The organism is Adhaeribacter pallidiroseus, from assembly GCF_003340495.1.
GTDB lineage: Bacteria > Bacteroidota > Bacteroidia > Cytophagales > Hymenobacteraceae > Adhaeribacter > Adhaeribacter pallidiroseus.
Map to the genome: position 1 here is coordinate 5,994,853 of NZ_QASA01000001.1, position 230,686 is coordinate 6,225,538.

The 230,686-nt window shown below is 42.9% G+C and carries 193 protein-coding genes and 4 pseudogenes (1 of these 197 cut by a window edge); 110 read left to right on the top strand and 87 right to left on the bottom strand.

The window, feature by feature from the left end; all coding sequences use genetic code 11:
* The first annotated feature begins 230 nt into the window (after nucleotides 1-230).
* On the top strand, nucleotides 231-1,433 hold the full coding sequence (locus AHMF7616_RS24035) for an MFS transporter (protein WP_233507724.1): 1,203 nt from the start codon (nucleotides 231-233) through the stop codon (nucleotides 1,431-1,433).
* Between the two features lie 210 nt (nucleotides 1,434-1,643).
* Nucleotides 1,644-1,844, top strand: coding sequence for an entericidin (locus tag AHMF7616_RS24040; RefSeq protein ID WP_115375202.1), 201 nt, complete (start codon nucleotides 1,644-1,646; stop codon nucleotides 1,842-1,844).
* A gap of 68 nt (nucleotides 1,845-1,912) precedes the next feature.
* On the opposite strand, the gene AHMF7616_RS24045 is transcribed toward AHMF7616_RS24040, so the two are convergent.
* From AHMF7616_RS24045 to AHMF7616_RS24065, 5 genes are all read right to left on the bottom strand, one after another.
* Nucleotides 1,913-2,479 (bottom strand): hypothetical protein, encoded by a 567-nt coding sequence (locus tag AHMF7616_RS24045; protein ID WP_115375758.1) that lies wholly within the window; start codon nucleotides 2,477-2,479, stop codon nucleotides 1,913-1,915.
* Nucleotides 2,480-3,059: 580 nt separating this feature from the next.
* Nucleotides 3,060-3,422, bottom strand: a complete 363-nt coding sequence (locus AHMF7616_RS24050) for a VOC family protein (protein ID WP_115375203.1) — start codon at nucleotides 3,420-3,422, stop codon at nucleotides 3,060-3,062.
* Nucleotides 3,423-3,513: 91 nt separating this feature from the next.
* Nucleotides 3,514-4,317 carry an N-acetylmuramic acid 6-phosphate etherase gene (gene murQ, locus AHMF7616_RS24055; RefSeq protein ID WP_115375204.1) on the bottom strand — a complete coding sequence of 268 codons (804 nt, stop codon included), beginning with the start codon at nucleotides 4,315-4,317 and terminating at the stop codon, nucleotides 3,514-3,516.
* A 130-nt stretch (nucleotides 4,318-4,447) separates the two neighbouring features.
* Nucleotides 4,448-4,696 (bottom strand): cytochrome b5 domain-containing protein, encoded by a 249-nt coding sequence (locus AHMF7616_RS24060; protein ID WP_115375205.1) that lies wholly within the window; start codon nucleotides 4,694-4,696, stop codon nucleotides 4,448-4,450.
* A gap of 54 nt (nucleotides 4,697-4,750) precedes the next feature.
* Complete coding sequence (locus AHMF7616_RS24065; RefSeq protein ID WP_115375206.1) at nucleotides 4,751-5,902, bottom strand: formimidoylglutamase; 1,152 nt, start codon at nucleotides 5,900-5,902, stop codon at nucleotides 4,751-4,753.
* A gap of 208 nt (nucleotides 5,903-6,110) precedes the next feature.
* Here AHMF7616_RS24065 and AHMF7616_RS24070 point away from each other — a divergent pair, with 208 nt between their 5' ends.
* The 8 genes and pseudogenes from AHMF7616_RS24070 to AHMF7616_RS24105 all read left to right on the top strand — a co-directional run bounded on the left by AHMF7616_RS24070 (nucleotide 6,111) and on the right by AHMF7616_RS24105 (nucleotide 16,087).
* Complete coding sequence (locus AHMF7616_RS24070; RefSeq protein ID WP_317047629.1) at nucleotides 6,111-7,871, top strand: AMP-dependent synthetase/ligase; 1,761 nt, start codon at nucleotides 6,111-6,113, stop codon at nucleotides 7,869-7,871.
* A gap of 300 nt (nucleotides 7,872-8,171) precedes the next feature.
* On the top strand, nucleotides 8,172-8,609 hold the full coding sequence (locus AHMF7616_RS24075; protein WP_115375207.1) for a MarR family winged helix-turn-helix transcriptional regulator: 438 nt from the start codon (nucleotides 8,172-8,174) through the stop codon (nucleotides 8,607-8,609).
* A gap of 144 nt (nucleotides 8,610-8,753) precedes the next feature.
* Nucleotides 8,754-11,156 carry a 3-hydroxyacyl-CoA dehydrogenase/enoyl-CoA hydratase family protein gene (locus AHMF7616_RS24080; RefSeq protein ID WP_115375208.1) on the top strand — a complete coding sequence of 801 codons (2,403 nt, stop codon included), beginning with the start codon at nucleotides 8,754-8,756 and terminating at the stop codon, nucleotides 11,154-11,156.
* 128 nt (nucleotides 11,157-11,284) lie between these two features.
* Nucleotides 11,285-11,581, top strand: a complete 297-nt coding sequence (locus tag AHMF7616_RS24085; protein ID WP_115375209.1) for a GIY-YIG nuclease family protein — start codon at nucleotides 11,285-11,287, stop codon at nucleotides 11,579-11,581.
* A 277-nt stretch (nucleotides 11,582-11,858) separates the two neighbouring features.
* Nucleotides 11,859-13,037: a thiolase family protein gene (locus AHMF7616_RS24090; protein WP_115375210.1), complete on the top strand. Its 1,179-nt coding sequence runs from the start codon at nucleotides 11,859-11,861 to the stop codon at nucleotides 13,035-13,037.
* A gap of 32 nt (nucleotides 13,038-13,069) precedes the next feature.
* Nucleotides 13,070-13,405 (top strand): annotated as a pseudogene (locus AHMF7616_RS24095) (four helix bundle protein).
* Between the two features lie 58 nt (nucleotides 13,406-13,463).
* Nucleotides 13,464-15,248: an acyl-CoA dehydrogenase family protein gene (locus AHMF7616_RS24100; RefSeq protein WP_115375211.1), complete on the top strand. Its 1,785-nt coding sequence runs from the start codon at nucleotides 13,464-13,466 to the stop codon at nucleotides 15,246-15,248.
* Nucleotides 15,249-15,898: 650 nt separating this feature from the next.
* A complete protein-coding gene (locus tag AHMF7616_RS24105) occupies nucleotides 15,899-16,087 on the top strand; it encodes a hypothetical protein (protein ID WP_115375212.1) in 189 nt (62 codons plus the stop codon).
* Between the two features lie 2 nt (nucleotides 16,088-16,089).
* Here the strand turns inward: AHMF7616_RS24105 and recG are convergent, their stop codons facing one another.
* The 5 genes from recG to mutY form a co-directional block, all read right to left on the bottom strand.
* A complete protein-coding gene (recG, locus tag AHMF7616_RS24110) occupies nucleotides 16,090-18,183 on the bottom strand; it encodes an ATP-dependent DNA helicase RecG (protein ID WP_115375213.1) in 2,094 nt (697 codons plus the stop codon).
* A 129-nt stretch (nucleotides 18,184-18,312) separates the two neighbouring features.
* Entirely contained in the window at nucleotides 18,313-18,924 is a 612-nt protein-coding gene (gldD, locus tag AHMF7616_RS24115; protein WP_115375214.1) for a gliding motility lipoprotein GldD, read from the bottom strand.
* A complete protein-coding gene (gene gldE / locus AHMF7616_RS24120) occupies nucleotides 18,884-20,251 on the bottom strand; it encodes a gliding motility-associated protein GldE (protein WP_115375760.1) in 1,368 nt (455 codons plus the stop codon). The genes gldD and gldE overlap by 41 nt, the downstream gene beginning before the upstream one ends.
* A 36-nt stretch (nucleotides 20,252-20,287) precedes the next feature.
* A complete protein-coding gene (locus AHMF7616_RS24125) occupies nucleotides 20,288-20,731 on the bottom strand; it encodes a single-stranded DNA-binding protein (RefSeq protein WP_115375215.1) in 444 nt (147 codons plus the stop codon).
* A 49-nt stretch (nucleotides 20,732-20,780) separates the two neighbouring features.
* The gene (gene mutY, locus AHMF7616_RS24130; RefSeq protein WP_115375216.1) at nucleotides 20,781-21,866 is read right to left on the bottom strand and encodes an A/G-specific adenine glycosylase; all 1,086 of its coding nucleotides are present in this window, start codon (nucleotides 21,864-21,866) and stop codon (nucleotides 20,781-20,783) included.
* 202 nt (nucleotides 21,867-22,068) lie between these two features.
* On the opposite strand from mutY, the gene AHMF7616_RS24135 reads away from it, so the two are divergent.
* The 3 genes from AHMF7616_RS24135 to AHMF7616_RS24145 all read left to right on the top strand — a co-directional run bounded on the left by AHMF7616_RS24135 (nucleotide 22,069) and on the right by AHMF7616_RS24145 (nucleotide 25,185).
* The gene (locus AHMF7616_RS24135; RefSeq protein ID WP_115375217.1) at nucleotides 22,069-22,374 is read left to right on the top strand and encodes an HU family DNA-binding protein; all 306 of its coding nucleotides are present in this window, start codon (nucleotides 22,069-22,071) and stop codon (nucleotides 22,372-22,374) included.
* A 46-nt stretch (nucleotides 22,375-22,420) separates the two neighbouring features.
* Nucleotides 22,421-23,317 carry a tetratricopeptide repeat protein gene (locus AHMF7616_RS24140; RefSeq protein WP_233507726.1) on the top strand — a complete coding sequence of 299 codons (897 nt, stop codon included), beginning with the start codon at nucleotides 22,421-22,423 and terminating at the stop codon, nucleotides 23,315-23,317.
* A 254-nt stretch (nucleotides 23,318-23,571) separates the two neighbouring features.
* Nucleotides 23,572-25,185 (top strand): Rne/Rng family ribonuclease, encoded by a 1,614-nt coding sequence (locus AHMF7616_RS24145; RefSeq protein ID WP_115375218.1) that lies wholly within the window; start codon nucleotides 23,572-23,574, stop codon nucleotides 25,183-25,185.
* Between the two features lie 108 nt (nucleotides 25,186-25,293).
* Here AHMF7616_RS24145 and AHMF7616_RS24150 read toward each other — a convergent pair whose 3' ends face one another.
* The gene (locus AHMF7616_RS24150) at nucleotides 25,294-25,965 is read right to left on the bottom strand and encodes a porin family protein (RefSeq protein ID WP_115375219.1); all 672 of its coding nucleotides are present in this window, start codon (nucleotides 25,963-25,965) and stop codon (nucleotides 25,294-25,296) included.
* Nucleotides 25,966-26,037: 72 nt separating this feature from the next.
* Between AHMF7616_RS24150 and gldB the strand changes: the two genes are divergently transcribed.
* From gldB to AHMF7616_RS24165, 3 genes are all read left to right on the top strand, one after another.
* A complete protein-coding gene (gldB, locus tag AHMF7616_RS24155) occupies nucleotides 26,038-27,036 on the top strand; it encodes a gliding motility lipoprotein GldB (protein WP_115375220.1) in 999 nt (332 codons plus the stop codon).
* Between the two features lie 237 nt (nucleotides 27,037-27,273).
* Nucleotides 27,274-27,777: a hypothetical protein gene (locus tag AHMF7616_RS24160; RefSeq protein WP_147275777.1), complete on the top strand. Its 504-nt coding sequence runs from the start codon at nucleotides 27,274-27,276 to the stop codon at nucleotides 27,775-27,777.
* A 161-nt stretch (nucleotides 27,778-27,938) separates the two neighbouring features.
* Nucleotides 27,939-30,794, top strand: coding sequence for a FlgD immunoglobulin-like domain containing protein (locus tag AHMF7616_RS24165; RefSeq protein WP_115375222.1), 2,856 nt, complete (start codon nucleotides 27,939-27,941; stop codon nucleotides 30,792-30,794).
* 99 nt (nucleotides 30,795-30,893) lie between these two features.
* On the opposite strand, the gene hemB is transcribed toward AHMF7616_RS24165, so the two are convergent.
* The 9 genes from hemB to rocD all read right to left on the bottom strand — a co-directional run bounded on the left by hemB (nucleotide 30,894) and on the right by rocD (nucleotide 39,950).
* On the bottom strand, nucleotides 30,894-31,874 hold the full coding sequence (hemB, locus tag AHMF7616_RS24170; RefSeq protein ID WP_115375223.1) for a porphobilinogen synthase: 981 nt from the start codon (nucleotides 31,872-31,874) through the stop codon (nucleotides 30,894-30,896).
* 96 nt (nucleotides 31,875-31,970) lie between these two features.
* Nucleotides 31,971-32,819 carry a carboxypeptidase-like regulatory domain-containing protein gene (locus AHMF7616_RS24175; protein WP_115375224.1) on the bottom strand — a complete coding sequence of 283 codons (849 nt, stop codon included), beginning with the start codon at nucleotides 32,817-32,819 and terminating at the stop codon, nucleotides 31,971-31,973.
* Between the two features lie 158 nt (nucleotides 32,820-32,977).
* Nucleotides 32,978-33,574: a hypothetical protein gene (locus AHMF7616_RS24180; RefSeq protein WP_115375225.1), complete on the bottom strand. Its 597-nt coding sequence runs from the start codon at nucleotides 33,572-33,574 to the stop codon at nucleotides 32,978-32,980.
* Between the two features lie 615 nt (nucleotides 33,575-34,189).
* Complete coding sequence (locus AHMF7616_RS24185) at nucleotides 34,190-34,966, bottom strand: LytR/AlgR family response regulator transcription factor (RefSeq protein WP_115375226.1); 777 nt, start codon at nucleotides 34,964-34,966, stop codon at nucleotides 34,190-34,192.
* Nucleotides 34,963-35,988 (bottom strand): sensor histidine kinase, encoded by a 1,026-nt coding sequence (locus AHMF7616_RS24190; RefSeq protein ID WP_147275778.1) that lies wholly within the window; start codon nucleotides 35,986-35,988, stop codon nucleotides 34,963-34,965. Before AHMF7616_RS24190 ends, AHMF7616_RS24185 begins: the two co-directional genes overlap by 4 nt.
* 352 nt (nucleotides 35,989-36,340) lie before the next feature.
* On the bottom strand, nucleotides 36,341-36,817 hold the full coding sequence (locus tag AHMF7616_RS27605; RefSeq protein WP_115375228.1) for a ferritin-like domain-containing protein: 477 nt from the start codon (nucleotides 36,815-36,817) through the stop codon (nucleotides 36,341-36,343).
* Nucleotides 36,769-37,191: a ferritin-like domain-containing protein gene (locus tag AHMF7616_RS27610; protein ID WP_115375229.1), complete on the bottom strand. Its 423-nt coding sequence runs from the start codon at nucleotides 37,189-37,191 to the stop codon at nucleotides 36,769-36,771. Before AHMF7616_RS27610 ends, AHMF7616_RS27605 begins: the two co-directional genes overlap by 49 nt.
* A gap of 13 nt (nucleotides 37,192-37,204) precedes the next feature.
* Nucleotides 37,205-37,999, bottom strand: a complete 795-nt coding sequence (locus AHMF7616_RS24205) for a ferritin-like domain-containing protein (protein WP_115375230.1) — start codon at nucleotides 37,997-37,999, stop codon at nucleotides 37,205-37,207.
* A gap of 712 nt (nucleotides 38,000-38,711) precedes the next feature.
* A complete protein-coding gene (gene rocD, locus AHMF7616_RS24210; protein WP_115375231.1) occupies nucleotides 38,712-39,950 on the bottom strand; it encodes an ornithine--oxo-acid transaminase in 1,239 nt (412 codons plus the stop codon).
* A 203-nt stretch (nucleotides 39,951-40,153) separates the two neighbouring features.
* Between rocD and AHMF7616_RS26565 the strand changes: the two genes are divergently transcribed.
* The 3 genes from AHMF7616_RS26565 to AHMF7616_RS24220 all read left to right on the top strand — a co-directional run bounded on the left by AHMF7616_RS26565 (nucleotide 40,154) and on the right by AHMF7616_RS24220 (nucleotide 42,167).
* On the top strand, nucleotides 40,154-40,285 hold the full coding sequence (locus AHMF7616_RS26565) for a C1orf53 family protein (protein WP_158546253.1): 132 nt from the start codon (nucleotides 40,154-40,156) through the stop codon (nucleotides 40,283-40,285).
* A gap of 198 nt (nucleotides 40,286-40,483) precedes the next feature.
* Nucleotides 40,484-40,723 carry a 50S ribosomal protein L28 gene (gene rpmB, locus AHMF7616_RS24215; RefSeq protein WP_106932218.1) on the top strand — a complete coding sequence of 80 codons (240 nt, stop codon included), beginning with the start codon at nucleotides 40,484-40,486 and terminating at the stop codon, nucleotides 40,721-40,723.
* A gap of 10 nt (nucleotides 40,724-40,733) precedes the next feature.
* Nucleotides 40,734-42,167, top strand: a complete 1,434-nt coding sequence (locus tag AHMF7616_RS24220; protein WP_115375232.1) for an aminopeptidase P N-terminal domain-containing protein — start codon at nucleotides 40,734-40,736, stop codon at nucleotides 42,165-42,167.
* A gap of 53 nt (nucleotides 42,168-42,220) precedes the next feature.
* Here AHMF7616_RS24220 and AHMF7616_RS24225 read toward each other — a convergent pair whose 3' ends face one another.
* Nucleotides 42,221-42,913 (bottom strand): glycosyltransferase family 2 protein, encoded by a 693-nt coding sequence (locus AHMF7616_RS24225; RefSeq protein WP_115375233.1) that lies wholly within the window; start codon nucleotides 42,911-42,913, stop codon nucleotides 42,221-42,223.
* A 469-nt stretch (nucleotides 42,914-43,382) separates the two neighbouring features.
* Here AHMF7616_RS24225 and rpmG point away from each other — a divergent pair, with 469 nt between their 5' ends.
* The 3 genes from rpmG (at nucleotide 43,383) to ftsY (ending at nucleotide 44,797) form a co-directional block, all read left to right on the top strand.
* A complete protein-coding gene (gene rpmG / locus AHMF7616_RS24230; RefSeq protein ID WP_115375234.1) occupies nucleotides 43,383-43,565 on the top strand; it encodes a 50S ribosomal protein L33 in 183 nt (60 codons plus the stop codon).
* Nucleotides 43,566-43,567: 2 nt separating this feature from the next.
* Complete coding sequence (locus tag AHMF7616_RS24235) at nucleotides 43,568-43,723, top strand: DUF4295 domain-containing protein (RefSeq protein WP_106932222.1); 156 nt, start codon at nucleotides 43,568-43,570, stop codon at nucleotides 43,721-43,723.
* 117 nt (nucleotides 43,724-43,840) lie between these two features.
* Nucleotides 43,841-44,797, top strand: a complete 957-nt coding sequence (ftsY, locus tag AHMF7616_RS24240; protein ID WP_115375235.1) for a signal recognition particle-docking protein FtsY — start codon at nucleotides 43,841-43,843, stop codon at nucleotides 44,795-44,797.
* 167 nt (nucleotides 44,798-44,964) lie between these two features.
* Here the strand turns inward: ftsY and AHMF7616_RS24245 are convergent, their stop codons facing one another.
* Nucleotides 44,965-45,408 carry a hypothetical protein gene (locus AHMF7616_RS24245; protein WP_115375236.1) on the bottom strand — a complete coding sequence of 148 codons (444 nt, stop codon included), beginning with the start codon at nucleotides 45,406-45,408 and terminating at the stop codon, nucleotides 44,965-44,967.
* Between the two features lie 365 nt (nucleotides 45,409-45,773).
* Here AHMF7616_RS24245 and rimO point away from each other — a divergent pair, with 365 nt between their 5' ends.
* The 7 genes from rimO to AHMF7616_RS24280 all read left to right on the top strand — a co-directional run bounded on the left by rimO (nucleotide 45,774) and on the right by AHMF7616_RS24280 (nucleotide 53,230).
* Nucleotides 45,774-47,123, top strand: coding sequence for a 30S ribosomal protein S12 methylthiotransferase RimO (gene rimO, locus AHMF7616_RS24250; RefSeq protein ID WP_115375237.1), 1,350 nt, complete (start codon nucleotides 45,774-45,776; stop codon nucleotides 47,121-47,123).
* Between the two features lie 331 nt (nucleotides 47,124-47,454).
* Entirely contained in the window at nucleotides 47,455-49,017 is a 1,563-nt protein-coding gene (bshC, locus tag AHMF7616_RS24255) for a bacillithiol biosynthesis cysteine-adding enzyme BshC (protein WP_115375762.1), read from the top strand.
* 3 nt (nucleotides 49,018-49,020) lie between these two features.
* Nucleotides 49,021-49,599: a 5-formyltetrahydrofolate cyclo-ligase gene (locus tag AHMF7616_RS24260; protein ID WP_115375238.1), complete on the top strand. Its 579-nt coding sequence runs from the start codon at nucleotides 49,021-49,023 to the stop codon at nucleotides 49,597-49,599.
* A 63-nt stretch (nucleotides 49,600-49,662) separates the two neighbouring features.
* Entirely contained in the window at nucleotides 49,663-50,307 is a 645-nt protein-coding gene (locus AHMF7616_RS24265) for a DsbA family protein (RefSeq protein ID WP_115375239.1), read from the top strand.
* Between the two features lie 94 nt (nucleotides 50,308-50,401).
* On the top strand, nucleotides 50,402-50,851 hold the full coding sequence (locus AHMF7616_RS24270; RefSeq protein WP_115375240.1) for a MarR family winged helix-turn-helix transcriptional regulator: 450 nt from the start codon (nucleotides 50,402-50,404) through the stop codon (nucleotides 50,849-50,851).
* A gap of 71 nt (nucleotides 50,852-50,922) precedes the next feature.
* The gene (locus AHMF7616_RS24275; RefSeq protein ID WP_115375241.1) at nucleotides 50,923-52,029 is read left to right on the top strand and encodes an alkene reductase; all 1,107 of its coding nucleotides are present in this window, start codon (nucleotides 50,923-50,925) and stop codon (nucleotides 52,027-52,029) included.
* A 163-nt stretch (nucleotides 52,030-52,192) separates the two neighbouring features.
* Nucleotides 52,193-53,230: an aldo/keto reductase gene (locus tag AHMF7616_RS24280; protein WP_115375242.1), complete on the top strand. Its 1,038-nt coding sequence runs from the start codon at nucleotides 52,193-52,195 to the stop codon at nucleotides 53,228-53,230.
* A 166-nt stretch (nucleotides 53,231-53,396) separates the two neighbouring features.
* Here AHMF7616_RS24280 and AHMF7616_RS24285 read toward each other — a convergent pair whose 3' ends face one another.
* Nucleotides 53,397-54,116, bottom strand: a complete 720-nt coding sequence (locus AHMF7616_RS24285) for a 3-ketoacyl-ACP reductase (RefSeq protein ID WP_115375243.1) — start codon at nucleotides 54,114-54,116, stop codon at nucleotides 53,397-53,399.
* Nucleotides 54,117-54,379: 263 nt separating this feature from the next.
* On the opposite strand from AHMF7616_RS24285, the gene AHMF7616_RS24290 reads away from it, so the two are divergent.
* Nucleotides 54,380-54,658 carry an Rdx family protein gene (locus tag AHMF7616_RS24290; protein WP_115375244.1) on the top strand — a complete coding sequence of 93 codons (279 nt, stop codon included), beginning with the start codon at nucleotides 54,380-54,382 and terminating at the stop codon, nucleotides 54,656-54,658.
* Nucleotides 54,659-54,724: 66 nt separating this feature from the next.
* Here AHMF7616_RS24290 and AHMF7616_RS24295 read toward each other — a convergent pair whose 3' ends face one another.
* The gene (locus tag AHMF7616_RS24295) at nucleotides 54,725-55,198 is read right to left on the bottom strand and encodes a VOC family protein (RefSeq protein ID WP_115375245.1); all 474 of its coding nucleotides are present in this window, start codon (nucleotides 55,196-55,198) and stop codon (nucleotides 54,725-54,727) included.
* Between the two features lie 218 nt (nucleotides 55,199-55,416).
* Here AHMF7616_RS24295 and AHMF7616_RS24300 point away from each other — a divergent pair, with 218 nt between their 5' ends.
* From AHMF7616_RS24300 to AHMF7616_RS24315, 4 genes are all read left to right on the top strand, one after another.
* Entirely contained in the window at nucleotides 55,417-55,893 is a 477-nt protein-coding gene (locus AHMF7616_RS24300) for a DinB family protein (protein WP_115375246.1), read from the top strand.
* A 342-nt stretch (nucleotides 55,894-56,235) separates the two neighbouring features.
* Nucleotides 56,236-58,833, top strand: coding sequence for a family 20 glycosylhydrolase (locus AHMF7616_RS24305; RefSeq protein WP_115375247.1), 2,598 nt, complete (start codon nucleotides 56,236-56,238; stop codon nucleotides 58,831-58,833).
* Nucleotides 58,834-59,067: 234 nt separating this feature from the next.
* On the top strand, nucleotides 59,068-59,445 hold the full coding sequence (locus AHMF7616_RS24310) for a hypothetical protein (RefSeq protein ID WP_147275779.1): 378 nt from the start codon (nucleotides 59,068-59,070) through the stop codon (nucleotides 59,443-59,445).
* Between the two features lie 141 nt (nucleotides 59,446-59,586).
* Complete coding sequence (locus AHMF7616_RS24315; protein WP_147275780.1) at nucleotides 59,587-60,036, top strand: hypothetical protein; 450 nt, start codon at nucleotides 59,587-59,589, stop codon at nucleotides 60,034-60,036.
* A gap of 84 nt (nucleotides 60,037-60,120) precedes the next feature.
* On the opposite strand, the gene AHMF7616_RS24320 is transcribed toward AHMF7616_RS24315, so the two are convergent.
* The gene (locus AHMF7616_RS24320; protein WP_115375250.1) at nucleotides 60,121-61,563 is read right to left on the bottom strand and encodes an SDR family oxidoreductase; all 1,443 of its coding nucleotides are present in this window, start codon (nucleotides 61,561-61,563) and stop codon (nucleotides 60,121-60,123) included.
* Nucleotides 61,564-61,961: 398 nt separating this feature from the next.
* Here AHMF7616_RS24320 and AHMF7616_RS24325 point away from each other — a divergent pair, with 398 nt between their 5' ends.
* The 4 genes from AHMF7616_RS24325 to AHMF7616_RS24340 all read left to right on the top strand — a co-directional run bounded on the left by AHMF7616_RS24325 (nucleotide 61,962) and on the right by AHMF7616_RS24340 (nucleotide 66,976).
* Entirely contained in the window at nucleotides 61,962-62,639 is a 678-nt protein-coding gene (locus AHMF7616_RS24325; protein ID WP_115375251.1) for a porin family protein, read from the top strand.
* Nucleotides 62,640-62,743: 104 nt separating this feature from the next.
* Complete coding sequence (locus tag AHMF7616_RS24330) at nucleotides 62,744-63,928, top strand: hypothetical protein (RefSeq protein WP_115375252.1); 1,185 nt, start codon at nucleotides 62,744-62,746, stop codon at nucleotides 63,926-63,928.
* Nucleotides 63,907-65,760, top strand: a complete 1,854-nt coding sequence (locus AHMF7616_RS24335; RefSeq protein ID WP_115375253.1) for an OmpA family protein — start codon at nucleotides 63,907-63,909, stop codon at nucleotides 65,758-65,760. Before AHMF7616_RS24330 ends, AHMF7616_RS24335 begins: the two co-directional genes overlap by 22 nt.
* A 280-nt stretch (nucleotides 65,761-66,040) precedes the next feature.
* Nucleotides 66,041-66,976, top strand: coding sequence for a DUF2167 domain-containing protein (locus AHMF7616_RS24340; RefSeq protein ID WP_115375254.1), 936 nt, complete (start codon nucleotides 66,041-66,043; stop codon nucleotides 66,974-66,976).
* Nucleotides 66,977-67,100: 124 nt separating this feature from the next.
* On the opposite strand, the gene AHMF7616_RS24345 is transcribed toward AHMF7616_RS24340, so the two are convergent.
* On the bottom strand, nucleotides 67,101-68,906 hold the full coding sequence (locus tag AHMF7616_RS24345) for a T9SS type A sorting domain-containing protein (RefSeq protein ID WP_233507788.1): 1,806 nt from the start codon (nucleotides 68,904-68,906) through the stop codon (nucleotides 67,101-67,103).
* Nucleotides 68,855-72,820, bottom strand: coding sequence for an FG-GAP-like repeat-containing protein (locus tag AHMF7616_RS27335; protein ID WP_158546243.1), 3,966 nt, complete (start codon nucleotides 72,818-72,820; stop codon nucleotides 68,855-68,857). Before AHMF7616_RS27335 ends, AHMF7616_RS24345 begins: the two co-directional genes overlap by 52 nt.
* 653 nt (nucleotides 72,821-73,473) lie before the next feature.
* Here AHMF7616_RS27335 and AHMF7616_RS24355 point away from each other — a divergent pair.
* The 5 genes from AHMF7616_RS24355 to AHMF7616_RS26570 all read left to right on the top strand — a co-directional run bounded on the left by AHMF7616_RS24355 (nucleotide 73,474) and on the right by AHMF7616_RS26570 (nucleotide 78,008).
* Nucleotides 73,474-74,385: a Kelch repeat-containing protein gene (locus AHMF7616_RS24355; protein WP_449489621.1), complete on the top strand. Its 912-nt coding sequence runs from the start codon at nucleotides 73,474-73,476 to the stop codon at nucleotides 74,383-74,385.
* A gap of 150 nt (nucleotides 74,386-74,535) precedes the next feature.
* Entirely contained in the window at nucleotides 74,536-76,026 is a 1,491-nt protein-coding gene (gene glpK, locus AHMF7616_RS24360) for a glycerol kinase GlpK (RefSeq protein WP_115375257.1), read from the top strand.
* Nucleotides 76,027-76,050: 24 nt separating this feature from the next.
* Nucleotides 76,051-76,632, top strand: a complete 582-nt coding sequence (locus tag AHMF7616_RS24365; protein WP_115375258.1) for a hypothetical protein — start codon at nucleotides 76,051-76,053, stop codon at nucleotides 76,630-76,632.
* A 36-nt stretch (nucleotides 76,633-76,668) separates the two neighbouring features.
* Nucleotides 76,669-77,397 carry an MIP/aquaporin family protein gene (locus AHMF7616_RS24370; protein ID WP_115375259.1) on the top strand — a complete coding sequence of 243 codons (729 nt, stop codon included), beginning with the start codon at nucleotides 76,669-76,671 and terminating at the stop codon, nucleotides 77,395-77,397.
* A gap of 464 nt (nucleotides 77,398-77,861) precedes the next feature.
* On the top strand, nucleotides 77,862-78,008 hold the full coding sequence (locus AHMF7616_RS26570) for a hypothetical protein (RefSeq protein WP_158546244.1): 147 nt from the start codon (nucleotides 77,862-77,864) through the stop codon (nucleotides 78,006-78,008).
* Between the two features lie 538 nt (nucleotides 78,009-78,546).
* Here the strand turns inward: AHMF7616_RS26570 and AHMF7616_RS24375 are convergent.
* The 5 genes from AHMF7616_RS24375 to AHMF7616_RS24395 all read right to left on the bottom strand — a co-directional run bounded on the left by AHMF7616_RS24375 (nucleotide 78,547) and on the right by AHMF7616_RS24395 (nucleotide 83,465).
* Complete coding sequence (locus tag AHMF7616_RS24375; RefSeq protein ID WP_233507729.1) at nucleotides 78,547-79,368, bottom strand: hypothetical protein; 822 nt, start codon at nucleotides 79,366-79,368, stop codon at nucleotides 78,547-78,549.
* Nucleotides 79,369-79,502: 134 nt separating this feature from the next.
* Nucleotides 79,503-79,730: a hypothetical protein gene (locus AHMF7616_RS24380; RefSeq protein WP_115375260.1), complete on the bottom strand. Its 228-nt coding sequence runs from the start codon at nucleotides 79,728-79,730 to the stop codon at nucleotides 79,503-79,505.
* A gap of 1,053 nt (nucleotides 79,731-80,783) precedes the next feature.
* A complete protein-coding gene (locus AHMF7616_RS24385; protein WP_115375261.1) occupies nucleotides 80,784-81,050 on the bottom strand; it encodes a hypothetical protein in 267 nt (88 codons plus the stop codon).
* Between the two features lie 310 nt (nucleotides 81,051-81,360).
* Nucleotides 81,361-82,215 carry a bifunctional helix-turn-helix domain-containing protein/methylated-DNA--[protein]-cysteine S-methyltransferase gene (locus AHMF7616_RS24390; protein WP_115375262.1) on the bottom strand — a complete coding sequence of 285 codons (855 nt, stop codon included), beginning with the start codon at nucleotides 82,213-82,215 and terminating at the stop codon, nucleotides 81,361-81,363.
* A gap of 182 nt (nucleotides 82,216-82,397) precedes the next feature.
* Nucleotides 82,398-83,465, bottom strand: a complete 1,068-nt coding sequence (locus tag AHMF7616_RS24395) for an acyloxyacyl hydrolase (RefSeq protein WP_158546245.1) — start codon at nucleotides 83,463-83,465, stop codon at nucleotides 82,398-82,400.
* A 345-nt stretch (nucleotides 83,466-83,810) separates the two neighbouring features.
* On the opposite strand from AHMF7616_RS24395, the gene AHMF7616_RS24400 reads away from it, so the two are divergent.
* Nucleotides 83,811-84,485 carry a porin family protein gene (locus AHMF7616_RS24400; RefSeq protein ID WP_115375264.1) on the top strand — a complete coding sequence of 225 codons (675 nt, stop codon included), beginning with the start codon at nucleotides 83,811-83,813 and terminating at the stop codon, nucleotides 84,483-84,485.
* Between the two features lie 114 nt (nucleotides 84,486-84,599).
* Here the strand turns inward: AHMF7616_RS24400 and AHMF7616_RS24405 are convergent, their stop codons facing one another.
* From AHMF7616_RS24405 to uvrA, 9 genes and pseudogenes are all read right to left on the bottom strand, one after another.
* Complete coding sequence (locus AHMF7616_RS24405; protein WP_115375265.1) at nucleotides 84,600-85,973, bottom strand: dipeptidase; 1,374 nt, start codon at nucleotides 85,971-85,973, stop codon at nucleotides 84,600-84,602.
* A gap of 118 nt (nucleotides 85,974-86,091) precedes the next feature.
* The gene (gene plsY / locus AHMF7616_RS24410) at nucleotides 86,092-86,742 is read right to left on the bottom strand and encodes a glycerol-3-phosphate 1-O-acyltransferase PlsY (protein ID WP_115375765.1); all 651 of its coding nucleotides are present in this window, start codon (nucleotides 86,740-86,742) and stop codon (nucleotides 86,092-86,094) included.
* Between the two features lie 260 nt (nucleotides 86,743-87,002).
* On the bottom strand, nucleotides 87,003-92,411 hold the full coding sequence (locus AHMF7616_RS24415; RefSeq protein WP_115375266.1) for a hypothetical protein: 5,409 nt from the start codon (nucleotides 92,409-92,411) through the stop codon (nucleotides 87,003-87,005).
* Between the two features lie 19 nt (nucleotides 92,412-92,430).
* Complete coding sequence (prmA, locus tag AHMF7616_RS24420; protein WP_115375267.1) at nucleotides 92,431-93,264, bottom strand: 50S ribosomal protein L11 methyltransferase; 834 nt, start codon at nucleotides 93,262-93,264, stop codon at nucleotides 92,431-92,433.
* A 110-nt stretch (nucleotides 93,265-93,374) separates the two neighbouring features.
* Nucleotides 93,375-93,764 (bottom strand): 7(1) septoil knot domain-containing protein, encoded by a 390-nt coding sequence (locus tag AHMF7616_RS24425; protein WP_233507732.1) that lies wholly within the window; start codon nucleotides 93,762-93,764, stop codon nucleotides 93,375-93,377.
* A gap of 103 nt (nucleotides 93,765-93,867) precedes the next feature.
* Nucleotides 93,868-94,628 (bottom strand): annotated as a pseudogene (gene tpiA / locus AHMF7616_RS24430) (triose-phosphate isomerase).
* An 89-nt stretch (nucleotides 94,629-94,717) separates the two neighbouring features.
* Nucleotides 94,718-94,966: a hypothetical protein gene (locus AHMF7616_RS24435; RefSeq protein WP_115375268.1), complete on the bottom strand. Its 249-nt coding sequence runs from the start codon at nucleotides 94,964-94,966 to the stop codon at nucleotides 94,718-94,720.
* 128 nt (nucleotides 94,967-95,094) lie between these two features.
* The gene (locus AHMF7616_RS24440) at nucleotides 95,095-95,388 is read right to left on the bottom strand and encodes a hypothetical protein (protein WP_115375269.1); all 294 of its coding nucleotides are present in this window, start codon (nucleotides 95,386-95,388) and stop codon (nucleotides 95,095-95,097) included.
* Between the two features lie 120 nt (nucleotides 95,389-95,508).
* Nucleotides 95,509-98,322: an excinuclease ABC subunit UvrA gene (gene uvrA / locus AHMF7616_RS24445; RefSeq protein ID WP_115375270.1), complete on the bottom strand. Its 2,814-nt coding sequence runs from the start codon at nucleotides 98,320-98,322 to the stop codon at nucleotides 95,509-95,511.
* A gap of 271 nt (nucleotides 98,323-98,593) precedes the next feature.
* On the opposite strand from uvrA, the gene AHMF7616_RS24450 reads away from it, so the two are divergent.
* Complete coding sequence (locus AHMF7616_RS24450; RefSeq protein WP_115375271.1) at nucleotides 98,594-98,746, top strand: 30S ribosomal protein THX; 153 nt, start codon at nucleotides 98,594-98,596, stop codon at nucleotides 98,744-98,746.
* Between the two features lie 189 nt (nucleotides 98,747-98,935).
* Here AHMF7616_RS24450 and AHMF7616_RS24455 read toward each other — a convergent pair whose 3' ends face one another.
* Nucleotides 98,936-100,186: an MFS transporter gene (locus AHMF7616_RS24455; RefSeq protein ID WP_115375272.1), complete on the bottom strand. Its 1,251-nt coding sequence runs from the start codon at nucleotides 100,184-100,186 to the stop codon at nucleotides 98,936-98,938.
* A gap of 298 nt (nucleotides 100,187-100,484) precedes the next feature.
* Between AHMF7616_RS24455 and AHMF7616_RS24460 the strand changes: the two genes are divergently transcribed.
* From AHMF7616_RS24460 to AHMF7616_RS24475, 4 genes are all read left to right on the top strand, one after another.
* Nucleotides 100,485-100,892 carry a hypothetical protein gene (locus AHMF7616_RS24460; RefSeq protein WP_115375273.1) on the top strand — a complete coding sequence of 136 codons (408 nt, stop codon included), beginning with the start codon at nucleotides 100,485-100,487 and terminating at the stop codon, nucleotides 100,890-100,892.
* Nucleotides 100,893-101,132: 240 nt separating this feature from the next.
* Nucleotides 101,133-102,041, top strand: coding sequence for an EamA family transporter (locus AHMF7616_RS24465; RefSeq protein ID WP_233507734.1), 909 nt, complete (start codon nucleotides 101,133-101,135; stop codon nucleotides 102,039-102,041).
* Nucleotides 102,042-102,104: 63 nt separating this feature from the next.
* Nucleotides 102,105-102,557: a DinB family protein gene (locus tag AHMF7616_RS24470; RefSeq protein ID WP_115375274.1), complete on the top strand. Its 453-nt coding sequence runs from the start codon at nucleotides 102,105-102,107 to the stop codon at nucleotides 102,555-102,557.
* A 77-nt stretch (nucleotides 102,558-102,634) separates the two neighbouring features.
* Entirely contained in the window at nucleotides 102,635-103,114 is a 480-nt protein-coding gene (locus AHMF7616_RS24475) for a hypothetical protein (protein WP_115375275.1), read from the top strand.
* 11 nt (nucleotides 103,115-103,125) lie between these two features.
* Here AHMF7616_RS24475 and AHMF7616_RS24480 read toward each other — a convergent pair whose 3' ends face one another.
* Entirely contained in the window at nucleotides 103,126-103,401 is a 276-nt protein-coding gene (locus AHMF7616_RS24480) for a hypothetical protein (RefSeq protein WP_147275781.1), read from the bottom strand.
* Between the two features lie 475 nt (nucleotides 103,402-103,876).
* The gene (locus AHMF7616_RS24485) at nucleotides 103,877-106,462 is read right to left on the bottom strand and encodes a DUF5686 and carboxypeptidase regulatory-like domain-containing protein (protein WP_115375277.1); all 2,586 of its coding nucleotides are present in this window, start codon (nucleotides 106,460-106,462) and stop codon (nucleotides 103,877-103,879) included.
* A gap of 25 nt (nucleotides 106,463-106,487) precedes the next feature.
* On the opposite strand from AHMF7616_RS24485, the gene AHMF7616_RS27615 reads away from it, so the two are divergent.
* From AHMF7616_RS27615 to xth, 4 genes are all read left to right on the top strand, one after another.
* The gene (locus tag AHMF7616_RS27615) at nucleotides 106,488-106,619 is read left to right on the top strand and encodes a hypothetical protein (protein ID WP_262511739.1); all 132 of its coding nucleotides are present in this window, start codon (nucleotides 106,488-106,490) and stop codon (nucleotides 106,617-106,619) included.
* Between the two features lie 14 nt (nucleotides 106,620-106,633).
* Nucleotides 106,634-107,569, top strand: a complete 936-nt coding sequence (locus tag AHMF7616_RS24490; protein WP_115375278.1) for a glycosyltransferase family 2 protein — start codon at nucleotides 106,634-106,636, stop codon at nucleotides 107,567-107,569.
* Between the two features lie 303 nt (nucleotides 107,570-107,872).
* Entirely contained in the window at nucleotides 107,873-108,361 is a 489-nt protein-coding gene (locus tag AHMF7616_RS24495) for a regulatory protein RecX (RefSeq protein WP_115375279.1), read from the top strand.
* Between the two features lie 118 nt (nucleotides 108,362-108,479).
* A complete protein-coding gene (xth, locus tag AHMF7616_RS24500; protein ID WP_115375280.1) occupies nucleotides 108,480-109,256 on the top strand; it encodes an exodeoxyribonuclease III in 777 nt (258 codons plus the stop codon).
* A gap of 99 nt (nucleotides 109,257-109,355) precedes the next feature.
* Here the strand turns inward: xth and AHMF7616_RS24505 are convergent, their stop codons facing one another.
* The 7 genes from AHMF7616_RS24505 to AHMF7616_RS24535 all read right to left on the bottom strand — a co-directional run bounded on the left by AHMF7616_RS24505 (nucleotide 109,356) and on the right by AHMF7616_RS24535 (nucleotide 118,656).
* A complete protein-coding gene (locus tag AHMF7616_RS24505; RefSeq protein ID WP_233507735.1) occupies nucleotides 109,356-109,886 on the bottom strand; it encodes a DUF4230 domain-containing protein in 531 nt (176 codons plus the stop codon).
* Nucleotides 109,887-110,156: 270 nt separating this feature from the next.
* Nucleotides 110,157-111,083, bottom strand: a complete 927-nt coding sequence (locus AHMF7616_RS24510; protein WP_115375282.1) for a 1-aminocyclopropane-1-carboxylate deaminase/D-cysteine desulfhydrase — start codon at nucleotides 111,081-111,083, stop codon at nucleotides 110,157-110,159.
* Nucleotides 111,084-111,199: 116 nt separating this feature from the next.
* Nucleotides 111,200-113,599 carry a YfhO family protein gene (locus tag AHMF7616_RS24515; RefSeq protein WP_233507737.1) on the bottom strand — a complete coding sequence of 800 codons (2,400 nt, stop codon included), beginning with the start codon at nucleotides 113,597-113,599 and terminating at the stop codon, nucleotides 111,200-111,202.
* A gap of 195 nt (nucleotides 113,600-113,794) precedes the next feature.
* Nucleotides 113,795-114,079, bottom strand: a complete 285-nt coding sequence (locus AHMF7616_RS24520) for a DUF4834 family protein (RefSeq protein WP_115375284.1) — start codon at nucleotides 114,077-114,079, stop codon at nucleotides 113,795-113,797.
* Complete coding sequence (locus AHMF7616_RS24525) at nucleotides 114,076-114,828, bottom strand: FkbM family methyltransferase (RefSeq protein ID WP_115375285.1); 753 nt, start codon at nucleotides 114,826-114,828, stop codon at nucleotides 114,076-114,078. Before AHMF7616_RS24525 ends, AHMF7616_RS24520 begins: the two co-directional genes overlap by 4 nt.
* Nucleotides 114,829-115,140: 312 nt before the next feature.
* Nucleotides 115,141-117,954, bottom strand: a complete 2,814-nt coding sequence (gene carB, locus AHMF7616_RS24530) for a carbamoyl-phosphate synthase large subunit (RefSeq protein WP_115375286.1) — start codon at nucleotides 117,952-117,954, stop codon at nucleotides 115,141-115,143.
* Nucleotides 117,955-118,200: 246 nt separating this feature from the next.
* Nucleotides 118,201-118,656, bottom strand: coding sequence for an RDD family protein (locus AHMF7616_RS24535; RefSeq protein WP_115375287.1), 456 nt, complete (start codon nucleotides 118,654-118,656; stop codon nucleotides 118,201-118,203).
* Between the two features lie 532 nt (nucleotides 118,657-119,188).
* On the opposite strand from AHMF7616_RS24535, the gene AHMF7616_RS24540 reads away from it, so the two are divergent.
* Nucleotides 119,189-120,205, top strand: a complete 1,017-nt coding sequence (locus AHMF7616_RS24540) for an SDR family NAD(P)-dependent oxidoreductase (protein ID WP_115375768.1) — start codon at nucleotides 119,189-119,191, stop codon at nucleotides 120,203-120,205.
* A gap of 182 nt (nucleotides 120,206-120,387) precedes the next feature.
* Here AHMF7616_RS24540 and AHMF7616_RS24545 read toward each other — a convergent pair whose 3' ends face one another.
* The 3 genes from AHMF7616_RS24545 to AHMF7616_RS24555 all read right to left on the bottom strand — a co-directional run bounded on the left by AHMF7616_RS24545 (nucleotide 120,388) and on the right by AHMF7616_RS24555 (nucleotide 123,521).
* Entirely contained in the window at nucleotides 120,388-121,818 is a 1,431-nt protein-coding gene (locus AHMF7616_RS24545) for a polysaccharide lyase family 20 protein (RefSeq protein WP_158546246.1), read from the bottom strand.
* A 978-nt stretch (nucleotides 121,819-122,796) separates the two neighbouring features.
* Nucleotides 122,797-123,207 carry an outer membrane beta-barrel protein gene (locus tag AHMF7616_RS24550; RefSeq protein ID WP_233507740.1) on the bottom strand — a complete coding sequence of 137 codons (411 nt, stop codon included), beginning with the start codon at nucleotides 123,205-123,207 and terminating at the stop codon, nucleotides 122,797-122,799.
* Nucleotides 123,208-123,236: 29 nt separating this feature from the next.
* Entirely contained in the window at nucleotides 123,237-123,521 is a 285-nt protein-coding gene (locus AHMF7616_RS24555; RefSeq protein WP_115375290.1) for a carboxypeptidase regulatory-like domain-containing protein, read from the bottom strand.
* A gap of 865 nt (nucleotides 123,522-124,386) precedes the next feature.
* On the opposite strand from AHMF7616_RS24555, the gene AHMF7616_RS24560 reads away from it, so the two are divergent.
* The 5 genes from AHMF7616_RS24560 (at nucleotide 124,387) to AHMF7616_RS24575 (ending at nucleotide 131,106) form a co-directional block, all read left to right on the top strand.
* Nucleotides 124,387-127,059, top strand: coding sequence for an alpha-L-rhamnosidase-related protein (locus AHMF7616_RS24560; protein ID WP_115375291.1), 2,673 nt, complete (start codon nucleotides 124,387-124,389; stop codon nucleotides 127,057-127,059).
* Between the two features lie 173 nt (nucleotides 127,060-127,232).
* Nucleotides 127,233-127,646 (top strand): acetyltransferase domain-containing protein, encoded by a 414-nt coding sequence (locus tag AHMF7616_RS27850; RefSeq protein WP_317047630.1) that lies wholly within the window; start codon nucleotides 127,233-127,235, stop codon nucleotides 127,644-127,646.
* A 14-nt stretch (nucleotides 127,647-127,660) separates the two neighbouring features.
* Nucleotides 127,661-128,395 carry an acetyltransferase domain-containing protein gene (locus tag AHMF7616_RS27855; protein ID WP_317047631.1) on the top strand — a complete coding sequence of 245 codons (735 nt, stop codon included), beginning with the start codon at nucleotides 127,661-127,663 and terminating at the stop codon, nucleotides 128,393-128,395.
* Nucleotides 128,396-128,866: 471 nt separating this feature from the next.
* Nucleotides 128,867-130,711 carry a PAS domain-containing protein gene (locus AHMF7616_RS24570; RefSeq protein ID WP_115375292.1) on the top strand — a complete coding sequence of 615 codons (1,845 nt, stop codon included), beginning with the start codon at nucleotides 128,867-128,869 and terminating at the stop codon, nucleotides 130,709-130,711.
* Nucleotides 130,711-131,106: a response regulator gene (locus tag AHMF7616_RS24575; RefSeq protein ID WP_115375293.1), complete on the top strand. Its 396-nt coding sequence runs from the start codon at nucleotides 130,711-130,713 to the stop codon at nucleotides 131,104-131,106. The genes AHMF7616_RS24570 and AHMF7616_RS24575 overlap by 1 nt, the downstream gene beginning before the upstream one ends.
* Nucleotides 131,107-131,618: 512 nt before the next feature.
* Here AHMF7616_RS24575 and AHMF7616_RS24580 read toward each other — a convergent pair.
* Nucleotides 131,619-132,626: an MBL fold metallo-hydrolase gene (locus AHMF7616_RS24580; protein ID WP_233507741.1), complete on the bottom strand. Its 1,008-nt coding sequence runs from the start codon at nucleotides 132,624-132,626 to the stop codon at nucleotides 131,619-131,621.
* An 11-nt stretch (nucleotides 132,627-132,637) separates the two neighbouring features.
* Nucleotides 132,638-132,856, bottom strand: a complete 219-nt coding sequence (locus AHMF7616_RS24585; protein WP_115375294.1) for a hypothetical protein — start codon at nucleotides 132,854-132,856, stop codon at nucleotides 132,638-132,640.
* Nucleotides 132,857-133,262: 406 nt separating this feature from the next.
* On the opposite strand from AHMF7616_RS24585, the gene wrbA reads away from it, so the two are divergent.
* The 6 genes from wrbA (at nucleotide 133,263) to AHMF7616_RS24615 (ending at nucleotide 140,190) form a co-directional block, all read left to right on the top strand.
* A complete protein-coding gene (wrbA, locus tag AHMF7616_RS24590; RefSeq protein ID WP_115375295.1) occupies nucleotides 133,263-133,874 on the top strand; it encodes an NAD(P)H:quinone oxidoreductase in 612 nt (203 codons plus the stop codon).
* Between the two features lie 435 nt (nucleotides 133,875-134,309).
* Nucleotides 134,310-137,267, top strand: a complete 2,958-nt coding sequence (locus AHMF7616_RS24595; protein ID WP_115375296.1) for a M16 family metallopeptidase — start codon at nucleotides 134,310-134,312, stop codon at nucleotides 137,265-137,267.
* Between the two features lie 482 nt (nucleotides 137,268-137,749).
* Nucleotides 137,750-138,379 (top strand): CatA-like O-acetyltransferase, encoded by a 630-nt coding sequence (locus tag AHMF7616_RS24600; protein WP_115375297.1) that lies wholly within the window; start codon nucleotides 137,750-137,752, stop codon nucleotides 138,377-138,379.
* A gap of 6 nt (nucleotides 138,380-138,385) precedes the next feature.
* Nucleotides 138,386-139,081, top strand: coding sequence for an HAD family hydrolase (locus AHMF7616_RS24605; RefSeq protein WP_115375298.1), 696 nt, complete (start codon nucleotides 138,386-138,388; stop codon nucleotides 139,079-139,081).
* Nucleotides 139,082-139,126: 45 nt separating this feature from the next.
* Entirely contained in the window at nucleotides 139,127-139,528 is a 402-nt protein-coding gene (locus AHMF7616_RS24610; protein ID WP_147275782.1) for a hypothetical protein, read from the top strand.
* 275 nt (nucleotides 139,529-139,803) lie between these two features.
* The gene (locus AHMF7616_RS24615; RefSeq protein ID WP_115375300.1) at nucleotides 139,804-140,190 is read left to right on the top strand and encodes a DUF805 domain-containing protein; all 387 of its coding nucleotides are present in this window, start codon (nucleotides 139,804-139,806) and stop codon (nucleotides 140,188-140,190) included.
* A gap of 52 nt (nucleotides 140,191-140,242) precedes the next feature.
* On the opposite strand, the pseudogene AHMF7616_RS26910 reads toward AHMF7616_RS24615, so the two are convergent.
* Together AHMF7616_RS26910 and AHMF7616_RS24625 are read right to left on the bottom strand one after the other, a co-directional pair.
* Nucleotides 140,243-140,682 (bottom strand): annotated as a pseudogene (locus tag AHMF7616_RS26910) (inorganic diphosphatase).
* A 434-nt stretch (nucleotides 140,683-141,116) separates the two neighbouring features.
* Nucleotides 141,117-142,541, bottom strand: a complete 1,425-nt coding sequence (locus tag AHMF7616_RS24625; RefSeq protein WP_115375301.1) for a Glu/Leu/Phe/Val family dehydrogenase — start codon at nucleotides 142,539-142,541, stop codon at nucleotides 141,117-141,119.
* A gap of 835 nt (nucleotides 142,542-143,376) precedes the next feature.
* On the opposite strand from AHMF7616_RS24625, the gene AHMF7616_RS24630 reads away from it, so the two are divergent.
* A complete protein-coding gene (locus AHMF7616_RS24630) occupies nucleotides 143,377-146,661 on the top strand; it encodes a M4 family metallopeptidase (RefSeq protein ID WP_115375302.1) in 3,285 nt (1,094 codons plus the stop codon).
* Nucleotides 146,662-146,975: 314 nt separating this feature from the next.
* On the opposite strand, the gene AHMF7616_RS24635 is transcribed toward AHMF7616_RS24630, so the two are convergent.
* Both AHMF7616_RS24635 and AHMF7616_RS27620 read right to left on the bottom strand, forming a co-directional pair.
* A complete protein-coding gene (locus AHMF7616_RS24635) occupies nucleotides 146,976-149,972 on the bottom strand; it encodes a T9SS type A sorting domain-containing protein (RefSeq protein WP_115375303.1) in 2,997 nt (998 codons plus the stop codon).
* Nucleotides 149,973-150,033: 61 nt separating this feature from the next.
* Entirely contained in the window at nucleotides 150,034-150,168 is a 135-nt protein-coding gene (locus AHMF7616_RS27620; protein ID WP_262511740.1) for a hypothetical protein, read from the bottom strand.
* A gap of 327 nt (nucleotides 150,169-150,495) precedes the next feature.
* On the opposite strand from AHMF7616_RS27620, the gene AHMF7616_RS24640 reads away from it, so the two are divergent.
* The 7 genes from AHMF7616_RS24640 (at nucleotide 150,496) to AHMF7616_RS24670 (ending at nucleotide 159,407) form a co-directional block, all read left to right on the top strand.
* Nucleotides 150,496-151,062, top strand: a complete 567-nt coding sequence (locus AHMF7616_RS24640) for an RNA polymerase sigma factor (RefSeq protein ID WP_115375304.1) — start codon at nucleotides 150,496-150,498, stop codon at nucleotides 151,060-151,062.
* A complete protein-coding gene (locus AHMF7616_RS24645) occupies nucleotides 151,040-152,434 on the top strand; it encodes a porin family protein (RefSeq protein WP_147275783.1) in 1,395 nt (464 codons plus the stop codon). Before AHMF7616_RS24640 ends, AHMF7616_RS24645 begins: the two co-directional genes overlap by 23 nt.
* Nucleotides 152,435-152,568: 134 nt before the next feature.
* Nucleotides 152,569-152,949, top strand: coding sequence for a hypothetical protein (locus AHMF7616_RS24650; RefSeq protein ID WP_147275784.1), 381 nt, complete (start codon nucleotides 152,569-152,571; stop codon nucleotides 152,947-152,949).
* Nucleotides 152,950-153,141: 192 nt separating this feature from the next.
* Nucleotides 153,142-153,705, top strand: a complete 564-nt coding sequence (locus AHMF7616_RS24655; protein ID WP_115375307.1) for a YceI family protein — start codon at nucleotides 153,142-153,144, stop codon at nucleotides 153,703-153,705.
* Between the two features lie 18 nt (nucleotides 153,706-153,723).
* The gene (locus AHMF7616_RS24660; RefSeq protein ID WP_115375308.1) at nucleotides 153,724-154,653 is read left to right on the top strand and encodes a DUF5777 family beta-barrel protein; all 930 of its coding nucleotides are present in this window, start codon (nucleotides 153,724-153,726) and stop codon (nucleotides 154,651-154,653) included.
* 447 nt (nucleotides 154,654-155,100) lie between these two features.
* Nucleotides 155,101-158,067, top strand: coding sequence for a hypothetical protein (locus AHMF7616_RS24665; protein ID WP_115375309.1), 2,967 nt, complete (start codon nucleotides 155,101-155,103; stop codon nucleotides 158,065-158,067).
* A 182-nt stretch (nucleotides 158,068-158,249) separates the two neighbouring features.
* Nucleotides 158,250-159,407 (top strand): hypothetical protein, encoded by a 1,158-nt coding sequence (locus AHMF7616_RS24670; RefSeq protein ID WP_147275785.1) that lies wholly within the window; start codon nucleotides 158,250-158,252, stop codon nucleotides 159,405-159,407.
* A 217-nt stretch (nucleotides 159,408-159,624) separates the two neighbouring features.
* On the opposite strand, the gene AHMF7616_RS24675 is transcribed toward AHMF7616_RS24670, so the two are convergent.
* Entirely contained in the window at nucleotides 159,625-160,563 is a 939-nt protein-coding gene (locus AHMF7616_RS24675; RefSeq protein WP_115375311.1) for a sugar phosphate isomerase/epimerase family protein, read from the bottom strand.
* Between the two features lie 249 nt (nucleotides 160,564-160,812).
* Nucleotides 160,813-161,004, bottom strand: coding sequence for a hypothetical protein (locus AHMF7616_RS24680; RefSeq protein WP_115375312.1), 192 nt, complete (start codon nucleotides 161,002-161,004; stop codon nucleotides 160,813-160,815).
* 688 nt (nucleotides 161,005-161,692) lie between these two features.
* Between AHMF7616_RS24680 and AHMF7616_RS24685 the strand changes: the two genes are divergently transcribed.
* The 4 genes and pseudogenes from AHMF7616_RS24685 to AHMF7616_RS24700 all read left to right on the top strand — a co-directional run bounded on the left by AHMF7616_RS24685 (nucleotide 161,693) and on the right by AHMF7616_RS24700 (nucleotide 165,871).
* Nucleotides 161,693-162,454, top strand: a complete 762-nt coding sequence (locus tag AHMF7616_RS24685) for an MBL fold metallo-hydrolase (protein WP_115375313.1) — start codon at nucleotides 161,693-161,695, stop codon at nucleotides 162,452-162,454.
* A 171-nt stretch (nucleotides 162,455-162,625) separates the two neighbouring features.
* Nucleotides 162,626-163,240 (top strand): annotated as a pseudogene (locus tag AHMF7616_RS24690) (EcsC family protein).
* A 222-nt stretch (nucleotides 163,241-163,462) separates the two neighbouring features.
* The gene (locus tag AHMF7616_RS24695; RefSeq protein WP_115375314.1) at nucleotides 163,463-163,849 is read left to right on the top strand and encodes a methionine-R-sulfoxide reductase; all 387 of its coding nucleotides are present in this window, start codon (nucleotides 163,463-163,465) and stop codon (nucleotides 163,847-163,849) included.
* A gap of 168 nt (nucleotides 163,850-164,017) precedes the next feature.
* Nucleotides 164,018-165,871, top strand: coding sequence for a glycoside hydrolase family 2 protein (locus AHMF7616_RS24700; RefSeq protein WP_115375315.1), 1,854 nt, complete (start codon nucleotides 164,018-164,020; stop codon nucleotides 165,869-165,871).
* 434 nt (nucleotides 165,872-166,305) lie between these two features.
* Here AHMF7616_RS24700 and AHMF7616_RS24705 read toward each other — a convergent pair whose 3' ends face one another.
* On the bottom strand, nucleotides 166,306-166,599 hold the full coding sequence (locus tag AHMF7616_RS24705) for a hypothetical protein (RefSeq protein ID WP_115375316.1): 294 nt from the start codon (nucleotides 166,597-166,599) through the stop codon (nucleotides 166,306-166,308).
* Nucleotides 166,600-166,910: 311 nt separating this feature from the next.
* Here AHMF7616_RS24705 and AHMF7616_RS24710 point away from each other — a divergent pair, with 311 nt between their 5' ends.
* Complete coding sequence (locus AHMF7616_RS24710) at nucleotides 166,911-167,138, top strand: hypothetical protein (RefSeq protein WP_115375317.1); 228 nt, start codon at nucleotides 166,911-166,913, stop codon at nucleotides 167,136-167,138.
* Nucleotides 167,139-167,301: 163 nt separating this feature from the next.
* Here AHMF7616_RS24710 and AHMF7616_RS24715 read toward each other — a convergent pair whose 3' ends face one another.
* From AHMF7616_RS24715 to AHMF7616_RS24730, 4 genes are all read right to left on the bottom strand, one after another.
* On the bottom strand, nucleotides 167,302-168,606 hold the full coding sequence (locus AHMF7616_RS24715) for an NCS2 family permease (RefSeq protein WP_115375318.1): 1,305 nt from the start codon (nucleotides 168,604-168,606) through the stop codon (nucleotides 167,302-167,304).
* A 175-nt stretch (nucleotides 168,607-168,781) separates the two neighbouring features.
* Nucleotides 168,782-169,045: a hypothetical protein gene (locus AHMF7616_RS24720; RefSeq protein WP_199474338.1), complete on the bottom strand. Its 264-nt coding sequence runs from the start codon at nucleotides 169,043-169,045 to the stop codon at nucleotides 168,782-168,784.
* 480 nt (nucleotides 169,046-169,525) lie between these two features.
* Nucleotides 169,526-172,453 carry a T9SS type A sorting domain-containing protein gene (locus AHMF7616_RS24725; protein WP_115375319.1) on the bottom strand — a complete coding sequence of 976 codons (2,928 nt, stop codon included), beginning with the start codon at nucleotides 172,451-172,453 and terminating at the stop codon, nucleotides 169,526-169,528.
* A 518-nt stretch (nucleotides 172,454-172,971) separates the two neighbouring features.
* Entirely contained in the window at nucleotides 172,972-173,322 is a 351-nt protein-coding gene (locus tag AHMF7616_RS24730; protein WP_115375320.1) for a hypothetical protein, read from the bottom strand.
* A 324-nt stretch (nucleotides 173,323-173,646) separates the two neighbouring features.
* Here AHMF7616_RS24730 and AHMF7616_RS24735 point away from each other — a divergent pair, with 324 nt between their 5' ends.
* Nucleotides 173,647-174,171 carry a ferritin gene (locus AHMF7616_RS24735; RefSeq protein WP_115375321.1) on the top strand — a complete coding sequence of 175 codons (525 nt, stop codon included), beginning with the start codon at nucleotides 173,647-173,649 and terminating at the stop codon, nucleotides 174,169-174,171.
* Between the two features lie 136 nt (nucleotides 174,172-174,307).
* Here AHMF7616_RS24735 and AHMF7616_RS24740 read toward each other — a convergent pair whose 3' ends face one another.
* Both AHMF7616_RS24740 and AHMF7616_RS24745 read right to left on the bottom strand, forming a co-directional pair.
* Nucleotides 174,308-175,129: a LuxR C-terminal-related transcriptional regulator gene (locus AHMF7616_RS24740; protein WP_115375322.1), complete on the bottom strand. Its 822-nt coding sequence runs from the start codon at nucleotides 175,127-175,129 to the stop codon at nucleotides 174,308-174,310.
* A gap of 432 nt (nucleotides 175,130-175,561) precedes the next feature.
* On the bottom strand, nucleotides 175,562-175,909 hold the full coding sequence (locus AHMF7616_RS24745; RefSeq protein WP_199474339.1) for a (2Fe-2S) ferredoxin domain-containing protein: 348 nt from the start codon (nucleotides 175,907-175,909) through the stop codon (nucleotides 175,562-175,564).
* Between the two features lie 358 nt (nucleotides 175,910-176,267).
* Here AHMF7616_RS24745 and arfB point away from each other — a divergent pair, with 358 nt between their 5' ends.
* Nucleotides 176,268-176,690 (top strand): alternative ribosome rescue aminoacyl-tRNA hydrolase ArfB, encoded by a 423-nt coding sequence (arfB, locus tag AHMF7616_RS24750; RefSeq protein ID WP_115375323.1) that lies wholly within the window; start codon nucleotides 176,268-176,270, stop codon nucleotides 176,688-176,690.
* A gap of 130 nt (nucleotides 176,691-176,820) precedes the next feature.
* On the opposite strand, the gene AHMF7616_RS24755 is transcribed toward arfB, so the two are convergent.
* The gene (locus AHMF7616_RS24755; RefSeq protein WP_115375324.1) at nucleotides 176,821-178,560 is read right to left on the bottom strand and encodes an amino acid permease; all 1,740 of its coding nucleotides are present in this window, start codon (nucleotides 178,558-178,560) and stop codon (nucleotides 176,821-176,823) included.
* 112 nt (nucleotides 178,561-178,672) lie between these two features.
* Here AHMF7616_RS24755 and AHMF7616_RS24760 point away from each other — a divergent pair, with 112 nt between their 5' ends.
* Entirely contained in the window at nucleotides 178,673-179,071 is a 399-nt protein-coding gene (locus AHMF7616_RS24760; RefSeq protein ID WP_115375325.1) for a hypothetical protein, read from the top strand.
* Nucleotides 179,072-179,133: 62 nt separating this feature from the next.
* On the opposite strand, the gene AHMF7616_RS24765 is transcribed toward AHMF7616_RS24760, so the two are convergent.
* Nucleotides 179,134-180,315: a sensor histidine kinase gene (locus AHMF7616_RS24765; RefSeq protein ID WP_115375326.1), complete on the bottom strand. Its 1,182-nt coding sequence runs from the start codon at nucleotides 180,313-180,315 to the stop codon at nucleotides 179,134-179,136.
* 255 nt (nucleotides 180,316-180,570) lie between these two features.
* Between AHMF7616_RS24765 and hemA the strand changes: the two genes are divergently transcribed.
* The 3 genes from hemA to AHMF7616_RS24780 all read left to right on the top strand — a co-directional run bounded on the left by hemA (nucleotide 180,571) and on the right by AHMF7616_RS24780 (nucleotide 183,406).
* On the top strand, nucleotides 180,571-181,848 hold the full coding sequence (gene hemA, locus AHMF7616_RS24770; protein ID WP_115375327.1) for a glutamyl-tRNA reductase: 1,278 nt from the start codon (nucleotides 180,571-180,573) through the stop codon (nucleotides 181,846-181,848).
* Nucleotides 181,849-182,489: 641 nt separating this feature from the next.
* A complete protein-coding gene (locus AHMF7616_RS24775; RefSeq protein ID WP_115375328.1) occupies nucleotides 182,490-183,116 on the top strand; it encodes a TM2 domain-containing protein in 627 nt (208 codons plus the stop codon).
* A gap of 11 nt (nucleotides 183,117-183,127) precedes the next feature.
* On the top strand, nucleotides 183,128-183,406 hold the full coding sequence (locus AHMF7616_RS24780; RefSeq protein WP_115375329.1) for a DUF2752 domain-containing protein: 279 nt from the start codon (nucleotides 183,128-183,130) through the stop codon (nucleotides 183,404-183,406).
* Nucleotides 183,407-183,467: 61 nt separating this feature from the next.
* Here the strand turns inward: AHMF7616_RS24780 and AHMF7616_RS24785 are convergent, their stop codons facing one another.
* Nucleotides 183,468-183,776, bottom strand: coding sequence for an ArsR/SmtB family transcription factor (locus AHMF7616_RS24785; RefSeq protein ID WP_106929154.1), 309 nt, complete (start codon nucleotides 183,774-183,776; stop codon nucleotides 183,468-183,470).
* A gap of 133 nt (nucleotides 183,777-183,909) precedes the next feature.
* Between AHMF7616_RS24785 and AHMF7616_RS24790 the strand changes: the two genes are divergently transcribed.
* The 3 genes from AHMF7616_RS24790 to AHMF7616_RS26235 all read left to right on the top strand — a co-directional run bounded on the left by AHMF7616_RS24790 (nucleotide 183,910) and on the right by AHMF7616_RS26235 (nucleotide 185,693).
* A complete protein-coding gene (locus tag AHMF7616_RS24790) occupies nucleotides 183,910-184,998 on the top strand; it encodes an anhydro-N-acetylmuramic acid kinase (protein WP_115375330.1) in 1,089 nt (362 codons plus the stop codon).
* Nucleotides 184,999-185,012: 14 nt separating this feature from the next.
* Entirely contained in the window at nucleotides 185,013-185,342 is a 330-nt protein-coding gene (locus AHMF7616_RS24795; RefSeq protein ID WP_147275786.1) for a hypothetical protein, read from the top strand.
* A gap of 93 nt (nucleotides 185,343-185,435) precedes the next feature.
* A complete protein-coding gene (locus tag AHMF7616_RS26235; protein ID WP_147275787.1) occupies nucleotides 185,436-185,693 on the top strand; it encodes a hypothetical protein in 258 nt (85 codons plus the stop codon).
* Between the two features lie 130 nt (nucleotides 185,694-185,823).
* Here the strand turns inward: AHMF7616_RS26235 and AHMF7616_RS24800 are convergent, their stop codons facing one another.
* Nucleotides 185,824-187,092: a PepSY-associated TM helix domain-containing protein gene (locus AHMF7616_RS24800; protein WP_115375332.1), complete on the bottom strand. Its 1,269-nt coding sequence runs from the start codon at nucleotides 187,090-187,092 to the stop codon at nucleotides 185,824-185,826.
* Nucleotides 187,093-187,183: 91 nt separating this feature from the next.
* The gene (locus tag AHMF7616_RS24805; protein WP_115375333.1) at nucleotides 187,184-189,670 is read right to left on the bottom strand and encodes a TonB-dependent receptor; all 2,487 of its coding nucleotides are present in this window, start codon (nucleotides 189,668-189,670) and stop codon (nucleotides 187,184-187,186) included.
* A 230-nt stretch (nucleotides 189,671-189,900) separates the two neighbouring features.
* On the opposite strand from AHMF7616_RS24805, the gene AHMF7616_RS24810 reads away from it, so the two are divergent.
* A complete protein-coding gene (locus AHMF7616_RS24810) occupies nucleotides 189,901-190,536 on the top strand; it encodes an alpha/beta hydrolase (protein WP_115375334.1) in 636 nt (211 codons plus the stop codon).
* 116 nt (nucleotides 190,537-190,652) lie between these two features.
* Here the strand turns inward: AHMF7616_RS24810 and AHMF7616_RS24815 are convergent, their stop codons facing one another.
* Together AHMF7616_RS24815 and typA are read right to left on the bottom strand one after the other, a co-directional pair.
* Complete coding sequence (locus tag AHMF7616_RS24815) at nucleotides 190,653-193,082, bottom strand: TonB-dependent receptor (protein WP_115375335.1); 2,430 nt, start codon at nucleotides 193,080-193,082, stop codon at nucleotides 190,653-190,655.
* Nucleotides 193,083-194,086: 1,004 nt separating this feature from the next.
* Nucleotides 194,087-195,892 carry a translational GTPase TypA gene (gene typA, locus AHMF7616_RS24820; RefSeq protein WP_115375336.1) on the bottom strand — a complete coding sequence of 602 codons (1,806 nt, stop codon included), beginning with the start codon at nucleotides 195,890-195,892 and terminating at the stop codon, nucleotides 194,087-194,089.
* Nucleotides 195,893-196,154: 262 nt separating this feature from the next.
* On the opposite strand from typA, the gene msrB reads away from it, so the two are divergent.
* From msrB to AHMF7616_RS24835, 3 genes are all read left to right on the top strand, one after another.
* Nucleotides 196,155-196,703 carry a peptide-methionine (R)-S-oxide reductase MsrB gene (gene msrB / locus AHMF7616_RS24825; RefSeq protein ID WP_115375337.1) on the top strand — a complete coding sequence of 183 codons (549 nt, stop codon included), beginning with the start codon at nucleotides 196,155-196,157 and terminating at the stop codon, nucleotides 196,701-196,703.
* Between the two features lie 255 nt (nucleotides 196,704-196,958).
* Entirely contained in the window at nucleotides 196,959-197,228 is a 270-nt protein-coding gene (locus AHMF7616_RS24830; RefSeq protein ID WP_115375338.1) for a hypothetical protein, read from the top strand.
* Nucleotides 197,229-197,233: 5 nt separating this feature from the next.
* The gene (locus AHMF7616_RS24835) at nucleotides 197,234-197,620 is read left to right on the top strand and encodes a hypothetical protein (RefSeq protein WP_115375339.1); all 387 of its coding nucleotides are present in this window, start codon (nucleotides 197,234-197,236) and stop codon (nucleotides 197,618-197,620) included.
* A 30-nt stretch (nucleotides 197,621-197,650) separates the two neighbouring features.
* Here AHMF7616_RS24835 and AHMF7616_RS24840 read toward each other — a convergent pair whose 3' ends face one another.
* Together AHMF7616_RS24840 and AHMF7616_RS24845 are read right to left on the bottom strand one after the other, a co-directional pair.
* A complete protein-coding gene (locus AHMF7616_RS24840) occupies nucleotides 197,651-198,934 on the bottom strand; it encodes an erythromycin esterase family protein (protein WP_115375340.1) in 1,284 nt (427 codons plus the stop codon).
* A 363-nt stretch (nucleotides 198,935-199,297) separates the two neighbouring features.
* Complete coding sequence (locus AHMF7616_RS24845) at nucleotides 199,298-200,035, bottom strand: DUF4197 domain-containing protein (RefSeq protein WP_115375341.1); 738 nt, start codon at nucleotides 200,033-200,035, stop codon at nucleotides 199,298-199,300.
* A 47-nt stretch (nucleotides 200,036-200,082) separates the two neighbouring features.
* Between AHMF7616_RS24845 and AHMF7616_RS27860 the strand changes: the two genes are divergently transcribed.
* From AHMF7616_RS27860 to AHMF7616_RS24855, 3 genes are all read left to right on the top strand, one after another.
* Nucleotides 200,083-200,442 (top strand): competence/damage-inducible protein A, encoded by a 360-nt coding sequence (locus tag AHMF7616_RS27860; protein WP_317047632.1) that lies wholly within the window; start codon nucleotides 200,083-200,085, stop codon nucleotides 200,440-200,442.
* A gap of 47 nt (nucleotides 200,443-200,489) precedes the next feature.
* Nucleotides 200,490-201,365 carry a nicotinamide-nucleotide amidohydrolase family protein gene (locus AHMF7616_RS24850; protein WP_317047633.1) on the top strand — a complete coding sequence of 292 codons (876 nt, stop codon included), beginning with the start codon at nucleotides 200,490-200,492 and terminating at the stop codon, nucleotides 201,363-201,365.
* Nucleotides 201,366-201,521: 156 nt separating this feature from the next.
* The gene (locus tag AHMF7616_RS24855; protein ID WP_115375342.1) at nucleotides 201,522-202,922 is read left to right on the top strand and encodes a dihydrolipoamide acetyltransferase family protein; all 1,401 of its coding nucleotides are present in this window, start codon (nucleotides 201,522-201,524) and stop codon (nucleotides 202,920-202,922) included.
* Between the two features lie 122 nt (nucleotides 202,923-203,044).
* Here the strand turns inward: AHMF7616_RS24855 and AHMF7616_RS24860 are convergent, their stop codons facing one another.
* Nucleotides 203,045-203,440, bottom strand: a complete 396-nt coding sequence (locus AHMF7616_RS24860) for a hypothetical protein (protein WP_115375343.1) — start codon at nucleotides 203,438-203,440, stop codon at nucleotides 203,045-203,047.
* A gap of 693 nt (nucleotides 203,441-204,133) precedes the next feature.
* On the opposite strand from AHMF7616_RS24860, the gene AHMF7616_RS24865 reads away from it, so the two are divergent.
* The 9 genes from AHMF7616_RS24865 (at nucleotide 204,134) to AHMF7616_RS24910 (ending at nucleotide 214,810) form a co-directional block, all read left to right on the top strand.
* Nucleotides 204,134-205,381, top strand: coding sequence for an efflux RND transporter periplasmic adaptor subunit (locus AHMF7616_RS24865; protein WP_115375344.1), 1,248 nt, complete (start codon nucleotides 204,134-204,136; stop codon nucleotides 205,379-205,381).
* A gap of 20 nt (nucleotides 205,382-205,401) precedes the next feature.
* Nucleotides 205,402-206,859: a TolC family protein gene (locus AHMF7616_RS24870; protein ID WP_233507743.1), complete on the top strand. Its 1,458-nt coding sequence runs from the start codon at nucleotides 205,402-205,404 to the stop codon at nucleotides 206,857-206,859.
* A 59-nt stretch (nucleotides 206,860-206,918) separates the two neighbouring features.
* Nucleotides 206,919-207,584 carry an ABC transporter ATP-binding protein gene (locus AHMF7616_RS24875; RefSeq protein WP_115375771.1) on the top strand — a complete coding sequence of 222 codons (666 nt, stop codon included), beginning with the start codon at nucleotides 206,919-206,921 and terminating at the stop codon, nucleotides 207,582-207,584.
* Between the two features lie 184 nt (nucleotides 207,585-207,768).
* Nucleotides 207,769-208,131 carry a DUF3471 domain-containing protein gene (locus AHMF7616_RS24880; RefSeq protein WP_115375345.1) on the top strand — a complete coding sequence of 121 codons (363 nt, stop codon included), beginning with the start codon at nucleotides 207,769-207,771 and terminating at the stop codon, nucleotides 208,129-208,131.
* Nucleotides 208,132-208,217: 86 nt separating this feature from the next.
* Nucleotides 208,218-209,474, top strand: a complete 1,257-nt coding sequence (locus AHMF7616_RS24885; RefSeq protein WP_115375346.1) for an ABC transporter permease — start codon at nucleotides 208,218-208,220, stop codon at nucleotides 209,472-209,474.
* Complete coding sequence (locus AHMF7616_RS24890) at nucleotides 209,471-210,670, top strand: ABC transporter permease (protein ID WP_115375347.1); 1,200 nt, start codon at nucleotides 209,471-209,473, stop codon at nucleotides 210,668-210,670. The genes AHMF7616_RS24885 and AHMF7616_RS24890 overlap by 4 nt, the downstream gene beginning before the upstream one ends.
* 557 nt (nucleotides 210,671-211,227) lie before the next feature.
* Nucleotides 211,228-212,613 (top strand): sigma-54-dependent transcriptional regulator, encoded by a 1,386-nt coding sequence (locus AHMF7616_RS24895; protein WP_115375348.1) that lies wholly within the window; start codon nucleotides 211,228-211,230, stop codon nucleotides 212,611-212,613.
* Entirely contained in the window at nucleotides 212,597-213,898 is a 1,302-nt protein-coding gene (locus AHMF7616_RS24900; RefSeq protein WP_115375349.1) for a sensor histidine kinase, read from the top strand. Before AHMF7616_RS24895 ends, AHMF7616_RS24900 begins: the two co-directional genes overlap by 17 nt.
* A gap of 411 nt (nucleotides 213,899-214,309) precedes the next feature.
* Nucleotides 214,310-214,810: a hypothetical protein gene (locus tag AHMF7616_RS24910; RefSeq protein ID WP_115375351.1), complete on the top strand. Its 501-nt coding sequence runs from the start codon at nucleotides 214,310-214,312 to the stop codon at nucleotides 214,808-214,810.
* Between the two features lie 85 nt (nucleotides 214,811-214,895).
* On the opposite strand, the gene AHMF7616_RS24915 is transcribed toward AHMF7616_RS24910, so the two are convergent.
* Nucleotides 214,896-217,544: a valine--tRNA ligase gene (locus AHMF7616_RS24915; RefSeq protein WP_115375352.1), complete on the bottom strand. Its 2,649-nt coding sequence runs from the start codon at nucleotides 217,542-217,544 to the stop codon at nucleotides 214,896-214,898.
* A 261-nt stretch (nucleotides 217,545-217,805) separates the two neighbouring features.
* On the opposite strand from AHMF7616_RS24915, the gene AHMF7616_RS24920 reads away from it, so the two are divergent.
* Together AHMF7616_RS24920 and AHMF7616_RS24925 are read left to right on the top strand one after the other, a co-directional pair.
* Complete coding sequence (locus AHMF7616_RS24920; protein WP_115375353.1) at nucleotides 217,806-218,489, top strand: hypothetical protein; 684 nt, start codon at nucleotides 217,806-217,808, stop codon at nucleotides 218,487-218,489.
* A gap of 109 nt (nucleotides 218,490-218,598) precedes the next feature.
* Nucleotides 218,599-219,249 carry a hypothetical protein gene (locus AHMF7616_RS24925; RefSeq protein ID WP_115375354.1) on the top strand — a complete coding sequence of 217 codons (651 nt, stop codon included), beginning with the start codon at nucleotides 218,599-218,601 and terminating at the stop codon, nucleotides 219,247-219,249.
* A 14-nt stretch (nucleotides 219,250-219,263) separates the two neighbouring features.
* On the opposite strand, the gene AHMF7616_RS24930 is transcribed toward AHMF7616_RS24925, so the two are convergent.
* Both AHMF7616_RS24930 and serS read right to left on the bottom strand, forming a co-directional pair.
* The gene (locus AHMF7616_RS24930; RefSeq protein ID WP_115375355.1) at nucleotides 219,264-219,878 is read right to left on the bottom strand and encodes a hypothetical protein; all 615 of its coding nucleotides are present in this window, start codon (nucleotides 219,876-219,878) and stop codon (nucleotides 219,264-219,266) included.
* 169 nt (nucleotides 219,879-220,047) lie between these two features.
* Nucleotides 220,048-221,322, bottom strand: a complete 1,275-nt coding sequence (gene serS / locus AHMF7616_RS24935; protein ID WP_115375356.1) for a serine--tRNA ligase — start codon at nucleotides 221,320-221,322, stop codon at nucleotides 220,048-220,050.
* A 275-nt stretch (nucleotides 221,323-221,597) separates the two neighbouring features.
* Between serS and rho the strand changes: the two genes are divergently transcribed.
* Nucleotides 221,598-223,676, top strand: a complete 2,079-nt coding sequence (gene rho / locus AHMF7616_RS24940; RefSeq protein ID WP_115375357.1) for a transcription termination factor Rho — start codon at nucleotides 221,598-221,600, stop codon at nucleotides 223,674-223,676.
* A 57-nt stretch (nucleotides 223,677-223,733) separates the two neighbouring features.
* Here the strand turns inward: rho and AHMF7616_RS24945 are convergent, their stop codons facing one another.
* The 3 genes from AHMF7616_RS24945 to AHMF7616_RS24955 form a co-directional block, all read right to left on the bottom strand.
* Entirely contained in the window at nucleotides 223,734-224,615 is an 882-nt protein-coding gene (locus AHMF7616_RS24945; RefSeq protein WP_115375358.1) for a UbiA family prenyltransferase, read from the bottom strand.
* Between the two features lie 188 nt (nucleotides 224,616-224,803).
* Nucleotides 224,804-225,583: a class I SAM-dependent methyltransferase gene (locus AHMF7616_RS24950; protein ID WP_115375359.1), complete on the bottom strand. Its 780-nt coding sequence runs from the start codon at nucleotides 225,581-225,583 to the stop codon at nucleotides 224,804-224,806.
* A gap of 15 nt (nucleotides 225,584-225,598) precedes the next feature.
* On the bottom strand, nucleotides 225,599-226,696 hold the full coding sequence (locus AHMF7616_RS24955) for a sialidase family protein (RefSeq protein WP_115375360.1): 1,098 nt from the start codon (nucleotides 226,694-226,696) through the stop codon (nucleotides 225,599-225,601).
* A gap of 322 nt (nucleotides 226,697-227,018) precedes the next feature.
* Between AHMF7616_RS24955 and AHMF7616_RS24960 the strand changes: the two genes are divergently transcribed.
* On the top strand, nucleotides 227,019-227,330 hold the full coding sequence (locus AHMF7616_RS24960) for a hypothetical protein (protein WP_115375361.1): 312 nt from the start codon (nucleotides 227,019-227,021) through the stop codon (nucleotides 227,328-227,330).
* A gap of 65 nt (nucleotides 227,331-227,395) precedes the next feature.
* Here the strand turns inward: AHMF7616_RS24960 and AHMF7616_RS24965 are convergent, their stop codons facing one another.
* Both AHMF7616_RS24965 and AHMF7616_RS24970 read right to left on the bottom strand, forming a co-directional pair.
* Nucleotides 227,396-228,127 (bottom strand): Dph6-related ATP pyrophosphatase, encoded by a 732-nt coding sequence (locus tag AHMF7616_RS24965; protein ID WP_233507744.1) that lies wholly within the window; start codon nucleotides 228,125-228,127, stop codon nucleotides 227,396-227,398.
* 84 nt (nucleotides 228,128-228,211) lie between these two features.
* A complete protein-coding gene (locus AHMF7616_RS24970) occupies nucleotides 228,212-228,763 on the bottom strand; it encodes a hypothetical protein (protein WP_115375362.1) in 552 nt (183 codons plus the stop codon).
* A 257-nt stretch (nucleotides 228,764-229,020) separates the two neighbouring features.
* Here AHMF7616_RS24970 and AHMF7616_RS24975 point away from each other — a divergent pair, with 257 nt between their 5' ends.
* The 3 genes from AHMF7616_RS24975 to AHMF7616_RS24985 all read left to right on the top strand — a co-directional run.
* Entirely contained in the window at nucleotides 229,021-229,302 is a 282-nt protein-coding gene (locus tag AHMF7616_RS24975) for an ATP-dependent Clp protease adaptor ClpS (RefSeq protein ID WP_115375363.1), read from the top strand.
* Between the two features lie 14 nt (nucleotides 229,303-229,316).
* Nucleotides 229,317-229,925, top strand: a complete 609-nt coding sequence (gene recR / locus AHMF7616_RS24980) for a recombination mediator RecR (protein ID WP_115375364.1) — start codon at nucleotides 229,317-229,319, stop codon at nucleotides 229,923-229,925.
* 395 nt (nucleotides 229,926-230,320) lie between these two features.
* Nucleotides 230,321-230,686 carry the 5' portion of a lipocalin-like domain-containing protein gene (locus AHMF7616_RS24985; protein WP_147275788.1) on the top strand. Its footprint extends 102 nt past the window's final position, so the window shows 366 of its 468 coding nt (coding positions 1-366); the start codon lies at nucleotides 230,321-230,323; the stop codon falls past the right edge of the window.

The window sequence follows — 230,686 nt, forward strand, 5'->3', positions numbered from 1 at the left end:
TTCGTTAATAGCAGCTAGCCCCTTTAAAATTTAAAAAAACAGCTAAAAGTCGCATTGGGGGTAACCTATTGGCCAGCCGGAAGTAAGATGCTTCATGTGTCCGGCGTTTGCGGGATCAAAACCACGGTAAAATTTTAAAAACAACCTTTAGCCAAAGCTTATAGTTGAAGGTACTTCCGGAAACGGCCAGTATAAAAATGTAAAGGGAGAACCGCGCGCAGGGTAAATTCATGGAACGAGTAGCAGCAGTAAATTTAGTTACAGAAAAAATCAGCCATATTGCTCCTGCAAAAGAGGTAATGGCGCAAATAAACAAACAACGGTTTTTTCTGAGTTTATTTTTCTTTTTATCAGGCTTTAATTTTGCCAGCTGGGCTTCCCGTATACCCACTATTAAAGCCGCTTTAGGTTTAAACGAAGCTGAATTAGGCTCGGTGCTGCTTACCATGCCCATTAGTTCCATGATCGGCCTGCCATTGTCGGGTTGGTTGGTTACCCGCTTTGATACCCGGGTACCTTTAACCATTGCTTTTTTAATTAACGCGGGCAGCCTGGCTTTAATTGGTACGGCCACTACTACCATTCACCTGGTAACTGCCTTGTTTTTGTTCTCGTTAAGCACGCGTATTTTTAATATTTCCATGAATACGCAGGCCATTACCCTGCAAAAATTATTCGACCGCAAAATTAACGGTTCTTTTCATGGTTTGTGGAGCACGGGCGGTATTGTGGGCGTGGGTGTTACTACCCTGGTAATCAGCTTAGGTGTATCTATTGTGCCGCATTTAGTAATTGTGGCCGGTTTTACCATTGTAATTACCTTTTTTGCGTCCCGGTACTTACTGCGGAACGACCGCTCCGTTTCCCGCGACAAACAAGCACTTACCAAGCCAGATGCTTATATTTTATACTTGGGCCTGCTCGTGTTTTTTGCCGCCATCTGCGAAGGCGGTATGTTCGACTGGAGCGGTATCTATTTTCAGAAAGTAATTAAAGAAGAAGTGTTTACGGCCGGCTATTTAATTTTCATGTCTTTTATGGCTTTTTCGCGGTTCGTTTCAGATAAGATTATCGAGAAAATAGGCATGGCGCCTACTTACCTCATGAGTTCGTTGTGTATTTTCTGCGGCATTACGTTGTCCATTGTTTGGCCGAGTTTCTGGCCCGCCATGGTCGGTTTTTCGCTGGTAGGTTTTGGTACCGCGGCCGTTATTCCCATGACGTATACTTTGGCGGGTGCTTCCGAAAAATATTCGCCCGGGGTAGCAATTTCGTTAATTGCTTCTTTTGGTATTGTGGGTATGTTGCTGGGGCCGCCCTTAATTGGTTACCTGGCGCACGCCTTTAATTTAAAAATTTCGTTTATCGCTTTTGCTTTTGCCGGCATTATGCTTATTCCGGTATCGCGATTGTTTTTCAGGTTAAGCAGCTAAATTTTAAAATTTACAGGTCAACTGACTTCCGTAGGGTTGTTTGATGAGTAAATTTTAAAAATTCAAGTAGTTTAATGCCTTATTTTTAAAATTTTTCGGCATCTCAGGAGTATCCGTATAAATTACCAAACCTTTTTTTCGGAAATCAGTATAAATACCAAAATGCATCAGAAAGTATTTTGGTGTATCTGCCCCTGAACCTATAAAACTATGAAAAAATTATTGTTCTTATTTATGGCCGCCGGCGCCTTAACTTTTACATCCTGCGATTCTAAAAAAGAAAATGCGGTAGAAGATAAAGCCGAAATGAAAGAAGAGGCAACTGAAGATGCTGCTGAAGGAAATGCAGATGCTGCGGAAGACGCGGCGGAAGCCACCAAAGACAGTGTGGATGCGGTTGATCCGCAGTAAGCAGTTTGTGTAAAAGCATAAAAAAAAGGCTTTCCTATCCGGAAAGCCTTTTTTTTATGCCGGATAAGTTAACCCAATCTTTTCTGAATTAAACTGCCGATTAACTGGTAGAGCCGGCGGGGTTCCAGGGTGCGCCAGTGAATTTCTTCGAGGTTGCCGCCAAAGTTAATGTAGTAATCCAGGTTAAATTTCTTCATCTCGTCGAGCACAAAATCCTGAAAATTAATAGCCACAATCCAACCATCTTCCACGTCTTCGAACCATTCTTCGTAATAACAATCATCCGACCCGTGAAAGTTAAACACGTTTTCGCCGATCAAAATAAATTTCTGGATGCCTTCCTGCACCATCGGGTCGATGATGTTGCGTTTAAGCTGCATGATGTCGTTGTGCAGGGTATCATTCCATTCGCCGATAAATTCAATAACGGCAAAGCCCAGATCGTAATCCACGAAAAGAATTTTTAGAAACAGCGTTTCCGATTCGATATCGTCCCATTGCGGGTGAATGTAGTAGCCATATATGGTATTGGTAAATTCCATTAAATTGTTTTCCGCGCCGTACAACGGCGAGCGCGGGTCTTCGGAAGCACTGTAGGCCTCGATCCAGTTGTAAAAAGGCTCGATGGTATGCATAAAGTAAAAAGTAGCGTCATAAATAAGATTATTCAATTTACGCATTCCTACTCAAAACCAAAAGCCAGGTTTCCGTTTTGGTCCGCGGATTTGCCCGGAATTTTTGGATAATGCTGAATCTGTGGGGTAAGGTTTTGTTGGTTAACCCCGTAGGTAAATACCGTTGCAAAGGCGGTTTTTAAAATTTTTTATATCCGGTAGGGTGGCCCCGTATCCGTTTCGGGAAATACCGTGAATAACAGCATCCTTGTTTCCTGCGCGTTTGGGGTGGTTGGTAATACCGGCTAGTCGCTATTGGATTGAAGAGTAGAATAAAGACTAGATGTGGACTAGTGGATTTTTTACCAGTAACGGCAAATGCGCACCCGCCAAAAGTTGGTGTTTTATTTAGGGTCTCACCTTACCGCGTGTTTGAACGAAGCACAACTTGGAACAAACAGCCGGTAGTAGTATGTGTCAGAACATCGGATTTTATCTAGTAGGCTTTTTTTTGATTTAATCCTTCCAGAGGAATTTATTCCGGGCTTTAACCAAACAGGCTCCCGCGGAAGGACCTGTTATTCCCTTTATTATCTCGAATTTACCTTACTTTAAACTCAGGGTTATAAATTAAACCAATCACATTGCCCCACGGATCTTTAACCGTGGCGGTTACAATTTCGCCGCCCACATTGTACGGTTTTTCGTTTTCCTGAGCGCCTAATGCCAGTAACCGGTTATATTCCTCTTGTATGTGGTGTACTCCCCAGTAAGTGACCACACTTTCTGGTTTTTCCGTAGTGGGTTTCTCTTCTGGTTGCAGACCAAGTTCATAGCCCGCAATATCAAAACCTACGTAAAACGGTTGATCGAAATACGGAGTGGTTTCAAAAGCCTGGGAGTACCATTCTTTCGCTTTGTGGAGGTCGCCGACCTGGTAGATGGTTGTTCGTAATCCTAACATAATTGCTTTTAGTTACCAATTATTTAAAAAATTTATCTGCGTTGGCTCAAATGCGGAAGTGCGAAATCCGCGGCAATCCGCCAACCAACGTTTACTTCGGGTAATTTTCAATGGCGGCACGTACGTTGCCATATTGGTTAATCAAAGCCGTGGCTTTGGCCGCATCTACCCGCAACTCCTCCATTACCATCCGGATGGCGCGGTCTACTAGCTTGTGATTTGAGAGCTGCATGTCTACCATTTTGTTGCCTTTCACGTGGCCCAGCTGAATCATGGTGGCGGTGGTGAGCATGTTTAAGGCTAATTTCTGGGCCGTGCCGGCTTTCATGCGGGTACTACCGGTTACAAACTCCGGACCCGTTATAATTTCCACGGGGTACTCGGCGGCGGCGGCTACTTTGGAGTTGGCATTACACACAATACAACCCGTCGTTAAACCGTGTTGCCGCGCCATTTCCAATCCGCCAATCACGTACGGCGTTCTGCCGGAAGCCGCAATGCCCACTAACACGTCTTCATCGGTAATGGTGTGGGCTTGTAAATCCTGCCAGGCTTGGTTAAGATCGTCTTCGGCGTATTCCACGGCTTTCCGGATGGCGGTGTCGCCGCCCGCAATAATACCAACTACCAAACCGTGCGGTACCCCGTATGTAGGCGGACACTCCGAGGCATCCACAATACCCAGTCGGCCGCTGGTACCGGCACCAATGTAAAACAACCGGCCCCCGGCGCGCATTTTCACCACCACGGCTCTTACCAACGCTTCTATTTGCGGAATGGCTTTTTCTACGGCCAGCGGTACCGTTTTATCTTCCTGGTTAATGCTGGTCAGTAATTCGTTTAACGACATATTTTCCAGGTGATTAAAGTTGGAGGCGGTTTCGGTGGTGCTCATTTATAAGTTGCAGGTTGCAGGTTAAAGGTTACAAGTTTATTCAAAATTAAAAATTAATGTTGCCTCAACCTGAATTTTAGCTTTTTACTGAATAATAAAATATAGAATGCGATAGCATATTTTTAAATTTTTACTTTTTTAAGCGGCCGATTATTGCAAATTTATCGAACACGTAATCGGCGTGCGGGGCGTCTTGCAGTTCTTCGGTTAGGTCCTGGCCGGCCCAGTGTTCGTAATGGTTGCCGTCGCGCCAGAGCCGTGATTTTTTTACGTCGTAAATATTGCCTTCGTACGCAATCCAAATCTCGTCGCGATCCTGACCGTTGCGTAACGCAAGTTGGTGTTTGGTATATTCCGGGAGTTCTTTTACATTTTCCATTTTAACTTTTCAACCTTCTAACCTTTCAACTTTCCAACTTGTAACCTGCAACCTCTAAGCCAGCCGCGACTGGGTTAAAATCCAGCGGTTCGGTATTTCGCCTTTGGCCGCCAGCAAATAATCTTCGTACGAACAGGGTATTATTTTAGCCTGCTTTTCGGAGCGGAGCGGTTCTACTTCCATCCACCATTTATCGCTCACCTTGCTTTTGTAAAACACCATTTTGTTCGGGTTATCGTGGAAACCAATGGCGTATTTTAAAAATTTGTTGCTGGTAAAGTCGGTTTCGTTTTTACGGTGGTAATAGCCTTCTACAAAATACCAAAGCATTACCGCTATAGTAGCGGCCGTTACCTGGCGTACGTCTAAAGCCGGGCTGTAATCGTAAATGCCGAAAGAACTCAGCGTATCGTTCAGGCCGGCGTACCAGCACAATTGGCAGGCTTCTTCGCCGGTTAAACCAAAGGGATTAGCCGGTTCGTAGCCTGGAGCATCGTTATGTTTTAAAGCCCGGATATCAAAACTAATCATATCGGCGTGCCGTACCACGGGTTCTACTTCCTGGATGTTGGTGTGTACCTGGCCCAGCCGCACCGTTTCGAAATGCAGTTTTTCCAGAACTACGGCTACTTCCTGTTCTACAAAATACGACTGGTAGGCAATCTGGCTTAAGCTGAATAAGTAATTAGGCTCGTGCAACAAAATACGTTGTAAATGCTGGCGGTACGGTAAGGTTCCGGGTTCTTCACTCATATCCATGTGCGAGTCAATCGTAACCAGGTTAATGGCTTTATCCAGGTTTTCGTAGGCCAGAAACTGCCCGTAATCTAAATCGTGGCTGCCCCCGATAATGATCGGTAAGGTGTTCTGGCTAATTAAATTTTCGACGATTTCTTTAATGCGCAGGTAAGTATCTTCTAACGTTATGCCAGGCAGCAAATCACCCAGATCCACAATTTTATACCGGCCGGTTCCTTTTTTAAGGGCGTATAACTGGCGTCTTACTGCGGTAGCCGGTCGATTTTCCGGATTGTTTTCCTGCCCGGTGCCCCGGATTTCGTTTATTCCCAGTAGCGCAATATCCGCCTGGCGCCATTCCGGAAATTTATGAATAAACAAATCAATACTGGCACCAAAGGTTTTGGGATTGCTGTGCGGCTGGTAAAATTCTTCCGGTAACGGCTCAAAGAAAATAGCTAAATTCATGCGGAATGGTTAAAGAATACCAAAAATACTAAAAATGTGCAGACCGCTCCGGACAATACCGGTTAGCGGGCTAAATTTTTAAAAAAGTAGCCGTATTCACCCGGAAAGTATTATATTTCGGAGATGCTGTTTTATTTAAATCAGCGTAAAACCAGTATCTTGTTATTCATTTAAGTTTTTAAAAGTACCGCGTCTGCGTTTTAAAACCATGCTGCAAATAACCCGAGCCTTTGATATTTTATCCTATCAATTACAAAAATATCCGCAACCTGATTGCCTGACGGCCAAAATAAACGATACCTGGCAAAAGCAAAGCACGCAGGAAGTAGTGGACGCCGTAAACCAATTTAGTTTGGGTTTGCTGGCCTTGGGTTTTAACAAAGGCGATAAAATTGCATTGGTTTCTTTTAACCGTCCCGAGTGGATTATTGCGGATTTAGGCGTGCAGCAGATTGGGGCCGTAAGTGTGCCTTTGTACCCCACCATTACCGAAGACGATTACCGCTATATTTTTAAGGAGGCCGAGGTAAAACTGATTCTGGTTTCGGATGAAAAACTGTACAAGAAAGTAAGCGCGGCTACCGCTCAGATAGAAGGGATTCAGGGCATTTATTCGTTCGATCACTTGCCGCAGGTAACGCACTGGTCCGAAATCGCGCGCCAGGCTCGGGAAGCCGATTTGGATCGTTTAAAATCGCTGAAAGCAGCGGTTACCGCCGAAGATTTGTTTACCATTATTTACACTTCCGGCACCACGGGAAATCCCAAGGGCGTTATGCTCACGCATAACAATATTGTGAGTAATTATAAGTCGTGCCAGCCGTACGTGCCGGTAAATAGCCAACACCGGGCCTTAAGTTTTTTGCCGCTTTGCCATATTTACGAACGCATGTTATCGGTGCTGTACATGGCCGAAGGTGTCAGTATTTACTACGCCGAAAGCATTGAAAAAGTAGCCGAAAACTTACGCGAGGTGAAACCCCACGTATTTGCTACCGTACCCCGTTTGCTCGAAAAAGTGTACGATAAAATTGTAGCCAAAGGCAAAGAGCTAACCGGCATTAAGAAAAATTTATTTTTCTGGGCTTTAGAGTTAGGTTTAAAATACGATGTACGGGGCCGTAATGCCTGGTACGATGCTCAACTGGCCTTGGCCAATAAACTTATTTTTAATAAATGGCGCGAAGCTTTGGGCGGGAACGTGATTGCCATTGTATCGGGGGGCGCCGCTTTGCAGCCCCGGTTAGCCCGGGTATTTGGGGCCGCGCAAATCCGGGTGATGGAAGGATACGGTCTCACCGAAACTTCGCCGGTAATTGCCGTAAACCGCCACAATCCCGAGGACCACATGATTGGCACCGTGGGCCCACCGGTTGATAACATCGAAGTAAAAATAGCCGAAACCGACGGTGAAATACTAACCCGCAGCGCCAGCGTGATGAAAGGGTACTACAAACACCCCGAACTTACCGCTGAAGTAATTAGTGCCGACGGCTGGTTTCATACCGGCGATATTGGCGAAATGGTGGAGGGTAAGTATTTGAAAATTACCGACCGCAAAAAAGAAATGTTTAAAACCTCCGGTGGTAAATACATTGCCCCGCAGCTTATCGAAAATAAATTAAAAGAATCTATATTAATTGAGCAGGTGATGGTAATCGGCGACGGTCGTAAGTTTGCTTCCGCGTTGATTGTGCCCTCGTCTCCGGATTTACGGGAATGGTGCCGCTTGCACAACATAACCTATACCACCGATGCCGAGATGATTAAGCACCCCGACGTGCAAGCCAAATTTGACCAGGAAGTAAAAAAATACAACGCGCACTTTGCCCAGTGGGAACAAATAAAACGCCACGAACTCATGCCTAAACCCTGGACGATTGATAGTGGCGAATTAACGGCCAAATTAAGCCTCAAGCGCAAAGTAATTTTGCACAATAATCAGGAGCTTATCGAAAAAATATATTAGTAAGTCTTGTTAATATTTTTTAACCGGTAAACCTCCCGGCCGAAGCGCCGGCATTTGGTTTCCTCCTGGGTATGCCGGGCGGCAAGCCATTAAATTTTAAAAAATTTGTCTTTCCGAATTTTTGCTGCCCGCCGCTTACCGGCTCCGTGCCCTTTTCTGCGGTACTAAATTATGCTGCTTTTTTATTTACCCTTTAACCAACGAGATGGCTTGGTAGTAAGAGCAAGAATTTAAAAATATAGTATGCAAGCATAATAAATTTTTAAAAATTTCGTATATTTGGTATTACAGCCTAAACCTATGAAACCCGAAGAAACCGTTGATTATAACGTAAAAGTATGCTGGCATGCCATTGCGCGCATGTACAATTTGCAAGCAGCTAAGTTTGGTATTACCACCTCTATTGGTTTTGTTCTGTTAAATATTCATCCGCAGGAAGGTACGCCGGCTACCAAAATTGCGCCTAAAATGGGTTTAGAAGCGCGTAGTTTAACCCGCATTTTAAAAAGTATGGAAGAAGACGGCTTGATATACAAAGCCGGCGATTCCGTAGACAAACGTTCCGTCCGGATTTTTCTAACGGAGAAAGGTTTAGAGAAAAAAGAACTGGCCCGGCAAACCGTTAGAACCTTTAATCTTAAAGTGCGCGAGCAAATTCCCGAAAATGATTTAGCCGTCTTTTTTAAAGTAATCAACCAAATCAACGTCTTAATCGATAGTAAAAAGATTTATAAATAGAAATGGGCTTGAGTAAAATATTTAATTCAAAATAAATATTGGTACGTTGTTCATTATAAATATTTCCTTAATCGATCCACTAATAACCTATACCTACTTTAAAGAGAGTCTAGTGTCTAACATCTTGATACTTGTGTCTAGCATATGAAGAGAATAATTAAAAAAGTTGCGGTTTTAGGGTCGGGCGTTATGGGTTCGCGCATTGCCTGCCATTTCGCCAATATTGGCGTACCCGTTTTGCTGCTCGATATGGCTCCCCAAGAACTGGCTCCGGAAGAAGCGCAGCGTGGTTTAACCCTCGACCATCCTGCGGTAAAAAACCGGATTGTGAACAGCGCCTTACAAAGCGCTATTGGTTCTAACCCCGCCCCGCTTTACCGGAAAGCCGACGCTAAGTTTATTACCACCGGCAATTTTAACGATAACTTAAAAGATATTGCCACCTGCGACTGGACCGTTGAAGGTATAGTCGAAAATTTAAAAATTAAGCAAAGCCTTTACGAAAAAGTAGAACAGTTCCGTAAACCCGGCACCCTGATAACTTCTAATACGTCCGGTATTCCTATTCACCTGATGGCGGCCGGCCGCTCCGACGATTTCCGGAAACACTTTTGCGGAACGCACTTTTTTAATCCGCCGCGCTATTTAAAGCTGCTCGAAATTATTCCTACTCCCGAAACCGATAAAGCAGTAGTGGACTTTCTGCTGCATTACGGCGATTTATACCTGGGCAAAACCACCGTGTTAGCCAAAGATACGCCAGCCTTTATTGCCAATCGCATCGGCATTTTCGGAATAATGGACGGCTTTCACCAGATGCAAAAGCTGGGCTTAAACATCGACGAAGTCGATCGTATTACCGGTCCGGTAATTGGCCGCCCAAAATCAGCCACTTTCCGGACTTTAGATGTAGTAGGGCTGGATACGCTGGCCAAAGTAGCGCAAGGTTTATATCATACTGGTGAAAAAGACGAAGCCCGCGAACTGTTTCAATTACCAACTTACGTGCAGCAATTGCTGGAGAAGAATTGGTTAGGCGATAAAACCGGCCAGGGTTTTTACAAGAAAACTAAAAATGCGCAAGGCGAAACCGAAATCTTAACTTTAGATTTAAATTCGCTGGAATACGCTCCCAAACAAAAAGTAAAGTTTGCCAGTCTGGAGCCGCTTAAAACCATTGATCATTTAAAACCCCGCCTGAGAGCTTTGTACACTGGCGGCGATAAAGCAGCTGCTTTTTTTAAAGCTACTTCGCACGGTTTATTTAATTACATCTCCCACCGCATTCCCGAAATATCCGACGAACTGTACCGGATTGATGATGCCATGCGCGCCGGTTTCGGTTGGGATATTGGCCCTTTTGAAATATGGGATGCCTTAGGCGTATCCGAAACCGTGAAAGCTATGGAGGCCGAAGAACGAAAACCTGCAGCCTGGGTGTACGATTTTCTGGCGGCTGGTAACACCTCATTTTACAAAACGGATAAAGGCACGCGGCTTTATTACGATATCCCGAGTAAATCTTACCAGTATATCCCGGGTACCGAAAGCTTTATTATTCTGGATAACTTCCGGGAAAGTAACGTGGTCTGGAAAAATGCCGGCTCCACTTTATTCGACATTGGCGATGGTATCCTGAATTTAGAATTCCATACCAAAATGAACACGCTGGGTTCTGAAATTATTCAGGGCTTGAACAAAGCCATTGAAATTGGCGAGAAAGATTTTCAGGGTTTGGTAGTAGGCAACGATGCGCCTAATTTTTCGGCGGGGGCTAACCTGGCACTGGTATACATGTACGCCCTCGACCAGGATTACGACGAACTCAACATCATGATCCGGCAGTTCCAGAATACCATGATGCGTATGCGGTACAGCTCTATTCCGGTGGTAGCGGCGCCGCATGGTTTAGCCTTGGGGGGCGGTTGCGAGTTGAGTTTGCACGCCGATAAAATTCAAGCTGCCGCTGAAACTTACATGGGTTTGGTAGAGTTTGGGGTAGGTTTAATTCCGGGGGGTGGCGGCACCAAAGAAATGACTTTACGCACCGCTGATTCTTTTGAAGAAGGCGATCCCGAATTTAACAGCTTACGCAACACTTTTACCACCATCGCGATGGCCAAAGTATCTACTTCCGCCGAAGAAGCTTTTGATTTAGGTTTTATGCGCCGGGGCGATGCCATTACCATTAACAATAACCGATTGCTCGCCGAGGCTAAGTTAGCCGCCATTGAACTTGCCGAAGCCGGTTATACGCAACCACTGCCGCGCAAGGATATTAAAGTGCTGGGTCGGGGTGCTTTAGGAATGTTTATCTCGGGTGTGTACGCCATGTACGAAGGCAGCTATATCTCGGAGCACGACCAGAAAATTGCCCGTAAGCTAGCCTACGTGATGTCCGGCGGTGACTTATCAGCACCTACTTTAGTATCGGAGCAGTACTTGCTCGACCTGGAACGCGAAGCTTTTTTATCACTCACCGGCGAACGCAAAACTCTGGAACGCATCAAGAGCATTTTAACTTCCGGTAAACCCTTGCGGAATTAAAAAATTTAAAAATTATGAATGATAGATGATTTGTTTTAACCCGAATCAAGGTTAATCTTTTATGAATTCTGTATTTCTCACACTGTTATTCTGAAAGAATCTTCTGATGAGCCTGGAGAACTGATGCTATGTTCAATTATAACTATTTTGTGTATATCACTACTAATCCGGGCAAAACGGTTCTTTATGTAGGTATGACAAATAGCCTGGAAAGAAGGTTACAGGAACACCGGGAGAATAAAGGTAAGCTGGAAACCTTTGCTGGAAAATACTACTGTTATAATTTGATTTATTACGAAAGGCACACACGCGTGCAACATGCCATAGAAAGGGAAGAAGAAATTAAGTTAATGAATCGTCAAGAAAAAGAAGCGTTAATTAAATCCATCAATCCAAAAATGAACATGCTGAATATATACGGCTAAAAGTTACAAGTAATATTCTAGCAGAAGAGAGCAAATGGCATTCAGTTCTACTCAGAAGATTCTTTCAGAATGACAAAAATGACAAGAATGTAGATTAGCTGTAAACTATTTGAACATTGTTCTTCCGCAAGAATCTTTTGAGAAGTTAGGATAAGTGGCTTTTCTACAAACTGCCCAGTGCGTTAGAAGAAGTCGATTTTAAAAATTAAAAAATTAAAAAGTATGGCGGAGCAACAAAAATCTAACCTTCAACATCCAATACCTAACATCTAAAATTATGCAAAATGCCTATATCGTAGCCGGATATCGTTCAGCTATTACCAAAGCCAGCCGGGGTGGTTTCCGGTTTACCCGCCCCGACGATTTGGCTGCCGAAGTTATTAAACATTTGCTGGCTTCGGTTCCCGCACTCGACCCGGAACGAGTAGATGACTTGATCGTGGGTAATGCGGTGCCCGAAGCGGAACAAGGTTTACAGATGGGCCGGATGATTGCCCTGCTATCCTTGCCCACCAGTGTATCCGGGATGACGGTAAACCGTTACTGCGGTTCCGGGATCGAAACCATTGCCATTGCCTGCAGCAAGATTGCGGCCGGTATTTCGGACTGCATTATTGCCGGCGGTACCGAGTCTATGTCCTTGGTGCCCACGGTAGGATTTAAAACCGCGCCTAATTACAACCTGGCCGTAAAGCACCCCGAATATTTTCTGAGCATGGGTTTAACCGCCGAAGCTGTTGCCAAAGATTATAACGTTACCCGCGAAGACCAGGATGCGTTTTCTTATAACTCTCACCAGAAAGCGATAAAAGCCATTGAAGCCGGTTTGTTTCAAGAGCAGATTGTGCCTATCACCATTGAAGAAACCTACGTAGATGAAAACGGTAAAAAGAAAACCCGGTCCTTCGTGGTTGATACCGACGAAGGACCCCGGGCCGATACTTCGCTGGATAAACTGGCCAAATTAAAACCGGTTTTTGCGCAAAACGGAACGGTAACGGCCGGTAATGCTTCGCAAACGTCGGATGGAGCTGCCTTTGTAATCGTGATGAGCGAACGGATGGTAAAAGAACTAAACCTGGAACCGATTGCCCGCATGGTGACCTACGCTACCGGCGGTGTTGATCCCCGCATCATGGGCATGGGACCCATTGCCGCCGTACCCAAAGCCATCAAACAAGCTGGTCTCCACCTGAACGATATTGATCTTTTTGAAATAAACGAAGCCTTCGCGGCGCAAACTTTAGCGGTAATCCGCCATTTAGACATTCCGGAAGAAAAATTAAACGTGAGCGGTGGGGCAATTGCCACCGGTCACCCGCTGGGTTGCTCGGGCGCTAAACTCAGCATTCAGCAATGGCACGAACTCCGCCGCCGCAAACAAAAATACGGTTTAGTAACCGCCTGCGTGGGAGGTGGACAAGGCGTAGCGGGGATTTATGAACTGCTTAGTTAGATGCTAGAATCTGGACACTAGATATTAGACGCATGCATAACCATAAAGAATTTAAAATCTGGCAGGAAGGAACTGTATTAGCAAGATTAATTAATCAGGTTACCGCTAACTTTCCAGTTAATGAAAAATATGGACTTATATCACCGGTTAATAGGTCCGCTGTTTCTATTCCGTCTAATATTGCTGAAGGTGCAGGTAGAAATTCTAATAAGGAATTTGTTCAATTCTGAGGTGTTGTCCTTGGTTCAGCTTTTGAATTGAAAACGCAAATGATTTTGGCGAATTCCTTTGGTTTTATAAAACACGAAAAGTACTTAGAATTATCTGAACAGATAATGAAAGTGCAAAAGATGATTAATGGTTTTTGAATATCAATTATAAACAAAATATCTAATGTCTAGATACTAGTGTCTAGCGTCTAAGCTTATGGAAACAATAAACAAAACCTTAAAAGGCGGCGAGTTTCTGATTAAAGAAACCTTGGCCTCTGATATATTTATTCCTGAGGAATTTAACGAAGAACAGCGCCTGATGGCGGACACGGCTAAAGAATTCGTGCAGACGCAAGTAGAGCCTTTACTGGACCGCCTGGATAACCACGAAGAAGGCTTGATGGAAGGTTTGATGAAACAAGCCGGTGAGTTAGGTTTATTTGCTTTGTCGCTGCCCGAGGAATACGGCGGTTTTGATAAAGATTTTAATACTTCCTTACTCGTTACGGAATCAGTAGGTGGGGGGCATTCATTTCCGGTGGCTTTTGCGGCGCATACGGGTATTGGCATGTTGCCTATTTTATATTTTGGGACAGAGGATCAAAAGCAAAAATACTTACCCAAACTAGCCAGCGGCGAATGGACGGCCGCTTATTGCCTTACGGAACCAGGTTCTGGTTCCGATGCTTTGGCAGCTAAAACCAAAGCGGTACTAGATGCAGCCGGCGAAAATTACATTCTGAACGGTCAGAAAATGTGGATTACCAATGCTGGTTTTGCCCAGGTTTTTATCGTGTTTGCGCAGGTAGACGGCGATAAGTTCACCGGCTTTATCGTGGAAAAAGATTTTCCGGGATTAAGCTTAGGCAACGAAGAGCACAAGATGGGCATTAAAGGGTCTTCTACCCGCCAGGTTTTTTTAACAGATTGTAGAGTACCCCAGGAAAACATTCTGGGCCAAATTGGGAAAGGTCATTTGATTGCCTTCAATATTTTAAATTTAGGCCGGATTAAACTGGCAGCCGCTACCTTAGGAGCTTCCAAAAAAGTATTAAATATAGCGGTAAAGTATACCAACGAACGGTCGCAGTTTAAAATTCCGATTTCCAAATTTGGCGCAATCCGCCATAAACTCGGCCAAATGGCTACCCGGATTTTTGCCAGCGAATCGGCCTTGTACCGGACTGGCCATGATATTTACCTAAAAGAACAAGAATTACTAGCCGCTGGAAAACCATTTGCCGAAGCCTTACTCGGTGCTGCCAAAGAATTTGCCGTGGAAGCCGCCATGTTAAAAGTAGATGGTTCTGAAACCCTGGACTACGTGGTAGACGAAGGCGTGCAAATTTACGGCGGCTACGGCTACTCCGCCGATTACCCCATGGACCGCGCTTACCGCGATGCCCGTATTAACCGCATTTTTGAAGGTACCAACGAAATCAACCGCATGCTTACGGTAGACATGTTGCTGAAAAAAGCCTTAAAAGGCGAATTAGATTTAATGAGCCCGGCTAAAGCTATTCAGGACGAACTCATGAGTATACCGGATTTTGGCGATGAGGAAGAAGGTTTGTTTGTGGCCGAAAAAAAGATTATCCGCAACATGAAGAAAGCTATCTTACTCGTGGCGGGTACGGCGGTACAAAAGTTTATGATGACGCTCGAAAAAGAACAGGAAGTACTCATGAACATTGCCGACATGGCGATTAAAACCTACACCGCCGAATCAACTTTACTGCGCGTAGAAAAACTCATAAACCTGAAAGGAGAAGAAGCGGCGGCTCGCCAAAAAGATATGGCCCTTGTTTACCTGTACGATGCACTGGATGGTATTTACCTGGCCGGAAAAGAAGCCGTTGCTTCTATGGCGGAAGGGGATGAGTACAAGTTGCTGTTTATCGGCATCAAGCGCTTTACCAAAGCGGAGCCTTTTAACACCAAAGAAGCCCGCCGCCGAATCGCCGCCGAAATGATCCAAAAGAATCAGTTTGTTTATTAATAAAAGTTTAAAAATTTAAAAAAAAGCTTACTTCTGGGAAGAGGTGAGCCTTTTTTGTGAAATTATACCTTATGTTTCATGTAAATCAATGAGAGCTAAAGAAGGTATCACTACAGTTTATAATCGCAGGAATTTTAAAATATACTTTCTGTAATACGTTTTAGTTGGAATACACTTGAAGGAATAGGGAAGTTTTAGTACTGCCAATAAGTTTTTTGCTCTTGAAATAAAAGGGTAAGTATAATTTACTCTGGTTTTTAATTTTAAGAATTTGATTAAAAATAGGATTTAGTAAAATGTCTAACCACTTAAGTAATCTAAAATAAAGATATTTCAGGAATATACTAAGAATGTTGTATAATTATTCTAAGTTGATGGGAATGTTTAAAATGAGATTATTACTTTTACTACGGTAATTAGGAACAGAATAGGTAAAATGCGTTTAAGTTAATCTGTATAGTTTGAATGCTTTGGGGTGAAATAATTTAAAAATTTGCCAAGAAAGCTTTCTCTATTAGAAAAAGCCTTGTTCTTTTTTTAATAATTAATAATTCGATAATCACCAAATAATTAGTTTACAATACGAAAGGTTTTTCTTTGCCTAAACATTTATAAGAGAAGCATAGCTTAATTAACCGGATAAAAATTATATGAAGTCTTTACTGAAAGTGTTGGTGTTGGTGAGCTTAATTGTGATCAGTCGGTTAGATAAACAAAATTGGGAACTTACTGCCAAACCGGTTAAAGTAAGTCCTCCGTCGGCTTATCCCCTTAAAGCAGTTGATTTTTCTAAAACAGGAAATACCTCTATTCAGCAACTTTTTATATCTCAGAATTAATATTAACTAATCCGGCTCCAGTTTACCGTATTTGCTTGTAACGATTGAATATGTTGTTTAATATTCTCGTGTTCCGGTAAAGCTAACTCTGGATCTATTTCTAAAATCTCCTGCGCCGCTGCCCGGGATTCCTGCAATATTTTGGCATCTTTTGCCAAGTCCGCAATCAACAAATCCAATACCCCGCTTTGCTGGGTGCCCATTAAGTCGCCGGGACCGCGTAGTTTTAAATCTATATCGGCAATTTCAAAACCATTATTGGTGCGCACCATCGTTTCAAGGCGTACTTTGCTTTCTTTACTGAGTTTATAACTGGTCATGAGAATGCAGTAACTTTGCTCCGCTCCCCGCCCAACCCGGCCCCGTAACTGGTGCAACTGCGATAAGCCAAAGCGTTCGGCACTTTCAATAATCATTACCGAAGCATTCGGCACGTTTACGCCAACCTCAATAACGGTAGTAGCCACCATAATCTGGGTTTCGTTTTTCACGAAACGCTGCATTTCAAAATCTTTATCCTGGGGTTTCATTTTACCGTGTACCATACTAATCCGGTATTCCGGAAAAGCTCGTTGCACGCTCTCGTAACCATCCATCAAATCTTTGTAATCCATGGTTTCGGATTCTTCAATCAACGGGTATACGATGTAAATCTGGCGTCCTAGTTTTATTTGTTCGCGCATAAAACCAAACACGCGTAACCGGTGGGAATCGTAACGGTGTACCGTGATGATTTCTTTGCGACCAGCGGGTAACTCGTCAATTACCGACACGTCTAAATCGCCGTATAAGGTCATAGCTAACGTACGCGGAATAGGAGTGGCTGTCATGACGAGAACGTGGGGGATAAAACGCGGATTTTTCTGCCAGAGTTTGGATCGTTGCGCCACCCCAAAGCGGTGCTGCTCATCGATGATGCAAAGACCCAGATTTTTAAATTTTACTACGTCTTCGAGTAAAGCGTGCGTGCCCACAATGATGCTCATTTCGCCGGATTGCAGTTGCTCGTGCAGTACTTTACGGTCGCTTTGCTTGGTAGAGCCGGTAAGTTTACCAATCACAATTCCCAGCTTATCGGCGTATGGTTTTAAACCCACGTAATGCTGATCAGCTAAGATTTCGGTAGGGGCCATTAAACAAGCCTGCGCGCCATTGTCGTGGGCGATGAGCATGGCAATAAATGCCACAATGGTTTTACCGCTACCCACATCGCCCTGTAGCAAACGGTTCATTTGTTTGCCGGTGCCCAAATCTTTGTATATTTCTTTGATCACCCGTTTCTGGGCATTGGTTAAATCAAAGCTTAAGTGATTATTGTAAAACTCGGTCAGCGTGGGAACTTGCCTAAAAACTTGGCCTTTTAAATCGGCTTTGCGTACCGTTTTCTGCCGCAACAGCTTTAGCTGCACGTAAAACAACTCTTCGAACTTTAGTCGGAAACGGGCCGCGTTAAATTTTTCTATTGAAACCGGGAAGTGAATATTCTGCATGGCTTCGGCTTTCGAAATCATGCGGTACCGGTCCAGAAGAGAAAAGGGTAGCGTTTCTTTTATTTGGGGTTGCGCCAACTTCAGCAGTTCGGCCATTATACGGCCAATGGCTTTGCTGTCGACGCGGTGATTTTTTAATTTTTCGGTGGTATTGTAAACGGGTTGCAGAAAACTTTGCTCGGCTTTTATTTCACTCACCGCTTCTACCTCCGGATGTGCCATATTCAAGCGACTGTTAAATACCGTAGGCTTCCCAAAAACAACGTATTCTAGCCCTTTCTGGAGTTGGGTTTGCATAAACTTTACCCCTTTAAACCATACCAATTCCAGTTCGCCGGTAGTATCCTGTAAAACCACCGACAAACGTTGTTTACGGCCTTCGCCCAGCAACTCTTTGGATTTTACAAAACCTTTTACCTGTACAAAAGGCAAACCTTCGTCTAAATCGGCAATTTTGTAAAACTGGGTCCGGTCGAGGTACCGGAAAGGATAGTGCTGGATGAGATCTCCGTAGGTAAAAATCTGAAGTTCTGTTTGCAATAAGGTGGCTCTTTGCGGACCAATACCTTTCAAGAACTCAATTTTAGTACGGAAAAAGTTAGACACTCTTTTAAATTAAGAATTAGGAATTAAAAATTAGAAATGAATCTAAAAAGGAAGAAATACAATTTAATTTTCAATCAAAATTAAACTGTATTTCAACTTCAAACTCATAAATTTTAAATTCTAATTTATTTACTTCCATTCCAGCGTGTTGAGTAGATGTATAACGTCTTTTTTGATGTATTCAATTACCGGAGCCAGCGAGTCGTTGGCAGTGGCTGTCCGGAAGTACAGGGCACCCCGGAAAAAATGCTGAGTCGAATCGGTTACGTAAAACTGAAATTGGCTGGGTACTTCGCCGCTTAATTCAAACAGGTTGGCAGTTTTGCCACGAGGGGTTTTTATAAGCGCTTCGGTAATGCCTTCGGCTTTAATCTGGTGCTTGGATGTCAGGCGGCGGGCATCTTCAATGAGCGTGTTAAAGGTTTTTTGATTATGATTAATAGTACGGTAAGTGAGTTGCACGTTAGCGTTAAACCGCGGGTAATACACATTTAACCAATGCGGCTCGGCCAAGCGCGAAGAATCAGGCCGGATTTTGCTGTATACCGAGTACTCAAAATAAAAAGGATGCTTTTCTGTAAGCGGTTGGTATTTCGGAGCGGGCAGATCAATGCGATTATAACCCTTTGGTTTGGGCGTAAACTCTTCGGAGCACGAATAAAAGACCAGTGAACTGGCACACAGCAATAATACCGGCTGATTAAGCCACCGATGACATATTCTCTTTACGCTCTCCCACATATACTTTTATTCGTTTTACATGTTTATTATCCGCCGCTTCTATTACAAACTTAAATTTATCAAACTCGGTATTTTCGCCTTCCTGCGGAATTTTTAAAAAAAGTTCGATCATTAAACCGCCCAGTGATTCGTTCTTACCCCGAACGGGTTCAAACACATCCGGAGGGCAGCCTATTATCCGGCAAAAGTCGGCCAATGAGGTTTTGCCTTCAAAGATATAGGTATTATCGTCGATCTGCGAATAAACAATTTCGTCTTCTTCGTCGAACTCGTCTTTAATATCACCCACAATTTCTTCGATTACATCTTCAAACGTAAGTAAGCCGGAGGTGCCGCCGTATTCATCTACCACAATGGCCATGTGCACGTGCCGTTCTTGAAAATCCCGCAGCAAATCGTCTACTTTTTTAATTTCGGGCACAAAGTAAGGCGGCCGGAGTAAAGTTTGCCAGGCAAAATCAGCGGGGGCATCCAGGTGCGGCAGTAAATCTTTTACGTACAATATACCTTCGATCTGGTCGATGCTGCCGGCGTACACCGGTACACGGGAGTATTCCCATTGGTTAATTAACGGGATGAGTTCGTCGAGCCTTTGGGCAATATCAAAAGCCGCCATATCCATGCGGGAACACATGATTTGTTTTACCGTGAGCGAACCAAAATTTACAATGCCTTTCAGAATTTCTTTTTCTTCGTGGGTAGAGTCCGGGATGCTGGCCTCATCAATGGCTTGCTGCAATTCTTCTATTTTTTGGGTAGAGGGCCGGTTGCGGTAACGCTTTTCTACGAGATGAGTAATCGACAGCAGCAAATTAACAAATGGTGCTAATACTTTTTGCGCCCCCTGCAATACGCCGGCCATCCGGCGGGCAGTTGTTAAGTTTTTTTGATTGGCGTATACTTTTGGTAAAACTTCCCCAAAAAATACGATTACTATTGTGAGCAACAAGGTAATACCAAAGAGCAAACCCGTATTAAAAACCGGCGCAGTAACTAGATTCCAGAAAAGATGCAGGCTAACAATGATAATGCTTACGTTAATAATATTATCTAAAACAAGCACCGTGGTAAGCAGCCGGCGCGGATTCTCCAGCAGTGCCGGAATGAGCTGCTCGGAACGTTTAGCACTTTGCCGGCAGTAAAGCAGGTCTTTATCCGACAGGGAGAAAAAAGCAACCTCAGCACCGGAAACCAGGGCTGAGGCTGTTAACAAAATTAAAATACAAATAACCGGAATATACGGCCATAAGCCCGAAATATCGGAAAAATATAACCACAAGGTAATTAACCAAGCGCTATAACTCGCCGGGTCGCCGCCCGAATCCATGTTTTCCAAAATAAAGCTGTTTAGTGAAACATCGGGTTAGAAGGGTAGATCGTCCGGTTCGCCCTCAAAGGCAGGTGCCGGCGTTTCGTTCCGGTTACCGGCGGAGGCATTACCCGCATCTTGGTTATTGCCGCCGGCGCCAGAATCACCTCGTCCGCCCAGCATCGTCATATTATCGGCCACTATTTCGGTAGAATACCGCTGAATGCCTTCTTTATCCTGGTAATTACTGGTTCTGATCTTGCCCTCAATATAAACGGATTGCCCTTTTTTTAAATATTTCTCGGCTACTTCGGCCAAACCCCGCCATACTACAATGTTATGCCACTCGGTGCGTTCCTGCTTTTCGCCGTTTTTGTCTTTAAAAGTTTCGGAAGTTGCAATCGGAAACCGAGCTACGGCTACGCCGCCCTCTAAATGACGTACTTCCGGATCTTTGCCCAGATTACCCACTAAAATTGCTTTATTAACACTTGCCATAGAGTTTTGATTTAGGGAGATTACGGTTAAATTTTAAATTTAAAGATAATTATTTTTTAATAGCATCCTGCAAATAGTCACTAATAAGTACAGCTTTAGGTAATTGCTCAATTTCTTCGTAAGAATAAGCAGCTAAACCCATGTTCTGCAATACTTCATCACTTAAACGAGATTTAAGCGGAATAAGATAAAATTTAGCTAATATTTTCTGGTGACTTAAAATACGCTTATACGTTTTGTGGGGTTCAATGATAATGGTATAATCCAAGGGTGGGTGAAAGCCAGCTAATTCCTGTTTTATTATTTCTATAGCTAATGCTGGTTCGGTGTCATTAGGCAACAAATAAAAGTCATAAAGCCCTTGCCATACATCGCTTTCGGTACGTTTTTTTAAATAATACGTTTGCTCGTGCTTAAAAACCAGGTAATGGAAATACCGGGTGCGGCTAGCTTTGGCTTTTGTTTTGTGGGGCAGTACTTGTACCAGCCCGTGCTGAAAAGCATAGCACCCTTGCTGCAACGGACAAAACAAACAATCGGGCATATTGGGGGTACACTGAATAGCGCCAAATTCCATGATAGCCTGGTTATAAGTGTCCGGTTGATCAACAGAAATCAAGGAATCGGCCAATAATTGAAAAGCCTTTTTACCCGTTGGGCTGGCGGTATCTTCGGCTAAACCAAACACCCGCGCCAATACGCGGTAGACGTTTCCATCTACTACCGCCACTTTTTCTTTGAAGGCAAAAGAAGCAATAGCAGCGGCGGTATACGGCCCAATTCCTTTTAATTGTAACAAACCTTTATAGGTGTTAGGAAATATTCCGTGGCATTCTACCGTTATGTACTTAGCGGTCTGGTGCATGTTGCGGGCGCGGGAGTAATAACCTAAGCCTTGCCAGTGGCGCAATACCTCGTCGGGGGGAGCGGCGGCCAGATCCTGAACGGTAGGGTAAGCAGCGATAAAATCCAGGTAATAAGGCAAGCCCTGGCTTACGCGGGTTTGCTGTAATATAATTTCGGATAGCCAGATCGCGTACGGATCCCGGGTTTCGCGCCAGGGCAATGCCCGGTGGTGGCGTTCGTACCAGGTAAGCAAAGTATTTGCAAAAGCAACAGGATCAGGAGCTAGCATTTGAGCGTTATTACATTTAAATAAAACCAGTGAAGTAACAATTAACGGCGATAAAATGATTTTTTGAGTAAATAGTTTTTACTTATCGAAAAGTGGGAGTACCTTTGTGCCCCGATTTAAAGTTAAGCAAGAGACAGAGTTAGCTTTAAAAAGGACGAACATAATTATTATTTTTTCTAACTAACAAACCAATTTTACCACAGTGACTAAAGCAGAAGTAATATCAGAAATTGCAGACAAGACGGGTATTGAGAAAACGGATGTAGCGGCTACAGTTGAAGCGTTCTTCAAAGTAGTAAAGGATTCCATGTCTAATGGCAACAATATTTATGTGAGAGGTTTCGGTAGCTTTGTCAATAAAAAAAGAGCAAAGAAAGTAGCCCGTAACATTTCTAAAAATACGGCTATTATTATTGATGAGCACTTTATCCCTTCTTTCAAACCTTCGAAATCATTTGTTCAGAAAATAAAGAACAGCAAAAAGCTGAACGTAGCTACTGTTTCTTAAAAAATCAAACCGGCATCATAACCAATCTTTTAAATAATAATCCTGCTTGCAACTGAAAACGCTCCGACCTCAGATTTTAGTAATAACAGCCGCTTTGGCGCTGATTATCGGTATGTTTTTTCTGCCCCGTGTTATTATTAATAAAGACAAGCAAGGTGCCCTCTCGAAAGCCGGTGCTGCCCGCGACAAAGGGGCGGCACCAGCGGCCGGAGAAGAAAGCCACGAAGGTCATGCCCACGCTCCCGGCGAAGGTCATGATGCCGAAGAAGTAGCCCACGTAGAAGCTACTCCTCAACAACTCGGAGAGCTGCAACTGCTTCGGCGGCAATACGATCAAGAGCAAAATAGCGGTAACCGTTTAAAATTAGCTACGCAGTTGGGCGAAAAATACGCGGCTATCAGTAAGTACGATAGTGCCGGTTATTTTTACGAGCAGGCTGCCAACGCTCGTCCCGGCGAAACGGCTTACCAAAAAGCCGCCGATCAGTATTTTGAGGCCTTTAGTTTTGCGGCTACCGAAGACCGCTCAAAAGTTTTAGGCGAGAAAGCGCGTAGCTTGTACGACAAAGTTTTAAAAAACAACCCGGCTAACCTGGATGCGAAAACCAACATTGCCATGACCTACATTGCCAGTGAATCGCCGATGCAGGGGATTACGTTGTTGCGGGAAGTTATTACGGCCGATCCCAATAATGAAAAGGCATTGTTTAATTTAGGCATTCTTTCGATTCAATCTACGCAGTACGATAAAGCCGTAGAGCGCTTTGAAAAGCTGGTGAGTATTAATCCGAAACACGTACAAGGTAACTTTTACTTAGGCGTGGCCTTGGCGGAGTCTGGTAAAAAACAAGAAGCCGAAGTTGCTTTGAAAAAAGCAAAAACATTAAGCGATGATCCGGGATTTCAGACCTCGGTCGATAATGAATTAAGTAAATTAAAGTAATGGTGTTTAGCCGATACCAGTAATTGGGAGCGGTTGAACAAGGAAAATAAATTTTTAAATTTTAAACAAAATTAAAGGTATGCCTTGCGGTAAAAAAAGAAAAAGACATAAAATCTCTACCCACAAAAGAAAAAAACGTCTTCGTAAAAACAGACACAAGAAAAAATAACCTTTGGTTATAATCTTGCAAGCCCACGTTGCAGTGCGCAATCGTGGGTTTTGGTATTTTAATTAACACCTAACCCTTAAAAATTGTGAGTAATGAATTAATTATCAATTCTACTCAGGATGGGGAACGAATCGCGCTTCTACAAGATAAAAGGTTGGTAGAATATCATTTTGAAAGAAATGATACCAATTACACCGTAGGAGATATTTTTCTGGGCACCGTTAAAAAAGTAATGCCCGGGCTAAATGCTGCTTTTATTGATATCGGATACGAGAAAGATGCTTTTCTCCACTACCACGATTTGGGAGTTAACTTCCGGTCGTTGAGTAAATTCGTGAAAGTAGCGCAGACGCAAAAAAATGCTACGGCCCGGTTGGGCCAGTATAAGTTTGAACCAGAAATTGATAAGCTCGGTAAAATCGGCGAAGTGCTGAAAAAAGGGCAGCAAATGCTGGTGCAAATTGTAAAAGAACCTATTTCCACTAAAGGCCCGCGGCTCTCCTGTGAGTTGTCGCTGGCGGGCAGGTATCTGGTGTTGGTTCCGTTTTCGAATACGGTAAGCGTATCTAAGAAAATAGTGAGCAAAGACGAACGCCAGCGCCTGAAAAGGCTGATTATGTCCATTAAGCCCGAAAACTTCGGGGTTATTATCCGGACAGTAGCCGAAGGCCGTGAAGTAGCAGAACTCGATAAAGATTTGCGCAGCATGGTGGCCAATTGGGAAGAAGGTTTTAACGTACTGCGTACAGCCAAAGAGCGCGATAAAATTCTCGGCGAACTAGGAAGATCGTCGTCCATCCTGCGGGATATTTTAAACGAAAGTTTCGACAGCATTGTGGTAGATAATGACCGGCTGTACGATGAAATTAAGACGTATATTGAGAAAATTGCGCCGGACAAAGCCCGGATTTTAAAAAATTATTCGGGCCGCGTAAAAACGTTTGAACAATACGGCATTGAGAAGCAGTTGAAATCGCTGTTTGGAAAAACCGTTAGCATACCGGGTGGGGGTTACCTCGTAATCGAACACACCGAAGCCCTCCACGTAATCGACGTGAATAGTGGTAATAAATCAAACACCGAAACCGATCAGGAAGCTACGGCCTTGAACGTAAACCTGACGGCCGCCCGCGAAGTAGTGCGGCAAATGCGGCTCCGGGATTTAGGCGGGATTATCGTTACGGATTTTATCGATATGAAATCGGCCGAGAACCGCCAGAAAGTGTTTGATGTAGTAAAAGAAGAGATGAAAAGGGATCGGTCTAAATCCACGATTCTACCCATCTCTAAATTTGGGTTAATGCAGATTACCCGCCAGCGCGTACGGCCGGAGCAAAACATTGTAACCGGCGAAGTTTGTCCGACTTGTAACGGCACTGGTAAAATATCGGCCAGCATTTTGGTTACCGACGAAATCGAAAATACCATTGACGATTTACTGGTTAACCAAAATCAGAAGAACATTACGCTTTTTGTGCATCCGTTTTTACACGCGTATTACACCAAAGGTTTAATTTCAAAACAGCTGAAGTGGTTTTTCCATTACTATAAATGGATAAGCGTTATGAAAGATACTTCGCTGGGCCTAACGGAATACAAGGTAATGGACGAACGTAACGAAGAAATTGAAGTACACTCTAGTGCGGTAGAAGTAAACAGTGTACAAGATAAATTTGAAGCCGTAGATGAAGTAGCTTAATAAGTTTCTATTATGCATAAACAAAAAACCCGCCTCTGCTTAAAGGCGGGTTTTTTGTTTCTAATAAAAGCTCTTTTCAGCGTTGGTGACGATTTAAAACAAGAATTTTTAAAATTTAACACCTAAGTCCAGTGAAATAACATTATTCCGAAGTTCTATTTTATCATTTTTACTTTCGTAATAATCGTCGATGCTTACCAAACCACGGTGATACGATAAACCACCGAACAATTTAGTAGTTTCACCAACCTGGTATTCGAGGCCGGTTCCTAAAATAACATCGGCATCCAACACGTTAAATCGTTTAGAATATTTTTCGTTATTGTTGGTTTGATCTAACTTTTCACCATTTACCTTGGCTCCCATGCGTGGATTCAACGAAAAACCAGTTTGGAAATAGACACGCATATCGGTGGCTACTTCGTTCGTAAATAATTTTACCGTTAAGGGGATTTCTAAATACTGCAACGAAATTTCGTCTGTGATGCGGCCATTAGTAGATCCTGGTGTAATTAAGGAAGTAGGATATGAAACCGTACCGCCTTTGCCAGTAAAAGATAAACCGGTGGAAAAAGCCGCGTTATCGGTAAAATATAAATCCGCAATTACACCAAATCCGAACCGGAAATTAGCGCCTTCTTTTTCAAAATTCACCTCGGAAGGTGCAATAATACGACTACCCGCAATAGAAGGAGTAATTTTAATACCAAGTTCTAATTCTTGAGCAAATGCAATGGAAGTGAACGCTAATAAGAACGAAAGAATAAAGATTTTTTTCATAGTTGTTGAATAATTAAACGGGGCATCAGCCAATCAGTATAATGTTTTAAGTTTGTATCAAAAGTATATATAATGCGCAATCAATTAGTTGTTTTACTCGCTCTATTTTTTTTTGTTGGTTGTCAGAAAAAATCCTGCGAAATAGATCCCAAAATAGCCGCCATACCGGTAAATTTGAAAATACAACGGCTAGAAAGAGCTTTATACGCCAGTAAGTCAAAAGAAGATGTACAACATTTCTTACAGACTAACCGCTTATTCACCCAGAAATACCTGCAAACCGATCCTAACCGCTTGGATGTTAATTTAGTAACGTCATTATACGGTCTGGTTACTAATCCGGCTTTAGCTGAATTTGTAGCCCAAACAGAGCGAATTTTCGGCAACTTAGCGCCTCAGCAGCAGCAATTAGTGACCGCCTTCCAGCACATGAAGTATTATTACCCGCAAACCCAGGTACCAACGATTCAAACGTATATTTCCGGCTTATTGGGCCCTGACCTGATAGTTAGCGATAGCTTGATTGTGCTGGGCTTAGATTATTTCGTGGGTAAAAAAGGCAGATATCGGCCTAAACAACCTAATTATATTTTACAACGATACGAACCCGCCAACCTGATTCCCACGGTAGTCTTGCAGCAATCGGCCAAGTACAACCTAACTGATGTGCAGGATAAACGCATGATGGCCCAAATGATATATTACGGTAAATCGTACTATTTCACGGAACGCGTGCTGCCTTGTACCCCTGATTCTTTGATCATCGGGTTTACCGACCAGCAAATAGCCGATGTGCGGTACAACGAAGGCAAAATATGGGCGCACCTGGTAGAGAAAAATTTATTATTCGAAACGAACCATTTTAGAACGGGAAAGTACCTGGAAGAACGCCCCACAGTGCCGGAAATTGACGAAAACTGTCCGGGTCGGATTGGCCGCTGGGTGGGCTGGCAAATTGTGCGCAAATACATGGAAGAAAATCCGGAAGTTACCTTACCGCAATTAATGGCCGAAAAAGACGCTCAAAAGATTTTTAACAGCGCGCATTACAAACCCAAACGCCGGGGTTAAAATATTCAATCTTAAACAGCTTATCAATTATTTAAAATTTTTTTAAAAATTAAACTTAGTCGCTTTTCAAAAGTTATCTGTAGCTTTTGGTAGAAAAACTTATTGGTAGGAAATTAATAAAAATTTAAAAAAAACGTATTACTAGTATACTGCTGCTGTAGTTACCTAAGCTAAATGAAAGGAATGAAGAGGTGCCCAAAGAAAATAACGGCTTATATTAGAATAGGATGTTTATGGTTGACTATAGTAGCTTGTAGTTGCAAGTCATCGGCGCAGCAAAAACACGAAGCACAGTCAAATGTTACTCCTGCAACGCCCATGGATGGCAGAAAAGAAGTTACAGCGGTACCGATGAAACACCAAAAACAAATAGCGCTACCCGGCATTGCTCCCGGTCATTGCCGCATGTTAGGAATGGTAACGGCCATTTCACCGCAACCTGATGCCACCGCTACGGGTATTTGCGGGCAAACGCCTTGCCGGGCTAAAGTAAAAATTTTAAAAATTATCGGTTACGGGCATTCTTTTAACCAAACTTTGGTGCCGAATAAAGAAATAAACGCATATTTTGTTTTTTCCCTGAAACCAACGGCGCAATTGTTACCTGATTTAACCCCTCCTTTGCCCGGTTTAAAAGTAAACAGCACCTTTATCGCCGATGTTTCTACGAACACCGAAGTAGTTGGTAATAGTCCGCCCTGGTACCAAGTAGAACTTTATCAAGTACAAGAAAGTAAATAACTTCTGGGGAGTTGCTTGGTACTGCTGGCTGTTTTATTTCGTTATGGAGTAAAATTAACAAGGTTTTGATAGACAAAATCCAGCATTAATATGTTGTATAAAAGTAGCTTTGATGGTTACCAAACCTTGATTCTTTATTATTTTAAATTACGCTATTGCGCATGATGCATCCAACCTCCCGAAATTCTTTTTTCCTGCCTTTTCTTTCTTTGCTCATTCTTTTTTGCGGCGTATTCCTGTTTGCTAAAAACACCTTATTACCCAGTAAAGATGCCAAACTAGCTTCTTATTATATTCACCGGATTAAGAAAAAGGTGAAATCGGCCATTGGTTCCGAAGAAGACCCGGATGCCCGGGCCCGGTATGAATTTGAGCGGTTACGGAATCCGTTTACAAACCAAATTCCGGAAAACATTCGCGCCAAAGAACTTAGCTTTTCGGCCAAATTACCCCGGAATGCAGCCTTGTTACGCGCTAAAAATGTAAATCCGGCTGCCCGTACTTTAATAGCCGACTGGAACCAGCGGGGTCCTTTTAATGTGGGGGGCCGTACCCGCGCCTTAGCTATTGACGTAGCAAACGAAAGTATTATTCTGGCCGGTGGCGTATCGGGAGGCATGTGGCGCTCTACGGATAACGGAACTACCTGGGTAAAAACTACGGAACCCACTATGCTGCACAGTGTAACAGCCTTAGCCCAGGATACCCGGCCCGGTAAAACAACTACCTGGTACCATGCCAGCGGTGAATTAGAAGGAAACTCGGCGGCGGCACCCAGCGCCAACTATCGCGGCAATGGTATTTATAAGTCTACGGATAATGGTGCTTCGTGGCAGATTTTACCGTCTACGCAAACTACCAATGCTACCACCTTTAATAATGTTTTTCAATGGAATTGGCGTCTGGCAACGAACTCGGCTAATACCAACCAGGATGAACTCTACGCCGCTACCATTGGCGGTATTCAACGGTCTATTGACGGCGGAGCCACCTGGACCAACGCTTTAGGTACCAACAGTGCGGTGCAAAGTAATGATTACGCGCGCTACACCGATATTGCCATTAGCAGCCAGGGAATACGATATGCGACCATGAGCGAAGTAACTACGGATGGTACCGGCAGTTCGCCGGAGAAAGGTATTTTTCGTTCCGTTAACGGTACGGATTGGACCGATATTACGCCCGCTAACTTTCCGGCTAATTTCGAGCGCATTGTGTTGGATATTGCGCCAGCTAACGAAAACGTGGTTTATTTTCTGGCGCATACGCCTGGCTTTGGTAAGTTTAATACTAGTATCTGGAAGTATACCTATGTATCGGGTAACGGCAGCGGGGCCGGTGGAACCTGGGAAAACCGGTCGGCTGGCGTGCCTGATTTCCGGACCGATATTGGCGATTACGATTCGCAGGGAAATTATAACATGCTGATTAAAGTTAAACCTGATAATCTTAACCAAGTGTTTATTGGCGGTACTAATCTGTATTTGTCTGCAAATGGTTTTGCAACCGGCGGGCAAACCCGCTGGGTAGGGGGGTACCTGGAAGATGTAAATCCGTATCCGAATCACCATCCCGACCAGCATGTACTAACTTTTTACCCATCTAACCCCAACCGCCTGTTATCCGGGCACGATGGCGGATTGAGCCGGGCGAATAATATTAACACCACCGATTCTATCCGCTACGAAGATCTGAATCGGGGTTACATTACTACCCAGGCGCACGGGATTGCCATTAATTTAAACGAACGGAATAACGAAATTTTAGGGGGATTTCAGGATAATGGTTCCTGGGTAACGCAAGTACCGGAAGCCAATGCCGAATGGAGCGATTTGTTGTTTGGCGATGGAAGTTTTGCGGCCATTGCTACGAACTCCTGGCTGGTTTCGGCCCAGGAAGGATACATAATCCGGTATGCTTTTAACAATAACCAGTTTCAAGGGTATGCCCAAATAAATCCCATCGGGGTAGAAGGTTTTGATTTTATTAATCCGTACCTGCTCGATCCGAACAATCAGTATGTGATGTACTTGCCCAAAGGCGATTCTTTGTACCGGAACAGTGATATTTCGGCTATTCCGGTTTCTACCGGCGATTTAAACACCCAAACCCCTAACTGGCGGGTAATTAACACCCTAGATGCTTCCCTGGCCCGACGGATTACGGCGGTAGCCGTAAGCAAGCAACCCGCCGATATTGTTTATTTTGGAACGGAGAACGGCAAATTATTTAAGCTTACCAACCCGGCCGCCGCAAACCCCACCCGAACCACCATTACCGGAACTAATTTCCCGCCGGGGTATATTGCCTGTATTACCGTTAACCCCAACGATGCCAACGAGGTAATAGTTACTTTTTCGAACTACGGGGTAATTAGCTTATTTCAAACCAAAGATGGCGGCACTACCTGGGCAGCGGTAGCGGGTAACTTAGAACAAAACCCTGATGGTACCGGCAACGGGCCTTCTACCCGGTGGGTAACTATTTTACCTTCTACGAACGCGGACGGGCAAACCAAATATTTTGTGGGAACCAGTACCGGTTTGTACGCCACCGCCAACCTGCAAGGCGCGCAAACTGTATGGCTGAAGGAAGGACAAACCACTATTGGCGATGTACCCGTAGATATGGTTTTATCGCGGGCAGTGGATAATTTAGTAGCGGTGGGTACGCATGGAAACGGGGTGTATACCGTAAACTACAATATCGATATTGAAAACCCTGCTTCGGCCGATCAGGTGGTAGTTAGAGCTTATCCTTCGCCTTTTTCCAGCACGAATCCGGTAAATATTGAATACACCATTCCCCAGGCAAGTAGAGTTACCATAAAAATTTACGATGTAGCTGGCCGGTTGGTAGCTACTTTGTTTGACGAAAGCAAACAACCGGGTAACAATGTAGTGCAATGGAATGGGCAATCGCCGGGCGGCGGCCGGGTGCACAGCGGTATTTACTTGTATACCGTTGCCACCGCTTCCGATTTACAATCGGGTAGAATATTGTATCTGGGTGAATAGCAACTTGCCGTGTGTAATGAATACGTTGAGAGGGTAAAATTTAAAAAAAGAGGCTGGTTGCATGCAACCAGCCTCTTTTTTAAATATAATGATTGCTGCTTAGCCCTTTTTTAAGTATTGGGCAGCTTCTTTCGCAAAGTAGGTAAGAATAATATCGGCACCGGCCCGTTTCATGCTGAGTAAACATTCCATCATGGCTTTATCGCCATCAATCCAACCGTTTTGGGCAGCGGCTTTCACCATGGCATATTCGCCGCTTACGTTATAAGCCGCAATAGGCAAATGCGAGTTATCGCGTAATAACTTAATAATATCCAGGTAAGCCAGGGCGGGTTTTACCATTAAGTAATCGGCTCCCTCGACCGTATCCAGCTCAGCTTCCAGTAACGCTTCGCGGCTATTGGCTGGGTTCATCTGGTAGGTTTTCTTATCCCCAAATTTGGGCGCTGAAGCCAGGGCATCGCGGAAGGGACCGTAGAAGGCACCGGCGTATTTAGCTGTATAGCTCATAATAGCCACATTCTGAAACCCATGCTGGTCTAGCTTTTCCCGGATAAAGCCTATCCGCCCATCCATCATGTCGGAAGGCGCAATAATATCGGCACCGGCCCGGGCTTGTTCCAAAGCCATTTTACCGAGAATCTCTAAAGTAGCATCGTTTAAGATTTCGCCGTTGTCTACAATGCCGTCGTGACCATCCGAAGAATAAGGATCCATGGCCACATCAGTAACCAAAATAACTTCCGGAAAATTCTTTTTTACCTCCCGGATAAACGAAGGAAACAAACCTTCGGGATTAAAGCTTTGAGTAGCAAACCGGTCTTTTTGGCTTTCGGGAATGTTGGGGAAAGGCGCAAAGGCTTTTACCCCTAACTCCACGCAAGCCGCAATTTCGTCGAGCATTCTGTCGGTAGAATACCGGGCAATGCCGGGCATCGAAGTTATTTCTTCTTTTTTATTGGCACCTTCCAGTACAAAAATGGGATATATAAAATCGTGAACGGTAAGGTTATTTTCCTGAACCAGGTTCCGGATAACTTCTGTTCTCCGGTTCCGGCGCGGACGTCTGGTTAAGTTCATGGGGTAAAATTTAAAATTTTAATTTTTTAAGCTTTTTTAATTGCTTAGTTATACCACAAAGTTTAAACAGGCACCGTTCCCTTGCAAGTAAATATCTTAGTTCTTTTGGCCTAAGTAAAACGGAGTATTGGTGGGCGTTAAAATGCCACTTTCGTAAGTGCCCGACGAACCACCCACCGGATTAAAATCAAATTCTAACCACTCGTACAGGTTGCTGTATTTTTCGCCGACGTACACTTGTTTCTGAATATTGTTGCGCGCACTTGTTACGGAAATGTGGTATTCGGTTACCGGAATATCACTTAAATAGTAATTTTGGTCTGCATCGTTGGTAATGGTAAATGATTTAACAATAGTGCCGGCGGCGCCCGCCGGGGTGCCATCGAGGTATGTGGCGCCAACGGTAGGAGCCAGGGTAATGGTTACTTGGGTGCCGGCTACCATGGCCGGAACTACGGCATTATCGTTTACAAAACGCAACGAACCGCCAAAATACCCCGCCCCACTTCTTACATCCGCTCCCCGGTCGGCAATGCGGCCGCTTAGTTTCCAGACAAAGTTTTTGGTTACACCTTTATCTCCGGCGGTAAAAGCATCGTAGTCCCGGTCGTCTGGCATACCCATCCGCAAAAGATACGTTTTGCCTTTGTAGGCTACTTCTTTCCAGGCGTATATTTTCCAGCCGCCCACGGTAGATAAAGGCAAAGCATATTTTCCATCGGCACCGGTAGTGCCATCTACGTAAATGTTAGCCCCAGTGGGGTTTTCGGCTCTTACTTTTACCCCCGCCATAGGCTGGCCGTGTGTATCCAGTACCGTTCCGCTAACGGTATTGGCACCCGCGTTTTTATCTGGTTTGGGGTCGTCGTTTTTGGTAGTGCAGGCAGTAAAGAAAAAGCAAGCTATAAAGTTAAACAGGAAAAGAAGGACTAATTGTTTTTTCATGGTTAGTTGTAAATTTTAGAAGGATTTTAGAATCAGATTAGAAAAGGAAAAATGTATTTCGGGTTAAAAAACTGTTGAGAAAATCAAAAGAAATTCGGAAAATTTTAAAAAATGGTGGTTTGTGAACAGCAGCGGGAGCGGAGGAACGGGCTGGGAAATTAGATTTTAGGAAATTCCAAGGTGTTTTCCGGGGAACAGGGTACGGTGTGGCGGTCGCGGGTTAAGAGCACTACAATGGCCAGCAAACTCCAGGCAATAGCCGAGTAAATACTGCCGATTAAAAATGTACCTTGGCTCCGGCCCCAGAGCGTGATAACCAACATAGAAACCGGGAACCACAGGCCAACCACTAACGGAACAAACCGGTGCCAGCCAGGCAATACTTTCGCGCGAACCACGGCTATGCCAACCAAGATCATGATCAGGTTGCTGATTGGCCAGAAGGTGTCCAGGATCCAGAACAAAGTAGTTCGTTCTTTGGGAAATAAAAGCAGGTAAATATTAGAAGCTTCGGCGAGCAGCAAAGTGCCGATAATAACCCACAGAATACCCTGGCCAAACCGGGAAGTGCCCGCGGCTTTCATCCGTTGCAACGCAACGATACTCGCCAGCCAAGCCGTAATATAAATCAGCTCCCAGGCGCCGGTAAACCACGAATAGGCTAATTCTTGTTTGTAAACTTCTTCTAATTGCATGCCGATAAAAAGGAAAGGGGCGCCAATAAGGGCCAGCGTTCCGAGCGTTTTGTTGTTCATGAGTTTAGTTTTTTCGTTGTTTTTGTACAAAAGAATATGCAAGCGCCTGATTTGTGAATGGCTACCTGCGTCATTGGCCTAATTACAAAACTCACCCGTAGAAAAAGCTGCTTGAATGGTATTGGCCGGCGGGCTTCTTTTTATCAATTAAGGATGAAGGCAACCGGAGAAAAAGCCTAAAGGCTAGCCAATTTGCGGAGTCGGGTTAAATGTCCGTATTAAAAAGGAGAGCTATATAGCCGGTAAAAGAAGAAGCCGCTTTCCTGCGAAAGCGGCTTCTTCTTTTACCAAGTGCGGGGAAGATAATAGAAATTTAAAACAGCATAGTTCTAAGCCTTTTCAATCTTTTCAGATGAATCTATTTGGCTACGAAACGAACTAAGCTCCTCCCGTAGGATCAGAACAAATGGGAAAAGCTGGATAATTAAATATATAACCTTCAAGTAAGTATTTTTCGGGCGATACCGGCCAGAGTTTATCTCGAACGCTTGTCGGGCAGTATAGGAATAGCCAAAAACGCTGGACTTCTGTTGTGGGTGTTCCGGAAAGTTCAAATGCTTTGGTATTGCTTGCCTGGATGTAGGGTAAAAACTGTTTAAGGCAATCTTATTTTTATTAGCCGCCTAACCATTTTTTAAATTCGGGAGCCCGGTCGCGGCTTACGTATACCTCTTCGTTGGGAGCAGGCTTTAAGGCTAACTTGTATTTACCATTAAAATGCACAAAAATATCGCTGATGGCCCGGCGTTGCACTAAATACTGGCGGCTAGCCCGAAAAAACCTGGTGCTATCTACCTGTTGCTCTACTTCTTCCAAAGTATGATCTAAAGAAAAATAACGGCCATCGTGGGTTTTTAAAAAAGTAACCCGGTCTTCGCTGTAAAAATAAGCCGCCTCGTTGGTGTCTATCGAAATAAGCCGCTGCCCTTGCCGTACCAGAAAGTATTCCCGGATAGGTTTGCTACTGGTTTGCGTGGTGCGCCGCAATTCCTGTAACAGTTCATCCAAGTTAGCGGTTGGCGGCTTGCCGTAAACCTGTTGCAGTTGCTGAAACTTAATTAAACTTTTCTGTAAATCTTCGCGCTGAATAGGTTTGAGCAAATAGTCGATGCTGTGGACCTTAAAAGCTTGTAAAGCAAATTCGTCGTAAGCGGTAGTAAAAATTACCGGGCAGGTTACCTCTACTTCGCTGAAAATCTCAAAGCTTTGCCCGTCTACCAGTTCTATGTCCATCAGAATTAAATCCGGCATGGAATGGGAACGCAGAAACTGTACGCTTTCTTCAATGCTATCGGCCGGGCCCAGAATCCGGGCTTCGGGTACAATGTGGCGTACCATTTCCAGCATGCGCTCGGCGGCAACGGTTTCATCTTCAATAATCAGAATTTTCATGCAGTTTCGGCTTTAATGAGCGGAACTTTTACTGTAAAAGATTCCGGTTCTTGCGTAATAATAATGGCGGGCTGGTCCAGTATTTTGTACTTAGCGGCAATGTTTGCCAAACCTACTTTATTGGTAAGCACCTGGCCTCTTTTGGGTTGAAAATTGTTGCGGACCACCAACCAGTCCTGCTCACTCCTGATACTAACCGTTAAAGGTTTGCGTACCGAAACCTGGTTGTGTTTCATGGCATTTTCCAGGAGTATTTGCAGCGTAAGCGGCGGAATCAAGTAATTTTTTAAATTTTCCGCCACGTCTATGCCCAGCGAAATACCTTCGCCAAAGCGGGTGCGCAACAAGAAAAAATACGCCTGTGTAAATTGTAATTCCTGATCTAAACCGATGAGCTCTTTTTCGTTACTCTGCAGCAAGTAGCGGTATACCTGGGCCAATTCCGCAATAAACTTTACAGCTTTCGCCGAGTCTGTTTCTACTAAAGCGGTTAAGGTATTCAGGCTGTTAAATAAAAAGTGCGGTTTCACCTGGTTTTTCAGAGATTCGAGTTGGGCAATCAAATTAATTTTTTTGAGCTCCTCTGCTTCTTGCGTGGCTTTTTTCCAAGCTTCCATATAAAACAATAATTCGTAAAAAGCGGCTACCAAAACGCCGAATAAAAATGTATAAAGAAACCCATACAGCAGAAATATAGGTTTTACCGCTAAAATCTCTTGCGGACTTTCGTGCAAAAGCATTAAGGCTCCGTACAAAATAGCATTGGCCAGTAACACCCCCAACAATTCTAAAAAGTATCTTTTAACCGACAGCTGTAAGGCATAACGCCGGTGAAAAAAAAGTACCACGGCCCGGCTGGTTTCCCAGATTACTACCGAAGCCAGCAGAATATTATCCAGCAAACCTTGTAGCGTAATTTTCCCTTCCATCTCCAGGGTGGCCGAACCAAAGAGCCCAAACCGGAGCAGGGCCACCACCATTATTCCGATGATGCGTATTTGGTAGCTATGGGTAAGTTTCAAAAGACAGAAGGCTAAGCGTTTGGCTATCTACAAAGTAAGAAGCTTTGGGCTGCTTCGCAAACAAGAATTTTACCCGAGCCCCCAACAAATAGCCTGAGTCGTAGAAAGAGCAGTCCGACTCGCCTCGCTTGCTTAAGGGTTCAGGATGCTTCTATCTTTTGTGCAGAATGGGGTAAACTGCGGAACGTAAGAAGAATTTTTAAATTTTGGCCGGCCTTTGCTTGTGCAAAACCTATATTGGTAAAATGAGCTGCCACAGTAGTTGGCGCTGAATTTAGGATTGGGATTAATGCAAAACAAAAAAGCCAGCTAGGCTGGCTTTCAGGTAAATCATGGTAAAACTAGAAGCGGCTTAGCCGGGTAGTTTTTGGCCTTCTTTAAAGAAATTATTTAAAATAGCTACTACCTGGGCCATTTCTAAAGGCTCATCAAAAGCTTCGGAAGCCGGGTTAGCGTTTACGATATTGGCAATATTGACAGTAGCTTGCACCGTAGCTTCTTCGCCGTCGTAAATTGGTTGCGTAAACTCCGGTAAATTGCCCCGGTCTTTTAAAGTAATCCAGGGTTTGTTGTTGGTTAAGTTCTGGACATCGCGCCGCATGCGGCGGAAATAGGCGGCGTGCCTTGCCTCGGCCGAGTGTATTTGTAATGCCGTTTGCAACACCGCATCGTTGGCCATAATAGCGGGTTTGGGAGCCTGTCCTTTGTACGCCCGGACACCAGTATCTTCAAAAGACTGCCCCAGCGCTAATACGGTAGGATAGTCGTTAAATGGATCCGTTATTTTACCGCCCGCGGTATAATCAAACCGCGCTTCATCAATGGTGATGGGAGTGCCCCTAAATCGGTTATGGCTTTTTGTAAAGTAGCTACGTGGCCTTTTTCGTTATCCAGAATAGTTTGCAGGCCCGTTTTAAAATCGGCCGGCAGGCTGGTGCCCCGCTCTAAGGCTAAGCGGTAGTAAGTAGAATCGGTTAACTCGGCGGTTAAGGCAAAATTCAGAATCGCAATTATATCGGCGTTGTTGCCGGTCTGGCCGTAAGCTTTATTAAATACCGCTCCAAAAGCTACCGGAACAGCGGCCGCAGCCAACTTTTTGCCGAAACCACTCATGTACTTAAATACCTGGCGGCGGCTATCAAAGCGTTCGTAAACTTCCGGATCTACTTTTTCTATTTCTGTAAATATATTAAAGATATTCATGTTGTTTTCTTAATTAACTGGTTGGCAAACTACTCGCATTAATGGTATTTTTGATAAATGGCTTGGCTAAAGCCAGCACATCATTGGGCATGAGAGCTAAATCCAAACCCATCGCGTTTATAATGGCTTCGTCGCCGGGTTTAGTAGTGGCTCCCCCCCGGGCTGCAAAAGTATTTTTCTTTAACATTTCCCGGATCTCAGCCGCATGACGCGCTTCTACCGAAACAATTTTACCTGCTAATGCTAAGTTGGTGGCCGTGGTTAGTAATTTGCCAGCGCCGTTGTAAGCGCCTACCCCAATATCTTCGAAAGTACGGGCAGCGGTTAAAACAGCCGTTCTATCCGTCATGTTTACCAAAGAAAAATCTGGCGTTAGGGTTGGGATAGCCGCCGTGCCCAATACCGCTTTAAAAAAGTCGCGGTGCGCTACTTCGTGGTCGCGGATATCGGTGAGAACAGATCGCTCGGTAGCATTAGAAAAAGTAGTATTAAAAGTGGCGCTTTTTACCAGCATATCATAAAACGCTGCTTCTAATTGCTCTAAAGCATAAGCATAATTTAAAATTCCGGTATCACCCGAACCTAAATTCACCGCGGGTACTGCGTTCGGGTCAACGGGCGGAGTTGGTGGCGGGTCCACAACGCCGTTGAATTTTCCGTCATCGTCGTCGTTACAACCAGTCAGTAAAAGCGTGGTAAAGGCTGCTCCTGCACCAGCATATTTCAAAAAAGATCTTCTTTGGAGAGAAGAAGAAATATCAAGGGTACCATCCGCCTTTTTAGGCTGCGGATTTATAATTTTTGACATATTTTAGCATTAAAGATTAAACTATAATTAATTAAATTAAAATGTTAATGCTCGCTGATCTTTAAAGGCCTTTAAAAGTGCTTTTACATTTAGGTTTGCTTACGGGTTACTTTAAAAAAAGGATTTTAACTTAGTTTAGATGTCGATAAAAATACGGAGATGGAAAATAGAACTTTATTGGAATAAGCGGCTGTAATTTGGGTATTTTTTTGTACAAAAATTAGATGCGTAAAGATGATGCTTTATGAAATTTCCGTATTTATACTTAAGAGGTAGCTAGTGGATTATGGTTGAAATTTGTATTTTTCTTGTAAAACTCTCCAAAACAAAAATCGCCCACCATGGTTTTGTATTTTAAAAAATATAATTGGTTTTATTTTTAGAATCAATAGCAGTTATTGTATTTTATAGATTGCTTATAGCCAGTATACTCATATTATGGGGGTAGTTGCCGGGAGTTTAATTAAGGCTTTTAAAAACCGGAATAATAATTACAACAGGTTTTATCTACAAATTCAGGGTAGCGGAAGGTAATCTTTTTGGTTCTTTGCCCCCGCGCAAAGTATTTTTAAAAAAATTGGTTTTTAGAATGCACATTCTAGATTAATCCGGCGGTAGTACCACCAGGAACAAGGAAAGCACAAGTTGTAAGTTACCTAAACCGCAGAGTAATGCACATTAGATATAGGTAACTAGCAAACCAACTTAAAAATTAAAAAGCCGCAATGGTTTTTTGAATAATATCGCAGCATTCGTGTAATTGTTCTTCCGTAATAACCAGTGGGGGAGCGAACCGGATAATATCGCCGTGCGTGGGTTTAGCCAATAAGCCATTTTCTTTTAAGGCTAAACATACATCCCAGGCGGTGCGGCCGTCCGGAGTAGGTTTAATAACAATGGCATTAAGCAAACCTCTGCCCCGTACCAGCTGCACGGTATCGGGGTATTGCTCTTGGATTTGCCGCATGCGTTCCCGGAAGATTTCGCCTTGTTTAAAGGCGTTTTCAATTAAGTTTTCTTCTCTAACTACTTCCAAAGCCGCCAGCGCTACCGCACAGGCTAAAGGATTGCCGCCGTACGTAGAACCATGCTGGCCGGGCTTTAAGCACAACATAATGGCATCATCGGCCAGCACCGCTGACACTGGCAAAACACCCCCTGATAAAGCTTTTCCTAAGATTAGTACATCCGGACGAACGTTTTCGTAATCCGATGCTAGTAATTTACCCGTACGGGCAATGCCGGTCTGTATTTCATCTACCAGCAGCAATACCTGGTGTTTTTCGCAAAGCGCTTTGGCTTGGGCTAAATACCCTGCGGATGGGACATAAACGCCGGCCTCTCCTTGTATCGGCTCTACCAGAAAACCACACACATGCGGATTTTGCAAAGCTTCTTCCAAAGCGGCTAAATCATCATAAGGCACTACTTTATAACCCGGCATAAAAGGGCCAAACCCACCGGTAGAATCCGGATCGGTAGAAAAAGAAATGATGCCGGTAGTGCGGCCATGGAAATTATGCTCTACCACTACAATCTCGGCCTGGTACCGGGGAATGCCTTTTTCTTCGTAGCCCCATTTGCGCGCTAACTTTATGGCTGTTTCTACGGCTTCGGCCCCCGAATTCATGAGCAAAGCTTTCTCGTAGCCAAAATAATCGCAGATATATTTCTCGCATTCGCCCAGTTTATCGTTGTAAAAAGCCCGTGAAGTAAGCGTTAATAATGGCGCTTGGTCCATCAGGGCCTGAACAATTTTAGGATGGCAGTGGCCTTGGTTTACCGCGCTATAAGCCGAGAGAAAATCAAAATATTGCTTGCCTTCCACATCCCATAAGTAAACGCCTTCGCCACGGGCTAAAACTACTGGTAACGGATGGTAATTATGCGCTCCGTATTTTTCTTCTAAGGCAATGGCTTGTTGGCTGGAGGTAATGCTTATTGGGTTCATGGCAGGTTACATTAAAATACTTTAGCACTCAGAATAGATGCAAAAATTTAAAAAAATACCTGTTTTTTAAATTTTTGCTTTGCCTTGCTTAAAATTACTTAAAACCTGGCGCTATTCAAAAACTGGTTTTATGCAACTAGGCTTGTACTTTTACAAACGTATTTAATAATTGTTTTCTTTTGAGCACCGATAAACTTCCACCGCTGCAGCCCGGCGATTATTACTTTAACGAACAAGGATTAATGGTTTTTACAGCCGCTTATCATTTAAAGCGTGGGTATTGTTGTAAAAACGGTTGCAAACACTGCCCCTATGGTTTTAAGAAGAAGCATTAAGTATCATTCTTATAAATTTAAGTATTCCAGAGAAGCCCAATTTACTTTATTATTATGCTTTAAATTCTGCTGCGTAAAGTCGAATTTCTGACACTAAAGAGCTATTTTTTAAATTTATTTGAGTTAGGGGTTTGATTGTCTGCTATTTTTTCGGATATTTGCGTCCCTTTAAAATAAACGAATTAGATAAAGATAGAAATGGCCAGAGTTTGTGACTTAACCGGAAAAAGACCACAGGTTGGTAATAACGTATCCCACGCAAATAATAAAACCAAGCGTAAGTTTTACCCTAATTTACAGAAAAAGAAATTTTATGTACCGGAAGAAGATGCCTGGATCACTTTAAAAGTATCTACTTCGGCGATCCGTACTATTAATAAAAACGGTATTTCGGCGGTGCTGAAAAAAGCAGTAGCTGACGGTTACATCGTTTACTAAATTTAAATTAATGTCGGCTCTCCGGCTTATCCTGCTGCTGGCAGGAATTAGTTTCGGCGTAGGTGCTTATGCGCAGTCCGAAGTTAGTCCGGAGAAACCCACTGATTTTTTGAATAAAGATTTTCACCGGCAACGGAGAGAGCTGCTGATTAAACAACTGCCGGCTCACTCCGTTGCTGTTTTTTTTGCCAATCCAATTCGTAATCGGGCCAACGATGTGGATTATCATTATCACCAAGATCCGGATTTTTATTACTTAACCGGTTACCGCGAACCGAACGCGGTTTTGGTATTGTTTGCGCCGGAAAAAACAATAGCCGGTAAACCCACCCACGAACTTATCTTTATTCAGCCCCGCGACCCGAAGCAGGAACAATGGAACGGCAAGCGCCTCGGCGAAAAAGGCGTAGCTGAACAACTAGGATTTCATAACATCTTACTTAACTCGGGCTTTGCTGACTTTAATCTGGATGCAGCCACTTTTACCGGTGGTATTTTAATTAAAGAATTACCCGAAGATACCCGCGATAACTCACGCGACAAAGCCGATTTATTTAGCCTGGTGCAACAATTCAAACAAAAAGTAAATTACCCGGGCAACACGAAGGTTAATAATACTATTCTGCCCACCATCCTGGACCGGATGCGGGAAGTAAAAACCCCCGAAGAGTTAACATTACTACGAAAAGCAATTTCTATCTCGGCCGTAGGGCAGCAAGAAGTCATGAAAGCCATGCAACCCACTATGTCAGAAACAGAGGTACAAGGGTTGCATGAGTTTGTGTATAAAAAATACGGTTCGGAGTACGAAGGGTATCCCTCTATTGTGGGTGCGGGTAATAACGCCTGCGTGTTGCATTACATTGAAAACGACAAACCCCAACTCGGAAACAACTTGGTTTTAATGGATGTAGGCGCCGAGTACCACGGTTATACTGCCGATGTAACGCGCACCATTCCGGCTACCGGTACTTTTACGCCCGAGCAAAAACAATTGTATCAACTGGTACTGGAGGCGCAAGAAGCCGGATTTGCGCAATGCCAGGTAGGGAAGCCTTTTGTTGCGCCGCACCAAGCGGCCCAGCGAGTTATTGCGCAAGGTTTAAAAAAGTTAGGTATTATTAAAAAAGAAGAAGATGCCAGCCTGTATTTTCCGCACGGCACATCGCATTATTTAGGTTTGGATGTACATGATCCCGGTACCTACGGCCCATTTCAGGCTAACACGGTTATTACCGTGGAACCCGGCATTTACATACCCGAAGGAAGTCCTTGTAATAAAAAGTGGTGGGGCATGGGTATCCGCATCGAAGATGATATTTTAATTACCGAAAAAGGATGGGAGAACTTATCGGTAGCGGCGCCCCGTACTATTGCGGAAATAGAAGCGTTTATGGCAAAGCCCAGTGCCTTCGATGATTTGGTGTTGCCCGCGTTGAAATAAGACTTTTGCCTAAAAAATTTAAACTTAGGCTTACAGTTCTATTTATTCCTAAATTACTCGTGACTTACTTTTTTTGTAGCAAAGGAGCTAATCTGTTTTACTATATTCCGGAAGCCGGCGTAGAGTACAATATCGGTAAACATTTCAAATTCTTTTTTGTAGCCGGCAACCAAGCCAATCTTTTCCGACTTGTAGGTATTAGTAGCGGACCAGGGCATCCAGCCAACGTTACGCTTATGTTTTTGCATGTACAGGTTTATGGCTAATTCTACCTGGTAACGATTCACTTCCTGGTTAAAAACTTTAAGTAGATCTTTCTTTTTCACAATCCGCTCACCCGATAACAAAATATCCCCGCGGTCAAATTTTACGAACCAGGGAGCATTGATGCGGCGCAAAATAAGCATATCCAGATTATGCCGAGTTATGGCTTGAATAGCTTTTTCAATTTCGGTTTTATCAATGTCCCGTAAATCGGCATCCATTAATAAAATATTCTCGTGTTGGGCTATTTGTAAACCATGCCGAATCGCCGCTGCCTTGCCTTGGTTATAAGGTAAGCGAATGAGTTCTACCGTAGGCCAGTAATCCGGAATAATATCAGCCGTATCATCATCCGAGCCATCATCTACACAAATTATTTGCGTAATATTCTTTATTTGCGTAACCACTTCCAAAACCTGAAAAACCCGATATTCTTCATTATAAAAAGGGATAATACAAGTAGTTTGGTTGTTTAGGTACATGTTTTAGCAGCTAGTAGGTCGACAAAGTTAAAGTTTAAAGATGAAATTAATTGTCAAAAAAATCAGTAATTAGTACAAATACGGAAATAGTAGTTAAATAGGTTCTATGGTTTGTTAAAGTTACCGCAATATTACGTTTATTCTGCAGTTCAAATTTTTTCGTGGCTAAAGAGTTGTAAGCTGGTTATTTGATACTGCTTAATTTGGTATTTGTAAGCAATACTTTTAAGTATGAATGGCATATCGGATTTTAAAAAGGCAAAGTTTAAAAAACAGCTTTAAAATAAAACTAAATGCTAGATATGCGGTACTGTTTAAGGGGTAATTAATTAAATAGCGTATTTTTACGGATAGAAGTAGAAACCAAGAGTATGCTTGTTGGGGGCAAGTATAAATTTTTAGATTTTTGAACTTGTAAATAAAAGTTTAATCCGCTATATTTGCAGTCCTAATTCAAAATACAGTTGAGATGGCTAAAAAAGGAAACCGAGTACAGGTAATAATGGAATGCACCGAGCAGAAAAATTCCGGCGTTCCAGGTACTTCCCGATATATTACTACCAAAAATCGCAAGAACACCCCAGAGCGGTTAGAAATGAAAAAATTTAACCCGAACCTGAGAAAAGTTACTGTACACAAAGAAATTAAATAACCATGGCTAAGAAAGTAGTTGCGACCCTGAAAACCTCCACTGGTAAAGATTGGGCAAAAGTTATAAAAGCAGTAAAATCACCTAAAACGGGTGCTTATACCTTTAGAGAAGAAATGGTGCCTGTAGATAAAGTGCAGGAATTTTTAGCAGCCAAATAATTGCGGCTATTGCTTTAAAATAATACCAGAAAGTCCCACAATCTTTGTCGGGACTTTTTCTGTTTATAGTTACGCAGATTAGATTATTTATTATACCGTTCAGAAGTAATTACCACCATGGGACTTTTTGACTTCTTCAGTAAAGAAAAAAAAGAATCGCTGGATAAAGGTTTGGAAAAAACCAAAACCAGCTTTTTCGACCAACTCAGCAAAGCGGTGGTCGGAAAATCGAAAGTAGACGAAGAAGTACTGGACGATTTGGAAGATACGCTCGTGCACTCGGATGTGGGGGTGCAAACTACTATTAAAATTATTAAACGCATCGAAGACCGGGTGGCCCGCGATAAGTACGTGAGTACGTCGGAACTGGACCGGATCTTGCGGGAAGAAATTGCCGCTTTACTCGAAGAAAATAACTCGGGCAAGGCTACGGCTGAATTTGTTTTACCCGCTAATATAAAGCCTTACGTGATTATGGTGGTAGGGGTAAACGGCGTAGGTAAAACTACTACCATTGGTAAGCTGGCCGCGCAGTTTCATAAAGCCGGCAAAAAAGTAGTACTGGGAGCCGCCGATACTTTCCGGGCCGCCGCCGTAGACCAGCTTATTATTTGGGGCGAACGGGTAGGCGTGCCGGTTATTTCGCACGGCATGAATACCGATCCGGCTTCGGTGGCTTTTGATGCGGTAAAAAGAGGTGTAGAAATGGAAGCGGACGTGGTGATTATTGATACTGCCGGCCGCCTGCACAACAAAGTAGGCTTAATGAACGAGCTTACCAAAATTAAGCGCGTGATGCAGAAGTTTATTGAACAAGCGCCGCACGAAGTGTTGCTGGTGCTCGATGGCAGCACCGGCCAGAACGCCGTTATTCAGGCCCGTGAATTTACCAAAGCTACGGATGTTACCGCATTGGCAATTACTAAACTAGACGGAACCGCCAAAGGGGGCGTAGTGATTGGCATCTCCGATGAATTTAAAATTCCGGTGAAATACATTGGTGTGGGTGAGAAAATCGACGACTTGCAGGTGTTTGACAAGCACGAATTTGTAGATTCGCTGTTCTCGAAGTAAAAAATTTAAAAAAGCAGAGAACCTGTCTATAAGTTAACCTAAATTTTATTTACCATCATTTATACAGGAGCGTAGGGAAATATCTACGCTTTTTTGTTTACCAGGTAGTGTAAGCTAAGTCCACCTGACCTGCTTACCTCCGGTGTAATAAAAACGGTTTAAAAGTATTAAGCGAAAGAAGGTTGTAAATGCCCGTTAACTTGCTGGCAACTTTTTAACCAGATAAGTCCGGCTTCGCGGGAGGTAAAAATACGAACTTGCAATAGTTGGCCAATTAAACTTACTTGCATTACCTCGCCAGCCTGTTCGCCAAATGAATCTGGCAACGCAACATGGGCCAGGTAACGAACTCCTGCCTCCACTGCTTTCGGTAACCATTCTTTTTTCAACCAAGGTACCGCTGATTCCCAGGGGCCGGTAAAAAGGGCATTGTCGTTTAACTTATAAGGGCATTTTACTTGCTGGGTAAGTTCCAGGCCTAATTGACAAGCTTTTTTTAAATCAGCTTGCGAGGAGTAACCAATCCAAAAAGTATCAATAATATTTAGTTCCGGATTGTATTCAATTTCATAGAACGTTTTATTGAATACGTTTTGAGCGGTTTTACGCATGAGGTAAAAAAGTGATTTTCAGCGGTAATGAAGCTGTTTATCTTAAATATATTTAAGAAAGATTAAACCTGTTTACTTATTTCATAATTTAATAAATAAAGTTTTTTCGTAACGGGTAATCATAAAGCAACCGCTATATCCGGAAGTACAGACTTATAATTTCGGGGTAGGCCATTGGAGTATTTTATTTTTTAAATTTTTCTGCTTTTTCTAAACAGTAGACAATCAACCTTTTTAGTGAAACCAATACCCAGCCTAAGTATTTTATTCCCCAAACAAATCGTACCTTTGCCAACCGTTTCAAAACGAACCAATCTACATAAAAGAGGGTTTCTGTTTTACATTATTCCATCACCGAAATATTCGTGAAAGTAAGAACATTAAAAAAAGATAAGGTAAACGTAATTACGCTGGGTTGTTCTAAAAACCTGGTGGATTCCGAAGTATTAATGGGGCAATTGCGCGGCAACGATTTTGCGGTTACCCACGAAAGCGAGAAGAACGATGCCAACATCATTATTATAAATACCTGCGGTTTTATCGATAACGCCAAGCAGGAATCCATTGACACCATTCTGCAATACGCCGACGAGAAAGAAGCCGGCAATATTGATAAATTATACGTTACGGGTTGTTTGTCGCAGCGCTACAAAGATTCGCTGGAAGCCGAAATTCCGCAGGTGGATGCCTATTTTGGTACGCTGGAAATGCCGCAGCTGCTCAAAACCTTAGAGGCTGATTACAAGCATGAATTAATTGGCGAACGCTTGCTTACTACGCCCAAGCACTACGCTTATTTTAAAATTGCCGAAGGCTGCAACCGTCCTTGTTCTTTCTGCGCTATTCCGCTGATGCGCGGCAAACACGTGGATCGCTCCATCGAAGATTTAGTAAAAGAAGCCAATCGGTTGGCCGCGATGGGTACGAAAGAACTTATTTTAATCGCCCAGGATTTAACCTACTACGGTTTGCAGCACTACGGTGAACGCAAACTAGCCGATTTGTTACGGAATTTATCGGATGTGCCCGGTATTGATTGGATCCGGATGCAGTACGCTTATCCGTCGCAGTTTCCGATGGAAGCGCTGGAAGTAATGGCGGAACGCGCGAATATCTGCAAATATCTGGATATGCCTTTGCAGCACATCTCCGATAACATGCTTAAAACCATGCGCCGCGGAATAAGTAAACGCCGGACCATTGAATTAGTAGATACCATCCGGCAACGGGTACCCAGTATTGCTTTGCGGACTACTTTAATTGCCGGCCACCCGGGCGAAACCGAGCAGGATTTTGAAGAACTATACGACTTCGTAGAAAAAACGCGCTTCGACCGGTTGGGCATTTTTACGTATTCGCACGAAGAAAATACCCACGCACACACGCTGGGCGACACCGTACCCGACGAAGTAAAACAAGAACGGGCCGACGCCATTATGGAACTACAGCAAGGCATTTCGCTGGAAATGAACGAAGCGCGCGTGGGACAAACGTATCAAGTATTGTTCGACCGGAAAGAGAGCGGTTATTACGTAGGACGTACGCAATACGACTCCCCGGAAGTAGACAACGAAGTATTAGTACCCGCCAGCAATCAATACATCCGGATTGGTGATTTTGCGCCGGTTAAAATAGTGAGCTGCACCGACTTTGATTTGTATGGGGAAGTAATAAACGAAGCAGCTGCTTTAAACAAAATGCTTTTAACGCATTAAAAGCAGCCGTAAAATTTAAAAATTTAAAAAAGGATGCCCAAGTGGGTATCCTTTTTTTGTATAGTCTAAAACCTAGCAGCAGAATCTATTCTTAATTTGCTAATTTTTTTAAATTTTACTTCGGGTTTAAACTTTGTACTTGGCTCGGAAGTAATTATCGGGGCAGCATAACTATTTGCATGCATTTTTGTTACTCTTCGTAAACTTAAATTACCGGCTGCTTCCCCGATAAAAGAGTTAAAAGTGTTTTCAGAGAAAATCCCTACTAAACTTCTAAAATAACATGTTACTTTGCGATACGGCGCCAGCCGACCACCAAAAATGCCTCCGAATGAAAATTTCGCAATTAGATTACAGTGCTACCAACGCTTTTTCGTCGCTTGTAATTGATTATTTACAGCAAAATTCCAAGCTAGCTCCTTTTTATCATCGTTTCCCAACGCCCGAAAACCTGAAAGAACAGCTCACCGAAAAACAATTTACCCCGGAGCAGCGGAACTTACTGTGTCAGGAATTAGAGCGCCAATACGCTTCTTTGTCCGAAGTGCCCGCTAAGGTTCGGAAAAACCTGGATTTGCTGCAACAACCCAATACGTTTACCATTACCACCGGGCACCAATTAAGCCTTTTTACCGGTCCGCTTTATTTTATTTACAAAATAATAAGCGCCATTAAAACGGCGGAGCACCTGCAAGAGCAATATCCCGCGTATAACTTTGTGCCGATTTATTGGATGGCCACCGAAGATCACGATTTTGCTGAGATTAATCATTTTACTTTGTTCGGTAAACCTTACGCCTGGGAAACTGATCAAAAAGGAGCCGTAGGTCGTTTTAAAACCGATACTATTTTTTCGTTAATTGAATCCCTACCCGAAAATTACCCGCTTTTTGAACAAGCGTACACCAAGTTTGATACCTTAGCCGCCGCTACCCGCTTTTTGGCGAACGAGCTTTTTGGCGAATTTGGTTTAATCAGCATCGATGCCGATGCACCAGCCTTAAAACAAGCTTTAAAGCCAGTAATTACGAAAGAGTTAACAGAACAAACGGCGTACAAACTGGTAACCGCCACTAACGAAAAACTAGCCACCGCCGGTTATAAAACGCAAGTAACTCCGCGCGAAATCAACTTATTTTACCTGGATGATAACGTGCGCGAACGATTGGTTCGGGAAGAAGACCACTACCGGGTTTTAAACACCAATTTAACTTTTAGCCAGGAAGAAATTTTAAATTTAGTTGAAACCCAACCGGAAAAATTTAGCCCGAACGTAATTCTACGGCCGCTTTACGAAGAAATTTTACTGCCTAATTTGTGTTACATCGGCGGTGGCGCCGAGATTGCGTACTGGTTCCAGCTGAAAGATTTGTTCGATTATTACCAGGTTTCTTTCCCGGCTTTAATGTTGCGAAATTCCGGTTTGTACATTGCCAAAAATCACGCAGCCCGGATGCAGAAACTAGGTTTGCAACCCACCGATTTGTTTCAGGATTTACCGACGCTTAAAAAACAGGTAACCGCCGCTTACCAAGACGAAGAATTGCACCTGAACGAAGAAAAGAAACAAGTGGAAGCGGCTTTTGCCCAAGTAGAAAAGTTGGCCGCCGCCATTGACCCGACCTTAACCAAAACCGTAGCAGCCGAAGCGCAAAAGGCTTTTAACGCTTTAACCGTACTGGAAAAGAAAATTGTAAAAGCCAACGATACCAAGTACGAGACGGTCTATAATCAGCTTACTTCTTTAAAAGATAAATTATTCCCGAACGGCACCTTGCAGGAACGCATCGATAACCTGCTAACTTACCAGACCAATAATCCAAATTTTATTCAACACGTGTACGAGGCTTTTGAGCCTTTTGCCGCTAAGTTTACCATTCTGGAAGAAGAATAAATAATGCAGAAAGCAACGCTGCGCCAGGAAATGCTGCTAAAACGCCAAAGCTATTTGCCCGCCGAAATTACGGCGCGCAGTCAGCAGATTTGTCAGCAATTTTTTAAAAATTTCCCGGTAAGCGGCTTACGTACCATTCATGTTTTTTTACCGATTGCCTCCAAAAATGAAGTAAACACTTGGTTTATCATTCAGCATTTACAAGCTAATTTTCCGGATATTAAAATTGCCGTACCGGTTACCGATGGAGCTAATCAAACGCTTTCGCATGGTTTACTTACGCCCGAAACGGATTTACAATCAAATAAATGGGGAATTCCGGAGCCTGTTAAGGCGACTGGTGTAACGGAATCTTTAATGGACTTGGTACTGGTACCATTGCTGGCTTTCGATGAAAAAGGACACCGGGTAGGCTATGGCAAAGGCTATTACGACCGTTTTTTAAATTTATGCCGACCCGATACGATTTCAGTTGGTTTATCTTTAGAAGAACTGCCTGTTCCCTTAATTCAGGATATCCACGAAGGAGATCATACTTTGCAGTTTGTCGTAACACCTGCTACTATTTATTTCTTTACTTAAAAATAGAGCGTAGCAGGGTAAAAATTTAAAAATTTACCCAGCCTTGCTGGTCTAAATATATTTATGCAACAAAAAGATACAACGCTGTATTACATCTACGATGCCTTGTGCGGCTGGTGTTATGGGTTTGGCCCGGTAATCGTAAAACTGCACGAAAAATACACCGATTCATTAGAATTTAAGGTTATAAGCGGCGGTATGATTACGGGTAGCCGGGTAGGGCCCATAACCAACATGGCTACGTACATTAGACAGGCCAGCCCCAGGGTAACCGAAACAACCGGGGTAACTTTTGGGGAAGCTTACTTAAACGGGTTACTGTCGGATGTTACGTACATCAGTAATTCTACGCCGCCGGCCATCGCCCTTTGTATCTTAAAAGAAGCGCAACCTGGTAAGCAGGTAACATGGGCCCACGCCATTCAAAAACTCATGTTTCAGGGAGGAAAAAGTTTAAACGAACCAACGGCTTATCTGCCATTAGCCGAACAAGCGGAGATTTCTGCCGAAACTTTTACCCAAAAATTTGCGGACCCAGCTTATTTGGCTAAAGCACAGGAAGAATTTGCCGGGGCCCAGCAATGGGGTATTACGGGTTTCCCGGCGGTAGTGCTGCAAAAGCAGGATCAATTGTACTTGGTAGCGAACGGGTTTGTTCCTTATAATCAGATAAGTGCTACCATAAACAAAGTGCTTTCGGAAGAATAATTTAAAAATTTAAAACATTGTAGTTACCATTGTTGTATATACAAATATAGCTTGTACCTTTAGGTCAGTAGTTTAACCATTACCTTAAACCGTTTTGAAACTCGAAGACGAAATAAAACAGAAAAGCTTTAAATCGCCGTACCACCGGATGATGGTAAACATTATGTTTACGGGCAATTTTCTGCAAAAGCGGTTGCTATGTATGATGCGCGAATTCAATATTTCGCCCCAGCAGCACAATGTATTAAGTATTTTGCGGGGCCAGCATCCCGATCCTTGTTCTTTGGGCGATATTCAGGAGCGCATGCTCGACCGTATGAGCAACGCGACCCGCTTAGTAGATAAACTGCTCGAAAAAGATTTGGTGGCTCGCTGCCAATGCCCTAATAACCGCCGCAAAATTGAAATTACCATTACCGAGGCGGGCTTAGCTTTATTAAAGCAAATAGAAGCAAAAATTCCTCCCTTCGAAGAGTTGTTCCCGGCCATTAGTTCCGAGGAAGCTAGTGCATTGGGGCAGTTGTTAGATAAATCGCGGGAGTAAAAAATTTTAAACAAAAACTTGTATATACAACTATTGTAATCACAAAAATTAAAAAATTAACAAAAAAAAACATGGAAAATCAACCACTTTTAACTTCTTACCAATTAGGTCCTTTCGCTTTAAAAAACCGGGTAGTAATGGCTCCCATGACGCGGAGCCGGGCCGCTAATCCTGATAACGCTGCTACTAAGTTAACCGCCCAGTATTACGAGCAACGGGCTTCGGCCGGTTTAATTATTTCGGAAGGTACGCAAGTAAGTGCCCAGGGCGTAGGTTACATTAATACGCCCGGTATTTACTCCGAAGCGCAGGTAAAAGGCTGGCAACTGGTAACCAACGCCGTACACGCGAAAGAAGGAAAAATATTTGCGCAGTTATGGCACGTCGGCCGGATTTCGCACCCCGACTTTCATAACGGTGAACTGCCGGTGGCGCCTTCGGCCATTAACCCGAACGATAAATCTTTTACCCCGCTGGGTTTTAAAGATACGGTAACGCCTCGCGCCCTGGAAACCCACGAAGTACAAGCCATTGTACAGGATTTTAAAAAAGCTGCCGCCAATGCATTAGAAGCAGGCTTTGATGGGGTAGAACTACACGCCAGTAATGGCTATTTATTTCAGCAGTTTTTCAACAAAGTATCGAACCAGCGCACCGACCAATACGGCGGCTCCATCGAAAACCGGGCGCGTTTTTTATTCGAAACCCTGGAGGCGCTGAAAGAAGTAATTAGTTTAAATAAAGTAGGCATACGGCTTAATCCATCGTTGCACGGCATGAGCGGCATTACCATCGACGAAGAAACTATTCCGACTTTTGAATACATTGTACAGCGTTTAAACGACTACCACCTGGCTTACGTGCATTTATCGGAGCCCTTTACGCCCGTAGAAAACGTACCTTACGCGGTTACCGAAATTGCGAAGCACTTCCGGCCTTTATACAACGGTACTTTAATCATTAACAAAGGCTTTAGCCAGGAAACCGGTAACCAAATAATTGCCGCTGGTTTAGCGGATTTAGTAGCTTTTGGCGTACCGTTTATTGCTAATCCGGATTTACCGGAACGTTTTGCCCAAAATGTGGAATTAAATGCACCTGATAAAAATACTTTTTACGCCGGCGACGAAAACGGTTACATCGACTATCCGGCGTTAACGGAAGTAGAAGCCATCTAATTTTTTAAATTTTTGTTTTATGTTCGAGGCCGGCTGGATTATTTCCGCCGGCCTTTTTTAGTAAATTGTTTCTCAGGCAGAATTAAAACAAACGCGTAGTTTACGGGTATTAAGTAGATTAATAGATTTCTAGGCTCTGATTTTTTAAATTTTAACTAAAATTATGAAATACAACTTATTAGGAAATACCGGGGTGCTGGTTTCGGAACTGTGCTTCGGTACCATGACTTTCGGGGGACAAGGTTATTGGGAGGCCATTGGCAAGCAAACCCAGGACGAAGCCACCAACTTATTGAAATCCGTTGTTGATGCAGGCATCAATTTTATTGATACGGCTAACGTGTACTCCTTCGGGCAATCCGAGCAATTACTGGGCGAAGGCATAAAACAGGCCGGTCTGGCGCGCAACGAGTTGTTTATTGCTACCAAAGTGCGGGGCCGCATGGCGCCCGGCGTTAACCAAATTGGCTTATCGCGCTATCATATCATGCAATCCGTAGAAGAAAGTTTGCAGCGCCTGCAACTAGATCATATTGATTTGCTGTATGTGCACGGCGTAGATGCGGTAACTTCGGTAGAGCAAATTGTACACAGCCTGCACGATGTGGTTACCAGCGGCAAGGTGCGGTACGTGGGCGTATGTAACTGGCCGGCCTGGATGGTGATGAAAGCCCTGGGTATTGCGAAACAGCGCGGCTGGCACGAGTTTGTGGCCATGCAGTATTTTTACGCGGCCGCTAACCGCGATGTGGAGCAAGAATTAATTCCGTTGGCTCTGGAAGAACAAGTAGGTTTTATGCCTTGGAGCCCGCTGGCCGGTGGCTTTTTATCCGGCAAATTTACCCGCAACCAAACCAACACCGGCGGTCAATCGCGGCGCGACTCTTTTGACTTTCCGGTGATTGATAAAGAAAAAGCCTACGATGTTATTGATGTATTGATTCGTTTAGGCGAAAGCTATAACGTATCGGCGGCGGAAATAGCTTTAGCTTGGGTGCGGCAGCAAAAAGGCGTAACCAGCACCATTATCGGGGCAAAAACGCCGGAACAATTAGCCTCTAACATTCACTCCACAACTTTCGAACTCTCAGCTACAGATTTAGATGAACTAAATGCCGTAAGTTTACCGGAAAAAAGATATCCGGGCTGGATGGTAGAACGGCAAATGGGCGACCGTTTACCAGCAGCGGATAAAAAATAAAAATTTAAAAAAAGAAGGTCCAAGATGATTCCTTGGGACCTTCTTTTAAACAACTAGGTAAAATCCGGTTACTTTTACTATTTGCTATAATGGCATAGGTTTTTGTAACGTAATTATTTACTCCAATAAAAGTTGAATATCTAATATCTAGTGTCTAATCTCCAACTCATTGAGGATTGGTAGACCACATGCCGGCTTCTTTGATAAATACCCGCCGGTTTAGTTTAAGCTGAGCAATTACTAATTCGGCCAAATCTTCGGGTTGCATTACTTTTTCAGGGTTGCCGTCGGTGAGTTTGTTTGCGATAGCTAACTCGGTGGCTACGGTACTGGGTGTTAAGGCGCTTACCCGGATATTATGTTTCCGTACTTCCTGCATCAACGATTCGGTTAGGCCCATTACGCCAAATTTGGAAGCGCTGTAGGCACTGGTAAGAGCCGCTCCCCGCTGGCCCGCCGTCGACGAAATATTGATAATATCACCGGTTTGGCGTTCAATCATCTCGGGCAGCACGGCGCGGGTCATGTAATACACGCCTAGTAAATTTACCTTAATAATGTTTTCCCATTCGGTAGGTTCCATCTCCAGGAATTTGGCAAAGGTACCCGTACCGGCATTGTTTATTAAAATATCTATGGGGCCCAGATTCTTTTTTATTTGCGTGGCAGCAGCATCTACGGCGTTTCTATTGGCTACATCGGCAACTACAACCGAGGTTTTAACCCCCAGCCCTTGAATCTGGTTGGCTACGCCCTGTAACTGGCTGGAGTTGCGGGCTAGTAATCCAACGTGTACTCCTTCTTTGGCTAAAGCAATGGCGATGGCCCGGCCAATGCCTTTTCCGGCGCCGGTAACCAGGGCAATTTTGCCTTTTAATGATTCCATATTTTTAGGTATTTAGTATAACGCTCGTTCTAAATTAATACAGTAAATATAATTTGTTTACCGGTAACTACTAAGCCTTAGCTTTGTTTGTATACTACGTCCAAAACAAACGTTTTTTTAATTTTTTAGTAGGTTTCCGCCAAACTATTAATATAACAAAAAGGAAAATCTACGTTACTCCCTGGGTGAACGTACGGAACAACAAAAAGCTAATTACCAGTAACTAACAACTAATAACTAATAACTAACAACTATCTACTCCTATGCCTGCGCCTCGTTTAGAAATTAATTACTGCACGCAATGCCGCTGGTTGCTACGGGCTGCCTGGCTCGCGCAGGAAGTGTTAACTACCTTTGAACTCGAAATGGGCGAAGTGGCCTTAGTGCCGGGCACGGGTGGGGTACTGGATATCCGGCTAAACGATGAATTAATTTTCTCGCGCAAAGAGGCGGGCCGTTTTCCGGAAGCGAAAGAAGTTAAACAACTCATCCGCGATATGATTGCCCCCGACAAGCCCCTGGGCCACAGCGACCGCAAGTAGAACCGGTGCTTATAAAAAAAAACTTACCGAAGGGGTAAGTTTTTTAAATTTTTGCTAAAAAGCAGCTTATTCTTTGGCATCGTTTACTTCTATCCAGTGGCCATCCGGGTCCTGAAAATACACTTGCTTTACGCCGTCAGTGCGTAAAGTATATTCCTGAGGTTTGCCTGCCCAGTTCTCAAATTTAATATTGGCTTTATTTAACCGCGCAATAAAATCTTCTACGGAGGCCACGCTAAAGCATAAATGTTCGCCTTTATCGTAGCTGGTTTCACGTTTTTTGCCTTGTATTAAATGTAAATGCGCTTTTTCGCCCACGGTAAACCAAGTGTGCAAGCCATCCTTAAAAGGCTCAGGTATTTGTTTTAACTGTAAAAAATTCTCGTAAAAGCTGGTGGTGGTTTTTAAATCGTTTACGTGCAACGCAATGTGATTGAGCCAGGTAGGTCCGCCGGAAGTAGAACCCGCCGTTTGAGCAAAGGCTTGATTATTTTTAAAAAAAAGGCAACTAGCCAGGCAAAGGCAAACTAAATATTTCATAAAGAGAGGTTAAGATTTTTGATCAGTTACGAAGATAGAAAATTATTACGCTTCACAACCGAATGGCTGGTCAAATTGATTTAAAAAGTTTGATTCCCGTTTTAGATTTGCTGTTTCATTTGTAATAAAGATTTGTAACTTAGCGTTAATTAATTTATTCAATAAAAACACTGGTAAGTACTACAAAGTAGTTTTTTGCTTGTAAAATCGCTCGGTTTATGGATGTCTTAAATCAGCAGTATAAATTGATGCAAAGTGCCCGGGCCGTTTTGTTTAGTTATTTGGATACGGTAACCATCGCGCATTTTACGGAAGAATTACTCACTTTTGGGGCCAGCAGTATGCGCCATTTATTGGTACACACGGCTAACACGTACCAGTTTTGGTTAGGTGGTTTTGCGCAAATCCAGGAATTACCTATAATTCAACCATTAACGGTGATTAATATAAATGAGGTACGCCGGATTTTTCGGGATGTAAACGAGTTAACCGAAAAGTTTTTAGAGCATTTTCAGGATAAGTGGCTAACCCCGGTTATTGGCGAAATACCCTGGCGGAAAACAACGAAAGAAGCCACGCCGCTGGCGCTATTTACGCACGTAATTACCCACGAATGCCATCATAAAGGCCAGGTAGTTTCCATGAGCCGGCAATTAGGTTATACGCCACCCGATTCGGACTTGCTCCGGTTTTAAAGTAACTTTTATTAAGCTTAAAAGTTAAAGAAAAGAAAGAGAGTTTTGTAAACATTTAAACTGAATAATCATGGGAAAAGCACAAGATGCCAAAAAGGAAGTAAAGAAAAAACCTACTAAAACCGAAAAAGAGAAAAGAGCCGAAAAGCAGGAAAAAAAGAATAAACCCAAGTATGACTAACTATTGCCCTTTACTTTTAAACAACAACAAGCCAATTCTGAAAAAAGCTTTGGCTTTTTATTTATCGGCTAAAAGTCCTACCGGTGCGTACCAGTAGGACTTTTATTTTAATATAAAACCCGGTGCGTTTTTCTTTTTTGTTTAGTTTACTCCATTGCGAAATGTCTACTTCTACTAACCACTATTTTAAAATTTTTTGGGTCGCGTTAGGGACTATTTTTTTAAATTTTACTCTGGCTAGGAGCCAGCCCGCTGCGTTAGATCCACAGAAGTTAGTGACAAACTGGGAGATAAACGAAAATAATTATCAGAACAAAGCGCAGTTTTTATCTACTCTAACCTTTACGAATAAATCAACGGGCGCTTTGCCCGCTACCGGCTGGAAAATTTATTTTAACTATAACCGCTCTATTATTCCGAGCTCGGTGCGCGGAACCGTAAATATCCAGCACCTGAACGGCGATTTATTTGAAATAACTCCGCGGCCCGATTTTAGAATAATGGTAACGGGCAACTCCACCCGCATTTCATTTATTACCGGCGGCTCTGCGCTAAATATTACCGATGCCCCTTCGGGCTTTTATTTTGTTCAGGATACTAATCCCCGGCAGGGTTTAGCGATGGCACCCGTAACGGTTACCGTGCCCACGCAAGCCGAACAAAGTTTGCCCGGTGGCGGTAACAGCCCCACTATTACACTGGCTACTCCCGAAGCAATATTTCAGCAAAATAAAGCTACCGAAGATATGGTAGCTACTAAATTGCCCCAGGTTTTTCCAACGCCGGCTAGTTACCGCGAAACCAATACGGAGTTTATTTTAACACCAGACATACCTATTATTACCCCTGCTGATTATTTTCCAGAGGCCGAGATGCTGGCTAACGATCTGGCCGCGGTATTTGGTAAAAAATTAACCTTTAAAAATACTGGCGAGGGTAAGGCCATCCGCTTAATAAAAAAAGAAGGCTTAGGACCAGAAGCATACGAATTACGGGTTACGCCCCAAGAAATCATTATTAACGCTACTGCCCCCGCGGGCATGTTTTACGGCATGCAATCTTTAAAAACTATGCTGCCGGGTACCGCCCTGGATGGCAAACTAAAAAGTGTATCTATTAAAGGAGTAGAAATAACTGATTCTCCCCGGTTTAATCATCGGGCCGTGATGCTGGATGTGGCGCGTAATTTTCAGCCGAAAAAGCAAGTATTAAAAATTCTTGACTTAATGGCTTTGTATAAGCTAAACGTATTGCATTTTCACTTAAACGACGATGAAGGCTGGCGCTTGGAAATTAAAACCTTGCCCGAACTCACGGAGTTTGGCTCGAAACGCGCGCATACCCTGGATAGCCGCAATAACTTACCACCTTCGTACGGATCTGGCCCGGTAAGTACCGGCCCACCGGGTTCCGGTTTTTACACCCGCGCTGATTTTGTGGAAATTTTAAAATATGCCCGCGATCGCAACATAAAAGTAATCCCGGAAATTGAGACGCCGGGCCATGCCCGCGCCGCTATTAAAGCCATGGATGCCCGATACACGCGCCTTTTAGGAGCAGGACAAAGAGAGGCAGCCGAAAAATACCTGCTCCGCGATATCAACGATAAATCCGAATACCAATCGGTGCAGAACTGGAACGATAACGTGATAAACGTAGCTTTGCCCTCGGTGTATAATTTTATGGAAACCGTAGTAGATGAGGTGCGGGAAATGTACAAGGAAGCCGGCGCTACGCTGCAAACCATTCATTTCGGCGGCGACGAAGTACCGAACGGGGTTTGGGTAAAATCGCCGCAAGTGCAAAAATTGATGCAGCAAGACGAACGCTTTACTTCCGTGGACGATATGTGGTATTACTACTTCGGGAAAGTAAACGAAATTTTAAAAACCCGCAATTTGTACCTATCGGGTTGGGAAGAAGTAGCCATGCGCAAAACCGAAATAGATGGCCAGAAGCATTACATTCCCAATCCGAGCCTGGTAAACGAAAACATTCACGTAGATGTCTGGAATAATGTTTTGGGAAGCGGGGCCGAAGATTTACCTTATCGTTTGGCCAACGCCGGTTACAAGGTAGTGCTCTCCAACGTAACCCATTTGTACATGGATATGGCTTATAACAACACCTTCGAAGAACCCGGTTTTTACTGGGGCAGTTACGTAGACGTAGATAAACCATTCCGCTTTATTCCGTTTAACTACTACAAAAACACCAAAACCGATAAGTTTGGGAAACTCCTGCCCAGAACCATTTTTGCGGGGAAAGAGCGGCTCACCGAGTTTGGAAAAAACAACATTGTGGGCATTCAGGGCTTACTGTGGGCCGAAACTATTATCAGCCCGGAACGCATGGAGTACATGCTGCTACCCAAATTACTGGGATTAGCCGAGCGCGCCTGGGCCCCGGAGCCCGACTGGGCCCTGGAGAAAGATTCCGTAAAAAGCGAAGCGCAATACCAGCAAGCCTGGTCGCAGTTTGCCAATGTACTCGGCAAACGGGAACTGTCCCGCCTGGACCGGTACCGCGGCGGCTTCCGGTACCGCTTACCCTTGCCCGGCGCCATTGTGCAGAATGGCAAAGTTACGGCCAACGTGCAATTGCCCGGTTTAACTATCCGTTATACTGCCGATGGTACGGAACCCACCGTAAAAAGTAAACTGTACACTGGCCCAATCATTGAAACCGGCGCCATTAAACTCCGGACTTTTGATAGTACCGGTAGGGGTGGTAAAAGCGTGCGGGTAGTGAATTTGTAATAAATCTTAAAAAAGCTTCTGTTTAAATATTGCAGTAGGATAAAAAGCGAAAGAACCGGGTTTCCCCGGTTTTTTGCTTTTTACTTAATAGTATTTTTCTATTTGATTTTTTAAATGCGTAAGATATAGTAAAATAGGTGGTTATGTAATTAGCCCGGATAAATATTGTGAAGTATAAGAATAGGCTTGCAACTATATTGTTTGCAAATGGGTCATAAACTAAAAACCCCTACCATGAGATACGCCTTAATCTTAGCTTTCTTAGCAATAACTACACTTGCTTGTAAAAAGGAGGAATTTAACAAAAGTACCTACCGCGTTAAAAATAATACTCCTTATACCTTTACCAATGTGTATATAAAAGTTGGAACAACTGAAAATGATTATGGCCGCATAAATTCCCAGGAAACATCCACTTACAAAAAGTTTGGCAGTAAAGATTACCCCTATATTAAAATAAGCTCCGAAGGTAAAGATTACGAATTTAAAATTTTACCTTTTGAGGCACCCCCATCCGGAACAAAAGTAAGTAAAAGGGCAGCGGCTCCTTTAACGTTTGTAGTTGATGTTAATTCAACTACCAATGGTTTAGATTACCACTTTGAAGAATAAGATTTAACAGTTGGTACAAACCTTTTGCTGTTCGTGGATTCTTTACCTCGTTATAAATACTGGATTTACTATAACAGTAGCGGTATTTAAACTAATCAGAAGATCTTCCGGCAAATCACTCAGCAGATTCAGTATTAGCAATTGATACAATATTTTTTAAAAAATTACCCATTAAGAATTTATATACCTTTCCTGAAACAAACAATTACTTTTTTTGCCATCCTTTTAGTAATGGTAAGCTGTAGCAAAGACAATGACATAAGCCATAAATTTACAGGTAAGTGGGAATATGAAAGATACATTGGTTATCCATTTACAGATACTGCTCTACCTCCTGGCAACGGACAGACTATTACGCTCACGAACAATGGCATTTTTGAAAGTAGAAAACAGGATACTGTTCTTTTTGTAGGAAAGTATACGATTAAGCAAAGAAAGGATTGTTATAAACGAGATAATACCTGGTTGCTTTCAACCGATGATCCATATTTTAAAGAAGTATATATTAATATCGAAAATAATAAGCTTACCTTATCTCAACCAAACTGTTATGCAGACGGTGGAATTATCTATTATAGAAGGTTGAAGTAATAAAAGCAAGTAGTTCTGAATATCAGTAATTGCACCCTAGGGTTATCCTTACTCAATAGCTAAATATTTAAATTTTTAACCAGATTACTCCCCGTAATGAATCAGATTGCGGGCCATGCCGTTGAAAATAAAATAATGGAAAGGTAAAACCGAATACCAATACAAGCGCCCCATCAAACCTTTCGGGCGGAAAGTAGCGGTTTGTACTAAGTGGTTTTGTTCTTCTTTTTTTAAAATTTTAAATTCGAGCCAGGCTTCGCCAGGCAATTTCATTTCGGCGTACAGCAGCAAGCGTTTTTCTTTTTTGTCGGCGTGCAGCACGCGCCAGAAATCAAGCGCATCGCCAGGGTTTAAAGTAGCAAAGTTGGTGCGGCCCCGCCGCAAACCTACGCCGCCAAAAAGCTTATCGATAAAACCCCGCAACCGCCATAAGCCATCCAGGTAATACCAGCCTTGCAGGCCCCCAATCCGAAAAATATTATTCACCACCGCCTCGGGAGAGCGGGTAAAAACAAAGTCGCGGCGGTCTTTAAAGCAGCCTTCTTCGGGCACCTGAATAAACTCGGTAACTCGTAAGGGACTTTCGCTATTCGAAAAAGAATCTTTCCAACTGGAGGCTACCTCGTTTTGCGCAATGCGGGCAAAGGCCAGTTCCACCGATTCTTTATAACTCATGAGTGGTAACGGCACTAAATCGGTAATGCCCAGGTTGCGGCAAACAACTTCGTTTTTCATAGAGTCCACCAGGCTGCGCGCTAGAGCAAAAGAAGTGGCGGTAACAAAATAAAGCCAGTACGACGATAACTTGGGCGAAAGTACCGGTACCGAAATAATCCAGCGTTTTAATCCCCGCACTTCGGCAAAAATAGCCAGCATCTGCTTGTACGTTAAAATCTCCGCGCCGCCAATATCAAATACTTTATTGTACGTTTCCGGTTTATCTATTACGCCTACCAAATACTCCATTACGTTGCGGATGCCGATGGGCTGGCACCGCGACTGGAGCCACTTTGGGGCAATCATAACGGGTAGTTTTTCGACTAAATCCCGGATGATCTCGAACGAAGCACTGCCGGAACCAATAATAATAGCGGCCCGCAGCACCGTAACCGGTATGTTAGCGGTAGTCAGAATTTCTTCGACGTGCTTGCGCGAATTTAAGTGACGGGATAATTCAGCGTCGTTGGCAATGCCACCCAGGTAAATAATTTGCCGGCAAGCAGTGGTTTTTAAATATTCGCTAAAATTTTGTGCTGTTTTTGCTTCCAGATCATTAAAGTGCCGGTACGAGGTACTCATGGAATGGATGAGGTAAAAAGCAATGTCAAAATCGGTAGGTAACTCCGCTAAACTGGCGGCATTCAGAAAATCAGCTTCCAGTATATGAATGTGGGGCTGCATGCTTTCCGGCACCGCAAAGCGGTTGCGGTCGCGCACGGTGCCGTATACCTCGTGGCCCAGACTTACCAGGTAATACACTAATCGTTTGCCAATGTAGCCCGTGGCACCGGTTACCAACATTTTCATAAAGAAGTAACCTTAAACCGCACAAATAGTTTAGCGGCTTCTGTTGCCCCAACTATAGGAGCAAGCAAATTTTTAATTTTTAGTAATTAAGTTAGAAAGAAGTTTAATGGAAGATAATGGTGTCCCAAATCTGCTTTAGCCGGTAATTATTCACCCGGGATAGATACCAAAGAAGAGTAAGCAGATTCTTATGATAGCGGAGGAGCGGACCTGTATTCTGAGCATCATCCCAAAAGGTTTGATTTTTACTCTCATTCGCCTAAGAAAGGCTTATTTAGACGTAGAATGCGAAAAATAAACCAACAATTTAATAAGTTTTATTAGTCTTTAATTATAGGATGCGTATAACAGAGTAATATTCACTATACCTATAATAACTATTTAAATTTAAAGAAACTATGTTTAGCAATTATTTTTTTAAAAAATTACCAGGATTAGGATTGGTTGTTTGCTTATTACTGGGAGCTGGTCAGGTAAAAGCCCAAGAAGACAATCCGGGACCTAGATTTGGTATTAAGGGAGGCGTAAACTTTTCGCAACTCTATGTAGACCAACCTGAAGCCGAAGACGAAAACATAAAAGTGGGTGTGAACCTAGGTGTTTTTGCGAAAGTGCCGATTACTAGTTTTCTGGCTATTCAACCCGAGTTACTTTATACCAGCGCGGGTTCCAAGATTACTTACGGTGGTTCTACTTTCGAAAATGTATTTGGTATTGAGCCCGGTGAAGTGCGGTTCAATTTAAACTACATTCAGGTGCCTATTGCTCTTGCAGTTAATATCGGTCCATTAAACGTGCATGCAGGTCCTTATTTGGCTTACTTGGCATCGGCTAATATTAAAGACATGAAAAAGTCTGATTTAAATACGAATGAATTTAAAGAGCTAGACCGGGATGATTTTAACACTTTTGATTACGGAGCGGTAATTGGTGTTGGATTTGATGTGGGTAATCTTACCCTGGGGGCTCGTTATAATTACGGCTTGCGCGAAGTAGGTAATACTCGTTTAGCTGGTGAATTAACCAAAGATTCCAAGAACTCCGTGGCCCAGATTTATATCGGCATTGGCCTCTAGTTTCGTAAGCCTATCATTTAGGAGATCAACAATTGAGAAACCTTGCTTCTAATTGGGGGGCAAGGTTTTTTAATGCTTTTTAAAAATTCTTTACCTGTAAGTTTATGAAAATGAAATTTTATCTATCCCTGCTTTTATTGGTAGTAAGTGGGCCGGCATTCTCCCAGTATAAAACGGTGCTGTTTAACTACGAACGCGCTTATTTCGACGATGGCCAGCCTTTACCGGCCGAAAGCAAATTTATTATCACGGGCGAAGCCAGCGCCTTGGTTGATATTGTAGAAGTAAAAGTATATCATTCCGCCAACACCGATAAAGCTCCTTTTTATCAAAATACCTGGGAACATAAGGCGAACAATCCGGCTACTTCTTTTACTTTACCCGTTAACCAACCGTTGCGCGGCAACGAAGAATATACCTTTCTGATAAATTATTACGCTAAAATATCCCAGGAGCAGCAGCAACAATTAGTTAGCCAGATCAACACGGCTCTGGGTGCTTACATTGATCAATCGTACCAGGTAGAACGCTCCGGAATTGCCATGCTGCAACACCCCAGAACCATGCGCAATGATTTAAACGCGATCGTAAACCAAGGTCTTTCGCTGCACCGCAACATTATCAACTACACTTTTCCGGGTTTTTCTGACCTGGTGTACCTGAAACTAAAACAATTGAGTGAGGTAAATTTGCAAAAGGCCCGTTTTAATGTTTTTAAGCAAGAAGACGACAATACCAAATCGGTAAAGCTCCGGTATGCGCAAGAACAAATTGCTGCCTTAAAAACCTTGTTAAATCAAGAAGTGGCCCAGTACGGCGGCGTGCAGTTATATGCGCTTACAGATAGCAAAAAAGTGGCAGACTACAATACCGAAAAAACCAAAAATGCTCTGGCTCTTAACGTAGGTTACGGCGGCGTATATTATTCCGGCTCATTTGATAACCTGACGTATGATGCTTCGCCGTACGCGGGTATTTCTATTCCGTTCGGTAAAGAGCCGTTTGCTTCGCCTTTTATGGCCCGTACCAGCATCTCCACCGGAGTATTTTTAAAAAATTTAGATTTTGGGCCCGGCAACGAAGCCACCGGACCAGTAGTGCGACGACCCGTTTATCTGGCTTTGGGTTACCGGATCCTACCTTTCATCCGGTTAAATGCCGGGGCCACGGTTTTGCAAAATAAACTAAACAGCAGTACCAACACCGATTTAAATCTGGATAAAGTATACATCCGGCCGTTTGTGGGTTTAAGTATGGAAGTTAATTTATGGTTGAACTTAAACCGGTAATGATGAAAAGCTCCCTCTTTGTATTTTTTTCCATTTTGAGCTGGTTACCTAGTTACGCCCAGCACAACCTGTATAAGTGGCAGGTAAAAGGCTATACGGGTATCGCGCATTATTTTAACACCAACCAAAAAACGATTGATTACCTGCAACCCGATGATAATATGTGGTACCGCCTGGAAATTGGCCACAGTTTAGGTAAAACGTTTGGGCTGGCGGCCAGTGCTTCCATGGGTAATATCAGGGGTTTGGCCCCACTGGGCGGCTATTTTACCACGGAAGCGCGCATGACCTCGTTACGACTTTATTTTTACACCGATAATGGTTGGTTGTTAAAAGAATCATCGTTGGTAGCGCCTTACTTTTTTGGCGGATATGGCTTAAGTTCCCTGCAAGATGCTCCCCGCCACGATCAATACCAGCAAGCGCTACCATTTGGTTTGGGTTTTAAATTTCGGGTAGCCGATAGATGGCAAATAGATTTTCAGACCGAAGCGGTTTATCATACTACTGAATCGGAGAACGACCTGTTTCCCCAGCAGAATAAATACAATAATAGTTTTCTGCATACAGGTGTGTCTTTGGCGTATAATTTTGGCTTTAAGCCTTCCAGTTTCAAGGCTTCTCGGTTTTACTCTAATATAACCCCATCTATAACCCCATCAACCGCTCCGGGAACAACTGCTGTACCCATCGCTCCCGGTACACTCCCAATAACGGATTCGCTGTATCAAACACCCGATACTACTATTGCTAAGCTAAATACCCGGTCTACTACTTTAGCTTCGCCCGAGTCCCGGGCAGTAACGCCCAGAATGGTGGTAATACGCGATACGGTTTTGGTGAAAGAGAATAACTATTCCTCGGTATCAGATACTCTAAGCGCTACGGCATTTAGAAAACAAATTGTGGATAGTATGGCTACCGTAAACAATAATCAAAATAAGACTCGTGAAAGTGTTATAAGCCAAGATGCTGAACTAACGGCCGCGCAAAGAAAGGCGATCCGGGATCGGGAAAAAGCTTTGGCCGAGTATGATCAGCGTACCCGACGGGCAAACGCTCTTCGACAATCCCAAATTGCCCGCACTCCCGAACCATTAAGGCCAACCTCTGTTTATCGGCCCCCCGCTACTACCCGCGTTTACCAACCAACTCCCCGGGTATATTCGAGTAGATCAACTCCGGTGATTCCGGTTACTCCAAGTGCTACCGTACTGCTGGATAATGATCGAAGAAACCTGGAAGAAGTAAACCGCAAAAACCTGCAATTGCGTTATGCTTACGACTCCTTAAATACCTTAAATAGCCGCGATACCACCTTGAGCACGCAGTTAAGACAACAAAATAGAGCTTTTAATAGCCTGGATAACAGGTTAAGGCGGTACATGCAAGACCAGGCTAATTTAAACGATAGCTTGCGGCAAAGATTAAATTTTTATGAAGGAGCGTTAGCCCGCACGCCACAGGCTACCTCTTTAGCGCCACCAGTTACCTCTTTACCAGTTAATGAAACTGCATTTGATACTACGGTTTTCTTCAATAAAAACAGTTCGCAAATTCTGTCCTTAAATTTTAATAATTTATTGGGGTGCGCCGCTTATTTGAAAGCCAATCCGGAGCAAAGACTACAACTTACCGGCTATGCCGATCGCTCGGGTAAACCGGAGTATAATTTATTGTTAAGCCGGAAAAGAGTAGAAGCCGTTTCAAATTTTCTGCAATACCGGGGGATAGCCAAAGAACGTATATTCATGCAATATTTTGGCGAAGCTAATTCCAAGGACCCATTGGTTCCTCTGGATAGAAAAGTAATATTGAATATTATCGATTAGATTACATTCCATTTTCTATAAAAGGTAGCTAACCACTTTTAAGTGGTTAGCTACCTTTTTTTGTTTTTAGTTATAAATAAAGTGCTTCGAGGATTGGTTTGGATACAGTTTTCAGCGGATAGAAAAGTTAAAATTTAAAAAATTAGACAATTAATGTAGAAATGTTAGTGTGCTAACCCAAATAGGGGAGCAGGCAGCGGATTAGGAGAAATGGTATTGTTGTTGTATAGCGATTTTAATATATAACAAGCAAAAATTTTAAAATTCTTTTAATCAGCTTATGCAAACATTTCTACTTCGTAAGGTTTGGGTATTTTTGGTGCTCTTTTTACCAACTAAATTATGGGCGCAAACCGTAGATTCTGCCGCTTTAGAACGTGAGCAAATCGAAAAGTCTTTTACGTACCAAACAGGTACCCTTACATTAGGCGACAATCTGGCCAAACTACAGGTACCTAAAGGTTATAAATTTTTAAATGCCCAGCAGAGCCAGTACGTTATTAATCAGCTCTGGGGAAATCCACCGGATAGTTCTACTTTAGGAATGCTGTTCCCCGAGCAAGATTCACCGCTTACCGAAAACTCCTATGCCGTTCATATTAGCTACTCCGAAGAAGGTTACATTAAAGATGATGATGCGCAGGATTTAGATTACGCGGATTTGCTCAAAGAAATGCAGCAAGATACCCGCGATTACAACCAAGAACGGGTGTTGGCTGGCTATCCGGCCGTAGAATTAGTGGGTTGGGCCAGTGCCCCTTTTTACGATGTCGCCAATCATAAGCTGCATTGGGCCAAAGAACTTACATTTGGCGAAGAAGAGGAGAGTACTTTAAATTATAACGTGCGGGTATTAGGCCGCAAAGGTTATTTACTACTAAATGTAATTGCCCCGATGCAGGTGTTACCTTCCGTTAAAAAGAATATTCCGAGTATATTAATGGCCGTAAATTTTACGGAAGGCAATCAATATACCGACTTTAACCCGGATATGGACGAAGTAGCCAAGTACGGTATTGGTGGCTTAATTGCGGGTAAAGTTTTGGCAAAGGCCGGTTTTTTTGTATTACTTTTAAAATTTTGGAAGGTAGTGGCTGCCGCGGCTATGGGCGTTTTTTATTATCTTAAAAAGAAATTAAGTGGTAAAGAAGAAACACAACCGGAATTGGTGTTAGCCAACGAAACAACCATCGATTCTTCTCCACCGGTTCAATAAAACAATACCATAAAGAAAAAGCCCGAATGATAACATTCGGGCTTTTTTGTACCTGCATTTCTAATCTAATATTTAAAAAATATACAATAAGTTTATGCCTGATTTTGTAAAATAATAGTCAATTTTATTTTAGTATGACTTTCACTATTACTTTTTCCTGACCACTCATCAGGTGTAAGAAGTAAAATCCTTTTTTCCATTGTTTGGCAGGTACTTGTAATAGGGCAGCCGTACTTTTTTGTTGGTAGGTTTGATAAACCTGACTGCCCAAAGCATCCGTAACTTTAATTTCTACGCTACTTACTTGCTTGGGGAACTTTACAAATACATCTCCGGAGGAAGGATTGGGATACACCTGCACTTCTTTTAAAACCCTGGACTGTGAACTAGTAAAAACAAACTCTTCGGATTGAAAATAACACCCATCTTTGTAAATGAATACTTTATACGTACCCGGAGTTTTCGTTTTTAAGAAGCTTTTATTTTCATAAGGCAGCGCTTGCCGATTTAAATACCAGTAATAATATAAGCCATATTTTTCTGCGGTAAATAAAGTGTCCTGTTTTTGAAATATGCGGGCATCAAACGGCGTAGGGCCTACGTTTATTTCTACGGGTAAGCTCTCGCAGTTTTGAATAGTTTGGGTGACAAAATATTTCTTTTCCTCGGCCGGCACTGAAATCCAGGTACCTGAATTTATCGGTTGTTGAAGTTCTTTATCAGAATACCATTTTAAATTTTCGCCAGCCGCTTGTAAAATTAAGGTCATACCGGTATAAGGGTTACAATACGTGTATCTATTATTGGCATCTAACACTGGTTTCTCCGGTCTTTCTAAAATGGTAATGGTTACTTTATTAGCAACACTTTGTACATTGTTTTTGGTTTGGGTTACGTAAACTACCTGCGTTACCCGAGGTTGGAAAGTGCCGCTGGCTAACTTAATAGTTAATTTCTGGTCTTTAAACCATTCAATTTTCTCTCCTATAGCTTTTAAAGTAATTTCTCGGCCACACCGATAAATAAGCGTGTCGTTAATCAGGGGAGCTTCGGGTTTGAAAAAGAAATCTCCAACCATTGAAAAAGCGGAACCTCGGTAAGCGGCATCTACTGTTTGTACCTTCCAGGTATAAGCTCCAACGGGTAAGTTTTTTAAGGTTAATTTAGAAAGAGCGCGACCAGGCGCAAGCTTTTGCCGGTTACCCGTGAACGGATCTAGAAAAGCTTTAGTAATAGCTTTTCCATTGCGATAAAGAACAACATCGTAAGTTAGGCCCGCGGATGGAGTTAGGTCGTCGGTTGCCGCTTTCCAACTCAGGTGCATGCCTTTTTCGTCTTGCACGGCTAAAAGATTAGTAGGCGGTTGAGGAGCCTGATTAGGTAAGCTGCTGGGGCCCACAATTATTTGATTTATTAATACTATGGCTCTTCCTTCGGTACTTGCATAAGGCCCTCTCAAGTAAATATCCAGGTCACCGTCATTGTCAAAATCAAACAATCGGCCTTGGTTCTGATCATAGTAAACGAAAGGCGGTATGTATTCGGAAAAGGAGTCATTACCCTCGTTCAGGTAAATACCAAAAGGGGTAGTGCCCAGATAAAAATCTTGATCTCCATCATGATCAACGTCTGCCCATTCGCAATCATTTATATTCACTGATGGGAAATCGCCCTTTACCAAGATAAAAACTGGTAAACCGTTGGCATCTACTCCCTGATTTTTATAAAGTTCGCCATTGCCAATATAGCTAGAGGTGTATTTACGCAGAATAAATACATCTGTCCAACCATCATTATTATAATCTACTAACCGGATGGGATGTCCATCACTTGAGGGTATCACAACTTTAGTTTGGATTAGTTTGCTGCCATTATTATTTATAAAGTAATAACCTGAGCCGCCTTCATAAGTGTTAGCGTATTGCAGCAGGTCTTCATCTCCATCTCGGTCGTAATCATTTGATACAAACCCATAACTACATCCTTCACAAGAATAAGGACCTTCTTTTTTAAAATAAAATTGCCATTGCCGTTGTTTTGGAAAACTCTTTTGGGCCAAGGAAAAGCAGCACCTGCTTCAAAGGTAAAAGCATCTAAATCATTATCAGAGTCTATATCCCACCATCCCAGAATGCTTTGTGGTTTGTTCGTAAATACACTTGGTTCCGTTTGAAATTGATTATTTCCTTTATTACTATTTAATTCAGAAATATTTTGATAGTTACTACCAGACCCAAACCGAAATAAATCGAGCTGTTGATCGCCATTAAAATCGAAAAATTGTAATTCTTGCGTGTAAGTTATATTATTTGAATTTAGAGAATGACTGATCCAACCTGTTTTAGTATTTTCTACAATCTTTATATTACCCGTTTTCCTTGATTCCATAGTAGGATTACCAAAAACAGACAGATCCAAGCGTCCATCATTATTATAATCAGCTACTTCTACTTTCGTTTCAACCATGCTGGGCAGACCAGGTTTTTGTTTTAACGCAAATAGACCGGTATTCCAGGTTACCTGATTAGAACCGGCAGAAGATTGATCTTTTATTAAGGCAGATACCCGGTAGGTATATCTTTTATTATAACTTAGTTTAGCATCGGTATAAGTAATGCTATTGGGAGGCAACTGTGCAATAATCGAAAAGTCCGTATCAGCAGTCCGGCGTTCCACTATGATTTTGGTTTCGCCGGTAATTACTTCTTGCCAGGTAAGGCGTACCTTATTTAGTAGAATTCGTTCCACCACCAGCTTTTGGGGGCCATTCAAAATTTGAAATCGCTGCGGCTTGGAAAAAGCAGATGACTGAAAAGAAGCGTTAATTGTTTGCACTTGTACGCTATATTCCCCCGCCGGAAGATTGTTAATGCTATAACTAGTTTGGTTTCCAGCATTGCCAGGCCCCAACCGGCGCCGGAAAGTGCCGGTTTCATTTGTTTCGGAGTGCATTATAATTTTACCAGCCGCATTTTTTATTATTAAGTTGTAACTAATGGCTGGAGCTGGATAATTACTAGGAACGGGAGACCAGGAAATTTTAGTTTGATTGCCAGGTTTAACGCTAATGTTGGTAGGCACCGGAATACTTGGTAAGGGCTTACTTTTGGTAGAGCGGAGTTTATTCTCGTAAAAATTATAAAAACCTTCGTGGTATAGATCTAAATCGCCGTCGTTCTCTAAATCCGTAATTAAAAGCCGGTCTTCCCAATAGTATGGGTATGGCAATACGGTTGGAAAATAGTTGCCATCTCCCTGGGACTGCAATATTGTGAGACGATCGCGGCTGGATAGAAGTAAATCTGGTTGCCCGTTTAAATCAATATCCGCCGTTTGAACATCTAAGACCCCAGAGAGTTGCGCGTTTGTTATTGTAATTTCGCGCTCACTGTTAAATTGTAAATTGCCCTTGCCTTCGTATACCAGCAGATAATCCTCCCCGCCGGAATTGCTTCGAATAATATCTAAATTGCCATCCTGATTATAGTCTACGAGCCAAAAGCCCCCTAAACTGGGTATTTCAGTCTCCTGCGCAGCAAAAGTATTTCCTTTTAAATTATAAAAGATTTTAGCTTTTTCATTCGTTACGTGGCTGCCGCCAAACAGAATATCGGCAAAACCATCATTATTCAAATCGCCTACTGCAAAATCACCTATTAATTGGCTGTACTCCGGAATAAAGTGATAAGAAGCCGCCGCAAAAGAAAAACTACTGCCTTGTAGCAAAAGTTGGTATCCATTACCTACGTAATCGCCATTGTAATGAGAAAATAAAAGATCCGGGCGACCATCGTGGTTAAAATCCTCCACGGCTAACTGAAGCACTAAGTTATAACGGGGCGAAGTATATGCTTTCTGGAAGAGGCCATTCTTATTTTCAAAAACGTAAACAAAATGTTCGACCGTTGCACAAAAATCCTGATCGCCATCATTGTCTATATCCCGAAAAATAAAGTTTCGAGCTTCGATGCCTCCTTCCATCGCCGTTGCTAATTCGGAAGCGGTAAAAGTACCGTTGCCATTATTTTTAATTAAAGTAGTGGGCGGGCCGATATAACCTTTTCTGGCGAGCATGCCAAAGTCGTAATCGCCATCATTGTCCACATCCGCTGCTTGACCAATTCCGGGAACAGCACGGGGACGCGGAGCGGGAAAGGTTTTTTTGACAAACTGTTTGGTATTGACTTGCACTTGGTTACTGGGAGCAGATAATACGCCTCCTTGTTCGACTTTAACGACATAGTCATAAGTGCGATTGGTAAAGATGGATGAATCTTCGAAAAAAATAATAGTAGCAGGTAAGGTGGCTATTTGCTGAAGTGGCATGTTAGCCGATCGCCGGAAAATAATTACTTTTTGACTGGAATCGCCTTGATAAGCCCAGCGCAATTGTACCCGGGTTAATGCCGGTTGTTTGAACACCAGGTTAGTTGGGCCGGGCGCAACTGTAAAAGATTGGTATGTTGAAAAAGCAGAATTGCGCCCAGCAGCATCTACGGCTTGTAGGCGCCATTGGTAATTGCCAGCCGGTAAATGCTTGAGCTCTAGTTTATTTAAGATTTGTTTATGGGGGTTTTGCGGCCATAATGAACGGCCATCAGGTAAACTCAGGGAAGATTTATATAACTTATTGTTTAATTTTAATTCTAAGTTGTAAGAAATAGTACCTGGCGCCTTAATAGGATCCCAGGAAAGTAAAACGTTTTGTTTTTGATCTGATTGAAGCTTAGTGGGGACTGGTAGCTTAAAACCAGGTTTTACCGCTGAATTCTGATAACTTTCAAATTGGGGTTCTTGGTTATAGGTACTGCTGGAAATATAAAATAAATCCAAAGCTTGATCCTGGTTCAAATCCACCAGATCTAAATGACGGGCCGTTGCTGGTATATTTAGATCTTTCTGTTCAAATTGGATGCTGGTTTTATTAGATTGATTCAGGTAAATAACTGTTTTTGGTTGGGAGGCTACTTCTCCGGTACAAATCAAATCTGGTAAACCATCTTGGTTGATATCACCAATATCTACTTTTGGAAACAGGAAATCAGTGATTTGGTACGCATTTTCAAAATTCGGCTGGCCGGTTTGAATAAAAAGATTACGCAGAATAATGCATCGTCCATAATCCGTTATTAAAAACAAATCTAAGTCACGATCTCCATCCAAATCCGACCAAAGCATTTTTCCATAATCAGCAAATTTGGATAGTAACTCCTGATTTATTACTTCAAACAAACCATCTCCTCTATTAATATGTAAAAAAATTGGATTAGAATTAGTATGGCCTTTGGCACCAGCAAAATCAGGTAGCCCATCATTATTAACATCGGCAAAAGCAAAAGATTGTAGGGAGGCAGACAAGGGATGGGGTGCTTGTGTAAAGGTATTTTGTTGATTTAAGTAAACAACCGGTGCAAAAGAAGTAGGATCAGTAGTAATAATGTCTAGATCAGCATCACTGTCTATATCTAGCCAATGTAGTATGGGTTTGCTGCTGTTTGTACTTATTTCAGGTAAATCTTGCAGCGTAAAAGAAAGGCGATTGCTATTACGAGCTACCCGAAGCCGATTAAAATCCTGAATTAAAAAATCTATATCGCCATCTTGATCATAATCACCAAATATATAGCTAAGGGGCGTTAAATCTACCGGAGCACCAAAAGGGTTCATCACTTCAATAAACTTACCGTTTCTATTTTCATAAAGCCGGACACTTTCTTTTTTGTTTTCCCAATTATTCTGATTAAATACCAGCGCATCCAAATCTTTATCGCCATCTGCATCTAGCCATTCAAATTGCGCAAAAGAATCGGGTAGAGGTGTAAACTCCAGATTTTTACGTTGCAAGTTTTGGGAATAAGTTAAATAGCTAAGCAGGTAGAAAAGGTTGAAAAACAGGAAAAATTTAAAAAAGTAAAGTAGAGGCTGTTTCATAAATGTAGGTGCAGTAGGGTTATAAGTTAATAGCCGATTCTTATAGGTACTTTCCGTTAATCTAAATTGTAAAGTACAAAAAGTTAAATATATAGATATTGCTTTTAATTAGCTTAAAACCTCGTCTACTTTATATAGGAATTGTTAAATTTTAAAGTGCCTGTAGCGCTTTCCTGTAACTGATTCGGATTTAGGAGCTTTGATAAGCAAGCTTACACGGAGTTCAAAAGCTTTAAGGCGCCGTTATCAAGTTAAATGTTAAATCGAAAAAATACGATTTAAAATATCCGGAGTATATGCTTAGCCGGAAATGATAACTTGGTTATTATAAAAAAACCTTTATTCATTAGTTTAATCAAGTCCCGAATGTATGAGGTAGTGAGGTGATTTTATTTCCATCAATTTTAAATTACATTATGCTTTTCCATTTATTTTATTCATTTTTCTGAATTAAATCTGAGAACTGATTTCTAATTTATTTGCCTTTGATTACTATGAAAAATAAACGTGTACTAATGCCTTTTGTAGTTGTTGCTTGCTTGGTTTGCTTTGGTTTTTACCATAAAATGGCGATTCCCTGGAAAACGGTTGCCCCGGAAAACTTACCACTACCGCGCCACGAAAATGCTTTTGCCCGGGTGGGTGATGCTTTCTTTCTTTTGGGTGGCCGGCAGGTAAAACCCGTAGAACGCTACGATACAAAAACCAACCGGTGGGAAAAACGGGCCGCTCCACCCTTAGAAATGAGTCATTTTCAAGCGGTAACATTTAAAGATGAAATTTACGTAGTAGGCGCTTTTACCGGTGGCTATCCGCACGAAGTTCCCATTCCCCGTATCTATATTTATAATCCTAAACAAGATGCCTGGCGCGAAGGACCCGAAATTCCGGCTGACCGCCGACGAGGCTCGGCTGGCGTAACCGTTTATCAGAATAAAATTTATGTGGTATGCGGTATTACCGATGGCCACTGGGATGGGCAGGTAAACTGGTTCGATGAATATAACCCGGCCACCAATACCTGGCGCAAATTACCCAATGCGCCCCGTACCCGCGATCATGTTTCCGTAGCGGTAGCCGATAACCAGTTGGTAGTTGCGGGTGGTCGCCGTTCTACCGCCCGCGTAGATTCTGTGTTAAATACTACGGTTGCCCAGGTAGATGTTTTTGATTTTAAAAACAATAAATGGCGTACTGCTCCGGCGGCTCAGAATATTCCTACCCAGCGGGCGGGTTGTACGGCTGTTCCTTTGGGCAGTAAAGTAATCATAATCGGGGGCGAAAGTCCGCAACTGGTATCACATAACGAAACCGAAGCTTTTGATGTGAAAACCAATACCTGGCAAAAATTAGCGCCCATGCAAACGGGCCGTCACGGTACCCAAGCGGTGGTTTACCAGAACAAGGTATTTATAGCGGCTGGCTCAGGCAACCACGGTGGCGGTCCGGAATTAAACTCTATGGAAGTTATGGAATAAAGCAAGTTTTGTTGGAAGCAGAACTGCTGCATCCGGAAAGGCCAAATTTTTAAATTTTGGTAAAGCTTGTAACCTTACAATGCTTGCTAAAAAGATTAGCTGCGGGCCTTAAAGCTTAAATTCGTGTATCTGAAACACTAAAATGCGCCTATGAAAGACTATATTCTTGCCTTCGACCAAGGTACTACCAGTTCGCGGGCTATTGTGTTTAACCGGCAGGGAAAAATAGTGTCGCTAGCCCAAAAAGAGTTTACGCAAATATATCCGCAACCCGGCTGGGTGGAGCACGATGCCAGCGAAATCTGGTCGACACAGGTAGGGGTAGCCGCCGAAGCTATTTCCAAAGCCAGTTTACAGGCCACCGATATAGCCGCCATTGGCATTACCAACCAGCGTGAAACCACTATAATTTGGGACCGGGAAACGGGCAAAGTTATTTACAACGCTATTGTGTGGCAAGACCGGCGTACTGCTGATTTTTGCGATGAACTCAAGCAACGCGGTTACGAAGATTTAATTCGGGAAAAAACAGGTTTGGTAATTGATGCCTATTTTTCGGCGACTAAAGTTTACTGGCTCCTGGAAAACATACCCGGTGCCCGGGCCAAAGCCGAGGCGGGTCAGTTAGCTTTTGGTACGGTTGATTCGTGGTTAATTTATAATTTAACGGGTCGGCAGGTGCACGTAACAGATGTAACAAATGCTTCCCGTACCTTACTTTATAACATTCACACGCTTGCCTGGGACGAAGAACTTCTGGATTTATTCCGGATTCCGGCTAGTTTGTTGCCCGAAGTAAAATCGTCGAGCGAAATTGTGGGCGAAACCAGCGCCGCTTTGTTTGCTACCCGCATTCCGATAGCGGGTATTGCCGGCGACCAGCAAGCCGCATTATTCGGGCAAATGTGTACGCAGCCCGGCATGGTAAAAAATACCTATGGTACGGGTTGTTTTATGCTGATGAATATTGGCGAGAAACCCATTATATCCACGCATAAACTAGTAACAACCATCGCCTGGAAAATAAATAACCAAGTACACTATGCCTTAGAAGGCAGTATTTTTATCGCGGGTGCCGTAGTACAATGGCTGCGTGATGGCTTGGGTCTGATTTCCACTTCTGCGGAGATTGAAGATTTAGCGGGCACGGTGAGCAGCAGCGAAGGGGTGTATATGGTGCCGGCTTTTGCCGGTTTAGGCGCTCCCCATTGGAACCAACACGCCCGAGGTACCATTGTGGGCCTGACCCGGGGTACTACTAACGCCCACCTGGCCCGGGCAGCTCTGGAAAGCATTGCGTACCAAACCCGGGAAGTATTAAAAGCCATGGAAGCCGATGCCGATATGCAAATTGCCGAACTCCGCGTGGATGGTGGCGCCACTGTTAATAATTTACTACTACAATTTCAGGCTGATATTTTATCGGCCCGGGTAGTGCGACCGGAAGTAACCGAGGTAACTGCTATTGGGGCTGCCTATTTAGCCGGCTTGGCTACGGGCTATTGGTCGAGTTTAGAAGGTATTCAGCAGCAATGGCAAATAGAACGGAGCTTTGAACCAGAAGCAAATTTTGAATCGGAAGAATTAATAAAAGGCTGGAACCGAGCAGTAAAAGCAGCGAAGGCTTGGGCCGACAGTTAATTTTAAAATTGAGATGTAATTAAAATGACTAAGTATGAAGGGGTTTCTATTATTACTTCACTTATTGCTCTAACTATATCGTTAGCGACTATATATTATCAGTTTTTTTATAAAGTTCAGGAAGTTCAGTTAAGCATAATTGATACTGATTTTAATTTAATTGATACTGTAAGTATAGAAAGTAGATTGATTTATCATAATAGAGGAAATCAATATTCAACAATAACCCAGAATTACTTTGTTTTTTATCAGAATAAAGAAAATTATTTAAATAGTATTAAATTTTCAAACAAAGAAAATACTATAACTTTAAATGATGCTTATGATCCGCTGGTTTTAATTCCAGGAGAACAACATTTAAAGCTTGTTAAACAAAAATTGTTTTTTCCTAAAGTCCCTTTTAGTAATTACAAGATTAATCCTAAAAATAAAATCAAGATTGGATTAGTAATTAGTTTTATGAATTTTGATGGAGTCCAAACATCCGAGTTAATCGAATTAGGATGGTTAAATTTAAATGTTTATCAAGGAATAGAAAACTTTCATATCGACTTTAAATCTAAAAAACTAGAAGGGGATGTAACGCATGCTAGCATGGAAATGTAATGCTCATACCCTATAAACTTTATTAGTTAAAAAGCTATGACCCCTTTCACATCTGAATTAATCGGAACTATGTTTGTGATTTTATTAGGTAATGGCGTAGTAGCTAACGTACTGTTAAAAGGTACTAAAGGCTATAACAGTGGTTGGTTGGTTATTACTACTGGTTGGGCTTTGGCAGTTTTTGCCGGGGTAGTAGTAGCGGCTCCGTATAGCGGAGCCCATTTAAATCCGGCTGTAACTATAGCTTTGGCCTTAGCCGGTAAGTTTAACTGGGATCAGGTAGGTATGTTTATTTTGGCGCAATTGCTGGGTGCCATGTTGGGCGCTTTGCTGGTGTGGTTATTATACAAGCGGCACTTTGATGATACCGAAGATCCGTTGCTACAATTAGCGGTTTTTAGTACCAGTCCGGCCATCCGGCATCCTTGGGCCAATCTATTTAGCGAAGCCGTAGGTACTTTTGTTTTAATTTTTGTAATTTTCTACGTTACCAATCCCGAAATGGGACCAGATAAAACGCCAATTGGCATGGGTTCCTTAGGGGCTATTCCGGTTTCGTTTCTGGTGTGGGGCATTGGCCTAAGTTTAGGTGGTCCTACGGGCTATGCCATTAATCCGGCCCGTGATTTTGGTCCCCGTTTGGTACACGCCATTATTCCTATGAAAAATAAATGCCACAGCGATTGGCACTACGCCTGGGTACCAGTTGCTGGTCCAATCTTAGGCGCCAGTATAGCTGCCATTTTGTATTTACAACTGCAATAAATTAAAAAAGCTAAGCAGTAGTTGGAGGAGTTTGTTACCCGACAATCAAACCTTTGTACATTACAGCGCTAGGGTATATTATAATCTAAAATATTTTAAGTACTTATCTGTAATTAACCAATCCTAAAATAGCGAGTCTGCTGATGAAATAAATAAGCCGAATAATAATTATAAAAAACTAGTAGTAAAGCCGCCAACAGACACCGTTGGCTTTTTTATTACCTCCTGCAGGAGCTACTAGTAGATACTTATTTCTAAAATTATTAGTAAACATACCCTTTAAAACTTCTAAAATTTAAAAAATTTAGGAAAGTTCTACTTTTTTTGAGCGACCGGTTATTCCTGTAAACTTATTACTAAATAAATTAGTTAATTATCTTTGAAATGTAGAAAAAAAGATGGTTTTTGCCAAATATATTAGTAATAAAACGCCGTATACAATAAGCTAAATAGGTTGTCGTGTCATGAAAATTAAAAAAACTCGCGCAAATTCTTCTACGGATTGGCAGGAAAAAATTATTATTGGTATTAAAGCTTTAGCGTTTCTAAGCGCTTTATTCGAGCTGGTGAAAGAAGTTTTTAAATTTTTAAAAGAAATGGGAGTTTTTTGATGCCCAAAGCAAACAGAGCGGAGCTAAATAACTTATTTTAACTATTTTAAATAGCTAAGTAAATTAGTAATAGTTAACTCGAAAAAAGGATTACTAATCTGCCTGTGTTGTATTAAATGCTGAACCTTAAACAAATCTGTACTAAATACAACTAGCACCTAAAGTATGCCTGCTCTTATTAATACAAGAAAAAAGGAATGTACCTTTTTGGCTAAAAATTAACTTAGGTGTTGGGAGTAGGTAGTTATAAGCTAGGCTGTTAACAACTGCTACCAACAAAAAAAAGCCTCGAAACAAGGCTATAGTGTACTAAATTATAGGCTACTGGCTTTTATCGATGTAATATCCGGACAATAAATAATTTATAACGAACCACTTCTTAATAGTACGACAAACCCGTGCCAAGCCTATTGGTTACTGCACCTCGTTAAAAGGTTTCTGCTACTCCGTACGGCCCTGGAGCAGCAGAAACTTTGGTACTAGAGTTAACCGCGATCATCGGTTTATTCCGGATACAAGCTTTATGGAAAATAACCAGCTATTTAGTAGCAGCTGTGGCTGCGTACTGCGTTAAATCAACGGGAGAAAAAGAGGTAAATACACTTTCGGGTAGTTCATTAAAAACCTGAATATCGGTAATCTGGCGTTCGCCCCGGTCGCCGGAAAGTTTAATAGAACCGTAAGTCTGGTAGTTTTTCCAGGGAAGAATAAAATTTGGTTCGGGCTGGCTGGCATCCTGAAAATAAGCCCACTGCGTTACTAAATGGCTGTTTTTATCCACGTAAATTTTGTAACCGTTATTAGGAGTTGTTCCTACACCTTTAAAAGTAAGACGTAAAACGTCGGCCTGAGTACCGGCCTGGGTGGTGTCTTCGCCAATGTACTTTAAGGTTAAACCAGAGTCTTTTAGTTTAAAAGGCATAAAAACCCAATACGAATCATTAATCCAGTCTTTTTTTCCTTGATCTAAGTATTTAACCAACGAATCGGGCTGAGTTACTTCGGCGCCTTGCCGGAATACTTGGCCTTTACCATTATTAATGTTAACTAAAACTTTTGTGTCGTTTTTCAGATAATCAATCCGTACTTGGCCCGTGTATTTATCCCAGATGAGTTTCCGGTTACCAAAAAAGTTCCAGGCCAGGTAATGGGTCGCATCCCAGTTATGGCGACCTCCTTGAGCCGCCATTACTTTATCGGCAATAACAATAGCTTGAGGGTCGGAGCCGGCCAGATCAAATCCTTCCATCGGCGGGTTTTCCTCTGATTTACTGGCACCAGCATTATTTTGCTGACAACTTCCCAGAGCCATTACTAAGCTGATGAGTACATAACAAAAATTCTTCTTAAACATTTTCATAAAAGGATCTGGAGTTAAGGTTAAAATATTAAAATTTAAATAACTTTTCTTCGCCCTAGAACTATAGGCTGTTTTTTAATTTTTCGGCTTGCTAGATCACCCGTTGCAATCGGGCAGTTAATGAAAACGAACTGTTACTTCGGTCGGAATCTATAGATTAATCCGGTGCCTGCCAGCCAGCCCAGCAACAACCAGCCATTGAGCACGGAGCTATACCAAGGAGCACCATTTAGCCAAGCGCTTGTGTTGGTAATAAGTACCGCCATTAAAAACAAGAAAGGAAAAAGCTGCAGCCAGGGTGCCAGCTTGCCGGAAGATAAGTGTAGCTTTTGGGCCAGTTTGGTAGTGTATTTTTTTACCATTGCTGCATTGTTATTTATATTCTCAGAAAGGCCATTTACCCGCGGTATTTTGTTAATCTTCCGGTTTAGTTACGTAAAAATATGTATTTTAGTAAATCAGGCATTTACGGATGAGCGGTGCCTTAGTATGCTTTGTTTTGGTGATCATTTATCAGAATCTAAACAAACAACAAAATATACCAATAAATAAAATGAAAACTATAAAAAATGTATTTTCAACTTTTTGGGTTAGCGGGAGCTTGGTTGTTTTTACCCTAGCTAGGCAGGAATCAGATAAAAATTAAACGTAAAATCCAGACAAAATAGGAGAAACTCTTTTACTGCTATTCCGGATGAGCTGGTAGGCACTTGTTACATTAACCCGAATGTTATTTTAACTACTAAGAAGAAATAAGGTGCTTCTTAAAAGAGCAGGATTTTTCGAAATTTCGTGCCATGGCGTTAGCCCAATAGGGTAAAATGCCATGGAGTACATCACCGAAATTTTAATGTAACCGGCCAGGTAAAGCAATACTAATTTAAAAGGTTAGGATAGGGTACAAAACTAACCCGAACGCTTTCTTTTTTGGTTCAGTCCGGCAAAATAAGTCTGATGCAACTTTTCCGGTTAGTTATTATCTACAGTATTTATCGTTGAAGTTAGGACCAGATAAGCAGTTCAGGTAATAATTTCCTGCTTAAAATCAGCCTTAAGATAAAAGCAGATAACGCAGCAGAGCTACTGAAACCTTATAATTTTATGATTTTTTAAAAAAACTTACGTTTTTAGGCCTTACAGATAGTTAAGGGATACGCACAAGGCCAGAGTGGCTGCTGATATTCGCGTACTAAATATTTAGAAAGTAAGATTAACAGTAAAAGCAACTTTACTAATGAAATAAGAAATTTATTTCGGCTGCAAACCTATCCGGAAAAATTATTACCGATGAACCAGAATGTTTTAGAACAACCACAAGAAATGCGTAAAGCTTAGACGCTAGTTGCACCAATGCAATGATTAAAGTAGCGTTCAGATAAGTAAAGAATTTTCAGTTAAATCTTAAAATAAGCAATTTATAGTAGCAAATTATTCTGTTGGTTTATCTCGGAAAGATCTATCAGGGCTAAGTAAGAATCTAAATGCGAGCAGCAGCTAAAACTTTTAATCGCGTGAATTTCGTTGTCGGCCAAACGGTACCAAATCTCGGCATAAAATTTCCCCATGGAATACAGGCAAACATTGCAATTATGGCTGTAGCGAATTGCCAGGAAATCTCCTTGCCCCCAAATTAAGTTGGTTTTTTGCTGTAAATTTTTTTGTTTGAAATCGGCTAAATTCATCTTTGTATATAATAATATAAATAGATAAAAGTTTTAGCTTTTGTAAGCGTATTTAGCTTCTGTTTTGATTAAAAATTTAAAAAATCGGATTTGATGGAGCTTTTGCTGTTTTAAATATGGTAAGCCAAGTAAGTAGTGGTTCGTTGTTCAATTTATAAGCAGTAAAACACAAGCATTATAATATCAGGCCGGCGACTTACTAGAGGAGTATTATTTGATTTGAAAATGGAAACAGATAGCATCTTCGCTGCTATAATTTAAAATTTAATATTACCAGTAATTAGCCTGAAACCTGCAGCGGGCCCTGGGTTTAAGCCTTTTCTTGTACTGCGTTGCTGGCAGCTTCCCAACCAATAATAGCGGCTTTCCGAATGTTTCCCCAATGGTAACCACCTATAACACCTGTTGCTTGAATAATACGGTGGCACGGAATCAGAAAGGCTACTGGATTGTCGCCGATGGCTGTGCCCACGGCCCGGGAAGCATTGGGTAAATTTATTTTTTTGGCTATTTTGCCGTATGTAGTTAATTGGCCATGGGGTATTTTCAAAAGGGCTTCCCATACTTTTAATTGAAACTCGGTGCCTTTCAGGTGTAGTTTAATCTGGTTTAACTGGCTCCAATCGTGATTAAAAATATACAAAGCATTTTGCTGTGCTGTATCTACTAGTTGCTGATAACTAGCCTTTGGAAACTTGGCCTGCAATTTTAAAAAAGCGGCTTGTTCTTCTTCGGCAAATGCCAGGTAGCAAATACCTTTACTGGTAGAAGCCACTAGGACTGTACCAAACGGACTATCGGCGAAACTATAATTAATAGCCAGGTTCTCGCCCCCATTTTTATATTCGCCGGGTGTCATGCCTTCTAGGTTCACGAATAAGTCGTGCAAGCGGCCCGGTCCCGACAATCCACTGGCGTAAGCCGCCTCAAACAAGGTAGCCTGCTGCTCTTGCAACATTTGCTTGGCATATTGTACCGTTAGGTATTGTAGAAATTTTTTTGGACTAACGCCGGCCCATTCGGTAAAAAGCTTTTGAAAATGGAAAGGACTCAGGTGTATTTTTTCGGCTATTTCGTCTAAACCTGGCTGGGTCTTAAAATTGCTTTTTAAGTAAGTAATGGCCGCAGCAATACGGCTATAATTAGTCTGCGTTTGGGCTCCCATCTTTTCATTGATTAACTTAACAAATGTAATTTTTAAAAACGGAGTGAACCACCCGAAACTTGCGGTGTTTTAAAAAATGCTGATTAACGACTTGCCGAAGTTAAAAAATTAAAATTATATAAGTTTAAAAGAGCTGATGGTACTTAATACCGTTGATTACTATTTGCTTTTGTTTGTAGAGATTATTTCTGCTTATTCCAGAGCCGTAAACCTAAACGGTACTCAATTACATCGGCTTTAATGAGATCGTGCAGTTTTAAACCAGCAGCTACGTAAATAAATCGGGTAATGGGGTAGCGCATTTCTAAACGCTGGTAAAAAGGCGCATCTGATTTGTAGGGCCGGTAAGCATACCAGCCCACGTAAGTCCCAAATCCTAACTTACCAATAGCTAACTCGTGCCCAAAATTAAACGCAACTCTTTTTATATCCGGCGAAGTGCCCGGTTTTACCCGCGGGTCCCAATTACGGCGCGGGATTAACGACGGATCGTAAAAGCCTTCTAGTCCTAGCAGTAGAGTACTTTTTGGATTAAGTTGGCGCATGGCCGCGATAGCCGCGGATTTAACCACGTACGAAACTGTATCAAAATCGTCGCGTTGTTTAACGCCGGCGCTCCCGCTTATAGTAAAAGTTAACGGGTGGTTTACGACTGGCCACGGCTGCACCAGGCGATCAATCGTTCGATAACTGTAAAAATTTACGCCCAGGCTAAGAGTGCCAATGTTTATTCCCAAGTTTGGTTTAGAATTGCCACCATTAGAATAATGGTTTATACCGGCTGCTGCAACTACCGAAAACGTAGAATTAATAAGGCGTTCGTATTCGGTTCGTAGTTGAATAACGGCATTGAAGGGGGCACTGATTACGTTATTCGTGGCATTTAGGCGGCGGTCAAAATGATTACTGAAATACGCCAATCCGGTACCGATGCGCATGCTCAAGGTATGCTGTTTTTGCCGATGGATTAATTTATTCAGGTAAATACTGGCCGCCAGTGATTTGCCCAAAGTAGGCTCCTTGTAATTAAGGGCAATAATCGACAAACCTAACCGGGGATACTGGTATTGTTGGTGCCAAAATTTAGTGCCAGTAGTCTGGTATTGCAGGTTTATTTCAACTCCTTGGGGCTGCACCCCTTGCAGGTGCCTTATTTTAGGACTATGTACCAGTACTAAACCGTGTTGATAGGTTACGCCTAAACTAAGAGGCAAGTGCACCTGAGCAAAACCTGACTGATAAAAAAACAAAAGGCCTATTACTGGATATCTGAATTTAATTTTTTTTAACCAAGTACTCATTCTTCTGGTTTGGCATCATATTAGCAGCAAATTATAATTAAATAGTCCCTTCTCTTTCATGCTTGCGCTAGCCGCGAGTAAAAAATACTTATTACTTCATTCAGTATAAATTACTTAAATCCAAATTTAGAGATTTTGGGTATTGGTATAATTTACAATATAAAAACATTTTTTTAATCAAAATTGCAACATTTTATTTTATGTACGTATACCCTCCATAAAACATAATATAAGTTTAATACAAAATTTTTATTCAAAGAAAAACCCAATTCGATTAACTTAAAATTTATTACTATGAAAAAGATTGCATTTTTACTATTTACAGCTTTAACAATATCATTTGCTTCACAAGCTCAGATAGGTATAAAACTTGGCGCAAACCTAACCAATTTAGCCGGTGATTTACAAGATGAAGATAACTTCCAGAATAAACTAGGTTTTGTAGGTGGTATTACCTATAACATCCCGCTATCCAGCGATAATTTTGTGTCTATCCAGCCAGAGTTACTGTATTCGCAAAAAGGTTATAAGCGAGCCGATTATACCGTTACTAACCCAGCCACTCCAACTACTCCAAGTCAGCAATTGCGGTATGAAGGTAAAGTAAATTACAGTTATCTGGATTTACCCATCTTGTTAAAAATTAACGCTGGTCCGGTATTTTTTGAAGCAGGTCCTCAGTTTTCATATCTGTTAGGCATTAAAGATAATACCGAAGTAACGGATGTTGCTACCGGAATTGATTTTGAATCCTATAACAAGGTTAACAAAGATGCCTTAGCTGAATTTGAAGTTGGCTATGCCGCTGGTGTAGGGGTTCAGATTCCAATGGGTTTAACTTTAAACTTACGTTATAATGGTAGTGTAAGTGCTTTAGCTAAAGATGATAATGGTGATGAGTTAGCTAACGCCCGTAACTCGGTTTATCAAGCAACTATTGGTTTTAAACTGCCAACTGGTACCAAATAAGCTGAAAATTTAAAAAACACAAAAAAGCCGGCAGATAATTTATCTGCCGGCTTTTTTGTGTTTATACTGTTTAAAGTTTAGTCTTATAAGCAGTCCGCTTCTGACCGTATTATTTTATTTACTTTTGCTCATCTCGGCGTAAAATTTATAGAAATAAGGAATGGTTTCAATGCCTTTTAAAAAATTAAAAATTCCATAATGTTCATTCGGAGAATGAATAGCATCCGAGTCAAGACCAAAACCCATCAATACGGTATCAATTCCTAACTCTGACTTGAACATCGCTACAATAGGAATACTACCTCCACTGCGTACCGGAATAGGTTTTTTGCCAAAAGTTTGTTCAAAAGCTCTACTGGCTGCCTGGTAAGCAATAGAGTTGGTGGGCGTTACTACGGGTTCGCCGCCGTGGTGGGGCTTTACTTGTACCGTAACACTCTTGGGGGCAATAGCGGTAAAGTGTTTTTTAAATTTTTCCGTTATTTCTTCAGAAGTTTGGTTGGGTACCAGTCGCATCGATATTTTAGCAAAAGCTTTAGAAGCAATTACGGTTTTGGCCCCTTCGCCGGTGTAGCCGCCCCAAATGCCATTTACATCCAGGGTAGGGCGAATAGAGTTCCGCTCCATGGTAGAATAACCGGCTTCGCCGTGTACATCACCTAATTGGAGCGCGCTTTTATAGTCTTCCACATTAAAAGGCGCTTTCGCCATTTCGGCGCGTTCTTCAGCTGTTAGTTCCTGCACATTATCGTAAAAACCCGGAATAGTAATGTGATTGTTTTCGTCGTGGAGAGAAGCAATCATTTGGCACAAAACGTTTATAGGATTAGCCACCGCCCCGCCGTATAAACCCGAATGCAAGTCGCGGTTTGGGCCGGTAACTTCTACTTCTACGTAACTCATGCCCCGTAAACCCGAGGTAATAGACGGAACATCGTTGGCAATAATACCAGTATCCGAAATAACTATTACATCGGCTTGTAACCGCGCTTTGTTTTGCTGCACGAATATATCTAAATTATTGGAGCCTATTTCCTCTTCGCCTTCTAGCATAAATTTGAGATTGCAAGGCAATTGGTTTTGCTGCATCATCAATTCAAAGGCCTTAATGTGCATATACAACTGGCCTTTATCGTCGCAAGCACCCCTAGCGTATATTTTATTCTCTTTAATTACCGGTTCAAATGGCGGCGAATGCCATAATTCGTACGGATCGGCGGGTTGCACATCGTAATGCCCATATACCAACACTGTTGGCGAAGCGGAATCAATTATTTTTTCGCCATAAATTATCGGGTAACCCGCCGTAGGGCAAATTTCTACGTTATCGGCCCCCGCATCCCGTAGTTTCTGCGCCAGATAATCAGCTGCTCGTAATACATCGTTGCTAAAAGCAGGATCAGCGCTCACGGATGGGATCCGCAGCAAATCCAATAGTTCCGAGATAAACCGGTCTTTATTAGCTTCAAGGTAAGAAGTGGGGTTCATGAGGTTAAATTAAAATACGTTTTCGATAATGCTCTTAAGGTACAATCTAGACTAGCAGAAATAAAGTAGGGCTGCGTCTTGAGCAAATTTTTAAAATTTTGATTTGATCTAAGCTTATTTAATGGCGTTTACCAAATAAGCTTATGGGAACTTTGCTTTCTACGCCATGTACTAAACGATTAATATTTTTGCGATGGGTATATACAACTAAGCCGGCCAGTAAAAAACCAAATATAGTAAGTACGGGTTTATCCGGGTGAAAATCCGGAATCAAAATTAATAACAGCGGAAAGGCTAAGGCACCAATCATGGACCCCAACGAAACGTATTTAAAGAGTAACAGCACCACAATAAAAATACCGATGCAAATAAGAGCCGCCTGGGGTTGAATGGCCAGTACCATGCCCAACAAAGTTGCTACTCCTTTACCGCCTTTAAAGCCTACGTACACCGGAAACACGTGCCCTACTACCGCCAGAATACCGAAAGCCAACTGATAATAAATTAAGTTTTCCGGCGAAATAGCATGCACTTGTACCAACACATGGGCCAAGGAAGTGGCGGCCCATCCTTTTAAAATATCAAAAAGCAAGACAAATGTACCGGGTTTTTTGCCCAGAACCCGGAAAGTATTAGTGGCTCCGCCATTTTTACTCCCATAATCACGTACATCAATTCCGTAAAACCGTTTACCTACCCAAACTGCGGTTGCTATAGAACCGATTAAATAAGCCGCAATCAATAATCCGATAATCCAGAGAATTTCCATAGTTTTTAAATAAGAAGCGCATTTTTCCTTTTTACGGCAACCAGCCATTTCAAGATAATAAAAGTACAAAATCTAATAGCACTTTAATGAGGAACAGGCTTGGCCAGCAATAAATATTCTGCATTTTGGCTGGATTATAAATTATTAAAGCAAGCCATCTATCTTGTTAATCGTTGCTTGAGCCATGGTACCATAGGGCTTTATTCAAAATAAAAAGGCGGTACTAGTACCGCCTTTTTTTAAATTTCACTAGTCAAAGGTTAATTTAAATCAATATCGGGCAAGGCATCGTTATCGGTATTTTTAGCTTTTTTCTTTTTCTTGGATTTTTCCTGCGGGGCCTCGGCTGGTAAATTGCTGCCTTCGTTGGCCGGAGCTGCTTTTTCTTTACCTTTCTTTTTAGCGGGCTGTTGTTCTTCCGGAGCAGCTTCTATTTCGGTAGCCGGATCTGATAAATCAGGAGCCGCCGCGGCTTTTTTCGCTTTCTTCCCTTTCTTAGTTGGCGTTGCTTCGCTTTCTTCGATAAAATCATTGCTTGGCTCTACTGCATCCGCCGCTACTGGAGCCAGGCCTAAGTAGGTTTTCCGGAAGTAATTGACAAACTCTGTTTTTTCCAGGGCTTCGCCGGCTACTAAACCGCCGGAGCGTTTAGAAGTTACAATGCCATTTACTTTATCATCCGCGGAAGCTACGGTAATAATATTATCGGCGTAGCTGATATAGTACCACAAAGAAGGAATCGGCTCCAGATAAATGGTAACAATGTCGCTTTCTGGTCCGCGTTTTACTTCCACGTAACCCGGAATCTGCGCATTAATGTCTTTTTTCAAAATATTAGACAAAGACAGCTTGCCTTTACTATGCCAGGCTTGCGTGGTATCGGACCAGTACAAAGGTACGTTATTGAAAACCAGACTGCGTACCAATTTAGAGGAAGTAGCCGGTAATGGTACGTGACCAGACGCCGTTTTAGCGATGTAATCCTGCACCCCTTTATTGCCAATAAACTCGGCTAACTGGTAGCGTAATTCGGTACTGTTGGCATCCAGTGCCTCGGGAGCGCCGCCATTATTATCTACAATCGCGTTGGCCATGGCACCCAGCGCCGATTCCGGAATGGCCAGATCAAAGACCATAAAAGCATTAAACTGGTATTTGTTCTGATTAATTTTAGCTTTAATGATACCGGCAGTAGTAAGCCCTAAGGTTTTATTTGACTGAATCAGGTTAAACTTACCTTCGTATCGGGCTTCGGAAGTAGCATCATTATAAGTCATTACGTTTCCTTCGTATTGGGCCGCATCGGCTTGTTTGGCTTTGCCCAGCATATACTGCTTATTGGCCTTATCGAAAGTTAGTACCCCATTAATGGTAAATACATCTAAATCTGTTTCCTCTACTTTTTTAGAACCAAAGGTTGGATAAAGTTTGCCGCTGCTACTGGAAACATGCAGACCTGTAATGCTGGCACCTTCTTCCGCGTCTTTGCTTTTCTCCATGTTAATTTTTACTTCTTTCGGATTAACATCGGAGGCAATGTAGGGCATCCATTCCGACGCATTCGCATCTTTGGCAAAACCTAGTTTAATAAAACCGTTAAAATCCAGGTGTTCTTTGGTTGAGTTTAAAGTAGCACTTCCTTTAAACTGCACGTTTGGCGCAATAAAGAACTTATCTTCTTCTTTAATCTGGGCCACCGCCGAAGTATAAGGTGTGGTGTCGAAAGTAGCGGCTTTCCGGCGCTTTCTGCCTAACAGGCGCATGGGGCCAGTGTTGGTTTCGTTGCTGGCGAGCAAATCACTGCTGGCGCTATCGGCCGGAGTTTTGGGGGCTTCTTTTTGCGCCTGTGCTGCTTTTTCGGCTTTAAGTTGTTTCTTCGATTTTTTAGGAGTTGCTTCTGCAAGGATTTCACCCACCGGCTCTACTTTCGCGGAGTCGCTTGGGGTTTCAACTGGTTTGTCGGTTTTTTTAGATTTACCTATTCCTATTTTTTGCAGTAAGCTTTTTTTAGCTACCGGAACCGGAGGTTTCGGATTTTCTTTAGCTTCGGCTGCCGCAATTATTTCATCCGCAGAGTATTGTTTGGGTTTTACTTCCGGTTTTACTTCTTCCGCTATCATGTGGTGCATGGCAAAATCACCAAATTGAAGTTTAAAGGTTTCGGACCCTGCATTCACATAATCCATGGTAGCTTTACCGCGGTACTCTGTCCGGGAAATTACATCAATTTCGCCTTGGTAAAGTTTATGGTATTTGTTAACCGTATCAATTACCGTAGCTTGTTTAAACGGTCGTAAATCCGATTTTTCATTAACAAACACCTGACCACTATCCGGCACAATGTGCGCATCGGCAGAAGCAATGAACGGAACACCGCCAATCTGTAAGGTTTGTTTGGTAATGTCGTAAGTGCCGGAAGCGGCATTAAATTTTAAATTTCCATGGTCCGGGTTTGTCGAAATAAAATAAGCTTTATCGGCCGTAACTCCTTTTGGTTGATTTAGAGTTACCAGCTTTTTCTTAAAATCATACTTACCCCCACTAAGCGAGGTTTTAAACTGGGCAAATGGGAAGGCTGTACTGGCAAAACCGGCTTTCTCCGGGGAGAAAGTAGCGTAACCATCTTTTAAATTAAAATCTAACTTAACATCGGTAGCCTGTACAACCGGTTTGTCCGGTGTTTTAGATTTGGCCTCGAAGGTGGCATGTTGTCCGGTAAAGCTGGTTCGGCTAAAATGAATTTCCGGAGACGTTACTTTAGCATCAGCACTTTCCAGTTCGCCGTCGCCGGCAAAACCTTTCGGCGTAACAATGGCAATGCCGCGGTACTTAAATTTATCGCCGTACATGTTAATTGCATCTGTAGTAGTGCTAATATTCATAGTATCGCGCTTAGGCAGCCACTCCAGTGCGTATTGTTTAAAATTGGCCTGCATAAAATAAGCTTCGCCGATGTTGCCCTCCGCCACAGTTGCTTTGGTGCCTAAGGTTAAAGTTTTATCCAGGTAAAAAGTAAAGGCATTGGATTGCAACGTGGTGGTTAAATATTTTAATTCACCAACCCCTTGCAAGCCTTTAAAGCTCATGGTAAGCTTGTTGTAATATTTGCCTTTGCCGCCGTATACTTCAAAGCCATTCTTAGGCAACTCGTATTCAAAACCCAGGGATTGATCGGGCATGATGCCGAGCGTCGTATTAAAATCCGGGAAGATACCGCCCGAGTGGAACCGGCCTTTAAAGCCAATGGTGTTGGGTTTAGAACTATTTAAACTATCCATTTTAAAGGCCGGAATAGCAAAATAAACCGTAGTATCGTAAGCTCCTCCTAGAATTTCGGGTTTATTAAAATACACATAAGACGGGGAGGAAGCATCGAAGGTAGGATAGCCGCCTAATTTCTTTTGGCCGGATTTATTATCGGGTCGGTTCAGGTATAGTTTACCGCTCGATTTATTAGAAGCACTTGCTAAATATTGTTCCCGCACTTTTTCATCGCCTTTCATACTTTTAACTTTGCTACGAGTAGCAAAAGCAATCGTATCAATCTTGGCCATATCCACTAAAAAGCCATCGTAATCAAAGGTGAATTGCTTGCCCACAAACCGAAAATAGGAGGCGTATACCTTGCCGTTGAACAAAATATTGCGGTTTTGTAAAATGCGCACCTGGTTGCTATCGGGTTCAGCGTAAACGGCCCCGGAGTCGCCGGTGAAATAAAATTTTTCAACGCCCCGGATCAGCAGTTCATTTTTTGTTAAGTTGATGGTCGCGTTTTTTCCGCTCGGCGCTAAAGAACTTAAAGTGATGTAATCGTAATCTTTCTTTTCGCGGGAAGAGCTTACATAATGCCAAGCTTTAGGTTTAATAGTAACTAAGCCAGTAGCATTATTATAATCAATAAATGCTTGCCTTTGTAAAGCGGTCATAGCACCCCGGATAATTGATTCCTTCATCTTCACGTCGCGGGCCAGATCCGATGCGTAGAATTGATTGGCTTTTTGCCGGGCGGCAAAACTTACCGCAACTTTCAGCGGGTGAAAATCAGCGGTACCTTGAATAGCCATCCACCGGTCCAGAGTAAAATATTCCTTAGAATCAAAGCGAGCGGGTACCTGGTTTTTGGCATTTACAATAGAGAAGTTAATCTGTGGTTTGGTAATATCCCAGGTTAGCATTTCGGCGGATATTTCCATTTGGTGGTACGAATCAAAAAACAAGGATCTTTTAAAGCTACCTGCTTCGCTGATTAAAGTTAGTAAATGCTGCTTTTGCGCGTATTTCAGACGCATCGCCGGATGGGTAATCGAATCGTTGCCCCGATACAAAACCACCGAAGCAATGTTGGTGGCAATTAAAGAATCGGAAAGCGCATAACTGGCGGCTGAAGCCTTAAATTTAATTTTTCCCTCGTGTTCCACGATGATGTTAGATAAACTCTTGTCTAAAGCACCGGTCATGATTTTTCTACCCGCTAAAGTAATGCCTCCCAGATAGGTAATGCCTTGGCCAATGCTTTTTAACCGGGCGTTGTTCGTGTACGAAATAAACTTAGGGTACCCACTATCGGCGCCTTTAGCGGCTTTTACGCTACGGTATTCCCAAACGCCATCCACAGGTTTTTCAAGAACGGCAGGGTGGGTGAGGGTCACTTTTTCGGCTTTTAAGCCCGGTTTGGTAATATCAAAATGAAAACCCTGGAATACGGCCGAAGCGGTGTTGGTACCTTCTGTCCATTCGTAACGACCTTTGCTGGCTACTAAGGTTTGGCGGGTAAGTAAAATAGCGCCGCTCACATTTCTCAGCGTTAACGAATCGTGCGGCGTAGCGAATTTGAGATCGCTGTTTTGTAGCACCAAAACCGCTCCGGTTACCGGAATAGTGTAAGCAGGTGTTATTGGCTCTTCTAATTTCTTAACAGGTTCTTCTTTTTTGGCAGGAGTTTTTACGGTACTTTTTTTAGCAGCACTGCTTTTCTTGGCCGGTGCCTTTTTAACAGGTTTAGAAGCTTTGCTCCAGAAATCATCTTCTTCGGAAGTAGAAACCGGAAGGTTGGCTGGTGGTGCCTGCAAGGGGGGGAAATCATTTAATGTAGCCGCTGGAGTAACTACAATCGGGCTAATATTGGGTAAGGCTGCCTGAATTTCTTTGGCGGAAAGCTGAGCGCCGGGCCGGTATTCAAACGAAAAAGAACCATTTTGCGCCTGCAGGTTGCTGTAGCTGGATTTAAAAATAAACTTATTACTCAGGAAAAGATGCGAAGTAGCCAGAAAGTTCTCGAAACCTTTTACTTCGTCTTTCTCCAACGACTCACTCGTTACCTGCAGAAATTCATCCAGACGGGTGCCCGTTAGCTTTTGGATGGTGACTCCGTTCACTAAAGCGCCGTAAAAATTTTCAAAATGCGGCCGGGCCTTTAGCTTTTTCTGCTGCATTTTTTGAGAAATCTCCATTACTTTGGCTTGCTGCGTACTGGTTAGCGTATTGGCCGCCCAGACTTGCTCTAACTGCGTTGCTACTTTAATAGCACCTTCGTTACGGGTAGGGGCCATTAGGCCTTTTACCTGCGTAGTAAATTGAGCTGGATCCTGAAATAGTTTGGTATTTTGTGCCTTTAAAGAGAAATGAGCAACAACCAGTAAGAAAGTAAAGAGTAGATATAGGTGTTTCATACAATTAATAAGATCAAAATCAAGGGCGTTTGCTAAATACTGCCGATACCCAATTGTTTTTAGTGCGCACCGAGGTAAATTCTAAATCAGCGCTTTGAGCTTTTTCCTGAATCAGCTCTAAATCCTCGGTGTAAAATCCGCTTATTACCAAAAAACCTCCGGGCAATAGTTTTTGCGAGTAAGCCGGAATATCGTCCAGTAAAACATTACGATTTATATTGGCTAAAACCAGGTCGTAAGGTTCATCAGCAGCAATTTGCTGGACATCGCCTAATCGTACCTCAATGCCAGCGCAGTTATTAACTTCTGCATTCTCGCGGGCGTTTTCTACGGTCCAATCTTCAATGTCTACCGCTACAATGTTGGCTGCCCCAAGTTTGCAGGCCATAATAGCCAGAATGCCGGTGCCGCAGCCCATATCTAACACGCGCTTGTTGGTGTGGTCGACGGTGAGCTGGTTTTCAATCATGAGGGTAGTGGTTTCGTGATGGCCGGTACCAAACGACATTTTGGGATTGATGATAATGTCGTACTGCACGTGTTCTGGTTGCGGATGAAAAGAAGCCCGCACCGAGCAAACATCACCAATCAGCAAGGGTTCAAAGTTTTTTTCCCACTCCGCGTTCCAGTTTTGTTTTTCAATTTTCTGGGTTTCGTAGGTAAGTTGGCCGCCTTGGTTATAGCGTTCGAGAACAGACGTTACATAGGCCTCCGAAAAAACGTCCTCGGTGGTATAGGCTTCTAAACCAGTTTCCGTTTCCATGAATGTATCGTACCCATACTGACTTAATTCAGCGGTTAAAATGTCTACTAATTCGGCAGGAGCAGTAATGGAAACTTGTATAAAATCCATAGATAGTGTTGTAATGAAATGTATTTAGGTGTTGTTTAAATCTTAAATTATTGACTGTAAAACCTTCTAACGAATTAAAAATGGTTTTTAAGATGCCTTTTTTTTAAAAATTATTCTTTGCAGCCCGCAAACGAACGGGATTTAGTATAATAAATGGAAAAATCGGCAAAGGCCCGGTTAGTAGTTAGGTATAAAACATGGTCGGCAAAGTCATAGCCCGAGGCAGGATGCCACAAGCCCGGCTTATCGGCAAATAGTTTGTTTTCTTCTTTAAAAACGACCAGGTTGGCAAAAGCTTCGTTGGGTTCCAGGTAAACGGTATAGCGAGCTAATCTTTTGTACTTAGGATCGGAAGTAAGAAAAACGGAACCGTAAATGTTGCAAAATTCTGGTGCAGGTTTTAAGGTATTAATATGATTTACCGAAGCGCTGGTAGTTGGTGCCGCCGCAGTAGGGTGCCCTAAAAAAGTAAACAAAGACAATAATAAACTTACCAGCATTGCTCTAAATTAAGTATAAGTACTGTTTAAACCAAAAAAAATGCCCAGGCGTTCAGGCCCGGGCACAAGTATTGCCAAAAATATACCAATTGTACTATTTAAATTAGAAAGATTTAACGATATCGGTAAAGTCGCGGGACTTTAAAGAGGCGCCACCGATTAATCCGCCGTCTACATCGGCCTGGGAGAATAACTCGCGGGCATTGCTGGGGTTAGCGCTGCCACCATATAAAAGGGTAGTATCTAAAGCGGCCTGGGCATCGTAATGACGGGCAATTTGCTCCCGGATAAAAGCATGCACTTCCTGGGCTTGCGCGCTGGTAGCGGTTTTACCGGTACCAATGGCCCAAACCGGTTCGTAAGCAATTACTACCTGGGCAAATTCTTCGTTGCTCAAGTGAAAAAGACCTTCTTTTAACTGGGTTTCAATTACCTGAAAAGTTAAATCCTGCTCGCGTTGCTCTAACGATTCGCCCACGCAAAAGATGGGTTTAAGATTATTTTTAAAGCAGCTTTTACTTTTAATTCTAATAGTTGATTGTCTTCCTGAAAATATTGCCGGCGCTCGCTGTGGCCCAGAATAACGTACTCAACGCCCACCGATTTTAACATGGCGGCCGATACTTCACCGGTGTAAGCGCCGCTTTCGTTCTGGTGACAGTTTTGGGCACCTAATTTAACTTTTTCGTTACCACCTAGAGCTTTGCCAATAGCCGCCAAAAATGGAAAAGGCGGACAAACTACCACAATGGCAGCGTTGTTAGCTTCGTCCTGCACCATATTGGTAATTTCCGATACCAGCGCCAGACCTTCCTCTTGGGTTTTGTTCATCTTCCAGTTGCCGGCAACTATTTTCTTTCTCATATTTTATTTTTGTTGTTAGGTTCGATTTGCACGTAAGATTACGGATTTTGCGGGGAAATGGCTAACGGTTAAAGTGAGAAGTAAAACACTTAAATGAATAGGACTTTAATTTTATTATCTACTTTCTTAAAATCTCTATCCATAGTAGCAATATGCCAATTATTATTAATAGCTAAAGTAAATTGATAAGCATCATCGAAATCTAAACCAAAACTAACGGAATTACTTGCTATTGTAGGATAGCTCATATCATCTAAACGGCTAATACTTACCTTAGGTAATACGTCTTTGGTAAATTGATTGAAGATTTCTGACTTTTTTTGACGAAAAAGAATCAATCCAATGGAGTGCAGAGAAAAGTCTTAAATAAATAAATTTCCAATTTCTTTATTAAGAAAATCTTTACATTTTTCTTTACTGCCTTGATTCATCAATATCTCAAGAAAAATATTTGTATCCGCTAATATCATTCTCTGATATTATTAATATGATGCTGTAATTGTACACTGTCAAATTTTGTATTTAACTCCTCTAGTTCTCCTTCCCAAGAAAAATCAAATGGGCTAGCTAATTCTTTTGTACTTTCACTATTCTCCCAAGTGCCAAAAGTTTGTTCAAAAGCATCATCTTTTACTCTCAGATCAGACTTAACGGATTGGGTCAACTTTGCTATTAAGTCAAGTTTGTTAGCCGGACTTAGTTTTTTTAAAATTTCTAAGTAGCTGTTTACTAATTTAGTATCTAAGTCTACTGCCTTCATAAGATTATGTTTACAGATTTATTTTCAATTTATTAATTTCTTTGATATCAAATGCTATACTTTATAAACGATATTTTATATAGAATGATAGTTCTTGTATAATATAATTAATCAGTAAAATTACCCCAACTTCTCCCGCAGGTAATCGGCGGTGGCGTTGTTTTCCAGTTTAATCATTTCTTCGGGCGTGCCTTCAAACAATAAATGGCCGCCGTTCGTGCCGCCTTCCGGACCCATGTCGATGATCCAGTCGGCGCATTTCACGATGTCCATGTTATGTTCAATAATAATCACGGAGTTGCCTTTATCGATTAGCGCGTTAATGGCGGTGAGTAATTTGTTAATGTCGTGGAAGTGCAAGCCCGTGGAAGGTTCGTCGAAAATAAACAAGATGCCTTCGGAGTGCGTGGTAGCGCCTTTGGTAAGGAACGAAGCTAATTTTACCCGTTGCGCTTCGCCACCCGATAGCGTGTTAGAAGATTGACCCAAGCGAATATAACCTAACCCAACATCATCGAGCGGTTTTAATTTTTCGATAATCTTGGGCTGTTCTTTAAAGAAATCAATGCTGTCGGCAATGGTCATGTCGAGCACTTCAGCGATGTTCTGGTCTTTGTACTTTACTTCCAGAATATCCTGCTTAAACTTTTGCCCGTGACAGGCTTCGCAAGTCAGGTAAATATCGGCCATAAACTGCATCTCAATTTTTACCTGGCCTTCGCCCTGGCATACTTCGCAACGGCCGCCCTCAATGTTAAACGAAAAATGCGACGGCTTAAAGCCCCGTGCTTTGGCCAAGGCTTGGTCGGCAAATAACGTCCGGATGGCATCGTAGGCTTTTACATACGTAACCGGGTTAGATCGCGACGATTTACCAATCGGGTTTTGATCTACAAACTCAACGTGCGAGATTTTACTGTAACTGCCCTGTATTTTATCGAATTTACCGGTAGCATCGGAGTGGCCACCCAGTACTTTGGCTAAGGCGGGGTGCAAAATCCGTTTAATTAAAGTTGATTTGCCCGAGCCGCTTACGCCGGTAATCACGGTCATCACGTCCAGCGGGAACTTTACCGTTACATTTTTTAAATTATTTTCGCGAGCGCCTACTATTTCAATGGCATTGCGCCACTGGCGGCGGTGCGCCGGAACTGCTACTTGCCGTTTGCCACTTAAGTACTGGGCAGTATACGTATCAGTGGATTGAAGCAATTCGGGGTAGGTACCCTGGAACATGAGGTGACCACCACCCGAGCCCGCTTCCGGACCAATATCAATAATCTGGTCGGCAATTTCCATCATTTTTTCTTCGTGCTCTACCACAATAACCGTATTGCCAATTTTTTGCAGCGAGCGCAATACGCCAATTAACTGTTCGGCATCGCGGGGGTGCAAGCCAATGCTGGGTTCATCCAGAATATACATAGAACCTACCAGCGCACTGCCCAGCGAAGTAGCCAAATTAATGCGTTGCGACTCGCCGCCGGAGAGGGTAGAGGATAAGCGGTTTAAAGTAAGGTAACCTAAGCCTACGCGCACCAGGTAGCTTAACCGATTGGTAATTTCGATGGCTAAGCGGTCAGCAACTTTCAGGTCATGCTCGGAGAGCTGCAAATTTTTAAAAAAATCGAGCACACCAGTTACTGGTTTTAACAACGAATCGGTAATGCTCATGCCGTTAATTTTTACATAGCTGGCATCTTTCCGCAGACGTGTTCCGCGGCAATCGGGGCAGGTGGTACGACCCCGGTAACGGCTCAGCATGACCCGGTACTGAATTTTATGCGTTTGCGCTTGGACGTGGGCAAAAAAAGCATCCAGTCCGTCGAAGTATTTGTTCCCGGTCCAGAGCAGTTGCTTTTGTTCTTCAGTGAGTTCGTTGTAAGGCCGGTGAATCGGGAAATCGAAGCGAATGCCGTTTTTAATGAGCGGAACTTGCCACTCACTCATTTTCTCAGTTCTCCAGGGAGCAATTGCGCCTTCGTACACGCTCAAAGTTTTATCCGGAATTACTAAATCTTCGTCGATGCCTAATACATTACCAAAGCCTTCGCAGCGTTGGCAGGCACCGTACGGGTTATTGAACGAGAAAAAGTTAACCGAAGGCTCCTCGAAAACCATTCCGTCCAGTTCAAACTTATCGGAGAAAATCCGCTTTTCGCCGTTGTAAATAATGTGGCATTCGCCGTGACCTTCGAAAAAAGCCGTTTGTACCGAATCGGAAATCCGGAATTGTAAATCTTCGTCGTCTTTGCGTAAAACGGCCCGGTCTACCAGTATGTATACGTCGCCAGAAATCTCCGCGGCATCGGCACTGATAGCATCTTCGATAAATAATACCTGGTCGTTGTTGTAAATGCGGGAATAACCTTTTTGCAGCAGTAAATCCAGCTCTTTGGTCAGCTTGCGGTCGGGTTGCACTTGTAAGGGCGCCAATATAACTACCCGGGTTTCTTCGTCCAGTTTAAAAATAAAATCAACCACATCGGCCACATTATCTTTCCGGACTGGTTGGCCCGAAACCGGCGAAATGGTTTTACCGATGCGGGCGTACAATAATTTTAAATAATCGTAAATCTCGGTGCTGGTACCTACCGTGGAGCGGTTATTTTTAATGCTTACTTTTTGCTCAATGGCAATGGCCGGACTAATGCCGCGAATGTAATCTACATCGGGTTTATCCATGCGGCCCAAAAACTGGCGGGCGTACGAACTTAAACTTTCCACGTACATGCGCTGCCCTTCGGCGTAAAGCGTATCGAAAGCCAGCGACGATTTACCGGAACCGGATAAACCCGTAACCACAATAAACTGATTACGAGGTAACGCGACGCTCAAATTTTTTAAATTATGAACCCGCGCGCCCTTTATAATAATAAATTGTTTGGGATCCAGAGCGTCGATATCGGGTTGTTCGGTGGTTGCTATTTTCATAGAGTAAATAAAGCCTTTACAGTAAGTAAGGCTAGTTGGAAACAAAAAAAAGCAGCAAATAATTGCCTTTTAAGTAAAACGCAAAAGTACACATACGCAAGCGGATAAAGAAAGGCAATGCCAATATTCTGAAGTTTAGCAATTCGCTAGCGGGCTGGGTGGCAGTTAGATGAACCAACAGGCAGCAGATAGTTATTTTACTTTTGCAACTACCCTTTACTTTTAACGTAAAATTTATTCTGTTCTTAAACTAAAAAAATATAATACCAACATGGGAAAAGGAGATATAAAATCAAAAAAAGGTAAAATTAGCAAAGGAAGCTTTGGTAACAGCCGGCCACGTAAAGTCAATAAAGTAACTACTAAAAAAGAAACCAGCCTGCTAGGTAAGCTGGTGGACAAAGTAAAAGACTTAGTAAAGTAAGATCGCGAATTATACGGATTTTTGATCAGCAGTTTTGATCTGTAATAGCATCGCAATAGCCATCCTGTTTTTTAGGATGGCTATTTTATTTTAATGGCTATTTATAACTTAGTCAGCCCTGCCTATTAATTTGCGGGTTTTTAAATTTAGATAAAATCCTGTTAAGTCTTTAATCCTGCAAATCAAGGTTCAGAGATGTAGTTTTCGTAGTTTATCGGCTTTGTAAGCGGTAATGCCCACTACCAGTAAAGTCATGCAGCCACCAAAAACGACGGAAGGAACTACTCCCAATAGTTTCGCCACAAAGCCCGATTCGAAGGAGCCAATCTCGTTGGAGGAACCCACAAAAATATTATTTACTGAGGAAACCCGGCCTTTCATGTGTTCCGGCGTAAGCGTTTGCATCAGCGTTGATCGGATAATGACGCTAATAGAATCAAACATGCCGCTCAAACCCAAAAGTAGTACTGAAAAGTAAAAACTGGTGGATAGACCGAATAAAATCATGCAAATGCCAAACCCGGCTACGCAAAAAAGCATTTTTTTACCGGCATCTACTTTCATGGGATAATGCGTGAGGTAAGCGGCCATTGCCACTGAACCTACAGCGGGAGCAGCCCGCAAAAAACCTAAGCCTTGCGGACCAGTGTGCAGGATTTCGGAAGCAAAAATGGGCAATAAGGCTACCGCGCCGCCAAATAAAACGGCAAACAAATCCAGCGAAATAGCGCTTAAAATTATCTGGTTATTAAACACAAACCGCAAGCCGGAGAGTAAGCTTTCTTTAATAGGTAAACGTTCCGTGTTTTCGGGCAAAGGCTTGGCACTAATTAAATTGTAAAATATAAAAGCCAGAATGGTTAAACCTACATCGGCAGTGTACGCGGTTTGTACGCCAAAAAAACCGTAGAGCAAACCCCCAATCGCCGGGCCCGCTACTGAGGCTCCTTGCCAGGTGGTGCTGGACCAGCTAACCGCGTTGATGTACCAGGTTTTATCGGGCAACAGTTGCGGCATAAACGAAAAAGTAGCCGGCCCCATAAAACCGCGGGCAATACCGCTCAGGAAAATAACCGAATAAATAGGCAAAGTACCCAGCTGCGCCATGCTGTTTTTTAAATTTAAGGAATAAAACAGCAAACCCGCCGAACAAACCAGTAACAAGCCTACGCAGCTAATGATAATTTTTTTCCGACTGGTGCTATCGGCCACGTGGCCGGCGTAAAGGGCTACCACAATAGAAGGTATTGCTTCGGTTAAGCCGATCAAACCCAAAGCCAGCGGGTCTTGGGTAAGATCGTAAATCTGCCAGCCCACAATTACGGCTTGTATTTGCAAGGCTAAGGTTAAACACAAACGGGCTACAATATACAACCGGAATTCCGGCAACCGTAACACCGCGTACGGATCCTGTTTTGAATTATATTCTTCTATCGACATGCATTTATTTTCTGATTTGTAAAGCTACCTATTCTGCTACAGACCGATTAATTACCAGCAAAGCAACTTACCTGTAGAATTTACCATCGTGGTACGTGCAGATGAGGAAAAAAGCAATTATTTAAAAATATTATTACAGATTTATCTGATTGGCATGAACTCTCCGGTTTATGACATTGTCTTATTTATGACCTTAATTGTTTCCTGCCAAGAATAATTTGTAATCTTGGTAATTTATTCGAGTGTAATCTGGCTGTTGTACGTGCTATTTGGGTGACTTTTAATATAATGCTTTAAGATGATTCTTCCTGAAACTCCCGATTTCTTTCAAATTGCCTACGATACTCAAACCCAAATTGCGGAATTGCACTGGGATCGATATACGGGTTCTGAAACTTTCCGGGATAATTACCGGATGTTAGCGCAGTTTATGAAATCGCATCATTTAAACTGTGCTTTAATTAATGTTCGGGAACGAGGCGAGGTTCCTTATTCGGATCAAGCCTGGTTGTGTCAGGAAGTTTTTCCGGAATTAATTACGCAAACGCGCAAAACGGTAAAATTAGCGTACGTTATAAACGAAATTCACTTTTACGCCTTACAATCTGAATCGCCAAGCGGCCAAATGGAAACTTACGGCGATTTATTGAAAATGCGGTTCTTTCTAGATGAAGCAGCCGCGCGCCAGTGGTTAAAAGCGATTTAGCGTATAACTCCAGCCTGATTCTTTACCTTTTTTCTGCATTTTCCATAAAAGCTTTAAAAATACTTAGCCGCCAGTAGGTACTGTTAATCAGCAAAGCTTAAACAATCCGGAGCGTTTAATAAAGTTTTATAGCCGTACTGTGCCGGACTTTACTGCTTTATTTTTAAAATTGGTGACAGCTTACCCGTCTTCTTATAGGTAAATCCTTTTACCTTTGCCCCGCATTATTTTTTGTTGCCCGTGAAACCAAATAAATATTACTCTGCTGCCATTACTGCTTTTGCTATTTGGGGGTTTATTGTTTTTCCGTTACGAGTAGTTGCTAATTTTCCGAGCGGGCAGATTTTATACTTCCGGGTTTTATTTGCGATGCTGGGCTTAGCTGCTGTTACTTTTTTATTCCGGCGCCAAAGTTTAAGACAAACCTGGCAAGCTTACCAATCCGAAAACCGCCAAGAGAAGCGGCGTCTGGCTTTATTAACCATAACCGGCGGCTTGTTGTTAATGGTTAACTGGCTGGTGTTTATTTACGTGATCAACCACATCGACATCCAGACCGGTTCTTTCTCGTATCTGCTTTGTCCTATTTTAACCGCCTTGCTAGGATATTTAATCTTAAAAGAAAAACTACGGGCTAACCAGTGGTTAGCCATTGGCATTAGTATTTTAAGTTGCTGTTTAATTGGTACCGGAGCGGTCACTAATTTAGTTTATTCCTTATTCGTAGCCCTGAGCTACGCCTTTTTTTTAATTACCCAACGGGCTTTACGACAATATGATAAACTGGTTCTGCTTACTGTACAGCTGATTATTGTGTTTATTTGCATCGGGCCATTTTATACTTTGTTTAAAGGCGATGCTGGTAATTTACCTTTAACCGGTACCTTCTACACTTCGGTAGCAGTGTTAAGTTTCTTGTTTACCATTTTGCCTTTGTTCCTGAATATGTATGCCCTCAAGGAATTAAAATCCGGAACCATCGGCATTTTAATGTACATCAATCCTATTTTAAATTTTTTGATTGCTTTCTGGTACTTTCAGGAAAAAACCAGTTTAGAAAAAACCATTGCTTACGGTTTGATATTTATATCTGTGCTGATTTACAATTTGCCCGCTCGAAAAAAAAGCCCGGCATTGTACGTCAGATGACCGCTGAATAAAGTGGTAAGTAAGCGGTTGAAATCCTAAATTCATGGTAATATAAGTTTGCTCATGCTGCCTTCCCCGCAATCTGTTGCCAATCGGATTAATTACTTATGCGATCTGTTGCCGGATAAATTCCGATTAATACCGGCAGAAGAATTTTCGTTTAAACCGCATCCGGATAAATGGTCCAGAAAAGAAATTTTAGGCCATTTACTAGATTCTGCCGCCAATAACCACCAACGTTTTGTAAGAGGGCAGTTAGAAGATACGCCCGTTATATTTTACCAGCAAGATAATTGGGTGCGCGTTCAGGCTTATCAAAGCGCAAACGTAGCGCTGCTTATTAGTTGTTGGGTAAGTTATAACCGGCACCTGGCCCATGTTATTAGCCAGCTAACACCCGAAAATTTAAAAAAACAATGCCGCGACAAAGACGGGGCAGCGGTTACTTTGGCTTTTTTAATCGAAGATTATGTGCAGCACCTGGAGCATCATTTAAAGCAAATAACCGATTATTAAAAATACCCGCCAGGAGGCTGCAACCTTTTCTCCTGATTTTGGCTCTAATCAGTAAACCAAGCCTAAAATCAGATCCGATGAAATGCTCCTTAGCCCCTTTGCTGGCCTTACTATTATTTACCCGCTGTGCCGAGGAAGAATTGCCCGCCGCCGGGCAAGGTAATTTAAGCCGCGATGTCGATATCGCGCTAAACGAAACAGTAGCGTTATCCGAAGCATCGGAAAGCAGGAGTAGTGAAAATAAAGTGCGGGTACACCTAGCCGAAATAAACGATAGTCGTTGCCCGATGAATGTTAATTGCATCCGTTATGGATCGGCGGTAGCGCAATTATGGCTGGAACAAGATCAGGAAAAATCACCAACCGTAGCCTTGGTAATCGGGGAAGCTTTGCCCAACGATCCGCGTAAACTCCGGAACCGCACCGCTGATACCACTTTGGTAACCGTAGCCAACACCCGGTACCAGGTAATTTTAAAAAACGTAACGCCTTACCCTTGTGCGGGCTGCCCCAACCAGGAAACTCCGCGTGCTCAGATTGTAGTTACAACTAAATAAAAAAGCCTGAATTACTTCAGGCCCCGGGCAGTAGAATCTACGTTTTCTACGTTAGGCTCGCCAAGCTGATTTGCCTGATTAGCATTTTCGGCGGTGTCGCCGATGGGTGCTGGGCGCGGTTCCGAAAGATTAGAGGAGTCGCCCACAATAGCCTCAGCTGTACCTTTTTCTCCGGCCGGGTAATCTTCCCGCGGATTTTTTTTATCGGACGAACAGCTTACCAGTAAGGTAAACGCGCTAGCTATTAGTAAGTTATTCCGGGTATTTGCTAAAAAAGATACTTTCATAGTTTTATTCTGACCAATGGTTTGCACTGTGTAAACGAGGTAAATGGTTAAAAAGTTGAGTTCGATTTTTACGGCGGCTATTTCAAAATTTCGTGATCTAAACTTTTCTTGAATATTTTCCGGAAGCAAATAAACCAGGGCTTTTTAAGGCACTTGGTAATACTTTAGATTTTTTTAGTAATGTATTTGAAAGGGTTAGTGCGAGCTTGGTATTCATCTTACTATTACTACTTGAGTTACAAATTCAAATGTGAGCGCCAAGCTTACACTAGCGAACAGAAAGTAAGCCCACTATTGATTTAGATGCGGCTAACCAACTTTACCGGGTTCTCCGCCCAAAGACCAGTAAAAATTTAAAAAAACGCAGTTGAGTTAAGTAACAGGACAAAATTAAGTTGATAAAAACCTGAGTTTAAGTACTTGATTATTAATTTATTAACGATCGAACAACGAACAACTAAAAACGACCAACTACTTAAAACCCGAAACCTAACCGCAAGCCCGACCCTACTTTTTCGCGGCTCTCGAAACCGGTAAAGAAATCGACGCGTAAAATTTTAAAAATATGCTCTACCCCAAAACCCAGTTCCAGGTAATGACCAGCTTTCACGGTATGTAAATAATTAGCGCTTCCTACTTCCTGCCATTTCAGCCGACGGAGCAGCGGAATTTTGTTAAAAATAAAGCCGTTGAAATCGTGGGTAAAATGTGCCTCCAGATAACCTTTACGGGTGCTGTAGCGGTAATAATCCAATAACTGGAAACCACCGAAAGCTCCCGCGTAAAGAATCCGGTTACCGGCAAAATGCTTGTAATCCATGAGCCACAAGTGCTTGCTGTTTAAAAAAGTACCTACCTGAACAGAATAATCAGTTTCGCCTACCAAGCCCAACTTTAGTTCATCGCTAATGTTCAACGATACCCGGTCGAAGTTCACGTCGCTGCCTAAAATTTTAAAAAATCCCTTGGTATAGTTCAGCCGGAAAGTCGGGTACTTCGATCCCAAGATCCATTTTTCGTCCGGGCGATTAATGTACTGCTGGCCGGGCCGGAGTTGGAGCGTTACACTGCCTACCAGGGCCTGGTGGCGGGTAAAAGAAGCATCGGCTAGTTCGGCATTTACGGGTATGTTGGAGGTAAACTGTTTGGTGGTATAATCGCGGAAAGTAAAATCGGTGGCATTCTGCAGTTGTTGCCGGTCGGCGTATTCCAGGCTGGTTGTTAAGTAAATTCCGTTCCGGATTTCGAGGTTATGGCGCACCAGCAGATTGGTTTTCTGGTAAATTTTTAAAAAATTCTGTTCGTAGAGCAAGGTGTACAAAGCATTCCAGAACGGAGTAATAGGTTCGTTGTTGTTGTACTGCGCCACAAAATGCCCGGCTTCGGCGGTTACCTGCGCAAACCGGTGCGGGTTGTAGTAGTAATTGGTCAACACCTTGCCGTATAGTTTCCGGCTCGCGAACCCATAGCGCAGGGTAGGCGCCACCGTGAAGCCTTGGTTGGTTTCTTCTTCGCCTTTGCGGTAGCGTACGCCCAGGTTTAAAACGGTACCTTCTACGGTGTTGTATTGCAGAATAGAATTGGTGTTGAGCACGGCCAGCAAGGGATCTACCGAAATGCTGTAATGCTTAAACGAATTGCGGTACCGGAAACCGGCTAAAAACAAGTTGCCTACTTCAAACTTATTGGCGCGCTTATCCACGGAGTCGCGGTAAGGTTTCGATGCCTGAATGTGTTGTAAACTATCTTTGCTGACGTAGTCTTGTTGCTCTTCCAACGTGAGCGGTATAGGCCGGATCTCGTCCCAGTAAGCGGTGTCACGTTTATTGGCGTTGGGTTCTACGCGCATCAACTCGTTTTTAGGTTGTTTAAAGGTGCTGATGGAATCCAGCGTGGCCAGCTTTTGCTTCGCTAATTTTTTAAGTTTTCTTTTTTTAAGGATGGGTAGTTCCGGTTCCGGCACGGCAGGGGCACTAGGGGCAGGGGCTACCACCACGGGTTTGCTGTAGGCCGGCACCACGTTGTATTTAGAATAAACCGTCGTGAAAAAGCCATTACCTTTAAAACCAAACGAATCAAACTGTACCGTTAACTTTTGCGAAAACAACATCCAGACACCGTCTTGGGCCGGACCAAAAACCTGGTCGATGCGCAGGGTATCGGCGTATTCTATCTGCGATTTCTGGGTAAGTTTTAAGCTGGTGCTGTGGAGGCGGTAACTATTGTCCAGAATATAAACGTATCCATTAAAGGCTGGGTCGTTGGCGCGAATAGGCGTAACTTTAATTTTGTTAATCGTTTGTCCGTTTTCTACGGAAGTACCAATTAGTTTGTACCGGTAAAACAAAAAGGCATTATTGGCTATCGGTGAAATAAAAGCCCGCTCACTTAACCCCGGAATGCGCAGCAAATTATCGTAAAAATTAAAATTTACCCGCGAGGCCCGGTTAAACGAAAATCCTTTGGTGTCGCCACTTACTTTACTCGAAAGCATGCGCTCGTGGGTTTTGTTGGGTTGCCGGAAGTTTACCTCCGATACCGTTTCGGATAAATACACAATACCCGGTTTTACTTCGTCTACTTTTATACCCATAACCCGGTTGGGTACTTTTAACAAGCGGCCTAAACCCTTGGTATAAACCCGGCAGCTGTAAGCGGCTACTTCGTTGCGGTGGTAATTCCGGCGGGCAATCGCTTCGCGCATGATGCCGTACGCCGGGTCTTTGTCGGTGGCGCGCACCACTACTTCGTTTAAGTTGTACACGTCGGGTTGCAGGGTTACGTGGTGCGTTACCGGCTCCGCTGTAATTTCTACGGTATCTATTTGTGCTTTATAGCCTACGTATTGGTAAACCACCTGGTAGGTGCCGGGTGCCAGCGTTAACTGGTAGTAGCCTTGTTCGTTGGTGGCCGTGCCAATCGTAGAATTTTTGACGTACACGTTCGCGTAAGCCAGGCCCGTGCCCTGCAAGTCGGTAACCCGGCCCTTTAGTAAACCAGCTTGCGTAAACGGGTGTATAAAAAAGATAAAATTTAAAAAAAGTAGTAGCCGAAACCGCATGCCCTTAAAAAAACTGAGTACGATAATGATAAACGATAGATGTCATTCGGAAGTAGCGCGTTGCCTGGTTTTGTTTTTGTTTCGTAACCCAGACCACTTACCTTTACGGGTAGCGGTAGCCAGGGCCCAACTTCCTGTTATTGTATCTTTAGCTTAAACTAAATAATTGCGGTGGAGTTATCTGTTGTTATACCTGTTTACAACGAAGCGGCTAATGTATTAGTGCTTTACCATCGGTTACAGCAAGCCATTCAACCTTTAGCTATCTCGTACGAGTTACTATTTGTAAACGATGGCAGCGCTGATTCCTCGTTAGATTTAATTAAACAACTCGCGCAGCAAAATACCCAAGTACGTTACCTGGATTTTAGCCGCAATTTTGGCCAGCAAATTGCCATTAGCGCCGGCCTCGACAAAGCCAAGGGCAATGCCGTGGTTATCCTGGACGGTGATTTGCAGGACCCGCCCGAACTAATTCCGGCTTTGTATGCACAATGGCAAAAAGGCCACGAAGTAGTGTATGCCCGCCGGAAAACCCGGGCCGGCGAAAGTTTAACTAAAAAAACAACCGCCCGATTATTTTACCGTTTGCTCACCCGCATTACCCATACTTCCATGCCCGTTGATGCCGGCGATTTCCGGATTATTAGCCGCAAAGTGGTAAATACGCTCAAGCAAATGCCCGAACAGCAAAAATTTATCCGGGGCCAGATTGCCTGGCTGGGCTTTCCGCAAACCTTTCTGGAGTACGACCGGCTGGAGCGCTACCAGGGCCAAAGTGGGTACTCGTACACGAAAATGATCCGGCTGGCGCTCGATGGCATTACTTCGTATTCGAACCTGCCCTTAAAAATGGCTACGGTGAGCGGTTTTGGGGTGTCGGGTATTGCTTTTCTGGTGATGCTCTACACGCTGTATTCCCGGTTCATTACCCGCGATTACGTACCCGGTTGGTCATCGCTGATGGTAAGTATTTTGTTTTTAGGAGGGGTGCAACTTATTGCCATTGGGATTATTGGCGAATACATGAGCCGTTTAAGCGAGAACGTACGTAACCGGCCGCTTTACATTGTTAACGAAACGAATATTCCCGAGGAAGTAAATTAAAAAAATGAACCTTCTTTGTTGTAGATTAAAATGCACCCCACCTTGGATAAGGAGGGGTTGGGGGTGGTTGATGATTTAATGGTTTGATTTTACTCACTGCTTTTCCAGATATAAATTGGGTATTTAAAAAACCAAAATTGAAATTTCTTAAATAATTTTATTCACCTGCTTTTTACGGCTATTGCTAAACTGTTCATCTACCAATTCTGTTTAGTAAACAAGAGTAGAATACCCGGTCCGCCAAATTTTTAAAAAAGACACGGTTGCTCTTAGCTTGTGCTTTAATTGTAAACTCAGAATACTTTGCAGGAACCCCGGAAAAAGAAAACGTATACCGTAAAGGAAGCTTTGCTAAAAGCCGCGGCTTATTGCGCTTACCAGGAACGAACGCAACAAGAGGTTCGCAATAAACTGTACGCGTATGGTTTGGAGTTTGAAGAAGTAGAAGAAACCATTATCCGGTTAAGCGCCGAAAAATTGATTGACGAAGAACGTTACGCCAAAGCTTACGTGCGCGGCAAATGTAACTTAAAACGCTGGGGGCGCCGGAAAATTATGCTTGGTTTAAAAGCGCAGCAAATATCGGATTACTGCATCCGGCAAGGCCTGAAAGAAATTGATCTGGATACGTATTGGCAAAATTTGCTTTACCTCGCCGAAAAGAAAAACCGCACGGAAAAAGAAAGTAATCCTGCTGTGCGTAAGCATAAACTCACGCAGTTTTTACTGGGAAAAGGATACGAAAACGACTTAATCCACGACGCAGTACAGGAAGTATTACGGGCAAACTAACTAGTTTTGGATCTCCTTTATTGCCATTTTTGTCGCTTCCGGAAGTAATTAATGGTAAAGCTAGCTGGCTTGCCCGGTAACGAAATACAAGTTCTGTTTTAAAAGCATTTTTTTATAAATGAAAATAGCTACCTATAATGTGAATGGAATTAATGCCCGGTTGCCGGTATTGCTGCGTTGGCTCCAGACCACCGCGCCCGATGTAGTTTGTTTACAGGAGCTAAAAGCGCCGCAGGAAAAATTTCCAGAGGGTGCTATTGCTGAAGTAGGTTATAAGGCCCTTTGGCAAGGACAAAAAAGCTGGAACGGCGTAGCCATTTTAACGCGGCAGGCCGAAATCAAGGAAGTAGGGCGGGTGCTGCCGGGCGATCCGGAAGATACCCAGAGCCGTTATCTGGAAGCAATGGTTAACGGCATCCTGATCGGTTGCCTTTACTTGCCAAATGGCAACCCGGCCCCGGGACCAAAATTAGCGTATAAACTCCGTTGGATGGAAAGGCTACAAACGCATGCGGCAACGCTTCTGGCGAAGAATATACCGGTAGTATTAACCGGAGACTTTAATGTTATTCCAACCGAATCAGATGTTTACCGGCCCGAGCGCTGGCTGGATGATGCTCTTTTTCTGCCCGAGGTCCGGACGGCTTTTAAAACCCTGGTGGAGCAAGGTTGGACGGATGCCCTCCGAAAGCTTTATCCGGAAGCAAAGATGTACACTTATTGGGATTATTTCCGCAAGGCCTACGACCGGGATGCCGGTTTACGGATTGATCATTTTCTTTTGAGCTCCCATTTAAATAACCGGCTCATGGCGGCGGGCGTGGACCGGACCGTACGCGGATGGGAAAAAACAAGCGATCATGCGCCGGTATGGATTGAACTAACGGACCAGTAGTTACTTAAGAAACTTAAAAGATCAGCCGTAAATACTTTGCAGGGCAAAAATTTTAAATTTTTAATGCCGACGTAAAAGCGTAATTTTAAAATAAGCGCTTTACCGCTTAGGCAAAACTGGGGGGGCTTGCGTAGTGTGTTTATGCTCTAAAATCACTTGCTTGCCGGTTAAGCTTTCCAATAAAGGTTTTAAAATTTTATCGGCGTTTACGGCGGTTTGCTGCAAAATGCCGGAATCGAGCGCTGACTTGCGAATGTGCTTTTCGGCAAATTTATACCCTTCGTCTACCAGAGTGGCATCCTGGAAATAAGTATTGCGCAGGGCAAATACTTTGGATTTATCGTGATCTACTTTAAAGTAACAGATTTCGGGTTCGGGCAGCTTTACGGTAATTACCGAATCGTTGGTAAAAGTAATATCCTGGGCGGTAACCTGGCGTAAATCAATGCATCCGACGGCCTCGCCGGCCACAATCAATACACTGCTGGAATTAGGTAGCCACTGCGATACTTCTTTTTCGTACTCCACCACATCTTTAAAATTATACCGCACCAGTTCCAGGTTACCCAGATCATCAATCTTATCCAGAATGGTATGATGGGTTAACTTAACCTTTTCTTTACCGGCCATAAAATACGGTACTATTTTCCAATAGAGAAAAAGCGCGGCTATTATAAGTATAGCCCAAGGTATAAAGCGCTTAAAGAGGTAACGAAGCATTAAAGTATTGTGGCTTTAACTGGATGTGGGTTCAAGGTATGTTAATCCAACGAAATAAAGGTAATTTCATTTTAAATTAACCACTAGGGCAAGTGGATCGGGCTAGTTGTTTGACCAGACTCCAACGAAAGTTTACAAAAAATTCTTTTTTAAATTTTTCGCAGGTTTAAGTACTAAGCTCTAAATGGCCGTTTGCGTTTCTAATCCGAAATGCGGATTAAAGCCGGGCAAGCCTTGTAAGCCGCCCGTATGAATGGCAATTACCGTACTGCCGGGTTCAAAAAAATTTTGCCGTACTAAATCATAAATACCGTACAGCATTTTACCGGTGTAAATAGGCTCGAGCGGAATATGGTGTTTTTTTTTGAAGCCCTGGATAAAGGCTAGTAACTCCGGTTTTACTTTTGCGTAACCGCCAAAATGATAATTAGTTTGTAACTGCCAGTTCGCGTACTCCTGGCCGTTATATTCTTTTATCAGGTTGGCAATATCTTTTTTTAAAAATTCACCTCCTTTTAGCGCCGGAAAACCTAAAATTTGACCGTGATCCTGTACCCCCACAATAAGGCCGGCTAGCGTGCCCCCGGTACCCGCCGCGCAGCAGATATAATCAAAAGGTACGATCATCAGTTCCTCCACAATTTCGGTGCAGCCTTTTATGGCAAACAGGTTGGTACCCCCTTCCGGAAGTACGTAGGCGTTGGGATACTGATTTTTTAGATTTTCCAGAAAAACAACTTCTTGTTTTTGCCGGTAAGTAGTCCGGTCGAGATAGTGCAACTGCATGCCGCAGCTTTGCGCCCATGCCAGAGTAGGGTTCAGCGTTTCGTGCGGTTCACCGCGAATAAAGCCGATGGTTTTAAACTGAAACTCCCGGCCAGCGGCAGCTACCGCCGCAATATGATTAGAATAAGCACCGCCAAAAGTAAGCAAAGTGCTTTTTTGTTGGTTTTGGGCCTCCTGTAAGTTGTATTTTAGCTTGCGCCACTTATTACCCGAAATATGCGGGTGCAATAAATCTTCGCGTTTCAGGTACAAGGTAACTTTTTTGTCCTGCAACAAGGGTTCGGTAATGCGTTGTAAAGGGGCAGGAGCCGGTACTATCAAATTATTTTTTACTTATTACCCGTAAATAATTTTAAAAATAAGTCTGTCCTTCGGGCAGAAACGTTAACGCTGCCTAATGAGTTAGATTCTTGCTGAAGAACAGACCAAATAGAAGCTTAATAATCTTTGCTGGTGGAGTCTTTTATTTCTTCGTCTTTTTCTGATTTTACTGCGTACACGATGCCCCCAATAATAATTAAAAGCATCAGGATAGAAGAAATTAGCGAGCCGGTATTGCCTAAACGGTACGAAGCCGGTTCAAATTTAAATTCTACGGTGTGTTTACCGGCGGGTACCGGCATGGCCCGCAAAATATAATTAGCGCGGATGTGGGTAACCGGTTTGCCATCCAGGTAAGCTTGCCAACCTTCGGGATAATAAATTTCCGAAAAAACCACAAAGCCGGCCTGCGCCGCCGAAATGGTATACACCAAATCGTTGGGTTCGTATTTCGTGAGCGTGGCCGTAGAACCAGCCGCGTTAAATTGGGTTTGGGGCACCGGAAACTTCGATACATCCACTACCGCTTCGGTAGCCGGCTCAAACGTTTTTAACGCCGCCAGCTCTTCGTCGGGGCTATTTACTTTCGTAATTTTCTGCACAAACCAGGCATTGCCCAAAGCCTGCGGATTACGCTGTACAGGTTGTTGCTGATTGCCGGTGATAAAGTACCGGGTATTGAGCATATTTAAAACTTTAATGTTATTCTGGGCAATGTGCTGCTCGATCACATCAGCGTAGCGCCGCAGTTTAGCCCCATGATAACCTCCAATGGATTTATGGAAATAAGAAGTACGGGCTTCGTTAAACGGATCACCCAGGTTTAATACCCGGTAACTTAAATCCTTATCCTGTAAAATAGCCTGATCGGCGGGAGTAGGTTCAAAATGCGTTTCCGTTAAGTTTTTCTGAAAATCATCGTTGTTCAAGTAACGCTTATCTACCGTCCAGAGATCAACCAAAATTAAAAAAGCAATAACAATGGTGGCCGAAGTAACGGCCAATTTATGACGCAAGTAAAAATACAGGACTCCGGCAGCCAGCGCAACAAAGATAAAAGAACGAATTGCATCACCGCGCATCATACTGGCCCGATCGGCCCGAACAGCATTAATCAGCCAAGCTTGCTGCAAGGTACGTTCATCGTTCGGGTTCGAGAAGCTGCCCATACCCGCGAATAAAAATACCAGTAAACAAATACCGGCCGTAATGCCCGCCGCGTACAATAATTTTTTCTGGGAATCTTTTACATCGCCTTTGTACAAAAACCGGTACAAGGCAAAAATGCCCAATAAAGGCATGGTAATCTGGGCAATTACCAAAGTCATAGATACGGCCCGGAATTTATTGTAAGCCGGAAAGTAATCGAACATGAAGTAATTAAACGCCGGAAAATTTTTACCCCACGAAAGCAGAATGGATAAAATAGTACCGGCCAGCAACCAATACCGGATGCGCTTTTCCACGACAAACAAACCCAGTACAAATAAGAAACACACCACCGCCCCCACGTAAACCGGGCCGCTCGTGCTGGGCTGGTCGCCCCAGTACAACGGAAAACCTTTTAAATATTCTTCTACCTGCACTTCCGGAATGCCGTTCTGCATCATGGCTTTGGCCGTTTCGGAATTTTCGCTTAACGATCCCACACTGGCGCCCCCGTAAAAATTAGGAATAAGCAAAGTCATGGTTTCGCCGACGCCGTAGCTCCAGTTAAAAGCATAATCCCGGTCCAGCCCCGTCGATTGGGCGTTGCCACTGTTGGGCGCTTTTAATTCAGATTTACCCCGGATGGAATATTTGGTGTATTCAGCCGTGGTGTACAAACGGCCAAAGCTTACCCCAGCCGCAATTACGGCGCAAATACCCAGCACCACCACCCGTTTTAAAAAGTCGGGCAGCCACTTGTTTTTAACAGCATCGATAAAGTAAACAATGCCAAAAATAAGTACCAGCAAGAGCAAATAATAGGTTATCTGCATGTGGTTCGACCGGATGTGCATGGCCAAACCAAACGTAAATAAAGCGGCTCCTAGCCACAATTGCCGGTTTCCGCGCCGGAAAGCGTATAATAAACCAGCCAGCGCCAAGGGAATGTAAGCGATTGCCAACGATTTGGTATTGTGCCCGGCTGCCAGAATAACCAGATTATAAGAGGTAAAAGTAAGGGCGAAAGAACCGGCAATGGCTAGCCAGGTGCTCATACCCATTACCACAAACAAAATATACGCACAAACCAGTGTCAGGAAAATATTAGCCGCTACGGCCGGCAGGTTGAGCGTAATGGTATTATGAAAAATGTACGAAAGATCACCGGGAAAGCGGGTGGTGATCAGGTAAGCCGGCATACCGCTGAACATCGAATTAGTCCAGAGAGGCTCTTGCCCGTTGTGTTTATCGCGGTAATCTTGTATTTCTTTAGAGCCCCCTTTTGATTGCAGGATATCGCCTTGCACCAAGCTTTTGTTTTCAAATAATATCGGCGAAACGTAAACGGCAGTTAAACCCAGAAACAATAAAACGGCGAGTACGTGCGGCAGAACATTTTTTTTAAATTAAAGGCCTGCCGGGTGGTAGGGTTGTTTGTTACTCGTTGTTCGTTATTCGATACGACTGCTTTTTTCATATGGTGTAACAGGATTATAGGCCAGCGCGCCTAAAAAGTGATGTTTTTAGCGGTGAATAGGGTGAACAATGGGAAAGGTAAGTAATTATTTTACTTCTTCATAGTCGACGTACTCGCCGCCTTTAAAATCACTGCCGTTTGGTTTTGGCTTACTTTCTTCCGGTACATAATCAATATTTATTTTTCCCTCGGGTGCTTTCTGGCGCGGCTGAGCAAAGTCTTGTGGAAAAGGCGGCTGCCCAAAAGTAGCCGTAAAGCCGCCTTTGCGGATGGTGCGCTTTACAAAAGTTTGCAAGACCCACCGGATAAGGTAAGGCATTAAAAGGCGTAATAAGAAAAATATAAGGATTAAGATTACAAAAAAATTCATGATGCTAAAGAATGTTTAAAATAAAAATCGCCGGCATAATGGGTTAAATCTGAGGTATCTACACAGAGGTTTAACGTTTGATCCGGCGATAATAGATATAATTGGTAGCCTAATTTCAGCAATAAGCTTATAACGGCCTGCCGGTTTTCGGTACCGTTTAGTTCCGTCTGAATAAGTGGTTTAAACTTTTGCAGTGTTTTCTGCATATGGCTGAAAACGGGATACTCAAACCCTTCTACGTCGCATTTAACAAAATCGAGCCGCGTTAAGTTGCCGAACAACTCGTCGGGTACTTTCATTTCAACGTTGTAGGTACGGGCATATTTTTCGTTGGCCGAAGAAGTAATCTTGGTCATGCCGTGGTGCAGCAAACCGTCGCGCTCGGGGGTGCCCATCTGGATACGGGTGTTTTCGCCGCCTAAAGCATAAGGGAGTAGTTCCAGATTATTTACCCCACTGGCTTTCACGTTGTCGCGCCAGATCTTCTGAAACATGGGTACGGGCTCTACAGCCAACACTTTTCCGTGGGGACCCGCCAGTTTCGATAGAAAAGTAGAATAATAGCCCAGGTTAGCGCCGATATCGAGGCAATAAAAGCCCGGTATTATAATTTTTTTTAAAAAAAACAGTTCCGGATAGTTTTTCGCCAGCAGTCCCGCGCCTACTAATTGCAGATAAATTTTGCTTACCAGCCGGATATAGCCTTCGAAGCCCAGCACTTTTACTAACAGTTTGCGGATTGCTTTCACGCGGCAAAGGTAAGAAAAATTTTAACCCCTCCACCCTCCGGGCACCTCCCCTAAAAACAGGGGAGGAGAGGCAGCGGTAGCTGCGTAGTGGATTATTTTTACACGATTTGATTGTAGAACAAGAGTCTGATTCATACTTTGCGCATAGAACTTACCCAGCAATGAAGCTACATAAGCCTGCGTTATTTAAACCTTTGCATGTAATAAAATAAAAATTCCAGCCTCCGAAAGAAGCTGGAATCTAAAACTATGCCCTAAACAGCTAAAGCGGCATCTCGTCTCCTGCTATTAACTTGCCGGAGGGTGGAGGGGTTACTTACTTAAATATAAATTCCGTTCGGAATACACATTTATGAAATAATCATCCTGCAAATCATCTATGAAGTAAATGGCTTCACCGGTCGACTTCATTTCGGGGCCGAGTTCTTTGTTTACTTCCGGGAATTTGCTGTGCGAGAATACGGGTACTTTAATCGCAAAACCTTTTTTAACCGGATTAAAATTAAAATCTTTTACCTTCTTTTTGCCCAGCATTACTTTAGTGGCATAATTCACGTAGGGCTCCTGGTAAGCTTTCGCGATAAACGGTACCGTGCGGCTAGCCCGGGGATTCGCTTCAATGATATAAACCGTTTCGTTTTTAATTGCAAATTGGATGTTTATTAAACCTACGGTACGCAAGGCGAGAGCAATCTTTTTGGTATGTTCTTCAATTTGCCGGATAACGTTTTCACTTAAATCAAAAGGCGGTAATACGGCATAAGAATCGCCGGAATGGATGCCTGCCGGCTCAATGTGTTCCATGATGCCGATAATGTACACGTCTTCGCCGTCGCAAATAGCATCAGCTTCGGCTTCAATGGCCCGGTCTAGAAAGTGGTCGAGGAGTACTTTGTTGCCCGGATTATCTTTTACAATATCTACTACTTGGGCTTCGAGTTCCTTCTCATTAATTACAATTTTCATGCTTTGGCCGCCCAGCACGTAACTAGGGCGCACAAGCAACGGAAATTTTAAATCTTTCACAGCCTCCAGGGCCTCGTCGGCGCTTTGCACGGAGGCAAACGGCGGGTAGGGTATGTTATTTTCTTTTAATAAGGTAGAGAAAGCGCCCCGGTCTTCGGCTAAATCCAGGGCTTCAAAGGAAGTACCTAAAATTTTAATGCCGTAGCGCTCCAGTTTTTCCGCTAGCTTTAAGGCAGTTTGGCCACCCAATTGCACAATTACGCCAATGGGTTTTTCGTGCTGAATGATATCGTAAATATGCTCCCAGAAAACGGGCTCGAAGTATAATTTATCGGCAATATCAAAATCCGTCGAAACCGTTTCGGGGTTACAGTTAATCATGATGGTTTCGTAGCCGCATTCTTTGGCCGCCAACACGCCGTGTACGCACGAATAATCAAACTCAATCCCTTGACCAATGCGGTTCGGACCGGAACCCAATACCACCACTTTTTCGCGGTTGCTTACCTGGCTTTCGTTTTCACCTTCGAAAGTAGAGTAGTAATACGGGGTTTTGGCTTCAAACTCGGCCGCACAGGTATCTACCAGTTTAAATACGCGCTTAATGCCTAATTCGGTACGTTTAGCGTGTACTTCGCTTTCTTTACAATTGAGCAAATAAGCAATCTGGCGGTCGGCGTAGCCTTGTTGTTTTGCTTTCCGGAATAAATCTACGGGTAAGGTATCCAGGGTATAACCGCGAATTAATTTTTCTACCGCATCCAGTTCTTCTATCTGGTGCAAAAACCAGGGATCAATTTTAGTTATTTTCTGGATCGTAGACGTTGGGATGCCAAACCGCATGGCGTCTTTCACGCTAAATAAGCGGTTCCAGCTGGCATTCGTCAGGCTATCGATGAGTTGGTCGTAATTGGTCATTTCTTTACCGTCGGCCCCAATGCCATTGCGTTTAATTTCTAAACTCTGACAGGCTTTCTGTAAAGCTTCCTGGAACGTACGGCCAATGCCCATTACTTCGCCCACCGATTTCATTTGCAGGCCCAGCTTTTTATCGGCGCCTTTAAATTTATCGAAATTCCAGCGCGGTATTTTTACAATTACGTAATCCAAGGCCGGTTCAAAAAACGCCGAAGTAGTTTTGGTTATGGCATTTTTCAGTTCATCGAGATTATAGCCAATGGCTAGTTTGGCCGCTATTTTAGCAATCGGGTAACCGGTAGCTTTGGAGGCTAACGCCGAAGAACGGCTTACCCGAGGATTAATTTCTATGGCAACAATATCGTCGTTTTCGGGGTTTACGGCGAACTGCACATTACAACCACCGGCAAACTGACCTATTCCGTTCATCATTTTAATGGCTAAATCGCGCATTTTCTGGTAAACGGTATCGGGCAAAGTCATGGCGGGAGCTACCGTAATGGAATCGCCGGTATGAATGCCCATCGGGTCGAAGTTTTCGATGGAGCAGATAATAATGATGTTCTGGTTATTATCGCGGAGTAATTCCAGTTCGTATTCTTTCCAGCCTTTAATGCTTTGCTCTACCAGTACTTCGTGGGTAGGCGAAGCGTGCAAGCCGCGGTTTAAAGCTTTATCAAAATCAGCCGGGTCGTTTACAAAGCCACCACCGGTGCCACCCAGCGTAAACGACGGCCGGATTACCAGCGGGAACCCGATCTCTTGGGCTATTTCTTTACCTTCTAGGAACGAAGTAGCCGTGAAGCCTTTGCATACGTTTACGTTTAATTCCAGCATTTTTAACCGAAATTTTTCGCGGTCTTCGGTCGTTTCGATCGCTTTAATATCCACACCTATTATCCGAACGCCGTATTTCTTCCAGATGCCAGCATGTTCGCAATCGATGGCTAGGTTCAGAGCGGTTTGGCCGCCCATGGTAGGCAGTACCGCGTCTATTTTATGCTTTTGCAGAATTTCAATAATGTACTTTTTCTCCAAAGGCTTCAGGTAAATGTTATCGGCCGTAACACTATCCGTCATAATGGTAGCCGGATTTGAATTAATGAGTGTTACTTCAATGCCTTCTTCGCGGAGGGAGCGGGCGGCTTGGGTACCTGAGTAATCAAATTCGGCGGCCTGACCAATGACAATGGGACCGCTACCAATAATCAAAATGGATTTAATGCTGGTATCTCGGGGCATGTTGCTGTAAGTATAAATTGCGCAAAGGTAGAAAAAGTAGTTAATAATTATAGGAAAGATTAACTTTTCTAAATTTTATTTATCTAATTACCTGCGCTCTTTTTTGCAAGAAATTAGGTTAACATTAAATTTTATTGCAAAAAACAGTTGGGATTCAGTTTAATACACAAAAAAACCGGCAGCAAATCTAAGCTTGCTGCCGGGTTGTAACCTGATCGCCTTAATGCGAAATATTTTAAAAATTAATTATTTTCGGATCCGGACTACCATGGTTTTAGAAAAACGATCGTGCCAGCCACTTTGGTTAGAAGTTAAAAACGAAAAAGCTTCAAAAGGAATTAGTCGACACAAAGTTCGCTTAACAATGGTGTTCAAGGATGGCTCTTCACCCTCCAAGGTTACTACCTTGGTACCCGTTACTAATTTACCTAAAGATCGGCCTGTAATGCCTTCCAGTAAAACGTAATAAGAAAAAAGTAAAAAAATGCCTAAAAGCTGATTAGGCATTTTATTTAAAATTTCTTCCGCTCCCATTGTAGCGAGGAATATGCCGAATAAAAAACCAAATACCAGCATACCTACTAAATCAACTAAATAATTAAAAAAGCGGGTGCTGGAGGATACGGGGATTAAATACTCTTCTCCGGGTGTTAGGTCCGAGAAAACCTGTTCTAATGAATTTAAAGGGTAATCGTTTTCCATAAGCGGATTTGATGATTTGGGTTGTTTTAAAATGGTAGTTATATCTGTTACAAAATAAACCGATTAGTCTTTAATGTAAATATAGGGCTTGGTATATATTTAAAAAAGAAGTATTAACCTTTATAAAGTCCTGGCCTCTTCTTGTTAAAATAATTTTTTAGAAGGCTAAAGGGTTAATAGTAAAATAGTTTGTTTGCTTTCGTCTGGGCGAAGTGCTCTTATTTCCTTTAAAATCAATTGTCTATTCTAATAAGTGAAGCTGGTATATTCCTATTGCTCCGTAAAAGAGGTATTAAGCTTTTCTTTATCATCCTTACTCGAAAGAAAGTTTGCGCTGCCTGTTTATTGCCAATTTTTCGAAAAAGAGATAAGCCTATCGCTACAATATCCCATTCCCAGGTCGAGAACTATATGGTTTTACTTTAGTATATAAGAAATTTAAAGCTTGCTTCATCTTTCTGGGGAGGGTTCCCGTACTAAAGCTACTAATCAGTTAACCGGAAAAATTTTAAATAAGATATACGTTAAAATTATGGCAACCAAAAATAAATCATGGCTTTGGGCCTCCGCGGGTATAGGCTTAATTGTAGCCCTTCGGGCATTCGCTCGGGAGCAAAACAAATATTCTTTTCAAAATAAAGTAGTTGTTATTACCGGCGGTTCCCGAGGCTTAGGTTTGGTGTTGGCCCGCCAATTAGCAGCCGAAGGCGCCCTGCTGGCGATTTGCTCCCGCACCGAAGATCAGTTAAAAAAAGCGGAACAGGAATTAACGGCGAAGGGGGCCGAAGTGCTGGCTTTACCCTGTGATGTAACCAACCGTATCCAGGCCGAACAATTTATAGAACGTGTGTTAAAATACTACGGTCGCATTGATGTGTTGATCAATAATGCCGGTACTATTCAGGCCGGGCCGCTCGCCGATATGACTTTAACTGATTTTGAAGAAGCTATGAATACGCACTTCTGGGCACCGCTGTATACCATGTGGGCTACGGTGCCGCACATGAAAGAACGCAGCCAAGGCCGGATTGTAAATATTGCTTCGGTGGGTGGAAAAGTAAGTATACCGCACCTGGTGCCCTACAGTGCCAGCAAGTTTGCCTTGGTAGGATTATCAAATGGTTTCCGGCAGGAGTTGAAAAAAGATGGTATTTTAGTTACCACGGTTAACCCGGGTTTAACCCGTACGGGCAGTAACCTTAATATAAAGGTAAAAGGGCAGTCCGAAAAAGAATACGCCTGGTTTACCACGGCTGGAGCAAGTTTGTTGATTTCGTCGAGTGTAGAAAAAACTGCCCGGAAGATTATTAATGCCTGCCGTTACGGCGAAGCAGAAGTATTAACAAATGTACCGGCTAAAATTCTGGCTTTTGCTAATCAAATACTGCCCGAATTGACATCGGATGCACTCAGTTTAACCAACAAAATATTGCCCGAAGAAAGTGGGAATGAAATAAACTCGTGGGGTTACGAAAACGAATCAGATTTAATTCCGGAGCACTTGCGGGATCGGGCCGCTCGGGCGGCCCGGGAGAACAATGAACTATAGATTTTAAAACAACTTGCTAGCTACCAGTAATTTTTTAAATTTTTACTAAAGCAGAACTTCCATTTAAAGTTGATATTTAAAAAATAAAGGGAAAGAGCTGAGTTTGGGAACCCAGCTTTTTCCCTTTATATACTATTGAGGTAATGTAATGTTTACTTTATTTCTGTTATTAAGCTTTTGGATTATTCCAAATTAATGCTATCAAAAGTAGCTTCCGACTCTTGACCGGCAGCGTTACGTACCTGCACCTTTATCCATTTTGGACCTGTACCAGCAGATAGTACCCAGTTTTTGGTAGTGGCTATGGGCTCCCAGCCTCCCCATATATCATCGTCATTGTCGTCATGGAAGCGCATTTCGGTTGCACCAGTAGCAATTATGCTTAAGGTAACATTAGCCGACTTCGTAGCAAGGGCATCGTTATTTATCAATAAGGTAGCTGTAGGGGGCACTGTTTCTGTTGGAGGTATCACCTGATCAATTACCTGAAACGTAACGTTTAAAGGCAAGCCAGCCGTTCCGGTTCCGTTAGCCCCGGCGTAAGAAGTTGATTTCAGGGAGTAATTTCCAATTACGGGAGTCCAAGCCAGAAGTTTGCCGTTAGTATCACCAAATAAGGCGTACGGTGCATTGGTTTGTGTAGAGTTATTTATTTGAGCGCCAGATAAGTTAAATACAACACTGCCGATAGTTTTGCTGGAAGTAGCCAGTATGTTTAAGTTACGGGTCGGTAATTTAGCTAAATCCAGGATGGTGCCCTCTGTAAGCGCCTGAATGGGTTGTTGGGTATCTGCGTTCATTAAAGTTAAACTTAATGGTTGCGAAGTCGTAGGATCCTCCACGGTTGGAGGTGGTGTATCGGTGGCAGAAGCTTTAGGAGCTACATCGTTATAAGTGGCATTGCCATCGCCCATCCGAACATCATCAAAATAGATTACGCGTTTTGAGCCATTGCCCCAGTTTCTTTTGTATACCCCCAGTTTAAAATAAGGGTTTGCAGCATCGTTGTAGGTGTTTGGGCCAGTATAATCTACTAATTTATTGCCATTCATCCATAACTGCAATTGCCCATCCGACCGGTAAGAATATTTAATATGGTATACAAAGTCTACCCATTTATCTTTAATTGCCGGCCCCAAATCGTATCTTACTTTGCCATCCGGTTCATTATTAAATCTTTTTGCAGAATAATTTACGGTTAATACAAAACGGCCACGAGAAACCGATAAAGAGATCGGTGGTACTCGCTTCCCATCACCACTATCGGTAGTGCCATGAAATTGGGTTATTATTTCCCATCCGTCCGAGTTGCTTTCGTTTGGCCAGCTGCTACTAGGTATGTAAAGGCTCAAGCCATACCAACCGTTAGTAGTAGTAGGTTGGTTATAATATAATTCGGAACGTATGGCACTTCCGTCTTTTACTAATTCTAAACGAATGGATCGGGACCCGCTTCTGGATAAGGAACTGTTTATTCCAAAACCGTTCGAAGTATAAATCTGGCGACCAAATGTGTTACTTAAACTAGGTTCTAATCTTTCTTCCGCTATTAAGTTCTTTCTACCAGCATCAAACGAGGTTACATAAGCTGCATTTGAAAGGCTTGTTTGCAAAGAATTAACGGTTTTTGGTTCAACTATTTCTACCTGCTCACAAGACATTGTAAATAAGGATAACAAAGATAGGCTTAGTAGTAGTTTTAGTTTCATAGAGCGATTAGATTTATTGCTTTTGGATTATTGTTTAGATTATAGTAGTACAGGTTGGATTGTATATTTTAAGTATCTTATTTAAAGTGAAATGTAATATTTTTAATTTTAATCTAATAATTAACGATTTGAAAATATAATAAAATGAAGTGCTGAAATACAAAGCGTATCTAAATTCTAGATCAAAGGTAAAGCACAGCTCCGAAATACCGAAATACAATCGTAATATATTTATATAATTACTACTTTAAACTAGTAATATTTATATTTTTAAAGCTGTTTGAGTCTTAACTGAGATTATTAGAAAGAATAGCTCCTTTGTTTTTGTGTCTTATGGGAATACTGAATTTGTATTTTTATATCATTAGGTAAAGAAGGATTTTGTACTTATTGCTGGTTAGACATAATGTTGTAATTTTTTAATTTTACTGGCTTGTGATGGCCTATCGTGTGGCTTACATAATCAAAAACAAGGAATAATTTACTTTGTGTTGAATTTAGCTAACACCGGGCGGGCTAATAAAAGAGAAGGTGTCTTGTAGATCACAAAACAGCGCTGCTTTGCATTATAACTAAAGGATAAATATAAAAATGCCTGCCACATCTTTTGCTGCATTTAGTTATAAAAGCCCGCTCAGCGGAATAATCTCTCAAAAAGGCACAACTAGGTGCATTAACTTGTGTAAGCCTAAAATGTGACGTATAAGAAAGCTATTCTAAAATAAATAAAGAGAAATAAGTTTATTTCTTGCTAAATAATTTTACTTACCGCATACATTTTATTCATGCTTAAAAAATAGAAAACACCTAATGCTACTGGCTGCCAGAAAACAGATTATCTATTTTAATTGCTGGTGCCGCCCGAACTTTGGCCGCCGCTTTTTACGTCGTCGTTTTGAATACCGCGTTTTTGCGGGCAATGCCTCCTTGTACTTTACCAAAGCGATAATTAAACGAAAGCCGGAAGCGGCGCATGACAAAGTAAGATTCCTGGCGTTGATAAAATTGCTGATCGGTGATTTCGTTTAACCAGCGCCGGTTTTTTTGAAACGGACTATTAACCGAGAAAGAAATACTGCCTTTTTTGCCTTTAAACAGCTGCTTATTTACCGAGAAAGAATGGTACGAATACGAAGCCGAGGTGCCTTGCAAAGTTATGCGCGGTGAGTTTACGCCTAAGTTGGCACTCAAACGCCAGCCTTTTTCGAAGCGGTAACTGGCGTACCCAAAAACATTGGCCGTGAAACCATTTTTTTGGATAGGTTGGCCTTGCAAAATACTGCTTAGCTGCACGTAGTTGGTACTGCCGTTCAGGTTAATTTTTAGTTTTTTGGTAATATTTCCAGCACCAGTTGGTACGATTTAGCCGGTAAACCACTGAGCTCAAACGAGCCGTTGTCGCGGGATAAGGTTGTTTTTATTGGTTCCTTTTTACCGGTTTCCAGCAAAATAACGGTAACATAACCTAGTGGTTCTTGTTTTAACGAATCCTGAACCGTGCCTTTTATAGTACCGGTAACGCCTGGGGCAGTTGGAGGTAAATCCTGAGCCATAGTCAAAGACCAGCCGCAAAAGCAAAGCAATAAAACAAGTACAAAGAATTTCATGGTACCGGGTTTAAGCTAAAAGTGAAAATGGGTAAAGGATTATGGTAGCGTAACGGAGCTGTACTTCGTAACTAAATACCGCTTAACGCTCAGGCACAATGGTTATGAATTTTAAATTCAGCACGTGCAATTTTTAAAATTTTTAAAAAAGTAGCTCCACCAGAAGATTAAAGCCTGGTAAGTACTGGTTTCCGGATGGTTTTTGTGACCGGAGAAGGTCTTACAGCGTAAGCTATTAGGAGCCGCCTCCTTAAAAAATAACAACTTCTTTTTCTCCGGAATAAACTACCAAAAAGACGTAAACTTGGCGCAGTAGGGCACTCATAAAAGAAGCTTTATAACGAAGGCATTTGGTTGGGCTTAGCAAAAAATTAAGGCAGCTTTTAAACAATTCTAAGTTAAATTTTATTAAGAAACACATTACTTAAAAGCTACCGTTTCGGTTAGTGGGCTTATTTCGGGCATTTCAATTTATTAAGAAACGTGCGTTCGACATAATGGCTTAACCACAAAAAAATAATTAGCCAGTATGCTAAAACTATGATTCTTATCCTGCTTCCATCCATTCGGGTCATTCCGGAGGAATCTAACCAGTAAGTAACCGATTAGATTCTTACAGAATGACCGTTTAGTGAAGAATAGCTCCTTCTTGCATCTATGCTTTTCTTATTTCAGACCTTTCACTTTATTAAGAAGCAAATTAATTTAAACTGTACTTTGTTTGAACCACCGGATGATTGATTTTTTAAAAAAAGAGGTAGCTGGTTTCTTTAACGGTAAATTTTTAGCTTCTTACACCCAACGAAAATTGCTTTAAAGACAGGCCGCAGGGAGTAGCGGGGAAGCCGGATGTAATATATTAGGTATGGAAAGTGGTAATGACCAACAACAACTAAATAATAGGGATGCGGATGCAGCGGCGATCTGGCAATCGGAGCATTATGAGTTGTACCCCGATCGGGTGGTGCAGCACGAATTTACGGCCCAGGTACTTTCGGGTACCGAAATAACGTCTAACTACAAAAGCAAAGCAAACGCGTTTCAAAATCCACGGCTGATTTTTAAATTTTGCCTCAATGGCCAGGACAATGAACTGCCCCCCGGCGTAGATCACCAGATTACTTGCGTAGCGCAAAATAACACCTGCGAAACGCCCCTGATTATTTTTGGCGAACCGTTAAAGACTATTTCTGCTCCACCAACCGACACTTACCTGGCTCCCGATACGCTTTGGAAGATTCGGCTGGATTTGCGACCGGTACTACAGGCTTTTGAGGACCAAGGCTTTTATGAAACGTATAACGGCGAAAAGATTCGGCAAGAAGATTTTAAAGGCGTGTTTGTAGCCGGAAGTACCGCTCCTTTAACCTGGGATTTTGCTAATTTAATAAACCGGAAAGAACTGGAGTTAAAAGAACAGGATAATAGCGGTATTTACGAAGTTACCTTGCTCCTGAACCCGGATACGGCAGATAAAGCCGCCAACACTACCTGGCAACTTTCCCGGGATATAGCCGCTTTTCCGCAGTATACTTCCGGTTACCCGCTGGTAGATGCTCTTTATAAATTGGCCCTGGAAGAAATGCTAAATGCCATAGAGGAAGATCATACTTTCCGGACGGGGAAAGAATGGGCCGGCGTTTGGACCCGCGATATAAGTTACAGTATTTTGTTGTCGATGGGGATGTTGCAACCCCAGGTTGCCCGCAACAGCCTTTTGCGAAAAGTAAACAGTGCCTACCGGATTATACAAGACACCGGTACGGGCGGGGCTTACCCGGTTTCGTCCGACAGGATAGTCTGGGCTTTGGCCGCCTGGGAATTATACTTGATTACCGGCGATGACCAGTGGCTGCAGGATGCTTACCAAATTATTAAAAATTCGCTGGAAGACGATCTGCGCAACGTATATGATCCAATAACCGGCTTGTTCCACGGCGAGTCTTCTTTTCTGGATTGGCGGGAGCAAACCTATCCAGCCTGGATGCAGCCCGCTGATATTTACGATTCAAAAAGCTTAAGTACCAACGCGGTATTTTACCAGGCCTGTTGTATTCTAGCCCAAATGGCTGATATCGTAAAAGATGCCCCGGCAATTACCCGGTACCAGCAACTGGCCGCAAAAATTAAAAAAGCCATTAACCAACATTTCTGGATACCCGAAAAAAAATACTACGGACAATTCCTCTATGGCCGAAATTTTAAAATTTTATCGCCGCGAGCAGATGCTCTGGGCGAAGCTCTATGCGTGCTTTTCGATATTGCCGAAGCCGGGCAGCAACGGGCATTGGTAGCAAATACCCCAGTTACCCCGTATGGCATCCCTTGTATTTCTCCCCAAATACCGCACATTCCGCCTTACCACAATAATGCGATTTGGCCGTTTGTGCAAGCGTACTGGTCGTTGGCGGCCGCTAAAGCCAGTAATGCGGCAGCTTTAACCGCAAGCTTATGCGCCATTTACCGGCCGGCGGCTTTGCTCTTAACCAACCAGGAAAATCTGGTAGCCAGCAACGGCGATTATGCGGGTACGCAGGTTAACTCCAGTAACATGTTGTGGAGCCTGGCTGGCCATTTAAGTATGACCTACAAAGTTATTTTCGGAATAAACTTTCGGCCGGATGGCTTACAATTCAAACCGGTGGTGCCAAAAGCTTTTAAAAAAAATCACCAACTCGTAAATTTTACCTACCGGCAAGCCATTCTGGATATTCAACTGGAAGGTTTTGGCAATCAAATTACGGTTTGCACCCTAGATGATGAGCCGCTGCCTAACGCGATAATACCCATTGATTTAAAAGGCCGGCACCAGGTACGGATTATCTTGGCCAATAACGCCTTTCCGGAACAAAACCAAAACCAAGTAACGGTTGATTTCTCGCCGGTTACGCCGGAAGTTTCTTACCAGGCTGGTACTTTAGCCTGGCCCGCAGTAGCAGGTGCCGAAAAGTATCAGGTAATTCAAAATGGCCAGCTCTTACAAACTACCACCGCAACCCAGGTGCCGGTACCTGCCCCAGCGTACGCCGAATTTCAGGTGATTGCCGTGAACGCCCAGGAACACGAATCATTTGCCAGCGAACCATTACCCGTTACGGCAACTCACAGCACCCAGCGGTATAAACTAAAACAAAACGGGGCTCAAACTAATATAGGTCTTAACGACATTTCGGACAGTGAATTCGTGGAAATAAGCCTTACCAAAAATACTAATTTAAAAATAGAAGTGGTAGTACCGGAAGCTGGTTTATACGCCCTAGATTTTTGGTATGCGAACGGCGAAGGCCCCATTAGTACCAGCAACCGCTGCGCCATGCGTACGCTCAAAAAAGACGATTTAGTTCTGGGAACCATTGTTTTTCCGCAGCGGGGTTATAACAACTGGGCCGATTGGGGCTTTACCAACGCCGTGCAGGTAAAACTGGAAAAAGGCCGGCATTTTTTCGCGCTTGCTTATGAAACCGGCAACGAAAACATGCATGGTAAAATAAACCGGGCGCTGGTAGATTATCTCCGGATTACAAAAATTAGCGGTTAAATCATGATGAAGAATGGTGGGTTAAATAAACTTACTTGGGAGAACCTCTTACGCCATTAATTTAAAAAATAATATATTCCCTTGCGAACGAGCCATCTGAAGCAGAATGCTTATATTCACTACCTCTACTCAGGGTAGCTTGAAGCAGGCACTACTAAAATTTAAAAAAACTTATGCAGCGACTAAACGCAATTGATTTTGCCAGGGGGCTCGTGATGATTATAATGGCCTTGGATCATACGCGGGAACTATTGCATCTTACTTCGCTCACCCAAAGCCCCGTAGATTTAGCCACTACTACTCCCGCCTTGTTTTTTACCCGCTGGATAACGCATTTGTGTGCGCCCATTTTTGTGTTTTTATCCGGTACGTCGGCTTACTTGTCTTTACAACGAGTTAATAATGTACAGGAAAGCCGTCGTTTTTTGCTCAGCCGGGGGCTTTGGCTGGTTATTCTGGAATGTACGGTTATTACCTTTGGTATCTGGTTCGATTTACAATTCCGGACTTTGCTGGTGCAGGTGATTGCGGTAATCGGCCTTAGTTTTATCGTGCTGGCCTTTCTGATCCGGCTATCCCCCGGGTAATCGGGCTACTGGGTTTGGTAATTATATGGGGGCATAATCTGTTAAATTTTTTCGCGTTAAATCCGGCTGCTCCGGCCAACCGGATGGTATTGGCGTTGTTTAACCCGAATGTTTTTACCGTTACCCCGCAGTTTAGCATTATACTGGCCTATACGCTGGTGCCCTGGTTAGGTATTATGCTGGCTGGCTTTGGGGCCGGGCCTTTGTTTTATAAAGCGCCCGCGGTCCGGAAGCAACTTTTTTTAAAAATAGGGTGGGCGGCGTTGCTGCTTTTCGGGCTCTTGCGGTTTGCGAATGTATACGGCGATCCAGTTCCCTGGGCAGTTCAGAAAAACGCTGTTTTTACTTTGCTTTCCTTTATGAACGTTACTAAATACCCGCCTTCGCTTTTATTTTGTTGCCTTACCCTGGGTATTTTGTTTTTGATTCTTTCTGTCGCGGAAGAACTAAAAGGGAAGCTGGTAAAAATTATTATTGTTTACGGCAGAGTACCTTTGTTCTATTACCTCTTACACTGGTATTTGTTGCACCTTATTATGCTGGCTATGGTTTTTTTGCAAGGCTACCAATGGGCCGATTTGCAATTTGGTGTTTTTCAGTTTGGCCGGCCCAAAGAAACCAGCGGACTGGGGCTGGGGGCGGTTTACCTGGTTTGGTTAAGCGTAGTGGTAGCCTTGTACCCGTTGTGCAATTGGTACCAACGCTACAAAGCCAACCACGCGCAAAACCAATGGTTGCGGTACTTATAAATCAGGAGGTAAGCTGCGCCAAGTAATGGATTCTAGAAAACAGTTTTAAAGTTTAGGCAAAATTCTTTCGGCGGAAAAAGCAAAATTTCAGCAGGCGTCCTGTTTTAAAGTTTTAAATTAAGAAAGGCTTGATTGAAGCCTGTAATAAAAATCTGGCTTCGTGCCGCATATCCCATATGCCTGAGGTTACCGGCGAGCTGTTTCCGTATTAATACGGATGGCTTTCAAGTAGGCAAGTTGCTGCTTTGTTCTTTCTTTACTTTGTTGAAATCCGTGTTAAGGCTTTTAATTAAAAAATTTCTAAAAAAATGCGCTAAGCAAAAATAAAATTTAAAAATTAGTAATATAGGTAGGAAATTGTATTGTTTATCCAGGCTTAAAATTAGATTTTTTAAAAGTATTTAATTTACCCAAAAGTAGCTATTTTTGCAAGCGCGGGGGTGCATTCTATAAAAATACGTATAAATACAGATGGATTGGAGAGAAGGAAAAATAAAAACACTTGATCAATCATTTTTCTCCGCAATTGTGGAGAATTCCACTGATTTGATTTCGGTAATTGATAGTTCCGGAATGTACAAATACGTCGGGCAGTCGGTCGTTCGGCTATTGGGTTTTACTCCCGAGGAGATGTTGCAAACCAATGCGCTTTTTTACATTCATCCCGAGGATCTGCCTTTTGTCATGAGAGCCTTAGAATCAGCTACAGCCGAAAAAAGTATTCAGATTAATCCTTTCCGGTTTATTAACAAAAAAGGAGAGTGGCGTTGGTTGGATTGTCATTTAGCTAACATGCTGCACCACCAAAGTATTCAGGGTATTGTAACTAATTCTAAAGATATTACCGAACAACGAAACGCGCAGTTAAGCGAAGAAAAAGCCCAGGTGTACTACAAATCTTTATTTCATGACTACCCCGAAGCTATTATACTACTGGATGCAACCGGAAGAATTGTGAAGGCTAATGGGCCGTTTTATCAGCTGTCGGGTTACACCGCCGACGAGGTTATCAATGCACATTATTACAAATTTATTCCGGAGGATTTCTGGACCCTGGCTGGTACGGCTATCCAGCAAGTGCTGCACGGGGAGATCCGGATGATTGAAACCTTATTTATCAAGAAAAACCAGGATTTTTTAGATTTACAAATCACGGGAGTACCCATTTTATTAAATGGTAATCTGGAGTGTATCCAATGCGTGATCAAAGATATTACCGCCAAGAAAAAGGCGGAATCGCAAATAGAACTGCTTTCGTTGGTAGCCGATAAAACTACCAATGGGGTTATTATCACCGATAACCATCGGAATATTGAATGGGTAAACAATAGTTTTTCTACCTTAAGCGGCTATAGCTACGAAGAAGCAATCGGAAAAAGGCCGGGCGAATTACTACACGGACCTTTAACTAACTCCGAAACAATTCTCCAAATTCGGGAAAAGATGCAGAAAGCAGAACCATTTTCGGTAGAAATTTTAAATTACAAGAAGAATGGGGAAGAGTTTTGGGTATCGATGGAAGTAAATCCGATTTTTAAAGAACCGGGTCTGCTCGAAAAGTTTGTAGCGACGCAGGTAGATATTACCAGTAAAAAAAAGGCAGAACTGGAAATGCGCCAGCTCACCAAAGATTTATTTAATCATAACCGCGATTTAAAACAGTTTACCTACATTGTATCGCATAATTTACGGGCACCGGTAGCCAGTGCTTTAGGCTTGGCTAATCTCTTAACCATGGTCGATAAAAATGACGAAATCTTTGCTACTTCGCTTCGCAATCTAAAAACTTCAGTAGAACAGTTAAATACCATTTTAAAAGATTTAAACGTTATTTTGTCTATCCGCGATAATCAAGATGCCGTTGCTAACGAAACCTTTGTTGTAGCAGAAGTATACCAGCAAGCCGTCGCGAACCTGCACGATGCCCTAAACAATTGCCACGGCAACGTTACGTTTACCTTAGAAGGAGACGACCGCCTGATTGCCAAAAAAGCGTACCTGTACAGTATATTCTACAACCTGCTGTCAAATGCTATTAAGTACCGCTCCCCCGATCGGCTTTTAAAAATACAAGTTACCTGCCGGAATGTTCCGGGTTCCGGAACAGAGATAACAGTGTCGGATAATGGATCCGGACTGGATTTAAATAAAATCGGGGAAAATATCTTTAAATTGTATAAGCGTTTCCACCGGAACGTAGACGGGCGGGGCATGGGTTTGTTCTTAGTTAAAACGCACGTAGAGGCTTTGGGCGGGCATATTGAAGTAAAAAGTCAGGTAAATAAAGGCACCACTTTTATAATTAACTTACCCTAATGGGCTGGAAAACTTTTTTGGTAGATGATGATGCAATTAGTGCTCTGTTAACCAAGCATTTGCTAAAACTGCATCACTTTACCGAAGATGTAACCACTTTTTATCAGCCCGAAGAAGCCTTAAATTATTTAACAAATTATCCTGCCCACGAGCTGCCGGCCTTGATTTTGTTAGATTTAAACATGCCTTTTATGAGCGGCTGGGAGTTTCTGGAGGCCTTGACTCCTGAGGAGCAGGCAATACAAGCCGCCTGTAAAATTTTTATTCTGACTTCCTCCCTGGAACATGCCGATGTGTTAAAAAGCCAGGAATATCCCTTAGTATCTGGTTTTATTCAAAAACCCATTCAGCCCGAAGATATAGCTACTATTTTGGCGACTTTGGAGCATAAATAATGCCTCTTACAATTGCCCGGCCTAAGTAAAATTTAAAAAAAACTTCAGAAACCGTACAAAAGCAGTAACCCTTAAAAGTAGGCCAAACCAGCTTGCTTTTAAGGGCTATGCTTATTGAGGTTAATATTACTGATTATGTATGGTAACCTGCCTTCAAGATAAGTTTTAAGTGATACAAACCGCGTATATAAGTACTTGCTGGAAAGATAAAATTTAATGATTCTGCTGTTTTAGATTTGTATTGGTTATTCCGGAGAAAACTATTCAACTACGTAGCCGAATAGATTCTTCCGGAAGGACGCTGCAGGAACAGAATAGCGGTGTTTTTACTTTTACTATCCGGAACGTACGTTATCTTCATTTTCATCCGCTTGTTAAATAACAGAATAATCCCAAGCGGAATAGTATGTGCCTTTAGGGTTCTGTTTTTAAAAATTTCAACTACGAGTAACTAAAAACTAATAGCTGCTGATGCGCATCATGGATAGTTGTTCGTGGTTTCTTCCGAATAATTAGTATACTCGGAGGGTTGGATCCTCGAGCGTATCCAGGAAACGGTTCTGCTGGTTTTTGCGGCGGCTAATGGCAAAAACGGCCATGCCGGCTAATGCCACCAAACCAGCCGTTACCAAGGCTTTTGATACCGCCGGATTATCAACCGGTGGAGGTAAACTTACAACTCCCCGCTCATCGGTAATGGCCGGTTCGTTTACGTACCGGCCCGAGGTAGGAACGGCTAATTGATCAAAATAATGCACCAACTCGTCGAGCTCAAACAGCATGGTTTCCCCGTGCATCGGCATACCATGTCCGCCCACTACCGTTTCGGGGCGCAAATCGGCCAGGAGTTCTACGGAGCGTCTGGCCGCTACCCAGTCGCTGGTATAATAAGCAGGTGGGCCATGTACTTCTTTTTTATCGGTAACTACCGCAATCGCCGATTCCGGCTCGCGGGTACTAAATGCATCCCCCACAATTAAAGTGCGGTCGCTTTCGCGGAACAAAGAAATATGACCCGCTGTGTGGCCCGGTGTATACAGCCATTGCCACCCGGTTAAACCCGGTACCGAGCCATCAGCCGGTAAAGGTTGAATTTGGCCGGTTACATCAATTGGTTTTTTCGGGTATAACCAGGCCATATACGCCATCGCGCCACCGCCTACGGTAGGGTCCGGGGGAGGATAGGCCGATAAGCCGGTTAAGTAAGGCATTTCCAAAGAATGGGCATATATTGGTACTTGCCAGTCGGTGGCTAGTTCTTTTAAAGCGCCTACGTGGTCGAAGTGGCCGTGCGTTAAAACAATGGCCGTGGGGCGGGTGCCTTTGCCGTACAAGCCTTCCGCAATGTGTTTAATTTTCCCCGCCGACCCGTATAAACCAGCATCTACCACTACCCAGGAACCACCCGGGTTACTGACTAAAAACAAATTAACAAACACGATTTTAATGCCCGTAACACCGGGGGCCACCGCGAAATGATTTTTATCGCTGGGGGCGTTTTTACCTGCAGTAGTTTCCATTTTTTAAATTTTTAGCTGTCTTCGCGGCCAGCAATGCTTTCTTCGTTTCCCTGGTCGTGGGAACTGTTCTCGTCGCCGTCCGTAGATTTAGCGCCCTGGCCACCCTGGCCGTGTTCTGAATAGTCGGTGCCACCTTCTTCTTCGTGATTTTCGGTATTCTGGCCAGCAGGGTCCTGCGAAGCAATATAGTTCTCGTTTTTATCAGGGGCATTTTGCTCGTTATTTTCCATGAGGTCGGGTTGTTAAAGTGAAACAAAAAATGCGGCTGTACTGCCGGAACCTTTCTTACGGCCTTTTGCGAATTTGGTATAAACCGCTTTCAAAATTTTTGCGATAAGTACTAAGCACTGCTGATCTGGTGAACTTATTTTATGCATTTCTTAAAATTTAAGGTCAATCGCTTTAGAGGAGGCTTCTAGTTGGCTGTACTTGATCCGGATTTTACCAATTGCAGCTACCTTATTTGCTTCCCGGCAGGAGCAACCGGAGCATTCCCGGTGATTGACTCGTGATTTTAAGATGTTTACTTGCGTTTTCTGACCTCTACCCGAACAAAAAGCAACGTTGCGGGTTAACAGCTTACAGCTTCTTTTTTAATTTTCAAGCGTCTATTACTAACCAACTTAAACTAAATCGATGAGTCAAGTACAATTAGCGGTTATTTATTACAGCGCTACCGGCACCAACTACCAACTGGCCCAGTGGGCCGCGGAGGGAGCCAAGCAAACGGGTGCCGAAGTAAAAGTTTTAAAAATAAAAGAACTGGCGCCACCCGAAGCCATTGCGCAGAATCCGGCTTGGCAGGCGCACATCGAAGCCACGAAAGACGTACCGGAAGTTTCGCTGGCTGACCTGGAATGGGCCGACGCCATTATTTTTAGTATGCCTACCCGTTACGGCAATTTGCCCGGTCAGTTAAAAGAATTTCTGGATTCTACCGGCGGTTTATGGTACCAAGGTAAATTGGCTAACAAAGTAGTAAGCGGCATGACCAGTGCGCAAAACCCACACGGTGGCCAGGAATCTACGTTGCTGGCTTTATACAACACCATGTACCATTGGGGAGCTATTGTGGCAGCGCCGGGTTATACCGACCCGGTACTTTTTGCCGCCGGTGGTAACCCTTACGGAACGAGTGTGGCCGTAGACCGCGAAGGCATGAAAACCGATGTGCGTGATGCCGTAGTTTACCAGGCCCAAAGAACAGTAACCGTTGCTACTTGGGTAAAACAAGGTTTAAATGCCTAAGAATTTTAAATAATTATTCTTCTGGTTCACTCCGGAAGAATAATTTTAATTGTTGGAGGAGTAAGGCAGATTGCTAATTTGCCGACTTGTTGCTGCTGCACAACCTTTATCAGGAACTTTGTCTAAAGTTTTCAATGAAGACATTGGTCAGGACAGGTTCTAAATAGTTGCCGTTTTTTAATGCTGCCGCCGTTTGGGTCGCTACAAATGGCTTTTTCGTCAATCATGTTAATTAATATTTTCTGGTAGTATTCTCAATTTTTTGCCTTTTCAGGGCAACCTTATCTACTTTTTAAGCAATTTTTTAAATATTAAAGGCCTAGTTGCTTTAATGGAAGAGATTCCACCCCAGCTGGGACAATTTACTGCCACTGACTACCAGAATTAGAGAAAGATTTTTTATCATTACAGAAAGATTATTTTTCCTCTACATTTATGTTTCAGAAAGTAAAATTAGCGATTTGTGGCTGCGCCGTGTTGGCTTTGCCCTTGCAAATAAGCGCGCAAAAGCCCAAGGGTGCTACCAAACAAATTGAAAAAGTTACCCGGAAAGGCAGCGAATTAGTAATTCCGTACGAAAAGTACGTGCTACCCAATGGCCTTACCCTGGTAATCCACGAAGACCATTCTGACCCGATTGTGCACGTGGACGTTACCTACCACGTAGGTTCGGCGCGCGAAGAAGTAGGTAAATCAGGTTTCGCCCACTTTTTTGAGCACATGATGTTCCAGGGTTCCGACCACGTAGCCGACGAAGAGCATTTTAAACTGGTAAGCCAGGCTGGTGGTACGCTAAACGGTACTACCAACCGCGACCGTACCAATTATTTCGAAACCATCCCGAGCAACCAACTCGAAACCGCCCTTTGGCTCGAAGCCGATCGCATGGGATTTTTACTAGATGCCGTAACCCAGAAAAAATTTGAAATTCAGCGCTCCACCGTTAAAAACGAACGGGGCCAGAACTACGATAACCGGCCTTACGGCTTGGTAGGCGAAACAACCGCGCGCGCCCTGTATCCTTACGGCCACCCGTATTCGTGGCTGACTATTGGCTACATCGAAGACTTAAACCGGGTAAACGTAGACGACCTGAAGAACTTTTTCCTGCGCTGGTACGGACCTAACAATGCCACCGTAACTGTAGGCGGCGACGTAAATCCGCAGGAAGTAATAAAAATGGCCGAAAAATACTTTGGTTCAATTCCGCGTGGCCCGGAAGTAAAAAATAGGGAATTGCCGGCCGTTACGTTGCCGCAAGACCGGTACGTGTCGTACGAAGATAACGTGCGTTTTCCTATGTTGCGCATGGTTTATCCAACCGTACCAGTTCGCCACCCCGACGAAGCGCCTTTAGATTGTTTAGCCGAAATTTTAGGCAGTGGTAAAAATTCTATTCTGTATAAAAATTTAATAAAAACCCAGAAAGCCGTTCAGGCTGATGCGAGCCATCCGACTGCGGAACTTGCCGGTGAATTTACCCTAGCAGTGCTTCCATTCCCTGGGCAGACTTTAACTGATATGGAGAAAATTGTGCGGGCTTCGCTGAACGAATTTGAAAAAACCGGCGTTACTGACGATGCCGTTACCCGTTTTAAAGCAAAGTTCGAATCCGGAATTATTAACAGTTTAGAGAGCGTTTCGGGGAAAGTGTCGCGGTTAGCTTCTAATCAAACATTTTCCGGTAATCCTAATGATCTACCCAAAGAATATAAGCGGTACATGGCCGTAACCAAAGCTGATGTAATGCGGGTGTATAATCAGTATATTAAAAACAAGCATGCCGTTATTTTAAGTGTGGTACCCAAAGGCCAGGCGCAAGCCGTAGCCAAAGCCGATAATTACAAACCCACCAACACCGATTACAAAGCCCCGGCCAACGAATACGCCGGTTTAAAATACGTAAAACCCCAAGATAACTTCGACCGCAGCCAGCGCCCCGGAGCCGGTAAAAACCCGGTGGTAACCGTACCGCCTTTCTACCGCGATAACCTGCCCAACGGCATTAAAGTAATCGGTACCGAAAATAAAGAAGTGCCCATGGTTACGCTTTTGTTCAGCGTGCAGGGTGGCCACAAATTATCCGCGAAAGATCCGTCGCGGGCGGGCATTGCTTCGTTAATGGCCGCTATGCTCAACGAGTCGTCGGAGAAATATACCGCTGAGGAATTAAGCAGTGAACTCGAAAAATTAGGCAGTTCTATTTCGTTTTCGGGCGGCACCGAGTCTATTAATGTTTCGGTAGAGTCGCAGGTAAAAAACCTGGATGCCACCATTGCCTTACTCGAAGAACGCATGTTGCATCCGCGTTTCGATGTTGCTGATTTCGACCGTTTGAAAAAACAACGTTTAGAGCAAATTGCCAACCAGGCTACCCAACCCACGGTAATCGCCGATAACGTGTATAATAAACTGCTCTATGGCGAAAACAACATTCTGGCGGTGCCTACCTTGGGAACCACGGCTACGGTAAATAATATTACTTTGGACGACGTGAAGAAATTTTACCAGGATAACTTTTCGCCGTCGGTAACGAATTTGGTAATTGTGGGCGATGTTAATCAACAAGGCATTATGCCGAAGCTCGCTTTTTTAAATAAATGGGCGGCTAAGCCCGTTACCATGCCTACTTTGCCGCTGGCCCCCGGCATTGATAAAACTAAAGTATTTATTGTGAATAAAGAAAAAGCCGCGCAATCGGAGATCCGGATTGGTTACCTGGCTTTGCCTTTTGATGCCACCGGCGAGTACTATAAATCCGGGTTAATGAATTACACGCTGGGGGGTAACTTTAACAGCCGCATTAACTTAAATTTGCGCGAAGAGAAAGGCTATACTTACGGCGCTCGCTCGGCTTATGCCGGTACCGAATTGGTAGGTCCGTTTACGGCACAAGCCGGGGTGCGGGCCAACGTATCGGATAGCGCGGTAGTAGAGTTTATCAAGGAAATTAAAAATTTCCGCGGCCAGGGCATTAAAGATGATGAACTATCATTTTTGAAAAGCTCCGTGGGGCAGCGCGATGCCTTGAAATACGAAACACCGTTCCAGAAAGCCTTATTTTTAAATAATATTGTGAAATACAACCTGGCGGCAGACTTTGTAAAAAAGCAAAACGAAATTTTGCAAAACATCACCAAAGAAGAAATTAACGCTTTAGCCAAGAAAAATTTGCCACTGGAAAAAATGAGTATCATGCTGGTAGGGGATAAAGCTTTAATTCAACCCGGCCTGGAAAAACTCGGCTACGAAATTGTAGAATTAGATACGGATGGCAATCCGGCGAAAGAGGCAACTACTCCCACTGCTCCGGCTAAAACTGCCCCGGCCGAGAAAAGCAAAAAAGAGCCGGCTAAACCCCGCAAGTCTATTCCGGAAATTAGAACTTCTTAGTATGTTAGGGTAATTACTTCCAAAAAGCTCCTGCCACCGCAGGAGCTTTTTTATTTTTAAATTTTGGTACGGCTTCGTACGTAAAATTTAAAAACTGCTTTGTTCCGGCGGTTTAATGCTTTGGGTTAACCAGAAAAGCTTTTCACGGTAATAAACATTTAATTTAATTTTACTTTAATGGTACTTCGAGATAGCGCATCTTTAGTTATCCTTTGGTTGTACTGAGAGTTAGCGAAGCGCTCTCAGTACTTTTTCTGCCGCCAATCTCTGATTAGCTTTTATCAAAGTGCCAGGTTATGCCAATACGGAGATTGGCTGTCCGAAAAAGGTAGAAACTGCTAACGCGAACTCTACCCATCACAACTATTCTTGGATAGATTAAAAGATATTTTGTTGTAGCCAACCTGTCGCAATTTCTTGCTTAGCTCAGAAGTACCGCTTTGCGGTGCAACTAACTATATTTGTGCGCTAATTTACGCGCTATGAAAAAAGAATTGTCTATTAATACTTGGAACCGACAAGAGCATTTTCAATTTTTTTCCCGGTTCGAGGAGCCTTTTTTTAGTTTAGTAGCCAACCTGGATGGTACGGTGGCTTATCAGAAAGCAAAAACTGCCGACTCCTCTTTTTATCTGTATTATTTATACTTATCGTTAGCAGCGGCTAATACCATCGAAAATTTCCGGTACCGGATAGAAGCAGAAAAAATATTTTGTTATGATTCTATCCATGCTTCGCCCACCGTTTTGCGCGACGATAAAACTTTTGGGTTTTCTTTTCTGGAATATCAACCTGATTTTTCCGAATTTGCACATATGGCGAATGCCGCTATTCAGGAAGTAAAAGCGAGCAGCGGGTTAAACTTAAACCAAAATACCGGCCGACCGGATGTTATTCATTATTCAGCTATTCCCTGGATCACTTTTACCGGTTTGTCGCACGCGCGTAGCTTTAGTTTTAAGGACAGCGTGCCAAAAATAACTTTTGGGAAATACTTTTGGGACCAAAATAAACTCTTGTTGCCGGTTTCTATTTCCGTGCATCATGGTTTAATGGACGGCTATCACGTTAGTGAATTTTTAAAAAAGTACCAGGAATTGCTAAATGCTTAAGAAAAAATGAAAAATATTAAAGTAATTGCCTTTGATGCCGACGATACCCTATGGGTGAACGAGCCTATTTTTACCGCCACGCAGCAGCGGTTTAAAGAAATAGTAGGCAAATACGTGAGCACCGAAATTCTGGATGAAAAGCTCTACGGGTTCGAAATCCGTAACCTGAAAATATTTGGCTACGGCATTAAAGGTTTTATACTTTCCATGATCGAAACCGCCATTGAATTATCTGGTGGTAGTATAACGGGCACCGAAGTGCAGCAAATTATCGACTTGGGTAAAGTAATGCTCGATCATCCCGTAGAAATACTGCCCAACGTAGAAGAAACGCTGCAATTACTCCAGTCCGGTTATACCTTAATGCTTATTACCAAGGGCGATTTGTTTGACCAGGAAAGTAAAATTGCCCGCTCCGGTTTGGCCGATTATTTTAACCAGGTCGAGATTTTAAGTGAGAAAGACGAAGCCACCTACCAGCGCGTATTAAAACGGAATAATATTGCGCCGGAGGAGTTTTTGATGGTAGGCAATTCTTTAAAATCCGATATTGTTCCTATTTGCAACATTGGCGCTCGGGCCATTTACATTCCTTTCCATACAACGTGGGTGCACGAAATAGTGGCGGTAGATGCCTCGGCTAACCTGGCTTATCAAGAGTTACCGGATATAAGTTTACTACCGACCTATTTGCAGAAGTAAGGGCACTAGTACTTGCCAGGTGTCAACTCAATAATATGGAATAATATGGAAATTAAAGATTACGCAGAGCTGAACGCTTTAAATAAGCTTCTTGGGATGATTAAATTTCAAGAAAATTTGAGCTTTTACGAATTTCGAGAATTTGCCGGAAGCTCTATTATCGCTGAGATATTTAAAAGAGTTCACGATGAGTTTTGGAAAGAATCTATTAAAAGAGGTTACATTAAAGAAGAACAAGAAATTGTTTTTAAGTTTGACAGCCCTGTTGGAAAGGTTATTAAGAAGAGAGTTGATGAACTGACGAAACACGAATTAGAAACATTGATAGCTTACAATGACATTGATTCTTATTTAAAAATTTTAATTGTACCGTATCAAACTTCCAAAGCAGACTTTCAGCTGCTTAAGAACTACATGGAAGAAAAAGTAAAGAAAGCCAGAACCTAACAATATTCATGTAGTATGCTTCGGCCTATGATCTGGTACACCCATGAACCAGCCGGAAAATAACCTATTTAAAAGTCCGCCTTTTAAATAAATCGTAAGCATAATTTTTAGATAATGAATTTAGTAATGCAACCAGTTAATTTTTAAAAAAGTACTCATTTTAAACTTCAAATATGTAAATTTTCTATATTGCTTAATAACCCTGGAGACCAGCAACCAGTAAAAACGGGGCGCCACCGAAAAGCCAAACGAGTAGGAACCTAATTTATACGCGTATGGAGTGGTTTTTAAAAGTATTAAGAAATTATGCGGTATTTAGTGGCCGGGCAAGGCGCAAAGAATACTGGATGTTTGTTTTATTCAACATTATTTTTGGTATCGTGGCCATGCTAGTAGATAATATGTTCGGATTAACTTTCGGAAAGATTAATTACGGGTATATATATTTGTTGTACCAATTAGTAGTTTTAATTCCCAGTTTAGCCGTTGCTGTTAGAAGGTTACACGATACTGGTAAAAGCGGATGGTTCTTTTTTATTGTTCTTATTCCAATTGTGGGCGCTATCTGGATTCTGGTATTATTATGTACGGAAGGAGATGCCGGTTCTAATAAATACGGCCCGGATCCAAAGGGAAGCGCGCTATTAAATGATTATGTCTGAAAGCCAAAAGCTCTCGTAAGCATGGGGCAAACCTAAAAACTGCTGAATTTGTTTACATTTCTTTGGCGAATCCTTTTTCAAAGGCTTTCCCGGCCTGAGCTACCAGTTGTTGCGCTTTTTTGGTGCCATAACGGCCAACTACTACAAAATCGGCTTGACGCATAACGTTGTAGGATTTAAAAAAATGCTCTATCTCTTCCAAAAGCCGCTTGTCTACATCTTTAATGTCCTGAATGTGCTGGTGCGTACGCGAAATCGCCGAAACGGCCAGTAAGCGATCGTTGCGTACAGTATTACCTTCCTCGGTTTGGTCAGCGGCAATTACACCAATTAACCGGGCCGGCACCAAACAACCGGGCTCACGGGTTCATCCATTAAAACCAGTACATCAATGGGGTCACCGTCTTCGCCGTGCGTACGGGGCAAAAATCCGAAGTCGTAGGGGAAACTGGCGCCTACTGGCAATACTCCTTTTAATTTAATTAAACCCAATTTTTCGTCGTAAGCCAGCTTATTGCGGCTGCCTTTCGGGGTTTCGATTATTACATGGTAGTAGTTGTTTTCTGCGTCGAAATACGGAATTTAATCAAGCGCTGCCATGGTTTAGTATGTTTAAAGGTGTGTATGCGAGAAAAGTTTAACGCAAACGGATGCCAGGAAGATTACAGAAATTAAAATTTTTAAAATTTTGCGTATTAGTGCGGCCACCCTTCGCACCCCTTAGAGAAATGGTACGAGTTGCGTTTCGACGAATTTAAGCAAGAACTGATTAACCGCGATGTCGCCTTTGATGGTACTACCATCTGGAATCGGGAAGAATATTTTACGTTGTAGCAAAATAAAGTTAGGCAATTGCAGCAACAGCCATAAAAACAAAACCCATTGGTGGAGAGCCAATGGGTTTTGTTTTAAAATTTAAAAAAAACTTACGGAAAAATGCCCAAAGACAAGTAGCTGACCGCAATTTTTTCGGTAGCACTGTAAAAGGCCGCGGTCCGTAAATCCGATACCGTGGGGTGCTGCCGCATGACTTCCCGCATTTCGTGGTAAGCTGTAATCATGGTATCTTCTAAACCCGACCGCACCAACGTAATTTCATCGGCGCCCCGGATAATAAGTTGTCTTTCTTTCGCCGAAATGCTTTTGTTCGTAGACGTTTCGATGGTATCAATAATGCGTTTTAAGCTGGCTTCTTCGGCGCGTTTTCCCATGCGGCCAAACCGCACATTCGACAAGTTTTTGAGCCACTCAAAATAAGAAACCGTAACCCCGCCGGCGTTTAAATACAAATCCGGCAAAATGTAAACATTACGTTTGAGTAAAATCTGTTCGGCCGGTTGGGTAACCGGACCGTTAGCACCTTCGGCAATTATTTTCGTTTTTATCCGCTCGGCATTACTTTCGTCGATTTGATTTTCCAGAGCCGCTGGCAGCAATATATCGCATTCGTATTCCAGTAAATCCAGCGAGCGTTCTACGTTGGTAGCGCCCGGATAATTTAAAATAGAGCCTGATTCTTTGCGGTGCTGAAAAACTGCTTCTACATCTAAGCCATTCGGATTATAAATTCCGCCTTCGCGTTCGGCAATGCCCGTAATAATAACGCCGTCCTGCTGGCAAAATAATCCAGCATGGTAACCCACATTTCCTAAGCCCTGCAAAATCAAACGTTTGCCCGCCATCCCCGGCGAAATATTCAACTGATTCAGGATTTCGGTATCCTGCAACGCTTCGCGTAAGCCAAAGTAAATTCCTAAACCGGTCGCTTCGGTCCGGCCCCGGATACCGCCTTGCCCCACCGGTTTACCGGTAACGCAGCCCAGCGCATTGGTTTCGCCGTATTTAAAAGTATGATAGGTATCGGCAATCCAGGCCATTTCGCGGCTACCGGTGCCATAATCGGGAGCAGGTACGTCCATGCCGGGCCCAATTAAATTTTTCTTGATTAATTCGCTGGCAAACCGACGGGTTACTTTTTCGAGCACATCTACCGGCGTAGTCCGGGGATTTATTTTTACGCCTCCCTTGGCGCCGCCAAACGGCACATCTACCAGGGCGCATTTAAACGTCATAAGGGTGGCCAGGGCAATTACTTCATCTTCGTCAACGTGGATGCTATACCGGATACCGCCTTTGGTGGGCAATTTGTGGTGGCTATGCTGCGCCCGGATGCCCTCAATTACTTCTACTTTCCCGTTTACTTCTACCGGAAAGTTAACTTTATAAACGCTGTTGCATATTTTAATTTGTTCCAGAATGCCGGGCGGTAAGGTAGAGTGCCGGGCGGCTTCGTCGAAATAATGATGAACACTGGTTAAAAATTGTTTTCCCTGAGATTCCTGGTAAATCATAGTTTTGGATAAGGGTGAAAAATAATGCTGTAAGTAAAACGAGCGGAGCAAGCAGATTGTTTGATAAGATTTTTACTTATAACTGTTTTAAGCGCAATCCACTTCAGTTGCTTGTTTCACAATATTTTAATTGAACAACGGGTAAAATTATAAAAAATTTAAAATCTATGCTAAATACGGAATGGTTTTTAGAATCTATTCAAAAATTCCGGATTCTACAAGATGGCAATTTTAAGTGTATAGGCCATTACTGCCTAACTAAAAAATTAGCTGCTTGCATAATATATTTTTAAAATTTGCCTCAATTAAAATGCCAGTAAAAAGGGACTTACTCGCAAAATGTGGATTAGTCGGGGTTATCCACGAGTTATCCACATAATTAATGGTATTATCCGAAGGGCTATCGTGTTTTTTTATTTAAAATGCCCTGCAAAATTGAATGAACTGTGGAAAAATAAAGTAAGTAATTGTACAATCCGCTAAGTAGCGCAACTTCTTATTAAAAAGAAAAGCAAGATGTGATTTATAAAAAAAGTTATTTGCTATTTAAAAATAAAGCTAAGGTATTTGTTGCGAAAGAGAAGCAGGAACTTTAACTTAACCGCAAATAAAATTTTGTATTTGCCTATCTACTAAATACATATAGTAGGAAATTTCCTGTTTTTGCACCAATACACCTTTTCGCTGCAGGCTAATACTACCTTTTAATTTGACCCCTTCTTACAGCATTTCTAGCTGGGTTTCGGATATTAAGTCTCTGCATTGCTTCTAACTTATATTATTCAAAACTAATACCTAATATAAGTCATTTAACTTACCCTAAAATGAATAACTTATGAAACAAAAACTACTACCCGCTCATGTTCCCATTTTGCTGTTTGGTTGCTTCAATAAAGACTGTTTTACTTCCCGTAAATCAGCCTTTCTGCGATTAGGTTTTATCCGGACTCTAGTTCTTTTGCTTATTTTATTCAATTACTTAGATGCAAGTGCCCAATTAAAATATGATCCAGAAAAAGCTCGGCAAGAGCTGGAGTATCTGGCAAATCAAAAAAAGTTAGAGAGTCAAAACACGGTGCAAAGTCAAGAACAAAATCCGGGATATTCTATTGAGCAGCGCGAAGATTTGATTGTAATCACGTTTAATAAAAACAACACAAAAGTTACTGCTAAAAATTTCTTCCAAGAATTTAAGGATATATTAAGTTTAAAAACAGATGATCATTTTGTTTTTATAAACTCTAAAAATGATAATCTTGGATTTACGCACTACCGCTACGATCAATTCTATAAAGGTGTTCCCGTAATGGGAGGGCAATTTCTCATACACGAAAAAGATGGCAAGCTAGATTTTGTGAATGGTAAATTTTATCAAGGATTGAACATTGATGTGCGCCCAGCAATGACCAAAGAAAAGGCTATTAGTGCGAGCAAAACGTTTATAGGGGCTAAAAAATACTTATGGGAAAACGAAAGTGCACAGAATGCCTTAAGAAATGAAAGTAGAAATTTGAAGGCAACTTATTACCCCAAGCCCGAACTTGTTATTGTTCCAAAGAATGGTGAGTATAAAAAAGAAAATTTCAGATTATCTTATAAAGTAGATATTGCATCAGAGATTCCTTATAATAAAGTAGATGTGTATATTGATGCTCACTCCGGTGAAGTGGTAAATAATATTAGTAAAATTGCTTATGCTGATGTACCCGGAACAAAAGCAAATACCCTTTACAATAATGTACAGGACTTTACTACGGATAATTATAAGGGAACATATCGTTTGAAAGAGACCTCTGTTCGAAGTATTCAAACTTTAAATATGTTAAATGGCGTATTTTTCTTAGATGCTATCGATTTTATAAGTAAAAATAATTCATGGAAAAATTCATCTTCTATTATCACCAATATTACTATACTCAATGTAAACAGTACTTTTAAAGATAGAGAAGATACTAAGCCTAATGATGCTGATATTTACATTGAAATAAGAGATGCTAATAACAATTTAGTTTTTGAAAATAAAGTTGGGGCCATCTTTACTTATACTAGAACTCCTTTTAACATTAACATTGATAATATTCCTCTTCTTGAAGGTAATTATACACTTAAAATATTTGATTATGATTTTTTTACAAATGATGATCTATTAGGAAGCTTCATTATTGATGATTTATTTACTGCTAATAATGGAATAACGAAAACTATAAAGTTAATTAATAATGGAACTGAATGTAATATCACAGGTAAAAAGAGTCAAAGTGGTGCTTTAGATGTCCACTGGGGTATGGAAAAAGTTTATGATTACTATTATGACAAGCACGCTAAAAGACGAAGCTACGATGGAGAAAATTCACCAATAATTTCCTATTTACACCCGCATACCTCCATTATGCCTGGAAGAAATATAAATAATGCCTATTGGGACGGCGATCGTAAGATAATGGTTTTCGGTGATGGAGATGGTACAACTTGGAGCTCTCCTACTGCCTTAGATATTTGTGGACACGAAATGACTCATGGATTTATTCAGTTTAACAGTAATGGGGGTATTATAACGAATCAGGGTGAGTCTGGAGCCTTAAATGAATCATTTGCTGATATTCTTGGTACTGCTGTTGAGTTCTATACTCTCAAAGGTAAAGGAAATTGGACAATGGGGGAGCAATTTATAAAAGGAGGGTATGCTAGATCGTTAGAAAAGCCCAAGTCTAAGAACCATCCAAATACATATGAAGGCCAACATTGGTCTACAAATGGTGTGCATGGAAGGGCAGGTGTTCAGAACTTTTGGTTCTATCTACTTACTAATGGGGGTAATGGCAACATTGATAACAAGTACGATAGTTATAATGTACAATCAGGTATTGGTATTGATAAGGCAGCTACAATTGCTTACACTAATATGATGCAGTACTTACAGCCAAATGCTAGGTACTTGGATGCTTATCTAATGTCTTTGAAGGCAGCACTAAGCAATAAGCATTCAGAGGTTTCAAACGAGTATAAATCTGTACGAGAAGCCTGGTACGCCGTAGGCGTGGCTAAGAAACCAGAAATAACTGCATTTGCTCCCATGAAAGGCAATGTAGGTACTAAAGTTACTTTAACGGGTAAAAACTTTGACGGGATTAGTCAAATAGGCTTTAACGGTACTCTGGTGGATGCACCTAATTTTACGGTAAATAAAACCGGAACAGAAATAATTGTAAATGTACCGACTGGTGCTACTACCGGAAAAATAAGTATTGTGGCGGGTTACCAAACAGTTAAAAGTACAGCTGACTTTACCATTGAATGTACTACTCCGCTCACGGTTACTGTATCGAGTACGGATGCTTCTAGCTTTACTGTGAGTGTTTCCGGGGGAGCGGCTCCTTATTCTTACTCATTAGATAATAGTAACTTTCAAAACAGCAATGAATTTAAAAATTTAGCAACTGGTAAAACTTATACGGTTTATGTAAAAGATGCGGGTGGTTGTACGGGTCAAAGTACTTTTTTTCTAAGTGATCCTATTAAATGTAATATACAATCCGGTTCCGGGGGGCAAGGTACTACTTTTATTACCCAGATCTTAGGAACGAGCGCCGGCAGCGTATCTGTTAGTTATGAGATGTACAATATTCCGGATCAGATGGATGTTTATTATAACAATGCATTAGTAGCCTCTACTAAGAGCTTAGTGAGTGGTAACGGAAAATTAACTTTTAATTATAAGCCTCTGGCGGGCGGACCTTACTATTGTATCATAAGAATCTACGCTCCTAATAATGGTACGGTATGGGACTTTATCGCGGCTTGCCCGGTTAGTTCATCTGCTTTTGCAAAAAATAGTCAAGTTGGGGCGAGTAAAGAAACGGAAAGTGTAGCGACCCAATTCCAAGCCGTGCTTTCTCCTAATCCGAGTTCCGAGGTTGCTAACCTGCAAATTAGCGGTAGTACCGGCGAGATTTCTGTTCTGTTAACAGATATTACGGGGAAAGAAGTATGGCAAACTAGGGGGTTAAATAAGGGGAACATTCCAATACCAGTCAAAGACTTACGAGCTGGTACCTATATCGTTATCGTATCAACTAATTACGGGCAAAGAAAAACCTTGAAATTAGTCAAGATAGAGTAATCTGATTTTTACTTTTAGAAAGAGGCCACTCAAAGCTTTAAGTTGCCTCTTTTTCATTAATAAGACTACCCTTTCTTACCCGTTAGACTAACACCGCTACAGGTGCGATCGGTTCGTATCTAAACCGGCGAGTATCTCACCGGTAAATAGTGGACGAAATTTTAAAATTTAAAAAAATGAAGCCGGATAAAAGAAGTTTTATCCGGCTTTGGTTTATCATTAACTTTATCTAAGTACTCTGATACAATTAGTGTAGACTGCAATTTATCATTTTTAATTAATTATCAAAAATCTGACAATCGAACAACCAACAACTACTTAACTAAAAGTAGTTTGTTCTGTTGGCGTTTAATAGGAGTTTGCAGTTGCAGCAGATATACTCCGGCGGCTTGTTTATTTACTTGCCATTTTACATTATAAATCTGATGCGCTTGGGCTTGGGCTTGGAACAAGGTAACTGTTTCTGCTCCCTGATTATTATATACTTTTATCGTTACAGCTTGGGTTTCGGGTACGGAAAAGCTGACCGTTACTTGTTCCGAGAATGGGTTGGGATAGGCATTAAGGCTTAGCGATTTAACTAATTCCGTAGAAGCTTGATTTACAACCGGCTTTGTTGTGAACTCCTTGGCTAATGGGGCCGCAGTTGGTTGGCTAGGTGCTGCAACTTTTATCAGCCAGTAATCATTGCCTCCTTGGCTGGGCTGGGTTCGATCGCCACTCACGCCCGAGTCGGAGCGGCCACCTAATAAGTACCCACCATCGCTGGTAGTGAGTACCGTTCGGATTTCCTCGTAGCCACGGCCTCCGTAACGGCTATCCCATTGCTTAACTCCGGTACTGGAGGTTTTAACCATCCAGTAATCACTGCCACCGCGACTATCCTGCGTTTTATCTCCACTAATACCTGATTCCGAACGACCGCCTAACAGATAGCCTCCATCGGACGTGATCATAATCGTACGCAGCCCTTCGTTACCGCTCCCCCCAAAACGCTTATCCCACAACTTTACGCCGTTGCTGTTTATTTTAAGCATCCAGAAATCTTTGCCCCCCTGACTTGGCTGGCTCTTATCGCCATTGCTGCCGGAAGTACTATGGCCCGCAATGAAAAAGTTACCGGTATTGGTTCCAGCAATGCCTGAACCCATTAAATTATCTTCACCAGTGCCGCCAAAACGTTTATCCCAAACTTTATTCCCGTTTACATCTAAACGGATTAACCAATAATCCATACCTCCTTGGCTAATTTCTGATTTGTCGCCGCTAATACCTGAAGCAGAGGAACCACCTAACAAAATACTGCCATCTCGCATTAAAGAGGCACCTTCTAACGTTTCTTCTAAGGAGCCCCCATACCGCTTGTCCCAAATTTTAGTACCAGTTTGATTTATTTTTACTAACCAGTAGTCCTGGCCCCCTCGGCTACCTTGGCTTTTATCGCCGCCAGCAGAGGAGCTACTATTACCAGCTAGAATAAAATTGCCATTAGCGTACTGTCGTATTTTCTTCAGTTCGTCATAGCCACTACCACCATACCGTTTATCCCACTGCTGATTACCTTGCGCATCTATTTTGACGATCCAGTAATCGCGGTCGCCGCGACTCGCTTGGCTTTTATCGCCGTCGGCACCAGATAGGGAACTTCCGCCTAATAAGTATCCGCCATCGAGAGTTTGGATAATGGTACTTAAATAATCATCGCCGGAGCCGCCGTACCGTTTATCCCAGAGCTTATTACCCAGCAGATCTGATTTTACAATCCAATAATCGTTTTTGCCTTGGCTGCTTTGCGTTTTATCGCCGCTAATGCCGGAGGGAGAGTTGCCACCAGACAAGTACCCACCATCAACGGTTTTAATTACCACCGCAAAACCTTCGTTACCCCGGCCGCCGTAACGCATATTCCAGGTCGAAGCAACGGGTGAGTTGTTAGCTTGTATTTTTATGATCCAGTAGTCAGATTCTCCTTGGTTAGCTCCGGTTTTATCACCGCTGGCCCCCGAATAGGAATGGCCGCCGACAATATAGTTTCCGTCACTGGTTGGTTGTAAAAATTGTAAATCATCAAAATTACTTCCTCCCAGGGTCTTATCACTAGTTAGTGTGCCATCCGTCGTTAAACTTACCATCCAATAATCAGAGTATCCTTTACTGGCTTCGGTCTTGTTGCCGCTTATATTTGAATCCGAATAACCTCCCAAAATGTAGCCTCCGTCGCTGGTTTCCTGCACGGAACTTAGAATATCCTGACTACTGCCCCCAAAAGTATTATCCCAGGTTTTAGTGCCGTTGGCCTGTAGCTTTACGACCCAGTAATCCCAACCCCCGTTGTTTGCTTGCGTTATATCCAAACCTAAACTTGAATTAGAAAAACCACCCAGAATATACCCGCCATCGCTGGTTTGATGTACTGATTGTAAAAGATCATTGTTACTGCCGCCAAAGGTTTTATCCCAGGCTTTGGTGCCGTTGGCATTAAGCTTAATCACCCAATAATCTGCTTCGCCCTTATTAGCTCCGGTTTTATCGCCGCTGATACCCGAGTTGGAATAGCCTCCTAAAATATAACCGCTATCGTTGGTTTGTTGGATAAATTGTAAACCATCAAAATCAATTCCCCCGAAAGTTTTATCCCAGGCTTTAGTACCGTCGGCATTTAACTTAACTACCCAATAATCCGAGTATCCCTTATTTGCTTCGGTTTTATTACCGGATTTTCCGGAAAAGGAATAACCACCCAAAATATAACCGCCTTCACTGGTTTGTTTTACCATAAAAAGTTCGTCAGCTTTACTTCCTCCCAAGGTTTTATCCCAAGCTGTGGTACCATCGGCATTTAACTTAACTACCCAGTAATCCGCTTCGCCCTTACCAGCCGCAGTTTTATCACCGCTCACGCCAGAATAAGAAGTACCTCCCAAAATATAACCGCCATCGTTCGTCTGCTGTAGGGATTGTAAATCATCCCAACTACTGCCCCCCAAAGTTTTGTCCCAAGCTTTAGAGCCGTCGGCATTTAGTTTCACCACCCAATAATCGGATTCTCCTTTACCAACCCCGGTTTTGTCACCGCTTACGCCTGAATAAGAAGAACCACCTAAAATGTAACCGCCATCCGCCGTTTGTTGCCCGGTTTGCAGATCATCCCAACTGCTGCCCCCCAAAGTTTTATCCCAGAGCTTGGTTTGACCTTGGGTGGCTACAGCAAAACAAGTCAAAAACGAGAAGGTAAGATTAATTACAACCCAACCAGGGTTAAATACCATTACTTTTCTAGGCAATTTTGATTTAAGTACAATTGTTTTCATAGATAATTAATGATCGGATTTTAGAGATGATATTTCAAAATAAAAACCTCAAGTTTGTACTTCAAAAGAAGGAGTTGCCTCCCCCATTAACGGTAGAAGCAGTGGCACGCCATAGCTGATAAAAGAAGGAGCTCCGGAAAAGCACTATCCAGGAATCATTATCCGGGAAGCTGATTAAGATTCCTAAGGTATTCATTATTAGGTACAATGCAATTAGAAAATAGTGAAATAAATTTCTCCTATTATTTTACATCTTCTAATACATCCTAATAAAATACAGCTATATTCTGGTTAAGAGTCAATCTGTTTAGGTAACAAGGGAATAAGGTAAATTATAAGGAAGTTTTAATTTTGAACGACCGTTTTTTGGTATTTTCGACAATTAACTTTCTAAGCTTTTTTATTAAACTATTTTACCTACTCTAACCTGAAGCAAGTATTTTAAAGAAATTTTCAAAAATTTAAAAAAGTAAGGCAACCTTGCCTTAACAGCTTCCGTGCTGGGGGCGCAAAACAGAAGTACGTGGCCGAAAATAGTTTCCAAGATATTCGACCCCTGATTCAGGGGTGCTTGCAGCAAGACCGGGAAGCGCAGCGCAAGTTGTACCGTAACTTCTATGGTTATGCCATGAGTATTTGCGTGCGTTATTCTAAAAGTAACGAAGAAGCGCGCGAAGTGCTCAACGATGGGTTTATGAAAGTGTTTACTAAAATTGAAAAATACGATACTGAAAAATCGTTTAAAGGCTGGTTGCGGCGCGTAATGATTAATACGGCCCTGGATAATTACCGCCACAACTACAAACATTACCACCACCGTGATTTAGAAGAAGCCGATCAGGAAACCACCGCCGAAAACATTACGCACCAGTTGAGCCACACCGATTTGATGCAGTTAGTACAGCGGTTGTCGCCGGGTTACCGGGCGGTTTTTAATTTGTACGCCATTGACGGCTATACCCACGAAGAAATTGCAGAAGCGTTGGATATATCGGTGGGTACTTCTAAATCAAACTTGTCGAAGGCTCGCGCCAATTTGCAAGCCATGTTAAAAAAAAGTCAACCGGATGAATTCAAGAAATATGCCTGAAGAAGAAGAACTGGACCATATGTTCCGGCAGGCCGCAGATTCATTCGAGCCGGAATTTGACCCGGCGGCTTGGCGGCAAATGGAACAAAAGCTGGACGAAAGTAGCCGGCCACCCGCTGTTTTCGGCAAATGGGCCAGAAGATCCTTGTTGGCTTTGTTGCTATTGGTATCGGGCTGGCTAGTGTATCATTTTGCCGCACCCGAATCAGAAACCGGCAGTGTACAAAATAAAAATATCCGGGCGGATATCCCTCCGGTGGCTGGTACACCGGCCCAAATAGCGCCCGACAAAAGGAGTTTAAGTAACCAGGAGTCTTTAAGAGCCGAAAAGCTGGCAGGTAAAGCACCAACTACCCATCTGCCCGCTGCCCAAGAGCAAGCGGATCAACCAACCCGTTTGCTCCGGCGGCTCAATTCGCCCTCGTTTACGGCGGCGCGCAAGCGAGAGGTGGTTGCTCGATCTGGGGCACAAACAAAATTAAACGCTTTGCCATTACCAGAAACTGTAAATACTAACCCGGCCGAAATAAGTGAAAATTTAAAAAATGACATTGCTCCGGCCAAAGATTCAACTCAGGCGATACCCGGAAATGAGGTAATAACCCCAATAGATCCGGACGCGGCAACAGTTACCACAATTAGCCCGGTTGACTCCACTACTAAACAAGCAGAGCTGAAAGAAGCAATCCCGGAAAACAAAGTTGCTGCTTTAGATTCTGCTATAAACAAACCAATGGCCACCGCTGATTCGGCGCGGCAAAAGGTGCCGGTTACTTTTTTGAGTAAAGTAAGCCTAAACCTGGTATTCGGACCTGATTTTAGTACAGTTGGTTTTGTACGGCCCGAGAAAGCCAGCACCAACGTGGGCGTTTTGCTGAGTTACTCTTTTAACCGGCGGTGGGCCATTTCTACCGGGGTAGTGCGCGCTAAAAAAGTATATGGCGCTAAACCCGAAGATTATCATCCGGGAACAAATTACTGGCCGGTAGGTGCCCATTTACCCGACGATATTAATGCGGTTTGTAAAGTATTAGATATCCCGTTAAATGTACGTTACGCGGTGGTTGCCTTACCCCGGCAAACCATTTATGTACAAACCGGTTTATCGAGTTACGTGATGTTGCACGAAGATTACCGCTACGATTATAGTAACTATGGTAAGCCTTATAGCAAACATTGGATTGTATCAAATCAGAACCGGCACTTTTTTCAAGTGCTGAACTTATCGGTGGGCTACAGTAAACAAATTAAACCAGGAATTTCGGTGGGCGCTGAGCCTTTCGTTAAAATACCATTAGCCGGTATTGGCGCCGGCAAAGTAAACTTAACGAGTTTGGGCGCCTTTTTCTCGGTGGGTTACCGCTTCCGTTAATAAACTACTTTTTTTATTGCCATTATTTTCAGCGTGTAAAAGTCGACTTATAAGCTGGCGGAATTAACTATAAAGTAAATAATGGGGGCTATTTACCGCCTCAGATTTCATCAACTATTATAATGTATACTCTTATGAACCATTTAAAATGGCGACTAGCCTTGCTTTGCTTTTTAAATTTAAGTTTGTTGGCCGGCTGCGCCAGTGATAACGAAGAAGATCTCAACCCCAAGCCAACCGATTGCGATACCTCGGCAGTTACTTTTTCCGGAACAGTAAACGCTATTCTGCAAGCCAATGGTTGTAAAAACTGCCATGCGGCGGCTTCTGCTTCGGGCGGCGTAATATTAGATTCGCACGCCGAAGTGAAGAAACGAGCTGACGATGGCCGTTTATTAGGCGCCATTACGCACGCTTCAGGGTATACTCCCATGCCTTTAGGCGGGACAAAACTCTCCGACTGCGACATTGCCAAGGTTAAAAAGTGGATAGATAACGGTACGCCAAATAATTAATAGCCAAAAATCTACCTATAATTCTGCCAAGTACCATACGCTGGGGTAGCCTGTACCAATGTACGGGCATCATCGGTGCGCAACAGTTTATTGCCAAAATCAGGTGAATCAACCTAACCCCTGCTATTTAATTCCTGATACCTCTTACCCTTTATTCAATTTTAATTTTCACTTTCCTCAAACTAGTTACCCATGAAAGTTTTCCTGTTGCTATTCGGGCTGCTAGTGCTGGGCAGTGGTGAAGGAGCGGCCCAGAGCCGTTACTTCACCCGCACCGGGCACATTTGGATTTTTTCCGAAACCCCCATCGAGAACATCGAAGCCCACAATAAAGCGGTTTCTTCTTTTATTTCTTTTGATACCGGCGAAATGGTGTTTTCGGTACCCATGAAAAGTTTTGAATTCCGGAAGTCGTTGATGCAGGAGCATTTTAACGAAAACTACGTGGAGTCCGATAAATTCCCAAAAGGAAGTTTTAAAGGCAATATTGTCAATATTCAAAGCGTCGATTTTAAGAAAGATGGTGTGTACCCGGTAAAAGTAAGCGGCACGCTTACCATTCACGGGGTTTCCCGGCCGGTTACCGCCGACGGTACTTTAGATGTAAAAGGCAACCGTATTGGGGCTAAATCTACTTTTACCATTACCCCCCAAGAGTATAATATTGAGATTCCCTTACTGGTGCGCGCCCACGTAGCCAAAATTATTCAAATAAATGTGGATTTGCAGTACGATCCATTTATAGCCAAACAATAACCATTAATAAGTTATTATATGCAGCAGATAAATTTCCTGTTTCTTGTTTTTGTTTTTTGTGGTGTATTATTAAGGGCGCAGCCCGCTCTGGCCCAAGACGACGACTTAATGAAACTGGCCGAAGCGGCCGACAGCACCAATCGCTCGCAAAGTTTCACGACCGCCACTTTTAAAGGCACCCGGGTTATCACTGGTCATTCGGTACAAACCAACGCCCAAAAAGAACTCGTTTTTTTAATTTCTCACCGGTTCGGTACCCTTAACAGTGGCGCGTACAATTTCTTTGGCCTCGATAATTCGGTTATCCGGCTAGCTCTGGAATATGGCCTCACCGATAACTTAAATATTGGCGTAGGGCGGAGTTCGTACGAAAAAACGTTTGATGGATTTGTAAAATACCGTTTCCTGCGGCAGCAAGACGGGGGCTGGAGTAGGCCGGTAACGGCCGTATTATTTGGGAGTACTGCGCTTAATTCCTTACGGCCAGCAAATCCGGAGCAAGACATTATGTTCAAATCGCGACTTACGTATACCGCCCAGCTTTTAATTGCCCGTAAGTTTAACCAAAATTTATCGTTGCAGCTAAGCCCTACCTGGATTCACCGTAACTTAGTGCCTACGCGCGCGGACGAATCTGATGTTTACGCCTTGGGTATTTCGGGCCGGCATAAACTTACCAAACGTACTTCCTTTAACGCTGAGTATTTTTACCTTTTACCGGGCTACACCGCCGATACGTACACCAACGCTTTATCTTTCAGCTTTGATATTGAAACCGGAGGGCACGTTTTTCAATTACTATTTAGTAACTCCATTGGCATGATTGAGAAAAACCTGATTACCAATAATACCGGCGAATGGGGGCAGGGCGATATTTACTTTGGTTTTAATATATCGCGGGTGTTTGATCTGGATAAAAGCCGCAAAATGGAAGGCAAAAAGTATTAACCAGCAATAGCCTGCTCCTTTAAAGCCAGTAGATTACAGTAAAAATTACTGAATGATAAACTGTTTTAATTCTAGCAACTCCGCCATTAGATTAAGTTCTCCTTTTAAATTTAAAAAATACTGAAAAATCAGTATTGACCGGATATAAGTAAGCCGCTTATCTTGGTAGAAACCATGGAAGCAAACCAAATACCTGTTGAAAGCCCTGAACTAGTAAGAATAGTGCGGATACGGGTATTCGGTAGCAAAAATAATACTTTACCCTTATAGGCGGTATAGTAATATTTACAGCAAAAATTGAAAGCATAACGGTAATATTTTGGTAATGGTATAAATAGCCAAAGAGGGTTATCTATCCTCTTTGGCTATTTATACCATTACTATTAGAGCCGTATTATATGCGTTCTAGGCTAAATCTGCTTCTTTGGCTTAAATAGATGCAGATGAATGATGGCAGCATTAGAAAAACAAACCAGAAATTACACAGTACTCCTGCTTACCAGCTTGGCTATTATTGGGGCAGTTTTATTTTATATTCTGGGATACATCCCCGAAAACGAAAAACGAATAAATGCCCGCCATTACCGGGTGCTCAGCCGAATCGGTGAAAATCTAAATACCACTATTTCTAACTATGCCGAAAACGTAGGCGATAACTACATTTCGAAAGAAGTGAAAAAAGTTTTATTTGAGAAGAAAGTTAGTTTAGGAAAAAATAGAATTGCGGCAGAGAGCTTAATTGATTTACTAAATAAATATGATAGCCTAATAGTGCCAGGTAAATTTGGTATTCAGTTTTACTTCAATCAGTCAGATAGTATTAAAGAAGAAAAAGCGACCCAAGACACTTCTTTGTTTAATTATAGTAATCAAAAGGGCAAGTTATTCTTCAGTTTTGTCTCTCAAATAAATTCAAACACCATTCATAGTTTAAAATCAAATAGTTTTAATATTGACAGTAGTTCAGTAAGTACTTCGGTTTTTAAAACAATAATCCCCGTTGATTCTTTGGTTGATCCTTTAATGCGGTGGGATACTTTTGACCATTTAATTATAGCCAGGAAGCTATCGGAGAAGAAGAATCTAGTTAACAAAGATAAATCGATTTATCGGTATCCGTTAGATGTTATATATAATTCTAGGCAACGGGCCGAGTTGCTGCCGCTAGATACCTTAAGCACAAAACTAGATAAATCTTCTGGCCACGGGCCCGCCGACGTTACTATTGCCGGCGTAAAGCATAAACTATTCCTGCTTACGCAAAACGTAGGCAATGATAAATGGGTGCTTTATGGAACCGTAGCTACTAGTAAATATGAAACCGAACGCCGGGCTATCCCCTCGCATATTGTAACTTTTGCGGCTTTAGCTTTTGCTATTTTGCTTCTTGCCTTGCCTTTTTTAAAATTAATACTCATGAACAAGCAAGAGCGCTTATTAAAAAAGGATGTGATTTTTGCCGGAATTTCGCTGGTAGCCGGGATAGCGCTCATTGTTATTTTATTATTTGATGGCTATGCTTTTTACGGACCGGATAAATACCGGGAACAAGAACGATTGAAAACGCTAGCTGGAAATTTGGAAACTGAATTTATAGAAGAGTTGAATGCGAACATAACTCAATTACAAGATTTCGATCACCTATTAAAGAATAATGAAAGTAATAAAAAAGACATTGAATCACTTAGAAGCCAAGAGTTATCTGTACCGGATACCAGCAATAGTTATGTTTTATTAGAAGAAAGACTTACTGTAAAAGGAACATACAAATTAGCGCCAGATGATATTCCTAACTTAGATCGAGTGTACTGGATGGATAATACAGGGGAAATGCTTCATTCTTGGACTACTAAGGATAAAAACGATGAAAAAGTTAATGTTAAAAATCGAGAGTATTTTAAAAAAATAAATGCGGGAGAGGGGTGGAGTCTAAATACGAATCTAACTATCAATAGCAGCAGATTTGCCCTAGAGTCTATCCATTCTTATATTGATGGGGAGAGATACGCTATCATAAGTGAAGAAAGCCGTTTAGGTTCTAGGAGCGTAATTGCATTAAGTACTAAGTTTACTTCGCTGCACAATACTGTTGTACCACCAGGTTACGGTTTTTGCATTATAGATCAAGCAGGAGAAGTCTGGTTTCACCAGGATGAAAAATTAAACCTGAACGAAAACTTGCTGGCCGAAACAGATGAAGATCTGCGGTTAAAAGCAGCTTTATACGGGCAAGTGCCGGCTCATTTTGTGCAGAATTACCAAGGCAGTAAACAAAGCATGTTTGTTACCCCGCTTAAAGGATTACCCCTGTTTTTAGTTACCTATGTAAAGCACAATTATCAGCGAAATTTTAATACCCACCTGATTGTGTTAACGGCTATCTTTTTAGCACTTTATTTTAGTATGCTGATTATCTTTCTGGGTGTAGTTATATTAATAAAAAAACGCTCCTCCAAACTCAACTTTCAGTGGCTCTGGCCCCGGCGAAATAAAGCAATAGATTATTTTAAAATTACGTTGTCTCTTGCAGTGGCTATTGTTTTAACGCTTTTGTTCACGACTACTTATTGGCCGCTTTCATCTTTTTTTATTTTCCTATACGCCGGTATTTACTCTTTTATTTACTGCTATAAAACGTTACATGTTATTCCTTCAGAGCTACGCTCGAACCTGATACTTTGGTACTTTATTTTGATTATCGCGGCAGTAAATGTGATTGCCTTACTAACCGGTATCAGCACTTTGCTATGGGGAATTATGTTTCAGGTTATTTTAACCAGTTTGTTTTTTCCCTCCAAATGGATAATTAAAAATGCATCGGCTAAAGCAAAGCCACTATTTGCTATTACCAGAATGTCAGCTAGTTTAAAGCTGCATTACCAGCGGTACTATGTAGGCATGCTGTTAACGTGGTTACTGCTAACCAGTGCGTTGCCAGCATTTTACGCCTTTAAACTAGCCTATAATTACGAGTCAGCGCTATTGGTAAAGCATCATCAGCTATACTTGGCGCAATTACTGAGTCAAAATAAAAGTAAGTTATCCCAGGCCCAAGTCACTAAAATAGCTGCTACTACAATCTCGGTAACAGCACCTCCATCTAATAAAGCTTACCTCAACTTTTTTTGTAAAACCAACGATCCAACCCAATTTATTAATAAGGCATCTTCAACTTTTAAAGATCAAGTAAAAGCTTTGCTTGGCGAATTAGTACCGAATGGGGTAAAAGTTAAAACTAAAAAAGTCAGTACCCAAACCGGGAATATAGAATCCGGGAAATTAAGTGATTTTATATCTCTCATCCGGCCCATTATGAAAGATGTTTTAGCGAATGAATATTATCTGCAAACTTATGATACCGAAAGCTTTCCGGAAAAAATATTAACTGGGAGAAGTTCGGTAATAACGTTCTAAAGTTAAGTTATCAAAATCCGGCTAATCAGAATAGAGTAAGCCTGACTTCGCAAATACCTTTGTTTCGTGCGCCAAGTGTATTCTACTCAGGCTCTAACTGGCCTTTAAACGTTTCTAGTTGGTTTTTCTGGTTAGATATAGGGCTTTTGCTTTTTTTGCTTTTTCTTTTTGTATCGTTTCTGGTGCAACGAATCTTCAACCTGAACATTATCCTGAATGCCCGCATGCGGCAGCTTGACGTATCGCTGCTAAAGCCGGAAGTTAAAAATAGAGTACTGTTGATTGCTTTACCCGATGCACCAGATATTATAGAAATTATAAAAAGTAAAAGCGCTAACCCCGCGGATGTAAAAATAATAGAATATGATTTTGCGGAAGAAGATTTCGCCGCTAAGCCATATAACATGCAATCCGTCTCCGAGAAAGAATCAATTGTAATTTTGGCGAAAAATTTTGATTACGATCCATTTTCCGAGGCTTCTTTAAAATTAAAAATAGCATTTCTTCAGAAGCTGAACGCTTTAGAAAAAGTTAAAATTGTTTTGCAATTGTCCAGGCATCCCGACTGCTGGGAAGATAAATTAAAGGAAGAAGAACGGAAAGAAGCGCAAGAATTGCCTGATTTAACTTATGTTTTACTTTTACAACAATTTTTAGACAACCTGATTTTGTACAATAAAATTTTCGAACCCTTACAGGGGTTTAAAGAAATATCTTTTTTTAATGATAGGTATGTTGCTGATAATAAAGAATATTTAATTAGAGTAATAGAAGAAGAATGCAATGCAGTTAATCATCTGAAGCAGTTTAAAGAACCGATGAAAAACTATGTAATAAGCCATTGCCAAAGTAAAAATATAAATCGGGAAGATATTATATTGCGCCTAAAAAGTTTGGCCCAACTTTACTACCGCGGTATATGGTCGGCGTGTACGGAGGAGGAGCATTATTTTTTGTACGATATGGCGCAGGACGGATTGGTAAATACCAAAAACTTAAGCGTTTTATCTTCTTTACTTGGAAAAGGATTATTACTGGCAGAAGATACGGTGAAGCTAAAAATTATGAATGATAGCTTTAGAAGCTTTGTATTAACAGAAGTAAACCCAGAGGAAGCGCTCCGTTACGAAAGAAAAAATTCCCGAGGCAGTAAGTGGGAGTTATACCGGACACCATTAATATTAATTCTTTTGGGAGTGGCCTCTTTTATTTTTTTCACCCAGAAGGAGAGCTGGGCCAATATAATCACCATTATTACGGCTGTTTCTACTATTCTTACCATACTTCCCAGGCTAGGATTTTTGGTACCTGCTTTTTTAATACCTAAAGAAAGTAAATAAGTAGGCAGGTGTTGCCCAGGATAGTAGCTTATTAAGCTGTTTTAGCGGTTAAATTTAGCAACCTGATAGTACTTTTTAAAATTTCAAAGAAGGTTATACTGGGTAATTTGTAGCAAGTGAGGGTACAACTTTACGCCCCTTGCGGCAGGAAAAGGAAGGAGCATAAACTTGCAGGTTTTAGTTATAAAAACTATTTGATATTACCATGTTTTTCGCCTTACCCAATACCTTTGGTTACGGCCTTCATTTTAGCAAGGGCCGTTTGCGCTACTAACAAGGGGTCCTGGGCGTAATAGTTTTTATTAAATACCTCAAACGAGATAACCAAAGGCCGTTCCGGCGTACGTACTGATTCTAAAATCTTCCGGATGGGAGCTACGCCGTCGCCGGTATAAATGCGGTCGGCATCGGTAATGGTGGCGGGTTGGGAGCTCGCCAGGTAATCGTTTACGTGAAACACTTCGATGGCAGGTTTTCCTACTAAAGGCAAGCTATCAATACTGGAACCACCTTTGTATAAATGGTACACATCAAGCAAAATCCGGGCTTTGGGATGGCCGCTCTCAGTAGCCACGTACAGCACTTCGCTTAATTTATTTAAGTTTTTCGAAAAACCCCATAGTTCCAGTTGCGGCATTACGGTAGTTTTTTCGCCGAGTTCCACAATGGTCCGGAACCGTTCGGCGGCTTTTTTTAAATCCAAACCGGGGGTGTTAGTCGCACCGGCCGGGGGAGCAGCCGTACGTCGGCAGCCCAGTTGGGCCAGCATGTCCATTTCCCGTTTTAGTTGTTCCAGCCCTTTCGCTCTTTCGGCTTCATCGTCTATAATCCAGGGAGCAAAACCAATGGCATTTTCAACTTTTAAGCCTAAATCATCGAGTACTTTGCGGGCGTCTTTTAACGAATGGCCTTCTTTTAAGTAATTCTCCAGGGTATCCATCCAGATTTCTACCGACCGGAACCCGGCTTTAGAGGCAACTTGTAATTCTTTCACAAAGCCTAGCTTTTGGCCCCGGATGGTGCTTAAGTTCAGGCAGTAGGTAAAAGGAGCCGCCGGGGTTGTTTTAGCCTGACTCCACGTAGGGAGCATAGACAAGCCTACCGAAGTACCTAATAATTTTAAAGAATCGCGCCGGGAAAAAGGAACTATGGACATAGAGTTAGGTTAAATTGCAACCTCTAATTTATGCCACTCTGGTTAATTTGCAAACTTTAAGCGGGAGCAGAAGCAAATAAAAGTAGAAAGCTCAGGAAATAGATAAGAACTAAACTGGTAAAGAGATAACACTGGCCTAACGGCAGGATACGCAACAAGTAATTACAGCAAATCAGAAAACTACTTTCAGGGCTACTCAAGCAGGCGAGTACTTGCATAAAAAAGAAAACCGGAGTGAAATAGAACCGGTTATTTTTTCTGAGCGGATAACGTGTTTTTAGGAAGCAAGCGCAGCATCTGGTTTTTAATTTGACTTAGTAAGTGCGGATCACGTTCGCGCTGACTAAGGTAATTTAAAACCGTAATAAAGGATTCCCGCTCCTGCCATTTTAAGGTATTAACATCCATACCTTGTAATTGATATAAATAATCTACAACCATTTTAGTACAAATTAATTAAAGTTTATACGCAGCAAATTATAATAAGTATATACGCCCAGAAGATTACCGTTCTGGTTAATATTAGTAAAATTATATATTAAGGGTTTTTTTATTTAAATTAAATATAGTAAAACCAAGCTTTATATGCTAATTTTTACGTTTAAATCTGTTTTTATTCGTAAAATTAAGTATTTACCCGTTTAATTTTAGTAATTATATTTAAAATTAAGTAAACCTGATGTAATTTAACTTTATTTAGAGTTAAGTATTTGTTAAATTAAATTCTTGTAAGTTTATCAGGTGAAAAGAGTAAGTTATTATGAGTTAAATGCAAATTTGTAAACGGATGCCCAATGGACTTAGTTTTTCTAATTACGCTATAACACCACCGTACAACTTAACAAAGGGGTTCCGCAATGAGAAGGCCTTTATAAATTTAAAATTTTTCGTTCTGCGAATGATCTTAGCTACATCGGGCAGAAGGCTTCCTGGTAATAGGCAGGATGGTTAGAAGCTTTAGCATCAGAATTTTTGCGCTTGATTTAAAATAATACTTTGGTATGTAACAGCTACAGACGCTTACTGTTAACCTCGCGGCATTTTTAGTACGCCAATTAGGTAATTTTAATTTTCTGTTTCATACAAACCTAATAGCTTTTAAACTGTTCATTAATATAAACTAAAAACTATGGTGCCTAAGTATCTTTTCGCTCTTTTATTTGCTTTTTTATTTAGCCAGGCTCAAGCACAACGAGCCCCTTCTGATCTGCTCGAGACTAAAAAAGGTTCTGTAATTATGCAACCCATATTGCATGGTTCAGTAGTATTTACCTGGAACAAGAAAACCATTTACGTAGATCCGTACGGCGGAGCCGCAGCATTTACCGGTATAGCTGCGCCAGATTTAATATTAATAACCGATATTCACGGCGATCACACTGACTTAAAAACCCTGGAAGCTATTAATACCACCAAGGCTAAATTTGTGGTGCCGGCGGCAGTAGCCGAAATGTTACCGGCTTCGCTTAAATCAAAAATTACTATTTTAAAAAATGGTGACCAAACCATCCAGTCCGGTGTTGGTATTACGGCTCTGCCGATGTACAACCTTCCGGAAACCGCTGATTCGCGGCACCCGAAAGGTCGGGGCAACGGGTATGTGTTAAATATAGGCGGTAAAAATATTTATCTTTCCGGCGATACCGAAGATATTCCGGAAATGCGGGCTCTCCAAAACATTGATGTGGCGTTTGTGTGCATGAACCTGCCTTTTACGATGGACGTAGACCAGGCGGCTCAAGGGGTACTGGCCTTTAAACCCAAAGTGGTTTACCCGTATCATTACCGGGGGCAAAGTGGCTTAAGCGACGTCGAAAATTTTAAAAAATTAGTAAACGCCGGTAATAATCAAATAGATGTACGCCTCCGGAACTGGTACCCGACTAACTAGTTAGTTGTTCGTTATTCGTTGTTCGATCAATAATATGCTTTAAAGAGTGAGCTACTTTTATTTAAGTGCTTCTAAGAATGTAAATCAGGTGGTTATATAGTAGTCTTGTGGCTTCTAAGTATTTATAAACCTAGCAATGAACAACAAATAACTACTTATCAGCTATTCCCGATGAATGAGTTGGTTTACGAAGAAAGCGTACGACGCGAATTAAGAATCTGGCAACGCCAAATGGGGCAGTCTCCCACGTGGACAAATCGGTTAGCCAAGCGTCTGCAACAGAAAATAAATAACATTATCCCGGAAAAAATACACCAGGCCATTACCGGTGCGGGTGGTATTTTACTAGGCTTAGCCGATTTTCCTTTGTTACTCGGCATAAAATTAAAAATGCTGCATGATATTGCGGCGCTGTACGGCCACTTCGTAACCGATTACCGGGAGCGCATTTATCTGTTATACATTTTCTAATTAGCCTTTAGCAGCCAGGAACAGCGCATTCACATTTATCGCCAAATGACTAACTGGGAAGAACAGAAAAAACACTTGCCCGCTGATATTCATCAGTTTAACTGGCGCACTTTTCAGCAAGAATACCGCGATTATATTGATTTAGCTAAACTGGCGCAGTTTATTCCGGTGATTGGCGCCCCCGTAGGAGCCGTAGTTAATTACCGTTTGCTGGATAAGCTGGGCCGTACCGCCATGAACGCTTACCGGATGCGGTGGTTGGCAGAATCTCACATAACTCAAATGGCGAATTATAATTGCGTACGTTTCTATTGATAGTAATTCTCTTGGTTGCATTAATCCTTACTTGAAATTGGGTGGCCTCTTTTATAGAATAGTATATTGGGAAGGAACCTGAGTAATTTAATCTTATTCCTAAAAACTGTTTGTTCCTGACCGCGTTTCTTAAACAAACAAATAGCCTTATGTACTTTTGCAAACTAACTTATATTTTAGATTGTTTATGAAGTAGCAAGCTTGCTTCAAATTTAAAAAAACATGGATAACACAAATAAAACTACTAGTTATAATAAACTTTCTCCCGAAGAAGAACGGGTGCTGGTATACAAAGGCACCGAAATGCCCTTTACTGGTAAATATTACCAGCACAAACAGCCCGGTACCTATGTTTGCCGACGTTGCAATGCACCGCTTTACCGCTCCGCTGATAAGTTTGATTCGCATTGCGGCTGGCCCAGCTTCGATGATGAAATTCCGGGAGCGGTAGAACGGGTGTTAGACGCCGACGGCTACCGCGAAGAAATTGTGTGCGCTAATTGCAAAGCGCACTTAGGGCACGTGTTTGAGGGCGAACGGTTTACCCCCAAAAACACCCGGCACTGCGTAAATTCCATTTCCATGAATTTTATTCCGGAACCACAGTAATTAACAACAAAATTTTAAAAAAGGATGGCTACTAGCCATCCTTTTTTGTTGATATACTGGTTTACGTATTTCTCATGTCTTTTACCTGTTTATTTAAGATCAATCGATCGGGGCAAAATATATCTCTGCAGCCTGCTTCTTCGTACGGATTTTAAGACCTAAGCACCTATGACTGTTCCTAATCCTAATTTCGGTATTTCTAAAAGTTTAGCTGTTATCCCGGCACTAGAAGAATTTAAAAATCCATTACCCCGTGTCGTTTTGCGGCCAAATACCTATCTGCTCCTCGATGGCGAATGGCAGTTTTGTTACGACCCCGATGACCAAGGCTTACAGGAAAACTGGCAGACGGGCCATTATTGCAAGCAAACTGCTCAATGGCCGGGTAGCGTAGAAATGCATTTAGCCGCCGCCAAAGGACAAAAAGATCCGGTTATCTGGCAGGATAAAGTAGTCGTTTGGTACGAACGGGAATTTCATAAACCCGAACGAAACGGCGATTTAACTCCGGCCATGTTTCAACTAACGTTTGGAGCGTGTGGCTACGAAACCCGCGTGTGGCTCAATGGCCGCCCGTTGCGTACCATCGAAGGAGAAGACGTGCATTACGGAGAATACAGTTCTTTTTCCTACGAAATAGAAGAAGCCGATCTTTTGCCTGTTAACCGACTTACGGTGCGCATTGCCGATAACATGGATGCCGAAATACCGCGCGGCAAACAAGAATCGCACGTGTACAAGCGGGGTGGCATTTGGTACCAGACCAACACGGGCGCCGTACGCAGCGTTTGGATCGAAACCGTTGAACGTAACCGGCTGCGGTCCCGGATAGGCGTTGTAAGTGTGGTGGAAGATTTTCTGGTGCGTTTTAATTTTACTACCCGAATCCACGATCCGGGCCTGTATACCCTGCGGCTTAAGGTATTTTCTCCGGAAAAGAATTCGGAGCCACTGGCTACCTCCGACTTTATTTTGCCTTTAGAAGCTGGCCAGAAACAGCAGCGGGTAGTTATGGAACTGCCCGATGCGAAACTATGGTCCCCGGAATCGCCTAATCTGTACTGCGTGGTAGCGCAGTTAATTGATGAGAACGGCTACGAAGCCGAAATAGAAGCCCAGTTTGGCCTGCGCAAAATTGAATCGCGGGGCCGCTACGTGTACCTGAATAACGAGCCGATTTACCTCGATGGCATTTTGTACCAACCCGGCACTGCTACCTACGAAGAAATGCAGCGGCACTTTTATGCCATGAAAGCTTTAGGTTGCAACTTAGTGCGTGTGCACATTGCCGGAGTGGATCCGCGCATATATAACCTTGCCGATGAGATCGGACTGTTGTTGTGGGTAGAAGTACCCAGCCCGCATAGTTCTACGGCGCTAAGTCGCCAGAATCACCGCGCCGAATTGCTGCGCATGCTGGCTTTATTAGAAACCAACCCTTCCGTTATTATTTGGAGTTTGTACAACGAAGACTGGGGCGCCCAAGATATTGCTACCAACCCCGAAACCCGGCAGTACATCGTCGAGATGTATCATTATTTATTAATTAATCATCCGCAATTCTTGGTGGTAGATAACGATGGCTGGCAGCATATTTCTCTGGAAGGTAAACTAAAATCGGATTTACTCACGGCCCACCTGTACACGCCCGATTTAAACCGCTGGCGCGATTTGCTCGATCGTTTAACGAACGGGGAAACCGAAGGAGTGGCTGCTTTTCCATTGGTGGTGGGCGACCCGTTTTTTTACCGCCGCCAGGTGCCGTTAGTCGTAAGCGAGTGGGGCGGCTTTGGCTTTCCGGATTACGGTGGCCCCAAAGATGCCGAAGAACGTACCGAGCGTATCCGGCAGTTTAAAGACGAATTACGCCGTCGGCCCATTGCCGGCGATGTCTATACCCAGGCTACCAACATTGAAAATGAACGCAATGGTTTGATTGATGCGCATACCGGTGAGTTAAGTGTACCACTTGGTTTATTATCATCTTCCGTTACTTTAAAGGTACAAGGAGCAACCGAGTAATTTAAAAATAACAGGTTTAAAGAACTTAGAATTAAAATAATAAGATTAAAACACTCAGCTAAATGCAATTTGAACAAAACTGATTTTTAAATTTTATAATCTTCCGGTAAGCATTGCGTATAGAGTGGTTTGATTTTACATTGGTAATAAGCTGCTTCGCAATTGTTGAATCGCATATGTATAATGCTAGTTTAGTAGTTGCATTTATCAACCAAGCAGGCTTTTTATATCTTTGAGTGTAAAGGAAAAATATAATTTTTAAATATACCAGTTAATTGGTTGTTTTGTAAAGAATTGGTCACTTATCTTTTTATGCTGGTTCATAAATTTATTGGAGAAGATATAGTAGTAAAATTATTACCAAAAATAAAAACCCTTTTGGTTTAACCAAAAGGGTTTCGTACTAAGCCAATAAGATTTCCAGGGAGAGGGTGTTACGCGGCTTTTCTAGTGTTGTTTTTAAAGCTTTCAACCGGTCCAAAATTAGCCTGCTGAATAGTTTTGCCTCTTTTGGTCAGGTGAATTTCAACCGGAGCCATCAGCTTAGTAATGTCGGAATTAACAACTTTACTATAGAACTCAGTGGCTTCCTGCGAAGCACCTTTGCCAAAAGAATGACGGGATTGATTCTTGTTTACGGGCATTCCTGGAATGATCTGGTAATTCGTGCAAACTACTTCGTAAGAAGGTAAAAATGGATTGATAACTTTGCGTAGTAACTTTTTCATGGAATGATGCTATTTTGTTTAGATGTATATAAGGTTGTTTATTGTAACTGCTTATTTGATTGCCTTGTAAAATTAATAATTAAGTAATTCTTCGCAATAAGCGCAGGAGTATATCATTCTATTATCGGTAGTCTCTTGCTTAGGTGCTTTGGTATAATTGGAAAAGTACAAAATTATTAGTTAATGGGAATTCGTTAGTGAAGCCAGGAAGTAACCTTTAATCTATTTTTTTAAATTTTAATAAAACTTCTAAGTCTTATTTACGCTACTAGTATCTGAAATCAATCAAACTAAAAATTATATTTTGCTATATGAGCCAGAATGATGCAAATCCAGATAATATCCCAAGTCCTGATTTCCAGAAAGAAGGAGAACAAGTAACGGGCGGTTCCGAAGGGAATCAAACTGAAAATGCGGAAACCTCGTCGGATGACCAAGAAACTGATCAAGAAGAATACACGCCTTCCACCGAAACTACTAAAGAAGAAATGACCGGCTATAATGAGCTGCCTGATCAGGAAAAAGTGGGTGGGGCGTAACAAAATTTTAAAAATTATTTGTTAAAGAGCCACGCAACAGCCTGATTGTTCCAGGAGGATTGGTTTGTAGCGCCTGGAACAATGTTTTAATTAATGCTTTTAACTAAGTTTCGAGTAGATGAGTACTTGGCAGGGTATCATGTTTTGCTCTTGCAGACTGTTTTTAGGCTAAAATTAAAGCTATTATACAAAAGGCATCTATAATCAGTAAAGCTCCGCTTACGTCTGAATGGTGACCGGTTGTTAATTTTAAAAAAGTCCAGGAGAGAAATCCCCAGATGATACCTTGCGTAATAGAATAGGTAAACGGTATCAAAACCATAGCCAAAAAAGCCGGTATGGCTTCGTGAAGTTGCAGCCAGTTAATTTTAGTGATTGGCCTAATCATGAAAACACCTGCCAGTACCAAAGCGGGAGCAGTAGCAATTGCCGGAATAACCGATAATAATGGCGCCAAGAATAAAAAAGGCAAAAACAACAAGGCGCTAACTACAGCTGTTAACCCGGTACGGCCACCCGCCTCAATCCCAACCGCCGATTCGATATAAGCCGTACCCGGACTAGAGCCTACCAATCCGGCCAGCGTGGTGGCTACGGCATCCGTTAATAAAGCGCGTTTTACGTGGCGCGGTTCCCCATTTTCATCTAATAAATCAGCGGCTTCGGCTAAGCCTACTAAAGTAGATAAGCTGTCGAACAAATCGGTGAATACAAACGAGAAAATTACCGGCACTACAGCCCATTGCCAGGAATTTACCAAATCTAAACGCAGCAGTAAACTAAAATCCGGAGCCGCAGCTATTCCTTTAAAGTTTACCAGGGTAACTCCGGGGTCGCTCCACCAACGTCCTAAGGGGTAAGCCGCCAAAGTAGTAAACAAAATGCCAAGTAAAATAGCGCCGGGTACCCGACGAGTTACCAATAATGCCGTTAATAACAAGCCCGCTAAGAACGTGAGTAGGGTAGCATTTAACGGGCCTACCCCCAAAATAGTGGCCGGATTAGCCACGATAAACCGGGCATTTGTAAAACCAATTAAGGTAATAAACAAACCAATGCCCGCGGCAATGGCGTATCGTAAGGGCTTCGGAATAGCTTTTATAATTAAAGTGCGAATGTTAAAGGCGGAAAGTAGCAGAAAAATAATCCCCGACCAGCATACTGCACCTAAAGCTACGGGCCAAGGAACTTTCAGGCCCAGTACCGCTGAATAAGTGAAGAAAGCGTTCAAGCCCATTCCGGGAGCCACCAAGATCGGGTTACGCGCAAAAAGCCCCATCATTAAACTGCTGAAAAAGCATACTAATATTGTAGCCGTTAGTACCCCAGCGAAAGGCATTCCGGTCTGACTTAAAATGCTGGGATTGACCACAATAATATAAGAGGTTGCCAGAAAAGACGAGATTCCCGCTATTATTTCGGTAGATAAGTTGGTTCCGTTTAGAGCAAGTTGAAAGGAGTAACGCATTGCCGAATGTTTCTATTTATTAATTGGTATTAGAAAGAACGCAATAAAAATTAAAGTTAGCCAGGGTAATTAATTGGTGATGTAAATAGGTATAAGTGTATTTATAATTATGTGAAGTAATTAGGACTTAAAACAATAAACGCTTCCTTTTTTGGGAAGCATTTACTTAAAATATTTAAAAAAATGGCTTACTTTTTCTTCTTGCCTTTACCGGAAACATCTGTATTTCTAATAACAGTACCGGAGCTACGCTTTTTTGCTGACCGGGCGCAAAGGCTTTGGCAGATTGCTGTCCGTATACCTTTTTAGCTTGACCCGGCGGTAATGTTCCGGCCGTTTGAGGAGATCCAGTACGATGGGCAACCGTTGTTTTACAGCCGAAAGCGATCAGGCTTACTACTAGAAATGCAAAAATTTTAATTAATAGTTTTTGATACATATTATTTTATAGAGTTGGAAAACGGATTTTCTACTTACACTATTAAGTTTTTTAAATATTGGCAATTCTAGTGCCATCAAAGAGCTGAAAGAATATGGTTGCCTTTGGTCAGGGGTGCTACCACGCGTAGTATAAGTGCCGTATTCCCAATAAGAGAGGATTTATTTAAATGTACAAAGGCTTAATTGCGAAGGCAAAACCAACTCCACATATAAGCCTATTCGGGTAGTGCTTTTATATTTTACTTAGTTAACCTATAGCAGCTTATTAATACGAACTCCAATAATGACTTTGGTGCTATTCTGGAAATGCCCGAAATAAGTTTCTTTTATCTGTTTTCTCCATAATCTAAATACTTTGGAACATTTCGTATAGCATGCAAAAAAGTATTGGATTATAGCTGGCTAATGAAGCGCCCAAATTAACAAAACAGCCGGCCATATTACTTGTGACCGGCTGTTTTAAAGCTGCAAGAGAATTTTATCGGGAAAGTAGCAGTTTCTGGAATTTTACCTGTTTAGCTGTTTGCAGGCGCAGAATATACATACCGGCGGGTACTTTAGCTTGCGGTTGCCAGGGTAGTTCATATACTTTGCCGGCTTGTGCTTCACCGCTAAATAAAGGAGCAATTTCTTGACCTTGCTGATCGAAAATTTGTAAAACTACTTGCTGGGTATGTGGTACTGAAAACTGTAAAGTTAGCTTATCCGGGAATGGATTTGGAAAAGCCTTTAGCATTACGGAAGAACCTGGTAAGAGCAATGCTGGTAATTCAATACCTACGGCGGTAGCCGCTAATTTTACTAACCAGTAATCGGCATTGCCCCAACTGGGCTGTTTTTTATCGCCGCTAACTCCGGAAGTAGAGCGCCCTCCCAAAATTAAACCACCTTCCCGGGTAGTTAAAGCGGTGCGAAGTTCATCAAACCCGTTCCCTCCAAAGCGATAGTTCCATTGCGGCACGCCGGTACTGTCGGTTTTAATAACCCAGTAATCGCTATTGCCCCGGCTATTTTGCGTTTTATCACCTCCTCTACCGGAAAAGGAAGTTCCCCCTAGCACAAAACCGCCATCCCGGGTGCTGGTAAGCGATCGTAGTTCCTCTTTGCCCCGGCCTCCAAAAGTTTTATCCCAAATTTTTGCGCCGGTATTATCTATTTTTACCAACCAATAATCCTGATTACCTCGGGTAGCTTCTGTTTTGTTGCCGCTGCTGCCCGAACTACTATAGCCAGCCAGTAGGAAGTCGCCGGCGGCGGTACTGGCCAGGGCAAAAAGATTATCTGGTTCATTACCCCCAAAACGCGTGTTCCAGAGCGGTTCCCCGGCACTATTTACTTTTATTACCCAGTAATCGGAACCCCCTTGGCTGCCTTGGGTTTTATCGCCTGTCCTGCCGGAATTAGAGGTGCCTCCTAATAAAAAGCTACCATCAGGGTTTAAAATAAAATCTTCTAAAAAGTCGTTGGAACTGCCACCGTAACGCCGATCCCAAATTTTCTGTCCCAGATTGTTTATTTGTAAGATCCAGTAATCCTGGCCACCTTGGTTATTTTGGCTTTTATCGCCGCTTACCGGCGAATTACTGGAACCGCCCAGCAGATACCCCCCGGTAGGTAGCAGCTGAACTTTCCGTAAATCTTCAGAACCACTGCCGCCAAAACGGCGATCCCAGATAATATCGCCTTTATAATCTACCTGGATAACCCAAAAATCTCGGCTACCTTGGCTACCTTCTGTTTTATCCCCGCTTATACCTGACTCGGAACTGCCTCCTAATAAATACCGGCCATCCGGAATTTCAACTAGGCTATTCAGGTAATCGTTACCGGTACCACCATAGGTTTTTTCCCAAAGTATATTACCTTCATCATCTGTTTTTATGACCCAGTAATCATAACCACCTTGCCGGGCTTGCGCTTTATCCCCGGTTTTACTCGAAAGCGAATAACCCCCGAGCAGGTAACCGCCATCCAGCGTTTGAATTACCTGGGTTAAATTATCCTGGTCAGTTCCGCCATAACGTTGGTTCCAGGTAATTAAATCAGGCTCTACATCTTCTTTTACTTTTAAAACCCAGTAGTCTATCTCACCTTTTATACCATCGGTTTTATCGATGCCGTTACTTAAAGCAGAATACCCTCCTAATAAATAGCTGCCATCGGTGGAAAGCGTAACAGTAGTTAGGAAATCGTAGCCATTGCCACCATAAGGACTATCCCACTGAAAAGTACCGTTATTATCCAGTTTTACTAATCTATAATCGTCGCCGCGGTTGTTACCTTGGCTATCCGCTGCGTAAAAGCCATTGGTACCCAATAAATATCCGCCGTCCCGCGTAGCTATTACATCTTCGAGCTCTTTCCCTTCTTGTAAAAAGCTGCTCACATTTTTCTGATACAGTTGGATTCCGTTTTCATTTATTTTAAGCAGATAGTTACTGCCAGCGAACAAATAATTGCCATCGGGCGTGGTTACAAAGGCTTTTAAGGGCGAGTTAAAAGGTTTGTAAAAAGTTTTGTTCCAGAGCTGCTCGCCGTTTACATCTATCTTTAAGGCGTTAAAATTGCGGGTTTGCACCGTAAACCGGGTACCATCTTTTTCATATATTACTGAGTCTACTTCGCCAGCCAGTAAATAGCCTCCATCGGAAGTAGTCACTACATTACTGAGATATTCCAGATTGCTGCTGCCATACGTTTTGTCCCATTGTACCGCACCGGTACTATCTAATTTTATTACCCAGTAATCGTTGTTGTTATTACCAGCTTGCGTTTTATTACCGCCTGCCCCGGAATTAGAACTGCCGGCAAGCAGATAGCCACCGTCCGGGGTAGTTACCATGGCTTTTAACTGATCGTAATTATTGCCGCCCAGGGTTTTATCCCAAATTTTATTGCCCGTGCTATCTAGTTTTATTACCCAATAATCGTAGCCGCCTTTGCTGGCTTCACTTTTATCGTTACCAGCCGGAGAATCAGAAGATCCTCCTACCAAATAACCACCATCAAGTGTAGAAATGGCGCCAAAAAGCTCTTCCTGACCGGTGCCGCCCAGTACTTGGTCCCACTGTTTAGTGCCTTCGGCATTAGTTTTTACGAGCCAATAGTCAAATTTGCCTATCCGACCCTGGGTTTTATCTAAACCGATGCTGGCGTTGGATTTACCACCTAGTAAATGGCCTCCATCCGATGTGTTTATAATAGCTTCCAGTTGCGAGCGGCCGTAATTACTAGCCGTTGTGGTATCTTGATCGGCACGCCCCCCGAAAGTTTTTTCCCAGAGAATGCTTTGGGCCAATACCGGGCGCGAGGAACTTAATACGATAAAGATTACTAGTAGGAACTGCGGCCAGCTAAAAAGCAAAAAGCAACACAAGGGTTTTGGAACAGGGTATTTGTTTTCCATACGTAAGTTTACCGGTTTATGCACGAATTCAAATTTACTTTATTAACCATTATAAGCGTTCCTGGCAATTGCCCGATGGCTCTTAAGAGCAGGCTTTACCAGTAACTTAATGAACAAGCTTAGGAGTAAGTAGATAGAAATATAGGAAGTGCAATCTAGTATTATTTTCAGAAGAAATCCTAGTTTAAATTTACTTTCATTACTTTTCCCTAATCCAATTGTAATAAATGAATTAATTGTTTTATCAATAAGAAAATAGAGGTAAATACGGAAAATTAGTAGCGCTGGATTGTTAAAAATTCGCTAAAAATCTAAGAATGTTAGCCTAAATTATTTAATCCGGAAGAGAATGCCGTAGTAAAAGCCAGAAGGTACACGCCTACTGTGCCAAAAAAGGGAATAAATGCAAAAGAGTACAGCTAAGAAGATACAGTAAATTTATTAATTAAGTGTGGCTAAGCTGGCGAAATTTTCCTAGAATCAGGATAAATTTAAAAAAGTACGACTTAAAAGATAAATTAAATAGCCATAGCGTGCAAGCTCTCAAAAAGCATACTGTTTAACTCAATCATTACTTTAGCTCCTTGCATTAATTCCCGGAATTGCAACACATCCGTGAGCGTTAATACAAAACAACGCTCCGAGCGGTGCGGCATTAAAACAACCACGTCGGCAGTACGATTGGTATTTTGCACCATTTCGCTCACATTAATGATTTCGAGCTGCTTTTTGAGTAATTTAAAATCAGATAAAGTGAAAGGAGAGAAACCTCCGGCAAATTCAATCCAGTAACAATTGCGGCGATTGCACTGGTAAACAGCTCCTTGCGTGGTCCGGAATATTTCAATCAGATTGGTTTTCGTACCCATATTGCCTCTACCGGCCTGCTCTGAAGTAACCGGATTAATACAAATGTAAGATCTGTTTAGAATTAGTCCAAATAAATAAAGCAGAATCTTTTACTTTCTTTTATTAAGCGCCACTCATAAATCTAACAACAACTTTTTTAAATTTTAAATAGTGAGCCAAGTATTAGTTCCAGGCTTATAACTACTTGGGTAGTAATTTTTTATTTAGATTAAATATGTATTTGGTGAAAAATAAAGCTTGCTTAAACTATTTTTGAAATATTCAGTTACATTTAAGTCAGGGACTTTTGTAGGTACCTGTATTTTTTAGAAATTAAAATAATTATGAAAGACTTACTAAGACTTAGAACGTCACTTTCCGAAGAAATAGAAAAGCTCCTGAACGAGCAGATAAAAGTAGAAGCGCATTCCTCCGCTATTTATTTGGCCATGTCGTCGTGGTGCAACCGAAACGGTTTTGATTACAGTGCGGGTTATTTCCAGAAACAATCCGGCGAAGAGCGGGAGCACATGCTCAAGCTGTTTAATTTTGTGAACGATATGGGTGGCCAAGCGCTGTCGCCGGAAGTAGTAAATATTCCCCAGGATTTTGAATCGTTCCGGACGGTGTTTGAACAAGCGCTGCAACAAGAAATTTACGTTACGCAGCAGTTTAACCGTATGGCCGACGCTTGTTTCCGGAGCAAGGATTTTATGACTTTCCAGTTTTTGCAATGGTTCTTAAAAGAACAGATTGAAGAAGAATACGTGGCTCGCCGCGCCTTAGAATTATTTGAGGTAATTGGCGAAGAAGGTACCGGCCGCTACGAAATAGACAAAGCCGTACCTAAAATTAAGTACGATAACTAAGCTAATTTTTTATAGCTAGTAATAAAAAGCCTGCTTCATAGCCTGAGAAGCAGGCTTTTTTATGAGCCTCTACGAGCTAACGCTATTAAGGTAATTACCCGGTAAGGGTATACTATAACGTAACAAACTAAATTTTTTAAATTAAGCCGTGGCAAACAGCAAACTGAATAAGGCCGCTGGTGTTTTTGGTATGGGTTTTTTCGATAATATTCTGGCGATGGGTGTTTACCGTGTGAAAACTAATAAAAAGTTTATCGGCAATAAATTTACTGTTGTAGCCGTCCGCGATTAATTTTACAATTTCCTTTTCGCGTTTACTCAGCGTTACCTGGGGTCTTAAGTAGTCATCATTGGCGGTGCAAAAAAAGCAGGTATCATCTTCGGTGCAAATAACCGAGGCCATGCTGTCGTCCGTTTTTTTCCAATGCGTAATATCAGATCCTACGCCGAGTAAATGCGTGATGTTGCCTTTACGATCGAGTTGTAAAATGGTGTTTTGCTCCAAAATGCGTACGATACTGCCATCGGGTTTAACAATGCGGTAGTCACCGCTAAATTTATATTTTTGGCGCTCCGATACAGGTAGTGTTACTAAAAAATCCCAGATGATTTTAACTAGTTTGGCCGTTTTGGGTAAATCGCTGGGGTGCATAATCTGCGATATAAACGGCACCCCTCTTTCAAAAAAATAATGTGTTTCATAGCCTAATATCTGTTTTACATTGCTGCTGATAAAAGTATACTGCATGGTGCGCATATCCATAATCCAGGTTAAACAGGCCCCCAGATTTAAAAAAGTTTGTAAAATGGGGTTGCTCTGAATAAAGTCGTCGTAATTAATCCGCACGTCGTCGTACGATTGGTTTTTCCATTTCTGCAGCAGTTCGTTAAAATCATCCGGTTGACGGGGGTGTTCAACGGTAGAATTTACCAGAGAATCGTTGATTATTGTTTTCATCGGGAGTGGAGCGAGAAAAAGGCTATACAAGTTTAAACGGTACTATCTTAAATAGAACAGGGAGTAAAAGTACCACGAGAGTACACCGGATAAGAAACCAGGAAAGAGGAGCGATGAGTAAAATCCGAAGCAATTATACCGTTAAGAACAGTATATTACTTAGCCGTAATCTTATTACCAGAAAAGTAATGGCTATTAGTTACTAAAAAAATGCCAGCAACTAAAAATCGGAACGACAATGACTGAAGAGAAAGTGGTAACTGTTGTAACAGGTAAAGTCGCCTTAAAAAGTTTCCATCGCGCTTTACCGTATTACGGGTGAATATACTAATTATATTTAGAATAGCAGATTTAAATCATAAATTATCTTCTAAAAACAATAAGTTATATTACTGCTGGAAGCGCTCTGGTTTTAAAGGCTGAAGCTTGTTTTTAAATTTGATCCTGGTTCGTATCTAAAGAGAAAGAAGTATTAGAGTTGGCACTTGGCTGCGGTTGCAGGTATTGCCGAAAGAGTTGTGGAACCTGGTACTCCGCTACCTGGTGCAGCCAAACGTTTTGCGGTTGAAAGCTGAGTACGGGCGCAAAATCACAACGATCGGTGCAATCGGTTTTTATAATTTCAACGGTATTTTTCAAGCCGGCGCTCTTGGCCTGGTCCCGGAAAAGTTTACATAATTCTTTCCCGCCGCGTTTTTTACATTTGCTGCCGGTGCAAATGTAAATTACCTGATTGGGTACGTTAAAAGGTTTGCTCATAGAAAAGTTAAATAAACTCATGCAAAAGCGCGTTTAAGAACCGCAGTTTTATAACCGTATTTTTTTAATTTTGTTGCCTAAATTCCTTTATCGTTTTACCAGAATGATTTTCTTGAAAAACTACACTGGTAATTCCAGTATTATAATTACGGCAAACCACGTAAGAATAGCCAAACAAAACGCCGTAGACTGCCCTAAATTTAAAAATTATTGGCTTTTTAAAGTCAAATCACCGTTTAGCCTCGGGCTGATGTTGTACAGGTATTTTTTTTAATAATGTGTGAGGAGACGTTTGTAAGTACCGGTTTTTTTGTAGTAACGGCGGATAGGTTTGGTATCTACTTGTTACTTTTGCCCTTAGTTTGCGTACTTGCCTTACATGATAGTAACCAGTAAACACCGTGATTTTTATCCGGAATTTATTTTTCAGGTTTCACGAAGTGGCGGGCCGGGTGGTCAGAATGTAAACAAAGTTGCCACCAAAGTAGAACTACGTTTTCCGGTGGCAGCATCGATGTTGCTGACGCCCGAAGAAAAAGCAGTACTGCTGGAGAAACTAGCCAGCCGCATTACCAACGAGGGTTATTTACAGATTATTTGTCAAACGGAGCGCAGTCAGTTAGCCAATAAAGAAGCTTGCGTGAAAAAGTTTTACGAATTGCTGCAAAAAGCTTTTACGCGCCTTAAACCCCGCCAAGCCACTAAACCCAGTAAAGCCATTAAAGAGCAACGTTTACAGAGCAAAAAATACCAGGCCGATAAAAAAGCCACGCGCACGAAGTTAAAGCCCAACGATATATAAAAAATACGGCTCTTAACAAGTAAGCTCGGTAAGGTGGTACTTCGGCGAAATAGGTTTATTTAATCCGTTGATTTTACGGATCTTTGTCTAATAAAATATGAGCTAAGTAACGAACCCCTAATAACAAAAATTACTTGTTTTGATAAAGTTTGCTATGCCGGTAGCTGTAGCTAAAGTAAATAATCAACCCTAAGGCCAGCCACAATAGAAACCTACTCCAGTTGGTAATTCCTAACTCTGTCATCAGGTATAAGTTAGTGAGCAAACCCAGAACCGGAATCAACGATAGGTTTCGGGTAAAAGCGTAGTATGCCAATACTAAACAAACCACCAGGAAGCCATACATCGGTAAGCGGTGTTTTACTACGTCCCAGCCAGAATTAATACCATCGCCTAAACTAAAAAATTGCTTCACCCCGGGCGCATTAAAGTATAAAGCTAATACCAGGCCCAGCAGCAATAACAACGGCAGTACAAACTTGGAATTGTAATAAGGCACCCGGAAACCTTTGGTACCCGGCAAACGGGCTTGATCGTGATCAATGAGTAAAATACCCCCGCAAACCAGCACAAACGCGAACAAGGTACCAATGCTGGTTAAATCGGTTACTTCGGTTAAGTTCATAAACAAAGCCGGAATACCTACGGCCATGCCCGAAACAATAGTAGCAAAAGAAGGGGTTTTGAATTTAGGGTGAATTCTAGAAAATGCCTGGGGCAAAAGTCCATCCCGGCTCATCGACATCCAGATACGCGGCTGCCCAATCTGAAAAACCAGTAAAACGCTGGTCATGGCGATTACGGCGCTAAAAGCCACAATGCCCGAGATAATATTTAAATTTAAGCGCTCAAATACATAAGCCAGCGGATCGCCGATACCCAGTTCGGTATAAGGCACCATACCGGTTAAAACCAAAGTAATGGTTACGTACAAAATGGTACAAATTACCAAGGCGTAAATCATAGCTTTAGGTAAGTCGTGCTGCGGATCTTTGCATTCTTCGGCGGTTGTAGAAATAGCATCGAAACCGATGTACGCGAAAAATACCGCCGAAACGCCTTTTAAAACGCCGCTAATTCCGTTGGGCGCAAAAGGACTCCAGTTAGCTGGTTGCACGTAAAAAGCACCTACCACAATTACCATTAATATTACTAACAACTTAAGCAGTACCAATAAGTTAGCCGTTTGCTTGGATTCTTTAATGCCAACGTATACCAGGTAAGTAATAACCATGGTAATAAACAAAGCCGGAAGATCCGCTATTACCCGCATGGAGCCCAAGTGGGGTGCTTGCTGCCAGGCCGCGTAAGCATCCTGCACGGTAGGGGTGGCATCGGCTAAGGTTTTTCCTTGAGCCAGCAGCTCCGTAGCGGCGGTATGGCCGCGGGCAGCCGATAAGTAATCCATGGTGAGATACATGGGCATTTTTACGCCAAAACCGCTTAAAAACGAGGTTAGATAATCCGACCACGAAATAGCGACGGCAATATTGCCAATACAGTATTCCATTAATAAATCCCAGCCAATAATCCAGGCAATTAACTCCCCGAAAGAAGTATACGCGTAGGTATAGGCACTGCCCGATACCGGTACGGTAGAAGCAAACTGCGCGTAACACATCGCCGAAAAAGCACAGGCAAGCGCCGTAAACACAAATAAAAGCGATACCGCCGGACCACCGGCCGCACTGGCATTGCCAATAGTACTAAAAATGCCGGCGCCAATAACGGCCGCAATGCCCAAGGCCGTTAAATCGCGTAAAGTCAGGTTGCGAACTAATCCACCGGTGGTATGCAGGGCTTCCGTGCGGTCAAACTCAGCAACAATAGCGGCTATATCTTTTTTGCGAAAAAGATTTCGTAGATTCATAATAAGTAAGTATGCGCGAAAAATACAAAATATTTAGGTAGTAGTGGCAAAACTAGTATCTTGCTCAGTAACTAAATGGTACTTTTTTAAAATTTACTTCAAGCTTTGTTGCATGAATCCAGATCTTATTTTTAAAAAATTACGCTTATTCCCGCATCAGCAGAAATTGATTGTGAATGCACCGGCGGCATTTTCGGCTTTGCTGGCGAATATGCCGCACGATACCCAGATAACCCCCGAAATTATGGGATCTTACGATTTTATCGCGGTATTTGGAAGTAATAAGCAAGAACTGGAACAACACCTGCGGTTTGTTGCCGGCGCTGGCACCTACGATGGTTTGTTCTGGGTGTGTTATCCCAAAGGCACCGGCAAAATTAAAAGCGATTTAAAAAGAGAGGTAATCCGGACCTTGGTAGATCAAATAGCGCTGCAATGCGTTACCCAGATTGCCATTGATGAAACCTGGTCTGCTTTACGCGCCCGGCCAGCCGCCGCGGTAGGCAAGTAATTTTAAATTTTAACCTGTATAACAACCTTAAAATTATAGGTAATACGTAGGTGACTTTAAATTTACCGGTTAAGCATTACCCGGAACATGGTGCCCTTACCCAGTTCGGACCATTTTACGTATAATTTACCCTGGTGATAGTTCTCGATGATGCGCTTGGCTAAAGCCAGACCTAAACCCCATCCCCGTTTTTTGGTAGTGTAACCGGGTAAAAACACGTCTTTCAGTTTACTTTTCGGAATGCCTTTGCCCGTATCTTTAATATCGATGGCTACATTGCTTTTATTTTTGCCGGCAAAGGAAAGGCGCACATCAATGCTGCCTTTGCCTTCCATGGCATCAATGGCGTTTTTGCAAATGTTCTCGATTACCCATTCAAACAACGGAATATTTACTTTAGCTGGCGTATCAACCGGAAAATCAGCTTTAATCGTAAAATCCACTTTCTTAGAAACCCGGTTGCGCAGGTAGCTAATAGCATTTTCCGTGACACGCAGAATATTCTCGTCTTTTAAAGCCGGAACCGAGCCAATATTGCTAAAGCGTTCCGTGATAATTTCGAGTCGCCGTACATCTTTGCCCAGTTCTTCCACAATAGGCTCGTTCTGGAAAGTAGGACTGGCTTTTAAATACTCGTACCAAGCCATTAAGGAAGAAAGCGGTGTGCCTAACTGGTGCGCAGTTTCCTTCGCCAAACCTACCCAAACCCGGTTTTGCTCGGCTTTGCGCGAATAGCTAAAAGCGAAATAAGCCATTAAAGAGAAGCACGCAATAACCGTTAACTGCACGTACGGGTAATAGCGCAATTGCGAGAGTACGGCTGAATCTTTGTAAAAAATATAACTTTTGGTGTTGCCGCCATAATCTACCATAATAGGGCTATGTTGCTCCTTCATGATTTCGAGTTCGCGGCGCAGTAACTCTTGTTTGCGCTTTTCCGAAATATTTTTGGAGAACGGTATATTCCGGGATGATTGTACATTTAATTGGGCATCCGTTAAAATTACCGGTATGGTTTTATTTGCTTCGATAATTTCGGAATAAATAAAAACCATGTTTTCATCCGATTTAGTGTCGATGGTGAATTGTAATCCTCTGGCATACAGGCCTATAAGTTGTTTTTCGCGATCCGATAATTTGCTTACCAGAAAATTGCTGTACAATACCGAAGCGGCTCCGATTAACAAGGCAATTACAATAATTACTAACTTTAATCTGGTTTTTTTGGAATAAATTGGTAGCATTTTGTGTTAATATAACAGCACGCTCTATTACAGTTATGGTATTAACTTATAGCTAAATAAAATAATGTGCGGTTTATAAACGAAAGTTACTGGTAAAACAGATGCTTATTTAAAAAAATATTTAGCAGAGGCAACGTTTACTACCAATAACTCCGTTACAATTTAAAATGATTATAAATAAACTTGGTTTTTACCTACATAGTTTTATTTTTATAAACCGCAATGTAATTTTGCGGGCTAGTTCGTACCTCTATCATGCTTCAAAACTTTAAAGCAGTAACGTTATCGTATAAAAAGGCACCGTTGGATATCCGCGAGCTGATTGCTTTAGACGAGAATTCCTGTAAGCAATTTTTGCAGACCCTGAAGGAATATATTCAGGCTTCTGACTTGCTTATCTTATCTACTTGTAACCGGACCGAGATTTATTATACTTCTGATACGGATTACAGTGCCGAAATTGTCAAGCTTTTGGGTATTTCCAAGAACATGACCAATATAGCGCAATACCTGGATTATTTTACCATTATTAATAGCCACGTCGATGCGGTGCAGCATTTATTTGAAGTAGCCATGGGTTTGGATGCGCAGGTAGTGGGCGATATTCAGATTTCTAACCAGGTAAAACAGGCTTATCAATGGTCCGCGGATAATGGTACCGCCGGGCCGTTCTTACACCGGTTGTTGCATACCATCTTCTTTACCAATAAGCGCGTAGTGCAGGAAACTTCTTTCCGCGACGGGGCAGCTTCTACTTCTTACGCTGCTATTGAATTAGTAGAAGAATTAACCGCCGACATTGCTGATCCGAAAATACTGGTGGTGGGTTTAGGCGAAATCGGCGCCGATGTTTGCCGGAATTTAAAAGAATCAGCGGCGTTTACCAATATTACCATTACCAACCGCACCGATTCGAAAGCTCAATTGCTGGCTAATGAGTGCCAGTTGCCGGTATTGCCCTTTGAAGATATTGTTCAGGGTTTAAAAGAAGCGGACGTAATTATTTCTTCGATTGCCCGCGATACCCCGTTCTTTACCACCGAAATGGTTAAGCGGTTAAACGTATTATCGTATAAGTTTTTTATTGATTTAGCGGTGCCCCGTAGTATTGAAGCGGAGGTAGAAAACATACCCGGCGTTTTGGTGTACAACATTGATACCATTCAAAACAAAGCTTCGAAGGCATTGGAACTCCGTTTGGCCGCTATTCCGCGAGTGCGCGAAATTATTGCTGAATCTATCGAACAGTTTAATGATTGGTCGAAAGAAATGCTAGTTTCGCCTACTATTCATAAATTAAAAAATGCTTTAGAAAGTATCCGGCAAGAAGAAATGGCCCGCCATTTAAAAAAGCTAAGTCCCGAAGAAAGCCGGCGCGTGGATGAAATTACCAAATCCATGATGCAGAAGATTATTAAGCTACCCGTGTTGCAGTTAAAAGCCGCTTGTAAACGGGGCGAAGCCGAAACATTAATTGATGTATTAAATGATTTATTTGATTTAGAAAAACAGCCCGAAGAACACCAGGGCTAGAATGTAAATAACCAATAAGCTTTAGCTTACAAACAAAAAGCGGCCTGTATCATGTACAGGCCGCTTTTTGTTTGTTAATTTTTTAAAATTAAACTTAGTTAGTAATACCACCATCATCGGTTTACCGGCTCATAGCTAATTATTATATAATTTTACCACTTGCTTCTTTCATATAACGCTCCTACAACATTTTACTATTTTTAATAAATTGTGCTTGATTACTCATGAGCCAATTTGGTAGTTCCTGCCTTAGTAAAATTTAAAAAAACGTTGTATATAGGCACGTAAATTCAATTTATTTAACTAAAACAAAATTTCTCTTTGAGTTAAGATTGATTTTTTTAAGATTTTAACTACTAACGGTTAAAATCTTAATTTGCATTATGCTCAAAATAAAATTTTCCTATATTTGAAAACACATGAACAAATAAAGGAATACGCCTATGCCAACAAAATAACTCTTTCACTTTTACCTACCTCCTGGTTCTAGTTAGTAACAGCTCTTAAACCTGATGTTGTCATTAATAGAGTCGTTTTTACAATCCCGTTCTTCCTTACTTTCTTTAAATGCCTCTTTTCAGAAGCACCCGATACATTTGTGTTTTTTAAAATAAACATTTAAACCAAATTAAATCTTTCCTATGAAACTTAAATTTTTATTCAGCCATTTAGTTGCGGTACTTTTGTTAACTGCCTGTGCCCGCGAAACTTATTATTTTCCCAAAGTAGGCGATCCGTACGGTAGTCATTATAAGAAAAAAGCGCCCGTTGCTGCCAGTAATGAGAGCCAGGAAAAAGCAGTTACTGCTGCCGATTTGCTAACACAATCAACTCGGGCAAAAGAAGTAGCAGCGTTAGTGGCTTCTACCCACCACATAACTACAACTACGGCAAAAGCTAAAATACAACCGCTTAAAACCATTGCGGGCGCAAAGAAGATTACCAAGATAGCGCAGTTAAAAGCCGCGTTAAAAGTTAAAAAAGACGTAAAAGCCATTATCAAAGCTGCCGAGAAAAAAGAAAAAGCAACTGTTCCCGCCGATGCAGCCGAAACTGGAAAGAGCCAGTTAATTGCGGCTATATTAGCTTTTTTTGTAGGAGCATTGGGTATTCACCGTTTTTATTTAGGTTATACCGGTATTGGTATTGCGCAGATATTAACCTTAGGTGGCTGTGGCATTTGGGCCCTGATCGATCTGATCCGGATTTTGATGGGTGATTTAAAGCCGAAAGGTGGCGAATATTCCGAAACGCTGGATGATTTATAATTTTTAAAAAAATGTTGTCGTACGTTAAGATCACGGGGTATATTTTGGTGCCGGTTATATTGCTACTGTTACCAGCTAATCAGTTCGATACCGGTACTTCGCTTTGTTTAAGTAAGCTTTTATTAGATAGAGCTTGTTATGGCTGTGGCATGGCCCGGGCCATTATGCACCTGATTCACCTGGATTTTAGCGCGGCGTTTACTTATAATAAATTATCGTTTATTGTTTTTCCCTTATTGGCTTATTTATGGGGACAATCCTTTTTACAAGAAGTAGCCAAGCACCGGTAAGAAATAAAATAAAAAAGGATTGCGGTAAGCAATCCTTTTTTATTTTAAGCTAGTAGTTTCATTAAATATCGGTGCAGCATTCTTCCAGGCAATCAATCACATCTATCAACTTGGGAATTGACAGCGAGTAATAGATTTTAGTGCCTACTTTAAAAGAAGATAACACTCCTTTATCTTTTAAGGTAATTAAATGCTGAGAAGCAATGGCCTGCGGTAAATCCAAATATTTATAAATTTCCGTAACCGTCATCTTCTCTTCTTTCCCTAAAAGATCCACTATCGCAAGGCGCTTCGGATGGGCTAACACCTTGAGCATCGAGGCCGCTTTGTCTATTTTTTTAGACTCCACTCTCGATAACAAATTTCTCATACTCATAATTAAAAAAATTAAAACAAGTTCCTACATACAACACACAATTTTACACATCAATGGGATTCAAGTGCATCTGAACACGGGCTCTACAATATGCTTCGTATTTACAAAAAAAGTCTACCTTTAACGTATGAATACTTACCATGTTATCGGGCTCATGTCGGGCACCTCTCTGGATGGAGTCGACTTAGCATACTGCATATTTACGAAAAAAAATCAAAATTGGATATATAAAATATATTATACTGCTACTTTACCATATACTTTTTTTTGGAAACAGCGTTTAAATGCCCTAATGGCTGTTTCTGCCGAAAAATTTATTTTAGCTGATCACCAGTACGGAACGTATTTGGGCCACGCGGTAAGGGAGTTCGTTAGTAAAAACGGGATTACCCCGGACTTTATTGCCTCGCACGGGCATACCATTTTTCACCAGCCCAGTCAGCATATTGGCTACCAATTAGGCAATGGCGCTTACCTGGCAGCGGCGGCTCAACTACCCGTAGTCTGCGATTTCCGGACCCTCGATATGGCGCTTGGCGGCCAGGGAGCGCCGCTGGTTCCTATTGGCGATCAATTACTGTTTGGCGATTACGATTGTTGTTTAAATTTAGGAGGTATTGCTAATATCTCGGTACCCGGCCCAACCGGCCGAATTGCTTTTGATACCGGGGCCTGCAACATGTTACTGAACGCTTTGGTAAGCCAAATTGATTTACCTTTTGATGAGGATGGCCGGTTAGCGCGGCAAGGGAAAGTACAAATAATGTTATTGGATCAGCTCAATGCTTCCGATTATTTTAACGCTCCTCATCCAAAGTCATTGGGCAAGGAATGGGTAGATGCCCATACATTACAATACTTACTTGTTGCTAGTTGTTCTATACCGGATAAACTGCAAACGGCCTGTCAGCATATTGCTTATCATATTGCAAACAGTATCAAGAAAGTATTGCCGGGTACCGCATCGCGGCGTGTGTTAACCACGGGTGGGGGAGCCTTTAATTCTTATTTAATCGAGCTTATTCAGCAAGATTTAGGAAATGAATTTACAATGGTAGTACCGGAACCAGAATTAGTAAGTTTTAAGGAGGCGCTGATTTTCGCCTTTTTAGGGGTTCTCCGCTGGCGCCAGGAACCTAATTGTTTAAGCAGTGTTACCGGCGCCCCGCACGATAACGTAGGTGGCGCTATTTATTGGGGAAGTAATACTAAGTAGTTATCTGTTTAAATATGCGACTACTACTAACAATGATTGGTGTTTGCGTAAGTTTGGTGGCAAAGGCTCAAGCAAATTCATCTCAAAATTTTCGGTTTGGCTTTAAAGTAACGCCCACTCAGTTTTTAGTGGGAGAAAAAGCCCTGATTACAGAATTTAAATTTTCTAAAAATTATAGTTCCGAGTTAAAGTTAGGTTGGTTTAAAGGGCCAAGAAAAGAATATTCCCTTTGGGACTCTAGAAACACCTATGCATCGGGCTTCATAAGCCAAGTTGGTATAAAAAAATATATAAGTTTTTCTGCTATTGAATATCAGAATCTTTATCGACTGATGTACGTGTAGCTTCTGGGTTTGTATAAATCATCGTCCTATGAAAAACTACGTTACGTCGAATCCGGATATAGTAGTGCTTATTATTCTCTGGAATCTCAAAACGTGAATACTTATGGTGTTAAAATATTATGGGGAGTAGAAAGCCAACTTTCTAAGTTACTATTTAATGAAGCGTATATTGGTTTGGGTTACCGGGTGCGTAGTATTGACCGGATTATTTATGAAGAAGGGTATGGCTCTAGCGCTTGGACTGATACTACTTACCCGTTGAAGAAACACGAAAATAACGCTTATTTTTCACCTCAAATCGGTGTTAGCATTGGTATCCTTCTGGCCAAAAAAACAGCTGTTCGGAAATAAGTAGCAGCCGTAAAAACAAGATTGTTTTAAAGTAAAGTAGTAAAGTACATCCGTTGTTTAAGGAAAAAATTTTAAATTTTTACTTCAAACCCGAATCTAGTTTTAACTCTTTTTATTAAGATGCTTTTTATTACCGCGCTTGAGCAAACGCTCTTTTCTGGCTTTTTTTCTTATTCTTGCGCAAGCGGTTAATCCACATAATTACGCCGGTGATCGGGAAGGTAAAGCCGGCTAAGCAAGAGATAAAGGCAATAATACGCCCCGGTAAACCGCCGATCGAACCCACGTGCACCGGGTAAAACGTACTCCGAATCCGTTGTCCCAGGTTTTTATCGGCAAAGGCTATTTGGCCTAATTGATTACCGGAATACTGATCGATAAATAGCTGACTGGTGGCGCGCTCATGGGCCGCATTAGCGGGCATTACCATTACCATAAACGCATCTTCAGCTTCGCGCGGACGATTAAATTGATAGAACTCCGCATTCGGTATTTGCTGCTGAGCGGTAGCAAAAGCCTGATCAAACGTAATGGGTTTAGCGCCTTCTTTTACCTGCGAAACGGGTGGTTCGGGTTGGTCTTTAGTTGTATTGGTAAGGGTGTAAATGCCATCGTTAAACCACTCAAACGACCAGGCCAAACCGGTAAAGGCAAACACAAATAAAAACAGAGCGGTATAAAAACCAATTACAATGTGCCAGTCGTGGTTAATGCGTTTCCAGCCGGCATTCCATTTAACGGTGAGGCGCTGCTGCAAAATTTTCTTGTTTTTGGGCCACCACAAAATAATACCGGTTATTAAAATAAACAGAAATACCACGGTGCTCACGCCCACAATAAGCTTTCCGGGCTCCTGCACTAATAACCAACGGTGCAACTCAAACATATTCCGGAAGAAAGCATTTTTTTGGGTGGAGGTAGCAATTAACTGCCCGGTGTAGGGATTTATAAAAGCCACATTGCCGGGCCGTCCCCCGCCACCTTTACCACCTTTGCCCGGACCACCGTGGCCTCCTTTTTCACCTTTGTCAGCACCTGCGGCACCGCCTTTCTCTTCGGCTTTATGCTCGCGGTTTTCCGATCCTTTGTGTTCACCTTTATCGCCATCTTTACCTGCAGGTTTTTCATCGGAGTAGCTTAACTCTACGGTACGGGTAGGATCGCTGTAAACTTTTACCCCGGCTACTTTTATACCCGGTTTGGCTTGGTTAAAATTGGTCAGCAGTTGTTCCAGAGGCAAGCGCTGGGTACCGGGGGTTACTTGGTACCGGTCCGGGTAAATGGCTTGCATCATTTCTTTCTCAAAAACCATGGTTGCTCCCGTAAAGCAAACTAAGCCGATAACCAATCCGCAGGCCAAGCTCAGGTATAAGTGGATAGACCGGAAGAAATTTTTCATTTTGATTAAGCTATTTTGGAATTCCAGTGAAACAGCCAAGCCTACTGGTGGTAGTAGGCTTGGCTGTTGACAATATTTTTAAATTTTTTAATTAAAACCGAAAAGATACAGTAGTCACAAACTGACGCGGTGGAATCGGGTTCACGCTGTAATTTTCGTGTACATAGTAATTCAGTTCATTCGTAATGTTGGATATTTTACCCAATATAGAGAACTGCTTGATGTTGTATCCTAAGCTTAAATCCAAGGTAGTAAATCCGGTTACCGGAACTAAACGATAATTTAGAGTTCTTTCTACTGTTCCATCAGGCTTGGGTGTTACTACGTGTGTTGTATTCCAACCAGCATTCCGTTCTCCGGTATAAAAGCCGGATATGCCTACTTTTAGGCCTTTTAACGCCGAAGTTGGAAGCGTGTAGAATAAAGTAGCATTGGCAGTGTGCGCCGGATTACTAACTAAGCGTTCTCCTTCTTTATAGCTGCCATTTTCACCGGAAGTTTGAGTATAGCGCATGAAGTTATAGCTATAACCTGCTAAAAAGTTTAATCCTTGGGTAAGGTTACCACTTAAATCAATTTCGGCCCCATCGCTGGTAGTTTGGCCGGTTAATTCTTTAATGTTTGCATCGGTGTTAATGGTAACGCCGTCGGCCAAGTATTGGGCTTGCTGGGCTAAATTATTATTAATGATGCGGTACAAAGTAAAGTTGGCCGAAAGTTTATCGTTGAAAAAGTCGTTCTTAATGCCTACTTCATATTGATCAATTATAGAAGGAGCCAGGTTTTCGTTGAAAATATCTCTGCCGGTATTAGGCGTAAAGTTGTTAGAATAGCTGGCAAAGAAGGCCGTGTTAGAAACCGGCTGGTAAACGATACCTACCCGAGGCGAGAAAGCCCGGTCGTAACGATCAGCGGCCGTAGCGTTAGGGGTTTGCGCATCGGTAGCTACATCGTAAGTTTTAGCAGCCACTGTTTTCTGATACGACCAACGCAAACCAGCTAATATTTTAAATTTCTCTGAAATTTTGATTAAGTCCTGCACGTAAGATCCAAAACGGTAAGTAGGCGTTTCGGTGCGGGTAGTATTAGTAGCCAGCGGCTCATCCGTGCGGGCTACAAACTTAGTTGGGTTGAGGATATTAATAGTATCGTATACGCCATCTTTACCCAAGGAAGCTATGTTAAAAGTGTTGGAGGTATTTAAATATCTTTCGGCATCGGTACCCACTAATAATTTGTGTTCCAAAGCTCCCGTGTTAAAGCTACCGGTTAAATTAACCTGGCCGGTATAGTAGTCTTCGGCTATTTTGGAGCGGGTTAGTTTACGGCCCCAATCTCCGTTAGCCAGCGCTTGAATCCGTTCCGTAGAGAAATAATCACGATCAAACACTTGGTTCGAGCCCATTACGCTCAACTTCCAGGAGTTGTTAATTTGGTGGTTGATATTAACGGAAGCCGTACGTTGTTCTATTTCGTTATAAGCCCAAGGCGCGTTATAAAAACTGGAGCGAGAAATAGATGTAGGAATCTTGCTATCTAATGTTCCAATGCCAAAATCCGGGGTTAAATCAGCTTTTAAATAATCGCCCTGTACTAAAATTTCGGTTTTAGCCCCTAATTTATAAAGTAAAGAAGGGTTTACGTAAAGCCGTTTAGATTCTACATTCTTGCGGTAACTCTCCGCCGTTTCGTAAGTACCAATTATCCGGAAGGCCAGGTTTTTAGAAATCGGACCGTATACATCCACAATGGGCTTCCATAAATTATAGCTACCGGCCCGGAGCGATACTTCGCCGCCGTATTCAAATTTAGGCTGTTTGGTAACCATGTTGATTACCGCGCCACCGCTTACGTTGCCGTAAAGTAAAGCCGCGCTGCCTTTCAAAACTTCTACTTTTTCTAAAGTACTGGCTTCCGGAATAGCGCCGCTGTTTACCCGGGCTCCGTTGCGCATAATATTGTTAGCGCCTAAGTTATAACCACGGGCAAAAAAAGTTTCGGAAGTAGTACCGCGGGTAGTGCCTAAACTAACGCCGTTTACGTTTTTAATAACATCGCTTAATTTAGAAGCTTGCTGGTCGGCGATTACCTGGCTGTTTACAATGGTAACGCTTTGGGGTAAATCCAGGGGCGCGATGGCAATTTTGCCCATCGTTACGGGTGTTTTGTTTTTGCTCCGGGTAGCGGTAACCATTACTTCGGTTAATTGCTGCGAGCTTTTAGGTAAGGTAAACTCCGCAGAACTAGTTTCGTTGTTGGTAACCGCAATCTGGATTTCCTGAGCCTCTAAACCAATAAAAGTAGCAACCAGCGTGTATTCGCCTTCTTTTAAATTTTTAATGTGAAATTTGCCATCTTCTGATGATACCGCCCCTTTATTACTGCCTTTTATATAAATATTCACGAATCCTACCGGGTTACCATCAGTAGAACGCACTAATCCTTTAATACCACCACTCGCTATATTTTCAGTAGCAAGTGCAAAGTTCTGCGCAGAAGTAACGAAAGGGTTGATAGTGGCAAGAGAAAGAGAGAATATACATAATAGGAGCTTAGTAGGTAGATACGAGTGGGTCATAGAATGTATGATTGTGTTTATTAAGATTAATTCTAAATTGATGCAAAGCAAACAGTTATTTAGAATCAATCCAAATTAATTTAACAATAAATTTTGAGTACCAGGAACTAAAAACATTCTGGACAAGTGGGTTTAGGCTACTATCGTAATTAACCGGACGAAATTTTAAAAAAATACCTATACTTAAACGCAAACACGCAACAGTTGCCTGTTTTTGAAATTTAACGAATATGTATACCCATCAAAAAAAATATATTACCGCTGGTAAGCCAATCGAAGAAACTAATAAAGCTATCCTCTTTATTCATGGCCGGGGCGCTTCCGCCGAGAGTATTTTAACTTTAAGCGAGCACTTGGACGTAGCAGATTTTTCGTTGTTTGCCCCGCAAGCCACTAATAACAGTTGGTACCCTTACAGTTTTATGGCCCCGGAAGTGCAAAACCAACCAGCTTTAGATTCCGCAATAGAGATATTGCAGGAACTCCTTGATAGTATTCTGGCTCAAGGAGTCAAAAGTGAAAATATTTATTTATTAGGTTTCTCGCAGGGCGCTTGCTTAACGGCCGAGTTTGCGACCCGAAATGCGCAGCGCTACGGCGGGTTAATCATTTTTACGGGCGGTTTAATCGGGCAGGAAATAAATACCAGCCGTTATACTGGTGACTTTGCCGGCACCCCGGTTCTAATAACTACCGGCGACCCCGATCCGCACGTACCCGTAAGCCGCGTAAACGAAACCATAAAAATTATGGAAGAAAAAGGCGCTAAAATAATTTCTAAAATTTATCCGCGGCGGCCACACACTATTTTGCCGGAAGAAATAGAATTTGCTAAATCGATCCTGAGTACAAATCACTCAAATTAGGGTTGTTACAGTTCTAATAGAATCTAAAATAAAAAAAGGTAGCCTGATTGCTACCTTTTTTATTCGTCGCTGGTATTATTTAAAAAGCTATTAAAAGCCTAAAAATTTAAAAAAACTTAGTTCTCCCCCTCTAAAGGTCCTTTGCCTACCTTCTTAGCTTGGTGCAGCCGGTAGTTAAGCGTTAAATTAACTTGCCGTAAACGCCCTTGCGAATTGCTTTCCGTGTAGAAATTATCGCCTTCAAAAGTAGACCGGAACCGGCGGGAGTTAAAAACATCGATTACATTGAGCGTAAGGGTGCCGTTATTTTTTAAAATATCGCGGCTTAAAGCTAAATCTAATGCCGCAATGCCTTTTTGTTTGCCTTGGGGCATTTGCTGCGGCGCCTGGTAATTACCGCGCAACTGAAAATCCGTGTTTTTCCAGAGCGTGAACCGCGAGGTTTTCCGGACGAACCAGCTGTATGTATCGCTTTGGAAATCTTCGCTTAAATTTTTACCATCAATCATGGCCCGGAAAAAGTTAAAGCTACCGTCTATTTTCCACCAGTCGAAAGGATTATACGATAAGGCAAACTCGGCTCCATATGAATCTTCCGTAGCCAGGTTTTCGGGCAAGGTACTGGAGTAACCTTGCGCATCTACCCGCCGAATACGCAAAATTTTATCGATGGTATACCGGTAGTAGATGGAGGAACTAACCGAGCCTTTGTCGAAGTACTTAATATGGCCCAACTCGTACGCATCCGTAAACTCAGGGTTTAGATCGGGGTTACCGCTGAAAAAGTTACGGTTATCGCTAAATGTCATAAACGGACTTAAATCGTTGTATTGTGGGCGGCGTACCCGGCGGCTATAACTTAATTGCAGGGCGTGTTGTTTGGGTAAATCGTAGGTAAGGTGCACGCTCGGAAACAGGTTGGCATAGCTGCGGTCGTTTACTTCGTTGGTTTTTTTGAGGGTAGTCGTTACGCCAGTCCACTCGGCCCGTAAACCGGCCTGGTAGGTAAACTTACCCGATTTATTGCCCACAATGCCGTACAGCGCATGAATATTTTCTTCGTACAAAAAGTTGTTGGTTAAACTATCCAGCGGATTCCAGGGGCCATCGGCAATTTGCTCGGTTAAAGAGTAATTGTTGGTCATGTCGCGGGAACTGCTGCGCAAACCGGCTTCCAGTTTCCCGTCTTTGCCGAAAGGCTGTACGTAATCAATCTGAGCTAATAATTGTTTTTCGGTTTCATCGTTGAGTGAGCGTTGCAGGATGTACGGCCCGTTGAAGGTATTGCCATCGGGGTTAAAGGTTTGCTGCCCGTAGTACTGATCTGATTTTTCCCAGTTATCCAGAAAGCGTAAATCCACGTTTAGCTCGTGTCCTTCGCGGGTAAAACTTTTTTTGTAACTCAAGGCGTATTCCGAGTTGGGCTCCGTTTCGGTTTCGTCCTGGGTACGATTGGTGATACTTTGTAGATTAGTGGTATTCGACAGATAATCCAGGTATTCAATATCCGAGAAACGTTTGCCTTTGCTGAGGCGGTAGGTATAAGCAGCCGTTAATACATTCTTCGGATTGAAAAAGTAATCCAATCCCGCCCGGGCACTGTTGTTTAAGCCTTTTAGCTTGCTTTCGGAACGTTGGCGGGTAATAAACGTGGAGTCGTTGCGGTACACTTCCTGGTACAAGGAGCCGCGACCGGGAGCGTTGCGGTAGGACGCGGTGTAATTCACGAAAAAATTTAAATTTTTGCGGCGGTAGTTTACGTTCGCCCCAATCCCGAAATTATCGGGGTTACCGGTAATTACATCGAAGGAGCCGTTAATGCCTTCTTTGCGTTCTTTTTTAAGCACAATGTTAATAATACCGCCCATGCCTTCGGCTTCGTAGCGGGCCGAGGGATTGGTAATGACTTCGACGCGTTCAATGCTGCTGCCCTGGAGTTGCTGCAAACCGCTCCCGCCTTTAAAACTTACTAAACCCGAAGGTTTGCCATCGATCAAAATCCGGACGCTGCCGCTACCTCGTAAACTCACGTTACCGTCGCCATCTACCGCCACGGAGGGTACGTTATTTAAAATATCGGCGGCGGTTCCGCCCTGGTTGGCTAAATCTTTCCCGACGTTAAATACTTTTTTATCTAAGCTTAACTCCATCTGGCTCCGTTCGCCTTGTACCACTACTTCCTGCAGCATTTCGGCGCTGGTTTTAATAATTAATGCACCCAAATCTACATCCTGCGCTACTACCCGCACATTCGGCATAATTCGTTCGCGGTAAGAAACCATGCTGATTTTTACATAATAAGTGCCGGGCTTCGTAGCTAAAGCAAATTTACCCGCTTCATCCGCCGACATACCGGTCACCAAACTGGAATCTGCGGACCGGTACAAGCCGACACTGCTAAACGGCACGGGTGCTTTTTGACCATCCTGCACGGTGCCCCGCACAAAAAAAGATCCATCGGGTGAGCCTTGGGCTAATGCTTGACCAGCCACCAGCAGCAATAACAGCCAGCAATTTTTTCTAATCAAAGTAAAAAATAGAATCATAAGGTAAGGGTAGCGTTAGGCAAATAAAGTTTTATAAATGTGGCTCAAGACTTTGAAGCAATTCTGAAGTTTTTACCAGAATTTAACTTTACGAGGAAAATAGATTGTATTGCCGGTTAGATTGGCGCAAAATAAAGGTTGAAAGGGATTAAACCTAAACTTGTGGTTAGCGCCTATACAAAAATTTAAAAAATCTCGCTTAAACAAGCATGAATTTTAAAAATAAATAGGAAGAAGATATTTTTCTAACTCTGTTCTTTGGAGCCTTTTCAAGCCTCCATGTGCTGGTGCTAACCAGTTCGAAAGTTCAAGTTTGCCTCGTGGCCGGCGGGCCTCGTTTGGCTCTTCCGGGCTGGTCTAAGCTCTCTTTCCTCGCTCCACTGCGGAATGCTGCGCACCGGAACCTTAGAAGGCCCTCCACAGCCAAACTGGTGTCAGTTGCGTTTAGCTAACGCTTCAATCCCTTATTAAATAAAGTATATGGACAAAATTAGGTTGAAGTAAATTCTAACTTTATGTGAATGTCCTTCAGGGAGAACCCATTTGGCTAAGTAACTAAATAGATTCCTCCTGAATGACAGAAAAAGGTTTCCTAATTTGTCCTTTTACTTGATATTATGAAAATACTTGAGTAACATCCATTTAATTGCTCTACACTTCCAAATACCGGTTCCACCAAGAAAGCCGTAGCTAAGAGAATCTGACATCAGTTTGGCTGTGGAGCACCTGCTAGGGTTCCGGTGCCGCAGGCATTCCGCAGACGGAGTCGAGGAAAGGAAGGCTAGCGAGGGCGGAAGAGCCAAACGGGGCCCGCCGGCCAGGAGGCAAACTCAGCCTTGTGAAACTAGGTAGCACCAATGACTAGAGACGGGAACCGACTCTAAAGATTAGCCGGAGAAAACGCTACTAATGCTTGATAAAAGTTACGTAGTAAGAGCTTTTCAGCAAAACAAAAAAGGGTGGCTCTTTCGGAACCACCCTTTTTTACTAAAAATTTAAAAAAATCAATCTTCTTTCCGCTCGTACCGTTTCCGGTCGTTTTCGTCAAGGTAAATTTTTCGCATCCGGATGCTCTTGGGCGTTACTTCGAGGTACTCATCTTTCTGGATGTATTCCATGGCTTCTTCCAAGGAAAACTGGATTTTAGGTACAATGCGTACGTTGTTATCCGAACCGGAAGCCCGCATGTTGGTTAACTGCTTACCTTTCTGAATGTTCACGGTTAAGTCGTTGCCGCGGCTGTGCTCGCCAATTACCTGGCCCATGTACACATCTTCGCCGGGCTCCACAAAAAATACACCCCGATCCTGTAGTTTATCAATGGAATAAGCCGTACCTGGTCCGTTTTCCATGGCGATTAAAGAACCGTTGATGCGGCCCGGAATGGTACCTTTGTAAGGCTCGTAGCTCTGGAAACGGTGGTTCATAATAGCCTCACCAGCCGTAGCAGTTAAAACGTTATTCCGTAAACCAATTAATCCGCGCGCCGGAATGTTAAATTCCAAATGCTGCAAGTCGCCTTTCGGCTCCATAATGGTTAATTCGCCTTTACGTTGGGTTACCAGCTCAATTACTTTACCCGACGATTCTTCTGGTACGTCTACTACCAAGTGCTCAATCGGTTCGTGGCGCTGATCGTCAATATCTTTAAATAATACCTGCGGCTGGCCTACCTGTAATTCATAACCTTCGCGGCGCATGGTTTCAATTAAAACCGACAAGTGCAGAATACCGCGGCCATAAACCAGGAAGGTATCTTCTTTATCCGTTTCTTCTACCCGCAAAGCCAGGTTTTTCTCCGTTTCTTTAAATAAGCGGTCGCGTAAGTGGCGCGAAGTAACAAATTTACCTTCTTTTCCAAAGAACGGCGAGTTGTTAATGGTAAACAACATGTTCATGGTAGGCTCGTCAATGGAAATGCGCTCCAATGGTTCCGGATTTTCAAAGTCAGCCAAAGTATCGCCAATGTCAAAACCTTCGATGCCGGTAATAGCGCAGATTTCGCCGGAAGAAACCGACTCTACTTTTACTTTACCTAGGCCTTCGAAAACCTGCAGTTCTTTAATTTTTACTTTTTTAATGCTGCCATCGCGCTTGCACAAGCTCATGTTGGCACCTTCATTTAAAGTACCGCGGTGAACCCGCCCAATGGCAATCCGGCCCACAAACGAAGAATAATCCAACGACGTAATCTGCATTTGCGGCGTACCTTCGCGGGTAGGGGCCGGCGGAATCACTTCGATAATGGCATCGAACAACGGTATGATATTGTCAGTTTTTTCGCGCCAATCGCGGCTCATCCAGCCTTGTTTCGAAGAACCATACAGGGTTACAAAGTCTAACTGGTCTTCGGTAGCATCCAGGTTAAACATTAAATCAAATACCTGTTCGTGTACTTCGTCGGGGCGGCAGTTTTCTTTATCTACCTTGTTTACCACCACAATCGGTTTTAAACCCAACTGAATCGCTTTGCTTAATACAAATCGGGTTTGAGGCATCGCGCCTTCAAAAGCATCCACCAGCAGCAATACGCCATCGGCCATTTTTAGAACGCGTTCCACTTCCCCGCCAAAGTCGGCGTGACCCGGGGTATCGATAATGTTAATTTTTACATCTTTATAACGCACCGACACGTTTTTAGAAACAATGGTAATACCACGTTCGCGTTCCAGATCGTTATTGTCCAGAATCAGGTCGTCGAAATGCTGGTGGGCGTCAAATATTTTAGAGGCATGAATAATTTTGTCGACGAGCGTGGTTTTGCCGTGGTCAACGTGCGCGATAATCGCGATATTTCTAATACTTTGCATCGGTAATTTTATTGAAGCCGCAAAGGTACGGATTTTTAAATGAATAATGAAGGTTGCCGGCTTTTAAGTTTCTAATTAACAAAAGGATAATTTACCAGGTTCCTGGTAATAGAGTTTAGATCAATCCGAAAGGCCAATTATTTGCGTATAATAGTGTAACCACCTAAATACTAAAATAGGACGGAGAGTGGAAGGCAAAAAGTATTTTTAAAACAAAAGCTTCCGTAACCTGCTTAAAATTAAAAATTTAAAAAATTGTAAAATGAAAGTTGTTTTATATGGCATTGCGGCGCTTTTACTCTCGGTAACAGCGTGCGCCCAACATACCGAAAAAGCCCCCGCCGGCGAAACTACCGCTGAGTCTGGACAGGCACCGGTACCCACCCAAAAAGTGAATAGTTTAAATAAAGCCGGACAGCCCGCTAAAATTAAAAAATCCAATGCCGAATGGAAAGCCATTCTAACGCCGGAACAATATTACGTAATGCGTGAAAAAGGCACCGAACGGGCTTTCAGTGGAAAATACGATCATAACGTAGACCACGGCATTTACAAATGCGCCGCCTGCGGTCTGGAATTGTTTTCTTCCGAAACCAAGTTTGATTCCGGTACCGGCTGGCCTAGTTTCTACAAACCGTTGAATAACAAAAATGTAAAAGAAAAGCGCGACATGAGCGATGGTATGATTCGCACGGAAGTATTGTGTAACCGTTGCGATGGTCACTTAGGCCACGTGTTCGACGATGGTCCCAAACCAACCGGCTTGCGCTACTGTCTTAATTCAGTTTCGTTGGCTTTCGAGAAAAAGTAGATCAGTCGATGGTCACTAGTGGACGGAGGTTTATTGGTTGATTTGTTGGATGGATTTTAAAAAATTATATAGTTAGAAGCAACGAAAGCACCTGTTAACAGCAGGTGTTTTTTTTTATTACTTGTACAGCAGAATATACGAGTACCTTTCCTTATTATCCTGTCAAACATTTCTGAGGACCATCGACTATCGGCTAAATAACAATTCCTATCCCGTGCGCGTACATCCAAGTCAGAACAAATGTGAATGTAAAAAATGGAAAATCTAACTTCCCCTACCAATAATATTGAGAATACTACGAACCTGATTATGCAGGCATTCCGGCATTTTAAGATTCAGGCCAACGATGTATTAACCTACGAGCAACTGATCCCATACCTGGAAGAACACGACGAGCACAATCATTTTAAAGACGTGCAACGCGAGGCCGAGTACCATTTAATGAAAGAAGCACACGCTACGCCGGATGCTTCGGGTTTACGTTTAACGCCGCTGGGTTATAATACTTTGCAGGACAATCAATAATTTTTATGGCAAGCACCACCAGTAACCAAACCCAATTAGGCCCTAGTTGGATCAGAATAGTTTTTCAGATGGCTTTATGTGGGGTAGTAGGTTGCTGGTTGGCCGCTTGCAGTTCGGCGCGCGAAACCAGCGAAAGTACCGAGGAGCCGATTGAAGTAGTGACGCAACCAGCTACGATCCAAACGGATGAGCAGCGTCAGCAAATTTACAATAACAGTGCGGGTGGTAATCCCAATCAGTTGCCTAAACCTAACCTGAATAACCGCGCCAGTGAAGTAAACCGCAAACGCAACATTGAGGATAACGGCACCGATAAACCGGCTTTAACCCCCAACGAAGTTAGGCCGCAGGAAATCATTCCCCGGGTAGATACCATTCCGAGAACTCCTTAAATTAAAAAAATTTTAAAAAAATAGCCTCGGCTAGGTTCCCCAAGGGTATAGTTCCGGTGGCTGATGCGCATCGCGGTAATTGTGCAGGGGATATACCGCTTCTGTTTCATCAATAAACAAGAAAGCATCGTAGCGCTCCGGCAGGCGGGAAGGAACGTAATTGCCGAAAGCTTCGAACTCGGGGTTATATACCACCCCAATAGCCCGATGACCAATGGGTTTTTGTAATTCTTCCAGTTCCCGCAATTCTTCACTGAACAGTAATTTGTCGCCGGGACCCGCGTGATGCAGGTGCGCTTCCCAACTTTTGGGTTTAGCCCGCGGTACTTCCATTTTTTGCATGGCGGCGCCCCATTGCCGGCCGGCCATTGCCGTACCCCAGTACGAACCGAAACCTACCAGAAACGCATTTTCCCGGCCGTGTTCTTCCCGGACTAACTGCCCGATGTTAACCATGCCGCTGCGGGCCATATTGGTGGCGCGCGCATCGCCAATGTGTGTGTTGTGTTCCCAAATTATGGCTTTGGCATCCGGACCGTGTAAGGTCATCAGGCGATTCAGGGTTTGCATCATGTGGCGGTCGCGCACGTTCCAGGAACTGCCGCCGCTCCGGATCATGGCGCGGTAATATTTCTCGGCATTTACGGCTACCAGGGCATTTTGCTCGGCACCAAAATTAGCTTCCCGGTCGCTGGAAAATTGCGGGGCGTTGGCGCTGATTTTTTGCAGTATTTCCAATACTTCGTTTTCGCAGCCTTTATCTACAAAAGCAATGGCTTCGGCGTAAGCCTGCGGATCGTCGCCGAAGGGTCCAAAACAGCGAAACGCTTTTTTGGCGGCTTCCACGGTAGTGCCATCATTTTGCTCCAGGTACTGCACAATTTGCTCCAGCGAATCCCAGAGGCTATAAACATCCAGGCCGTAAAACCCGGCTTTTTTATCAATAAGTTGATTTTGATTGTGTTCGCGCAGCCATTCTACCAGAGCAGCTACTTCCCAGTTACCCCACATCCAGGTGGGCCAGCGGGTAAAATTTTTTAAAACATCGTGTACGCTTGTACCCGCCTCGGGGTAGCCCTTTATAAACCGGTTTACCAGGTAACAATCCGGCCAGTCGCCTTCTACGGCAATAAAATTAAAATTTTTCTCGGTTATCAAACGTCGCGAGATGGCCGTGCGCCAGGTATAATATTCGGAAGTGCCGTGCGACGCTTTGCCTAGTAAAACAAAGCGGGCATCGCCGATAGCATCCAGTAACACATCCAGACTTTGGGTATTTTCGAGCGGGTAATACGGTAGTTTATTTTTTGCCATGATACAACCGGTTTAACTAAATCTAAATTAATTTTACCCGATTGCCCGATGGTAAGTTGTTTTGAAAGATGTATTTCTATCCAGAATAGTTAGTTATGCCGCTTCTTTCCGTATTTATAACAATTAAAACGAAGTCAGGTAAAGGTTGCTTGCACACGAAAATAGCACTGTAAAATAGCCAGAACTGATTGGTTTTTCAGTACTCAGAACTGGTCAGAAGAACTGTAAAAATCTCTTTACCCTAAGATTTGTGCCCGAATAAATAGTATTTTAAAAATGAAATAGAATTTAAAATTTGCTTAAAACAAAAACCTCCCGAGTACAGGAGGTTTTGCGGCAAAAATTTAAAAAATTAAGATCGCTCTACGATTTAGCTTGTTTGGAGAATACGCGTTTTAATAAATCCGTGGTACGGGCAACGGGGTTTTCCCGGATATTGGCTTCTTCCTGGGCTACGAGTAAAAACAAACCGTCCATCGCTTTTTTAGTCGCGTAATCGTTCAGGTTCGGGTTTACTTTCTGCGTTAACGGAATGGCATTGTAGGCGTTCATCACGTCGGAGTAATACTTGGTGGCGTAGGTTTTATCCAATGATTTCTGAATGTGCGGGGCAAAAGCGCGGTATAACTCCTCGGAGGTGGTACGACGCAGAAATTGCGTAGCCGCGTCTTTTTCGCCGGTTAAAATATTCCAGACGTCTTTAAACGTTAATTTCCGGATAGCCCCCAGAAAAATAGGTTTGGCGGTTTGGGCGGCATCTTCGGCGGCCCGGTTCAGCGACAACACAAATTTATCTACCTGGCTGCCCAAGCCCACGCTGCGTAAAGTAGATTCTACGCGTTTAACATCTTCCGGAAACGGAATGCGTATTAACTGATTACCAAAATAACCGTCTTTTTGCGAAGCCTGGGTAGCGCCTTTGGCAATACCTTGCGTTAAAGCTTCTTTTAAACCACCGGCTACTTCATCCGAAGTAAGCGGTTTTTTTTTATTTAAAGCATTGTTAATCTGACCAGAACTCGGGAGTTTAATTAATTGGCCGGAGCAGTTAAAAGAAAAAAAGGCGAAAAATAACAAAAGGTATACGGAAGTAGTTTTCATGCGAAGATTCATAGTAACATTACATTAAAGCTCAATCTACCCATTAAATGCAGAAATCGAACCAAACCCCTAACATTGTATTGGCCGAAATAATTACCATCGGCGACGAAATTTTATACGGCCAGGTAGTAGACACTAATTCAGCGTTTATGGGCGCGGAACTAGGGAAAATAGGCATTAAAGTAAAACAAATTACCTCCGTATCCGACGACCCAACGCATATTGTGCAGGCTCTGGATGCCGCCCGCACCCGCGCTGACGTTATTTTAATTACCGGCGGCTTAGGACCTACCAAAGATGATTTAACCAAAACCACGCTGGCGAAATACTTTAACGTGGGCTTAAAACTCGACGAACAATCGCTGGCCGATGTAACCGAAATTTTTAAAAATACGGTCGGGAAGTAACCGAACTGAACCGGCAGCAAGCTTTTTTACCCGCAAATTGCCAACCCGTGCGCAACATTATGGGAACCGCGCCGGGCATGTGGTTTCACGTGGATGGTAAAATTATGGTGTCGATGCCGGGGGTGCCTTTCGAAATGAAAACCATGATGACTGATATTGTACTGCCCCGTTTGCAGCAGCATTTTGGCATGCCCAAAATTAATCACAAAGTAGTCATGACCATTGGCATTGGCGAATCGTTTCTGGCCGAAAAAATAGCTGCTTGGGAAGATCAGTTGCCGCCGCATATTAAACTGGCGTATTTGCCCAAACTAGGCAGTGTAAGATTACGGTTAACCGGTCTGGATACCGGTACCGGCGATTTGGAAACCGAGATGCAGGCCGAAGTAGATAAACTAAGCACCATTATTCCAGAGTATATTTTTGCTTACGGCGAAGTAAGCTTACCCGAAGCCATTGGTAATTTATTAAAAAAACATTACCTGACCATTGCTACCGCCGAAAGCTGCACGGGTGGGATGGTGGCGCAAAAACTAACCAGCATCTCGGGTTCGTCGGCGTACTTTAAAGGTGGTATAGTGGCCTACGACAACGCTGTAAAAGCCGAACAGTTAGGGGTATCCGAAACTACTCTGGAAACTTTTGGCGCCGTAAGCGAAGAAACAGTAAGTGAGATGGCGCAAAACGTACGGCAGCTTTTAAAAACCGATATTGGCATTGCTACCAGCGGCATAGCCGGACCAACCGGCGGCACCCCGGAAAAGCCCGTTGGCACCATTTGGATTGCTTACGCTGATGCGCACCAAACCATTGCCAAAAAACTAAATTTTAACCGTACCCGCGAATTAAATATCGAATACACCACCATGAACGTGCTGAACCTGGTGCGGCAAAGTTTACCGGAAGCATTTCGAATCGGGTAATTTTTTCTAACTTTGACCGGCAAAAAGGCCTATTTTTTTAAATTTTGTTATTTCGACACGGCTCATTAAACCATTTGTAGTGGGCTTATCCCGAAATAAATACCGAAAAATCAGTCTTACATTGCTTTTAATAGCGCAACACTCCAATCTAAAAATATGGCACTGGTAGAAATGGTAATGCCCAAAATGGGCGAAAGTATCATGGAAGGAACGGTACTACGTTGGTTAAAACAAGTCGGCGATCGCATCGAAGAAGATGAGTCGGTACTGGAAGTAGCCACCGATAAAGTAGACACCGAAGTGCCCGCCATTCAGGGAGGAATTTTATCTAAGATTTTAGCGAACGAAGGCGATGTTATTCCGGTAGGCCAGGCTATTGCTTTGATTGATACTACCGGCGATGGTACGGTGCCCACAAGTGAACCCGCCGCTGCCTCAACCATTAGTGATCCGGAACCAGCGGCTACGTTAAATGCCGTTAGTAATCCAACAGTAGCGGTTGCTGCCCCGGTTGAAGCGGCATCTGCCCCAAGCCTAGTTAAAGCCAAACAAGTATTTGAAGGCCGTTTTTACTCGCCCCTGGTAATGAACATTGCCCGGGAAGAAAACATCAGCATGGCCGAACTGGAGCAAATTCCGGGTACGGGCAACGAAGGCCGGGTAACCAAAAAAGATATCCTGGAATACCTGGAACACCGGCACGAAACCCAGGATAATAAGGCAGCTGCTGCTCCCGAAGCCGCTACTCCGGTTGAAATAACCGCTCCGGTTTCAACGCCAGCGCAAGAAACAGCACAACCGGCGCCGAAACCAACTATTGCCGCGCAACCAGCCGTATCGGTGAGCGGTAACGTAGAAATCATCGAGATGGACCGCATGCGCAAAATGATTGCGCAACGCATGGTAGATAGCAAACGCATTGCCCCGCACGTTACTTCTTTCGTGGAAGCTGACGTGACCAATATTGTGATGTGGCGCAACAAGATGAAAGATGCCTACCAAAAACGCGAAGGCGAAAACCTGACTTTCACGCCCATTTTTATCGAAGCCGTAGCCAAAGCCATCAAGGATTTTCCGATGATTAACATTTCCGTAGATGGCGACCGCATTGTCCGGAAACGCGACATTAACATTGGCATGGCCGTAGCCTTGCCGAGCGGTAACTTAATTGTGCCGGTCATCAAAAACGCCGACCAGATGAACCTGAACGGCATTACCAAAAAAGTAAATGATTTAGCGAACCGTGCCCGTATCAACAAATTAACCCCCGACGATTTATCGGATGGTACTTATACCTTAACCAACGTGGGTTCTTTTGGCAACGTGTTGGGTACGCCCATTATCATGCAGCCGCAGGTTGCAATTATGGCCGTAGGCGCTATCAAGAAAAAACCAGCGGTAATCGAAACCCCGCAAGGCGACTTAATCGGTATCCGCCACTTCATGTTCCTATCGCATTCCTACGACCACCGCGTGGTAGATGGCTCCCTGGGCGGCATGTTCGTAAAACGCGTTGCTGATTACCTGGAAGGCTTTGATTTAGATACAAAAATTTAAAAAAACAAAAAAGCGCATCTACCGGATGCGCTTTTTTTATGAAATCAAATTAAAAAAGATCAAGATGCTTATTCCGTTATAAGGAGCAAATGACCGCTTAGCTGCATTAGAATTTAAAATTTTCAGAAACTTTTAAATTCATAAAAGGCTGAATCCAGATCATAAACAATGTTCAGATTTTTATAGTAATCAAGGGATACAATGGTGACTTCACTTACAAATAGCGGGTTATCGTAAGTATTTAAGAATTTTACTTCCGGTAATTGCACATACCGGGTATTACGGATGGCAAGGTTCTTTTCTCCTTGTTCTACAATTTGGATAGTGTCCTGGTAACTTTTTAGTAAAACATCGATCTCAAAATTCTTCTTAGTGACTTCACAAATGTAATTTCCTATAAATAACGGTCTGGCGTCTTGCTCCGCATCCGCAATCGGCTGGTCTTCTTTTTGGCAGGAAACGAGAGAAAGAATACAAAAACTAAAAGCAATGGACGATACGCTAAGTATACTTTTCATGTAGTTTACGTTTGTTTTGCGGGTTACTTCAATTTTAATAATTAATCCTGATTGATATTATTAAAGCCTCATTAAACAAATTAATGAAAATTAATTATAGTATAACATATTGATATTGTATTGCTTATTAGACTCTGCAATTAATGAATAAAGCTTATGTCTTGAGTTTTGTAAGAGGTAAAGTAATCAGGTTAAATTTAAATCCTATCAGCTTTCATTGGTTATTTTTTTTCCTACAGAATTCCCATTTTGCTAAGACTTGCGCCAGAAAAGAAAACCAATTAGAAAACAACTACAATTTTTAAAATTTTAATTTTCAACCCTTCATCAAACAGCAGCTAAAAGCAAAGACACCAGTTTGGCTATTGAGGGCCTTCTAAGGTTCCGGTGTGCAGCATCCGAGACACGAGCAAAGGAAGCTTAGACTACTTAAAGCTCCCCTCTCCGCCCGGAGAGGGGCCGGGGGTGAGGCTAGATAGCACCGCCGCCTGGAGACGAGAACCGGCTCCAACGAAAACCATTCCTTCAATCTGTTCATTTTACAAAATCCCCACTTATCCAATCCCGGACAGGCTGTCCATTCGTGGACACATTTCAGAAGCGTAAATAAACGCAAAATACTGATAATCAGTAATCAAGCTTTCCTGGCATCTGCTTTGGAAATAAATACGCAAGTCGTTAACATTTCTAAAAATGGACAGAGAAATTGCTCCGGAAAAGCTCCGGAAAAATAAACTAAAAAACTACAGCAAACTAGCCGGACTCGTATTGTTGGTAGCCACGGGTTTGCTGGCCTTCCGGTTTGCCCTGCGTACTTCCGAGAATCGCTCCAGCTTACGTACTTCGGTAGTGACGCAAGGCCCCATCGAAGCTTCGTTGAACGCCACAGGCGTATTGGTCCCCGAAAACGAAGCGGTGGTTACCAGTCCCATTCAGGCCCGTTTAGAAGCAGCGCTGCACCACGCCGGCGAAAAAATAAACGCCAATCAACCCATTCTGCAACTCGACAAAGAATACATCAAACTGGCTTTCCAGAAATTGCAGGACGAGCAGCAACTGAACCAAAACGAAACCAGCAAACTGCAATTAAAACTGACCAAAGAAGTAAGCGAGCTGCAATCCCGGTACAACATTAAGCAAATGCAGGTAAAACGCCTGCAAGCCGCCCTCAGCGACGAAAAATACTTGCTTTCCATTGGCGGCGGCACCGAAGAAAACGTGCGGCAAGCCGAAATGAACCTAAAAGTAGCCCAACTGGAAGCGGACCAACTGGCCGCACAAATCCGACAGCAACAACAAGCGAATGCCGCCGACCTGAAAGACGTGGGCTTTGAAATGAGCATGCAGGAACGCAACCTGCAGGAAATGCAACGCAAACTCGACCAGGCCGATATTAAATCGCCGATCAGCGGCGTGCTCACTTTTGTAAACGAAGAAATTGGCAGCACGGTAAATCCCGGCGACGCTCTGGTGCGGGTTGCCGATTTAAGCAGCTTTAAAGTAAAAGCCACCATCGCCGATTCGTACGCCGGCCAGTTACAACCCGGCGGAGCTGTAACGGTGCGCCTGAACGATACCGACCTGAAGGGAACCATCGCGACCATCCGGCCCGCCGTCGAAAATAACCTGGTTACGTTCTTCGTGCAGCTAGACCAGAAAAATCATCCGGAATTGCGGTCTAACTTAAAGGTAGAAGTATTTGTGATTACTTCTTTTAAAAACCAGGCCACGCGGGTGAAAAACGGTCCTTTCTTTACCGGTGCCCGCGACCAGAAAGTATTCGTGATAAAAGGAGATAAAGCCATTGCCCGCAGGGTGCAAATTGGCTTGAGCAACTTTGATTGGGTAGAGCTGCAAGGCGTGAAGCCCGGCGAAGAAATTATTATCTCGGATACCAAGGAACTCCAGCATCTGGATGAGTTTAACATTACCAACGATTAATACCCGTAACAGCCGACACGATGAAAACATACCTCCTCTTTTTGCTGCTGCTACCGGGTTTTCAATTTACCTGGGCGCAGGATTCCAGCCAGGTAGTTACCCTGGAGCAGGTAATTGCTCAGGCCCAGCGAAACTCGCTTACTTTCCGGCAAGCCGAAACCAGCCGCGAAACCAGTTACTGGCAATGGCGCACTTACCTGGCCGATTATAAACCTACCTTGAGTTTAGCTGGTACTTTACCCGATTTTAGCCGCAGCATTAACCCCGTTACCCAACCCGATGGTACTACCGATTTTAAACAAGTAAGCCTTAACAACTCCCAACTTAATCTGGGGGTTACTCAATCCGTAGGCTTAACCGGGGGGCAAGTATTTATAAACTCCCAATTGCAGCGCTTCGACGATTTTAACGCGGGCGCCACGCGCTACAACAGCAACCCGGCCCTGATTGGTTTTTCGCAGCCTTTATTCCGGTTTAATAAACTAGCCTGGGCCCGGAAAATTGAACCCCTGCGCTACGCCGAATCGCAGAAGAAATTTGTGGAAGACCGCGAGGTAATTGCCCAGGACATCACCAAATTATACTTCGATTTATTGCTGCAACAGGTAAACCAAAGCATTGCCACCAAAAACCGCACGAATACCGAAGACATTATCCGGATTGCCGAAGAAAAATTTAAACTGGGTAAAATTTCAAAAAACGACGTGTTGCAACTGCGCCTGAGTTTATTAAACACCCAGATAGCCCAGGCCGAAGCTGACTTAGCCGTAAAAAATGCCACGCTGGCCCTGAACAGTTACTTAGGCGAACCGGCTACCAAACAATTATTGCTGGCAGTACCCGGCCATTTGCCCCGCTTACAGGTAACCGAAAACCAGGCCCTGGAACAAGCGCAACAAAACCGGAAAGAAACCCTGGCTTTTAAACGGGCTTTGCTGCAAGCAGAGCGGAATCTGGCCGAAGCGCGGCAATCCAACGGTTTTAATGCCACCATGTTTGCCACCTTTGGCTTAACCAACCAGGCGGCTACCTTCGCAGATTCTTACGGTAACCCCGAAAATCAGCAACAAGTACGGATTGGTTTTGAACTGCCGATAATGGATGGCGGCAAACAAAAGTCGCTGCGGAAAACGGCCCAGGCTAATTTAAAATTAACCCAGTACGCGGTGGAGCAAGACCAACTGGAATTTGAGCAAAATATCCGGACGCAGGTAAACCAGTTTGAAATGCTAAAAACCCGCGTGGCGATTACCGCCGAAGCCGACCAGATTGCCCAAAGCCGCTACGATATAACCAAAGCCACCTACGTGATTGGCCGCATCAGCATTACCGATTTAAACATTGCCCTCGGCGAAAAAGACCAGGCCAAGCGCGCTTACATCTCCTCCTTACGCGATTTTTGGTCGGCTTTTTACAACTTAAGAACCCTTACTTTATACGATTTCGAAAAAAACATACCGTTAACGCTAGAACCATGAACCACTTGAATTTAAATCCGCTCGCTACCACCGATGCTTTGGTAGCCGAAGCCCCAGGCATGATTACCCTCAGCAGCATCGAAAAGGTTTACCAAACCAAAACCATTGAAACAGTAGCCCTGCACAACATCAACCTCAGCATCCGGAAAGGCGAATTTGCCTCGATTATGGGCCCCTCGGGCTGCGGCAAAAGTACCTTGCTCAACATTATGGGCCTACTCGACGAACCCACCCGCGGCACCGTTTCCATCGATGGTTCCCCGGTCCGGTCTTTCTCGGATCAGGCTTTGGCGCGCTTACGCAACCAGAAAATTGGTTTTGTTTTCCAGAGTTACCATTTAATTAACGATTTATCCGTGACGGATAACGTGGAGTTGCCGCTTCTGTACCGGAGCATGTCGGGTTCGGAACGCCGGAAACGGGCTATTGAAGCCTTGCACAAAGTAGGGCTAAGCGCCCGCACCAGCCACTATCCCAACCAGTTGTCGGGTGGGCAGCGGCAGCGGGTGGCCATTGCCCGGGCTTTAGCCGGTCAGCCCGAAATTATTCTGGCCGACGAACCCACCGGCAACCTCGACTCTGTAATGGGCAACGAAATCATGGACATTCTGCTGCGCCTGAACCAGGAAGAAGGCACCACCATTGTAATGGTTACCCACGACGAACTCATGGCCAAGAAAACCGAACGCCTCATTCGTTTATTCGACGGCAGTCAGGTTCTTTAGTTGCAGGTTACAGGTTGCAAGTTGCAGGTTTGAAGGTTGGAAAATTTAAAATTTTTAAATTTTTCCTGTTGAACCATCAATTAAAATGCATCCAGCATTTCGGTAATACCATTATTTAACAATTTAAAGATCTATCAATTCAGCAGTTAAACTTTTAACAATCCAAAAATTAAAAAATAAAACCATGAAAAAGCTTCTCTTACTGTTCGTACTAGTGCTATTCTTCAGCTTCGGTCAAACAGTTGCTACTAAAACAACTAAGGCTTCTCTTCCCAATCAGGAAGCAGCAATTCCCACACATGCTTTACAGAAATACGCCGGCGTTTACGAGTTAAACAAAGATTTTCAGGTAACGATATCGGTGGAGCAGGACAAGTTATTTGCCTTAGCTCCCGGTGACCAGGAAAAATCGGAGTTTACCCCCGAAACAGAATCAAAATTTTACATGAAAGGCACGCCGGCAAAAATTGAATTCGTGGAAGAAAATGGCCAATTGTATTTGCTGGTAAACATGCAAGGCGGCCTTAAATTAAAGAAGATCAGTTAACGCCCGCCAAAGCCATTTAACCATCTAGCCATTCAAAATTTTAAAAACTTCCGTGGACTATCGTCCATGGACAATGGACAAAATCTATGTTAAAAAATTATTTAAAAATAGCCTGGAAAGTACTGCTTCGCCGCAAGTTTTTTACTTTCATCAGCCTGTTTGGTATCAGTTTCACGCTCATGATTCTGATGGTAGCCACCGCCATGGTAGACCACTTAACAGGTTCCCATACTCCCGAAACCCGCATGGATCGCACGCTTTTTATTAATTTCAACAAAATGACGAATGAGGCAAAAGGCTCCATGATGAACTCGGTGCCTAGTTATTATTACTTGCAGCGGTACGTTATGCCCATGAAAACGCCGGAAAAAGTGGCCATCGGCAGCACCTTTAAAGGAGTAAACAGTTATGTAAACAACAAGCGCCTTTCCCTGGATTTAAAATACACCGATGCTAATTTTTGGGAAATTCTGGAGTTTAATTTTCTGGAAGGAAAGGCCTTTAACCAACAAAATTTAAAAAATGCTGATAAGTTGGCCGTCATTACCGATTATACCCGCGACCAGTATTTTGGCGTGGATGTGCCGGCCGTGGGCAAATACATTGTCGTGGATGGGGTGCGGTACCAAGTTTGCGGCGTTGTAGAAGATGTGCCTATTTCGCGTTTTAACTCTTACGCAAACGTGTGGGTACCACTATCCACTTCTCATATTAACAAAGGCGATATAAGTTTATTCGGGGAACACATGGCCATTATCCTGGCCCGGAAATCATCTGATATACCCAAAATTCAGGCGGAGTATCAACACATTGTAAAACAAATAAAAGTACCCGATCCTCAAAACTTCGATCGCTTCGGCAGTTATGCCGAAGGAATTCTGGAAGGAGTGGTCGTGCGGCAATTGTTCGGGAGCCGGTACGGCGACGATTCCGGCATGGGTAAATTTGTGGCAGTAGTTTCGCTGATTGTTTTATTGTTCATGCTGATGCCTACTATTAATCTGGTAAATATTAACGTAAGCCGCATTCTGGAACGGTCTTCGGAAATAGGAGTGCGCAAAGCTTTTGGCGCTTCTTCACGCATGTTAATCGGGCAGTTTCTGGTAGAAAATATATTTTTAACCTTGCTGGGCGGTTTGCTGGGGTTTTTACTGTCGGCCGTGGCCCTGCAACTCATCAGCAGCAGCGGTATTATTCCTTATGCGCAGTTAACGCTAAACTGGCGGGTATTTGCCGTCGGCATCGGACTGAGTTTAGTTTTTGGTTTACTGTCCGGAGTCATTCCGGCTTACAAAATGTCAAAATTACAAGCCGTAGAGGCACTGAAAGGAGGCCAATTATGATTCGCCATTTATTTACCTTAATCTGGAACCGGAAGAAAAGTAACTTCCTGATGATAACCGAAATTTTCTTCTCCTTTTTAGTTTTGTTTGGAGTGTTGAGTTTGGCTTTTTATTACGTGAATAATTACAACAAGCCTCTGGGTTTTCAATACGACAAAGTTTGGGTGATGACCCTGCGCTGGAACCAGGAAAAGCCGCTGGAAATTAAAGAAATTCAAAGCCGGGTAAAGCAGCAAATTAAATCTAACCCCGAAGTAGAAGCCGTGGCATTTTCGAGTGTGAACACGCCTTTTACCATGCAGAACATGAACGGTGGCTTCTTCTACAATAACCAATCGGTACTTTCGTCTTTTTACCAGGTCGACGAAGATTTTCCTGAAGTTATGCAAATGCGCTTAACCGAAGGCCGTTGGTTTAACGATCAGGATCAAAGTTCTTCTTACAGCAATGTTGTTATTAACGAAGCGCTCCGCCAGGCTTTGTTTAAAGATGAGCCGGTAATCGGGAAAGTAGTAGCCGGTTTAAGCGGCGACAATAAGAATCCTAAAACCCGGATTGTGGGCGTAATGGAAGCGTATAAACAGCAAGGTGATTACGCCGAAGACAGCCCGGGCTATCTGGAATACAAAAATTTAAAAAATCCGGCTGATTCGGCAAATGTGTTTTTTAATTCCTTACTGATCCGGGTAAAACCCGGCGTAACCAGTGCTTTCGAGGAAAAATTAACCAAACAAGCCAGCCAGATTGCCAAAGGCTGGACCCTCGAAATTAAATCCATGAACGAAATGCGCACTTCGCATAATAAAGTAGCTTTAATTCCGCTGATTGTTTTCTCGGTGGTATGCGGTTTTTTAATTATTAACGTGGCCCTGGGTTTATTTGGCGTGTTGTGGTACAATATTAATCGCCGCATCTCCGAAATTGGCTTACGCCGGGCCATTGGGGCCGCTTCGGGCCAGGTTTACCGGCAGTTTATCGGGGAGGTGTTGGTACTGGCTACTTTTGGAGTCTTGTTCGGGATAGTAGTGGCGGCGCAGTTCCCCTTATTGCAAGTTTTTCAGGTGCAAACCAGTGTGTACCTGACGGCCTTGGGAGTAGCCGTAGTAATCATCTACGTCCTGGCTGCTGGCTGCGCCGCTTACCCCAGCCGCCAAGCCGCCAAAATTGCTCCTGCCACTGCCTTGCACGAAGAGTAAGTTTAGTTGTTTGTTGCTGCTTGATAGTTGTTAGACCATAGATCATAGTCGAGCGTTTAGGTCAATCGTCTGCCTCATGCGTTACCACCCCCAATCCCTCCTAAAACAGGAGGGGAGCTTTGCAAACTATAACAATTCGGAAGAAGGAAGAAGAGCAGTAGCTAAAAGCAACTGACACCAGTTTAGCTAGTGAGGACCTTCTAAGGTTCCGGTGCCGAAGGCATTCCGCAACGGAGCGAGAAAAAGAGGAAATAGTAAAAGCCGCATCTCCTCCCCTGTTTTTAGGGGAGGTACCCGGAGGGGGGAGGGGTAAGGAGGCCCGCCGGCCATGAGGCAAAACGTGAAGCTAACAAGTTAGATAGCACCAAAGCATGGAGACGGGAACCAGCTCCAAGTAGTAACAGAAAATCAAAAATTTAAAAAATCTTCTATTGGACTTCATCCCCCTACCCCCTTCAAAGTGGGACTATGACTAAATACAGCAAACAATAACCATTACTGGTTTACACTGAAAATTTTGTAATTTTAAATAATCGGCGGAATCCGCCTGCATTTCTATGATCCTGATTATTGATGATGATGTTGCCGTCCGGACCTCGCTGGGTTTGTTGTTAAAACAAGCCAAGTACCAAACCGTTACTGCGGCCGGAGCCAAAAGCGCCTTGTACGTGCTGCACCAATCCCAACCCATCGACCTGATTATTCTGGATATGAATTTTTCCATGGATACGTCCGGTCGGGATGGCTTGGAATTACTCGGGCAAATTAAAGAATGGAATGCGCGCATACCGGTAATTTTAATCACCGGTTGGGGTTCTATTACGTTGGCCGTAGAAGGCATGAAAGCGGGGGCTTTTGACTTTATATCCAAGCCCTGGAACAACGAACACTTGCTGCAAACCATCCACACGGCGTTGCATTTAAACAAAACTACGCCGGAACCCGACAACAGCAATCTCAACCGGAAACAGTTAAACCAACAATACCAATTCGCCAATATTATCGGCGAAGATCCGGCCTTAATTCAGATTCTGCGACAAATCGGCCAGATTAGCGCTACCGATGCATCGGTTCTGATTGAAGGCGAAAGCGGTACGGGGAAAGAACTCATTGCCGAGGCCATTCACCAAAACAGTTTGCGCAAAAATCAGAATTTTGTAAAAGTAAACCTGGGCGGTATTTCCAGCAGCTTGTTCGAAAGCGAAATGTTTGGGCATAAGAAAGGCGCTTTTACCGATGCCAAAGGCGACCGCGTAGGCCGCTTTGAACTCGCCAACAAAGGCAGTATCTTTCTCGACGAGATTGGCGAACTGGATTTAAGCAGCCAGGTAAAACTGTTACGGGTATTACAAGACCGCACCTACGAAATACTCGGCGACAGCAAACCCCGCCAACTGGATATCCGGGTAATTTGCGCCACTAACCGCGATCTGGCCGAAATGGTAGCCCAGGGCAAGTTCCGGGAAGATTTATTTTACCGGATTAACTTAATCACGGTGAAGCTGCCCGCTTTGCGCGAGCGGCCCCAGGACATACCGCTATTAGTAAAACATTTCCTGCAGAATTTGCAAAAAACGTATCATCGGCCCAGCCTGCAAATATCCGAAACAGCTTTGCATTATTTGGCGCAGCAGCCTTTGCCCGGCAACATCCGCGAATTAAAAAATCTGGTAGAACGCACCGTTTTAGTTTCAGGGAAAGATTATTTAGATGTGTCGGATTTTCAAGGTCAGCAACCGAGAAATTTAAAAAAAGTGGAAAAGCAGGTAGTGACGGGCTTGGGTATGATGACCCTGGAAGAAATGGAAGCCGTATTGATTCGCCAATCCATGGAACAGCACAAAGGCAACATTAGTAAGGTTGCTAAATCGCTGGGTTTAAGCCGGGGCGCCTTGTACCGGCGGCTCGAAAAATTTGACATTCCTTATGACACTGCGGACTAGGTTTATTTTGTTTGCGGTTATTATTCATGCGGTAATGGCTCTTATTGCGGCCCGTTTACTCACCACCGATAAAGTTTGGTTTGTAGCTACCGAGGCGCTGATTATCGTTTCTATTTTCGTAACCATCAACATTTACCGTTCTTTTGTCCGGCCCCTGGATATTATCTCGGCCGGCATTGAATCGATCCGGAGCAAAGATTTTACCGTGAAGTTTCTGCCGGTAGGGCAGCGCGAAGTAGACCAGTTGGTAGAAGTTTATAACACCATGATCGACCAGTTGCGCCAGGAACGTACGCTGCAAGCCGAAAAGCATTATTTACTCGAACAATTACTGCTGGCGTCACCTTCCGGCATTATCTTACTGGACTTCGACCTGAATATCGAAAACATCAATCCGGCAGCTTCGCGGTGGTTAAACGTAAATCTGGCCGATTGTAAAGAGAAACCGCTCTGGGTTTTACCCAATCAATGGGGAACCGATCTGGCCGATTTAACCGAAGGCCAAGCCAAACTTTTCAATGTAAACGGCATCCGCTTATTTAAAGCCCAGAAAGCCCATTTCGTGGATCGGGGGTTCCCGCATTATTTTATTTTAATCGAAGAACTCACCGAAGAATTAGTCCGGCAGGAGAAAGTAGCTTACGAGAAAATTATCCGGATGATGTCGCACGAAGTTAATAATTCGATTGGTGCAATTAACTCCATCTTGCAAAGCTTCAAACACTACACGCTGCAATTGGAAACCGATTTGCAACCCGACTACGAAAATGCCTTACAGGTTTGCATCGACCGCAATACGCAACTCGCTAATTTTATGGGTAAGTTCGCCGGCCTAGTGCGCTTGCCACTACCCCATAAACAAACCCTGGATTTGCACGCGCTACTGCAGCACGCCTATTACTTAATGCGCCCCTTGGCCGAAGAACGCCACATAAGCTGGGTTTGGGATTTAGCCGCAGAACCAATTTCCGTGCAGGCTGATGAACAGCAACTGGAGCAAATTATCATTAACATTATCAAAAACGCCTTCGAAGCGATGGAGCAAGAGGGGCAGCTTCTTATTAAAACCATCGCGCAACCCCCCACATTACTCATTGAAGACAACGGACCCGGTATTCCGCCGGAAATTCGCCAGCAATTGTTTTCGCCGTTTTTCAGTACCAAAAAGAACGGCCAGGGTATTGGTTTAATGCTTATCCGCGATATTCTCATGAACCACGGTTTCCCATTTTCGCTGGAAACTGTAGCCGACCATCGTACGGTTTTCACCATCCGGTTTAACTAATATTATCATATTGGTAAAAAGTAGAGTTGCCAAAAAGAGACAAGGTGAATTTTTTAAATTTTTATCTTTCCTAGGAAGTGGTTAAGCTTTGTGATTAGACTAAATACACTCTTTGAAGCATTATTTTCTGTCCTTCAGGAGGAAACTATTTGGCTACGTAGCGAGATAGATTCTTTCTGAAGGACGAGTTTAGATGGTTGGTGCTTTATTTAAAAATTTTCAGATATACGTCTCTCAGAAAGATAAAAAATTTAAAAAACTGCCTGGTTGTAAGCTTTCGAGTAGAAAATTTACTTTCATTTTCAGCTACCAAATTTATCCGGCTAATTTCTTGAACCTCTTATTTGCGGGAAGCCGTACGATAATTTCGTGATTTAATCGGAACTTGCACGCTAGCTACCACAGCCGACTATGAAAAACCTGATTTTTATATTATTGATTGCTTTTAGCTTATTTTTAGCGCTTTTTTTCTACCGCAAATACGCGCTCGCGGAAAATGAACTAACCTTAGCAAATCAGCGCATTCTGGACCGCGACCGGATTATTTACAACAACCAAAAGCAACTGGATGCGCTGAAAACGGAAAAAGCCGGTAAACCGACTACTTCCGTTGTAGGATCCGGGATAACTGGTTTGGGCACCTTAAGCCCCGATGAATTAACCAGCCTGCGTGAAAAAGGCATAACTAACCCGGACGTTACCTTGCGGGAAGATTTAATTAGTAAGCAGGATATTTTGCTACCCACCGGTTCTTTTGGCGGTACCATGGCGATCCGGGAAGTAAGAATTGTTAACGACCGCTACGCGTTGGCTTACTACGAAGATGGCCACAATGGCGGACATTTGTTGCTCCGTTTTACCATAGAACCGGATAAACGGATTAACTGGAAAGTACTGGATCGTTATCAATAACCGGCTGAGTAGCAGAGACCTGAAAATTTAAAAAAAGCCTCACCGGAGAAATCCAGTGAGGCTTTTTTTAAATTATTATAACGTTTTAGGCAAGAGCGGCTAAACTTTGTTCCAGGGCTTGAATCTTTGCTTCGGCATCGGCTTTTTTCTGGCGTTCTTTTTCCAGCACGGCTTCCGGGGCGCCGCTTACAAACCGTTCGTTGCTTAATTTTTTATCAACCGAGGTCAGGAAACCTTTGGTGTATTCGAGTTCTTTTTGCAGGCGTTCCCGTTCTACCGCTACGTCTACGTTGCCCTCCATCGGGATGAAAAACTCGCTGGCGCCTTGTACAAAACTAATGGCGTTATCTAAACCGGTTTCCACAAAGCTGATTTCTGAAATATTGGCCAGCTTTTGAATAATGGGTTGAAACGCATTAATCAGACTAGCGTCCGCGGTTTTAACCGATAACTCCAGCGCTTTGGTGTTCGGAATATTTTTGGAGTTCCGTACGTTCCGGATACCCGCCACTACTTCCATGGCCTTATCCATATTCTGAATAATGTCGGTATCCGCCGCTTTTACTTCGGGCCAACAAGCTACAATCAGGTAATCTTTGGCCTGGCGGTCGCGGAGTTCGTGCCACAACTCTTCGGTGATAAACGGCATAAACGGATGCAGCAGCTTCATTAAATTTTCAAAAAATGCCAGGGTGCGCTCGTAGGTTTCGCCGTCGATGGGTTGCTGGTAGGCCGGCTTAATCATTTCGAGGTACTGCGAACAGAAATCGTCCCATACCAGTTTGTAAACCGTCAATAACGCATCCGAAATCCGGAATTTATCAAAGTGATCTTCGAGCAACGTAACTGCTTCGTTGAACTTGGCCTCGAACCAGGTGGTAGCCAGTTCGTTCGGGAAAGATAAATCGGGGTTTACTTCCCAGCCTTTCACTAGCCGGAACGCATTCCAGATTTTGTTACTAAAATTACGGCCTTGCTCGCACAGCTTTTCGTCGAAGGGCAAATCGTTACCGGCCGGCGAACTAAACAACATGCCGGTACGCACGCCATCAGCGCCGTATTGCTCAATTAAGTTAAGCGGGTCCGGCGAGTTACCCAGCGATTTCGACATTTTACGGCCGATGCTGTCGCGTACAATACCGGTTAAATACACGTTCCGGAAAGGCAGTTCGCGCCGGTACTCAAAACCCGCCATAATCATGCGCGCCACCCAGAAAAATAAAATTTCGGGCGCGGTTACCAAATCGTTGGTAGGGTAGTAGTATTCCATATCCGGATTATCGGGGTCTTTAAAACCGTCGAATACCGAGATGGGCCAAAGCCACGACGAAAACCAGGTATCCAGTACGTCTTCGTCTTGCCGCAAATTCTGCTGGGTTAAGTTTTCGTTGCCAGTTTGTTGCTTCGCCAACACCAAGGCTTCGTCGGCGTTAATAGCTACTACAAACGAGCCATCCGGCAGGTAATAAGCCGGAATCTGCTGTCCCCACCACAACTGCCGCGAAATGTTCCAGTCGCGGATGTTTTCCATCCAGGACCGGTACATATTTTTAAATTTTGGCGGGTGCAACTTAATTTCGTCGTCCATCACAGCCTTTAAAGCAGGTTCCGCCAGTTTTTCCATCCGGCAAAACCATTGCATGGATAACTTGGGCTCAATTACGGCGTCGGTACGCTCGGAGTAACCCACGTTATTCGTGATGTCTTCGGTTTTAACTAGCTGGCCGGCGGCGTCTATGTCTTTTATTATTTTTTTGCGCACGACAAACCGGTCTTCGCCAATGTACAGCTGGGCGCTTTCGTTTAAAGTACCGTTATCGTTTAAAATATCAATGCTGGCTAAATTATGCCGATGGCCGAGTTCGTAGTCGTTGATGTCGTGGGCCGGGGTTACTTTTAAGGCACCGGTACCAAATTCCATGTCTACGTACTCATCCTGAATAATCGGGATGGCCCGGTTAATCAGCGGCACCAAGGCTTTTTTACCTTTTAAATGCTGGTAGCGGGCATCGTTGGGGTTCACGCAAATAGCGGTATCGCCCAGAATGGTTTCGGGGCGGGTAGTAGCAATGGTAATATAGTTGTTGGTGGTTGGTTGATCGTTGTTCGTATCCTCCGCAATCTGGTAATTAACGTAATACAGTTTGGAGTTTACCTGTTTGTGAATTACTTCTTCGTCGGAAACCGCGGTTAAGCCTTGCGGGTCCCAGTTTACCATCCGGATGCCGCGGTAAATATATCCTTTGCGGTGCAAATCCACGAACACCTGAATAACCGCTGCCGATAAGTCTTCTTCCATGGTAAAGCGGGTACGGTCCCAGTCGCAGGAGGCGCCTAACTTTTTAAGCTGTTCCAGAATGATGCCGCCGTATTTTTCTTTCCACTCCCAGGCATATTTTAAAAATTCTTCCCGGGAGATGTCTTTTTTGCTGATTCCGCGCTCCTTGAGCATCGCCACTACTTTGGCTTCGGTGGCAATTGAAGCATGGTCGGTGCCGGGTACCCAGCACGCTTCTTTACCCTGCATGCGGGCGCGGCGCACCAGTATATCCTGAATGGTATTGTTAAGCATGTGCCCCATGTGCAGCACGCCCGTAACGTTGGGGGGCGGAATTACCACCGAGTACGGTTGCTTGCGCGGATTGGGCTTGGATTTAAAAAAGCCGTTTTGCAGCCAGCTTTGGTACCATTTATCTTCTACTTCTTTGGGATTATACGTTTTGGCAATCGACATAAGACTATTCCGGATTTTGGACCGCAAAAATAACGAAAATAGTGGCAAGTTGCAGGGTTACAAGCGGCAAGTTTACAAGTTGAATGGTTGGAAAGTTGCAAGGTTAGAAGGTTGAAAGGTTAAATATTTAAAAATCAAAATTTTAAATGCGGTGCTTTGCAACCATTCGGGCTGTTGTGGAATCATCTTTACGAGGACTTTGCTTGCTTTTGTGATTTATAGCAAGTTAGTTATATAGTATTTATGCTTCACGTTCGGTAGATGAAATTCCTTTTCCTGATTGCCTGTGGTATTGTTATCAGTGTTAATGCTTTTTGCCAACCAGATAGTACCCGAACCTGGCAAGTGCGGTTAGCACCCCTGAGTATTATTGATCCGAGAACGCCCGCTTTACAAGTAGGATTACAAAAACGGTTAAGCCGCCGACTAGCCTTTTCCGCCGAATACGGCTTAGCCAGTTTAGGTTGGTTACAACCAAAAAATAGCAAAAGTCCATGGCATAATTTCCGGTACCAAAAGGTTCGTACAGAAGTTAAATATTTCCTAGGTTTGAAAAAGGAAATTGATTTTAAGCAACTACAGCCCTATGTTTCAGTCGAAACATTTCTGCTACCGCAAAATTATACAAAGCAAAATGATTACTTCTGGCGCGACCCGGTGAGTTACCATTACGATTTTTCTAAAATTCAAAAAACGGTTTGGGGCAATTGTCTCAAGATAGGTTTGGAATCAAATATCAATCGAAATTGGGTAATGGATTTCTATTGGGGCTTAGGTGTTCGCTCCATCTTTATAAAACATCATCGTTTGGTAAACTTACGACCTGAAGAAGAACCTTATATGTTAAAAGAATGGTTTTCGGGTGACGATAAAGATAAAATAGCGGGTTGGCAGCAAACGCTGCATGTTGCTTTAGGATTTAAACTGGGCTATTACATATGGTAATCCCGATTAGTATTGTTTTTAGAATTGAAAACTAGGTAGTTCTTTCTTTTTAGATATGAAGCACAGGGTGTTACAAGTGAGATGTTTTTTATTGCTTGTTTTACTTATTGTGCCAGCATATTCCATTTCTGCCCAGCACAATCAAGCGAAAACCTGGCAAGTACGGTGGGCGGTTTCGAGCTTTTTGGCTTCCCGCACGCCTGTTATCCAATTAGGATTACAGAAAAGTATTAACTCAAATTGGGCTATTTCGGCGGAGTACGGTTGGTCTACGTACGGTATGCTGGATAAGAAATGGTATCCGGATACTGTGCGGGAAAACTTTACCTACCAGAAATTCCGGGCCGAAGTGAAGCATTTTACTTCTATTACCGAGTTGTCAAATAATCTTAAAACCCACCTTTATTGGAGCATAGAAGGAGTTTATATGCCGGAAAGGTACGCGAAACAAACCGATTACTTTTACCGGAAAGGTCAACAGTATGATTATTACTCTTCCCGAATCAAAAGCAATGTTTATGCTACCAGTTTCCACATCGGCGCGGAGTGGCGTTTTAAACAAAAACTGGTGCTGGATACGTACGCAGGGTTAGGTCCCCGGATTATTTATATTAAGCATCACAATACTGTGTTTGGGTATGATCCGCCTGATACGGGTACCAAAATAAGATTATTTGAAAGCAGGCGCGACAACACCGAAGGCTGGCACAGAACCTTGCACGTAGCCCTTGGTTTTAAATTAGGGTATTATATTTTTTAATTTTTTTCGTTCGGCTACGCGGTTTCTACTTTGCCGGCCAGGTAATCGGTTAGTTTGCCCCATTGAATATCCTGGAAACCCGCCCAGCCGCCTTCGGCAATCAGCGTATTTAAAAAAGCCCGCACCCCAGATTGGTAGTTATGGTTATTTATTTTCTCGTTTTTGCCGATTTGGTAACCAAACAAAGTAGTGCCCTGGCGTTCGATCCGGAAGGTACTGCTGGCTTCTTTTACAAAAAAATGCTGCGTTTCGTCTGATTCGTTTAGTGGGTTCGGGCAGGGATGTACCGTAAACTGAGCGGAATTTGCATCTTCCAGGATGCTTTCTATTTCTACCCAGTTTTCTACGTTTACGCCCGGTAAAATTATTTCTATGTAATAATGCGGTTCGGGTTTGGTTTGGGTAGGCTGCCCTTGCTGGTTGTACAATTTAAAAGTAGAGTTTATACCGGGTAATTGGCTCCAGCTATTTACCGCGAACAATTTAGTTAAACCACGGGTAAAGGCCGCTTGGGCTTCGGCTTCGTTGGCATATTTTTGTTCGCTGCAAAAGGTTTTATCCTTGCTCGCATCGCCGGTTAATACTTCCCATTCGTGTTTGAGTTTATCAATGATGTTATCAGCCCCCATTTTCTTTCCTGTTTAAAGTGAAACAAACCAGTGGCTCTACGAAGCCGGACCAGTGCTTGTTTTAATTTTAAACCTTATAAAAGCGATTTTTTAAATTTGAAACCCCAAAGCAAAAAAGAAAAGCCTGCTTTTTAGTTAAAGCAGGCTTTAAAATTTTAAAAAGCTGGTACTAAGTTATTTTATCGAAACCGCAGTAAGAATGCAGTACAGCCGGTAAGTTAATGCCTTCTTCGGTCTGGTTGTTTTCGAGCAGAGCGGCTACAATACGGGGCAAAGCCAAAGCGCTGCCGTTTAAAGTATGCAGCAATTGCGTTTTGCCGCTGCCGGGTTTGTAGCGCAAATTTAAACGGTTGGCTTGGTAAGTCTCAAAATTGCTGCAAGAGCTCACCTCGAGCCAGCGGTTTTGGGCCGCCGAAAAAACTTCCATATCGTAGGTTAAAGCCGAGGTAAAACCCATATCGCCGCCGCACAAACGCAGTACCCGGTAGGGCAACTCCAGTTTTTGCAATAAGCTTTGAATGTACTGGCTCATTTCTTCCAAGGCCGCATAGGATTTTTCCGGTTCTTCGATGCGCACAATTTCTACTTTATCAAACTGATGCAGCCGGTTTAAACCCCGCACATCGGCTCCCCACGAACCGGCTTCGCGCCGGAAACAAGGCGTATACCCCGCATTACGTACCGGTAATTTATCCAGGGCAATGATCTCATCGCGGTACAAATTAGTAATAGGCACTTCGGCCGTCGGAATCAGGTAATAATTATCAGCGGTGGCGTGGTACATTTGGCCGTCTTTATCGGGTAATTGGCCGGTGCCGTAACCCGAAGCCTCGTTTACCAAAATAGGCGGTTGTACTTCCGTGAAGCCGGCTTGCAGCGCTTCGTCCAGAAAAAAATTGATTAAAGCCCGTTGCAAGCGGGCCCCTTGCTTTTTGTAAACCGGAAACCCCGCCCCCGTAATTTTGTTGCCCAGTTCAAAATCAATAATGTCATATTTTTTAATCAGCTCCCAATGCGGCAGAGCCGTGGCGGGTAATTCCGGAATAGTACCGTGTTGGTATACGATTTCGTTATCTTCGGGCGTTTTACCTTCCGGAACGCTGCTGTGGGGTAAGTTGGGTAACTTTACTAGTACATTTTGTAAATTTTTTTCAATTTCCGACAACTCTTCCAGCAGATTTTTAGTTACTATTTTAAGAGCGGCTGTTTCGGCTTTTAAAGCTTCGGCTTCAGCTTTCCGGCCGCTTTTCATAAGGGTACCTATTTCCCGGGCCAGATTATTAGCGCGCGCTTGTTCCTCATCGTGCCGGGCTTGCAGGCTGCGACGCTGACTATCCAGATCAAGAATAGTTTGAACCTCCTGCGTGGCATTTTTGTAGTTTTTTTTATTTAAGCCAGCTACTACCAAATCTGTTTGCTCTCTTAGAACCGATAATTGTAACATTTTTTTCGTTTTAAATCGGTGTAAAATTATACTTTTTTGAATTAAGCGCGTAGTAATTAAAAAATCAAAATATTTTAAAACCAGAAGAAATAAAATTTACCTGAATATTTGGTAATTACTTAACATTGCTATAACATTGTAAGGCTATTAAATCGAACCGTATTTCCTGGTTCATTCAATCTAAGAGTAAAAATCAGATTTTCCTTTAAACATCATCTCCTGTTGCTTCCCGCACCCTGAGAACCATAAAATTTTGTTAAAATTCTAAACTTTATATGTACAATATTGAAGAGTTGAAAGATAGACTTCTTTCAGAGCTAAAAGAGATTGCGGAAGGTCTTGGCGTAACAAGCTTTAACCGGTTAAGCAAGCAAGACCTTATCTACAAGATCTTAGACCAGCAAGCAATCACTCCTCCCGAAAAACTTCCCAAAAAATACAAAACACCAGCCCGTAACCAACCCGTAGCCGTAGTAGATACTGCCTCCACTACCGCCAACCAAGGCCTGATTGATTTTGATACCGCTACTCCAGTACCCGTAATTTCCGAAAAAGCACCTGAACCAGTTCTGGCCTTAGAAGCCGCTCCGGCTGCTCCCGTAACGCGTCCGGAAACTCCTCGCCGGCAGGCCACCCGCCGGGAGCCCCGGGAACGTACTACCACGCCGGTAGTGCGCGAAGAGCAAAATCGCGAACCGCGGCCCGCTCGGGAAGTAGCACCACCCGCGGAAGTACCATCGGTACCTACCAGCGAAGAAACTCCCCGCCAGGAACGTGAAAACGGCACTGCTCCGGAAAGCCGGCAACCAGCGCCCCCACGCGAAAAGCGGGACCGGGAACCTGCGCGGGAACCAAGCCGCGAAGAGCGGGAGCCAGTTACGGCCTTACGCGAAAATCGTGAAAATGTACAACCAGTTGCACCAACCCCGGTACGGGAGCCCATCGCGCCTCCAGTACGCGAAAACCGCGAGCCGGTGCAGCCACCAACCCAGCCGCAACCCCGCGATAACCGCGAAACTGTACGGGAACCGCAACCCCCGCGCGAAAACCGCGATAATCAGCCGCGTGATAATCGGGATAATCAACCTCGGGATAATCAACCTCGGGATAATCAACCTCGGGATAATCAACCTCGGGATAATCAACCCCGGGAAAACCGCGATAATAATCAGCCGCGCAAAGTTAATAATGGGCAACAACCCAATAATAACAACATTAACAGCAATAATTTTAAAGAATTTGACGGCGTAATTCTTAACGAAGGCGTGTTGGAACTCATGCAGGATGGCTATGGTTTCCTGCGCTCTACGTATTATAATTATTTAGCCAGTCCTGATGATATTTACGTTTCGCCATCGCAGATTAAGTTATTTGCTTTAAAAACCGGCGATACCGTTAAAGGTCAGATTCGTCCACCGAAAGAAGGAGAAAAGTACTTTGCCTTGTTAAAAGTGGATTCTATTAATGGCCGGACTACCGAAGAAATCCGCGACCGGATTCCTTTCCAGCATTTAACGCCTTTATTTCCGGAAGAACGCTTAAAACTGACGACCAAAGCCAGCCAGTACTCTACCCGGATTATGGATTTGTTTGCGCCGATTGGTAAAGGCCAGCGGGGCATGATTGTGGCCCAGCCCAAAACCGGTAAAACAGTATTATTAAAAGAAATTGCCAACGCCATCTCCGAAAACCATCCGGAAGTGTATCTGATGATTTTACTGATTGATGAGCGTCCGGAAGAAGTAACCGATATGGCCCGGAGTGTAAACGCCGAGGTAATTGCCTCTACTTTCGACGAAACCGCCGAGCGCCACGTAAAAATTTCGAGCATTGTGCTGGACAAAGCCAAACGCATGGTAGAGTGCGGGCACGATGTTGTAATATTACTGGATTCCATCACCCGTTTAGCGCGGGCTTATAACACCGTAGTACCAAGCTCCGGTAAAATATTATCGGGTGGGGTAGACGCTAACGCTTTGCACAAACCGAAGCGTTTCTTTGGAGCGGCCCGTAACGTAGAAAACGGTGGTTCCTTAACTATCATCGCTACGGCGCTGATTGATACCGGTTCTAAAATGGACGAGGTAATTTTTGAAGAATTTAAAGGTACCGGTAACATGGAATTGCAACTGGATCGGAAGTTGGCGAACAAACGAATTTACCCATCTATTGATGTGCCGGCCTCAGGCACCCGTCGCGAGGACTTGTTAATGGACAAAGACGAACTGAACCGTGTCTGGATTTTGCGCAAATTTATGTCGGATATGAACGCCGTGGAAGCTATGGAGTTTTTGAAAGACCGCATGAAAGGCACTAAAGACAACGACGAGTTCTTAATTTCAATGAACAGCTAATTTTTAAATTTTCATAAAAAACGAAGCCCGGTTTAGATCTAAACCGGGCTTCGTTTTTTATAAACTACCCAATTTATAGTGGGTAAAAAGTAAAATTAAGATGAAAGCCGCACTCATACTAAGCGACGAAACTTTGTTCATGCGCATGGTATTCTCAAAGTTAGCCATGGTTGGATCTTTTTTTACCTGCCAGAACCAGGTGCCAAAAATATACACAACCGGGCCGGTACAAACCAGAAAAATTAAAATATTCATGGCCTGACCAGTTACTAAATAGTTCCAGATCAGGAAGCCGGCGCCAAGCAGTAAACTTAAAGCCGAGAAAATAAAAGTACCGGTAATCCCTAAAGCTAAACTCAGTGTTTGATCGCCACGTTGCGCATCTTCCTGGTGCTGGTAAACTTGGGTAAGCGGGTACGAACCGCACAAAAATAAAGTACTCACTAAGGCAAAAAGTAAATTGGTAGCGGTCATTATGTGGGCGGGCAAGGTGCGGGCACCTACCTGTACCATAATAAAGGTAAAAGCTCCCTGAAAAATAATAACTACCAGGGTGCTAACCAGTGGATATTTCTTCAGCCGGATTTTATCGTAACTATAAGCTTTAGAAACCAGCAGGTAAATAAAAATACCAGAAGTAAACTCCAGCGAAACCAACACAAAAGAGCCTACTAAAGCTAAAAAATCAAACAATAATACCAGCCATAATAATTTGCGGGTTACCTTCGGGGGATGCTTTAAGCCGCCAATGCTGCCTTCGTCTTTATCGTAAAAAGAATTATAACCATTACTGGCCGGATAAACCAATAGATGAATAATAACAAAAACGTAAACGGCTTTATACACACAAAATTCCGGTAATACACTTAAGGCGAACCAATACACCGGCATTAAATACACCGAAAAAGGAATCCGCATTAATTTTAAAGCATCTACCATTTGTAGGGTTTAGGTTGCAGGTTACAGGTTGCAAGTTACAGGTTGCAAGTTGGAAAGTTTAAAAGTTGGAAGGTTTAAAGGTTTTGGCTTTATGAATACTGGAGTTCTTGTCATTTTTTTAATTTTTTAAATTATTTCACTCCACCCTTCCAACTTTTAACCTGCAACTTTTACCTGCAACCTGCTACTCACTCCGGGTAGCCAATGAGGTAAATAACTTTGGCACCGCTGCGGTGCCGGGCTTTGCCTGCTTCCCATTTATAGCCACTAGAATTTATTTCCTGGGTGAGGCCAAGTAACATCGTAGGCGAATACAAACGCAAAATAGAAACCATCCCGTCCCACATAATGCATAGAGGTATTATAGGCAGCAAGTAGGTAAAAATTAACCGGCTCCACCGGAAGGGTTTGATAAAAGGAGTAATCATTAAAATAAGGAAAGGAAAAATAAGCAAGACCAAAGCAATCTCGAACCAACTTTTACTGGCGCCTTCAAAAATGCCAATCGGTACTTTTTTACGAGCCGCATCTTGCAAAATGGCCGTGGCTAAAGTAGGTTTAAAATGGTGGAAAGCTGAGAAGATTGTCCGAAAATTCGTGAAATTCGCGGGTACATCCGTTGCATCTACCGATTCTGGTAAATAAGTAATTAATCCGTGCGTTTGTTTTTTTATTAATTCAAAGGCTGGAATATTAGGAAATTTATCGCTTAACGTAATTTTAACCGGATAACCCACTTGGTGGCTAAGTTCATGCTGAATCCCGACGATTCCGCCACCACCACCCGAACCTAAATCCAGAATATCTGCTTGAGTAGTATGCTGCAGCGCTTGGTGCATGAACGGAATGATGGGTTCATAAATTTTTAAATTACTAATCATAAACCTTAAAAAATCCATCATGCTTTGCCGGAAGATATCTGGAAACCAAGGTAAGTCCTCGAACTCAAACAAGTGGTAACGCTGCATAAAATTTAATTATGTTTATTTAGAATTTACTTCGGGCACTTGCCGGGCTACTATGCCTGCGTTCGATTCATAAATGATTAGGTGGCTTTTGCCATTGCTTACGGCCCGCGGATAAGTGCCCGTACCCACCTGAACTGGCATTAGCTGACCTGGTGTTTTTGCCCAAATAATGTTATTTTGCTGCCACACGTACAAATTTCCTGCGGTAGATGTAGCTACACTACAATTTCGGCCTTCGCTAATAACGTTTTCGGCTAAACCGGGGCTAGTTACAAATATTTCTTTTTGTCTTTTCCAGATGGTGATGGGCTTGCCTTGCGGAGTAATGGCTAATCCACCCCCTTCCATGGGGCAGGCTTGTAAAGGCCAGGTACCTAAGCCTAATTTTTGGGCCGTCCGGAAAGTTTTGCCGCCGTTAGTAGATTGAGCCAAATACATGTCGCGGCTACCCGCCAGATTGTTCCGGAACATTACGTATACATTGCCTTTGGTATCTGCCGCAACGGAAGGCCGGCAGCATTCGCATACTTTCCCAGCCGGGGAAGCATAAACCAGTTTATTCTCTGACCAAGTCTTGCCTCCGTCTTCAGAGAAAGCGCTGTACACATTGTTTTGTTTATGTAGGCGCATATCCAGCCAGGCCGCATAAACAGTATTTGCCGGACCAGCTGCTAAAGCTACAAATCCTTCGGGAGCAGTAATATCGGTATCGAGCAAGTTTACCGGCTTACTCCATTGGTTACCGTTTCTGGGGCGCCGGTAAACCATAATGCGGCCTTGTTTGGTAACGTTGGCTACTACTACAAAATCGGTGGTAAGGGCAATCTGTGGACCTCGCGTTATGCCGAGGTGCATATCCGGTAGAGTGGCTATTTCTTTAACAGGGGTAAAAGTACCGCCGCCATTTGCTGAATAAGCATAAAGTATCTTGTCAGTATAGCCAAAAGTAACGTGCAGGGAGCCGTCTTTAGCTGCCACAACCGCCGGCTGACTACCTTTTGCACTAATTATAATGCTTACAGGCGGTGCTTTAAGGCTAAATGCTCCTGCTACAAACAGCAGCAAGCCGCTTGCGATTGGGGCAAATAACGCTACCCAAAACCAGTTTCTCATGAAGCGCTCAAATTAGTTTATCCGCTAATGTAATTATAAAGCGTAAAAGATAAACTATTCTAGCCGGAAAAGTACCTCCATTATAGGTAAAAGGAGCTGGTGGATGCTGGTAGTAATGTGCGGTAGATGCTTCATTTTCGAACACTAATTGTACGTAATCGCACACCAATAAATCTGTTTTATAGCGACTTAAAAATTAAGTTGCTGATAGTTAGTGTCTTGTAATTAGTGGCATACGGCTTGCAAAAATGTTGGCATAGCAAATTGCTTTTAGCTGAACGAAACTAAAAAATCAAACTATAAAATATTAAATCATAAAGTCATGAAAAAAGCCCTATTCACCCTCGCCATTGCCTTACAAGTATTTGCTGCTTCTGCCCACAAAAAAACCGGCGAACAGGAGCTTACTGTGTACAAACAACCTTCCAAAGATACGCAGGTTATTAAAGTTATTTCGGACAGTGACGAAGTAGCGCTGGTACGGCCTTTTAATAACAAATGGTCGATTGTTACCATTAATAAAGAAGTAGGTTATATGTCTACTTTTCAGTTATCGCAATACAATAAACAACAGCGGGCGGCTGGTTTAGCTAAAGGTAAAGCTAACCGGACAAAACAAAATAGCCGTTCGTAAGCACGGAAATAAATAGTAAACTTGTTGCATACTTTAAGCCGGCCAAGATTTCTTAGCCGGTTTTTTTATTTTAAATCGATAAACCAAAAAGAATACGGGGGATCGGGATCGGCCGTGTTCTCGGTTGATTGGTTTTTCGGCGGAGCATAGGTACGCAATAAAGTTTCTCCGCGCGTAAAGTTTACGGGATGCCCGAAAATTGGGCCATCGTACACAAAGCTATGGTATTCGCCATTTTCGCCGCAAGGATCTACGCTGGCCGGTAAGTTTTTTAAAAAATCAGCATTAATTTCTTGCCCGGCGTAAGTTTCCGGAAAATAAGCGGCATGGAGGCATACTAATACGGCTTTAAATTTTAGCTGCACAAACTGGTTTATTAATGCTGTGGTTGATTTTTGCCAAAGCGGAAATACCGCTTGTAAACCTATTTGCTGCATTTGCTGCTCACGGTAAGCCCGCAAATCCTCCAGAAAAATATCGCCGAAAACAGCTACCGTAACGCCTGTGTCTTTTAACTGCTGAAAGGCTGCGGCCATTACTTGTTCGTACTCCGCCATACTCGGGTTTTCGGGTACCCGCACTTGCACTAAAGGCAATTGTAAGGCTTGGGCTTGTTGGGCCAGTAAACTGGTGCGTACGCCGTGCATGGTTACCCGGTTTAGTTGCTGGTTAACGGTGGTGAGCAGGTGCGTTACCTGATAATTTGCATCCTGTAGTATTTGATATAAAGCCAACGCCGAATCTTTGCCACCGCTCCAAACAAAAACTGCTTTCTTTTTTAAAAAAATATTTGCCACGGCCGTAAGTTTCAGTGATTTTAAGCCAAGTTGCCAAAAATAGAGCGGCTTTAAATTATTTTAACTATTTAAAAAAGATGAGGCTCAGGCAAGTTCAAACTCGCGGGGTAATTGAAACTTTAAGCCAGCGCTTTTGCTCCGGTTGTGCAACTGCATTAAAAATTCATCTAAAGGCGCCTTGTACTCCAGGTGATAATCTTCGTGCAGATTTTTATGAATAAGTTGTATGGTACGCAACGTTAAGCGGGCAGTGGTTACGAAAAAACTGCCGTAAGCACTCTCGAACTGACCCGTAAAATTGTTGAAAATCAGCTGCAACAAATACATTTGCAGTTCTATTTCACCTTTGGCGTTTTTAGTTACGCGTTTAAAGCGGGCAATTTCTTTAATAGCTTTGCGCAACGATTTAGCCAGGCTTTTTGCAAAACTCCGGCCTGAGGTAGTATACATGAGTTCATTAATTTTTTCGGAAGTTTCTTCGATTAGGTGTTCCAGGGTTACTTCTTCCAGCAGTTCAAAAGCCAGCATCTCGTAGAACTCGGCATCGCGGCGCACGGCCCGAAAGAGTAAGGTTTCTTTTTCTTTTTCCGATAATTCTTTTATTGCTTTTTTAAATTCAAGAGAAGGCGCAGGCATGCAGGTATTACAGTTTTAATCCGGCTTCACCGGAATTGTACAGGTGCTTTTATTGTTATACAAAGGTATTACTTATAATACATTAACCCGGTCCGGAAAAGTTCTTTGCGTTAATTTTAAGCGGAGTCTAATATTTTTAAAATTTTACAAATCCAAATGGCGTAAACTTGGGTATATACCAAATTGTAAGCTAGGGTTTTCCTATACAATCAGCCGGTTAGCTACCTAATTTAAGCTAAATTTCGTAATTTTGTGTTATGCGTACAGCCACTGAAATATTAACCGACGAAGACGTACTATTGCTGGAAGAGCATATTGATCTGCGCAATTTAGTTGTTTACAACGACGATGTAAACACTTTTGAGCACGTGATCGAAACGCTGATTCAGGTGTGTAACCACTCGCAGGAACAGGCCGAACAATGTACCTACCTGATTCACTACAAAGGCAAATGTACCGTAAAAGTGGGCGCTTTTGAAGAACTGGAAGGTATGTGTACCGCCATCCATGACCGGGGCATTTCTGCCGACATTGTTTAACCGTAAATCTCGGAATGGATTTTCCTTCTAAATTAATTCAAAGTGCCGTTGATGAACTAGCCAAGTTGCCGGGTATTGGCCGTAAAACCGCTCTACGCCTGGTTTTACATTTGTTAAAAGCCGAAACCGAAGAAACCAACGACCTGGCCGCAGCGCTTACCAAAATGCGCCAGGATATTACCTATTGCCAGTATTGCCACAACATATCGGATACCGATATTTGCAGTATCTGCGCCAACCCGCTCCGCGACCAAAGTTCTTTATGCGTAGTAAGCGACATCCGGGACGTAATCGCCATTGAAAATACGGGCCAGTACAAGGGCTTGTACCACGTGCTGGGAGGCGTTATTTCGCCCATCGAAGGCATTGGACCTTCGGATTTAAATATCTCTTCTTTACTCGAGCGTTTACCTAATTCAGAAGTGAAAGAAGTTATTCTGGCTATTAGCCCCACCATGGAAGGCGATACCACGTCGTTTTACATTACGCGCAAATTGCGCGAGTTTGGCGTGAAAATAACCAGTATTGCCCGCGGCGTACCCGTTGGCGGCGAGCTGGAATATACCGACGAAATTACCCTGGGCCGCAGTATTGTGGAACGCACCAATTACAATAAGCTCTAAGCTTATTTTTTTAAATTGCAAGCAAGCTAGTGCAGGAAAGCTACTGATTAATCAGTAGCTTTTTTATGGGTAATACTTTCCGGAAAGAAAACCAATGCCACTACTTTATCAGAAGCTTCGCTGAAATGGCCAGTAAACAATTTCGGTTGTAGGAATTAAGTACAAAGTAAAATGCGCCCCCAAACGCCTTTATAAAAGCTAATTAAGAGGGCTAGGATTATTTTTTTTGTTTAAAAATACTGAAAAATAGCTATTTACAGCGCGTTTTCTGCTGCTTATCTTTACATGGTATTTAAAGAAAAGCTGGCCCGTCTCTACCTTAAATAAGGATTATTGTAAATTCTGCCTGCCAGTCTCCTTGGCAAAAACTATTGTTTTCTATAACCAAAAATACCATGACCCATTTAGAAGTACTTTCTTCTCTGCTTATTATTTTTTTCTCGTTTAGCAGTTGCGATAAAAAAAGCGATCAGGCAAAAATTGCAACAAAAGCCGAGTTAATTGTTGATAAAAACTGGGTAGTTACAGCCGCTACTGTTCAAGTAAATAACGAGCCTGCCCTAAACGTATTTGCCGATTTAAAAGACTGTGAAAAAGATGATATTACCCGATTTGCTAAAAATGGCACGTACGAGTCGAGGGAAGGAGCCACTACCTGTCATCCTACCGATCCGCCGGTATCCAGCCAAGGTACCTGGACTATTACCCAAGATAACCTGACGATTACGGAACCGCGCAGCTCTTTCCGGATTACTTACAAA

Coding starts and splice junctions, on each gene's coding strand:
- AHMF7616_RS24035 (WP_233507724.1), top strand. CDS start 231: ATGGAACGAGTAGCAGCAGTAAATTTAGTTACAGAAAAAATCAGCCAT.
- AHMF7616_RS24040 (WP_115375202.1), top strand. CDS start 1,644: ATGAAAAAATTATTGTTCTTATTTATGGCCGCCGGCGCCTTAACTTTT.
- AHMF7616_RS24045 (WP_115375758.1), bottom strand. CDS start 2,479: ATGCATACCATCGAGCCTTTTTACAACTGGATCGAGGCCTACAGTGCT.
- AHMF7616_RS24050 (WP_115375203.1), bottom strand. CDS start 3,422: ATGTTAGGATTACGAACAACCATCTACCAGGTCGGCGACCTCCACAAA.
- murQ (WP_115375204.1), bottom strand. CDS start 4,317: ATGAGCACCACCGAAACCGCCTCCAACTTTAATCACCTGGAAAATATG.
- AHMF7616_RS24060 (WP_115375205.1), bottom strand. CDS start 4,696: ATGGAAAATGTAAAAGAACTCCCGGAATATACCAAACACCAACTTGCG.
- AHMF7616_RS24065 (WP_115375206.1), bottom strand. CDS start 5,902: ATGAATTTAGCTATTTTCTTTGAGCCGTTACCGGAAGAATTTTACCAG.
- AHMF7616_RS24070 (WP_317047629.1), top strand. CDS start 6,111: ATGCTGCAAATAACCCGAGCCTTTGATATTTTATCCTATCAATTACAA.
- AHMF7616_RS24075 (WP_115375207.1), top strand. CDS start 8,172: ATGAAACCCGAAGAAACCGTTGATTATAACGTAAAAGTATGCTGGCAT.
- AHMF7616_RS24080 (WP_115375208.1), top strand. CDS start 8,754: ATGAAGAGAATAATTAAAAAAGTTGCGGTTTTAGGGTCGGGCGTTATG.
- AHMF7616_RS24085 (WP_115375209.1), top strand. CDS start 11,285: ATGTTCAATTATAACTATTTTGTGTATATCACTACTAATCCGGGCAAA.
- AHMF7616_RS24090 (WP_115375210.1), top strand. CDS start 11,859: ATGCAAAATGCCTATATCGTAGCCGGATATCGTTCAGCTATTACCAAA.
- AHMF7616_RS24100 (WP_115375211.1), top strand. CDS start 13,464: ATGGAAACAATAAACAAAACCTTAAAAGGCGGCGAGTTTCTGATTAAA.
- AHMF7616_RS24105 (WP_115375212.1), top strand. CDS start 15,899: ATGAAGTCTTTACTGAAAGTGTTGGTGTTGGTGAGCTTAATTGTGATC.
- gldD (WP_115375214.1), bottom strand. CDS start 18,924: ATGTGGGAGAGCGTAAAGAGAATATGTCATCGGTGGCTTAATCAGCCG.
- gldE (WP_115375760.1), bottom strand. CDS start 20,251: ATGGATTCGGGCGGCGACCCGGCGAGTTATAGCGCTTGGTTAATTACC.
- AHMF7616_RS24125 (WP_115375215.1), bottom strand. CDS start 20,731: ATGGCAAGTGTTAATAAAGCAATTTTAGTGGGTAATCTGGGCAAAGAT.
- mutY (WP_115375216.1), bottom strand. CDS start 21,866: ATGCTAGCTCCTGATCCTGTTGCTTTTGCAAATACTTTGCTTACCTGG.
- AHMF7616_RS24150 (WP_115375219.1), bottom strand. CDS start 25,965: ATGAAAAAAATCTTTATTCTTTCGTTCTTATTAGCGTTCACTTCCATT.
- gldB (WP_115375220.1), top strand. CDS start 26,038: ATGCGCAATCAATTAGTTGTTTTACTCGCTCTATTTTTTTTTGTTGGT.
- AHMF7616_RS24165 (WP_115375222.1), top strand. CDS start 27,939: ATGATGCATCCAACCTCCCGAAATTCTTTTTTCCTGCCTTTTCTTTCT.
- hemB (WP_115375223.1), bottom strand. CDS start 31,874: ATGAACTTAACCAGACGTCCGCGCCGGAACCGGAGAACAGAAGTTATC.
- AHMF7616_RS24175 (WP_115375224.1), bottom strand. CDS start 32,819: ATGAAAAAACAATTAGTCCTTCTTTTCCTGTTTAACTTTATAGCTTGC.
- AHMF7616_RS24180 (WP_115375225.1), bottom strand. CDS start 33,574: ATGAACAACAAAACGCTCGGAACGCTGGCCCTTATTGGCGCCCCTTTC.
- AHMF7616_RS24185 (WP_115375226.1), bottom strand. CDS start 34,966: ATGAAAATTCTGATTATTGAAGATGAAACCGTTGCCGCCGAGCGCATG.
- AHMF7616_RS27610 (WP_115375229.1), bottom strand. CDS start 37,191: ATGAATATCTTTAATATATTTACAGAAATAGAAAAAGTAGATCCGGAA.
- AHMF7616_RS24205 (WP_115375230.1), bottom strand. CDS start 37,999: ATGTCAAAAATTATAAATCCGCAGCCTAAAAAGGCGGATGGTACCCTT.
- rocD (WP_115375231.1), bottom strand. CDS start 39,950: ATGAACCCAATAAGCATTACCTCCAGCCAACAAGCCATTGCCTTAGAA.
- rpmB (WP_106932218.1), top strand. CDS start 40,484: ATGGCCAGAGTTTGTGACTTAACCGGAAAAAGACCACAGGTTGGTAAT.
- AHMF7616_RS24220 (WP_115375232.1), top strand. CDS start 40,734: ATGTCGGCTCTCCGGCTTATCCTGCTGCTGGCAGGAATTAGTTTCGGC.
- AHMF7616_RS24225 (WP_115375233.1), bottom strand. CDS start 42,913: ATGTACCTAAACAACCAAACTACTTGTATTATCCCTTTTTATAATGAA.
- rpmG (WP_115375234.1), top strand. CDS start 43,383: ATGGCTAAAAAAGGAAACCGAGTACAGGTAATAATGGAATGCACCGAG.
- AHMF7616_RS24235 (WP_106932222.1), top strand. CDS start 43,568: ATGGCTAAGAAAGTAGTTGCGACCCTGAAAACCTCCACTGGTAAAGAT.
- ftsY (WP_115375235.1), top strand. CDS start 43,841: ATGGGACTTTTTGACTTCTTCAGTAAAGAAAAAAAAGAATCGCTGGAT.
- AHMF7616_RS24245 (WP_115375236.1), bottom strand. CDS start 45,408: ATGCGTAAAACCGCTCAAAACGTATTCAATAAAACGTTCTATGAAATT.
- bshC (WP_115375762.1), top strand. CDS start 47,455: ATGAAAATTTCGCAATTAGATTACAGTGCTACCAACGCTTTTTCGTCG.
- AHMF7616_RS24260 (WP_115375238.1), top strand. CDS start 49,021: ATGCAGAAAGCAACGCTGCGCCAGGAAATGCTGCTAAAACGCCAAAGC.
- AHMF7616_RS24265 (WP_115375239.1), top strand. CDS start 49,663: ATGCAACAAAAAGATACAACGCTGTATTACATCTACGATGCCTTGTGC.
- AHMF7616_RS24275 (WP_115375241.1), top strand. CDS start 50,923: ATGGAAAATCAACCACTTTTAACTTCTTACCAATTAGGTCCTTTCGCT.
- AHMF7616_RS24280 (WP_115375242.1), top strand. CDS start 52,193: ATGAAATACAACTTATTAGGAAATACCGGGGTGCTGGTTTCGGAACTG.
- AHMF7616_RS24285 (WP_115375243.1), bottom strand. CDS start 54,116: ATGGAATCATTAAAAGGCAAAATTGCCCTGGTTACCGGCGCCGGAAAA.
- AHMF7616_RS24290 (WP_115375244.1), top strand. CDS start 54,380: ATGCCTGCGCCTCGTTTAGAAATTAATTACTGCACGCAATGCCGCTGG.
- AHMF7616_RS24295 (WP_115375245.1), bottom strand. CDS start 55,198: ATGAAATATTTAGTTTGCCTTTGCCTGGCTAGTTGCCTTTTTTTTAAA.
- AHMF7616_RS24300 (WP_115375246.1), top strand. CDS start 55,417: ATGGATGTCTTAAATCAGCAGTATAAATTGATGCAAAGTGCCCGGGCC.
- AHMF7616_RS24305 (WP_115375247.1), top strand. CDS start 56,236: ATGTCTACTTCTACTAACCACTATTTTAAAATTTTTTGGGTCGCGTTA.
- AHMF7616_RS24310 (WP_147275779.1), top strand. CDS start 59,068: ATGAGATACGCCTTAATCTTAGCTTTCTTAGCAATAACTACACTTGCT.
- AHMF7616_RS24320 (WP_115375250.1), bottom strand. CDS start 61,563: ATGAAAATGTTGGTAACCGGTGCCACGGGCTACATTGGCAAACGATTA.
- AHMF7616_RS24325 (WP_115375251.1), top strand. CDS start 61,962: ATGTTTAGCAATTATTTTTTTAAAAAATTACCAGGATTAGGATTGGTT.
- AHMF7616_RS24330 (WP_115375252.1), top strand. CDS start 62,744: ATGAAAATGAAATTTTATCTATCCCTGCTTTTATTGGTAGTAAGTGGG.
- AHMF7616_RS24335 (WP_115375253.1), top strand. CDS start 63,907: ATGGTTGAACTTAAACCGGTAATGATGAAAAGCTCCCTCTTTGTATTT.
- AHMF7616_RS24340 (WP_115375254.1), top strand. CDS start 66,041: ATGCAAACATTTCTACTTCGTAAGGTTTGGGTATTTTTGGTGCTCTTT.
- AHMF7616_RS24355 (WP_449489621.1), top strand. CDS start 73,474: ATGGCGATTCCCTGGAAAACGGTTGCCCCGGAAAACTTACCACTACCG.
- glpK (WP_115375257.1), top strand. CDS start 74,536: ATGAAAGACTATATTCTTGCCTTCGACCAAGGTACTACCAGTTCGCGG.
- AHMF7616_RS24365 (WP_115375258.1), top strand. CDS start 76,051: ATGACTAAGTATGAAGGGGTTTCTATTATTACTTCACTTATTGCTCTA.
- AHMF7616_RS24370 (WP_115375259.1), top strand. CDS start 76,669: ATGACCCCTTTCACATCTGAATTAATCGGAACTATGTTTGTGATTTTA.
- AHMF7616_RS26570 (WP_158546244.1), top strand. CDS start 77,862: ATGAAAATTAAAAAAACTCGCGCAAATTCTTCTACGGATTGGCAGGAA.
- AHMF7616_RS24375 (WP_233507729.1), bottom strand. CDS start 79,368: ATGAAAATGTTTAAGAAGAATTTTTGTTATGTACTCATCAGCTTAGTA.
- AHMF7616_RS24380 (WP_115375260.1), bottom strand. CDS start 79,730: ATGGTAAAAAAATACACTACCAAACTGGCCCAAAAGCTACACTTATCT.
- AHMF7616_RS24385 (WP_115375261.1), bottom strand. CDS start 81,050: ATGAATTTAGCCGATTTCAAACAAAAAAATTTACAGCAAAAAACCAAC.
- AHMF7616_RS24390 (WP_115375262.1), bottom strand. CDS start 82,215: ATGGGAGCCCAAACGCAGACTAATTATAGCCGTATTGCTGCGGCCATT.
- AHMF7616_RS24400 (WP_115375264.1), top strand. CDS start 83,811: ATGAAAAAGATTGCATTTTTACTATTTACAGCTTTAACAATATCATTT.
- AHMF7616_RS24405 (WP_115375265.1), bottom strand. CDS start 85,973: ATGAACCCCACTTCTTACCTTGAAGCTAATAAAGACCGGTTTATCTCG.
- plsY (WP_115375765.1), bottom strand. CDS start 86,742: ATGGAAATTCTCTGGATTATCGGATTATTGATTGCGGCTTATTTAATC.
- AHMF7616_RS24415 (WP_115375266.1), bottom strand. CDS start 92,411: ATGAAACACCTATATCTACTCTTTACTTTCTTACTGGTTGTTGCTCAT.
- prmA (WP_115375267.1), bottom strand. CDS start 93,264: ATGGATTTTATACAAGTTTCCATTACTGCTCCTGCCGAATTAGTAGAC.
- AHMF7616_RS24425 (WP_233507732.1), bottom strand. CDS start 93,764: ATGCTGGTAAGTTTATTATTGTCTTTGTTTACTTTTTTAGGGCACCCT.
- AHMF7616_RS24440 (WP_115375269.1), bottom strand. CDS start 95,388: ATGAAGGCAGTAGACTTAGATACTAAATTAGTAAACAGCTACTTAGAA.
- uvrA (WP_115375270.1), bottom strand. CDS start 98,322: ATGAAAATAGCAACCACCGAACAACCCGATATCGACGCTCTGGATCCC.
- AHMF7616_RS24450 (WP_115375271.1), top strand. CDS start 98,594: ATGGGAAAAGGAGATATAAAATCAAAAAAAGGTAAAATTAGCAAAGGA.
- AHMF7616_RS24455 (WP_115375272.1), bottom strand. CDS start 100,186: ATGTCGATAGAAGAATATAATTCAAAACAGGATCCGTACGCGGTGTTA.
- AHMF7616_RS24460 (WP_115375273.1), top strand. CDS start 100,485: ATGATTCTTCCTGAAACTCCCGATTTCTTTCAAATTGCCTACGATACT.
- AHMF7616_RS24470 (WP_115375274.1), top strand. CDS start 102,105: ATGCTGCCTTCCCCGCAATCTGTTGCCAATCGGATTAATTACTTATGC.
- AHMF7616_RS24475 (WP_115375275.1), top strand. CDS start 102,635: ATGAAATGCTCCTTAGCCCCTTTGCTGGCCTTACTATTATTTACCCGC.
- AHMF7616_RS24480 (WP_147275781.1), bottom strand. CDS start 103,401: ATGAAAGTATCTTTTTTAGCAAATACCCGGAATAACTTACTAATAGCT.
- AHMF7616_RS24485 (WP_115375277.1), bottom strand. CDS start 106,462: ATGCGGTTTCGGCTACTACTTTTTTTAAATTTTATCTTTTTTATACAC.
- AHMF7616_RS27615 (WP_262511739.1), top strand. CDS start 106,488: ATGATAAACGATAGATGTCATTCGGAAGTAGCGCGTTGCCTGGTTTTG.
- xth (WP_115375280.1), top strand. CDS start 108,480: ATGAAAATAGCTACCTATAATGTGAATGGAATTAATGCCCGGTTGCCG.
- AHMF7616_RS24505 (WP_233507735.1), bottom strand. CDS start 109,886: ATGGCCGGTAAAGAAAAGGTTAAGTTAACCCATCATACCATTCTGGAT.
- AHMF7616_RS24520 (WP_115375284.1), bottom strand. CDS start 114,079: ATGAATTTTTTTGTAATCTTAATCCTTATATTTTTCTTATTACGCCTT.
- carB (WP_115375286.1), bottom strand. CDS start 117,954: ATGCCCCGAGATACCAGCATTAAATCCATTTTGATTATTGGTAGCGGT.
- AHMF7616_RS24535 (WP_115375287.1), bottom strand. CDS start 118,656: ATGGAAAACGATTACCCTTTAAATTCATTAGAACAGGTTTTCTCGGAC.
- AHMF7616_RS24540 (WP_115375768.1), top strand. CDS start 119,189: ATGGCAACCAAAAATAAATCATGGCTTTGGGCCTCCGCGGGTATAGGC.
- AHMF7616_RS24555 (WP_115375290.1), bottom strand. CDS start 123,521: ATGAAATTCTTTGTACTTGTTTTATTGCTTTGCTTTTGCGGCTGGTCT.
- AHMF7616_RS24560 (WP_115375291.1), top strand. CDS start 124,387: ATGGAAAGTGGTAATGACCAACAACAACTAAATAATAGGGATGCGGAT.
- AHMF7616_RS27850 (WP_317047630.1), top strand. CDS start 127,233: ATGCAGCGACTAAACGCAATTGATTTTGCCAGGGGGCTCGTGATGATT.
- AHMF7616_RS24570 (WP_115375292.1), top strand. CDS start 128,867: ATGGATTGGAGAGAAGGAAAAATAAAAACACTTGATCAATCATTTTTC.
- AHMF7616_RS24575 (WP_115375293.1), top strand. CDS start 130,711: ATGGGCTGGAAAACTTTTTTGGTAGATGATGATGCAATTAGTGCTCTG.
- AHMF7616_RS24580 (WP_233507741.1), bottom strand. CDS start 132,626: ATGGAAACTACTGCAGGTAAAAACGCCCCCAGCGATAAAAATCATTTC.
- AHMF7616_RS24585 (WP_115375294.1), bottom strand. CDS start 132,856: ATGGAAAATAACGAGCAAAATGCCCCTGATAAAAACGAGAACTATATT.
- wrbA (WP_115375295.1), top strand. CDS start 133,263: ATGAGTCAAGTACAATTAGCGGTTATTTATTACAGCGCTACCGGCACC.
- AHMF7616_RS24595 (WP_115375296.1), top strand. CDS start 134,310: ATGTTTCAGAAAGTAAAATTAGCGATTTGTGGCTGCGCCGTGTTGGCT.
- AHMF7616_RS24600 (WP_115375297.1), top strand. CDS start 137,750: ATGAAAAAAGAATTGTCTATTAATACTTGGAACCGACAAGAGCATTTT.
- AHMF7616_RS24605 (WP_115375298.1), top strand. CDS start 138,386: ATGAAAAATATTAAAGTAATTGCCTTTGATGCCGACGATACCCTATGG.
- AHMF7616_RS24610 (WP_147275782.1), top strand. CDS start 139,127: ATGGAAATTAAAGATTACGCAGAGCTGAACGCTTTAAATAAGCTTCTT.
- AHMF7616_RS24615 (WP_115375300.1), top strand. CDS start 139,804: ATGGAGTGGTTTTTAAAAGTATTAAGAAATTATGCGGTATTTAGTGGC.
- AHMF7616_RS24625 (WP_115375301.1), bottom strand. CDS start 142,541: ATGATTTACCAGGAATCTCAGGGAAAACAATTTTTAACCAGTGTTCAT.
- AHMF7616_RS24630 (WP_115375302.1), top strand. CDS start 143,377: ATGAAACAAAAACTACTACCCGCTCATGTTCCCATTTTGCTGTTTGGT.
- AHMF7616_RS24635 (WP_115375303.1), bottom strand. CDS start 149,972: ATGAAAACAATTGTACTTAAATCAAAATTGCCTAGAAAAGTAATGGTA.
- AHMF7616_RS27620 (WP_262511740.1), bottom strand. CDS start 150,168: ATGAATACCTTAGGAATCTTAATCAGCTTCCCGGATAATGATTCCTGG.
- AHMF7616_RS24645 (WP_147275783.1), top strand. CDS start 151,040: ATGAATTCAAGAAATATGCCTGAAGAAGAAGAACTGGACCATATGTTC.
- AHMF7616_RS24650 (WP_147275784.1), top strand. CDS start 152,569: ATGAACCATTTAAAATGGCGACTAGCCTTGCTTTGCTTTTTAAATTTA.
- AHMF7616_RS24655 (WP_115375307.1), top strand. CDS start 153,142: ATGAAAGTTTTCCTGTTGCTATTCGGGCTGCTAGTGCTGGGCAGTGGT.
- AHMF7616_RS24660 (WP_115375308.1), top strand. CDS start 153,724: ATGCAGCAGATAAATTTCCTGTTTCTTGTTTTTGTTTTTTGTGGTGTA.
- AHMF7616_RS24665 (WP_115375309.1), top strand. CDS start 155,101: ATGATGGCAGCATTAGAAAAACAAACCAGAAATTACACAGTACTCCTG.
- AHMF7616_RS24675 (WP_115375311.1), bottom strand. CDS start 160,563: ATGTCCATAGTTCCTTTTTCCCGGCGCGATTCTTTAAAATTATTAGGT.
- AHMF7616_RS24680 (WP_115375312.1), bottom strand. CDS start 161,004: ATGGTTGTAGATTATTTATATCAATTACAAGGTATGGATGTTAATACC.
- AHMF7616_RS24685 (WP_115375313.1), top strand. CDS start 161,693: ATGGTGCCTAAGTATCTTTTCGCTCTTTTATTTGCTTTTTTATTTAGC.
- AHMF7616_RS24695 (WP_115375314.1), top strand. CDS start 163,463: ATGGATAACACAAATAAAACTACTAGTTATAATAAACTTTCTCCCGAA.
- AHMF7616_RS24700 (WP_115375315.1), top strand. CDS start 164,018: ATGACTGTTCCTAATCCTAATTTCGGTATTTCTAAAAGTTTAGCTGTT.
- AHMF7616_RS24705 (WP_115375316.1), bottom strand. CDS start 166,599: ATGAAAAAGTTACTACGCAAAGTTATCAATCCATTTTTACCTTCTTAC.
- AHMF7616_RS24710 (WP_115375317.1), top strand. CDS start 166,911: ATGAGCCAGAATGATGCAAATCCAGATAATATCCCAAGTCCTGATTTC.
- AHMF7616_RS24715 (WP_115375318.1), bottom strand. CDS start 168,606: ATGCGTTACTCCTTTCAACTTGCTCTAAACGGAACCAACTTATCTACC.
- AHMF7616_RS24720 (WP_199474338.1), bottom strand. CDS start 169,045: ATGTATCAAAAACTATTAATTAAAATTTTTGCATTTCTAGTAGTAAGC.
- AHMF7616_RS24725 (WP_115375319.1), bottom strand. CDS start 172,453: ATGGAAAACAAATACCCTGTTCCAAAACCCTTGTGTTGCTTTTTGCTT.
- AHMF7616_RS24730 (WP_115375320.1), bottom strand. CDS start 173,322: ATGGGTACGAAAACCAATCTGATTGAAATATTCCGGACCACGCAAGGA.
- AHMF7616_RS24735 (WP_115375321.1), top strand. CDS start 173,647: ATGAAAGACTTACTAAGACTTAGAACGTCACTTTCCGAAGAAATAGAA.
- AHMF7616_RS24740 (WP_115375322.1), bottom strand. CDS start 175,129: ATGAAAACAATAATCAACGATTCTCTGGTAAATTCTACCGTTGAACAC.
- AHMF7616_RS24745 (WP_199474339.1), bottom strand. CDS start 175,909: ATGAGTTTATTTAACTTTTCTATGAGCAAACCTTTTAACGTACCCAAT.
- arfB (WP_115375323.1), top strand. CDS start 176,268: ATGATAGTAACCAGTAAACACCGTGATTTTTATCCGGAATTTATTTTT.
- AHMF7616_RS24755 (WP_115375324.1), bottom strand. CDS start 178,560: ATGAATCTACGAAATCTTTTTCGCAAAAAAGATATAGCCGCTATTGTT.
- AHMF7616_RS24760 (WP_115375325.1), top strand. CDS start 178,673: ATGAATCCAGATCTTATTTTTAAAAAATTACGCTTATTCCCGCATCAG.
- AHMF7616_RS24765 (WP_115375326.1), bottom strand. CDS start 180,315: ATGCTACCAATTTATTCCAAAAAAACCAGATTAAAGTTAGTAATTATT.
- hemA (WP_115375327.1), top strand. CDS start 180,571: ATGCTTCAAAACTTTAAAGCAGTAACGTTATCGTATAAAAAGGCACCG.
- AHMF7616_RS24775 (WP_115375328.1), top strand. CDS start 182,490: ATGAAACTTAAATTTTTATTCAGCCATTTAGTTGCGGTACTTTTGTTA.
- AHMF7616_RS24780 (WP_115375329.1), top strand. CDS start 183,128: ATGTTGTCGTACGTTAAGATCACGGGGTATATTTTGGTGCCGGTTATA.
- AHMF7616_RS24785 (WP_106929154.1), bottom strand. CDS start 183,776: ATGAGAAATTTGTTATCGAGAGTGGAGTCTAAAAAAATAGACAAAGCG.
- AHMF7616_RS24790 (WP_115375330.1), top strand. CDS start 183,910: ATGAATACTTACCATGTTATCGGGCTCATGTCGGGCACCTCTCTGGAT.
- AHMF7616_RS24795 (WP_147275786.1), top strand. CDS start 185,013: ATGCGACTACTACTAACAATGATTGGTGTTTGCGTAAGTTTGGTGGCA.
- AHMF7616_RS24800 (WP_115375332.1), bottom strand. CDS start 187,092: ATGAAAAATTTCTTCCGGTCTATCCACTTATACCTGAGCTTGGCCTGC.
- AHMF7616_RS24805 (WP_115375333.1), bottom strand. CDS start 189,670: ATGACCCACTCGTATCTACCTACTAAGCTCCTATTATGTATATTCTCT.
- AHMF7616_RS24810 (WP_115375334.1), top strand. CDS start 189,901: ATGTATACCCATCAAAAAAAATATATTACCGCTGGTAAGCCAATCGAA.
- AHMF7616_RS24815 (WP_115375335.1), bottom strand. CDS start 193,082: ATGATTCTATTTTTTACTTTGATTAGAAAAAATTGCTGGCTGTTATTG.
- typA (WP_115375336.1), bottom strand. CDS start 195,892: ATGCAAAGTATTAGAAATATCGCGATTATCGCGCACGTTGACCACGGC.
- msrB (WP_115375337.1), top strand. CDS start 196,155: ATGAAAGTTGTTTTATATGGCATTGCGGCGCTTTTACTCTCGGTAACA.
- AHMF7616_RS24830 (WP_115375338.1), top strand. CDS start 196,959: ATGGAAAATCTAACTTCCCCTACCAATAATATTGAGAATACTACGAAC.
- AHMF7616_RS24835 (WP_115375339.1), top strand. CDS start 197,234: ATGGCAAGCACCACCAGTAACCAAACCCAATTAGGCCCTAGTTGGATC.
- AHMF7616_RS24840 (WP_115375340.1), bottom strand. CDS start 198,934: ATGGCAAAAAATAAACTACCGTATTACCCGCTCGAAAATACCCAAAGT.
- AHMF7616_RS24845 (WP_115375341.1), bottom strand. CDS start 200,035: ATGAAAACTACTTCCGTATACCTTTTGTTATTTTTCGCCTTTTTTTCT.
- AHMF7616_RS27860 (WP_317047632.1), top strand. CDS start 200,083: ATGCAGAAATCGAACCAAACCCCTAACATTGTATTGGCCGAAATAATT.
- AHMF7616_RS24855 (WP_115375342.1), top strand. CDS start 201,522: ATGGCACTGGTAGAAATGGTAATGCCCAAAATGGGCGAAAGTATCATG.
- AHMF7616_RS24860 (WP_115375343.1), bottom strand. CDS start 203,440: ATGAAAAGTATACTTAGCGTATCGTCCATTGCTTTTAGTTTTTGTATT.
- AHMF7616_RS24865 (WP_115375344.1), top strand. CDS start 204,134: ATGGACAGAGAAATTGCTCCGGAAAAGCTCCGGAAAAATAAACTAAAA.
- AHMF7616_RS24870 (WP_233507743.1), top strand. CDS start 205,402: ATGAAAACATACCTCCTCTTTTTGCTGCTGCTACCGGGTTTTCAATTT.
- AHMF7616_RS24875 (WP_115375771.1), top strand. CDS start 206,919: ATGATTACCCTCAGCAGCATCGAAAAGGTTTACCAAACCAAAACCATT.
- AHMF7616_RS24880 (WP_115375345.1), top strand. CDS start 207,769: ATGAAAAAGCTTCTCTTACTGTTCGTACTAGTGCTATTCTTCAGCTTC.
- AHMF7616_RS24885 (WP_115375346.1), top strand. CDS start 208,218: ATGTTAAAAAATTATTTAAAAATAGCCTGGAAAGTACTGCTTCGCCGC.
- AHMF7616_RS24890 (WP_115375347.1), top strand. CDS start 209,471: ATGATTCGCCATTTATTTACCTTAATCTGGAACCGGAAGAAAAGTAAC.
- AHMF7616_RS24895 (WP_115375348.1), top strand. CDS start 211,228: ATGATCCTGATTATTGATGATGATGTTGCCGTCCGGACCTCGCTGGGT.
- AHMF7616_RS24900 (WP_115375349.1), top strand. CDS start 212,597: ATGACACTGCGGACTAGGTTTATTTTGTTTGCGGTTATTATTCATGCG.
- AHMF7616_RS24910 (WP_115375351.1), top strand. CDS start 214,310: ATGAAAAACCTGATTTTTATATTATTGATTGCTTTTAGCTTATTTTTA.
- AHMF7616_RS24915 (WP_115375352.1), bottom strand. CDS start 217,544: ATGTCGATTGCCAAAACGTATAATCCCAAAGAAGTAGAAGATAAATGG.
- AHMF7616_RS24920 (WP_115375353.1), top strand. CDS start 217,806: ATGAAATTCCTTTTCCTGATTGCCTGTGGTATTGTTATCAGTGTTAAT.
- AHMF7616_RS24930 (WP_115375355.1), bottom strand. CDS start 219,878: ATGGGGGCTGATAACATCATTGATAAACTCAAACACGAATGGGAAGTA.
- serS (WP_115375356.1), bottom strand. CDS start 221,322: ATGTTACAATTATCGGTTCTAAGAGAGCAAACAGATTTGGTAGTAGCT.
- rho (WP_115375357.1), top strand. CDS start 221,598: ATGTACAATATTGAAGAGTTGAAAGATAGACTTCTTTCAGAGCTAAAA.
- AHMF7616_RS24945 (WP_115375358.1), bottom strand. CDS start 224,615: ATGGTAGATGCTTTAAAATTAATGCGGATTCCTTTTTCGGTGTATTTA.
- AHMF7616_RS24950 (WP_115375359.1), bottom strand. CDS start 225,583: ATGCAGCGTTACCACTTGTTTGAGTTCGAGGACTTACCTTGGTTTCCA.
- AHMF7616_RS24955 (WP_115375360.1), bottom strand. CDS start 226,696: ATGAGAAACTGGTTTTGGGTAGCGTTATTTGCCCCAATCGCAAGCGGC.
- AHMF7616_RS24960 (WP_115375361.1), top strand. CDS start 227,019: ATGAAAAAAGCCCTATTCACCCTCGCCATTGCCTTACAAGTATTTGCT.
- AHMF7616_RS24970 (WP_115375362.1), bottom strand. CDS start 228,763: ATGCCTGCGCCTTCTCTTGAATTTAAAAAAGCAATAAAAGAATTATCG.
- AHMF7616_RS24975 (WP_115375363.1), top strand. CDS start 229,021: ATGCGTACAGCCACTGAAATATTAACCGACGAAGACGTACTATTGCTG.
- recR (WP_115375364.1), top strand. CDS start 229,317: ATGGATTTTCCTTCTAAATTAATTCAAAGTGCCGTTGATGAACTAGCC.